Origin of the sequence: Mammaliicoccus sciuri, assembly GCF_025561425.1 — a bacterium.
GTDB classification, from domain to species: Bacteria; Bacillota; Bacilli; order Staphylococcales; family Staphylococcaceae; genus Mammaliicoccus; species Mammaliicoccus sciuri_A.
Window position 1 is genome coordinate 346028 of record NZ_CP094824.1, and the last position, 230686, is coordinate 576713.

Sequence of the window (230686 nt, forward strand, 5' to 3'; positions counted from 1 at the left end):
AAGATGGTAAATTTGGATTTCATTTACCTTATCATGGTAGTGCTATTACATTCGAAAATGGTTGGAAAGATACATGGATTAATATTTTTGTCGAGCAACGTTTAGATCAATTGAGAGACGAAATTGTAAGACGAGGACTTTGGTCAAAGGACGAACTTCAACAATTTGAACAAGTACGTACAGTTATTATAGAAGCTTTAACAGAACATAAAAGTAAACCGTCCTTACTACATGGAGACTTGTGGGCAGGTAATTATATGTTCTTATCAAACGGGGAACCAGCATTATTCGACCCCTCTCCATTATATGGAGATCGTGAATTTGATTTAGGAGCAACAAGAGTCTTTGGTGGTTTCACGGAAGACTTTTATAAAGCTTATGATGAAGCATTACCATTAAGTAAAGGTGCAAATGAAAGAATTAAATTTTATGAATTATACTTATTGATGGTTCACTTAGTGAAGTTTGGGTCAATGTATGCAGGTAGTGTTCAGAGAACAATGGATGACATATTAAATGATAGGTAAAAAGGATTGGGATAAAAATTTATCCCAATCCTTTATTTATTGTGTTGATATTGTATAGTTGCTGTTAAATGAACATCATCTTCACCTATATTACGATAAGTATGTGTGACGTCAGATTCGAAACGTATAGCATCATCTTGACGTACTGTGTGTTTAATGCCATTGATATCGACTTCAAGTGTGCCTCTATGAACGATAATGTATTCCTCAGATCCATTGTGATGTCCTTCTGATTTCATTTCAGCTCCACTTTGTAAAATCATATTAAACATCTCAAAATTTTTATCAATATTAAATGGAAAATATGGGTATATTGTGACGGATTGATTATCATTATATATAGGTGTAATGTCTGATTTAGACACGCAATTAATGTTATCTTCTTTATTAGAAATTAAGTCAGATATAGGTAAATGTAAGCCATTTGCTATTTTCCATAAAGTTGTAATGGTAGGATTAGATTGTCCATTCTCAATTTGATTGAGCATTGTTTTGCTTACGCCTGTCAATTTAGATACTGTGCTTAGGCTTAATTGTTGCGATGTTCGGTACTGTGACAAATTATGCGCAACAATTGTATGGATATCTTTCATAAATATAAACACTCCTATTTACTTTATAACGAACGCATTGTACAATATAATGTGTTCTTTATAACGAACGTTAAGAACAGTATAACAGAAATTCACTTTAGGGAGATAATAAAAAGATGGATCATATAAATAGAAGTAAAAAACAAACTTTAATATTATTTATTGGTATCTTACTAATTGGAGCCAGTTTAAGAGCACCTATTACTTCAGTAGGGATTGCATTACCTTCAATTAAAGAAACTTTAAATTTATCCAATACATCTGTCAGTTTAATCACAATTATTCCATTGCTTTCATTTGCAGTGATTTCACTATTCGCTGCTAAAATTAGTCATAAATTTGGATTAGAACGTACAGTTTTTGGTGCACTCATATTAATTTGTATAGGTATTGCTTTAAGAGCGATTACGGGAGTCTCTTGGTTATATGTCGGTACGATATTAATAGGTGTAGGGATTGCATTTGGAAATGTGTTAACACCAGGCATTATTAAAATGAACTTTCCTCTACGTATAGGTATCATGACAGGTTATTACACAGTCGTGATGAATATATTTGGAAGTGCTTCATCATATGTTACAGCACCACTTGTTAAACATTTTAACTACAACATTGCAATCAGTTTAATAGGTATTGTAACGTTTATAGGTATTATTATATGGTCATTCCAGTTAAACAAACATGAAACGGTTAATAGTTCTCAAACTACGACAAATATAAATGTTTGGAAATCACCATTGTCATGGCAAATTACGCTATTAATGGGCGGTCAGTCAATGATATTTTATTCATTGATAAATTGGTTACCTGAATTTTTATTAAGTCATGGTACACCAATTAATGAAGCGGGGATTTATTTATCGATTCTTCAATTAGCCATTATTCCACTAACTTTTGTCACACCTATATTTGCTGAAAAAATGAAGAACCAAGTTCTGATTACTTTTGTGACAGGATTACTTTTCGTATTAGGTATACTAACGTTAATGTCACAACCTAACTGGGCATTTTTAGGTATTATATTGATTGGTATTGCCAGTGGTTTAGCATTTGGACTTGTTAATACATTCTTTGGATTAAGAACAGAAAATGGTTTAACGGCAGCTAAATTATCAGGTATGTCACAGTCAGTAGGGTATTTATTTACTGCGATTGGTCCACTACTATTCGGTATACTGCACGATGCTACAAATAGTTGGAATACGTCATTTGGCATACTATTTGTTACGTCAATTATCATTATGATTATAGGATCACGTGCGGGTAGAAACATTACAATAGAACAAACTTTAGGAGCGAGACATTAATTTAATGTCTCGTTTTCTTTATTTCTATTTTTTAATTATAAATAAATTACGAGGATTTCAAGTTTAAGTTAGCCACCTATAATGACTGAGGTGTACACAAGGGTTAACCGTATTCGAACCTGTTGAGGATTGATTGGTTTTAATCAATTAATACTCAACAGGTAACCAAAGCTAAGACTTTAGCTTTGGAAAGATTCATACAGATTGAGGTGCTTTAAACTTTCTGCCATATTATGATGAGCTGTGTTGTAATTTAAAGTCTTTCTAGGATAGTCATTCATATATTGTTGTATGGCTTTTATGAAGCGTTTTTGAACATTGGATAAATCATGTGCTTTTGGAATAAAACGACGAATCATTTTATGTTGGTTTTCACTTGTCCCACGTTCATATGATGAGAATGGATGTGTGAAGTATATTTCTATCATATGGCCAAATTCTTCATACAGCGATGCAAATTCTGAACCATTGTCAGATGTGATAGATTTGAAGATTTTTGGTGCTTTTTCGCCTAAGGAGTCAAATAAGTTTTTCAATGCGTGAGACACCGCATCAGCACTTTTACTCTCTATTATTTCTAGTATTTCAAAACGCGTTTGTCTCTCAACAAGTGTTAAGATAACTGGCTTTGACTTGTCTTTAGTTCCTATTACGGTATCTATTTCCCAGTGACCAAAAGACTGACGTGATTCAATTTCACTAGGACGTGTCTCAATACTTGGACCGAGCACTCGACTGTGTGGATGATTATGGTAGCTATTCTGAGTAGAGTGACGTCTTTTTAATTTTTCTAGTAGATCAATATTCTTAGTTTCCATGATTTGTTGATCTATCCAAGCATATACTGTCGTTGTTGAAGGGATTTTTTCTCTTTCAAAACATTGTTCCTTGTGAGCATATGCCACGACTGCTTCAGGTGACCAGCGTTTCTTTTTCATGAGGTGATCTGCCCATGGAATAAATAATGGGTTCTTCTTCCATAAGGGCTGAGCACCACATTGTTGTCTGTTTTGTCGATAACGTTGTTGACCTAGTGAAGAAAAATAAATTTGCGTCTCATATTCATAGACTTTATGTTGTTGTTTTTGTCGTTTAATTTGACGTGTTGTTCCTCGATGAATTTCGTTATTGATTGTTTGAGGTGCACGTCCTAATTCACGCGCGATTGCACGATTTGAAAAACCTAAATTTTTAAGTGTTTCTATTTGAACACGTTCTTCATAACTTAAGTGTGTTCCTTTATGGTTTGTCATGTTAGAATAAGTATGCGTCATGTGAATTCATTCCTTTATTGATTTGGTCTGGTAGCCTCAATAATAACATGAAATTCACGTGGCGTTTTTTTGTCTAAAGGTGGCTAAGTTGATTATAAAATCCACCTTATAAATAAATTACAATATTATGAACAAAATACATATAATTTTATAAAAAAAGGAAAACGCTTTCTAGTAGTGCTTTATTTTCTGATTATTTATAGTATAATTGTCCCATGAAGTTTGAATAAAATTAAATAGATAAATCTTAGCTGAAAAGTTTGTAATGAGGAGTGACACGAAAGAATGGAAGACAATCATTTAAAAAGGGGTCTGAGTTCACGTCAAGTACAGATGATTGCACTTGGTGGAACAATAGGTGTCGGTTTGTTTATGGGTGCTTCAAGCACTATCAAATGGTCGGGACCATCTGCAATATTCGCTTATTTAGTAGCAGGCCTTTTCTTGTATTTAGTAATGAGAGCAATGGGAGAATTAGTTTATTTGTATCCAACTACAGGATCATTCGCCAACTATGCGAGTGATTATTTACATCCAGTAGCTGGTTATGTAACAGCATGGAGTAACATATTCCAATGGATAGTAGTAGGTATGAGTGAAGTAATCGCTGTTGGTCAATATATGCAATACTGGTGGCCAGATTTACCAACGTGGATACCAGGGGTAATAGTCGTTGTAACTTTAGCTGCAGCAAATTTAACGTCAGTTAAAGCTTTCGGTGAATTTGAATTCTGGTTTGCAATGATTAAAGTAGTAACAATTATTTTAATGATTATAGCTGGTTTTGGTCTAATCTTCTTTGGACTTGGAAATGGCGGGAATGCTATAGGATTAGGAAACTTAACAGAACATGGTGGATTCTTCCCTAATGGTATCGTAGGTTTCTTCTTTGCATTATCAATGGTTGTAGGTTCTTATCAAGGGGTAGAATTAATAGGGATTACAGCTGGTGAAACGAAAGATCCACAGAAAAATATTAAAAAAGCCGTTAATGGTGTAATTTGGCGTATTTTAATCTTTTACATAGGTGCAATATTCGTTATTGTAACAGTTTATCCATGGGATCAATTAGGTAACGTAGGTAGTCCATTTGTTGCAACATTCGCAAAAGTAGGTATCACAATTGCGGCAGGATTAATTAACTTTGTTGTTATTACAGCAGCAATGTCAGGTTGTAACTCAGGTATATTCAGTTCAAGCCGTATGGTTTATACATTAGCTCAAAAAGGACAAATGCCTCGTATTTTCACAAAAGTTATGAAAACAGGGGTACCATTCTTTGCAGTATTAGCAATTTCAATTGGTATTTTTGTAGGTGTTATTTTAAATATCGTATTACCATTAGTGATTGATGGTTCTGAAAATATCTTTGTGTATGTATACAGTGCATCAATTCTACCAGGTATGGTTCCTTGGTTTATGATTTTATTTAGTCATATTCAATTTAGAAGACATCATTCAGATGAAATTAAAGATCATCCATTCAAGATGCCGTTCGCACCATACTCTAACTATTTAACATTAGGATTCTTTATCCTAGTATTAATCGGTATGTTGTTCAATTCAGAAACACGCGTTTCTGTTATTATCGGTATTGTATTCTTATCCGTAATGGCAATCGTATACTTCTTAAGAGGTTATCATAAAGAAGATAAAGGTGAATATTAAGCCTTTAATATAAAGCGTCTAGAACAGAAAAGTTCTAGACGCTTTTTCGTATTTTTAGAAATATGGGGGAGGGGTGAATATTTTAGATGAGGGGAATATTGCAAGTGGGGCGTGACAAGCAATGTTCAGGGCATTATTTATCAAGACTGCCCAAAGAAGATAAAAAGGCGCCTCGTATTTATCAAGACTGCCTAAACAAGATAAATAGGAGCCCCGTATTTATCAAGACTGCCTAAACAAGATAAATAGGAGCCCCGTATTTATCAAGACTGCCTAAACAAGATAAATAGGAGCCCCGTATTTATCAAGACTGCCCAAACAAGATAAATAGGAGCCCCGTATTTATCAAGACTGCCCAAACAAGATAAATAGGAGCTCTGTATTTATCAAGACTGACCAAACAAGATAAATAGGAGCCTTATATTTATCAAGACAGGCGAAACAAGATAAATAGAAGCATTGTATTTATCAAGACTGACCAAACAAGCAACATAGAGCTCATCTCCCTCACATTTTCCATATGAAAGAGACTGGAATGCAACATTCCAGTCTCATTATTTTATATGAACAAAGTATGGTTATTGATTTTGATGTATTTCTTTAATAAAGTCTACAAATTTTTCTCGGAATTGTTCGTTTTGTGCATGCATACATACTTCTACTTTACCTTCATCGCTAAATTCAGTGTATGTACATCCTGCTGCTTGTCCTTCTGTTATGACAGATACATCGGCACGCTCTGTTGTAAACATTTCTGGATATAATAAGTAGAAAATTGTACATAAGTCATGGATGATATGTTCATGTTCATCGCCGGCATTTACATCGTTGTATGAAGATAACATATCTATAATGATGTTTCCAAAGTCTCCTTGTGTTTGAATGATATTTAAATCATCTTTATTGATCATAGTTTCTCTTGTTACATCAAGTCCACACATTACAATTGGAACATCTTGATCGAAGACAATTTTTGCTGCATGTGGGTCTACAAAAATATTAAATTCTGCAACGGGTGTAGCATTTCCACCAACTGCTGCGCCGCCCATTAACACGATTTGTTTAATATTCTTTTTAGTTTCAGGAAATAGTGAGAATAACAGCCCTATATTTGTTAGTGGTCCAATTGGGGCGAGCGTAATAGGTTCTTCAGAATTCAAGATAGTATCTCTCATTGCGATAACAGCATGTTCTTCTAGTATATCATTTTGTAAAGTGGTCTTAATTTGAGCATTTCCTATACCATTTTGACCATGTACATGTTCTGCTGTTTCAAGTGTATTAATCAGTGGTTTATCTACACCTTTAGCAACTGGCGTATTTGTATGAAAGTAACTTACAATATCTAATGCATTTTGTGTTGTTCGTTCAATGCCTACATTACCACCAATAGTTGTAATTAATTTTACATCTAATTCTTTACTATGTAGTGCTGCAGAAATCGCTATAATATCATCAATTCCAGGGTCCGTGTCAATAATAATCGGGATTGTCATGTTGTTCGCTCCTTTATCGATATGATATATATAGTATAACAAAGTACAATTATAATTACGGAATGTACGATTAATAGCACTTTTTGAAAATAATACAGAAGGCAGAGTAACCTCTTAAAATAAATGACGTATTGTTAAAAAAGTATATAATGGTGTTAAAGGTTATGATCATGCGTTTGCAACTTCAAGTTGCTCGGGGTGCAAAGTATAGTATCGGGATATTTTAAAGTAGTCGTTATATAGTAAACATAAGGAGTTGGTTGATATGAATATTGGAGCTAGAATTAAAGAAGAGAAAGAAATTAATGGATGGTCTCAAGAACAACTTGCTAACAAATTACATGTCAAAAGACAAAGTGTTTCTAAATGGGAACTCGGTAAAGTATATCCAGGTATAGATATACTCGTGCAAATGAGCGATATCTTTGATGTATCTTTAGATGAGCTAATCAAAGGGGATAAAAATTTAAAAAACACGATTATTGAGACTTATCGAAATGACCCTAACCATAATCAAAATAATTATAATCGCCCGATGAATGGTTGGGAGTTCTTATCAAGATATTGGTGGGTCGTAATTCCGTTCGGAGGTATTATCATAGGTATCATTAATGCGCTCTTACAATAAATAGAAGAGGTGATGAATATGGATAAACATTTATATATAGCACATGGCTATACTGCAAACAGTAAAAAACATTGGTTTAAATGGTTAACAGAACAATTTGACGATATAGATAGTAAAATATTGGACTTTCCTAATTCATCAAATCCTGTGTTAGAAGATTGGAATAAGACTTTATTAGATGAAGTAGATATAACGAGTGGTAATAATGTAATCGTTGCACATAGTTTAGGTGTTGTGACGGTATTAGATTATCTATCTAGATATGAAGGAGAATGGAATGTTAAAGGACTTGTGCTTCTGGCAGGCTTTTATGAAAAGATTCCTAACTTGAATAAAATTGATACTTACATGGATCAAACACATGTAGATTTTGAGAAGATTATTAAACAAGTACCAAACATTGTCAGTGTCATAGCATCTAATGACCGTTTAGTCCCACGAAATTTAAGTGAACGATTAGCAGAAAAGCTTCAATCTGAAGAGGTTATTGTTGAACATGAAGGGCATTTCTGTGATTCAGACGGTTATACTGAGTTTCCAGAAGTTGCAGAAATCGTAAATGATATGTTTAATAAATAAAGTATATATAAAAAAACGCCCCTGGCTATTGCCGGGGGCGTTGGATTAATGTGTTGAATAAAATTTTAATACTGCTTATATATTATGCAGTTACCCATTGTGAAGGGCCTGCAGTGTTGTATAATTTAACAGCTGCTGCATCTTGTACTGATTCTGGAGCTTCTGTTGGTGATTTACCTACCCATTCAGATGGTGCTACTGAATCCCAAGTGCTTTGTAAGAATTGGTATTTACCTGCTGCACCTGAAATTGGGTTAACAGCTTTTAAGTCTCCGCCAGATTCACGTTGAGCAATAAGTTTTAAGTGATCATTAACATATACACTTGAACCTTCAGAAGCTGAAGCTGAAGCTGAAGATGTAGATGTTTGAGTTGTTTGTGTAGTAGTTTGTTGTGTTTGTTGTTTTGGTGCTTCTACTTGTTGAGGTGCTTCTTGAGTTGCTTGTTCATTAGCTGTGTTATTTGCTGCTGGAGCTGGAGCTTGAGTGCTTTCAGAGTCAGCTGCATTAGTTGCATGGTATTCCCAAGTAAAGTTATAACCATCTGATTGGAAGTTATACTCGAAACCATCTAATGTGAAGTTAATGTTATATGCGCCTTCTTGAATCGCATGTTCATTAAGTTCTGGTGAATTAGATTGAGCTAATTGAGCTAATTGCTCTTTATTTATGTCCTGTTCAGCTGCGTCTGCAACTTGTGTAGATGCAACACCTGTTGCTCCGATTGCTACTGCTAATGATGAAGTTAAAAATGCTTTTTTCATAATTTTAAAACCCTCCGAATATTTTTTTATTTATAGTATCTTTATTAAGATGATAATTTCTTTGTTAGTTAAAAATTCTTCCCTTAAATTTGGGACAAGACAACAATAACATATATAGAGGCTTTGTAAATTACAGTCAAATAACAAAAGATTACAATGTAGAAGAAATAATGTAATAATGAATTACGCTTGTTATATTTTGTAATATTACACCTTAGTTTACCGATTGTATACAATTGGATGATAAAATAGTCGGATTTTATATAATGAAATAGAATACTTTCATGACGGTTTTGAAAGTAGATATATAAATTTTAAAATTCGATTTCATTACTAAGAAATAAGATCATAGAATAAAAATGTAAAATTTTAGATGTGTAAAATGAATCAATTATATTTTGTTTATGAAAAGTTCATTGCAAGAATTTAATGTTTCAGATAATGCTTCTATAGTTAGTGCGCGTAAGTTTCAGCGTAATTATGACGACAATAGACTGAATTATCAGTAATATTACTAGTAGCGTACTAACAATTCCTTTGTGTAATATTTTTGATATCATTGTAATGTTATCGTAACATTAAGGTGTACAATTATACTAAAAGGGAGTGATGATAATGAATAAAATAACTAAATTAACAATTGCAACAGGAATTTCTTTTGGAACAATTTTTGGCATTATAGATTTTCCTGGTCAAGACAGTCATGAAGTTGAAGCAGCCACAACACCTTACTACACTTATAAAGGTTACACCGGTCATGACGGTAGTTTTATTTTAGATTCAGCTTTCATCAATGCTTTAGTGTATAAGAACGTTACAATGAATAATTATAGAATTGTTCAACCACAATCTTATGAAGGAAATATTTATACGCATAGAACTTCATACGATCAAACATTCTGTCTTGGTGGAAAATATGAAGAAGAATATGCTGCAAGTGTTAAATTCCCGGTGAAAAAGCATCACATTTCAAAAGCACAAATTCTCAAAGCTTACGGAAATGAATATACTATAGAAGAAACTAGTAACGGAGATGAACATAGATTCCTAGTAGGTGGCAATCTTATCATATTTACAATAGATGATAATTACGTCACAACAGTTAATATTGGAGAGAATTTAAAATAGCATAAAGGCATTGAATTATTATTTTTACAACTATATAATGAAACTAACTTAAATGAACGGAGGTGTTTTAGATGTTTCTTTTAGCTCATAGTTGCAGATTTTTCGTAATCGTACGCAACAAATTTGCGGATGTTCTTCCAAAATTGGCGGAGTATGTCTTTTTTGAAGAAAAATATAGCTATAAGGAATGTCTAACACCAGCTTCCTTATAGACCGATTTTGGAGGAAGCAGAATGAATATTATTAATATGTCTAAACTATCAAAGTCTTACACAGGTGATCTCATCTTTGAGGATATTAAATATGACTTGAATGAAGGAGATTGCGTAGGACTAGTTGGAAGAAATGGTGAAGGTAAGAGTACATTATTGAAATTGATGGCTGGTATCGAAGTGCCGACAGAGGGGCAAATAAGCTGGCAAAAGAACATTTCAATTGGCTATTTAAACCAGTTACCACAGTACGAAGCAGATAAAGAAATTTATGAATGTTTATCAGAAATATTTAAAGAAATCAATCACGTCTCTCAAAAAATGAAATTTTTAGAAGATGAAATGGCAAATAATGTAGATGATTTAGAACGTTTATTAAAACAATATGGTGCATTACAAGAAACATTTGAAGAAATAGGTGGATATGAAAGAGACGCACTTATTAGAAGAGTCAGTCATGGTTTGAAAATTGATCAATTATTAAATCAAACATGGGGGAAACTCTCTGGAGGAGAACGTACTAAAGTAGGACTCGCTCAAATATTATTGCAACAGCCTAAACTACTATTATTAGATGAACCAACCAATCATTTAGATATTTCATCCATTGATTGGCTAGCAGATTTTATTAAACAATATAATGGTGCAGTTATGATCGTATCGCATGATCGATACTTTTTAGATGAAACAGTCAATCAAATATTAGAAATCGATCAAGGACATTTGCATATTTATCACGGTAATTATAGTTATTTTGTTAAAGAAAAAGAAGCACGCATTATACGTGAATTTGAAGCCTATCAGACACAACAGAAGAAAATTAAAAAAATGGAAGACTCCATTAAACAATTAAGATTGTGGGCGAGTCAAGCAAAGCCACCAAATGCTGCAATGTATAAACGTGCGAAAAGTATGGAAAAAGCATTAAATAGAATAAAAAGATTAGATAAACCAGTACTAGAAAATAAAAAAATGAATGTAAACTTAACAGAAGGACAGCGTGTCTCAAATGATGTAATTGAATTCAACAAAGTTTCTAAAATGTATGAAGATATACTATTCGAAGATATCGATTTACTTATTAGAAGAAAAGAACACGTATCCATTATCGGTAATAACGGTACAGGGAAAAGTACACTATTAAAAATGATGATGCATCAAGTAGAACCAGACGATGGAGAAGTCCATTGCGCTTCAAACTTAAGAACAGGTTACTTATCTCAACATACGTTTGAAAATATAGAAAATCAAACAGTCATAGAAACATTTAGAGATGTCGTGCATGTAACAGAAGGACAAGCAAGACACATACTTGCACAATTTATGTTCTATGGAGAAGATGTATTTAACAAAGTGGAAAGTTTAAGTGGTGGAGAAAAAATGAGATTAAGATGGGCACAAATCGTTAACCAAGACTTTAACGTGCTCATACTTGATGAACCAACAAACCATTTAGATATAGATTCAAAAGAAACAATAGAAGAAGCACTGTTAGAATACGAAGGTACCGTAATAGCCGTATCACATGATAGATATTTCTTAAATAAACTATTTGATATAACGTATTTACTACAAGATAAACAACTCACAAAATATGAAGGAAATTATGATTACGTAAAAGAGAAGTTATCATGATAAAAATAAAGCGACGCCCGGAAATGGCGTCGCTTTTCATATTATATATAGGTTTTGTATCGGTTTTGTATAGGATTTTGGAGTCAAGTCCATATGTTTGTGTAATATCTTTAGAATGTAATCAACCTTTGGTTTTTTAATGAATCGAACAACTATATATGTTTTGAAGTTTAAACAGATATAGTTGTTTGATCACTACTTATTTTTTAAAAAATAAGTAGCTTAATTAAGCGATAAATGGTCTGTTAGACTTATCAAATCTTTCTTGAATATCCATAAGTACTGCGCCAATTAATCTAAAAGCTGAATCTAGATTAGGGAATGTTTTAACTATTTTTTCTCGTTTTCTGAGTTGCATATTAATATTTTCAACTGAATTAGTAGTTCTTAGATTTTTATGATGTTGAGCAGGAAATCTATAGAATTGTGAGGCATCTTCGAAGCCTTCATCCAATATTTTAATAGCTTCCACATACTTAGGATTACTTTCATATTGTGCAATGAATTCATCTTTGAGCTGAACAGCGTGACGATATGTTGGTGCTTGGAATATTGATTTAAGTAACATTCTAGCTTCTTTAGAGTTCTTTTTAGGAAATCTCTCTACAATATTTTTAAGAAAATGGAATGTACAACGTTGCCAAGATGAATCAATAAACTGTGACTTAATAGATTTAATAAGTCCAGAATGCGCATCAGAGATAATAAGTTCAGGTGTTGTTAAACCACGCATTCTTAAGTCTTCAAAAAACTCTGACCAAGCTAATTCTGACTCTTGATTAGAAATTTTAAAGCCAATAATGTCGCGTTTTCTATTTTCGTTGATACCCATAGCGATATAAACACCTTTAGAAACAATTTTATTATTCTCTCTTACCTTAATGTGCATAGCATCAACAAATACATACTTATACTGATGACTAACAATAGGTCTACCAGCCCATTCTTTAATTTCAGGATCTAGGTTTTTTATTACGCCTGAAACAGTTGATTTAGACACAGATTTTCCCGTTAGGGATTCCACAATTTTATTAACATTTCTAGTTGAAACACCATTAATGTATGCTTCTGTCATCGCTAAAATAAGCGATTGGTCAGAACGCGAATATTGATTAAATACTTCAGTTGTAAATTCACCGTCACGTGTTCTTGGAACTTTTAATGTCAGATTGCCAATAGGCATCAGGAAATCACGCTCATAATAGCCATTACGTTGTGCGTTTCTTCCTGAATTCTTTTGTTTATATCCAGCATTAACATACTTGTCTCTTTCCATTTCCATGTATGCATTTATGACAGTCATAGCTATTGTTTTCATAGACGCATTCATATCACTTCCAAAAATAGCACTTGCCAATTCTTCATAATCTAAGTTAACATTTAATTGAGTCATATATAGTCACCTCTACAATTTTTTCTTAGTCGATTACATTGTACCAAAGTGAGCTATATGTGGCTCTTTTTTTATTACACAATTATATGGACATATTCGATTTTGGACCGAATTTGCACCCGCTAACGCTCAAGAGTGGAAAACGAGATCGTTAGAAATTCTAACGATCAAGAAACCGAAACAAGATCGTTAGCGCAAGTGAACTAGCACAAAAATAGAAAAAATGTCGTTCTAACGTCCAAGAGTGGCAAACAAGATCGTTAGCGCATGAGAACCAGTACAAAAAACGAAAAAAAGTCGCTCTAACGTCCAAGAGTGGCAAACAAGATCGTTAGAAATTCTAACGTTCAAGAAACCAAAACAAGATCGTTAGCGCATGAGAATCAGCACAAAAATAGAAAAAATGTCGTTCTAACGTCCAAGAGTGGTAAACAAGATCGTTAGAAATTCTAACGTTCAAGAAACCGAAACAAGATCGTTAGTGCAACATTTTTCATTTAACTTTAATGCGAAGTAAATCTATTTATAGCTGTTTCTAAGATGATATCTTTTTCTAGCTCTTCTGGTGTCCATGGAATATAGTGGTCTACTGGTATACCTGTTTTTCCCATACTTTTACCTAAATCTACATTTCCATCTTTAGAGTGTGGGACGCTTAATTTGTATTTACCGTTAATATCGATAAACATGACATTACTATAATCGTTCATACCTTTAGTAGGTCTACCTATAATTTCGATATTTTTAAATTCATGTGCATATTTTACAAAGTTATCTCCTGAACTTCCGCATTCAAAGTCCGCTAGTACCTTTACATCTGGACATTTTTCTTGAATGCCTTTAATCGTATCAGGTTCTGGATTGTTATTAATTCCTTTAGTGTTTACGTTGGCTAAAAGAATGAAAATATCTAATTTACAAGTTGGTATTCCAATGGCGACTTCAATTGCCGTTACGCACGGATTCCTACCACCTCATCCAGGTCCAGTAGCGATATCAGAAGCGGTTAATGCCAATATTGGAGAAGTATTGATGTATGGTCTAATCATTGGTGTACCTTTAGCAATCGTAGTCGGTGGTATCTTCCCTAAATTTGCTTATGCCATTGCACCTGTAGCATTTGAAAAGAAAGGGAACACAGCAAGTATAGGTAAAATTAATGATTTTAGTAATGAAAAATTACCGAACTTCGGTATCAGTTTATTAACAGCATTATTCCCAGTTATTTTAATGTTATTTGCTACGGTAGTTCAACTTATAACTGGGCATGATCAAGAACCAACAAACTGGTTTGAATCTATCGTGTACTTACTAGGTTCATCTGTTACAGCAATGTTATTAGCTGTATTGTTTGCGATATATTCAATGGGTATTAAACAATCTAAGAATATGACAACGATTATGAAATCATTTGAAGAAGCTATTGGACCAATAGCCATGTTACTTTTAATTATCGGTGGGGCGGTACATTTAAACAAATCCTCATTGATGGGTACTGCACCCCTAAAGTTAGAGTAAAAAAACTAACTTTAGGGGGTGTTTTAATATGACAAAATATAGTGATGAATTTAAGTTGAAAGTTGTAAGAGATTATCTAGATGGCCATTATGGTTATCGAAAATTAGCTAAAAAATATAATATACCTGATAAAATTATTATACGAACATGGGTAAAAGCCTTTCAATCATTCGGTGTAGATGGCATTAAAAAGAAACAGAAAAAGACAGTTTATTCTGTTACATTCAAAATAAATGTATTAAACTATATGAAAAGAACAGGCGATTCCTTCCAAGATACAGCGATTAAATTTGGCCTAAATACCCCATCTATTATTGTGCGATGGAAAAAGATATATGACAAAGAAGGTGTGGAAGGACTCGAAAAGCCGAAAGGACGACCTCCCATGAAAAAGAAGAAACAGAAGAAATCTAATCAAAACCTATCACGAGAAAAAGAGTTAGAGCTAGAAAATGAAAATCTTCGATTAGAGAATGCTTATTTAAAAAAGTTGAACGCTTTTCGAGAGAATCCGAGTGCCTTTCTAGAAAAGCACAAGCAGCAGTGGCATTCGAACTCAAAGAAGAAGGATTCAAATTAAAAGATATCTTAGTAAAGGTTGGTATACCAGAAGCAACCTATCATTACCATGCCAAACAATTACAAAAGGAAGATTTAGATAAAGGTTGGAAGAAAAAGATCATTGAACTTTTTCAAAAACACAACGGTAAATACGGCTATCGTCGTATATATTTAGCTTTGAGAAATCAAGGTTATCTCATTAACCATAAGAAAGTACAACGAATTATGCGAGAACTAGGATTAAAATGTCAAAAATTCACACGTAAATCACGCTATCAATCATACAAAGGTACAGTTGGTAAAGTGGCTGAAAATCGCTTGAATCGTAGATTCCATACATCTATTCGACTTCAAAAATTAGTGACAGATATCACTGAATTTAAATGTGCTGAAGAACAAAAATTATATCTCAGCCCTATTATGGATTTATACAATGGGGAAATCATTTCTTATGGTATATCCAGAAGACCAACATTAGACTTAGTACTTCAATCATTGGATAAAGCAGTTACAATCATTAAGCATGAAGCACCATATCGTACGACGATACATTCTGATCAAGGTTGGCATTATCAGCATAATGCATGGATTAGAAGATTATCGGAACAAAGGATTTATCAAAGTATGTCACGTAAAGCGACGTGTGCGGATAATGCTTCTATGGAGAATTTCTTTGGCATCATGAAGCAGGAAATGTATCATGGAGAAGAACTTGTTAACTATGAAACATTAAAAAGAAGAATTGAGGATTACATCTATTGGTATAACAATGAACGTTTGAAATTAAAATTGGCTGGACGAAGTCCAGTACAATACCGAACTCAATCCAGCCAATTAATAGCATAATGGAAACTCTAACTTTGGGGGGTCACTACCATGGTGGTGTTGGTGACACAATTTCAGAAATATTCCACGGTACAGAAATGTCACCAATTTTTCTAGCATGGTTAGCTGCTGCTTTATTAAGAGTAGCACTTGGTTCAACGACAGTAGCAGCAATATCTTCAGTAGGTATTGTATTACCATTATTACAAGCTTCAGATGTTAATATTTCACTGGTCGTACTTGCGATTGGTGCAGGTAGTATATTCTGCTCACATGTGAACGATGCAGGATTCTGGATGTTCAAAGAATACTTTGGTTTAACAATTAAAGAAACGTTCTTAACATGGACACTTCTAGAATCTGTACTTTCTGTATTAGGATTGATATTAATATTAATCGTCAATTTAATCGTATAATTTTGAAAAAGGCTGAGATATGTATATGTCTCGGCTTTTACTTTTTTTCATTATTACAAATTAATGTACAAAAGTTGTATTAAAAGGTAATATGGTAGCGATTACATTAATAAAGGAGCATGATTATGTGGATTGATATTACACAACAATTGACGAACAATATTGCACACTGGCCAGGTGATGAGCCATTTCATTTTAAACTTTCAGCGACTAAAGAAGAAACGGATTCTGTAAATATTGGTAGTATTTCAACAAGCACACATATAGGTACACATATGGATGCGCCATATCACTTTGATGATGAAGGTATCAAGATTCATGAAATTGACGTCAATCGTTTAATTGGCGATGCAACATTAATTGAAATTATGGATGAAACTTTAATAACCCAGGAAATACTCAAGAAATATGACATTAAAGGGACTATTATAATGATTAAGACTAAAACAGAAGCACATTCTGAAGTGTTTCCAGAGTCAGTACCTGTCTTAACAGAAGATGCCATTCAATATTTATCTTCAATTGGGATTAAAGTATTTGGAATTGATGTGCCATCAGTAGATGATATTGACTCTAAAACGTTAGACAATCATCATGCATTTAATCAATACGACATTATTAATATTGAAAATCTACTATTAGAAAATGTTTCAGAAGGTTATTATAACTTCATTGGATTACCTTTAAATATAGTAGGTGCAGATGGTTCGCCAATAAGAGCGGTCATTTCTAAAAAGGGGGAGTAGTTGTGAGCGAATTTCAAGATGAATCACTTAAAGGGGAAAGTGTGAAGACAGATTTTTCGAAAGACATGACGTATAGTGAATATTTAGGTTTAGATAAAGTATTATCAGCACAACATACATTAACAGATGCGCACGATGAGAAATTATTCATCATTGTCCATCAAGTATCAGAACTGTGGATGAACTTAATTATTCATGAATTAAATTCTGCAAGTGATGATATTAAATCTGATCAATATAAACAAGCATTTAAAAAATTAGCTCGAGTAGGTAATATACAAAAACAACTCATTCAAGTGTGGGAAGTATTATCAACCATGACACCAAGTGATTACTTGAAATTTAGAGATGACTTAGGGAATTCTTCAGGATTTCAATCTTTTCAAAATAGAATGATTGAATATAGCTTAGGATATAAAACAACACACGCTTTAAAAATCTATGAAAAAGACCCAAATATATATCAGCAGTTGAAAACACAACTAGAACGACCAAGTATTTATGATGAAACAATTAAAGCAGTACATAGAGCAGGATTTAACATAGATTCCGAAGTGTTAAATAGGGAAGTTACACAGAATTATATGCGGAATGATTCAGTGAAAGAAGCTTTTAAAGCAATATATTTACAATCAGACGCATACTTTGAATTGTATGAACTACTAGAGAAATTAACAGATGTAGAAGATAGATACAGTCAGTGGCGATTTAGACATATGAAGACCGTACAAAGAATAATAGGATTCAAGACAGGAACAGGTGGAAGTTCAGGTGTCAACTATTTAAAACGGATTATTGACCAAAACTACTTCCCAGAATTGTGGGAATTGCGTACAGAATTATAATTTGAGAATAAGAGAATAGGTATTTTCAGGCCGATAAATAAAAATAGCGACCCGAAAATGAGGTTTCTGGACCGATAAAAATAAATACCGGTCCAGAAACAAAAAATATGGACCGATAAAATAAATTACCGGTCCAGAAATAGAAAATATAGACCGATAAAAAAATTTACCGGTCCAGAAACAAAAATGAAGCGACGTTGTAAATTTCGTTAGGCACTTCCATCGGTTTGACACGGATATCTGAGTTTTTAATGTTGTGATATAAAACTTTAGCATGTGTTTTATTTAAACGTTTCCTGTTACTTAAAAAGATATTTAATAGATTTAAAAAGAATAATAGTTTCCTTTTTTGCATGAACATGTTGTAACGCTTGTTGTGACAGCTCTTTTCCGGTCTTAATGACCTGATTAAGCGTGGACATTTTTTTCTCGGATGACTTCATATTGTGTATATGTATTGATTCTAAAGACTAATGCGCCGTTATTTTTACGTTTGCCACTGACCGTATGAATCTTCGTGATATAACCTTTTTCATCAAGGTTTTTAAAAGTACGATAGACTGTTTTCTTGCTGATATGTAGAAGGTCTGCGATAGTCTGAAGTTTTAAGTGAGAAAAACCAATCACTTTTAAGCTGTGTTGTTTCAATACGTTTAAAACACGGTATTCAGTTTCTTTAAGGTGACGGTTGTATCGTTCAACCGTGCGATCCATTGCGATGATTGTTTCAAAGTTGTTGTCAAAATCGTTCATGATGTAAGTCATTTGTATCATTCCTTTTTTAGATTTTAGGAACGAAAAAAGAGTACACGCCGGTCTTTTCCATGGCATGCACTCTTATGACTTATGTCAGTTTTAATATGCTCTTAACTTACTCTTTCGATTTGTTTTATTGAAAACCACTGAAAAATCGGGTATGATTAAAACATAATCTTAATAAGAGAAGTTAAAAGAACATTCTAAAGTGTTTGCCGATGATGAGGATCGGTAAGCGATTAATAACTGTTACCAGCAGTTATTAATGCTGAATGTTCTTTTTACGTTCAATTAAGTTAATTAAATTGTATAACTATTCCAAAAAATAGCAAACAAAAATGGGATACACATGGTTAGTCTTAATACATGTGTATCCCATTTTTTGTTGTGACATAAATCACATATTTTCCGATGAGAATTGTATAAAATAAAACTGATACTAGCAGTAATTGGTGGTGGAGTAAATTTTGAAAATATTTATAAATTATATAAAGAATACCAAAAGTTTTTCAAAAATCATCTGTCTATTTTTATTATCAACAATATCAGTTTTATTATCTTTACCAATCCCTTATTTTTTAAAATATTTAGGTGGATTTTATAATCAACTTAGCCACCTTTAGACAAAAAAACGCCACGTGAATTTCATGTTATTATTGAGGCTACCAGACCAAATCAATAAAGGAATGAATTCACATGACGCATACTTATTCTAACATGACAAACCATAAAGGAACACACTTAAGTTATGAAGAACGTGTTCAAATAGAAACACTTAAAAATTTAGGTTTTTCAAATCGTGCAATCGCGCGTGAATTAGGACGTGCACCTCAAACAATCAATAACGAAATTCATCGAGGAACAACACGTCAAATTAAACGACAAAAACAACAACATAAAGTCTATGAATATGAGACGCAAATTTATTTTTCTTCACTAGGTCAACAACGTTATCGACAAAACAGACAACAATGTGGTGCTCAGCCCTTATGGAAGAAGAACCCATTATTTATTCCATGGGCAGATCACCTCATGAAAAAGAAACGCTGGTCACCTGAAGCAGTCGTGGCATATGCTCACAAGGAACAATGTTTTGAAAGAGAAAAAATCCCTTCAACAACGACAGTATATGCTTGGATAGATCAACAAATCATGGAAACTAAGAATATTGATCTACTAGAAAAATTAAAAAGACGTCACTCTACTCAGAATAGCTACCATAATCATCCACACAGTCGAGTGCTCGGTCCAAGTATTGAGACACGTCCTAGTGAAATTGAATCACGTCAGTCTTTTGGTCACTGGGAAATAGATACCGTAATAGGAACTAAAAACAAGTCAAAGCCAGTTATCTTAACACTTGTTGAGAGACAAACGCGTTTTGAAATACTAGAAATAATAGAGAGTAAAAGTGCTGATGCGGTGTCTCACGCATTGAAAAACTTATTTGACTCCTTAGGCGAAAAAGCACCAAAAATCTTCAAATCTATCACATCTGACAATGGTTCAGAATTTGCATCGCTGTATGAAGAATTTGGCCATATGATAGAAATATACTTCACACATCCATTCTCATCATATGAACGTGGGACAAGTGAAAACCAACATAAAATGATTCGTCGTTTTATTCCAAAAGCACATGATTTATCCAATGTTCAAAAACGCTTCATAAAAGCCATACAACAATATATGAATGACTATCCTAGAAAGACTTTAAATTACAACACAGCTCATCATAATATGGCAGAAAGTTTAAAGCACCTCAATCTGTATGAATCTTTCCAAAGCTAAAGTCTTAGCTTTGGTTACCTGTTGAGTATTAATTGATTAAAACCAATCAATCCTCAACAGGTTCGAATACGGTTAACCCTTGTGTACACCTCAGTCATTATAGGTGGCTAACTTAAACTTGAAATCCTTGTTTAAAATATTTATTAGATGATGTAATAAAAGGAAAAAATTATGATACTTATATTGGAGTAAAGACAGGTGGACCTAAGTTTCAATTGAGTGAATGGAAATCTACTATGATAAATGAATCTGTTGCATCTGCACTTAGTATTGCGTACATGTTAGGTGGTAATGAGTTTGCTCAGGAAGTAGATAATGAAATTATAAATCTTGTTGAAGATGAAGCGAGAGAATATTTAAATCAGTTAAAAATATCTAATCCGATTTTATTTAACAAACTATGTCAAGTTAGCTAAGAGAGGAGAATAATTATGAAAGATATTATTATTTTAATTGTAGGGATTATATTTTTAATATTAGGAGTGAGTCTATCAAAAAACAAATTGCTGTTTTTAATTGCAGGTTATGATAGTGAAAAAATGAATCAAAATCAATCTAGGATTCTTGGAAAAATTGTTGGTCAATTTATAATATTATGTTCAATATTAATGATAAGTGATTTTATTAGAAAAAATTTTTGGAATAATGCAGATTCTTCTTATTTCTATATAGTCATGATTATTTCTTTTATAATTGGCTTAGCTATAATGACATACAGTGTATACCAATTATTGTACAAGAAGGGATGATGGAATGAGAAAAAATTTTACCGGTCCAGAAACGAGAAATATGGACCGATAAAAAAATTACCGGTCCAAAAACAATAATGAAGCTGAGGCAATGACCGTTGACTCAGCTTTCTACTTTCAAAGTTCTTCTAATTCTAGCTCATTTCACTATCTTTAACATCTGTTATAAACATATGTCCGGGTGCGTGTGTAATCATAATATCTGGTTTGGCATCTAATGCTACGGATTGTGGTGTTACACCGCATCCCCAGAATACTGGAACTTCTCCGTCTTTAATTGTTACAGCTTCACCGAAATCAGGTTGGTCAATGTTTCCGATACCGATTTCACTTGGATTTCCAATATGTATTGGTGTACCGTGTACTTCTTTGAAATGTGTTGTGATTTCAGTAGCTTTAATTGCTTCTGACATCGTCATAGGTCGCATGCTCACTGTAATATTTCCTTTAAAAGTACCACTTGGTTCAGCAGGTATATTTGTGATGTACATCGGCACGTTATGATTTTCTTCTATATGACGTACTGGAATGCCCGCTTCAAGCAAAGCATGTTCAAATGTAAAGCTACATCCAATCAAGAAGCTGACCATATCCTCTGTATACAACGCTTTAATATCCTCGTATTCTTGTACGAATTTGCCATCTTTATAAAGTCTGTACAATCCAACATCTGTTCTAATATCCGCTTCTTTTCCATATTTACTAAAAGACGGTGATCCTATTTCGGATACATCAAGTAATGGACATGTCTTCGGATTTTTAAAGCAAAATTTCAAAAAATCATAGGCATATTTAGAAGGCAAGATGACGACATTTGCTTGGACATACCCTTTAGCCATCCCACTAGTTGGTCGTGTTAATGCGCCTTGTCTAATACTTGCTCTAATTTCCTCTGGTGATGCAGTTTGTAAATTCATGATATTATCCCCTTTCTGCATGGTTCTCCTTATTATATCACTTAAACATTATTCCGAGATTTCTAACAATCATATGGTAAAATATTTGTTGGTATGAACGTATAGAAAAGTAAAGAAACGATAGGTGTTTATATGTTAAATTTATTTGTCTTATTATTAGAACGTGTTGGTTTAATTATACTCGTTGCATACATATTGATGAATACCACGTATTTTAAAAATATGATGGGAGAACGTGAAAAATGGTATGTGAAATGGCGATTGATCATTGTATTTTCATCATTCGCATTGCTATCTAATTTTACAGGTGTTGCGATACATAATGGTGAAATTGTATCGAGTATGATTTATTTACATCTCGGACCAGAAGTGTCACTTGCGAATACACGTGTGTTAACAATAGGCGTTTCAGGGTTAATAGGTGGACCATTTGTAGGTCTATTCGTAGGTGTGCTATCAGGTATATTTAGAGTTTATATTGGTGGTGCAGATGCATATACATATTTAATATCATCTATCGTCATTGGACTTGTCGCTGGTTACTTTGGTGCACAGGCAATGAAGTCAAAAAGCTATTTATCCGTGAAACAAAGTGCATTAGTAGGTGCATCTACGGAAGTTATTCAAATGATTTGTATATTGATATTCTCATCGCAAAAAGCAGATGCATGGGAACTTGTTCAACTTATTGCATTGCCAATGATTATCATTAATGGATTAGGTACCGCGATATTTATGTCTATTATTATTTCGACAGTTAAACAAGAAGAACAAATGAGAGCGATTCAAACGCATGATGTATTAAAGCTCGTCAATCAGACATTGCCTTATTTTAAAGAAGGATTAACAGAGTCATCTGCACATCAATCAGCAAAAGTTATCAAAGATCTCATGAAAGTTTCTGCTGTTGCTATTACAAATAAGACGCATATATTGGCGCATGTTGGTGTAGCTAGTGATCATCACACACCTGATAAGACCATTATTACTGATCTATCTAAAGCGGTTATTGAAACGGGTCAACAAAAAGAAGTCTATTCTAGTAAAGATATAGGGTGTCAACATCCGAACTGTCCACTTGAAGCGGCGATTGTTATTCCGTTATATGTACATGATGATATTGTAGGGACATTGAAGTTATATTTTACAGATCATCATGATTTAACATTTGTAGAGAAACAACTAGCAGAAGGTTTAGCTAAAATATTCTCTAGTCAGTTAGAACTTGGTGCTGTTGAAACACAACGAAAATTATTACAAGATGCTGAAATTAAGTCGTTACAAGCTCAAGTTAATCCGCATTTCTTCTTTAATGCGATTAATACAATTTCAGCATTAGTTCGGATTGATCATGAGAAAGCACGTCAATTATTATTACAATTGAGTCATTTCTTCCGTTCGAATTTACAAGGTGCGAGAAACAATACGATTACAATTGAAAAAGAATTAGAACAAGTACGCGCTTATATTGCTTTGGAACAAGCAAGATATCCCGATCACTTTAAAATTGAATTTGATATACCTGAAGAACAATATTCTGCACTTGTCCCACCTTTTGTTATACAAATATTAGTGGAGAATGCGATTAAACATGCTTTTACAAGTAGAAAAGATGACAATCGTATTTGGGTCAAAGTGAGTCGTAATCATCAATCGATTCAATTATGTGTAAGAGATAACGGACAAGGTATACATGAAGATAAAATTGCTGTTTTAGGTAAGACAACGGTTGCCTCTCAGTCTGGAACTGGAAGTGCGTTAGAGAATTTAAATAGAAGATTAACAGGATTATTTGGAAATCATGCAGAATTACAATTCGATTCAAGTGATAAAGGAACGAAAGTATGTACGATTATTCCACACAAATATCGAGAGGAGGAAATGTAATGCATGCGTTAATTGTTGATGATGAACCGTTAGCACGTAATGAACTGAAATATTTATTGAATCAAATAGGTTCATTTAGTCAAATTGAAGAAGCAGAAAATGTTGAAGAAACTTTGGAACAACTACTGTCACACGAATTTGATGTTATATTTTTAGATATTAATTTGATGGAAGAAAGTGGATTAGATTTAGCGAAGAAAATCAATAAAATGAAACATGTTCCGCATATTATCTTTGCGACTGCTCATGACACATATGCTGTACAAGCATTTGAATTAGAAGCAACAGACTATATCTTGAAACCTTTTGAGAAAGCAAGAATTGAACAAGCGATTAATAAAATTACGAATATCGAGACACAACAATCAGTGGAGCCGAAACCGGTCAAACACGATGAAGTCTTGCCTATTGAAATTGAAGATCGTATTTATGTATTGAATGTAGATGATATTATTGCGATATCTGTCAATCAAGGTATTACGACGATTAATACGACTGACAATGAATATACGACAAACGAGCCACTTAGTTTCTATGAGAAAAAGCTCAGTCACGCTAAATTTATTCGTATTCATCGCGCAAGTATTATCAATAAATGGCATATACAATCGGTTGAACATTGGTTTAATTCGATGTATCAAGTGACGTTGACGGGTAATATCAAATTACAAGTCAGTCGTTCATATATGAAGTCATTTAAATTAGAAATAGGGTTAGTATAATTTTCAGAGCATAGATTTCGTAACTTAGAGGTCAATTATTGCATTTCGCATTAAAAACGCTTTAAAAATTGATTTTCATATTAAGATAACCTTAAGAGATTACTTCGGGAGGTTGTCAAAATGAAAAAAAGTCAATAACTTCTTTCATCAAGTATTAACAATATCAATTGTATTATTAATTTCACATGTCATGGAAAGCTTTATGCCTATACCGATGCCGGCATCTGTTATCGGATTAGTGCTAATGTTTATCGCATTGACGGCAGGTATTATCAAGTTAGAACAAGTAGAAGCGGTTGGTACTGCACTAACGAATAATATCGGATTCTTATTCGTTCCAGCGGGTATATCAGTGATCAACTCATTAGGCATTTTAAGTACGAGTCCAATACTTATCATATTACTGATTATTATTTCTACAATTTTATTACTTGTTTGTACGGGTATCTTTTCACAAATGATCATTAAACCAAGTGAAAAATCAGCTAAACGTACGAAAGAAATTAACAATAAACGGGTGGCAGGTGATTATGCATGATGGAACATTTAGGCCTTAATACACCATATTTCGGTATCGAATTATCTGTAATATTATTCTTAGTCGGTACATATTTATTTAAAAAAACAAATGGATTCTTCTTGTTTGCGCCATTATTTTTCAGTATGGTTGGTGGTATTGTATTTTTAAAAGCGACAGGGATACCATATGAAAATTACAAAATAGGTGGAGATATTATTAATTTCTTCCTAGAACCAGCAACAATTTGTTTCGCAATTCCTTTATACAAAAAACGTGAAGTGCTTAAAAAACATTGGCATCATATCATGGGTGGTATTGCGATTGGAACAGTAGCAGCACTTGTTATTATTTATATTGTAGCGAAAGCATTCCAATTTGGTGATGATATTATCGCATCAATGTTACCACAAGCAGCAACAACTGCAATTGCATTGCCAGTTTCAGAAGGTATTTCAGGTATTAAAGAACTCACATCATTAGCCGTAATTTTAAACGCCGTTATTATTATGGCATTAGGTAATAAATTATTGAAACTCTTTAATATTACAAATCCGATTGCAAGAGGATTAGCTTTAGGTACAAGTGGACACACACTCGGTGTCGCAGCAGCAAAAGAATTAGGTGAAGTAGAAGAATCAATGGCCAGTATTTCACTCGTTCTTGTTGGTATCGTAGTCGTAGCAGTCGTTCCATTCTTTGTTATGTTCTTATTATAGAAAAAATGAAAAGATAATGTGCAATATCATTTTCTGGAATTAATACTTCAATATTTAATGGTAGAGTTATTTGAGACATGTTATAATCTTTATACATAAGGCACCTCGTTAATTTAGTTTTTGTTGTGATTAATTAAATTATACGAGAGTGCTTTATTTTTTTTGTATAAAATTGGAAATTTGTAACGATTTTGTAAAGTGCTGACGCCTGAGGGAAAAGTATGCGTGAGAGACTACAGGCTCGAACCATACCATAGGCAAGCATGCACGAACAAAATCGTAGATTATAAAAAATAACACCTCATCTCTACTGAATAAATCAGTAGAATGAGGTGTTATTTAATTTGAGTTAGGAATTATGTCCCAGACTCTTGTCGTTTTATTTATCTACTAATATCCATCTAGATAATATAAACGTTATTGGAATTGTAAAAATTAATCCGATAAATGGTGCAAAAGTTTCGTTTACATGAAATAACTGTACAAACACAAATAATAGCAATGTTTGTAATCCCATATTTACAACTTGAGTAATAGGGAATTGAATGAATTTTTTGATGGTAGGTTGAACTCGATAAACAAAACAACAATTCAAATAAAATGAAATGATAAAGCTTATTATGAAACTCAATATATGACTCACTAAATATTGAATGTCGAACACTTTTAATAATAATAAATATATCCAGTAATAATTAACTGTATTGATGTCACCTACAAGTATAAATCGAATAATTTCTCCGTGTTTCTTGAACATATAGCTACTCCTTAAGTACGCAATTTATTATACGACCAGGCCACGTTTCGTACTATATTGTTCGTATAAATGATCTTGTGCAATTTCTTCTAAAATCTCAACGACTTTATAGACTTCTTCATATGATGTATATAAAGCAATAGGTGCTAATCGAATTACATTCGGCTCTCTAAAATCAGGAATGACGCCTTTATCTTTCAACGCTAAACTGATTCTATATGCTTCATCATGCACTAAACATACATGTCCACCTCGTTTAAAATCATCACGTAAGTTCCCAACTGAATAACCATAGTCAGTTAACTTTTCATCAATTAAATACATTAAGTATGACGTAATATGAAGTGATTTCGTTCTAATAGCATGTATGCCAACTTCGTTAAAAATGTTAAGCACACCTTCTAATGGTGCCATAGATAGAATATTTGGCGTTCCAACTTGCCAACCTGAAGCATCTCGTTGATGTTCAAATGTATGATTAAGTTGGAATTGTGTTTCGTCTTTATTCCCAAACCATCCGGCCGTACCAGGACTGCGATTAAAGTGTTTCTTATTGATATATAAGCCAGCCGTTGAACCAGGACCACCTGATAAATATTTATATGTACACCATACAGCAAAGTCTGCATCAATTTGGGTTAAGTCCATTTCAATCGCACCGATTGCATGACATAAATCCCATCCAATGATGATTTGACGTTCCTTCGCAGCCATTGTTATTTTTGCCATGTCTAATACTTGGGCACTTCGGTAGAGTACGGTAGGCAATAGAATAAGTGCAACATCATCCGTCATTGCTTCAATAATGGCATCTTCATCAATAAATACACCATCTGAACTTTTAACAACTTTAACTGCATCGTTTGGATCTAATCCTTTTAGACGCACTTGACTATCTACAGCATAACGATCAGTAGGGAAGTTTAAGTCATCAACTAATATTTTGTATTTATCTTTAGTCGGTTCGTAAAAAGTACTGATAGCTTGATGTATATTGGATGTCGTGCTACCAACTACAACAACTTCTTCAGGACTCGCACCAAGTAACGGCGCCATGTTTGAAGCAATGTGCTTAGAATAATGATAGTATTTGCTGTCTTCAATATTCCAAATTTTAATGCCTTCTTTTTTCCAATCTTCTAACGCATTGAGCAATGAGGCCTCAGCATCTTTAGAAGCAAGACCTAAAGAATTCCCATCCATGTAAATTTCGTTAGGTTGTATATAAAATCGATCACGAACATGATGTAACACATCCGCTTTATCCAAAGCTTCGGCAAATTCTTTTGTTGTATTAAATGAAGTATCCATTTGTTCATCCCCTTATAAATAATGAATCATTCTTTAAATATAATTGTATACTTTCCATGTAAAAGTCACAAAGATAATGATATTTGGGATCGGTGGATGTAGGAGTGTGGGTGTGGGCAGGAAGTGAGAAGGTAGAATTGGGATTTCCAGGCCGATAAATGTAAACCTGAGTCATCACAAGATGACTCAGGTTCAGTATTACAATATTAAATTAGAATGTTTGTCCTAATGATTTTGCACGCTCGATTGCGTCTGCTTTGATTTCTTCTGCTTTTTCTGGGTTAGCATTGTGGCCTTCAACAATTAAACCGTCAAAGTCAGTAATTCCGTAGAAGTTCATCATTTGTCCGATGTAACGGTGACCCATTTCTAAGTCAGCTGCTGGACCTTCACTATAGTATCCACCACGTGCTTGAATGTGTAATGCTTTTTTATCTGGTAATAAACCAACTGGACCTTCAGCTGTGTATTTGAATGTTTTGCCAGCTACTGATACTGAATCTAAGTATGCTTTCATAACTGGTGGGAATGAGAAATTCCAGAATGGTGTAACGAATACATATTTGTCTGCATTAACAAATTGATCACTTAATTCGTTTAAGCGACGTACTTTGCCTTGTTCGCCTTCTGAAAGTTCTTCAAATCCTTGCCCTGATTGTAATTTACCCCAACCAGCGAATACATCTGCATCAATTTGTGGAATGTATGAATTGTATAAGTCGATATGAACGACTTCATCATTTGGGTTTGAAGCTTTATAACTTTCGATAAATGATTTAGCTGTTGCCATTGAAAAAGAAACAGTTTCATCATGTGGATGAGCTGTAATAAATAATACTTGTGACATAATAATATTTCGCCTCTGTGATAAAAATTAAACTAACTATAAATATTATGCTTAAAATTTTTACTAAAGCAATAGGAATGCTCACGAAAATAAATGTCATTTTACACTTAAGTTTTAATAATGGTAGGATAAATGTAATGAATGATAATTTGATAATAGGGATGATGGGTTTTGAGTAAGAAATTATACTTAATGAGACACGGACAAACATTATTTAATGAGAAGAAAAAAATTCAAGGTGCATCTGATTCACCATTAACACAATTAGGTATTGAACAAGCGCGTATGGCAAAAAAGTATTTCGATGAATCGAATATAACATTTGAGTCGTTATACGCATCTGCACAAGAACGCGCAAGTGATACGCTTGAAATTATATGTCCAGAAAGGCCATATGTAAGATTAAAAGGATTGAAAGAATGGAACTTTGGACTTTATGAAGCTGAAAGTGAAACTTTAAATCCGCCACATAAGCCAGGTGAAACTTCTTATGGAGACTTCTTTATTGATTATGGCGGTGAGTCTAGTGAGGAACTACAAAATAGAATGAATGAAACATTAACAGATATCATGAATACAGACGAAGCGGATACAATATTAGCAGTAAGCCATGGTGGAGCATTATATATGTTTTTACAACTATGGTTACCATTTGAAAAAGTTAAAGAAGTGAAATTCTCCAATTGTTGCATACTCGAATTTGAAAACAATACATTTAAATTTATACAAGCCATTAATCCAACAGAAATAGCATAAAAAGACGGGACAGCCATCGTACATGATGACTGTCCCGTTCTATTATTTAATTGAAGGTATATAGAATCTAGAATTTTCATAATGGAATATGATTTTAGAGTAGTCGAAAGGAATACCTGTACTTGTGTAGAATATTTGTTCATATTCTAATGATGGATCACCTTCATTTAATTCTAAGTGTGTCGCATCTTCTTTATTTAATTTACCAATATTGAAATATATATCAGTGAATCCTACTTTGACTTTTAAGTTATTTTCAATGTAATGAAAAATTGAACCATTGGCAATTTCTTCATTCATGTATAAGACAACATTCTTACTAAAATAAGAAGTTTCAATACAGAATACTTCTCCATCAAGATATCTAACGCGATCAACAAGATATACAGTATCGTTATCTTTTAACTTTAATTGTTGTTTTACTTCATCTTCAGGTTGAATCTCTGCGACTTTTAAGATTTTGCTCGTTACATCGTGTCCTTTAAATTCATCTGAAAATCCATCGGCTGTAAATAAGTTAACAAATCCATCTCTTTTCGGATTTCTAACATAGATGCCACTGCCTCTAGCTTGATAGATTAAACCTGTTTTTTCTAGATTTTTAAGAGCATTGATAATTGTACTCTTGCTCACGTTAAATTCACTTCTTAAAACTTCAACACTCGGTAATTTATCTCCAGCTTCATAATGCCCATTATTGATAAGTGACTCAATACGTTCAGCAATAAGCTCGTACTTAAGCATATTAATCCCCACTTTATGATAGATATTACTCATATTATAGCACTTGTTAAATTAATAACACCAACTAAATGTACATCCATCTTTACAAATTGTATCGGTATAATTATAATGTAAGTGTGTACAAAATATCCGGAGGTAATCGTATGGCTAAATTAAACAAAGACTTTTTATGGGGGGCGCTTTAGCTGCTAATCAATTCGAAGGTGGATATGATCAAGGTGGTAAAGGGTTAAGTGTTCACGATGTGATGACTGCTGGTGAGCATGGTAAAGCACGTGAAATTACTGAAAAGATTGAAGCGGACAAATATTATACTAACCATGAAGGTATTGATTTTTATAATAGATATAAAGAGGATATTGGTTTGTTCAATGAAATGGGATTAAAGTGTTTAAGAACATCTATCGCATGGACGCGTATTTTTCCAAATGGTGATGAAACTGAGACTAATGAAGAAGCTCTAAAGTTCTATGATAATGTTATTGATGAGCTTTTAAAATATAACATTGAACCAGTATTAACGTTATCTCATTTTGAAATGTCGTTACATTTAGCACGAGAATATGGTGGTTTTAGAAATCGTAAAGTTGTAGACTTTTTCGTTCGTTTTGCTGAAACTATATTCAATCGTTATAAAGACAAAGTGAAATATTGGATGACATTAATAACCAAATGGATACGAGTAATCCTATTTTCTTATGGACGAATTCTGGTGTCACTTTAACAGAAGAAGATGATGCTGAAGAAGTGCTATATCAAGTTGCGCATAACGAATTAATCGCAAGTGCACTTGCTGTATCAAAAGGTAAAGAAATTAATCCAAACTTTGTAATTGGGAATATGATTTCTCACGTACCTATTTATCCATATTCATGTAATCCTAAAGATATTTTAGAAGCGGAAATTGCCAGTCGTTTGAGATATTTCTTCCCAGATGTTCAAGTAAGAGGATATTACCCAGGTTATGCATTAAAAATGTTCGAGAAAAAAGGTTACGATATTAAGTGGCAAGAAGGCGACGATGAAATCTTGAAAAATGGTACGGTAGATTATATCGGATTCAGTTATTATATGTCTACAGTCGTTAAACATGATGCAGAACAAAGTGTTGATGGTAATGTTGTGAATGGTGGATTACCAAATTCAGTAGAGAATCCATACATTAAAGTCAGCCAATGGGGTTGGGCGATAGATCCAATTGGTTTACGATATACTTTAAATGCGCTGTACAATCGCTATCAGTTACCATTATTTATCGTTGAAAATGGCTTCGGTACAACTGATGAATTTAAAGAAGACGGTACGATAGATGACCAAGAAAGAATCGATTACTTGAGAGAACATATTCAAGCCTCTATAGAAGCGGTTGATGAAGACGGTGTTGAACTAATGAGTTACACACCGTGGGGCATAATTGATATCGTATCATTTACAACAGGTGAAATGAAAAAACGATATGGTTTAATTCACGTAGATCGTGATAATGCAGGAAAAGGAACATTAAAACGTACTAAAAAGAACTCATTCTATTGGTATAAAAATGTTATCTATACAAATGGTGAAGAACTTAAATAATACAATGCTTTAACGAATTAATCTCTTGTCATATTAAATGACAAGAGATTTTTTTATGTTGTAATCAGGAATTTTTGTAAATATGTTCTTTCTTAAATTTATAAGAAAAATATATGTTGTATTAAACAACGTTATACAACGCAAAATATATTTATTGATATTTTCTTTTAAATTTAAATATTGTTTTATTTAAATTCAAAAAGTATAATTACACTTGATAAGTGCTCTATAAATTAAAAAACTTATCAATAGAAAATGATAAAGCATAGGAGGAATGTAGAATGAAGAAAAAGCCGAGATCAAGTAAGGGAAAATTAGACTTTATCCCTAATAGACTTAATAAGTATTCTATTAGAAAATTTACAGTAGGAACTGCTTCTATTTTAGTCGGAGCTACTTTACTTTTCGGGATAGGTGAAGAAGCAAAAGCGGATGAACAACAAAATAATTCTGTACAATCACAGCCAAATAATTTAAATGATGATGGTCAATCTGAATAGGCTATAGAAAAACAAATTGTAGATCAAGAGAGCACAGAAGAAATTGCAACTAATGAACAAGATGTCGCTAAAGAAGAACAAACAGAAGAAGCGCCAACAGCTGAAGAAACAGAAAAAGTGGAAACAGAAGAAGCGCCAACAGCTGAAGAAACAGAAAAAGTGGAAACAGAAGAAGCGCCAACAGCTGAAGAAACAGAAAAAGTGGAAACAGAAGAAGCACCAACAGCTGAAGAAACAAACAAAGTAGAAACAGAAGAAGCGCCAAAAGCTGAAGAAACAAACAAAGTAGAAACAGAAGAAGCGCCAACAGTTGAAGAAACAAACAAAGTAGAAACAGAAGAAGCGCCAAAAGCTGAAGAAACAAAGTAGAAACAAAAGAAGCGCCAAAAGCTGAAGAAACAGAAAAAACAGTAACAGAAGAAGCGCCAAAAGCTGAAGAAACAAACAAAGTAGAAACAGAAGAAGCGCCAGCAGCTGAAGAAACAAACAAAGCAGCAATAGAAGAAGCATCAACAGTTGAAGACACAAATAAAGTAGAAATAAAAGAAACTAACAATGATAATTTTAAAAAATTAACATCAGTTTCTGATGAAGACGTTAATGATCAAATTAAGGTTGAAGAATTTAGATTTGATAATAACACTTTACATCCTAACAATTCTGGATATTCAAAAATGAGTAGCAAATTCAGGGTTGATGGTACAGTTAAAGAAGGTGATTATTTTACATTTGTTATTCCTGAAAATTTAACAGTTGACGGAGATATTGACTATTCAAAAACTGATAATTCTATGAAATTAGTTGATATTAAAAATGCAAATGGAGATATTGTTGCAAAAGGCGAATATAATGTACTTTCTAAAAATGGTAGGTATATTTTCACTAATTATGTAAATGATAAAGAAAATATTAACGGATTTTTTGAGTTACCACTATGGACTGATAGAAAAATCACTCCTTATTCAGGGAACTATGATGTTCAATTTGATATAGCTAATCAAAAATTTAATTCTAATATAGATATTGATTATGGTAATCCGTCGATGGGACTTCCAGGTAAAGATGGAGCAAATGTTTCGTCGTTTATTACAAAAATAGATAATGCTTCAGGAGAACGAACATATAAACAAACTATATATGTGAATTCAAAAAATAACAATTTAAGAGACACAATTGTGACTTTGCAGGGTTATCATAATGATCCTAATACAAGTAGTACAGTTCTAAATAAAGATGTTACTAAATTTAAAGTGTATAAATTAGCTGATGGTGCAAAAGTAACTGACAGTTATTATATTGATCCTAATAGCTCTAATTATATTGATGTTACTAATGGTGTTTTACCATATATCTATGATAATGGTGATAACACTATCACATTTAATTTTGGTGATATCAATGAAACTTACATTATAACTGTAGATGGTCAGTATGATGATAGCGGAGAAAACGTGAAGACAAGAGTAACTGAAACAAATAGTGACATTTATGGTGTAAAAAGGAAATCTTACTATTGGGATAATGAGAACATAATTCGCACTGGTGATGGTGGAGCAGATGGAGATAATAGACAGAAATATAAATTAGGTAATTATGTATGGCATGATATTGACTGAGATGGTGTACAAGGAACAGATGAAAATGAGAAACCAATTTCAAATGTAGAAGTAATTTTACGAGACGAAAATGGTAAAGAAATAGGTAGAACAAAAACAGATGAAACAGGTTATTACGAATTTGATGGATTAGAGAATGGGAACTATGAAGTTGAATTTATAACACCAGAAGGTTTCGAAGAAACGCCAACAGAACAAGGTGAAAATGAAGAAACAGATTCAAATACAAGAATCACAAAAGCAACAATTGATGGCGCAGATAACATGAGTGTTGATAAAGGTTATTATAAGCCGACATATAAATTAGGTAATTATGTATGGCATGATATTGACCGAGATGGTGTACAAGGAACAGATGAAAATGAGAAACCAATTTCAAATGTAGAAGTAATTTTACGAGATGAAAATGGTAAAGAAATAGGTAGAACAAAAACAGATGAAACAGGTTATTACGAATTTGATGGATTAGAGAATGGGAACTATGAAGTTGAATTTATAACACCAGAAGGTTTCGAAGAAACACCAACAGAACAAGGTGAAAATGAAGAAACAGATTCAAATACAAGAATCACAAAAACAACAATTGATGGCGCAGATAACATGAGTGTTGATAAAGGTTATTATAAGCCGACATATAAATTAGGTAATTATGTATGGCATGATATTGACCGAGATGGTGTACAAGGAACAGATGAAAATGAGAAACCAATTTCAAATGTAGAAGTAATTTTACGAGATGAAAATGGTAAAGAAATAGGTAGAACAAAAACAGATGAAACAGGTTATTACGAATTTGATGGATTAGAGAATGGGAACTATGAAGTTGAATTTATAACACCAGAAGGTTTCGAAGAAACGCCAACAGAACAAGGTGAAAATGAAGAAACAGATTCGAATACAAGAATCACAAAAGCAACAATTGATGACGCAGATAACATGAGTGTCGATAAAGGTTATTATGAATTAGATGACTCTGACTCAGATGCGGACAGCGATTCAGACGCAGACAGTGGTTCAGACGCAGATAGCGACTCAGATGCGGATTCTGATTCAGATGCGGATTCTGATTCAGATGCGGACTCTGACTCAGACGCGGACAGTGACTCAGATGCAGATAGCGATTCAGACTCTGACTCAGATATGGGAATGGGTTCAACTGATTCAAACAACAATGATGGAAACGGCATTGCAAAAGCTGCAACTACAGATGATCATGATAAATCAAATAATGATAAGAAATTACCAGACACTGGTGAACAACCAATAAATAACGCTGCTTTATTCGGCGGTTTATTTGCTGGAATTGGATCATTATTCTTACTTGGTCGTCGCAAAAAAGACAACAAAGAAAATAACTAGAATTATATAAATGTAATTTTATGGCTGGGGCAAATTTTTTGTCCCGGCCTCTATGATTTTTAGGGTAGTGTCATAATTTTCATTAATAAAACAGATTTAGGCTTATTTTTATAAAAGTTAATACAGAAAGGTATGTAATGTATGGAGATATCTAATCAACTAAAGAATTTATTCAATAGTAATTCTGATGTAGAAAAAATATTTGTTAGTGTTGGTCATCCTTCCCAAAAGGCTATAGTAAAAATGTTTAAAGCTCATAATGCTGAACGAAATATTAAAAAATATATCGAATCATTTCGAAAAAATACTGGTAAAAATGCTGAATGGGTTAAAATAGATTTCGTTACATCAATTGAAAAAATTAAATATGAACAATTAAAGCATGATTTAACTCATACACGTAGAAATTATGTAGAATATGGCTTTTCATTAGATAATAATTGGGAGTTAGCATTCTTACCTGAAGAAATTAATACCAATGCATTTATAAGACCAGAACCTAATAGTAAAGAGCTTTTCATGTCTGAGAAGAACATTAACAACTATATTAAAAAATACAAAAGAATAAGAAAATATTTCACACATCGTAACTATGAAAACGAATCTGTTTATAAGTTCTACACGAAAAGTTATTTCTTTGAAGAAAATCAACTTATTGAATTAGAAGAAAAAGGATATCGTAAAGGTCTAAGAAAAATAGATAATCTTAATGAAGAAATTGATCGATTAATTAAAACAAGTACACACTTTTTGAAAGATCAAATTCAAGATAACGGAAAGTATATTTACGGTTATTTTCCACATTTTGATAATGAAATAGGCTTCTATAACAACTTACGTCATTCATCTTCGACATATGCATTAATAGAAGGTCTGAGTTATTTAAATGAAGATGTCACAATTGTAGAAAAGGCGATTGATTATTTAATAAAACATTATTTATATGAAGTTGATGCCGCGGGATATATATTTGATGATACAGAAGGTATGAATGAAATAAAATTAGGTCAAAACGCTGCATTTATCTTCGCGATTTGTGAATATTTAAAACATGTACCTGATAATGCTCGATATTTAGAAGCTGCACAGAAAGTTGCTAAAGGGATATTGTCGATGATTGATGATCAACAACAAACGATTCACGTATTAAATTATCCTGATTTAACGATAAAAGAACAATTCAGAATTGTATATTATGATGGTGAAGCTGCTTTAGCGTTATTAAGACTTTACCAAATTGATCATAATGAAGAATGGTTGAATACAGTCAAAATGTTATTTGAAATGTTTATAGAGAAAAAATATTGGAAGTATCATGATCACTGGTTAGGATATTGTATAAATGAATTAGTACAAATTGATCCACAAGAGAAATATTATAAATTTGGCATTCAGAACGTATCGAGTTATTTAGATTATATGCAACAAAGGGAAACGACATTCCCAACATTTTTAGAAATGTTAATGGCGACTTATCACTTAGTTGAAAAAGCTAAGAGTACTGGCTATGCTGATCTTGTTGAAACTTATTTAGATGAAGAAAAATTCATTAAGACAATACATATAAGAGCTGATTATGAAAGAACAGGCTACTTTTATCCTGAAATTGCAATGTACTTTAAAAATCCAGCACGCATTGTGAATTCATTCTTCATTAAACATCATGGCTATAGAGTAAGAATAGATGATATTGAACACTATTTATCAGGGTATGTTCAATACCAAAAAGTATTTAAAGATTCCTAGTATTGCTAAAGGTTGATTTAATGAATGACTTTAAGTGATAATATGTATAAAGTTATCTTGAAATAATAAAAAATGATGTACGAAGGAGTCTTTTTAATGCAAGAGAGAAAATTAGTCGCTGAAAAAGAAATCGAAGTTAATGTTTATGATATTGATGCTATGGGCATTGTGAGTAATATTGTGTATGTAAGATGGTTTGAAGATTTAAGAACTGCTTTTATCAACCAATATATGACTTACTCAGAAATGATGAAATTTAACATATCACCAATATTGATGAGAACTGAGGCAGACTATAAAGTACCATTGACGATTCATGATAAACCAGTCGGTAGATGTTGGTTAGTTAAAGCGAGTAGAATGAAGTGGGAACTTGAATTCGAAATTGCTACAGAAGATAAAGTGCATTGTACGGGATATCAAAAAGGTGGATTTTATAACGTGGTAGATGAGAAAATAGCACAAACACCGAAAGTATTTTTAGAAATTTAAGTTAGGATGGCATATATGACAAATAATCAAGACACGTTATTGCAACCTATTGCTGTTTTTGATGCGGGAATTGGCAGTTATTCAATTGTAGAATTGTTAAAAAAGACATACCCAAATCTAGACATCATATATCTGGCAGATCGCAATCAGTTTCCTTATGGTCAAAAATCTATCCATGAATTAGAAACTGTAATTAAGGAAACCATTCATTATTTAGAAAAGTGGAATCCACGTTTAATTATCGTCGCATCTAATGTACCAACGATTACTATTTTAAATGACATGAAAGATAACTTTGATACTGAAATCATAGGTGTAGTTCCACCGGTGAAAGAAGCGTTAGAGAAATCTTCTAGTAAACAAATAGGTATTTTAGGTGTTCAATCTTTAATTGAAAGTGATGCATTAAATGAATTTATAAAAAATGAAGTTTCTTCAAGAAATGTATATCAATTTAATGCTTCTTCATTAGTTGAATTAGTTGAAGACGGATCATTTATATCCGATAAATATCGTACTTTAATGACTGTGAAGAATTTTATGGATGATATTTTAGATCAACATGAAGAAATCGATATATTTACATTATCATCTACACATTTACCGTGGTTGTATAGTTATTTTAAAGAGTTATATCCACATATCATGTTTATTGACCCTGCTCAAACTATTATTGAACAAGCAGAATCACATACTTCCAACGGTCATGGAACGATTAAGACATTAGTAACTGAAAATGATGACTATACTATAGAAGGTTTTGAATCAATACTTGAAAAGTTAAATATAAGCTTAGACATTGAAAAAGTCGAGATAAACTAAAATTTTCATTTTACAACTTTAGATTATATGTTAGTATATCTTAACGATTAATTTAAAGGGGGTAAATGATGTTTGATATCGTATCTTTTCAACTGTTTTTAATCACAGTGCTTATCATCTGTATCACACCTGGTATTGATATGATGTTTATACTAAATAGAAGTATTTCACAAGGTAGAGATGCAGGTATATATTCAGCATTAGGTGTTTCGGTTGGTGCAGTTGTTCATACTGTACTGTCAGGAATAGGGTTGTCTGTTATTTTACAAACTTCCGTTGTCTTGTTCACAATTATTAAAATTATCGGAGCAGTATATTTAATTTATTTAGGTATACAAATGTTTATAAGTAAACAATCTTCAATCTCAATAAAGAAGACTGTGTATCAATCTCGTAGAAAATTATTATTACAAGGCGTGATCACGAACGTTACGAATCCTAAGGTAGCACTATTCTTTATTTCCTTTATTCCACAGTTTATTTCAGTGGATAATCAGTACGGTCCAATACCATTTTTAATATTGGGCAGTATTTTCGCAGTAATGGGTGCGATAACATCATTTATCATTGTGATCTTTTCAAGTAGTTTAACAACAAAATTAAGAGATAATATCGTAGCAGAAAAAATTATCAATAAAATAAGTGGAGCAGTATTTGTCATATTAGGAATAAGTCTATTTGGTACAAAATCATAAAGAAGTGAAAATGGCGCGGGACATTGAATGATGTCCCGGCCATTTTTTTATTGGGGAATAGTGGGATGAATGAAGTGACGCTGAATTTATCAAGACTGGCTAAACAAGATAAATAGAGGCGCTGTATTTATCAAGACTGAGCAAACAAGATAAATAGGAGGTCTGAATTTATCAAGACTGGCTAAACAAGATAAATAGAGGCGTTGTATTTATCAAGATTGACCAAACAAGATAAATAGAGGTGTCGAATATTGCAAGTGGAGCGTGACTAGCAACATTGGAGGTCTGAATATTGCAAGTGGGACGTGACTAGAAATGTTGGAGTTCTGAATATTGCAAGACTGCCCAAACAAGCAACATACATCCGCCGAACCCTAAAACTCCAGTACCCCACACCTCCCAATCTCCCTCATCTACAAAATTCCCGTATACGCCATTCGGATGATTTTCATATAAATGTATGAAAATTATGAACTTTCAATTTTCAGATGATTGTTTTGTGCTAAAATTTTAAATGTGTAGATATAAGGGGAGTGTGGACGATTATGAAGGTATTTGCAAAATTGGGCTGGTTTATTAAACAAGAAAGGAAAAATTATATTTTTGGCATTCTCATATTATTACTTGTAGCACTAATTGATTTGTTGCCTCCACAAATTATCGGTCGAGTGATTGATGGTATTAGCTTTAATACTTTAACGGGAAAGACGCTTCTTATTTATCTCATCATTTTATTTCTTGCTGCTGTATTAACATATGTATTTCGTTACTACTGGCGTATTATGATATTCGGGGCGAGTATGAGGTTAGGAAAGATATTAAGAGAGCGACTGTATCATAAATATACGTCGATGAGTCCTTCTTTTTTCCAAGAAAGACGTACTGGCGATTTAATGGCACATGCTACCAATGATATTAGAGCTGTTCAGAACACTGCAGGTGGCGGCGTTCTGACAATTGCGGATTCACTGATGTCAGGTGGAGCTGTTCTGATTACTATGGCGATTACTGTTGATTGGCGTTTAACTTTAATTGTGATGATTCCACTTCCTATTATGATTATATTAACGAGTTATTATGGTAAATTGCTTAACCGCGGTTTCAAAAAGGCACAAGCTGCGTTTAGTCAGTTGAATGATAAGACTCAAGAGAGTATTGCTGGGATAAAAGTTACAAAGACATTTGGTTATGAAAAAGACGATCAAGCAGATTTTAAGCAACTAAGTGATGATGTGGTGTACAAAAATTTAAAAGTTTCTAAAATTGATGCGTTGTTTGATCCAACCATTATGTCAGTAATTGGTGTGAGTTATTTTTTAGCGATATTCTTTGGCGCAAGAATGGTGATTCAAGATGATATTACAATTGGACAACTTGTTACATTTACAACTTATTTAGGGATGATGGTTTGGCCACTACTCGCACTTGGATTATTCTTTAACATTGTTCAAAGAGGTCATGCTTCATATGAAAGAATTAATGAAATTACCAATGTTCCAAACGATGTCGATACAGAAGTTAAGACGGATATGATTCCTGAAGGGGATATTCATGTTGACATTAAATCCTTTAAATTTCCAAACGATGATAAAGTGGCATTACATGACATTCATTTCACGATTGAAAAAGGTACAACATTAGGTATTGTTGGTCGAACAGGGTCAGGTAAAAGTGCAATCATTCGTCTATTATTACGCGAATTTGATACGAAAGAAGCGGATGAAATGATATATGGTCATCATCCATTAAGTTATTTTAATATTCGCCATTTAAGAGCGCAATTTGGTTATGTCCCTCAAGACCATTTTTTATTCTCGACTTCAATAAGAAATAACATTGCCTTTAGCGATCCGACTATCGATGATGACATCATTCATAACGCGAGTAATATTAGTTATATTCACCAAGATATATTAAGCTTTCCTGAAGGCTACAATACAGTTGTCGGTGAGAGAGGTGTTTCATTATCAGGCGGTCAGAAGCAAAGGATTTCTATCGCAAGAGCATTAATTATGAATCCCCCTGTACTGATATTAGATGATTCATTATCAGCAGTAGATGCAGAAACTGAAGAACATATACTTGAAAATATGCAGAATGTCAGACAAGGTAAGACGAATATTATAACAGCTCATAGAATGAGTGCTGTCAGTCATGCCGATATGATTATCGTGATGGATGAAGGCACAATCATTGAACGCGGTACACATCAAGAGTTGATGAATCTTAAGGGTTGGTATTATGACACGTATCAATCACAAGCGTTGCATGAAAAGCTTGCGAGTAGTCTAGATGAATTGGCAAAGGGGGGCTACAACGATGGCACAAAATCATAATTTAACTGCCAAAGATCAGTTTGATGTACTCAAAAGATTAATTAAATATACGTTCCCCTTTAAAGGTATCATTGCACTTGCTTTCTTGATGCTGACGATTTCGACAGTTGCAAGTGTCGCAACACCTTATTTGGTAAAAGTATTTATCGATGATTATTTAACGCCACGTGTATTTCCAGAATCTGATATGACATTATTGATTGTCATATTCTTTGTCGTTCAAATCATTGGTGCTGTAACAACCTATTGGAATGTATACTTATTTCAATATTTAGCTTTTAAAGTGATTCAACAATTAAGAATTGATGCTTTTGATAAAATTGGCCAATTAGGCATGCGCTATTTTGATAAAGAGCCAGGTGGCAGTATAGTATCAAGGTTAACGAATGATACTGAGGCTATTGTAGAAATGTTTATCGGTGTATTTTCTTCATTTTTAATGGCATTATTTATGGTTATTTCAAGTTATGTCATGATGTTTATTTTAGATTTTAAATTAGCTTTAATGGCACTTGTATTTGTACCTATTATAGTTGTCATATTAGCACTTTATAGAAAATATTCTGCGATATACTTTTCCCAAGCGAGACAGCTTTTATCAGATTTAAATGCGAAGTTAGCTGAATCTATCGAAGGTATGAGAATTATTCAAGTATTTAATCAAGAAAAGAGACTGCAAAAAGAATTTAATGACATTAACGATGAGCACTATGAGTTTAATATGAAGACAGTCAAAATCGATGGTTTACTACTCAGACCGGCAATCAGTATGATTTCAGTATTTGCTGTTATTATGATATTAAGCTACTTCGGTATATTGAGCTTTTCAGGTGGCATTACAGCAGGTGTTGTATTTGCATTTGTACAATATATGGAACGTTTCTTTGAACCGATTAACCAAGTCAGTCAAAATTTAAACGTACTTCAACAAGCACTCGTATCAGCGAGTCGTGTATTTAAACTGATCGATAATGATATGCTTGAGCCCGCGCAACAAGAGCGTCAAGATTTTCATATTACTGACGGCAAAATTGAATTTAAAGATGGAACGTTTAGTTATGATGGCAAAACAGATGTATTAAAAAATATATCATTCACCGCAAATCCAGGTGAAACAGTTGCACTTGTTGGGCATACAGGTTCTGGGAAAAGTTCAATCATTAACTTGTTTATGAGATTTTATGAATTTGAACAAGGTGAAATACTAATCGATCAACAATCGATTAAGCAAATACCGAAAAAAGAACTGAAATCTAATATTGGACTTGTGCTTCAAGATGCATTTATTTTCTACGGAACGATTACATCGAATATAAAATTGTATCATCCGACGATGACTTTTGAAAAAGTGAAAGAAGCGGCTGAATTTGTAAATGCAGATCAATTTATCAATAAATTACCTGGGAAATATGAACATAAAGTAATCGAAAAAGGTAGTGCATTTTCAAGTGGAGAAAGACAATTGTTAGCATTTGCAAGAACGATCGCAAGTGATCCAAAAATATTAATACTGGATGAAGCGACTGCTAATATCGATTCAGAAACAGAAGCGCAAATTCAAGCATCTTTAGAAAAAATGAGAAAAGGCAGAACAACTTTAGCGATTGCGCATAGACTATCAACTATTCAAGATGCTGATCAAATCGTCGTATTGAATAAAGGTGAAATCGTTGAAAGAGGTACACATGACGAGTTGATTAAACAAGACGGTATTTATCACAAAATGTATTTACTTCAAAATGGATAATAGTATGAACTGATCAGACGAAAGTGTCTGGTCAGTTTTTGTATATGTAATTATGTATAATAAGCAGTAATAGATAACTAGAGGAGGATTTTACATGGGTGTTTTTGATGTAGACTATAATAAAATAACTGAGCGAACACAATTTCCATATGAAATCGAAGTGATTCATCATACTTGGATAACGATGCAAGATGGTACGAAATTATCAGCTAAAATCTGGCAACCTAAGACCGACTCAAAGACTAAAGGTGCGGTATTAGAATATTTACCATATAGAAAAGATGAATTTACAGCTTTACGGGATGAAATTAGACATAAGTATTTTGCAGGGTTTGGGTATACTGCTATTCGAGTTGATATAAGGGGAACTGGGGATTCTGAAGGTATTATCGAAGACGAATATCCATTACAAGAACAAGACGATGCATTGGACATTATAGAATGGATAACAAACCAAGAGTGGTCAAATGGTTCAGTAGCAATAATCGGTAAATCGTGGGGAGGATTTAACGGATTACAAGTTGCTGCGAGACAACCAGAAGCATTGAAGACCATTATCTCATTATGTTCAACGGATGATCGATACGCGGATGACGTTCATTATAAAGGCGGAACGCTTATGGCTTCTGATATGCTTTGGTGGGCTTCTACGATGTTTGCATATAATGCACGACCAGCTTTTCCGAAATATTTCGGTGATAAATGGTATGAAAACTGGCTTGAACGTTTAGAACATACACCACCATTTTTGGAAGAATGGGTTAGTCATCAAAGAAGAGATGATTATTGGAAGCATGGTTCTATCAATGAAGACTATTCAAACATTACCATACCAGTATTAACGATGAGTGGTTGGGCAGACGGCTATACAAATGCTGTGTTTCGTTTAATGCGTCATTTGAATGTTCCAAAGAAGGGTATTATAGGACCTTGGGCACATGAATTTCCAGATGTCGCAATTCCTGGACCTCAATTTGGATATTTACAAGAAGTTGTTGCATGGTTAGATAAATGGATGGAACCGAATGAACATTTTAACCATAAAGATGAATTTCTTGTTTATGTTCAAGATAGTGTAGAACCACAAACTTCATACGACTATCGAGAAGGTAAATGGTTAGATTTATTAAAAGAAGACATTAAGTCGAAAGATATTTTTAGTAGTATGACGCAAGAAATCACGTTGAAAAATAATCAACAACATGGTCTTTATTCAGGCGTGTTCTGTCCTTTTGGCCAAGAAGGGGACTTATCAGATGACCAAACAATCGATAATGCTTTAGCATGTTCATTTATGCTTGAGACGTATGGTGAAACTATGAATATCATTGGACAACCTGTCGCAAAGCTCCATGTTAAATCTGATCGTGAATATGGCAATATCCATGTGCGTATTTCTGACGTGCATCCTAACGGCAAGAAGACATTGATTACGAAAGGTCAGCTGAATCTAAATCACTATAAGAGTCATGAAACGCCAGAGACACTTCCAATGAACGAATATATCAATGCAGAAGTACCTTTAGATGTTATAGGCTATCAAATACCAGTAGGACATAAAATAGAAGTGTCTATCTCACCTACATATTGGCCACAAATTTGGCCGAGCAAAGAGATAGCAAATATAAAAGTGGATTTAGAGTATTCGCAATTGATATTACCTTTAGTTGATCATTTTGAAGAAATTCAATTAGACTATCCTTTATCAGAAACTGCACAGCCTCTAGAAAAAATCATTCATAGAGAAGGGTCTCGAACGAGGGATATCACGAAGCGGTTAACGACAAATAAATGGGAATTAAGAGATTATTCAGATGAAGGGTTGAGAACGTTAAAAGACAGCCATATTACATATGGAACAGAGAATTTAAATGTCTACACAATTAAAGAAGACGATCCATTATCAGCCAAAGTTCAATGTGATTGGAAAGTAATTGTTAAAGATGATGATATAGATACGGAAGTAGAGACATTTAGTACGATGACATGTGATGAAGACTATTATTACTTATATAATAAAGTCATAGCTTATAACGAAGGCGAACAATGCTTCTCAAAAACATGGAAAAAGAAAATAGAACGAGATTTTACTTGAAGATGAAATTTGAATTGGAGAATCGCGCACGAAGACTTTGAACATAACCCTGTCAAGTAGACACTAAAAAAAGTAATCAATATGTTGGCTGTGCTTTTATAAGCGCAGCCATTTTTAATGAAATTCTTTTAGAATTATAAAATTTTATATATTCATTTATTTGCTTTGTGGCGTGTTTTATATCATTGAATGTTTGAGATTTGTCTTTGAATACCTCTGATTTGAGTAACCCCCAAAAGCCTTCCATAGGACCATTATCAATACATCTACCTACACGAGACATGCTTTGCTTCATAGAAGCATTTTTAATCATCTCTCTAAATAGAACACTCGTATATTGGAATCCTCTGTCGCTATGAAATATAATGCCTTCGGTATTTCTTTTAATTATGGCTTTGTTAAAGGTATCGTATACAAGCTTATTATTGTTTTGAGATGAGACTACATGGCTGATGACTTTCTTAGCACCTAAATCATAAATAGCGCTTAAATACACTTTAGATCCATTTTTCAATTTAAATTCTGTCACATCTGTTAACCAGACCTTATTAACTTTACTTGTTGTAAATTTTCTGTTTAGGATATTTTGAGAAGTGATTTCTGGCTTACTAAGTTTATATTGCCTTCTCTTTTTTCTAATGACAGCTTTTAATCCATACTTCTTCATAATTCTATATACGCGTTTATGATTAACCTGGAATTTAGTATATAATCTCAGATAAATATAAATTCTTCGATATCCATATATGCCATCATGTTCATGATAAATCCTGAAAATCTCATCTTTTAATTCGTTATTGAATCTTTCAGATTCTGAAACCTCTCTGTTTTTCCATTTATAATAACTTGCTCTCGATATTTCAAGTGCGGCGCATATCCATTTGATTGGATACTTATCTTTTAATGCTTCGATTGTCTTGTATGCTGCTATTTGCTTGATTTTCGATTCATCAACTGCCTCTCTATTTCTTCCTGCTTTTTTAATACCTCATTCTCCATTTGGAGAAATTTATTTCTTTGTTCAAGTGCTTTTATTTTTAATTCAAGTTCTTCTTCTCTAGTTAAAGCTTCAACTGGTTTTCCTTTACCTCTACCATCTACTAAACCAATATCACCATGTTTTTCATACTTTTTTACCCAATTATAGACTTGTGAATAGTTAACTTGGTACTTTTCAGCTGTCTTATTAAAGTCTCTATTATTTTCAATACAATATTTAGCTATTTCAATTCTCTCTTCAAATGTTGTTTTTCTAGTATTCATAGTGTCTACCTCCAGATATGGAAAATAAGATTTATTTTCCTTTCCTTCAGTATACTTTTCCACCCAATTTTTTAAAGTAGCATGATGTGAAATATTGTAATAGGCTGCTAGATCTGAATACGTCTTATTAGTCTCTAGATATTCTTTAACAACTTTTTCTTTAAATTCGCGTGTATAGATTTTATTTCGATTCTTATTTATAAGTGCTGTTATACCATGTTGCTTATACACTTTATATTTAAATCGAATCACACTATCACTAATATCTAAATTTAACTTATCAATTATATTTTGAAAGGAATAACCCTTTTCATGCAAATCGAAGATTTCCTGATACAGTTTAACAGGTAGTCTAGTTTTATACATAAAAATACCCCCTATAGAGTTTTAGTTTTTTTAATGTCTACTCTATAGGGAATAATACACTGCGAGATATCGTGCGCTAATATTTGAAAAGTCATATGTTCTTTTTCAAATAACATATAATAAAAACCGCGAAAACTAACGTGAACTGTTAGTTTTCGCGGTTATTTTAATCTATATAACGATATGACATTAATTCTTGTAACATTTGAATTTCTTCTTGCAGTTTGGCACCGATATTTGTATCTCGAACTTTCTTTCTTTCGAGTTCTTCATCTACAACACGTCTAACGGATAGTTCATCAGCCCCGTTGAGTAGTACATTTTCTTTTGTACCGAAGTGTTTGTGGGCAACGAGCTGCATACCAAATGAGTTATACAGTAATGTATAGCCGGCGATTCCTGTTGTAGATTGATAAGCTTTTGAAAATCCACCATCTATAACGATCATCTTACCATTTGCTTTAATTGGATTTTCACCATCAATTTCTTTAACAGGTGTGTGACCGTTGATAATACGACCTTGTTCAGGATCTAAATCAAACTCTTCTAACATTTTGCGACACATATCGCTATCTTCTCTTAAGTAATAATAAGGATTTTTTTCTTCTTTATGTGATGCTTTATCTTTTATAAAATATCTTTCGAATGTTGTCATGGCACGTTTACCGAATAATGAAGAATATTTACCTGTCCATAAATACCAAATTAAATCTGTAGATAAGTCATCTGTTTCATGTTTATGACTAAATGAATTTCTAATATGATATTCGAATTGGTCTAATAACTCTCGTCCATTATAGACTTTACCGTCAATTTCCATTTCTTCCATATGACCTTGTTCATCTACAGGAATACATCCATGGATAAGTAAATTACCATTATATTTTAAATATAAGTTACCTTTTTTCATTAAAAAGTTCATATGACGTTTCAGTTTTTCGGATTCTTGTACAGAAAGTAGAAGTTTATTAATGACTTCCTCTTCTTCTTCATTTAATTGTGCTGGATTTGCTGGATCAACGGTTTCAAAGCACGTATTTTCTAACTGATACGTTTGACCATAAATGGTAATTTCGTTGTTATCGTAATTTACTTTTTCGAGTACGAGTCTTTCTTCCATATCAAATGAAGGACGACGTTTAATAATTGGACTTTCTAGTTTAAATTGAATGATGGCGATTGCTTGATGAATCTTAGTGATTTGAAGTTTTTCTTCTTCTGATAGTTCTTTGTCGGCATGTTTTTTTGGATGAAATGCAGTATTATCGCCGTAATATTTTTCAGCTAAATTAACTAAAGGTCGCAAATTAATGCCATATGCATCTTCAATAATATCTAAATTATCATAACGTGCGCATATTCTTAAAATATTTGCTAAACATACTTTTGAACCAGCATAAGCGCCAATCCACAATACGTCATGGTTACCCCATTGGATATCAACAGAATGATAATTGATTAACGTTTCCATAATTTTATCGGGTTCAGGACCACGGTCATAAATATCTCCTACAACATGTAAATGGTCAACGACTAATCTTTGAATTGTGTATGCTAAACCAATAATCAGTTTATCTGATTGACCTAGTGAAATGATTTTTTGAACAATTGTTTCGTAGTAAGTCGTTTTATTATTATAGACATTGCTTTTATATAATAACTCTTCGATTATGTATACGAATTGTTTTGGTAAAGCTTTACGTAATTTAGAACGTGTATACTTACTTGAAGCGTATGATATAAGATGTATCATCTGTTGAATTGTTTCAATATACCATTCATTTAATTCTGATTTCGAAGCAAATTGATTTTTAACAAGTTTCAATTTTTCTTCCGGATAATAAACGAGTGCAGCAAGGTCGCTAATATGTTCTTCAGAATGTGTATCTTTAAAAATATCATTAATTTTAGCTCTCACATTACCAGAACCATTTCTTAAAACATGTTGGAATGCATGATATTCACCATGTAAGTCACTTACGAAATGTTCTGTTCCTTTAGGTAAGTCTAAAATAGATTGTAAATTAATAATTTCAGTTGCTACTTTTTCTTCTTCATCAAACTTTTCTGCTAATAAATTTAAGTATTTTTCTTTTAAATTCTGGCTGTCGTATTGAGTCATAAAAAAATTCACTCCGTTCATCATTTCGAGATTTTTTATTTATAAATTAAACCTACCATTTGAGATATAGTATAACACATTAAGCGTTTTCTTTTATGGTTTAAGATTCACTTCTATAGGCTAAATATATATAAAGGAGTCGATCATTCATGGCATGTAAAATAGATAGGATTTATAATAATCTTGATGAAAAAGGTGTAAGAGTATTAGTGGACCGAGTATGGCCGAGAGGGATATCTAAAGACAAAGCAAATTTAGATCATTGGTTAAAAGACATCGCGCCCTCTAGTGAATTAAGAAAATGGTTCAATCACGAACCAAGCAAATTTGAAACATTCAAAGAAAAATATAAACAAGAACTCGAATCCGGAGATCAACAAGAAGCTTTAAATAAGCTAAAAGAAATATATAAAGACAATAAACAAACACTCATCATTCTGTATGGCGCTAAAGACGAAAAACACAATCAAGCAATCGTGTTGAAAGAAATATTGGATGGGTGAGTCATGGCTTAAGTGCTGAATAAAGCCAAGAGATAGCGAAAGTCATGGCTTAACGCCTGAATAAAGCCAAGAGATAGCCCAATTCTGATGTGAACCCAAATATTTGAACTAAACAAATCAAAATATTGGGGTGCATTCTAATGAGGAAAAAATATGAATTTAAATTCAAACTAAAACTTGTAAAAGAATATTTAGAAAGACATCAAAGTTATAGAACAATTGCTTTAAAATATGGTATTTCAAGTTGGTCTGTCCTTCGGATTTGGGTCAATCAATATAAAGAGTTTGGAGAAGAAGGTTTAGAAATAAAAAGTAGAAATACTGTTTATACTAGCGAATTTAAATTATCTGTTTTAAAATTTAGACAAGAAAATATGTTGTCTTATCAAGATACTGCGAATCACTTTAGAATTATTAATCCTATTATCATTGCCAATTGGCAACATCAATTTGATGAAAAGTGTCGTCTTGATATAGATAATAAACAAAAGGGACGATCTCACACTATGACTAAAAAACGATCTAAATCAGATAATAAAAATTTACCTTTAAATGAAAATGAACGTGAAGAACTTGAAAGACTTAGAAATGAAAATGAGACGTTAAAGGCAGGTATAGCTTATCAAAAAAAGTTACAAGCCTTGACCGACATTTACGGAAGCAAAAATCAGAAATAGTAAAGGTCATTAAGGAACTAAATGAAACATATAATATACGATTAAGTATCTTATTTAAAGTCGCTCAAATAGCTAAATCTGTATACTATTATTGGATAAATAAATTTAGTAAAGCTGATAAAGATGAAACATTGATTCAAGTAATAAAAGAAATATGTGAAGAATCGAACCATACCTATGGTTATCGTCGTGTTACACAAGCACTAAGAAATAGAGGTCTTATCGTAAATCATAAAAAAGTACTAAGAATTATGAAAGAACATAATCTAACTTGTACAAAGTTCACACATAGAGGTCGTAAGTATCGTTCCTTTAAAGGTAAAGTTGGTAAAGTAGCTCAAAATATATTAAATCGTAGATTTAAAACAAGTCTCCCATTTCAAAAAGTCGTAACAGATATTACAGAGTTCAAATTAATGAATGGTCAGAAATTATATTTATCACCTTTTATGGACTTATATAGTTCAGAGATTATCAGCTTTAAAATCTCAAGTCGTCCTACATTAGATATAGTCATCAATCCATTAAAAGAAATGATAAAGCGTCGTCCAAACCTAGATCATCGTTTAACGATTCATTCAGATCAAGGCTGGCATTATCAACATTCACAATACACTAGATTATTAAAAGACCATAAAATATTTCAGAGTATGTCTAGAAAAGGTAATTGTCTAGATAATTCAGTTATGGAAAACTTTTTTTGGTTACTTAAACAAGAAATGTATTATGGCCAAGAATTTAAAGATTTTCAGGACCTTGAACAAGCTATTCATCGATATATCGATTTTTATAATAACGAAAGAATCAAATCAAAATTAAAAGGCTTATCTCCCAAAAATTACAGGAGACAAACCTTTGAAATAATATACTAATTAAGGTTTAGATTTTTGGGTTCAGTACACTACTTGATAATAATGGAATGTATTTACATGCTTGACGCATTAACCAATTTTCTCCTTCAACTGATGTGCCGACAGTATAGTCATCTAAATAACTCGTCGCACCCACTAAAAATCGATTGCCACGTTTCGGCACAATGTAACAGCCATTCGTCATAAAAAGTGTTTGTTCTAATTTTAAGTCTGGATGTTCTAACATTAGAACTTCGCCTTTAACACCTGTTACTTTTGGCTCAATTTCATAGTCGGTTAATAACTGATGACTCCATGCACCACCAGCAACAATGACTTTTTTGGAAAGTAAAATTTGGTTTGCAGTGAGCACTTTAAACGCATCATTTAAGCGATGTATAGATTTAACTTCAGTATGATAAATGCGTTCAATTCCTTTGAACTCAATAGATTTCAACAATGCTTTAGCATATTGATTGGCATTAATTTGTCCATCATATGGAATATAAATCGCTTTATGATTATAAGAAATCGTATGATTTGAAAGATGACGAAGTGATTGACTATCTAACGTCGTAACTGAACGATCGCGTTTATTCAAAAAACGATATTGCGCTTTTAAACTGTCGATATCATCTCGTGAAGCGGCCATTTTAATTAAACCGTGCGCTTGATAATCAATATTGATATTCGTTTCTTTATATAACGTGTGACTGAGTGATTCGAAATAATCTCTCGAACGTAATGCAAGTTGATAAAGAGGTGTATCTTCAATAAATTCATTTTGTACACCTAACATGCCACCTGCTTTATAAGATGCGTGTAATCCAGGCACATCCCGATTTATCACAGCGATAGACAACGAATCATTCTTAAGTGCTAATTCACGTGCAATAGACATGCCCATGACGCCAGAGCCAACAATTAACACGTCATACATATGTATGCCACTCCTCTCTTAATAACTGAGTTTCACGCAAACTTCGATCTCTGAAAAATGAAATTGCGCAAACACCTTTAAAGCCATGAGGTAACGACTTAATAGAATGCGTATCTATGCCACCAATTGCATATACAGGAATATCTATAGATACTGCATCTGTTATTTCTTTAGAAGACCTTGGTTTAAGACCATGTTTAGAACGCGTTTCAAACACGTGACCAAAGAACACGAAATCTAAAGACCACTCACGTGCGCGTTTCACACTTTCTGCTGAATGTGTAGACATACTAACGGATATATGAGGGTGAAGCTTTTTATATTCAAATGCATGCACGTCATCTTCACGAAAATGAATAAAATTTAAATCATATTTTTCAAGTATGGCTATATCAGAATGAATCATTAATTTCATTTTTGGAAAGCCATGTGCTAATAAATAATCAAGCACCCAGCATAGATCATCACGTGTCATAGGCACTCTCAGTAACAACAAATCAATCTCTTCAGCAATCTCTATATAATGTTCTAAATCATCAACATCTAAGTCTTTATACGGTGTAACAGCAATAAACAATGAAATCACTCCAAATAAAAAAAACGCTATTTTTCTGTATAGAAAAATAGCGTAAAAATTTAATTATAAGTATAAGTAAGCTTATATACGCCACTTTCCTACGCCAGTATGAACTGGATCAGGTTCAAGGAATCCCGAAGTCACTACTTCAGTCTCAGCCTATAATAAGGCACTTCCAGTGGACATTTATTCAATTATTACATCCATTGTACATATAAAAGTAAGAATGTTCAAATTTATATTTTTAGTCTGGTAAATACCACAATAATCTTAATCTATAAATTGTTATTATTTTAATATTTGGAATAAATTGTACAAATTTAATAGTAAATTTGATAATATATAAGAAAAGGTCAAAGGAGTACTATATGTTTGAATTCCATAATATTTCTACAAAAAATAAAGAATATGTAGATACTAAAGAGAAATATGCTCATGAATTAAAGAATTTTGAAAAATATGCAGAAGACTTAACAAATAAAGCGGGTAAAGCAATTAAAGGTAGTCAGAAAGCAAGTTCATATAAGAGAAGTTTAGTAAGATTAATCATAGGCTATAATTTAATTTTTAACGAAACAATAGAATCCATTGAAGATTTTGAAACATATAAAAAGTTATTGAAGATAACTGAATTAAAAGGTTTTAAAGAATTCAATAAAAATACTAATCATTTTTATAGTGCAACTATAGGGTGTTTATTATCTTATTTAACAAGTTTAAATTCTATAAATGAAGATGAAGTTGATTTATTATTAAATAATCCAAATCCAAATCAAGAAACAAATAACTTAATAAATTTTGGTGAGAGTGAAGTTAAGAAGGTAAAACGAAAGAATAAAAAATTAGTGCATGATAAATTATATTATCCAAGAAATTACAATGAAAGTTTAAGAGCCAAAATAAATAGTAATTATCAATGTGAATATGATGAAAATCATAAAACTTTTATTAATGAATGGGACAGAAATCCACACGTTGAAGCACATCACCTAATACCCATGGCTGCACAAAGTCTATATGATCTCTCAATAGATTTTTCTGAAAACATAGTAAGCTTATGTCCGAATTGCCATAGAAGAATTCATCATGCAGTTAATAAAGATAAGAAGGAAATGTTGGAATATTTCTTTAACAATAGAAAAGATATATATAGTGAAAGAGGTATTGATATAACATTGAAAGAATTATATAGAATGTATGGTATTTTAAGATGATTCAATATGAATATAAGAATAATTTAAATATCAAATGAAGTTTCTAAAAATTCACATTCAAAATTAAATATATTTTAATTTCTAGACACAACATAAAAATGTTGTGTCTTATTTTGTTTTAATAAGTATCTCTCACTAAATTCAAGTATAGATTAAGATGTGTTATGACTTTTTTAAAAACTATTTCTCCATCTTTTTTAGTTTAGCAGCAATAAATATAAGTGCGCGTTCCATGGGAAATTTTTAAATTCCTATGAATAAAATCACGCTCATTATATTCTGTTTATTGGCACGACCAATTCGTATATCTACCTCGTAACTACTATCTGTTAATAATCAATAATATTATTTACCCGATTATTGATTATTAACACATCCTAAATTATTCCATTCTAACAATTTTTAAATTTCGTGAAATAAAATTCGCATAATCAATTATTTATTAAAATAGAAAATAACATTGACATTGATAACCATTATCAATTAAATTATAAGGTGGAAGGAGAATTTCAATAAATTTACAAAGGAGGTATATTATGCAAAGGTTAAAACAGTTTTTAAATATTGGGTTATTAGTACTTATTTTATTATCAGTAGGTGTGGGTAAAGTGGCTTCTGCTGATGTGAAAGATGGTACTTATGACGTTAATTACACAGTATTGAAACATGGTACTTCAGATGTTTCGATTGCAAATGATTATTTTAATAAACCAGGTAAGTTAGTTGTTAAGAATGGTGAAAAGCAACTTCAATTAACGATGAATCATAGCCATTGGATTAAAGGTATTACAGTTGATGGTTCTGCTGAGAGTATCGTAAGTGAAGACAAAGGTTCAGACGTTAGAACGTCTAGCTTCAAAGTGAATTCGACATCTGGACAACTTGCTGGAACAATTGATGTTTATATCAATGAAAAAGTCGATGGTAAACCGTTCTTATACGATAACAAATACAAAATCACATTTGACGTGAAAGAACCTTCTGGCCAAGCTGCAGCAGTTTCATCTAGTGATGCTTCTAAGAATTCAACAGCAGCTGCATCTTCTAGTTCAAATAGTAGTACACCATCTAATGGTTCTACTACAACTTCACAAGATGTGAAAAATCCTCAAACGAGCGCAGGCACACCGGTAATGATCACAGTCCTTCCAATTGTTGCAGGTATGTTATTAATCGTTACGTTTATGTTCAATAAAAAATTGAAAAGAGGTCATAATTAATGAAGAAAAGTGTTAAGTCACTATTAGCGTTTTCTTTATTATTCTCAACTCTTGCATTCAATACTTATGAACCGCTTAGTCATACAACAATGAAAAAAGTTGAAGCAGCAGAAGAACAAGCATCAGCAGTGGAAAGTAAGGCAATTGATTTTGTAGTTAATAAAGATAAATCAAATGAAGTCTCTTATATGGATCAATATATGGTAAAACCAGCAAAGGTATATTTTGAAAATGGGGAAACGTATGTTGAGATGACTTTGAAAAGTGCTTCTTATTGGAAGTCATTTGAACTGTATGATGAATCAGGCGCGATTGCCATTCAAACATTTAAAGAAGACCATCAAGCTGATACTAAAGTCATTAAGTTTAAAGTTAAACCAGGTAGCCAATCGCTTACTTCAAAAGTTCACATTGTTGTACCGGCAATCAATTATGACAACAAATATACAACTCATGTAAATTTTAAAGAAGTTATTCCTAGTGCACCGACAACTCAGAATTCAAATCAACAAGATACAGGAAAAGTAGATAAAAACGATAAAGCGAAAGATGATTCAAACCAATCAATGACTGACCAAAAGCAGGATAATACGAATCAGAATGTAGAAGATACACAACAAGCACCTTCAAAGGATTCAAATCATGAGAAACGACAAACAGAACTTCCAAAGCAAGATACACTTAAGAACACAACACCAAAGAACGATGAAAAGCCGATAACAAAAAAAGAAGTGCCAATTCCTGATAAAGTTAAAAATCCGTCTGGCTCCAACCAAGGATCAACTCAACAAGAAAAAGCAACTTCAACATTAGGTTACATGGTCTATAAAAATGGTTCAAGTGAAATCTCTTATATGGACCAATATATGGTGAAACCTGCACGTATTGTTGAAGAAAATGGTAAACAATATGTAGAAATCACATTGAAATCAGCTTCATATTGGAAGTCGTTTGAATTATTCGATCATGATAAGAAATTAAATGTCACAACTGTGTCAGAAGATCAATCTGCAGATACAAAAATCATTCGATTTGAAATGCCGAAAGATTTAAAAGTACTGACATCTAAAGTTCACATTTTTGTACCAGCAATTAATTACGACAATCATTACACAACACGAATTGAATTTGATAAAGAAGCGGCATCTAGCAATGTAAATACAAGCACAAGTGATGAACAACAACAACCTGTTAGCACATCAAGTAAAGATGATGACACTAAAGGTCATGATTCTACAAATGTTCAACACAATCAGACAACACAAACAGATGACCAAAAATCCGAATCTTCGAATGTTTCATCTGGAGTAAATAGTTTAACAAATCATAGTTCATCAACTGCCACACCTACAAATCAAGCTGTGACAAGTGATAACAATGCAACAAGTTCTACAACTGCAGATAAAGCTAATCCAAGTTTCGATCGTAACGCAGATGGTTCAACTAACATGAAACTCGTTAATCCTTCAACAAGTAGCAGTGGAGATGCGATGACATATGCACTTATCTTCAGTGGTGCAGTATTGTTATTAGCTGGTTCATTCTTCTTAGGTAAGAAGCGAGCATCTAAATGAAGATCAAATCGCTATTAAGTTTAATCCTTATATGTAGCTGTCTACTTGCGGCATGTAATATCAACTTTAGTAAATCATCAGAACCTGCAAGTAAACAGAAAAAAGAAGAATTCAGAATCGTACCAACTACTGTAGCTTTAACGGAAACTTTAGATGCATTAGATTTAGATATCGTAGGTAAACCGACAACTTATAAAGATTTACCGAAGCGATACAAAGATGTACCTGAAATTGGTCAGCCTAAGAAACCGAATGTTGAAGTTGTGAAATCACTTAATCCAACACATGTATTAACGGTTACAACAATTAAATCTGAGATGGATCCTGTGTTTGAACAACTTAAAATGAAAGGTACTTATTATGATTACGACAGTTTAAATGGTTTGAAGAAATCTATCACCGAAATGGGTAATACGTTCAATCGTAAAGAACAGGCTAAAAAGCTTAATAAAAAGTTTGATAATGCCGAAGCAGAAATTAAAGCTAAGATTCAAGGTAAAAAACGCCCTAAAGTACTAATTCTTATGGGTGTGCCTGGTAGTTATCTTGTAGCAACAGAACACTCTTATATAGGTGATTTAGTGAAAATTGCCGGAGGAGAGAATGTTATACAAAATGAATCAAGAGCTTATTTAGCTTCTAATACGGAAGAGCTTTATAAAGTTAATCCGGATATTATTTTAAGATTGCAACATGGTTTTCCAGACCAAGTTAGAGAAATGTTTAAGAAAGAGTTTAGTACAAATGATATATGGAAACACTTTGACGCAGTTAAAAATAATAGAGTTTATGATTTAGAAGAAATTCCATTTGGCATAACAGCAAGTATTAAAGCTGACGATGCGTTAGTACAGCTTTATGACATTTTATATAATAAGTAAAGAGGTTAAAACATGAAAAAATATTCGCGACTCACGTTCTGGATCATGTTATGTATGCTTGTCATAACAATTTATATATCGCTTGTAAGTGGGAAGTTACCTTTAAGTATAGAACAAATCATCACGAAACTTACAACAGGTACTGAACCTCAAGTAGATGCAGTTATTGATTTACGCATGCCAAGAATATTCATCGCGTTATTTGTTGGAGCTGCTCTGAGTGTATCAGGAGCTTTGCTACAAGCGGTATTACAAAATCCTCTAGCTGAAGCGAATATTATTGGTGTGACATCTGGTGCACTTGTTGCACGAGGTGTCATACTTATATTTTTACCTACCTTGTATTTTTATTTACCGATATTCGTCTTTATTGGTGGGGTTATACCGTTTCTTATATTATTCCTATTAGTATCTCGTTATCACATAACACCGATTAGACTCATATTAGTAGGTGTTGCGATATACGCCATGTTAAATGGTGTAATAGAGGTTTTATCTATGAGTCCTGTTATGCAGTTACCAACAGGTTTAACGATGAAAGTATGGCAAGATGTCTATATAATCGCCGTCATGTCAACAATAGGGATTATATTCGCACTCGTGTTAGTAAACAAAGTGAACTTGTTATCATTTGAAGATAAACAAGCGCATAATATTGGTTTTAATATTACGAAATACCGCCTCATCGTCGGTTTAGTTGCTGTATTTTTAGCAAGTAGCGCAACAGCTATCGTAGGTCAATTAGCTTTTGTAGGCTTAATCGTGCCACATATTATAAGACGTATCGTTGGAACGAATTATAAAAAGGTCATACCATATTCCATTATATTTGGTGCCTGGCTTGTATTATTAGCAGACACGGTAGGTCGAACAATAGCGCCACCTTTAGAAATACCAGCGAGTACGATTACAACTGTAGTAGGTGGGCCATTCTTGATTTACCTTATTTGTAAAGGAGCGTATGTCCATGCGAACAGAGAACGTTAGTTTCAAATACCAGCGAAATCATATTTTTAAATCGTTAAACATACAACTCAAAAAGCACGCCATTACAACTATCATCGGACCTAATGGATCAGGTAAATCAACATTGTTACAAATATTATCACGTAATTTAGAGCCGAGTGAAGGTATTGTTTATATAGATAATCATGCTATTTCATCATTAAATATAAAGACGTTAGCAAGGCAGTTAGCAACCGTACATCAAAATAACCGTGCGCCAGAAGATTTTACAGTAAAAGAAGTTGTACAGTGTGGCAGATATAGTTACCAATCCATATTGAAGAAAGATATCAAACAAGAAGAAGTCATTCAGCATGTGTTACATCAACTAGAACTAGAAGACTATCAAGATAAACCCATTAGTGAATTGTCAGGCGGAGAATTACAACGTGTGTATATCGCAATGTCACTTGCGCAAGAACCACAATATATGTTGCTAGATGAACCAACGACATACTTAGATTTTAACTATCAATATCAAGTGTTGGACATTATACGATCACTGAAAGAGAACTTTAATATCACCATTATTATGGTGTTACATGACATTAACCAAGCGATAGAATATAGCGATGAAATCGTATGTATACATAACAATCAAGTCATCCAAGGACCTCCAGAAGAAGTCGTAACAGAATCCTTTATTTCACGCGTATATAATATCGATGCGAAAATCATCCATGACCCAGAATGTGGCATGCTGATTTGTAAGAGAAAGGGCAGAGCGCCGCATGAAAATCATCATGAAAATCATCATGAAAATCATTCAAATAGCATTAGTCGCTGTCATTATATGGTCTGGATATGTCATGTTTCACAATAAACAAGAAGATAAAGAAGCGGAAGAACGCTACATTCATTTACAACAAAATTATACACAAATGACAAACACCAATACCGTGCGACCACAATTCAAACAACTCAGCAACATCAACAAAGATATCATAGGGTGGATACATCTAGAAGGCACATCATTGAACTATCCAATACTACAATCGAAAGACAACAAAGACTACTTAAAGAAAGACTTTGAACTACAAGAAAGCAGAAAAGGTAGTATCTTTATGGATTATCGTAATACACCAAAGCACGATAAAATGAATACCGTCATATATGGACATCACGTAGGAGATAACACCATGTTTGACGTCGTAGAAAAATATTTAGATCAATCATTTTATAATCAACATAAAACAATCCAGTACGACACACAATACGGTAAATATCAATTAGAAGTCATTAGCGCCTATGAAACAACAACAAAAGATAATTACATACAAACAGACTTTAAAGACAAAGCAACATATGAACAATTTCTAGAACAAACATTAAAAAAATCACAAATCTCAACAACAACAGAAGTTAATAAAGACGACAAGATCGTCACCCTCTCAACATGTGAAGACCCATATTCACTCACATCAGGACGAATCGTCGTCGTAGCCAAACTCGTAAAAGTATAAAATAGAAAAGAGGAAATAAATAGCATGTTTATGGCAGAAAATAAATTACAACTCTATAAAGGAACAGCAGACGAAACAATAGAAAGATTCTATATGAGACAAGGAATTGAAACAATCGAAGGATTCAAGAAAATGTATGTAACAAAAACAAATGACCTCGAAGAATACGACGAAGTAAAAATACTTACAATCTGGGAATCAGAACAAAGCTTCAAAAACTGGTTAAAATCAGACGTATTCAAAGAAGCACACAAAAACGTACGACATAACAGAGAAGATAGCGAAAGCCCAATATTAAAAAACACAGTCACAACATATACAATCGGTTATCACTTTGATAATGAGGTAGAAGCTAAGGCAAAAAATCCAGCATGACATTAAAGTCATGTTGGGTTTTTTTGTGGGGTAAGATATAAAATAATAAACAATATACATAAAAAGTTTGTTTGATTTAAACTTCTAGCATTCATTAAAACATTTATACAATGAAAGTAATTTAGATTTTCAATATTCATAATCTTTAATATTGAATAGTTAAAAATGTAATTTGTTTCTTTTGGAAAAAATTAAAGTATCTTTTTTATTTTTTATTGTGCATAATCTTAATAAGTGTTGTAAAATATTACTAATAGTAAAAAATAAACGGCTTTCATTAGCTATTAATATGTAGCTTATAAAGGGGTGTAAGCTTTTTGAGTAATATTGAAAATAGTAGTTATAAATACAGGTTAGAAGATGAAAGAAAGTATATTAATAACTGGCAAATTCAAACACAATGGATGAAATTTTTTGAGTGTATAGGTAAATTTGTCCAAACTAAAAATAACATAAATTTATATATATCTTACATAGATGAAATATTGCCAGCATTGTTTATTTCAAAAGGGATTATAGAAAGTCAATTAGAGTATTATAAGCACTATGATGATATTCCAAAATTAGTAGTAGGAGATGAAATAGCCTTACTAACTGATTCGAAGAATGAAATATGGAGAAAAGCAAAAGTTTTGGAAGTATATTACGACTCGTCGAAGATAGCGCTTAATCCATTTGCAAAACTAAAGATAATTCTAGGGAAAAACAATACATATGATAATCATATACCATTTAGAGATTGGAATACTAAAATAAGATTGAATCCAAACTTTAAAAGTACAGCTGGATCAAAAGTTAAATTAGATGACAGTATAAGTGATTTTTTACGTAGAAAATATAGTGTTAATTATTTAAAAAACCTCAAAATGAAAAATCAGAATATTGTGAATCTAATAGGGAATAATATCGAGCAAACGATTTATGATTATATGAAGATATTTAATTTTAATAATGAAAAGCATCATTATAAATTAGATGATATTATTCAGCACAGTGGAAATGCAAAAAATTATTCTAATACACAGATTATTAAATCTAGAAATTATACAAATGATATTAACAATAATGAAGTGTCAATTTTTTTAGGTGATAATTCTAGCCTTATCTTTTCTGAATATAGGACTGAGAGAAATATATTTATTTCAAATAGAAAAAAATAACTTACAGCATCAGGAAATTTTCTTAGAAAGTTTCTTAAACGATAGCTATAGCAACAATTGTTTAGAGGTTAATAAAGAAATTAAAGAGTTTTTAAAGAAATATAAAATTGAGATTCCGAAAGGGGTTGAAATTTATGGGTATTAATAAAATTAATCTATTGAATGATTATAGTAACCAAACTAATTCAATATATAATATACAAGTTCAATCAAAAGAAATTGAGGAATTACATGATTTATTTAATAAAATTAAGAAAGAAATATATAGTGAAGGATTAAATGAACTTAATGAAGAATTTAGGAATTTGAAATATATATATTATAGGTTAATTAATACTTTAAAACCATATAATGATGAACTACGAGATAGGTTTGATCAAGATGATTGGGAAAAATTTACATCTATATTACGAAAATTTAATTCAATTAATGAAAACATGGAAGTATACTTAAAAAAATTTGTATATTTAATAAAGTTATTTCAAAAGGGAAAAGTTATTAATGAATTAAAATTAGAAGTGGAGTCACTATATACCTAATATTTCAGTTAAATTTTTAACATATCTTCTTGAAATGGTTACTTTTTTATTATTGGATAAAGTTGCATATAAATTCCCTGAGAATGACGGTGATACTTTGTTGATATGTTCTATGTTGACGATAGATGATTTACTAATTTGTATGAACTTCTGCTAAGGCAAAGTTTGCTGTAAGGCAGTGAGTGACATTCGAGTTGTGAGTGTTTCACTGATTGTGATGATGTTCAGTTGTTTATCAAAAACTTCTGCAAAAATGATATCTTCTTTTAAAATAAGTGACGTTTCTTGTGATGTCTTAATACCTATTTTATGATTGGATGTTTCAAATTGTTGAATATACGTTAATAGGTTATGACCAAGTTCCTGTTCAAAGGTTCTGATTGAAATATCCGTCGTCGTTTGTGAAGTGTCGATGTTTAGTTGAACGTTGAATGGCTCTGTCATAGCATAACCTCCTTTGGTTATATAGTATGTTGTATCACATTATTTGTCAGTAGTTATGTCACAACCGGTTTAATATACGGTGTAAGTGGTTATGTATTGATTGTATAGAAAAAGCTTCCTGAACTTGTCTTCTTGAGACAAATTGAGGAAGCTTAATTTTATATTTTTAACATGCTTCGGAAACCTCTTGCGCCATAATAAGAATCAGCGCCATTATGGTACGTGAATACTGTGTCATAACGTAAATCACAGAATAATGCACCACCAAGGTCTCTAATTTTTGCAGGTGTTTCAATCCAACTAGATGTTTTCTTATCAAATTCACCGAGTGTTTGAAAATGTCTATATTGTTCTTCATTAAGTAATGTAACCTTCATTTCATGAACCATGTCCATTACGCTTGTTTCTGGTTTATGTTTCTTTCTAGATTCTAATGCTGCTCTATCGTAGCAAACACTTCTACGACCTTTAGGACTTTCTTTCGAACAGTCTACGAATATATAAGTATCGTCTTCTAATCCTATTACATCAGGCTCTCCTTCAGTTTGTTCCATTTGATTAAGCGACCATAATTTTTCTGGATGTTCATTTAATCGCTTTTCTACATCTGACCATTCTATATTTTTATGACGTTCTGGAAATTTTTCGAAACGCTTTTGTAAAGTTGTAAGTAGTTCAGCTTGTTCTTCTTGTGAAAGTTTTTGAGTTGTCATAAAATCCCCCTTTTTTATTTTATTGTAGCAAACTATGAAGCGATTAAAAGCAATATGTGATTAGGCTTTATCTTTAGTATTTAAAAAGTCTAAAAATTCGTCTCCCCAGTCACAAATGCCATTAACAACAGGTTCTAAATCTTTACCTATTTGTGTCAAACTATATTCAACTTTAGGCGGTACGACCGGATATACAGTACGGTTTACGATATGATCGTCTTCAAGTTCTCTCAACTGTCTAATAAGCATACGCTGATTAATATCTGGTAGTTTCTTTTCTAATTCGTTGAGTCTAAGAGGTGACGCTTGTAATAAATGCCAGATAATTGGTATTTTCCAACGACCGCCAATAACAGATAATGCTAAGTCTTTAGAATTATAATATTCCGTTTCTTTATAGTTAATTAATACCATGATACGACCCCATTTCTTCACTAAGTGACATATTTGTCAGTATTGCATAATTTTATACATTGTATCACAATTATTAGTGTAAAATAATATAGATAAAGGAGATATGATTAATATGAAATTACAATTAGCAATTGATTTATTAAATAAAGAAGAAGCAGCTCAATTAGCGCAACAAGTTGAGGAATATGTAGATATAGTAGAAATCGGTACACCTATCGTTATTAATGAAGGATTAGGTGCAGTAGAAAAATTAAGTCAATCTGTTAAAGATGTTCAAGTATTAGCTGACTTAAAAATTATGGATGCTGCTAGTTATGAAGTAAGCCAAGCTGTTAAATTTGGGGCGGATATCGTAACAATTTTAGGTGTAGCAGAAGATGCTTCTATTAAAGGTGCAGTTGAAGAAGCACATAAACATGGTAAAGAATTATTAGTGGATATGATCGCAGTTCAAGATTTAGAAAAACGTGCGAAAGAATTAGACGCATTAAGTGCAGATTATATCGCTGTGCATACTGGTTATGATTTACAAGCTGAAGGTGTATCACCATTAGAAAGCTTACGTACAGTTAAATCAGTTATCAAAAATTCAAAAGTAGCAGTAGCAGGTGGTATTACACCAGAAACAATTCAATCTGTTGCTGATGAAAATCCAGATTTAATTATTGTCGGTGGAGGAATTGCTAACGCAGACGATCCAAAAGCAGCTGCAAAATTATGTAGAGAAATTATTGAAGGTAAATAATATGAGCCCTTATCAATTAATATTGGATGAAATTAAGCAAACATTAAATCAAGTAGACTTGATGGATACTGAGCAATTCGTAAATAGCTTGTTGTCAGAAGATCCAGTGTTTGTAGCAGCTAAAGGACGCTCTGCATTTGTCGCGAACGGTTTTGCTATGAGATTGAACCAATTAGGTAAGAAAAGCTATGTAGTAGGTGAGACGAGTACACCTTCTATTCAAGAAGGAGATAAATTATTGATTGTCTCCGGATCAGGCTCAACAGCTCACTTGAAATTACTCGCACAAACAGCAAAAGATATCGGAGCGAATGTCATATTAATTTCTACAAAAGAACAATCACCAATCGCTGAAATAGCAGATGACGTGATCGTTTTACCAGCAGGTACTAAATATGATGAAAAAGGATCAGAACAACCACTAGGAAGTCTGTTCGAACAAAGCACTCAATTATATTTAGATAGTATCGTAATGGATTTAATGGAACAATTAAACGTAAGTGAAACATATATGCAAAATAAACACGCGAATTTAGAATAATAGAGGAAACCGTCTGAAACATTCAGACGGTTTCTTACTTTTTAGATAGAGATGCGTGTTGTTGGAGGTGTGAATATTGCAAGTGAGGTGTGACTAGCAATGTTGGGGGTCTGAATATTGCAAGTGAGGTGCGACTAGCAATATTCAGGACCTTGTATTTATCAAGACTGGTGAAACAAGATAAATAGGCGCGTTGTATTTATCAAGACAAGCGAAACAAGATAAATAGGAGCTCTGTATATTGCAAGACTCCCCAAACAAGCAACATAGCTCGCCCGTATATTGCAAGACTCCCAAAACAAGCAATATAGAACCTCGTACAGCCCTAAATACAGACCTACAAACTCATTCCAATCTCAAACTCTTTATAATTCTCCTCTAAATTCTCAATATATTAATATAACAAACAATGGTATCACGACTGAGCTGATTAAGGCTGTTAGAATCATGCCGATTGAACTGAAGGCTGCTGATTCGATATCAGTTTCTAATATTTTGGCTGTCCCAATAGCATGTGAGGCATTGCCATAAGTGAGTCCTTTGGCAATGGATGTTTGGAATTTGGCTATTTTGATAAGATATGATCCCAACATACTTCCAATTAATCCTGTACCTATAATAAACAACACGGCCAAGCTATCTATTCCGCCTATTTGTTGTGATACTTGTACACCGACTGCTGCTGTTATAGATCTAGGCAACAGCGATGCGATCATTTCTTTTGAATAACCGAATATATTTAAAATCGTAAACATTAAAATAATATTAATCGTTATCCCAACTAATACACTCGTGATAATGACTTTGAAATGTTGAACAATCATTTTTCTATATAAATATAGTGGATATGCTAAACATACAACTGTGCAATTTAAAAAGTCATAAATCCATTGTCCACCTACCATATAGTCGTTGTAATTATATCCAAATAACACAAGTACACAGATAATCGCAACGGATGAAACGAGTGCAGGGTGTAAGATGGCGATCTTGAATTTTTTCTGTATAAATAATGCGAATATGTACATGATAACTGTTAAAAGAATCATTAAAAGTGCTTTAATCATCATGATTGATCACCACTTTCTTCTATATGATTCCTTTTTAACATTTTCTCAGCTATGTATCCTGACGAGAGTGCAACGATGCATGTGCTTGCGATGACTAATACAATTAAAAAGATAAACTGTGCGTTTATTTGATCAACTAAATTCATAGCACCGACGATTGATGGGATGAAGAAGAAAATCATCGTACTTAATAATAAATTTGCACCATCTTTAATCCATTCTTCTTTTATAATTTTGAATTGTAATAATAAGAAAAGTATCACAAGTCCGATAATACTACCTGCAATAGGTATGTTTAATGTGTCTTGAATCCAACTACCTAGAACGGTAATAAAATAGATCATACATATTTGGAGTATGATTTTTATGAATTTATAAATCATGACAACTCAATCCTTTGAACATTTTATAATGATATTCATTTATTATAGAACTGATTGGTATATTTTGAAATGCTATCGGACGGTCTTTTTATTTTTAAAAGTTTGCAATTAGTGGTTCAATAGACGTAACAATTAAAAGATTGGAGCGAATCATATGCCAAAATTAATTTTATGTCGGCATGGGCAAAGTGAATGGAATGCGAAAAATTTATTTACAGGTTGGGCAGATGTAGAGTTATCAGAGCAAGGGTATAATGAAGCGAGAATCTCAGGGGAAAAATTATTAAAACAAAATATCGAAATAGATGTTGTGTATACATCACTTTTAACAAGAGCAATTGAAACCACATATTTATTATTGAAATATTCGCATCAACTTTGGATACCAGTATACAAAACGTGGCGTTTAAATGAACGTCACTATGGTGGTATTCAAGGTGAAAACAAAGATCAAGCACGAGAAGAATATGGTGAAGAACAAGTGCATATTTGGAGACGTTCTTATGATACAAGACCGCCAGAAGCGGGTGAAAAGTTACGAGAAGAATACTTGAGTGATAGAAGATATGAAATGTTAGATAGAAGAATCATGCCTGTTTCAGAAAGTCTTAAAGATACATTGGATAGAGTTATTCCATATTGGATCGATCATATTTCAACAAGTTTATTAAACCATCAAACGACTTTAGTTTCTGCACACGGTAATTCTTTAAGAGCACTGATTAAGTATTTAGAAGATATTCCAGATGATGAAATTTCAAACTTAGAAATCAAAACAGGTGCACCATTGATATATGAATTAGATGATTCTTTAAAAGTGATAGACAAGTATTATTTATAGGTTATAGCGCATGATAAAAGTAAAATAAAAGTTTAATTTAACCTAAAGCTTTACATTCAATCATTTATAGCGTATAGTGGGTAGCAAGTGATATTTCGAGATTAAATTAATTGGTAGTTTTATTCATAGTTAATAAAGTCCATTTAAGTTTGAAGATTGATTATTGCAAATATACGTGCAAAAGCACAATAGGAGGACTTTTATTATGAATAAAGGTACAGTAAAATGGTTTAACGCAGAAAAAGGTTACGGATTTATCGAAGGAGAAAATGGTAACGACGTATTCGTACATTTCTCATCTATCCAAGCTGAAGGTTACAAATCATTAGACGAAGGTGCTTCAGTTACTTTCGATATCGAAGAAGGACAACGTGGACCTCAAGCAGTCAACGTTATCAAAAACTAATATTTAACCAATTAGTTAAACACTTCATAACTTTGTTATGGAGTGTTTTTTTGTATATTAAAATAGAAATTGGTGAACAATTCTGAATATAATCATTCGCTTTATCGGCTGTGAAATGGTTAAATAAGTATAACAACATATAGGAGGTAAACGTTATGACAGAAATCCAACATTTAACAGTAGGAAGCAATGACGCAAACATAACAATTGAGGCATTTATTAATTTTGCATGCCCATATTGTTTAAATTATTTTGCAGCAGCTGACGAAGTTTTAGAACCTTATATTAATGAGAATAAAGTACAATATATCGTTAAGCATTTTGATAAGACGAAACAAAGGTTGCTTAAAGGAACTGTTGCGAATATTTATCTGGATTACGATGACCCCGAAGAAACTTTTAAAATAATACGATACCTATATGAAACACAAGACGAATGGACATTGAATTTTGAAACAATAGAAAGAAAAATGGAACATGAATTAGGCTTATCACCACAAAAAAATGCAGACGACCGATCCTTAGCCATTATGCAAGAAACATTTGAAAGAGGGATTAAAGGCGTGCCAACCGTTTTTATAAATGATAAAAAATTTGAATTTAATCCTGAAGAAGATGATAAAGAGAGAATACAAGAAAAATTAAAAAGCGCATTAGAAAGTATATGATGAAGCGGTGAGAACGCACGAAGACTCTGTATTATTCCCTATAGAGTAGACATTAAAAAAACTAAAACTCTATAGGGGGTATTTTTATGTATAAAACTAGACTACCTGTTAAACTGTATCAGGAAATCTTCGATTTGCATGAAAAGGGTTATTCCTTTCAAAATATAATTGATAAGTTAAATTTAGATATTAGTGATAGTGTGATTCGATTTAAATATAAAGTGTATAAGCAACATGGTATAACAGCACTTATAAATAAGAATCGAAATAAAATCTATACACGCGAATTTAAAGAAAAAGTTGTTAAAGAATATCTAGAGACTAATAAGACGTATTCAGATCTAGCAGCCTATTACAATATTTCACATCATGCTACTTTAAAAAATTGGGTGGAAAAGTATACTGAAGGAAAGGAAAATAAATCTTATTTTCCATATCTGGAGGTAGACACTATGAATACTAGAAAAACAACATTTGAAGAGAGAATTGAAATAGCTAAATATTGTATTGAAAATAATAGAGACTTTAATAAGACAGCTGAAAAGTACCAAGTTAACTATTCACAAGTCTATAATTGGGTAAAAAAGTATGAAAAACATGGTGATATTGGTTTAGTAGATGGTAGAGGTAAAGGAAAACCAGTTGAAGCTTTAACTAGAGAAGAAGAACTTGAATTAAAAATAAAAGCACTTGAACAAAGAAATAAATTTCTCCAAATGGAGAATGAGGTATTAAAAAAGCAGGAAGAAATAGAGAGGCAGTTGATGAATCGAAAATCAAGCAAATAGCAGCATACAAGACAATCGAAGCATTAAAAGATAAGTATCCAATCAAATGGATATGCGCCGCACTTGAAATATCGAGAGCAAGTTATTATAAATGGAAAAACAGAGAGGTTTCAGAATCTGAAAGATTCAATAACGAATTAAAAGATGAGATTTTCAGGATTTATCATGAACATGATGGCATATATGGATATCGAAGAATTTATATTTATCTGAGATTATATACTAAATTCCAGGTTAATCATAAACGCGTATATAGAATTATGAAGAAGTATGGATTAAAAGCTGTCATTAGAAAAAAGAGAAGGCAATATAAACTTAGTAAGCCAGAAATCACTTCTCAAAATATCCTAAACAGAAAATTTACAACAAGTAAAGTTAATAAGGTCTGGTTAACAGATGTGACAGAATTTAAATTGAAAAATGGATCTAAAGTGTATTTAAGCGCTATTTATGATTTAGGTGCTAAGAAATTCATCAGCCATGTAGTCTCATCTCAAAACAATAATAAGCTTGTATACGATACCTTTAACAAAGCCATAATTAAAAGAAATACCGAAGGCATTATATTTCATAGCGACAGAGGATTCCAATATACGAGTGTTCTATTTAGAGAGATGATTAAAAATGCTTCTATGAAGCAAAGCATGTCTCGTGTAGGTAGATGTATTGATAATGGTCCTATGGAAGGCTTTTGGGGGTTACTCAAATCAGAGGTATTCAAAGACAAATCTCAAACATTCAATGATATAAAACACGCCACAAAGCAAATAAATGAATATATAAAATTTTATAATTCTAAAAGAATTTCATTAAAAATGGCTGCGCTTATAAAAGCACAGCCAACATATTGATTACTTTTTTAGTGTCTACTTGACAGGGTTATGTTCACTCCGAGATATAGTGCGCAAAGGTGCGAAATCAAGGTGTAACGCACGAAGACTCCTAACCTAACGCCTCTGTATAACAAGGTATAAAAACCATGCTATACAGAGGTTTTTTTATATTTACAGAAAATTATGAGTTGACTGAATTATTCGAAAGATATAAAATTGAAGATATTTTTAATTTTAGAGAGAAGGTATATCGTGTCAAATCAGTCATATAAACGTGATATGAAACAACGTCATATTATGTTATTAAGTTTTGGTGGTGTAATTGGGACTGGGTTATTTTTAAGTTCTGGTTATACATTGCAACAAGCGGGTCCGTTAGGTACAATGTTATCTTATGTTGTTGGTGCTATTCTCGTGTATCTCGTTATGTTATGTCTCGGACAATTAGCGATTGAACATCCGGTGACAGGCGGATTTCATGTTTATGCTTCAAAATATATACATCCTTCAATAGGGTTTATAGTTGCTTGGTTTTATTGGTTAACATGGATTGTAGCACTTGGTTCAGAATTTACGGCAGTTGGTATTTTAATGCAGAAGTGGCTACCCGATGTACCTGTATACATATTTTCAAGTATTGCGATTATACTTGTCTTAGCCTTTAATATTGTATCTACGAAATTCTATGCTGAAGTTGAATTTTACTTTTCTTTAGTGAAAGTGTTAGCGATTATACTGTTTATTTGTTTAGGCGCCCTCACTTTATTCGGGCTTATTCACTACAATGGTTATAGCGGTCTAGATACAATTAAATCACGATATACGAATCCAACATTCCCAAATGGTTTAGGTGCTGTATTCTTAACGATGTTAGCTGTTAACTATGCGTTTAGTGGTACTGAACTGATTGGTATTGCAGCAGGTGAAACGAAAAATCCTAAAAAAGTCATTCCGAAAGCAATTAATGCAACGTTATGGCGATTGATCATTTTCTTTATTGGAACAATGGTTATTATTTCTATTCTCATTCCGAGTTATCAAGGGAAATCTTTAGAAAGTCCATTTGTTGTCATCTTTCAAAATATGGGGATCCCATATGCTGGAGATATTATGAATTTAGTCATTATAACTGCATTATTATCAGCAGCCAATTCAGGGTTATATGCAGCTAGTCGAATGGTTTGGAGTCTTTCAAATGAAGGCATGTTCCCTAAATATTTTAAGAAATTAAATAAACATCAAATGCCGATCCGCGCGACTATTTTTAGTATGTGTGGAGGTTTACTGGCATTATTCTCAAGTATTTATACTGCAGATACATTATATATCGTACTTGTTTCTATAGCTGGTTTAGCTGTCGTTATCGTATGGATGAGCATTTGTTTATCTTATTTCAATGCGAAACGTGCGAATAAACATTTGAAAATTCATCAAAGTGTACCAATCATTGGCTTTATCCTTTGTTTAGTGTCATGTGTTGGTATGATCTTTGATCCAAACCAATCACCAGCATTATATTTCGGTATTCCGTTTGCGATTATTGCGATTGTATTTTATTTTGTAAAATATCATAAAAAGGACGGTCAGATCATTGAGACTTCTGAATAAAAATAAACAAGAACGTACTTTAGTATTAGATGGCGGATTAGCCACAACATTAGAAGGTTATGGCTGTGATTTGAATTCGTCATTATGGTCTAGTGAGGTTATCATTCATGAACCTCATAAAGTGAAGCAAGCGCATCAAGCATTTACAGATGCAGGTGCTGATATTGTATTAACAAGTACTTATCAAGCAAGCTTTGCTACATTTGAATCTATTGGCATGCAAACATCTGAAATAGAACATTTATTTGATGTTGCTGTCGAACAAATAAAATCATCAGTAACGGATGAACAAGTTATAGTAGGAAGTTTAGGTCCATACGGTGCTTATTTAAGTGATGGTTCAGAATATACTGGAGCATATGAAATATCTATAGAAGATTATATCGACTTTCATCAAGCACGTATCCAAGCACTCATTGATAGAGGTATATATGATTTTGTATTTGAAACGGTGCCTAACTTTAATGAAATAAAAGCAATCGTTGAACATATCATTCCTCAATATTCAGATGACATGACATTCTGGATATCATGTACCGTTAATGATGAAGGTAATTTATCTGATGGTACTGACTTTGAGACGGTATGCCAATATATTAAAGAGCATGAAGCGCGTCTGCCTGTATTTGGCGTGAATTGTTCAAAGATTGAAAGTGTTGATAAAGCAATTGATAAAGGATTGACGGCATTACCACAAGTCATTGCTGTTTATCCGAATGGTGGTAAGACATTTGATCCAGTAGAGAAAGTTTGGGTAGGTCAAGGAGATCATGCATTGCTTGCTCAAAAGTCTAAAGAGTGGATATCGCAAGGTATTCAAATTGTAGGTGGATGTTGTGAAACAACGCCACAAGATATTCAACACATTCATCAAGCGATTAAATAAAGTATATAATTTCTTTATTCGAGTAATGATGAGACATCTTGTGATGTCTCATCATTTTTTTGTGTGTGATACTCTGAAGTACTGTTGTTACAAGGATTATAAGCTTTTTGAATAATAATCATTTCTTTATGAAAGCCCTTTACTTGATAATTTTTAAAATACAATAGTAAAATGTTTTATAAGAGGTATTTATCTCTTATTAGGTTTATATTTTTAGGAGGTATGAAGGATGGTAGTAGAATTTCACAATGAACCAGCAACAGATTTTACAAATCAAGAGAATCAACAAGCGTTTAAAGATGCATTAATAAAAGTTAAATCTGAATTTGGGAAAGAAATTCCTCTAGTAATTAATGGGGAGAAGATTTATACAGATGATAAGTTTGAATCTGTAGATCCAGCAAACCACCAACAAGTACTAGGTACAATTTCAAAAGCTTCTAAAGAACAAGTTGACCAAGCGATGGAAGCGGCTAAAGAAGCCTATAAGACTTGGAGAAAATGGTCTCATAAAGAAAGAGCCGAATTATTAATTAGAGTTTCTGCAATCATTCGCAGAAGAAAACATGAACTTTCTGCATTAATGGTCTATGAAGCGGGGAAACCATGGAATGAAGCAGATGGAGATACAAATGAAGGTATTGATTTTATTGAATATTATGCGCGTTCTATGATGGAGTTGGTTAATGGTAAGCCAGTCTTTGATAGAGAAGGGGAGCATAACCAATATATTTATAAACCAATGGGTCCTGGTGTTACAATTCCACCTTGGAACTTCCCATTTGCAATTATGACAGGTACAACAGTTGCACCTATTATTGCAGGTAATACTGTATTGCTTAAACCAGCAGAAGATACGCCATTAATTGCTTATAAATTAATGGAAATTTTAGAAGAAGCAGGTCTTCCAAAAGGTGTTGTAAACTTTGTACCAGGTGATCCGAAAGAAATCGGTGATTACTTAGTCGATCATAAAGATACGCACTTTGTAACATTTACTGGTTCAAGAGCAACAGGTACACGTATTTTTGAAAGAGCAGCTAAAGTTCAAGAAGGCCAAAACTTCTTAAAACGTGTCATCGCTGAAATGGGCGGTAAAGATGCAATTATTGTAGATGAAAATACAGATACTGATTTAGCAGCAAAAGCAATTGTGGATTCTGCATTTGGCTTTTCTGGTCAAAAATGTTCTGCATGTTCTAGAGCAATCGTGCATAAAGATGTTTATGATGAAGTTCTAGAAAAATCAATCGCATTAACAAAAGAACTTTCAATTAATCATACAGAAGGCGGTTCTGATGTATACATGGGACCTGTCATTAATAAAAAACAATTCGATAAAATTAAAAATTATATCGAAATTGGTAGTAAAGAAGGTAAGCTAGAAGTTGGCGGTAAGACTGACGACAGTAAAGGTTATTTCGTACATCCAACAATCATTTCTGGACTTAAATCAAGTGATCAAATTATGCAAGAAGAAATCTTCGGACCAGTTGTTGGCTTCACTAAAGGCGATAACTTTGAAGAATTATTAGAAATTGCTAATGACACAGATTACGGATTAACAGGAGCAGTCATTACAAATAATCGTGAACATTGGAGACAAGCATGTGAAGATTATGACGTAGGTAACTTATACTTGAACAGAGGTTGTACATCAGCAGTAGTAGGTTATCATCCATTCGGAGGCTTCAAAATGTCAGGAACAGATGCTAAGACAGGTAGCCCAGACTATATGCTAAACTTCTTAGAACAAAAAATCTTATCAGAACAATTCTAGTATAGATAAAGAGAACCTGAGGCACATCGTGCGCCTCAGGTTCTTCTTTTTTGATGAGTATTTTAGGTTGTTAGGGACAGAATTCTGAGAAATGTCCGTAAGAGATGCTGTTAGGGACAGAATTCAGAATAATGTCTCTAATCGAGCGCCCGTCTAATTACCAGAATTCGAAATAAAGGTAGTTAAATCCCCGCGTACATCCCAACACACCTCAATCCATCCCAACATATCTCCATCAATTCTCATTTTAAGTTAAGATTTCTTCTGCTAGTAATTGATATGATTTTTTCTTGGCTTCGAAATCATAAATATTTGTAATAATCATAAATTCGTCTGTTTGATATTCTTCTGTTAGTTGATTAAGTTGTTTTTTTACTGTTTGTGGTGAACCTATAATGCTTCTTTTTCGGTTCTTCTTAATGAGTTCTAATTCTTCTTCTGTATAATCGTCTATATTGATTTCTTCTGGTGGTTGAACTTTTGTTCCTAATCCTTTACCTACGTTTAATAACCATTTGTCTTGTGTTATGGCTAATTGTTCTGCTGCTTCGTCTGTTTCTGCACATACTACAAAAATACAAACAATGGTTGATGGTTCTTTCATATTAACGGATGGTTTAAAGTCTTCGTAATAGCGTTTCATTGCAACTTCTTTATATTTAGGATTTATAAAGTGACCGAATACAAATCCAATACCGAGTTGAGCTGCGTTTCTAGCACCGTTCTCAGTTAAACCTAATAACCACATTGTTGGTGGATTGTCTATGCGTGGTCCTGCTTTAACGAGTCTAAATTGATGATCTCTAGGTAATGAATTATGCAAGAATCCTTGTAAGTCAGATGCTTGTCTGTAAAAGTCTTCTATTGGTTTAATATGATCATCAGTTAAAGCTTTTTGTGTAATTGGAGAACCACCTGGTGAATTACCAAATCCTAAGTCGATACGGTTAGGAAATAATGCAGATAAAGTCTTACCATTCTCTGCAATTTTATAAGGATTATATTGTGGTAATAATATGCCACCAGAGCCAACTCTAATATGTTCAGTTGAAGCTGCAATTTGAGTCATCAAGATTTCTGGGGAAGAACTTGCGAGACCACTCGTATTGTGATGTTCAGCAACCCAATATCTGTGATAACCTAACGACTCAGTCCATTGTGCTAATGCGATAGTATTTTGTAATGTTTCTTCAGGCGTACTTCCTTTAGAAATGGGTGCTTGATCTAATACACTTAATTTCACTTTATAACGCTCCTTATAATTGACGTTTGTATTTTAATGAAATGTAGTTTTCATTTTCTGGCAAAGTATACATTGGTTTTTCGTATTGGTATTTAAATCCTTTAGCTTCATAAAAAGGAATTCCCATATGGTTTCCTTTACTTACTGAAACCCACTGTTCTCTAGCACCTCTTCTTATTTGATTTTCTGTAATAATATTTAATAAACCTGAACCGATGCCTTCTCGTTTACGCGTTGGATCCAAGTATAGGACATATAATTCAGAGATATGTGGTTCTCTAAAACTGCCGCCACCAGCTCCAACAATTTGTCCATTATCTTCAGCAACAAACCAACCATTCCAATATTGATCAATATTCGTGATTTCATTTGAAACGCGTTGTTCATTATAAAATTCATTAATAATTTGTGTGATGTATTTTTCAGGTAGTATATCTTTATATGTCACACGATATCCATCAGAACAAACTTTTATAATACCTTGTACATCATTAATTGTGGCCATTCTATACTCCATATGTATCACCTTCATAATTTACTTAATTCTAGTATATCTTATCTTTAAAATTTTTAACTATTTTTGCTTATGTGTATGGTTATTTTCTATATCCAACCTCAAATATTTAATACTAAACACGAAAATGATTTATACGTTAAAATAACAATAGGATAGTTAGGGTAGTGCCCCCCCAAAGTTAGAGTTTCCATTATGCTATTAATTGGCTGGATTGAGTTCGGTATTGTACTGGACTTCGTCCAGCCAATTTTAATTTCAAACGTTCATTGTTATACCAATAGATGTAATCCTCAATTCTTCTTTTTAATGTTTCATAGTTAACAAGTTCTTCTCCATGATACATTTCCTGCTTCATGATGCCAAAGAAATTCTCCATAGAAGCATTATCCGCACACGTCGCTTTACGTGACATACTTTGATAAATCCTTTGTTCCGATAATCTTCTAATCCATGCATTATGCTGATAATGCCAACCTTGATCAGAATGTATCGTCGTACGATATGGTGCTTCATGCTTAATGATTGTAACTGCTTTATCCAATGATTGAAGTACTAAGTCTAATGTTGGTCTTCTGGATATACCATAAGAAATGATTTCCCCATTGTATAAATCCATAATAGGGCTGAGATATAATTTTTGTTCTTCAGCACATTTAAATTCAGTGATATCTGTCACTAATTTTTGAAGTCGAATAGATGTATGGAATCTACGATTCAAGCGATTTTCAGCCACTTTACCAACTGTACCTTTGTATGATTGATAGCGTGATTTACGTGTGAATTTTTGACATTTTAATCCTAGTTCTCGCATAATTCGTTGTACTTTCTTATGGTTAATGAGATAACCTTGATTTCTCAAAGCTAAATATATACGACGATAGCCGTATTTACCGTTGTGTTTTTGAAAAAGTTCAATGATCTTTTTCTTCCAACCTTTATCTAAATCTTCCTTTTGTAATTGTTTGGCATGGTAATGATAGGTTGCTTCTGGTATACCAACCTTTACTAAGATATCTTTTAATTTGAATCCTTCTTCTTTGAGTTCGAATGCCACTGCTGCTTGTGCTTTTCTAGAAAGGCACTCGGATTCTCTCGAAAAGCGTTCAACTTTTTTAAATAAGCATTCTCTAATCGAAGATTTTCATTTTCTAGCTCTAACTCTTTTTCTCGTGATAGGTTTTGATTAGATTTCTTCTGTTTCTTCTTTTTCATGGGAGGTCGTCCTTTCGGCTTTTCGAGTCCTTCCACACCTTCTTTGTCATATATCTTTTTCCATCGCACAATAATAGATGGGGTATTTAGGCCAAATTTAATCGCTGTATCTTGGAAGGAATCGCCTGTTCTTTTCATATAGTTTAATACATTTATTTTGAATGTAACAGAATAAACTGTCTTTTTCTGTTTCTTTTTAATGAACATAACCCTGTCAAGTAGACACTAAAAAAAGTAATCAATATGTTGGCTGTGCTTTTATAAGCGCAGCCATTTTTAATGAAATTCTTTTAGAATTATAAAATTTTATATATTCATTTATTTGCTTTGTGGCGTGTTTTATATCATTGAATGTTTGAGATTTGTCTTTGAATACCTCTGATTTGAGTAACCCCCAAAAGCCTTCCATAGGACCATTATCAATACATCTACCTACACGAGACATGCTTTGCTTCATAGAAGCATTTTTAATCATCTCTCTAAATAGAACACTCGTATATTGGAATCCTCTGTCGCTATGAAATATAATGCCTTCGGTATTTCTTTTAATTATGGCTTTGTTAAAGGTATCGTATACAAGCTTATTATTGTTTTGAGATGAGACTACATGGCTGATGACTTTCTTAGCACCTAAATCATAAATAGCGCTTAAATACACTTTAAATCCATTTTTCAATTTAAATTCTGTCACATCTGTTAACCAGACCTTATTAACTTTACTTGTTGTAAATTTTCTGTTTAGGATATTTTGAGAAGTGATTTCTGGCTTACTAAGTTTATATTGCCTTCTCTTTTTTCTAATGACAGCTTTTAATCCATACTTCTTCATAATTCTATATACGCGTTTATGATTAACCTGGAATTTAGTATATAATCTCAGATAAATATAAATTCTTCGATATCCATATATGCCATCATGTTCATGATAAATCCTGAAAATCTCATCTTTTAATTCGTTATTGAATCTTTCAGATTCTGAAACCTCTCTGTTTTTCCATTTATAATAACTTGCTCTCGATATTTCAAGTGCGGCGCATATCCATTTGATTGGATACTTATCTTTTAATGCTTCGATTGTCTTGTATGCTGCTATTTGCTTGATTTTCGATTCATCAACTGCCTCTCTATTTCTTCCTGCTTTTTTAATACCTCATTCTCCATTTGGAGAAATTTATTTCTTTGTTCAAGTGCTTTTATTTTTAATTCAAGTTCTTCTTCTCTAGTTAAAGCTTCAACTGGTTTTCCTTTACCTCTACCATCTACTAAACCAATATCACCATGTTTTTCATACTTTTTTACCCAATTATAGACTTGTGAATAGTTAACTTGGTACTTTTCAGCTGTCTTATTAAAGTCTCTATTATTTTCAATACAATATTTAGCTATTTCAATTCTCTCTTCAAATGTTGTTTTTCTAGTATTCATAGTGTCTACCTCCAGATATGGAAAATAAGATTTATTTTCCTTTCCTTCAGTATACTTTACCACCCAATTTTTTAAAGTAGCATGATGTGAAATATTGTAATAGGATGCTAGATCTGAATACGTCTTATTAGTCTCTAGATATTCTTTAACAACTTTTTCTTTAAATTCGCGTGTATAGATTTTATTTCGTTTCTTATTTATAAGTGCTGTTATACCATGTTGCTTATACACTTTATATTTAAATCGAATCACACTATCACTAATATCTAAATTTAACTTATCAATTACATTTTGAAAGGAATAACCCTTTTCATGCAAATCGAAGATTTCCTGATACAGTTTAACAGGTAGTCTAGTTTTATACATAAAAATACCCCCTATAGAGTTTTAGTTTTTTTAATGTCTACTCTATAGGGAATAATACAAAGTCTTCGTGCGCTATGGCCCTGCCTACACAGCCTTCAAACATCAACTCACTCAAAATATTCCATTTAGATTTAAGTTCATAACTTTATTCCAATCTTCAAATGTGAGTTCTTCTTCTGTTACGTTGTATGTCATCCCAACTTTATTGACTAACATATCAATTTTGCCAAATTGTTCTATGACGTTATTGAGCATTTGATTTACCGATGTTGGATCGGTTATGTCTACTTTTAATGCTATTGTTTCAATGTCTTCGCTCTGTTTAATTCCTGAGAGTGTTTTGTTTGTTGATGAGATGTTATGATCAGCAATGATAATCTGAACGCCTGCTTGTGCTAATGCCATTGATTGACCTATTCCTATTGTGCCACCGCTAATGATTGCAACTTTGCCTTGTAATTTGAAGTTCTCTAATATATTTGTCATAGCATATCACCTTTTTATTCATGATTGGACTGCATTATTGCTATCGTTGAGCTTATAAATTGTTTGAACATAGCTAAATTATGATGAGATATTAAAGATAAATGAGTTTAAATCGCCTCTGTATTTAGAGACAGAATATTCTATTGGTACCCGATTCTCAATATAACCCACACTATGGAAGTAGAAGAGTGGGGCATCTATCTCTACAGATAATAAATCACTTACGGTTTCATCTGCTGTGATTAATTCAAGCTTTCTCGTTATTTCTTTAATAGGTGTTTGGTTTTTTTCTAACACTTCGTAAAATCTTGTCGTTGTAAAATCAATTTCTTTTAAATTAGGTACTAATGATAATGGAATATAAGTTGTTACAAGAACGATTGGATCTTCTTCTGCATATCTTAAACGGACTAATTTATATACAGATTCTCCAGGTTTTAGTTCTAATTGTTGCATGACTTCTTCATTGGCAACTTCTGATTTCAATGATAGAACTGTTGTCTTTGGGATTAATCCTTTTCTTGTCATTTCATCATTATAGCTTTCGATGACGTGTGTAAATTCTTGATTGATTTTACGTTGTCGAACGATTGTACCTCGCTTTTTTCGACGTTCTAAAAAACCATCAATAACAAGTGCATTAATTGCTTGTCTAACTGTAGGTCTACTTACTTTATAATTTGTGTTAACATACTTAACAAATATTACATTTCTGTAGGGTTTTCGGGTATAATTAAGTATTCTGAATATTATAGTTTTTAATATATAAATGATATAATTATTTATAACGTGAGATATATAGTTATTTGAAATGTGTACATTAGAACATTATTAAACGGGGATTTACAAACTTAGATTAATAGACATCATGAATTGACGATTGATGTGTAAGGTAGATAGAGGAGAGATATTTATGGCAAATGTAAGAAAAGCAACAATTGAAGATTATTCAGGTATTAAAAATGTAGCGTCTAAGGCTTGGTATGACACGTATACCAATATTTACACTGCGAGCACTGTGACGGCATTTTTAAATGCGTCTTATTCTAAAGAGATGCTTCAAAAGCGCATTAATGATTCTGATTTCTTTGTTGCAGAAGATGAAGATAAGATTGTTGGTTTTGCTAATTTTATCAAAGGTACTGAATTGTATTTATCTTCTCATTATGTTCTACCTGAAGCGCAACGTGAAGGGTATGGTAAAGCTTTATTACAAGCAGGTTTAGATCAATACAAAGATTCATATCATGAAGTTTATTTAGAAGTGGATGGCAAGAATGATATCGGTATAGCCTTTTATAAAAAGGAAGGTTTTGAAGTGATACGTGAATATGAAGAATTACTTTTTGGAGACACAATGCGCACGACGTTAATGAAAAAAACTTTTTAGGAGGTTGATTGTAATGGAACAATCACTAAATAAATGGATTTCACAATTTTATGAAGCTTATGAGAATCAATCAATTATTCCAAATGGTGTTTTACCATCGAATATAACTGAACATGTTGCATATGATATTCAAGAAGGTGTGTTGCAGCGTAAGGAAGAAACTGAAATTCATAAAGGTTATAAAATTAGTTTAACGAGTCAAGAAACGAGAGATATCTTTTCTTCAACAACGCCATTATATGGTGCAATGGGAGAAACAACTATTCTGGACAAACATATTTATTTGAATGATTTAAATGAACCTTTAGCAGAGTTAGAATTAGTCTTTATTGTTCAAGAAGAATTAACAGAAGAAGATAGCCTTGAAGATATTATGAATAAATGCTTGATAGCACCAGGGATAGAGATTCCGGATTCACGTTTTAGTAACTGGTTTCCTAATTTATCTGTAACAGAAATTATTGCCGATAGCGCAGTAAGTGGTGGCGTTGTATACGGTGAACCTAAGAAATTAAGTTATGAAGATATTGATAACATTAAAGGGACATTATATTTAGACGGTAAAGAATTAGCTTCTGGATATAGTACAGAAGTTGAGGGACATCCTGCTAAAGCCGTTAAGTGGTTGATTAATGAAATTAAAGAATATAATCGTTCATTAACACCTGGCATGTTTATTTCAAGCGGAACATTTATTTTACCTAAACCTTTAACACAAGGAGAGTATAAAGCCGTATATGAAAATGTCGGCGAAATAGAGTTTATTGTAGAATAATTGGATGAAATGGAGGGAACAAAGTGACACAGGAAGCTTATGGAACAAAAAAATTACCTGAAGAGAAAGTTTTTAAAGACCCTGTTCATCGTTATATACACGTAAGAGACCAATTAATTTGGGATCTTATCAAAACGAAAGAATTTCAACGCTTAAGAAGAATTAAACAACTTGGAACACTCTATTTATCTTTCCATACAGCTGAGCATAGTCGCTTTGGACATTCTCTAGGTGTATATGAAATTGTACGACGTATGATAGACGAAGTATTTGAAGGACGTGCACATTGGGATAATAAGGATAGACCACTCGCATTATGTGCAGCACTTCTACATGATTTAGGGCACGGTCCATTTTCACATTGTTTTGAAAAAATCTTTCTAACGGATCATGAAAAATTCACACAGCTGATCATTAAAGGTGATACAGAAGTTAATGAAGTGTTGAGTAGAGTTTCGCCTGACTTTCCAGCTGAAGTAGCAGACGTGATTAATAAGACACATGAAAATAAATTAGTCATATCGATGATTTCATCTCAAATAGATGCAGATCGCATGGATTATTTACAGCGAGATGCTTATTTTACAGGTGTGAGTTACGGTCAATTTGATATGGAACGTGTACTGAGATTGATGCGTCCTTCTAAAGATGAAGTGTTGATTAAAGAAAGTGGCATGCATGCAGTTGAAAACTTCTTAATGAGTCGTTATCAAATGTATTGGCAAATTTATTTTCACCCGGTGAGTCGAGGTGGAGAAGTGTTGCTAAATCGCTGCTTTAAGCGTGCGAAAGTACTTTATGATCAAGGGTATTCATTTAAAGAGCAACCTAAATATTTAATTCCATTTTTTGAAGAAGACGTTTCAATCGCTGATTATATTCGTCTTGATGAAGCGGTCGTAATGTATTATTTAGAAGAGTGGACTGAAGAAGATGATCCAATCTTAAGTGATTTAAGTAAAAGATTTGTTAATCGTGATTTGTTTAAATACTTACCATTTGATGGATCTATTATTATGATTGGTGAACTGACAGATCTATTTGAAAAAGGTGGTATTGATCCAGAATATTATTTCGTTTGTGACTCGTTCTCAGACTTACCATATGATTATGACCGACCAGGATCAAATAGACAACCGATACATCTATTACAGAAGACAGGTCGTATTAAAGAAATTAGTAGCCAATCAGTTATCATCCATAGTATTACAGGGATTAAACGTTTAGACTATAAACTGTATTATCCTAAAGAATTAATTATAGAAATGGAAGATGAAACGATTAAAGGCGATATTATCAATATATTAAATGAACTCGTATAGATTACAAACTTGAATGTCAGTCTGATACTCTAGTATGATGTAATCATGAATTAAATGAGGTGAAACAAGTGGCTGAAAAGAAAGGATTTCAATTTAATATCATTAAAAATGATCCATTAGATGGGCATAAAGGTACAAATATAGGCTCTATAAGTTTAGACAACGTTGCGCCTGTATTTGTCGATGTATCAGAACAAACTGCATTTATCGATATTGGAGCCATGCATGCTAGAGCTGAAGTAGAAAAGCGTGTGAAATGGGTTAATGATATAGAAGAAGTCAAAGGTGAAGAAACAAAAGAATATTGGCTTTGCTGGGTTACAACTGAACGTGGCGAACAAGGTCCATATTATGCAGGGCTAACAGGTTGCTATTTAATGGTTAATAAACCTAAGAAGCGTGGATATAAAAGTATGCCAGAACATGTGAATATGATGGATAAATCTATGAAACATCAAGTGAAAATTGACCAAATTGGTGACGAAAATAGAGCAGTTCTTAAAAAATTCCTTCAAGAACATAATTCTGAAATGTGGCATAACAGCAGTGATGAACTAAAATCATCTTTAGAGATAAATTAAATATGTCTATTTTGTGACTTAATTGTGAATTATCACAATTCAATTAAATAGCTATTGTCTTTTCACAATATCATAAGTAAAATAGTTGATAGCTACTATGGCTAGGACACTAAAAAAAGCAGGCGCTTTTAGCCCTGCTTTTTTTAATTTTAATAGTCAAATATGCTATAATGATATACGTTCTTAAACGGTGAGGTGGCCAATTATGAAAGAAAATATTAATATAAATATTAAACAAGTCGTGAAACAAAATGGCGAGAAAGAAACATTTCAAACAAAAACATCAGGTACATTTCATAGAAGAAATAGCGATATAATTAGATATGAAGAAACGATTGATGAACAAATCGTAAAAAATATGCTTAAAATAGAAGATGATGGCGTGAAAATCCACCGTACTGGCGCGGTCAAAACAGTCTTTCACTTTGTAGAAGGACAAGAAACGATTAGTTATTATGATACTGATGCAGGACGCATGACAATGCACGTTAATACATTATCAATCAAACACTTTATAGACGATCAACAAGGTAAACTCAGGATACATTATCAGCTAAGTGATCAAACTGGGTTACTTGGAACATACCAATTTCAAATTAATTATAAGGAGATAAATGAATGAACATTATTAACCAAGTTAAAGAAACGTTAATTGAAGAAATTAAAGCAAGTATCATTAAATCTGAACTTGTAGAAACAGTTCCAGAAATTAAAATCGAAACACCTAAAGACCCTGCAAATGGAGATTATTCTTCAAATATTGCGATGGTATTAACAAAATTAGCGCGCAAAAATCCACGCGAAATAGCGAATCAAATCGTTGAAAATTTAGATACAAATAAAGCGAATGTTAAAAAAGTAGATATTGCAGGTCCTGGGTTTATTAACTTTTACTTAGATCAACAATATTTAACTGAAATTATTAAGACAGCTTTAACAAAAGGCGAAACATTTGGTCAAACAGAAGAACGTAAAAACGAAAGTATCATCGTCGAGTACGTATCTGCAAACCCAACAGGAGATTTGCATATTGGACATGCACGTAATGCAGCAGTAGGTGATACGTTATCAAACGTGTTAAGTGCTGCTGGTTATGATGTAACACGTGAATATTATATTAACGATGCAGGTAAACAAATTGAAAATTTAGCACATTCTATTGAAGCACGTTATAACCAAGCGTTAGGTTTAGATGCTGAATTACCTGAAGATGGTTATTACGGTAAAGATATTATCGCAATCGGTAAAGACTTAGCTGAAAAACATCCTGAAATTAAAGATGAAGCTGAAGAAGAACGTATTAAGACATTCCGTAAGCTTGGTTTAGATTATGAAATGAAAAAATTAAAACAAGACTTAGCAGATCTTAATATTCATTTTGATAATTGGTTCAGTGAAACATCATTATATGAAACAAACAAAATTTCAGCTGTCTTAGATAAAATGACAGAATTAGGCTATACTTATGAACAAGATGGCGCAACATGGTTAAAAACAACAGAATTTGGTGACGATAAAGACCGTGTGTTAATTAAACAAGACGGTACGTATACGTATTTTTTACCAGATATCGCTTATCATTATGATAAAGTAGACCGTGGTTTTGACAAATTAATTAATTTATTTGGTGCTGATCACCATGGTTATATTAATCGTTTAAAAGCATCTCTTGAAACATTTGGCGTAGATTCAAAACGTCTTGAAATACAAATTATGCAAATGGTACGATTATTACAAGACGGCGTTGAAGTGAAAATGAGTAAACGTACAGGTAATGCTATTACATTACGTGACATTATGGATGAAGTGGGCATTGATGCTGCTCGTTACTTCTTAACGATGCGTAGTCCTGATACACACTTTGACTTTGATATGGAATTAGCTAAGAAAGAATCACAAGATAACCCAGTGTATTATGCACAATATGCACATGCGCGTATATCATCTATTATTCGCCAAGCAGAAGAAAAAGGTATCACGATTGATCAAAACGTCGATTTATCTTTAATTACTCATGAAAAAGCATTTGATTTATTGAAGAAAATTGCTGAATTTGAACCAACAATTGTTTCTGCTGCAGAATCACGCAGTCCGCATCGTATTACGAATTATATTCAAGATTTGGCTGCACAGTTCCATAAGTTCTATAATGCAGAGAAAGTATTAACAGATGATGCAGAGAAGACAAAAGCGCATTTAGCTTTAATTGAAGCGGCGCGTATTACACTTCGCAATGCGTTAGCATTAGTAGGTGTGTCAGCTCGAGAATCTATGTAATTTAATCATTATTTTAATTGAGGTGCAGCTCAATCTTATTTGAGTTGCGCCTTTTTGTGTACCATTTTTTAATTAAATATATGGAGGGATTAAGTATGAAAATAAACAAAATATTTTATTTAATTTTTGCTGCTATGATCATCGTGACAGGTTGCCAAAGCGGAGATAATACGGATAACAAGAAAGAAACGAAACAAGAAACAACTGATAAGAAAGAATATAAGCGTATTGTGTCGCTTATTCCAAGTAATACAGAAATATTATACGCGTTAGGACTTGGAGATAAAGTCGTTGGGGTATCAACTGTTGATGATTATCCTAAAGATGTGAAAGATAAAAAACAATTCGATGCCTTTAAACTTGATACAGAAGCATTATTAAAAGCAAAACCTGATTTAATTTTGGCGCATGAGTCGAACAAATCTACACAAGAAAAAGATTTAAAAAAATTAAGTGATGCAGGTGTGAAAGTCGTCTACATAGATGATGCAAATTCAATTAATGAAATGTATGATACATTCAAGCAAGTTGGAAAAGTAACAGGTAAAGAAAAAGAAGCAGATAAATTAGTAAGTAAAGTGAAGAAAGAAATAGAAGATGTTGTAAAAGATGTCCCTAAAGACCAACATGGTAAAAAAGTATTTATGGAAATTTCTTCTCAACCTGACATTTACACTTCAGGGTCAAATACGTTTTATGATGATATGTTAACTTCTATCAAAGCTAAGAACCTTTATCATGATCAAGAAGGATGGATTAAAACGGATAAAGAAAGTATTCTTAAAAGAAATCCTGATGTTATGATTACAACAAGTGGACAGTCTGAAGCGGAATATCAAAAATTAAATAACAATAGAGACGGCTTTGACCAAGTTAATGCTGTTAAAGAGAAACACGTTCATGCACTCAATGCAGATATGATTTCTAGACCAGGACCAAGATTAGCGAAAGGTCTAAAAGAACTTTCTGAAAAAGTTTATGACTAATAATCATAAAATTTATCGCCATGTTGTGATATGGTTTCTCGTTCTATTGTTTGCAATTGGCATTTCTTTATTCGTAGGATCTACGGGTATAACATGGAAATTTGATAATCAACTAGAATGGACGATTTTTTACAAGTTAAGAGTACCGCGGACACTGTTAGCATTAATTGCTGGTATGGGGCTAGTCATGAGTGGTCAAATCTATCAAACGATATTGAATAATCCACTCGCGGATAGTTTTACGTTAGGATTAGCAAGCGGGGCAACATTCGGAAGTGCGCTCGCCGTATTTATTGGCGTATCCATTTGGTTTGTGCCACTATTTTCTATATTCTTCAGCTTGTTAACGCTTATCGTTGTTGTACTGATTACAGAAACAATGGTCAAAACATTTCATGTAGCAACAATGATACTTTCAGGTATTTTTATTGGTGCGTTCTTCAGTTCTGCACTCTATATACTTTTATTGCTTAAGCCGGATAAAGTTAATAGCATGGTGTCATATATGTTTGGTAGTGTCTCGTCTGCCGAAAAAATAACTGTAGAAATCACTGGGATTGTTACTTTAATCTGTATCTTAATCTTGTTTATGATGAGTCAGTATATTAAAATGATTCAATTAGGTGAAGATAAAGCAACAACACTTGGTGTGAATGTTCGATTGATATCTTGGACATGTTTGCTATTAGCTGCTATAATGACAGCCGTTATTATAAGTTTTACGGGTATTATAGGATTTATTGGTATGATTGTACCTCAAGTTGTTAGAAGGGTGTACAAAGTACCTATTAACGTTCAAATGATATTGAATTTATTAATCGGCGGTGCACTTTTATTAATTGCAGATACTATTGGCAGAATTATCATGAGTCCGATACAAATTCCGGTTGGTATCATACTCTCTATTATTGCCATACCGATTATGATGTATTTAATGATTACAGAACAACGAAAAAAAGAAAGAACTTACTGAATATTTAAGGTATCAAACAGTATTAAATCACAATCAATAGCATACGGACACCAATCCTTTAAACATTATGATAGAGGGTTGGTGTTTTGTATGTAAAAATTGTATTGCTTTCTTTATGGAATAGTTTAAAATGTTTCTATGAAAGGGATGATGACATGTGTTCGTGTGATATTCAAGCGATTATTTTTGACTTAGAAGATACGCTTGTAGATCGGGAGAAATCGCGAATGAAGTTTTTGGAAGAACAGTTTGAGAGATTTCATGAGTTAATGGTAACAGTCCAAAGACGTGATTTTGAAAAGGTATATTTAACGTTAAATCCCTATGGTATAGAAGATGTTGAATGGGTATATCAAGAACTTGTTAAGAGATTAAATATAGAAAGGATATCATGGAAGACATTTTATAACGACTATAAAATGCACCACTACAGATACCATTTTCCTTTCTATGATACATTGGTAGCATTGGATAAATTACGCAGTATGGGTTATAAATTAGGTGTTGTAGCGAATGGTAAGAGTGAAGAGATTACACACGTTATGAATGCAATCGGTATTTATCCATACATTCATTATGTTTCAACTTCTGATGAGGTGGGGGCTATAAAGCCAGACCCAATTATATTTGAAGATATATTGAAACGTCTTGGCATAACGGCACATCATGCATTATATGTTGGAGATTGTCCTTTAAATGACATCGCAGCAGCACATGCTATGGGCATGAAGACTGCATGGATGGCTAATTCAGTCATTGGTACACCAGAGGAGCACGAATTAGATTATACAATCGAAAGTTTAAGTGATCTCATAGATGTTTGTAAACAAATCGAAAGAGGTGAAGCATGATGAACTTATTTTTAACGAAAGAAAATGTTGCCATACACTATAATACAAAAGGAAGCGGCTATCCAATTATTTTGTTACATGGTGTTTTTCAAGACATGGATGTCTTTGAACCACTTATCAAAAAATTAAGTAAAAATTATCAAGTTATATCTATTGATTTAAGAGGTCATGGATTAAGTGATACACCAAATGATAGTAGAGTAGATGACTATATTTCAGATATTCAACAACTATTAAATGGATTATTCATTAACTCAGCATATGTGATTGGTCTAGAACTTGGCGCAACAATTGCAACAGGTCTCACATATAAGAATCCTGATTTAATCAATGGTATGGTGTTAATTAATCCTACAGACGATCATTCAACGTTTCCAGATAACCGTATTTATGATAGACATGCTGATGAAATTAGAACGATGTCTGATGAGGACAAAGAAAAATATTTATTAAGATTCAGATATAAAAATATTAAACAAGCTAAAAAGTTTGTAAAGTCACATATTCCGTCGAATGACCTTCAAACGATGGAAGAAGAAATTGCTGTTAAGCGTTCTTTTAAAGACTTTGATATTATATCGTTACTTCCAGATATTGAAACACGTACGCTCGTCATTTCTGGACAATACGATGGCAAAATATTATATAGCGAAGGTAAAAGAATAAGTGAATTGTTACCGAATGCTGAATTTAAACTGTTTGAAGGTTCAGGAGAATTACCTTTTATTGAGGAAAAAGAGAAATTCATTAAAGTATTGGGAGAATTTTTAAGTTAATCAAGCGATATTTCACAGTTTTGTTACATGATTGTAATAAAAGTGGTCAATTTGTAATCTGTATGTTATAATTAACGCAGTTCAATGCATAACATATAAGACACAAACTGAAGGAGAACCTCATATGAAAAAATGTCTCTTAATAATTGCAATGGTACTTATGGTTCTGCCATTTTCAACTTTTGCTGAGGCAAATGCTGCAACTAAAAATCAATTAAATATTAACGAAAATAATGTGCAGACCTATAAAGACGGTACAGTAACAATCAAAGGTATTAAAATTGGTGATAAGATTTCTAAAATTAAATCAAAGTATCCTAATTTAATGTTCTCATATTCTGACGATAGTAATGATAGAGAAAATTATTACGAATTTGATACTAAAAATGGACATATGATTATTACTGCCAAAGTTAAAGGTAATAAAGAAACAGTTAAACGCGTTACAATGATTTATGACAAATTAACAAATGTGAAATTAGATTCGCTTGTCTCAATTCTTGGTGACAATACAACTAAACGTGTGCAAAATAATAAGTATACGGGCGGTTATGCTTACGTGAATAATGGACAAGCACACTTCCAGCTTTCAAAAGCAACACCTGATAGTAAACAATTTAAAGTATATCGTGTTGATATAGGTAAATACTAAATCAATAACGCATTTAATCCCCTGTTATGTTATATACATATTGCATAATAGGGGATTAATTTATACAATATTATAATGAAGGTGGTGTATTTATTTGCGTCCGAACAATAATGTATTGCTGGAAAATGTAAATGACTATTTACAGCATGTTGGTGTATTACCTAAACAAATTGATAAAGTGCAACATTCATTAAAGAAGGATATGAAAAAGTCAGATGAGAAAGATATAGACTATGCAGAATATCGACACAAATCTCACGCTGAAATACTTCAAATCATAGAGAGAAATATTGTGGTTGTAAATTATAATCCAATCATTTTTTATACACTACACTTCTTATTATTAGCATACTTATTTGATAAAAAGCTCATTCCGTTTAATGCCGTAACGGGATTGTATATATTTTATTTTGTAATTATATTGTCTATTTCACTCGTTATATATTTAATTATAAAAAAACATAGTTATCTCTATCCTAATCAGAAATTGATGATGACCAATATTTTCTTATTTAGTATAGGCATTTTTCTATGTATGCTTAAAATATTTAATGTTACGTTAGGAATGTATGTATTACCTTTACAAATATTTCAAGCCACATTTGGCATCGGGATTCTTCTCGTCATACTCGCAATATTCTTGAAAAAGCTCGAAGTCGCTGCAATGGGATTAGCAGTTATTCAAAAAACAATTGCATCTGTAACAATGGACGAAACAGTGATTATGGTTGTTACATTTGCGAGTTGGTCTATTATCTTCGTGATTATCCTTTATTTTGTAATGATGTATTCAACAAGAAAATATGTATAACATAAATGCAGAAGATGATGTATTGACTACAATCATTTTTTGCATTTATTTTTATGGCATTAACTTAATATTATAAGTGTGAAAAATTGTTAAATGGGTATATTATTACTGTAAAGTAGGGAGGTACTCATTATGGGAGAATTATTAACAAGGGATGGGACTCATATAGTGTATGAAAAACACGGTAAAGGGAAACCATTAATTATGTTACATGCATTAAATATGAATTTAGCGACATTTAATTCAACAGTACAGCTTCTGAAAGATCAATTTACAATATATACAATGGATTCTAGGGGACATGGTAAATCAGATAAACAACAAGAAATTTCCATCCAAAATCATATAGATGACATTGTAGATTTAATGGATGCTGAAGACATAGAATCAGCTTATATATTAGGACATGATATGGGTGGCGTCATTGCACAAGAATTTACAAACCAACATCAAGATAAAGTAGAAAAGTTAGTACTCGTATCTTCAATTTCCAATCAAGGTAAACAACCACTTATTAAATTAATAGCCAAACATAGAGATAAAGTCGCAGGATTTAGTAAAGAAGAAGCAATGTTAATATTGTTCAATGAAATATTTCATGATGTTAAATCGACTTTTAAATGGTATCAAGAAGTGAAAAAATATTATCGAATGACACCAGAAGAAGATGCAATTTCTGTTAGATCTATAAATGGTATAAATATCAAAATAGATCATATAGACATACCAACACTTATCGTGAAAGGTAAACATGATCCTTTTGATATTGATAATGATTCGGAAAATATAAAGAACGCCCAAACAGAAATATTTGAACATTCAGGGCACGCACCATTTATTGAAGAAAGTGAAAAATTCAAACAAGTCGTATCATCTTTTTTAAACCAACCAGTAAGAGATAAACAAGTCATATAATAAAGTGAGCTAGGGCACTTGATGATGTCTTAGCTCACTTTATTGGTAGAGTGAGGAAGGTGTGGGGGGGTAGAAGTAGTTTTGGGGAGGATGAGTGATTGAGAAGTCGTGGCTTAAGTAGTGAGTAAAGCCAAGAGATAGCTGAAGTCTGGCTTAAGTGGTGAGTAAAGCCAAGAGATCGACCAAATCTGTACTGAACCCAAAAATCTAAACCTTAATTAGTATATTATTTCAAAGGTTTGTCTCCTGTAATTTTTGGGAGATAAGCCTTTTAATTTTGATTTGATTCTTTCGTTATTATAAAAATCGATATATCGATGAATAGCTTGTTCAAGGTCCTGAAAATCTTTAAATTCTTGGCCATAATACATTTCTTGTTTAAGTAACCCAAAAAAGTTTTCCATAACTGAATTATCTAGACAATAACCTTTTCTAGACATACTCTGAAATATTTTATGGTCTTTTAATAATCTAGTGTATTGTGAATGTTGATAATGCCAGCCTTGATCTGAATGAATCGTTAAACGATGATCTAGGTTTGGACGACGCTTTATCATTTCTTTTAATGGATTGATGACTATATCTAATGTAGGACGACTTGAGATTTTAAAGCTGATAATCTCTGAACTATATAAGTCCATAAAAGGTGATAAATATAATTTCTGACCATTCATTAATTTGAACTCTGTAATATCTGTTACGACTTTTTGAAATGGGAGACTTGTTTTAAATCTACGATTTAATATATTTTGAGCTACTTTACCAACTTTACCTTTAAAGGAACGATACTTACGACCTCTATGTGTGAACTTTGTACAAGTTAGATTATGTTCTTTCATAATTCTTAGTACTTTTTTATGATTTACGATAAGACCTCTATTTCTTAGTGCTTGTGTAACACGACGATAACCATAGGTATGGTTTGATTCTTCACATATTTCTTTTATTACTTGAATCAATGTTTCATCTTTATCAGCTTTACTAAATTTATTTATCCAATAATAGTATACAGATTTAGCTATTTGAGCGACTTTAAATAAGATACTTAATCGTATATTATATGTTTCATTTAGTTCCTTAATGACCTTTACTATTTCTGATTTTTGCTTCCGTAAATGTCGGTCAAGGCTTGTAACTTTTTTTGATAAGCTATACCTGCCTTTAACGTCTCATTTTCATTTCTAAGTCTTTCAAGTTCTTCACGTTCATTTTCATTTAAAGGTAAATTTTTATTATCTGATTTAGATCGTTTTTTAGTCATAGTGTGAGATCGTCCCTTTTGTTTATTATCTATATCAAGACGACACTTTTCATCAAATTGATGTTGCCAATTGGCAATGATAATAGGATTAATAATTCTAAAGTGATTCGCAGTATCTTGATAAGACAACATATTTTCTTGTCTAAATTTTAAAACAGATAATTTAAATTCGCTAGTATAAACAGTATTTCTACTTTTTATTTCTAAACCTTCTTCTCCAAACTCTTTATATTGATTGACCCAAATCCGAAGGACAGACCAACTTGAAATACCATATTTTAAAGCAATTGTTCTATAACTTTGATGTCCTTCTAAATATTTTTTTACAAGTTTTAGTTTGAATTTAAATTCATATTTTTTCCTCATTAGAATGCACCCCTATATTTTGATTTGTTTAGTTAAAATATTTGGGTTCACATCAGTCATGGCTTAAGTAGTGAGTAAAGCCCAGATCACACCCGCCACATCCCACAAAAAAGCGGAGACATCATAGAATGTCTCCGCTTCGTTCATATTAATCGTTAATTTCAGTCTTAGCGATTTCGTTATCGATTTTTTCAAGCACTTCTGAAATTGATTTACGTTGTTTTTTATTAACTAGAATTAAAACTGTACGCTCGTCATATTCATTTCTTCTTTTTGTAAAGTAGTCTTGTTGTGATAAGTTTTTAACTGCTTTTACAATTTGTGGTTGTTTGTAGTTTAACTTGCTAATGATTTTTTTAAGATGATATTCTTCATCGTCTGTTTCATTAATGTAAGTTAATACTGCGAATTCTTCAAAACTAAGTGAAAAATCCTTTTTAATGATTGATTTTAATTTGTCCACGTATGTTACAAGTGCTAATAAATCGGAACAATTTTCTATTTTAGAAATTGCCATTTTGAATCCCCCTAGAAGTGAGTATTTTGCTTCTGTAATTGAAATAATACAGTTTGGTGGTAAGGCCTCGCATTATCAACATGGAAGCGTTTTAAATTTTTAATTCATAAAGAAAGTTTATCAATTATTTACTTATTTTAGCCTAAAAATAACTGTATGTAAACTAATAAGAGTAGGATTTAATTAAATAATAATATAAATAATATAACTGTCACAAACGAAAGGTAGGTATAATATAATCTCAAAAAATTAAAGTGCAAGGTTATTATTAATTCTATCAATAAAATAAATTGAAAATTACGAAATATGCCTATATTAAATGAGAATATTATAAAATTAACCATATAAAGAAGTCGTATTTAACATACGACTTCTTAAAAATTATTTATTGATTGAAGTATATTGAATGATTACTTCTTCGATAATATCTGATTCTAATTCTGCATATTTACTTAAGAATTCAGCAACGCTATGTTCCTTGATATAGTCGTTTTTCTCAACTGTTTCTTTATCGTTTTCATCTTGATATTCTAATAAATAGCAAAGTGCTTTAACGAGTTCAGAATGTTTTTTATTTGTTTTAGATAATGCTACTAGCGGTTTAACGATACGATCGTTTGGTCCAACTTTACGTAATACGCCACGACCAACTCTTGTTACATCATCAGATAAATATGGGTTTTGGAAACGACCAATTATTTTTTCAACATAGTAAGATTGGTCTTCTTTCGTAAATTCATCGAAGTTAGAAACAAGATATTCACTTGTTTCTTTTAATACTTCACGTAAACCTGCATTAATTTCTTCATCTTGAATCGCTTCAAGAATTGTATTGTAACCTTTGTATTGACCAAAGTATGCTAAATAAGCATGGCCTGTATTAACTGTTAATAATTTTCTTTCGATATAAGGTGTTAAATCATCAACATAGTGTACATCTTGTAATTGTGTACCTTGCCATTTTGAAGCTTCTACAACCCATTCAAAGAAAGGTTCAACTAATACGTCTAATGATCCTTCTTTTTGACCTTGAGGTACGATACGGTCAACTGCTGAGTTAGGGAAGCTAATGTCATCAGATAAAGGACCCGTAATATCTAAAATGGCTTTTTTCAGTTGATCTGTTGCCATAATAGCATTTTCACAAGCAACGATATTTAATGGTTTACCAGCTTCTCGTTCTTTTAAGAATGATGCAAATGATTTAGCGATAATAGGTAAGATATTTACACCAACAGCTGTCGTAATGACATCTGCTTCTAAAATCGCTTCTTTTAATTTGTCTGTTTCAGTAATGCTATTGATACCTTTAACACCAGAAACAGGTTCTTTAGTATTTTCTTCATTTGCGATAACAACTTGATAGGCTTTTTCTGCATTAATTTGATTAATAATTGTTTCGTTAACATCGACGAATGTTACTTCATAGCCATTGTCATTTAATACTTTACCTATGAAGCCACGTCCGATGTTACCAGCACCAAAGTGAATGGCTTTCATTAAAGTTCAACCTCCTCAAAGATTGCAAGAATTTCATCTTTAGATTGTGCATTGATAACACGTTCAACATTTTCTTCTTCACTAAATACAATAGCGATTTGAGAAAGAATATCTAAATGCTCGCCATCTTTACCAGCGATACCAACGACTACTTTAGCTTCATTGCCATCCCAATCTACGCCATCTGGAATATGAAGTAATACAAGACCTGATTTTAATACTTCAGTTTTAGCTTCATCTGTACCATGTGGAATAGCTAAGAAATTACCCATATATGTTGTAACGATTTGTTCACGTTCTTTCATTGCAGTAATATATTTGTCAGTTACAGCACCTTCTTCAACTAATGCTTGGCCAGCTTTTTCGATAGCTTCCTCTTGAGAATTTACTGAAAGATTCATAAAAATGTTTTCTGGATTAAATAATTTTGTCATGTTAATTCACTCCGTTTTCGTTAGTTTTTGTTTTAATTTATTTAAGAAAAATGATTTGAGTGTGTTCTCTATCTTTACTCTATCATTTAACAACTGATCAATATCATCCAAATGTTCTGTAATTAAGGATGACACTTCGCTCATAAGTTGACCTTGTTCCGAATTTCTCGGAATAAACATACATACAAGCCAATTTACTTCTTGTTCTTCATTTTCAATCGTTTTTAGCATTAATGGTTTTGTTAATTCCGTAATAATCAATTGTGGCTTTTTGATTGATTCATCAGAAAGATGAGGAATAGCAACTGGATAACCAGTTAATGCAAAGCCTTGTAAATTCATTCGGCTATTAAGCTTTTCACTGAACGCATGTGTATTGTCAATCACACGATGCTTCGATAGTGTTTGAATGAGATATCGTTCTAACTGTGTTACTTTTTTCTTTTCAACGATCATATTTTGAATCAGTGCCAAACTTTCTTCTATAAAAGTTACAGTGCGATCATAATCTTCATATGATAGTGGTTGTTCTTGATTCTGCGTATTTTGAGGATCATGGACAACAGATTGCTGTAATTTCAAAAAGTATTTCACATTTTCAGCGTCTTGCTTTGGTAATAAAGGATTCACTGTAATATGTGGGTACTTTGTGTCTACAGCTACAGTTGAAATCATGCCATCATACTTTGAAAAATCAATCGACTTCAAACTACTGACAGAAACTTCGGTAGTTTGCGTGATTTCAGAGAAATGTTGTTTCAAACGATTGGATAGAATACGGCTTGTACCAATTCCACTGCTACATACAACGAGTACATGTAATGAACGTCTTTGTTTTGCTTGTAACATGCCACCAAAGTGAAGTGCGATATAAGCAACTTCGCTTTTTGGAAAATGATAATTTATGAATACAATCTTTAAACCTGATGAAACAGCTTCAAATAACTCTTGATCATAGGTTTCTATCATTTCGGTAAGCGGATTGTAGGTTTCAATGTTTGCCTCAAGTCTATTAATCGCAGGTTCTAAATGTAAATTTAATCCTTTGAATAGGGCTTCTTCATCTTTAAATGAAAATCCTTGATCTTTTACAAATTCTATAAGTTCGGTAACGCGCTGCTTATGAATATCATTGTTTTCATAAGTTGTTTCATGGCGACGTCTTGCGCCTCTTAAATGCATTGTAATAAAAGCAATTTCAGAATGATTAAATGTCACATCATATATATCGCTTAATACATTGGTAAGTCTCTCTGATACTTTAAATTCATCCGTCGAAATCAATTCATTTAAAATATCATCCTCAATTTCTACATGTCCATCTTGCTTAATACGTTCAATTGCTAAAACGATATGAATCGTTAATGTGAGGTAACTTGCTTCAGTTAATGTATAAGGTAATGTACCAAGTTCATCCATTAACAAGCGTTCAACATTAAACAATCTATCTATATCAACAATACCTCGAAGATGTGTTTCGTTTAACGTATGATATACGAAATGATCTTCAACTACAGAGTACACGCTGTCACCATCTAATTTTTCTAACATGATTCTAGCAAGTAACTGCCTTTTGTTGACTTCTTCACCATTCAGAATCAAACCTTCGCCACGTCTTCGTTCTAATGAAAGTTCAAATGTGTGTAATTCAGGTTCCAATTGCTCGATGATTTTGTTCAGTGTATGCGTAGATGAACCAATTTCATTCGCAAGACTATATAATTTCACTGGATCTTTAGATTGAATAAGGTTGTATAGAATAATAACTTTTCTTTCTTCATCAGATAAATCAATTGTATTTTGTTCAGTCAATGATTGTACAAAATTATCAACGTCTTCTGGTTCTCCTTCAATTCGTAATCCTAATTTAGGAACTCTTGTCAGAGATAAGTGATATTTATTCAGTGTATCTTCAACACTTTTCATCTCTCTATGAACAGTTCGAGAGGAAATACCAAGTGCTTGTGCAATATCATGAATTGTTAAAAAAGAGTGAAGACGCTCAGATAGTAATTTGAGAATACTCTTTTCCCGGTTACTGATCATCATCATTCTTCACTCCTTTGTTTAAAATTATTTTTTGAGTTCGTTAATTAATTCTTCATATCTTGGTGAATTTAAGAAATTATCTACTGAAATATGAATAGCTTTAGGATTTTTCTTAATTGCTCTATCTGTTAATGTTTTTTGCGTAATGACAACATCAGCATCATCTGGTAATTGGTTAATAGCTGTATTTGTAACTTCAATATCAGTTAATTCAGCTTTTTTGAATTTATTTCTTAACATACCAGCACCCATAGCACTTGAGCCCATACCAGCGTCACAAGCAAAGATAACTTTTTTAACATTAGAGAAATCATGTGCATCAATATTTTCCGTGTCATATTGATCTAATAGTTCTTCAGATTCATCTTTTTCTTCTGTATCTTCAGAAGTTTCACCTTTTTCTTGTTCTTTAGAACCAGTTAAAGCACCGCTAACAGAAGATTTTTTACCTTTGCGAGCTTCCATATCAGCAGTAGCTGATTCAATGTCGCCTTCAGGGTCTTTAGTGAATTTTAAGATGATAGATGCAACTACAAATGAAACTAATGTTGCTAGGAAGATACCAAGTAACATAATTAAGTAACTACCTTTAGGTGTAATAGCGATATAAGCTAAGATTGAACCTGGAGATGCTGGTCCAGTAGTACCGAAGTCGAACATACTAAATGTTGCAACACCAGTCATACCACCTAAAATAACGGCAACTAATAATAAAGGACGCATTAAAACATATGGGAAGTAAATTTCATGAATACCACCTAAGAAGTGGATGATACCAGCACCATATGAAGTTGCTTTTGCAGTACCTTTACCAAATACCATATAAGCTAATAGAATACCAAAACCTGGTCCAGGATTTGATTCTAAAGTATAAAGAATAGATTTACCAGCGTGAGCTACTTGTTCAGATGCAAGAGGTGTTAAGACACCGTGGTTAATTGCATTGTTCAAGAATATTGTTTTAGCTGGTTCAATAATAATACTTACTAATGGTAATAAGTGATGAGAAACTAAGAAGTCAACACCCATACCTAAGACTTTCATAAGTCCTTCAACTAATGGCGCTAATCCTTTGAAACCAACAATCGCCATGATGAAAGCTAGAATACCAGCTGAGAAGTTATTGAATAACATTTCAAAGCCTTGTGGTGTTCTAGGAACTAAGAATTGGTCAACTTTTTTCATTAACCAACCAAGTAATGGACCCATAATCATTGCACCGATTAACATCGGCGTATCTGGGAATGCCGCGATAACACCCATAGTAGCTGTCGCACCAACGACACCACCACGTAAACCGTGAACTAAACGACCACCACTAAATGCAATAAGTGATGGAATTAAATATTTAATCATTGGATCAACCATTGAAGAAAGTTCTTCGTTAGGTAGCCAACCATCTTTAATAAACAGTGCTGTAATTAGCCCCCAAGCAATAAAAGCACCAATGTTTGGCATAATCATACTACTTAAAAATGAACCAAAAGCTTGAACCTTAGGACCAATGCCTTTTTTGTTTTCAGATTGTTCTGCCATATTGAACACACCTTCCCTTATATAAAAAGTATTTTGTAACTTAATCATACGAAGATGTATGTACATATACAATGATTAGTAAATGCAACTTTGTCACATCCATTTTGACATGCGTGTCATAAATATTTATTTGGGGGATTAAAATAGCCTATATACACTTGTGATGTAATTATACACTTTTGAAGAGACGCTTCATACTGTTATGGAATATAAAATTAGGAAATAAAAATGAAATAGAAGAAGAGGGAGGAGAAGAGGAGGTTTCTGGACCGATGCGTGGGAATTATCGGTCCAGAAACGAGAAATATGGACCGATAAAAATAATTACCGACCCGAAAATGAGATTTGCAGGCCGATAAAAAAATTTAGCGACCCGCAAAAAGGCTGGGACGATAAAATTCGTCTCAGCCTCACCTATATTCTTTATTTTTCTTTCGTTGTATCTGTACCGAAGTATTTATCTGATAGGTCAGATAGTGTGCCGTCTTTTTTAAGTTTTTTAACGCCTTTATCGATGTCTTCTTTTAGATCTTTATTTTCTTTTGTGAATGGGAAACTTGTTCCGACTACATTAAATGGTTTACCTACAAATTTAATTTCTTTTCCGCGTTTGTTTTTATCTGCAGCTGATACTGAGTCTGAATTGACATAGCCGTCTAATCTTTGGTTTTCTAAATCAAGTAGGGCGCCTTCACGGTTTTCGTAAGTTTTAGTTTTAAATCCGTAATTATTTTCTTTATTAAAGTTCTCTAATGCTTCTGTGTGATTTGAACCTAACACGCCTGCAACTTTTTTACCTTTTAAATCTTTATAGTTATTAATATCTTTATTTTTAGATGATGTAATGATTTGGCTACCGATATATGAGTATGCATCTGTGAAGAGATATTTCTCTTTACGCTCATCTGTTGTTGCCACAGCATTTGCTATTGTATCAATTCTTCCTGATTCTAATTGTCCCATAAGTCCTGAGAAGTCAGCTTTTACCCATTTAACTTTATAACCAGCTTCGTGAGCGATTTTTTCAAATGCTTCGATGTCGTAACCAACTAATTTACCATCTTTTTCATATGAATTTGGATAGCTTTGTCCTGTAGTACCAGCGACAATTGTACCTTTATCTTTTTTGCCTGAATCGTTTGAACAGCCTGCCAACACGATGAGGCCAATTAGTAAAAATGTTAATATTTTTTTCATATTTTATATTTCTCCTTTAAATATATAGTTTTGTAACATTTTAGTATCTTTAATTTCATAGAAATCATGAATATTTTCCCAATGTTTATAAGATGCATGTTTGAGTTTAGTAAGATGTTCGTCTTTCGTTAATGGTTTATATGGACTACCTTTAGGTGCATCCACTCTTTGTTTAAACTGTTCACCCGTCACTAAAGTTATTTCAACGATTGTAAATCGATTTTTCGGTAGGGCATGTGGACTTGGTTGAATGTCATCATCATAGTGTCTAACGATTTTCTCCATAAGTTGATTAACGTCATAACTAATAGGTTTATTCAAAAATTGATCCACCGTTAATTCTTGATTCAGTAATAAAAGTGCTGATACATATTCAGCACTAAAAGCACCTTCTAAGCCAGTTTCTGGTGATTTAAACTTTAATGCTGCATCACCGTTCGTAGGAAAAGTAATTTTGACAGATTCTACTTTTTCCGGGGAAATATGATGTGTTTGTTTAATAGTATTAATAGCATCGATTAAATGGTAATTTGCTGAGCAACATGGATAAAGTTTGTACCACATTCCTGGATGTGTAATTGACCATTGATCGCCAAAATTTTCAATGATTTGCGTAAATGAACAATCTGATGTACCAAACAATTCATAAAAAGCAGGCATCATATTTTTATTACCTTCAAGTACACGTTTCTGTGAAATACGCGCTGCTAAATAGGCTTTTTGAGATGCAAGTCCAACATGAAATGGTTTAACGTCAGAACCGAATTGGTTACGTAAACCACTTGCTTGTGTAACAGCTATTCCAATAGCATTCGCAAATGAAGGAGCATCTAAATTTAAATAGTAACAACACGCAGCAGTTGCACTTAATAAACCGATTGTTGACGTTGAGTGCCAACCTTGTTCGTAGTGACAAGCACCAATTGTTTCGCCAATTTGAGTAGCCATTTCGACACCGATAATATAACTATCAATAAAGTGTTTGAAAGTTTGCGTATCGTTTTCTGCAACTGCTAATAAACTCGGTAGTATAACAGCTGTAGGATGACCTCTCATACTTGAGTGAACATCATCAAAGTCTAATATATGTGCAATAAAACCGTTCACTAAAGCCGCATTTGAAGGTGACAATTGAGCTTCATATCCTATGATAGATGCATTGCCTGATTCTTCTTCTTGAATGAAACTTATTAAATCATTGACTTTATGATGATTGTTAGCACTGTAAGTTGTTGCTATAAAGTCAAGTATGCCAGTGATGGCGTTATCTCTTTCAATAGTAGAAATATGTTTCGACTGACGATAAATCCTTTCAACTAATGCTTCTGTATCTGTCATTGTAGAACCTCTTCATCTTGTTCAGTTTCAATTTTATTGATGAATGATTGTGTTCTAGAATTGTGAGACTGAATAAACACTTCGTCAGTTGTTCCACTTTCAATAATGTTTCCATCTTCCATAAAAATGATTTTATCTGCAACATCTTTTGCAAATGACATTTCATGCGTTACGAGAATCATTGTTTTCTGCATTGAAGCAATGTCTTTAATGATTTTTAGAACACCTGAAACAAGTTCAGGGTCAAGCGCAGATATTGGCTCATCAAAAAGTAATAATTCTGGGTCCATAGCTAATGCTCTAGCTATACCAACACGTTGTTGTTGACCTCCAGATAAAGTTGCAGGATATTTATCTTTGAATTTTAGTAAACCGACTTGATCTAAATATTTTTCGCCAATTGAATATGCCTCATCTTTAGGTAACTTTTTAGTCGTAATAAGTCCTTGTGTTACATTTTCTATAACGGATTTATTTTTGAAAAGATTATAATGCTGAAATACCATTGTTGATTTTTGAATAAGTTGTTGAACTTGTCTCTTTTTATAGTTTTCGGCATCTACTGTTACATCATCTATTGAAATAATGCCTTCATCTGGTACTTCTAACCAGTTCAAGCATCTTAACAAAGTGGACTTTCCTGATCCAGACGGTCCAATAATTGCAAGGACTTCACCTTTATTAAGTTCTATATCTATACCTTTTAATACAGGTGTTTTGTGGAAAGATTTTTTAATACCTCGTATTGAAATCATGAATGTCACCTAACTTTCATAAGGTTTGTTGAGTTTTTTCTCTAATAAACTTTGCAAGTATGTATATATAATCGTAATTAACCAATATACAATTGCGACAGCTAAGAATGTTTCTAAATATTTATATGAAGCGGCAGATAATAATTTACTTTTAGCGAATATTTCAGTAACACCTAATGTAAATACAAGTGATGTTTCTTTAATTAACCCGATAAAAATATTACCTGATGCTGGTATGGCATTACGTGTTGCTTGTGGCAGTATGATTTTAAGATAAGTTTGGAATTTGTTGAGTCCGATAGAATGGGCTGCTTCAAATTGACCTTTATCTACTGATGTAATAGCAGCTCTGAAAATTTCTGCTAAGTAAGCTGCATTTTTAATACTTAAACCTATAACAGCTGCTGTTAAAGCATCAACAACTCTCATACCTGGAATAAGTTGTGGTAGTCCGTAATAAATTAAGAACAGTTGTACTAAACTCGGAATGGCTCTAAAGAACGAAATATATAGTAGGGCGAGTTCTTTAAGTACGGGTAATTTAGTACGTAAAATCAATGCAATAACTAATCCACCTAATATTGAAATGACTAGTGAAATTACAGCTAGTGACAATGTAATAGGTAAATAGGGCATTAATTTTGGAAATGTTTGTAGAAAATATATTGGATCAAATTTCAATTGTTTCACCTTCTTCGAATATGACTTGATTAAATTTTTCTTTAAGTTCTTCAGTGCCTTTAAATTTGTCTTGGTTAAGGACTTTCACTAAATATTGCGTGATATGTCCTTTTTTTAAGTCTTGCTTACCAAATTTTTGGTAGCCTTTTTTGACGTACATATCTATTAACCATGGATGATGATCAGCAGTTCCGAGTGAAACGGCTGGAACGTTTAAATGATTCAGTAAGTAATCATTTTCTACATAATTTAAAAGTTTTGACCCGAATTTTTTATTTTTATATTTAGGTGATGTTGCGAACCACCATATATGAGGGAAATAGTATGGTCCAGGATTGTCACTCCATGGCATCCTTAATGAAAGTGTACTGACAATTTCATCACCAGATTCAAGTACGAAACAAATATTTTCTTCTAAATTTTTACGTATTGAAGCTTCGGTTGGGTTAGCAGACTGAAAGTTAATACCTAGTGCTCGAATGGGCTCGTAGGCTTCGTACATCAAATTGATTAAGTTATAAATATCATCTTCAGTTGCACGTCTAACGATTGTTTCCATTGCGCACCTCTATTCATTTTCTAAGCCTAATTTTTGTCGTAATGTGCCTTCTGAATATGTTTCTTTATATAAATTTCTTTCTTGTAAAATTGGTATAACGTTATTGATAAATAATTCAAATTGTGAAGGTAGAATAGGTGGCATAATGTTGAAACCATCTGCAGCAGAAGATTTAAACCATTCTTCCATCTTATCTGCTAATTGTTCTGGTGTACCGACAAAGATATGGTGACCTCTAGAACCAGCAACTTTTTTATAAACTTCTTCTAAAGTTAAATCGTTTTTAATCGCTTCTTTAAGAATAATTTCAAATCGACTTTGAACACCGTTACCTGTTGATAGATCTAAATCAGCAAACTTAGTATCTAAGTCATACTGTGATAAATCGATATTTCCAACATAAGGTGCCAATATACTTAATCCAACTTCAGGTAAGATTAAGTCTTGAATTTCTTGATAATTTTGATGCGCTTCTTCTTCAGTGTCACCTAAAATAGGGAATAAACCTGGCATGATATATACTTCTTCAGGATTACGATTTTGTTTAGATACTTTCTCTTTTAACTGTTTATAAAAGTTCTGAGCATCTTCAATTTGAGTTTGTGCTGTAAAAATAACATCAGCTACTTTTGAAGCTAAATCTGTTCCTGTAGGAGAAGAACCAGCTTGTATTAATAATGGTCTTCCTTGTGGAGAACGTTCAATATTTAAAGGACCTCTAACTTTGAAATGTTTCCCTTCATGATCAATCGTATGTAATTTTGAAGCATCAATAAAAGCCCCAGTTTCTTTGTCGCGAACTAAAGCACCTTTATCCCATGAGCGCCATAACTTATTCGTTACTTCAACAAATTCATTTGCGCGTTCATAACGTAATTCATGTTCCATTAACTTAGTACCATTAAAATTTTCAGCAGTAGAAGTTATTGAAGAAGTTACAATATTCCAAGCAGCTCTTCCATGACTTAAGTGGTCTAAAGAACTAAATTGACGTGCAATATGGAAAGGTTCACTGTATGTAGTAGAGGCAGTAGCAGCTAATCCGATATTAGTCGTTGCTGTAGAAAGAACAGATAAAAGCGTAAACGGCTCAAATCTACTTAATATATTTGGGTGTGAACTTTCAGATACGAATAAGCTATCAGCAAGAAAGACTAAATCGAATAAACCTTTCTCAGCTAATTGCGCAGTATTTATTAAATGAGTTAAATCCATAGGACCCTTTTCAATAGCATTTTCATGGCGCCAACTCGCCACATGATGACCATATCCCGCTAAAAAGAGACCCAGTTTTATATGTTTATGTGTTGTCATAATATCCTCCTAAACATTTTAATCCGATAGTTTTAATAAGATATAAAGAATGCCACTTAATTTTAACAATTGTCAATAAAATCTGACTATTTTATTAGGGATTAATATTAAAATAATGTACTATTTGTGAACATTTGTAAGATGATATAAAAAATTGAATGTCATGCTTGTTAAATCGGATTTATGTAAGTGTGATTTGATTAATAATATTATTGAAATATATTAAAATAAGGTGGATGGATTGAGGTATTATGTTGGCGGAGATTTCTAGACCGTTACGTGGGAATTGTCAGTCCAGAAACGGGAAATATGTACCGATAAAATAAATTACCGGTCCAGAAATGAGGATTACCAGACCGATAAATAAAATTATCGACCCGAAAACGAGATTATCAGGCCGATAAATAAAAATAGCGACCCGAAAACGGGATTTGCAGGCCGATAAAAATAATTAGCGACCCGAAAACATTGTTTTCGGGTCGCTCAATCTTTAAGATTCAATCAATTTTTCGTTATGTAAATTAATATAATATACTTCGTTATCTGTCCATTCATCAAATTCATATATAAAGTTCTTTCTCAATACTTCAAATTCAAATCCTAATTTTTTAATGAGCTTTTTAGAAGGTTCGTTATCTACATTAATATGTGTTTCTATGCGATGAAGTTTTAATGTTTTATAACATTGATTAATGATTTCTTTCATAGCTTCATATGCATAACCTTGATTCCAAAATTGATTGTGCAAGAAATAGCCACATTCTCCCCATTGGAAGTCTGATCTGCTTAATACTTTAATATCCAGCATGCCTACATGTTTGCCATTTTCTAAAAATATACCAAATATAAACGTATCATCTTGTTTAATGAGTTCTTGTTGTTTATCAACGAGTTCTTTAAACCAAGTTTCGTCACATTCCTCCATGTTGATTTTTCCATTGTCATGTTTATATTGTGAAGGGTAGCGATTTTCAAAGCCTTCAATCCAACCTTTGTGGTCATCATAGTTTAAAGGTCGAATCGTCAACCTATTCGTACGGAATGTTAATTCTTTATCTGTATACATTAAAAATCCCCTTTGTAAAAATATGTATAATTAATCATATTATATACTTTAATTTCCTAGGTTTATAGAGGAAACTTACAATAACGATGCATGCTATTCATGGATTATTAGAGGTAATGAATACTATCCGATATAATTTGGTTATATAACGTCGAGTAAATATTATAGTAATAAATTATGATTAACCATGTAAGGAGGGAATGGAATGATAGATGATTTAAATAAAGCATTAGATTATATTGAAGATAATTTAACAAATGACTTATCTATTGAAAATATTGCTAAATATGTATGTATATCGGATTATCACTTTCGGAAAATATTTCAGGCAATATCTGGTATGCCCTTGAGTGAATATATTAAAAAGCGTAAATTGTCATCAGCTAATGTTGATTTAAAAAATGGTGAATCTGTTACAGAAGTAGCCTTTAAATATGGTTATCATTCAGTAGATGGATTTAGTCGCGCATTTAAAAATTGGACAGGTTCTTTGCCATCAAATGCGATTCATCTTGCAAGTATAAAATCATTCCCTAAACTTACTTTTACGCTAAGTATAAGAGGAGGTATAGATATGGAATACAGAATTGAAAATAAACCTGCTATTAAATTTGGCGGTGTTTCAACAAAGATACCTATGCAATTTGAAGGTGTAAATCAAAGTATTGTAGAGCTTGCAAATAGTATTTCAAACGAACAAAAATCATATATGCATACACTTAATAATATTGAACCAAAAGAAGTATTAAATATTTCTTATGATGCTGATGCATATTTTGAAAAAGAAGAAGGATACTTAACTCATATGATTGGTGTAATTACTGATAAAGTAGAAATAAATCGTGAGTTATTAGATGTTTTTGAAGTTGAAGCACATACTTGGGCTGTATTTCCTAATGAAGGACATTTCCCATCTACAATGCAAAATACTATGGCAAGCATTTATGCAGAATGGCTACCATCTTCTGGGTATGAATTAGAAGATGTACCAAATTTCTCATTTACAAAAATGAATAGCCAGGAAGAAACAGCTTACAGTGAAATTTGGATAGCAGTTAGAAGTATAGAAAAAGTCTAGGGTGCCATACCCTAGACTTTTTCTCATCAATAAGCTTTTTCTATATTATCTAATTGTTTAATTGTTGAACTAATACCACCAGAACCGAAGAACCATGTATTGGAATCAAATTTCAGTATATTTTTATTTTTGATTGCACTGACGTTTTTTATGACTGGATTTTTAAGTTCTTGTGGTAACCCTTTAGAATCATCATCTGTTCTATTTATATAGAAGATTTTGTCTGGATTCTTTTCAGCAATATATTCATATGACACTAACTATCCGCTTGAGTTCGCTGGCATGTCAGGGTCAATATGCTTGATACCTAAATCACCACTTAAGAAGCCACCATATCTACCAGTTTTACCGTATGTCTTAATGCCTTTTTGATCAACATTGGCAAACATAACGGTATCATCATTCACTTTACTTTTTACAGATTTAACTTTTTGGTCGAGTTTCTTTATGAGTGATTGAGTTTCATTTTCTTTATCGAATATTTTTCCAATATTTTGTGCGTTTTCCTTAATAGATTCTATGTAACGATCATCATCTGGGCTCACGTAAAGTACTTTTGCATTTGGCGCAGCTTTTTTAAATTCTTTTAAGTTTTTAGTATAAGCTTGCCTAAATGATATTAAAATTAAATCCGGATTTTCTTCAGCAATTTTTCAAAATTAGGTCTACCAGGATTTCCTAAATTGGTATATTTATCATTTTTAAACTCTGATAAATAACTTGGTAAGAAATCACCATTTGGACCTTTAGGAATAGCTGTTATATGTTTTTGTAATTTCAAATCTTTCATAATATCTAAAGCCCCATAATCCATGACAATAACTTTTTTAGGATTCTTAGGTATTGTTACAGTTTCCGTTTTTTTCTTGCCTCTATTATGATCTTTATTCTTTTCTTTATATTCAAAAGTCTTCTTAATTGTTACAGTATCTTTATGACTGACTTCATCTTTACTATTACTACACGCAGATAATAATAAAAGTACACAAACGATGATGGTAATATACTTTTTCATGATTGCCTCCCATTTTATAATTGATAAAATTTCTCAATTATACAAAATAATTTAAGAATAACAAGTGCTATTTTTAAAATCTAGTGATGTTTTAATAAACATAAGACGGGAACATTAATAATATAAAATAGAAATGGGGGATTTATTCATGACAGTCGTAAAAAGTTATATCAATGATGAAACATTGGAAAATGACATTAACAAGCTGAAAGAACTAAATATTAACCCACCAGATATTTTTGTACTATCACATGACGATGACAGAACAGCACGAATCGTTGAGCATACAGACTATGATAATATAGATTACAACAACAAAGACTTAGGTCGAACATTTGATAAACAAGGTGACGAACTAAGAGCTAAATTAATAGAAATAGGTTTGTCCAAAGAACAAGCAGAAGATTATGAAGAAAAAATGGACGAAGGAAAAGTATTCCTAATTTCCAAAGACGACAAAGCAAAAGAAGTATTAGAATAAAGTATATATTAAACCCCAACTCGAAAATATCGGGTTGGGGTTTTTAATACCTATATAATTACTTATTCCACATATAGAATAATTTGTATATAATTAAAGTAAGTCATTATACGGTGGTATGCACTATGAAGAAAAACTATATATTTATTATTTTATTTACCTTTTTTAGCATTATTGGCAGTAAATTATTTACATTTGCGCTTTCATTTCATGTTTTAAAGATAACAGGAAGTGTACAAGCATTTTCTAATATTATGATTATATATTCGCTCATATTTATTTTGGGTAGCACTACTATCGGATATTATATAGATAAGATTAATAAAAAAGCATTTATAATATCTATGCAGTGCATTTCGATTTTCTCAATTATAAGTATTTACTTAATACCAAATAGTTTAAACCAACTTCTATACATATACATAATTGTAATCATTTTAACAGTCACAGATATGGCTGTATCACTCACTTTTAACAGTGGTTTGTTAAGTTTAGTAAGTGAACGTTTTATAGATCAAACAGTTTCATATAGAAACGTCATTCAGAATGTATTACAAATAGGTGCTCCAATTTTAGGTGGAATAGTATACGCTTATTTCGATATTAAGACTTTTATGATTATTATGTTTGTAACTGAGCTCATTTCATTAATAATAGTGCTTAATATTGCGTTTAATAAAGGTCCGGCAAATAAAGTCTATGAAGAAGCTAAGGATACATTCTTTAACAGCTATAAAGTCGTATTTAAATTTTTGAAATCAAATAAAGATATATTTTTAATTCTATTATCAGGTTCTATCATTAACTTTATGTTTGGTTTCGTTACGATAGGCATTCCAGGAAGTTTTGTCACTATATTTAATATGAATTCTAAACAATTAGGAATCATTGAAACAGGATTTCCTCTAGCAGGTATATTGTTTGGTTTGATTTATCCTAAGTTAAAGAATAAAGGAACACTTGTAGCAAATATGCAAGTTGCCATGATTACTTTAGCTGTGGGAATACTCATATTATGTATTCCGTTTATAACAGATTTATATAATTTATCGATACTTGTAATATATTTTATAAGTATATTTATTATCGGAAGCGGCGTTGTACTGAGTAATGTACCGATAAACATTTATGTACAAAAAAATGTACCAGAGCAAATAAAAGGTAAATATTTAGCATTGTCACAAACAATGTCACAAGTAATGATGCCTTTTGGAATTTTAGTTGCAGGTATACTCTTTGACTTTAATTCAGTATTCTATATTATTTCGTTCAGTATTACAGCAATATTATGCTTTATCTTGGCATATCTTTACACATTTATCAAAAAACATGACGGTGTAATTTGATACATTATTGACAAAGCAAAAGAAGTTTTAGAATAAAGTATGTATTAAACCCCAACTCGAAAATATCGGGTTGGGGTTTTTGAATTCATTGGAATGATTACTATTAAACAAAAGTAATAAAAACAAATAAATGTTTTATTTAATATTCCTTGTAATTGAAATTTAAAAGTGTAGGATGAAGGTGTATCATCTTATGATACATAATCTATATAAAGGGAGAGTAATCGAATGAACAAATTTTCAAAAGTTTTTGTTTCAACCGGTTTAGCAGTAGCGACAGTATTTACGGTAGGCGCAGCGGGTAACGGTCATTCCGTTGATGCGGCGAGCAACAGTAATATGGATAGCCAAGCTTCTCAACCTTATACTTCTTATTACAATGGATATGTGAGTTATGATCCTGGATTTTTCATAACGGATACATTCAAAAAAGGATTTGAATCAGGTAATTTCACGTTAAATGGATATGAAACACCTGCACATGAAGATTATGCTAAAGAACATCAAGATGAGGCTAAAAATATAAATTTATATGATCAAAATTTAAATGTATATAGTAACTATGGTTTAGATGTTAATGCACAACCGACAAATGCAAATCAATTTAATTTATCGATAGATGATGTTGTTGATTCTTACGGTACAGATTTCAGTAAATCAGGCAGTCCACGAAGTGTTGAAGGTCAATATTCTTGGAGTTTAAATGGTTATAAAATTGCCTTCACTTCTGACGAAACAGGTACTGTAACGAGAATTGATTTCTATACGATTGTTGAATAGTGTTATAGATTGTTAAATTGTTCTATACGATATTGAAGTTCATCAAAGTCTATTATACGGGCTTGTCGGTGAACTTCTTTTTGGTTGTAATAAAGTAATACGACAGGTGAAGTGAATAAATTTAATTGTCCGACTGCTTCTGGCATTTGGTTAGCAACAATTTCGTATGCTGGAATGTCATAGTCTTCCGCCATTTTTTGTACGATTGGATGATCCACTTTACATACCGAACAATTCTGGCTAGATACGTAGATTAGTGTGAATGTATGTGCATCAATCTGTTTATTTAATTCATCAAAAGTTGTGATGATTTTCATGAAATTTAGCTCCTATCATTTAATTATAATGGCAAATATTATACCATTATATGAGAAAAGGAGGAAAAAATATGTTTGGTAACAAAGATAATGATTCAAAAGATAATATTCGATTTTTTGTTAAATCGGTAGATAATGTTAAAGGATTAGGTCGCATTTCGATTCTTGTTGATCGTGAAACAGGTGTTAATTATATCAATGCTTGGGTGGGTACAGGCAGTGGTTTAACGCCATTGTTAGATGAAAATGGAAAACCTGTAATAGATAAAGTTTAATAAAATATGCATCAAAGACAAAGGAGTATAGAAATGTCTAGAAGATTTCTAAAAATGATGATAACAGTTGTGACGATGATGCTTATCATTAATGTATCATCTGAAAAAGTAGAAGCGGCCCAAGAAGAGGGGACGATGGGTCATGGTTATAAGAAATACATAGAAAATGAAAATCAAAATACTTTTAGAAACAAACAAGAAATAGAGGAATCTTCGACAGTAGCTAAAGATGATTCAATACTTGATTTATCAGAATGGCAAGGAGAATTAACATCAGCACAAGTTAAAAAGCTTAAAGCCAATTATGATTTTATTATTTTAAGAGCACAATATGGTTCAGACTATAAAGATGCAGCATTTGATACAAATTCAAAATTACTTTCTGCCAATAATATGAAGTATGGTGTTTATACATATAGTATGTATGAAAATGCAAGTGAAGCAAGAACAGAAGCGAAATCGCTATATAATAGAGCGCCTAATGCAAGTTTTTATATCAATGATTATGAGGAAGAATCAGTTGCTTCAGGAGATACAAATGCAAGTACACTCGCTTGGTTGAATGAAATGAGGAAGTATTCAGGCGATAAGAAAGTATTACTATACTCTTATGAAGACTTTATGGTTAATCATACAGCGAATGCTGTTGGTTCTTATGATGGTTACTGGTTAGCCTCATATCAAGAGACACAACCTGAAAGAGAGCATGTATTATGGCAATACACAGATAGTTACTATTCATCGGAACTTGATCAAAATGTCGATGCAAATGTACTAGGACCAAATGTGCAAACAAGCTGGTTTATAAATTAATGAGCATAAAAAATTAGAACAGTTCCTAAGATTATTTTGGGAACTGTTCTTTTTCCATTATGGGACAGGGCCATAATGGACGATTGTTGTGAAATGGGTTTTAATTTGCGATTTTGTTCGTGCATGCTTGCCTAGGGTATGGTTCGAGCCAGTAGTCTCTCACGCATACTATCCCCACAGGCGTCAGCACTTACAAAATCGTTAAAAACTAACGCTTTATACAATAATAGAGTATTTTCGCATCATTTAATTAATCATCTTCAAAATAACTCTACGACTGAATATTAAAGTATAAATTCCTTTAAGCTATATTGTTCATTCTATTTTCTATTATGGTTGTAACTGCATAATAGCTCCAAAACTCTGTTGGCATGTAGTAAATGTTATAAATGAAATTAACTCACTTATTTCCGCATCTGATAATTCTTCTTTTAGTATTTTTATAGTATAGTTTGGAATATTTGTTCCTAATTTCATATAAACTTCAGTAAAACCAATACAGACTACTGATTTACTATCGGTCAAATTGTTACTTGGTTTGCCCTTTGCTTTGCAATATAAACAACCATTTTTTTGTGCTAACATTCTACGTATTTCTTCTTTCAATTCTCGATTTAAAAAATGTGTTTCTTCTAGCGATTCACCTAGTTTACTCCAATTAGTCATTACTCTATTATTGTAACCAAGTAATTTTTGAAATGGAGTTTTTCCATATGCTGAGCCTTGAATTATAGTCATATAACTTCTCCTTTCCATGTAATGAATTTTAATATAATAAAGCGATAAAATACATATGGAATTTAAGGTATAATATGTATATATCAATAATTTTTAAAGGGATAGTGAGAATGGACCTAACAGATAGAAAAATATTAAACATACTTGAAGAAAATAGCAAAACTTCTTTAAGTGACATAAGTAGAATGGTTAATTTATCTATACCATCTGTACGAGAGAGAATTAATAAAATGAAAGATTTGAATATAATAGAAAAATATACAATAGATATTAATTATAACTCGCTTGGCTTTGGAATAGACGTAATTATTAATATTACTATAAAGAATAATCTTTACGCAGATTTTAAAACTTTCATAAAAAATCTGGATAATGTTGAATTCTGCTATAGGATTTCAGGAGACAGTTGCTTTGTTTTTAAAATGCATTTTGAAACCATGGAAGCAGTTGAAGAATTTATTGATAAATCACAATACTATGGGCATACTAAGACACAATTTATATTTTCAAGAACAATATAAAAAGAGAGGGTTACAGAAATCATAATAAATATAACTCACTTTACGATTATTAATTAATAGTTATTTAGTATTATTTATCGAAAAAATTAGAACAATTCCTAAGATTATTTTGGGAACTGTTCTTTTTCCATTATGGATACATTTCTGATTATGTCTTCTGTCATTAGGATTCATTTTTCTTATGTTCAATAATCTCTGTGTCACGATTGCTAGCGATGTTTCGAGCGCGCTTCATAGCATCTTCTTTCTTATCAAAGGTTTCGCTAGCTTGTTTAGCACCATCAGTTTTTATCTTCCATTGATCGTCTTCATAATAGACATGTATATCTTTATCGTTTAACTGAGGATTGGCAGATTTATCTTGTTTATGTTGTGTAATTTTCTTATCTTTCAATTCATTTAAATCTTCTTTAGATGCGTTTTTGTACCAATCTTCTGCTTGTTTCGTTGCAATTGGAATGGCATCTTCTTCTTTGTACCCGTTGGATAACATTGCGTTGCCAATATCAATAGCTTTCTTTCCTTCAAGTTGATCAAAGTTTTTCCAAGTTTGGGGATAGTCGTCCATAGTCCATGGCATGTTTCATCATCCTTTCATAATAGACACACACTTATTGAATACCACTATTTTAATTTATTAAACGGATACAATGGTGCAGTGTATAAATTATTTACGGTATTTATTTACAAAGTTTCGTGTTTCACCGGTAATGAGTGGTCCACCTGTGTAAACATCTCTAGTTGATGGGTTTTTAACTTTTTCTGTTGGACGAATGCTATGTGCATGTATACCGATGACATGATTATCATGATTAAATACTGGAGATCCTGAAAATCCTATTGTTCGATGCATGTGTCCGATATATTCGATATAGTCTTGAGTTGGTTTAAGATAGAATCCTTTTGATTGATACATATTTTGTCCGTCATATGGTTCTTCGTTTGGATAACCTGCCATAAATAGTGTTGATTTAGGTTTCAATTTTTGAATTTCACGTTCAGCTGCTATAGTTAAAGGTTTTATTTTAGGTGTTAATGATTTTTCAGTAATGAGTACTGCGACATCTCTTTCGTTTGATTTATAAAATTGCTTAATCTTGAATTTCATCGGTGTATATTGATTAGATTTAGCTGGAAAGAAATAAAATTGTTTCTTTTCCTTATTTCCGTCATCATCACTTACAACATGTGAAGCTGTGATAACTGTATGATCATCGACGACAAACCCTGTTGCGCCATTTCCTGACTTACCTGTTTCATCAGATGTGACTTTACCAACAGCTTGATTGATAGTTTTGTCGCTTGAATGAAATGGTTTGATTTTAAGTTGCTCATTTGGAATTTGTGAACCTAATTTAAAAGCTTCTTGATAATCATGATGTGTTGCTTTAGTAAATGTATCTTTATAGGTTGCAGGGACATCAGGCTGTATCAATAAATAATTGAACATGGAAATTATGAGTATTAAATATAATTTAAGGTATAACAGCATTTAATCACAATCTTTCTCAAAATTGAATCATCACTATGTTATACCCTTATATTTCTATTATAAAAATCCAACGACAATAAACGTGATTACTGACAACACGACTGACGTTATAAGCATTGCAATCATTGGTTTGAATGCTTTTGTTTTTAAGTCACTGAAAGATACATTTAAACCGATACCGACCATTGCCATAATTAAGATGAGTGTTGTAAATGTACTGATTACATTTAATATTGCTTCAGGAATAGGAATGAACGTATTCACAGCGCTCATAATTAAAAATCCAATTAAAAAGTATGGAAAGTCTATTTTTTGTGAAACTTTATGTGATCTCTTTCTATTAACGATTATTAAGAAAATAATACTTAATGGTATTAATAGAAATACTCTACCCAATTTTGTTAATAAGCCAATGCCTAATGATGACTGTCCACCGGCATCTGCTGCTAAAATAACGTGTGCAATTTCATGTAAGCTTGAACCTGACCAAATACCATAAAATTCAGCATTCATTGGAAAAATAGCGAATAATAACGTGTAAGTTAAAGAGAATATTGTACCCATTATGGCCACTAAACCTACACTAATCCCAACATCACTGTCTTTAGATTTAAGGATAGGTGATATTGCGGCAATTGCAGCTGCACCACAAACACCAGTTCCAACACCCAATAACAAGACTAAATTGTTATCTCCTTTAATAATTTTATTTAAAAACAAAATAAACAATATCGCAAAAGCGACGACACCAACATCTAGTAATAATAATGTGCTACCTTGGTGAATAATCGTCCATAAATTTAACTTAAGCCCGTATAAAATAATCGCAAATCTTAATAATTTTTTTGATGAAAATGCAATCCCCGATTCGATTTGCGTTGGGTATCCCCTGAAATGTCTATATAAAATAGCTGTAATAATCGCGATTGCGAGTGCCCCGACTTTGTTAAATACCGGTAAATACGATAAAAGTATACTGACAATAGCAACTAAAAAAGTAAATCCAATACCGAGTAAAAAACGTTTATTAAATTTTTCCCACATAATGCTCACCTCAACGTAAGTTTAATCGCAAGATGAATATTTGTGAAATGCTATTTTTAAATATATAATATAACATAAATGATATGAGGTGGTTGCAGTGGAAGATAAATTACAAATCTTAAAAGTTATTGTAGAAGAAGAAGGCTTTACGAATGCTGCTGAAAAGTTATATAAATCACAGCCATCGATAAGTAGAGATATCAAAACACTTGAAGAGAAATATCAAATTAAGATTTTTGAAAATACAAGAAAGCATATTATTTTGACAGAAGAGGGAAGAGAGTTATATAACTATGCATGCCAACTAGCAATATTAGATGAGCAATTGCAAACGAAAATTAATCAGCATAAAGAAGATGTGAAAGGGAAATTTGTCATTGGAACGAGTCACACATTTGGTCAATCGATGTTATTAGACTTAACAATCTATCTACAAACAAAATATCCGAAACTGAATATTCATATATATATCTATAACTCAGCTGATATATTAAGTAAGTTGAAAGATTACTCACTAGACCTAGGCATTATCGAAAAGCCAGTACTGGACGACAAAATCAATAGTGAAGTCCTAACAAGAGATAAACTATTACTCGTGAAAAATAAACAAACAAACCAAAATTTAAATCAATTAAGATGTTACGTTAGAGAAACAGGATCGGGAATAAGATATTATCAAGATATGTTATTACAGCAATTGAATTTAACATCTCGTAAAGTAGTCATTAATGATAACCAATTAATTTTAGAACTCGTTAAACAAAATATGGGCTATACGATATTATCCAATTTCTCTATAAAATCATTTGATGAAGATTATATCGTCACAAACGACCTAGATTTAAATCGGAATTTCTTTGTAGTGTCTAACAAATCAAGATACAAGACAAATAAATATAATACGATTGTAAATGAAATTAAGAACTATGAATTTAGATAAATAAGCCTATCACTTAACTGATTAAGTCAGTTTTAAAGTGATAGGCTTGTTTTTTTATCATCCCTTATTCTCTTAATGAAATCCAAGTAATCTAGAAATTTTGTTAGCACATGTTTTTAATTCTTCTACAAAGAACTCTTTCTTATCTAATTCTGTTGTAGGGAATGATAGGCTGATAGCACCTTGGACTTCGTTTCGATAGTTGACGAAGTATGTACTTACGCAATATATACCTTTTTCGTTTTCTTCGTTATCTACTGAATAACCTTGTTCTCGGATGACTGCTATTTCATCGATGAATTGATCATAGTCTGTGATTGTATTTTCGGTTAGTTTAACAATATTCGATTGATTCCATATTTCTTGGATTCTTTCATTCTCATACGTCGAAAGTATAGATTTACCTACTGCTGTGCAATACATAGGTGCTCGTTTCCCGATTTTAGATGCCATCGATCGATTGTTATTGCTTGGTATAAATTTATCTATATATACCACTTCGTTATTGTCTTCCACTACTAAATGACATGTTTCCCCAACTGTTGTCATCAGCTGACTAATCATACTTTTAGCTACATTTAAAAAATCAATATTTTGTACACGTTTATTCCCAAGTTGGAACATTTTAAAAGTTATTTCATATTGATTGGTCAATGCGTTTTGTTGTACATAGCCGTTGCTAATCAATGAATTAACAAGTCTATGTACAGTTGCTTTAGATAATTGAATTTCATCTACTAAGTCTTTTAATGATATTTGTTCTTTTTCAGATATGATTTCTAAAATGCTTAATGCTCGGTCAATGGATTGAACGTTAGAAGCCATAATCATCACCTCTTTGATAAAAATATAGCATAAATTATTCTATGAATTAAGTAACATAGATGAAAATAAATAATTGACAACGTTTTCACAAACGTTATAATAATACTAAATATTACTATACAATACATTGTATCACAATGTGGAACGGAGGGCTATTTTGAAAAAGTATAAAATTTTAAACCAGTTACATGAAAATTACCTCGTTGCAGTTGTTAGAGGGAATGACGAGGATGAAACAAAGAAAATTGTTGATGAAATCATTAAAGGTGGATTTAAAAATATAGAAATTACGTTTACTGTACCGAATGCTGAAGAAGTGATTAATCAAGTACATAAACAATATGGTGATGATATCGTTCTTGGTGCAGGTACAGTGTTAGATGCTGCTACTGCACAAATTGCGATTAATAAAGGGGCGCAATATATTGTAAGTCCACATTTAGACACCAATATATCTAAATTATGTAATGTATATTCTATTCCATACTTACCAGGTTGTAGTAGTGCAACAGAAATTATAGTAGCGTTACGCTATGGCTCTGATTTAATTAAACTGTTCCCAGGAGGACAATTAGGTGCCGGATTTATTAAAGATATAAAAGGTCCGGTACCCAATGTTGAACTCATGCCTTCTGGAGGCGTGAATTTAGATAACGTATCAGATTGGATTGAAAAAGGTTCATTCGCTGTAGGTATTGGTGGCGACTTAACGAAAGAATTTACAGGAAATAATTTTGAAGTTATTTCAGAAAAAGCTCAAAAGTATGTAGAAGCTGTTAGAAATCGATGAAAGTGAGTGGTAGAAATGAGGCTTTTCACAATTGGTGATTCCATGATAGCCATGAATCCTAGTAATAAAGGACCTTTGAAATTTAATCATACATTCCAAAGAACAATTGGAGGCGCGGAATTAAATGTAGCAATTGGTGCGAGTAGGTTAGGGTTAGAAACAACTTTTTATTCAAAAGTTGGTAAAGATGAATTTGGTCAACATATTATCAATAATTTACGTGGAGAAGGTATTGATACAGATCATATCGAACAAGTATCAGGAAAAAACACGTCCGTTTATTTTAAACAAATAAATGCAGATGGAAGCGGTGCTTCATTTTATTATCGAGACAATGCACCCATTAAAGACTTAACAGAAGATGATGTCGCACATATTAACTTTGATGATATTGATTATTTCCACGTCAGTGGTGTGTTTGTCGCATTATTGCACCATAAAATTGAACTGATTCAAAAAATGATGAAAAAAGCGCAAAAAGCAAATACAACTGTAACTTTAGATCCTAATATTAGACTAAAAACTTGGACTAAAGAGACAGCAAGTGAAAGTCTAGGCGCATTATTACCTTATACAGATATTCTGTTAACAAGCGATGAAGAACTAGAAATCCTTAAAATAGCGACACCATTTGAAAATATTGAAGATTTATTAAAAGAACAAGACTTACAAGAAATTATTATCAAACGTGGACATTTACCGACACAATATGTAAGCAATGAAGAACATTTTGAAACAGAAGTCTTTCCAGTTAGTCCAATCGATACAGTAGGCGCTGGAGATGGCTTTTCAAGTGGATACTTGTTCGCTTTAAGTAAAGGATATAAAGCAAAAGAACGCGTAAGATTCGCAAATGCAGTTGGTGGAATGGTTACAGAAGTAATAGGCGATAACGAAGGATTGCCATATTTAGAACAAGTAGAAAGTTTCTTGAGTGGTAAAGAACTTATAAATAGATAGAAAAGAGTGTGTATACATGAAAGCAGCTAGAGTAATCGGAAAAAATGAACTTGTTGTAGAAACGTTAGATAAACCTAAGATAAACGAAGAACAAAATATTTTAGTAAAAACTAAAAAGGTTGGCATATGCGGTTCAGATAGACATATTTTACATGGAACTAACCCATTAGCAACTATTCCTAGAGTGGTTGGACATGAAGTAGTAGGCGTTGTAGACGAGGTTTATGGAGAGTCTGAATTACAAGTAGGCGATCACGTTGTCGTTGAACCTATTAGACCTTGTGGAGAATGTTATGCATGTAAGCAAGACAGACCAAATGTATGTGAGAATTTAGTCGTCTTTGGTGTTCATGAAGATGGTGGTATGAGAGAGTACTTCGCAATTAATGAGAAGCAACTTCATAAAGTCAATAAAGATATTCCTTTTGAAATGAGTGTTCTGATTGAACCACTTACAATTGGTGCTCAAGCAACTAGTAGAGGGAATCTTCAAGATGGAGATACTCTACTTATACAGGGTGCAGGTCCTATTGGATTATGCATATTACGATACGCTAAGTTGAAAGATGTGAAAGTAATCATTTCAGATCTAGATCAATCAAGATTGGATTATGCAAAACAACAAGGTGCAGATATTACTATTAATGTGGCTCAGAAAGATTTACTTGAAGAAGTTAGATCCATCACGAATGGAGAAGGCGTCAATGTGTCGATAGATGCAGTTTGTATGCCTCAAACATTTGAAACAAGTGTTCAAGTAACATCTGCAGCAGGAAGAGTGGTCGTATTAGGATTTGATGAAAGACCAGCTAACATTTCACAAATGCCTATACAAAAAATGAACTGACAATCGTTGGTTCAAGATTACAAACTTATAAATTTGCAGAGGTAATAGAGAATATTGAAAAAGGTAAGTTTGATGATTTTGATTTAGTCACACATCAATTTGAATTAAATGAAGCAAAAGAAGCATTTCAATATATAGATGAACATCCAGAACAAGTTAAGAAGGCTATTATTAATTTCAATTAGGAGATGGATAAAATGGAAATGACATTTCGTTGGTACGGAAGAAACAATGACACAATTACATTAGAAGATATTAAACAAATACCTAATACAACTGGGATTGTATGGGCACTTCATGAAAAGCCAGTTGGTGCTGTTTGGGAAAAAGAAGAGATTAAAGATGAAGTTGAATATATTGAATCACATGGATTTAATGCAAAAGTTGTTGAAAGTGTAAATGTTCATGAATCAATTAAATTAGGTAACAGTGAACGCGATGAATTAATTGAAAACTATAAACAGACAATTGAGAATTTAGCTGAATATGGTGTGGAAGTTATTTGTTATAACTTCATGCCAATATTTGATTGGACTAGAACAGATATGTTCCATCCATTAGAAGATGGTTCTACAGCACTATACTTTGATTATGAAAAAGTTAAAAATCTAGATCCGAAAGAATTAATAGAAACTGTTTCAAGTGCGAGTAAAAATTTAACAATGCCAGGTTGGGAACCAGAAAAATTAGATCAAATTTCAGAACTATTTGAAGCATATAAAGATATAGATGAAGAAAAATTATGGGAAAACTTTGCATACTTTATAAACGCAATCATTCCAACTGCAGAACGTTGCGGTATTAAAATGGCAATTCACCCAGATGATCCACCATATTCTATTTTCAACTTACCAAGAATTATAACTGGCGCAGATAGCTACGAAAGAATGTTTGAAATCAATAATAGTCCAAATAATGCGATTACGTTATGTACGGGCTCTATGGGTGCTTCTAAAGATAATGATATGGCAGAAATTGCTTTGAAATACCATGAGCACGCACCATTTATGCATATTAGAAATGTTCATATCTATGAAAATGGCAGTTTTGTTGAAACTTCTCATTTTACAGAAGACGGTAATATTGATATTGCACAAATTATGAAACATTTATCAGATGCAGATTATAAAGGGTATATTCGACCAGATCATGGCAGACATTTATGGAATGAAGAATGTCGTCCAGGATACGGATTATATGATAGAGCATTAGGTATTATGTACTTAAATGGATTGTGGGATGCATATCAACTTGAAAAGGAGTCTGGTAAAAATGTTTAGTAAACATGAAAGTTTAAAAGATAAAGTTGTTGTAATTACAGGTGGAAGCGGTGTGCTTTGTAGAACAATTGCGAAAGAATTAGGCAAACAAGGCATGCAAATCGCCATTTTAAATCGTACTTATGATAAAGGTGCAGAAGTTGTTAAAGAAATAGAAGCTGAAGGTGGTATTGCTCGTAACTATTCAGTTGATGTGACAAATGAAGAATCGCTTACAAAAGCTAAAGATGAAATTTTAGAAGCATTTGGAAAAATTGACTATTTAATTAATGGTGCAGGTGGTAATAACCCTGACGCTATTACAGATTCAGAATCATATAATGCTGAAGATAAAAAGAACTTTTTCGATTTAGAACAAAGTGGATTTGAACATGTATTTAATAATAATTTTATTGGTTCATTTGTTGCTGCTAAAGTATTCGGTAAAGAATTACTGAAGTCAGAGCATGCCAGTATTATTAATTTTTCTTCTATGAGCAGTTATGCACCAATGACTAAAGTCCCAGCATATAGTGCAGCAAAAGCTGCCATTAATAATTTTACTCAGTGGTTGGCAGTTTATTTTGCAGAGGAAGATATTAGAGTCAATGCGATAGCACCAGGATTTTTCTTAACAGAACAAAATAGAGACTTATTATTAAATGAAGACGGAAGTCTGACGGCACGTTCAGAAAAAATATTAAGCCAAACCCCACTTGGAGAATTTGGAAAACCAGAAGCACTTATCGGTACGATTTTATGGTTATTAGATAAAGAATATTCATCATTTGTAAATGGCATTACTGTACCAGTTGATGGCGGTTTTATGGCATACTCAGGCGTTTAATAAAAATATAAAGGGGATTGAAGCATGGGGAAAATAGGTAGAAATGGCAAGATTATTTTAATATTTCTATTTTTAGCGGGTGTTATCAATTATTTAGATCGTTCTGCACTTTCAGTAGCAGCACCATTTATACAAGAGGATTTAAAATTAACACCAGGTCAAATGGGTATTATTTTTAGTAGTTTTTCAATTGGTTATGCAATTTTCAACTTTGTCGGTGGTGTAGCTTCTGATAAATTTGGTGCAAAAATCACATTGTTTGTTGCAATGATTGTTTGGTCACTATTTAGTGGTGCGATCGTTTTAGTAGTCGGATTTGTAAGTTTATTTATTGTTCGAATATTGTTTGGAATGGGTGAAGGTCCATTAAGTGCAACGATTAATAAGATGGTCAATAACTGGTATCCGCCTTCAAAACGTGCAACAGCTGTAGGACTAGCAAACAGTGGTACACCTCTTGGTGGTGCTATTTCAGGTCCGATAGTTGGATATATCGCTTTACATTTAGGTTGGAGAGTATCTTTCGTAGCTATTATGGTCATTGGTTTAATTTGGGCTATATCTTGGTGGTTCTTTGCGAAAGAAAAACCAGATTATATTGAAGAAACTAAAATTGATGAAAAAGCAGATATAGCACCAGTTACTACATTTAAATTAGGATACTACTTAAAGAATCCAACTGTGCTCTTTACAGCATTTGCTTTCTTTGCTTATAACTATATTTTATTCTTCTTCTTAACATGGTTCCCAAGTTATTTAGTTGATGCTCGAAACTTAAGTATAGAAAACATGAGTTTAATTACTGTCATACCGTGGGTTTTAGGATTTTTAGGGTTAGCAATGAGTGGTATAGTATCAGACTTTGTTTATAAACATACTGTTCAAAAAGGTGTGCTTTTCTCTAGAAAAGTTGTTCTAGTTGTTTGTTTATTCCTTTCAGCTGTGTGTATCGGTATTTCGGGAATAGTCACAACAACTGCGGGTGCTGTAACGTTAGTTGTCTTATCTGTTTTATTCTTATATTTGACAGGCGCAATTTATTGGGCGATTGTACAAGACGTTGTAGATAGTAATAATGTTGGATCTGTTGGTGGTTTTATGCATTTATTAGCCAATACAGCGGGTATAATTGGTCCAACTATTACAGGTTATATTATTCAAACAACAGGAACATACACAGCTGCCTTTCTACTTGCAGGTGGATTAGCAGTGATAGCTTCTATCGCCGTTATATTCTTTGTTAAACCAATTGTAAAACCTGAAAGCGTATAAAATCGAGTAAAGGATGGGTGAAATAATGGAAGGATTACATCAAATTATTTCTTCTGTGAAAAAAGATGAATTACCTGAATCAGAAATCATAAAAGTATATGAAAAATCTCTATTCAAAGAAAAAAATACAAGTATTATCATGATTAAAGCTGAAAACGAAAAGTATTTATTAGCAGTTGGTAATGATCATTTATTTCAAGATCTTAATGGTGAAGAATATGGTAATGATGCAAAATTGTGCTCATTAACTCATGAAAATAGATTAGCGTTAAATCAATATTTTGAATTTACAAAACCGCGAGCATTTGGTCAGAATGAAACAACGATAGGTTTAGGTGATAGATTAGGTCTTGCGACACCTGGCCATGTTGAAGCAGTACGAACTTCTAAAATGAGACCTGTTTTTGCACAACAAAGTATTCGAGAATTAGATTTAACAAATCGAAAAATGGAAGATGTTATCGACTCAGCAGCTTACAGTGTTATACAAGCAGGTTATACAGATGGTTACGGTGCAGATGGTGATCATCTTAAAGAAGAAAGCGATATTAAACATGAATTAGAGCTCGGTATTTCGATGTTAACTTTAGATTGTTCTGATTACATTAGAAATGATGTTGATTTAGACAATCATGATGAAGTAGAAGCTGCCTATCAACCGTTTAATCAAGAGATAAAGCAATACTATGAAGATAAGTACTTAGGTAAGTCTTATCAAATCGAACATAATGATTTGGTGTTTGATAAACATGAACTTATGAAAGTTGTTGTCGTTTATCATAAAGCAATCGAATACATGGTTTATATATACAAAACTTACATCGAGCCTTTAGATAGAGATATTGATTTTGAAATTTCTATTGATGAAACAATGACTATTACAACACCTTTTGATCACTTTTTCGTATCAAAGGAATTATATGATCAAGACGTGCAAGTGACGAGTTTAGCACCAAGGTTTTGTGGAGAATTTCAAAAAGGTATAGATTATATTGGTGATATTGCTCAGTTTGAACAAGAACTTGAAGTACATGCTAATATTGCAGATTATTTTAAATATAAATTAAGCATTCACTCAGGTAGTGATAAATTCTCAGTATTTCCTTTAATAAGTGAAAAGACGCATAAACGTTTCCATCTAAAAACAGCAGGTACAAACTGGTTAGAAGCTGTGCGCTTAATAGCCATACATGAACCAAAACTATATCGAAATATACATCAATATGCTTTGGATCATTTTGCAGAAACGCAAAAATATTATCACATCACGCCTAATATTGAAGATATAAAGCCAATTGAGCAATTAACTGAATCACAATATAAATCTTATTTAGAAGATGATAATGCAAGACAACTTCTACATGTCTCATATGGATTATTGCTGACAGTTAAAAATGATAATGGTCACTATATTTTTAAAGATGATATATATGCCATTTTAGAAAAATATGAAGATGAATATGCTGAATTACTTAAAAATCATATTGGTAAACATTTGGAACTATTGAACTTTAATTCAAAATAAAAATGAAAGAAAGTGTATAATATGAAATCAATTGTTTGTGAAGAACCTGGGAAAATGAGTATTCAAGAAACTAAAGAACAAAGCTTCATAGAAGATGACCATATATTAATTAATGTAAAACATATTGGAATATGTGGAACAGATATTCATGCCTATGGTGGCAATCAGCCATTTTTTGAATATCCTAGAATATTAGGACATGAATTGTCAGGGATCGTTAAAGAGATTGGAAAAAATGTTGAAGATATTTCGATAGACGATAAAGTTACGATCATACCTTATGTCCATTGTGGAAAATGTTTAGCTTGTCGTAATAATAAGACGAATTGTTGCCAGAACATAGAAGTAATCGGTGTACATAGAGATGGGGGGTATGACAGAATATTTATCAGTTCCAGCTCAAAATTTGATTAAAGTTAACGATTTACCGATTCATATGTCTGCTATGATTGAACCTTTAAGCATTGGTGCACATGGTGTTAATAGAGCAGATGTTCAATCAGGTGAAACAGTATTGGTTGTTGGAGCTGGTCCAATCGGTTTAGGCGTTGCTCGTTTCTCTAAATTAAAAGGTGCAAAGGTTATTGTAGTTGATCTTAGTGCTGAAAGATTAGAATTTTGTAAAGAATGGTCTGAGTGTGATGAAACGATAGTAGTTAGTCCTTCCATTATTGACGACATACTTTCAGTAAATGATAATGAATATCCAACAATTGTGTTTGATGCAACTGGGAATAAGAAGTCTATGGAACAAGCATTTAATTACGTTAATCATGGCGGTAAAATAGTCTACGTCGGTTTAGTTAAAGACACTATTGAATTTGTAGACCCAGAATTTCATGCTAAAGAAATAACACTTATGGGAAGTAGAAATGCGACATTAGATGATTTCGAATTTGTAATTGAGCAAATTCGACAAGGTAAAATACAAGAAAGCTATTTTTCTAAGCATATTAAATTCGAAGATGTCCCAGAATTTTTTAAGCAAGGGAAGTTTCAAACGAATAAAACACTTATAGAACTTTAATTTCAAACTCATTTTAGCAATTTTGCTAAAGTGAGTTTTTTTTGTGCGCAATTTTAATTGGTATGCAGACTTTTTACAAATGTAGAAGTGTAAAAGAGGTTAATTCATTACTTTAGTAACGCGATAGTTTATAATGAATGATATTTTAATGTCTATTGTAATGGACAAACAAAAGTAAAACGCTTACATATATTTGTTTTATGATAAAGCTACAGGGAGGTTGTAAAAGTCATGGAAGGTGATAATCAAGAGAAGTTAATTCATTACTTATTAAATGCGCATTCGTTTGTCGATTCGAATCGATTGGCTAAACATCTAGATGTTTCTACTAAAACGATTTATCGACTTGTTAAACGTATAAATGATTATTATAAAGAGCCTCTTATTATATCTCAAAAAGGTAAGGGCTATCGTATTGATGATAAAGAATATATTGAACAGCATGAAACGGGGCAACTTCATCAAAATGATTTGTTTTCTCCTATTGAAAGACGAAATATGATGACTAAAGATTTATTGTTAATCTCCCCTAAGTCGATATCTATCTTTAATATTATCGAACGTTATTATATTTCTGAAAGTGTACTAAATACAGATGAGAGAAAAATAGAAGAGATGTTAAAACGTTTTAATTTAAATTTAGAAAGAAAGAATCGTCATTTATCTATAAATGGTGATGAGAGTGATATTCGAAATGCATTGTTAGAACTCATTGGAGATGGGCAACTGTCTAATTTCTCTGCATATAATGTTATTGATCAAACTGAAGATAAAGATGCACATTTTGTCCAAGAACAAATAAATAAGATTGAGAGTTATAAAGATATGATTATTCCTTATCCTTATAATGTAAACATTTTCTCTCATTTATATATCTTAATCATGCGCTTTAGAAAAAGAGGTGTAATCAAACAAGACAAAGATAGAAAGACACCAGAATTGATAAAGTTAAAAAATGAGTATCAATCATTTTATAGAATGAGTGACATGGTAATTGGAAATGTTGAACAATATCTTCATACTCAATTACCTGAAAATGAACGAATTTATTTGTTTGAATATCTTATTTCTTCAAGATTTGAAACGCAAAATGTTCAGCATAATCAAGAAGACATGCAATATTCACAAGAAGTCATCGACATAACAAATGCATTGATAGACGGTGCGAGTCAGGAATTAAATCATTCATTTAAAAATATTGATTTAGAGCAGCAACTTCTTAAACATATTAAACCGATGCTTAAACGAATTGAACATGGGTTAAATGTCAGAAATGCTTTAATAGAACAAATTAAAATTGAATATCCACATGTATTTACAGTTATTCGACAAATTTCAGATCAAATTTCTGAAACATATCATATTAAAAAAATGAATGACGATGAAATAGGCTTTTTAACATTGTATTTTGCGAAAGAACTTGAAAGAAACCCGAAGAAAATTCAAACATTGATTACTTGTACAACAGGCATAGGTACTTCTGAATTATTGAAAACAAAAATAGACAGAAATGTACCTGAAATTGAGATTGTAGATGTTAAATCTTCTTTTGATTTACAAGAAGATGACTTGCATAAAATAGATTTGATTATTTCAACTGTTCATATACCTGAAGTAAAGCAAATTCCAATCGTAGTCATCAGCGCAATGTTTAATAAGAATGATCAAATTAAATTGCGAAAAATGATAGAAATGTTAGGTGATAACAATGAATAAATCGCTATTTTATGAAATTAAAACAACTAACGCAATATATCAAGATGTCATAGAAGAAGTAGGTAGTCAGTTAAAGAAAAATCAATACATTCAGTCTGAAAGTATTTTTATTGAAGAAGTACATGAGAGAGAACAACATGGGAATATTGAAATTTTTCCAGAAGTGATTTTACCGCACATTCAAAGTGAGCACATTTTAAAGACTAAAATATTTTTAATAAAAAATGAGACAGATTGTATCCACTGGCATGACCAGTCATTGAAATTGATTATTTTGCTAAATCTTAAACCACAAGAAGATCAAGCAGTATTGCAAGACATTCAAGCATTTATGAGAAATTTAGCAGACGAAGACTTTGTAGAATCATTAATATAATTGGAGGAATGAAAGATGAATATCGTGAGTATTTGTGCTTGTACAGTAGGTATTGCACACACATATATCGCAGCTGAAAAGTTAGAAAAGGCAGCTGAAAAGAAAGGTCATAGTATCAAAATTGAAACGCAAGGGACAATTGGTGTAGAAAATGAATTGTCACCTGAAGATATTAAACAAGCTGATATCGTGTTGCTTGCTGTAGATGTAAAGGTGAGTAATAAAGAAAGATTTGAAGGTAAAAAAGTTATCGAAATACCGACAGATGTTGCAATAAAATCTCCAAATAAATTAATAGAAAAAATCGAACAAATTTCACAACAATAAAGGAGATGCCATATGAATTTAATAGATGTATTAGATGAGAACACAATCTTAACAGAACTTGAGACAAATAATAGAGAAGAAACTTTAGAAACACTCGTTCATTTATTTGATAGAGAACAATATATAGACAATTCAGAAGCGTTTTTAGAAGCGGTTTATAAAAGAGAGTCAGAAGGCGTAACAGGTATAGGTAACTTTGTGGCGATTCCACACGGGAAAAGTAGTAGCGTTAACAAAGTGGGTATTGCAATTGGCGTCTTAAAAGATGAAGTAGAGTGGCCATCTTTAGATGATAAAGGTGCGAAAGTCGTTATATTACTTGCAGTTGGTGAAGATAGCGACAATTCTAAAGAACATTTGAAACTCTTATCATTAATCGCAAGAAAGTTGAGTAATGATGAAGTGATTGAGCAATTACTAAATTCTAAAAATAAAACAGAAGTTGTAGCAATTTTATCTAACTAACAAAGGGGGAGATAACGTGAAAACATTTTTTAATCAGTTGAATTTAAAAGGTCATTTACTTACGGCAATATCTTATTTAATTCCAGTTGTATGTGGAGCGGGATTCATGATCGCAATTGGGATGGCGTTAGGTGGAGATTCATCAACAGATTTGACGAAGACTGGCTATTCATTCTGGGATGTACTCGCAACACTTGGTGGTGCTGGACTGGGTATGTTACCAGTCGTTATTGCAACAGGTATAGCTTATTCAATTGCTGATAAACCGGGTATAGCACCTGGCCTCGTTATTGGTTTAACAGCTAATGCAGTTGGATCAGGTTTTATCGGAGGATTAATAGGTGGCTTCTTGGCAGGTTATCTTGTTGTATTAATTATTAAATATATCAAAATGCCAAATTGAGCAAAAGGGTTAATGCCGATGCTTGTGATTCCGTTTATAGCTTCACTTGTAGGTGGGCTCATTATGGTATATGTAATCGGAGCGCCAATTACACAATTCACGCATATTTTAACTGAGTATTTACAATCTCTAAGTGGTACTTCTAAATTAATTTACGGCATTATCATCGGTGTATTAGCAAGTGTCGATTATGGTGGTCCAATTAAGAAGACAGTATTTGCATTTGTATTAACTTTACAAGCACAAGGTATTCATGAACCTATAACAGCATTGATTGTCGTTAACACAGCTACGCCAATTGGATTCGCATTTGCATATTGGATTGGAAGATTAATGCGTAAAAATATTTATAAAAAAGTAGAAGTAGAAACATTAAAAACAGCATTTCCAATGGGGATTATTGAAATAGTAGAAGGCGTCTTACCGATTGTTTTAAATGACATTATTAGATGTGTTATTGCAACAGGAATCGGTGGTGCAGTAGGTGGCGCGATTTCAATGGTGATGAACGCTGACTCGAAAGTACCGTTTGGTGGCATGTTAGCAATTCCAACAATGTCTCAACCATTAGGTTTCGTCATCGCTATCGTAGCAAATGTTATTGTTACAGCTCTAGTACTTGTACTACTTAAGAAACCTGTAAATGAATCAGAAGAAATGGTCGATGAAATTGAAGAAGATGACATAGAATTAGGAGATATTAAAGTATACTAATGGAGGTTTAACACATGGAGAATGTAAAGTTTTCACCATCATTAATGACGATGGACTTAGATAAATTTAGCGAGCAGATTACATTTTTGAATCAGCACGTAGAATCTTATCATATAGATATTATGGACGGTCATTATGTCCCGAATATTACACTTTCACCTTGGTTTATTGAACAAGTTAAGAAAATTTCTGACGTACCAATTTCTGCGCATTTAATGGTCACGGAGCCTTCATTTTGGGTGGATGAATTATTAAAAGTAGATACAGATTATATATGTATACATGCAGAAGTCGTCAATGGTGTCGCTTACCGATTGATTCATAAGATTCATGATCAAGGTAAAAAAGTAGGGATCGTATTAAATCCAGAAACACCCATTGAAGTGATTAAACCATATATTCAATATTTAGATAAGATCACAATTATGACCGTTGACCCAGGGTTTGCTGGAGAAAAATTTATCGATGAAACATTAGATAAAATAGTAGAATTAAGAAAGTTAAGAGATGAACATCAATACAAATATTTAATTGAAATGGATGGTTCTTCAAATAAGAAGACATTTAGTAAAATTCAAAAAGCCAATCCAGATATTTATATATTGGGAAGAAGCGGGCTATTCGGTTTAGATGAACGTATTGACGAAGCATGGCACAAAATGATAGCAGACTTTAATAATGCATTAACTGAAGTATAACTAATAATACCGCCACCTGAGTTGGACGACAACTCAGGTGGCGGTTAAATTATATTTAAACTATTTAATTATATCTATTAGTTCTTTCTTAGATGCTGACCTTGCTGGTATCCAACCAAATACAATACCAATTAACGTTGAAACGCCGACAGCAAGTAAAATAGATCCTAGACTCACAACACTTTGAACCATATCAGGTGTAACGGCTTCTACAAGTTTAGAAATCAAGATACCTATGATTAAACCTATAATGCCACCGATTAGACATAGCACGATACTTTCTATTAAGAATTGTATTTCAATGTCTCGACCTTTAGCCCCAAATGCACGTCTTATCGCAATTTCTTCTGTACGTTCAGCGACTGAAATATACATAACATTCATCACACCTATACCAGCAATGAATAATGAAATTCCTGCTACTGCTGCAACAAAGTACGTAATGGCATCGAATACTTGTGTAATACTTTTCATGACTTCTTCCATATCTGAATACTGATAACTACCTTCGCTCATGCCCGAACCTCTTTTATTTAAGAGCTTAGCTGCCTTATTAGCGATTTCTTTTTTGTTATCATCGTTATCTACTTTTAATTCAAGTTGTGGAAGTTCCTGACTTAAGTCTCCCATATATCGATTGAATGTTTCGCTAGGCATATTGACTGTATTTTCATACATAGGATTATTGACAATACCTATAATTTTAAATCCTTGGTCATCTATAAATAACGTCTTGCCAATCGCGTCACCTTTGAACGCTTTTTTAGCGATTGTTTGATCGATTGTGACGACTTTTTCTTTCAATTCATTATCTGATTGTGTGAATCCTTTACCTTCAGATGCATTATCGACAAGGTCTTTTTTAAAGATATTGATGTCAGATTGCTTTTGTGAATTGGTCATTTTTGCTCCATAACTTTGACTGTCATCTTCTTTAATTTTAGCATCTGTGACACCGTCTATTTGTTTGACGAGCTCAATATCTTGTTTGTCGAATGGATTTTCTTTAGAGCCTTCCATATTTTCAGGCATGAAGCTAATCATAGCTTGTCCTTTACTCGCACCCGTATCTGCAAATTCATCAGATGCCGTCTTTTTAAAACCATTACCTAAAGACATAATGGTAATGACTGCAGCTATACCGATAATAATACCAATCATCGTAAAGATGTTACGGCGTTTATTCTTCATGATAGATTTGAGAGAGACTGATATGATATTCGGTAAGTTCTTCATTCTATCACCTCTTCTCGCTGAACACGGCCATCTAATATGTGTATCACGCGATCAGTTTGTTCAGCTACTTTACGATCATGCGTAACAATAATCATGGTTGTATTTTGTTCACGATTAAGTCGCACAAATAAATCCATAATATCTTTAGAAGTTTGAGAATCAAGCGCACCTGTTGGTTCATCAGCAATAATGAATTTAGGTTTATTGACAATCGAGCGCGCGATGGCGACACGTTGTTGTTGACCACCCGATAACTTATTCGGTACAAGATGTTTTTTATCTGCTATTCCAACGTCTTTTAAGACAGATTCAACACGTTGTTTACGTTCTTTTGAAGACATACCTGAATATAATAGGGGGATACTAACATTCTCCATAATCGTATTATTTTGTATCAATTTAAAATTTTGAAAGACAAAACCGACTGTTTTATTTCTAATAAAGGCAAGCTTATTATCTGAAACTTGTTGATAATTCTCATCATCAAACAGATATTCACCTGTGTACCCTCTATCTATAAACCCTAAAATATTAATTAGTGTACTTTTCCCAGAACCTGAAGGGCCCATAATCGCGATAAATTCACCTGTATCAATAGATATATTAATATCTTTCAATATATGATTTGTTTCTTCTCCGTTTTTAAAGTGTCGATTAACATTTACTAAATTAATCATGATGCTATATCAACCTTTTCACCATTATTTAATGTTTTCTTAGGTGAGATGATCAGTTTATCGCCAGATTTAAGTCCTTTCTCAACATAGATTTCACCGTTTTGTCGTTTAATATTAATATGTCGTTTATGAACTTTATGATTTTTATCGATAACAAATACATGATTGCCTTTTGTTAATACAGACTTAGGTAATTTAATCGTATCTAAAGGAATTTCTCCTTCAGTTGAGAAACCACTACGAACAGAAATGTCTAATTTACCAATCGTTACTTGATATTTAGAGTTGCCTTTACCAACACTTGGATTATTAGAAACAGGATTAGATGTCTGCGTTGTCTCACTTTCTGGATCTGCAGTATTCATCGATTCACTTTGGTTACTATCATCGTAACTTGTAGGTAATTCAGAAATCTTTGTCACTTTCCCTTTACCTTGTTCGCCAGTACTGTTCACCGTTACATTAACTGCATCGCCAACCTTAATTTTAGTAATATCAAATTCAGATACAGAAGTTTTGATTTGAGGTTCACTTGCGACTAATTTTAAAATCGCTTCACCACTGTTAGCGTCATTATCATTTTCCATTTCGACTTTACCATCAAATGAAGCATACATACTTTCGTTTACTTGACGATCGTACTGCGATAATTGCTTGTTAGATTCACTTAATGTATTTAAATCCTTAGATAAAGTGTTTTGTAAATCATTATTGTTCGGTTGCTGATTAATATTTTGGTAGTCTTGATCCACTTTGTTTTGTGCAGCATTTACTTTATCTTGTAAATCTTGGCGCTTTTGATCATTTACATTATAGTTAATCAATTGATCACCTTGTTTAACAGATTGACCATCTTCAACAACTGTACTCACAAATTCTCCTAGCTGATCATTATTGTTATAAGTTTTAATTTTAGTAGGTGCAGCCTTACCAGAAATACTTAAAGGAGATTCCTTTTTAACTTTATATGTATCATAACCATCTTTTTTATCGTCTGTGTCATTTGTCGTTTGTTTTACAATAAGCGCAACAACAACTAACAAAATGATAACGATAATCCCGATTATCCAAAATAATTTACGCTTCAACTTATTCCACTCCTATATATTTTTATTCTCACATGGGAAATGTTACCACAGTTAGGAACAATAAAAAATAATACTTATGAGATTTAAGAATATTAAATTTGTAATTAATTATTCATGGTTTTTTATGTAATTCACAAACAATAGTGGAATTATACATGAGTGATAGAGCGTAAAATTAAAAATATCCATAAAAAAGCACAAAAAAATAACCATCGCTAACTTTGGAAAAATCGATGGTTAAATGGTGAATCCCCCTTTTAAAGAAGGTGGGTAACACCTGTGAAATTGGTTTAGTACTAATTAGTAATAATCGCCATAAAAAATAATTGTTTTTAACTTTGGAGGTTTAAATGGTTATTTTTAACCTAATCAAAAATCCACCGTCTTTTTGACGGGCCACAGGCAACGTGTGACAGCACGTTACCTTTTTATGCATATATTATACAATAAATATAGACATTTTGTCTATAACAACCTAAAAATAATGTTACAAATAATGGGAAATTGGTATAATATAACAGAGCAAGTTAGATAGATGGTGGCTAATCTCTTAAATGAAGGGGTGATGCCTATGATAATGGTTTCAACTCCTAGAAAGGAGTAATATGACTGATTATGAAATACTAATGATTGTTATTTCGATCATTAGTTTAGTACTAATTAGTAACAATAACCATAAAAAATAACCATCGCTAACTTTGATCGGTTCGATGGTTAAATTTATTAAACTTTAACTTTTGAAACAGTCACCGTCTTTTTAACGGGCTCACAAGCAACGTGTTACAGCACGTTGTCTTTTTCATTTACATAATAGCATAATTTGGTATATTTTGTCTATTTCTGTTGAGTGATCATATGAATATTTAATTTGAGTAGTTCTTTAAGAAGTACATGAATATCATATTCTATGCAAAAATTAAATAACGATTATAAAATTTAAGAATATTAATTATATAATTAACTATTTTATTAATGCTTTATGAATGTTAACCTTAAATTATACAAAAAGCAAAGGAGTATAGTGATGAAACATTCAAATTTATTATTTGCACCAACTTTAAACAACTATAGAGAACGACCTAAGTGGTTGTTAAATATGATTTTGGTCATTATTTTATCAGTTGCTTCAATATGGATTACATCAATAACAACTGATCTTACTGCTGATTTAAAAGAAGCTGGATTAAGTGAAACTGAAATTGATCAAATGTCTACATTTACTACAGTATTTGCATACATAGGTGGTATTTTAGCACCAATTATAGGCATTGCTTTTTCATTTCTAATTTTTCTTATTATCTCAAAAATTATGAAATCTGATGTAAAAGCTTCAAGTTTATTTGCAGCTACAACATTTGTAAAATTAATTACAACAATCTTTAATCTCATCGTTATAGCTATTATAGCAATTGTAGGTTTAGATCCAGTTAAACACTCTATTACAAGTTTGGCAGTATTTAGCCAAAGTAATGATTATCTCGGTGTATTTGATTTATCAATATTATTAGCAGCATATTTATTTGGAGTTGTATTATATGCAACAAGTAGATTTAAAGGAAAGACAGCAGTAATATGGACTGTGATTTATCTTGTTGTCGTAATTGGAATAGGTTTAATTCAAGCAAGTATATAATGAATTGATCAATAAAGCCCGTTTTCAAGGAAACGGGCTTTAAATATTATTTATAATTTTTTAAGTAATACGCGCCACCTAAAAGGCCAACAGGAATTCCAAATAAAGGTGTGATTAAGACGCTTAAGACAAGAACTGCAACTAGTACAACTGCTATATTATAACCCGTTAATTCTAATTCAAGTAAATCGTTGAAACTTTTCTGAAGTAATTCTTTTACTTTCATGATTAACCCTCCATAGATAATTTATGTGAAATTATTCATTTTATATTATACCATCTCATATAATTACTGGTAAAATAGATGTCATTTTTATCTCTTTAATATATATGATTACCATAATTATATATAAAATGTTACATTTATATTATAAATAAATATATTATGAATATCATAAGTTTTTGAGAATTTAAAATAATATTAACAACGAAAGAGGTGTGTCACATGGGTTTTTATATAATGTTACTTTCATTTATATTAGGTTTAGTTATTGTAGTAGTTGGTATAAAACGTAGAAAAGAACATAATATTTATAAAGGATCTATAGTTGTTGGTGCGATTTTTATTATCTTTGCTATTTATTTAGGATGGCCAAAACAAAGAATAAAGTACTAAAGGGTGAATCTTTATGAAACAAATTATTTTATTAATATTAATAGCAGGTATACTTCCAGTTATCGCAACTAATTTAGAAGGAAGTTTAACCAATTTATCTCCAGTATTATGGGGAGTTTCAATATTTCTCTTTATAATAGCTGCATATAAAGTAGTAAAAAAGGTCATAAATTGAGGTGGCTCTTTTAAAAAACAAACGATACACTCTATAACTTTATCTCTTATTTAAGTGAAAAGTGTCAGAGTGTATCGTTAATTTATATTTACATATTTTGATTTTGAGCTTTTAACTTTTTAGAAGTGATGAGATTGACGATTAACCATACGAGTTGTGTTAAGAATGGAATGATAAAAAGTGTTGCCATGATACCGATAGAGAACCATTTTAATTCTGTTGTTTGCACAGCTCCAGTGGCATCGACTTCTCTAAACCATAAAAAGATTGAGAACATTAAAAATGCACCAACTTCAATGATTGTTAAAATCCACCACAATATCCATGATACTTTCATGAGAATGCCTCTTTTCAGTATATAATATATTAATTTAATATTATCATTTAAATATTAAATGGGCAATAAAGGGAAGAATGCTTGAATATATGATATGGTTTGAATAACATGTAGATAATAATATGAGTTTGAGGAGGGATATAGTGGTTAAGAATTTAATGGAATGGGTTGCGTCTATCGTTGTCGCTATTGTTGTGGCGTGGCTTATTACGACTTTTTTATTTAGTAGATATGAGGTGCATGGACAGTCTATGTATCCTACGTTTAATGATAAAGACAATTTGATTGTTAGTAAAATTTCGAAAACGCTTGGTACGATTGATAGAGGTGAGGTGATTATTTTTCATGCGAATGAAGAAAAGGATTATATTAAGAGATTAATTGGTGTACCTGGAGATACTGTCAGTTATAAGAACGATCAATTATATATCAATCATGAAAAAGTTGCAGAACCTTATTTAGATTTTAATAAGAAGCATAAGTTCACGGAATATTTAACGGAAAACTTTGATGTATCAGAAACAAAAAATTCTGAAGGTGAAAAAGTAATTCCAGAAGGTAAATATTTAGTCCTCGGTGATAATCGTTTGAATAGTAACGATAGTCGTCAAGATGTTGGGCTCATTACCGACGAACAAATTGTAGGAAAAGCTAAAATAAGAATTTTACCAACGAATAATATGAAATATGACTTTTACGCTGATTCGTTTGATCATGTAAATGAGAATTGATTGGAACAATATGCTAAACTTTAATTAACTGCATGTAGACTTTATAGAATAGGATGAGGCTAATGTCATTTGAGATTGAGACTTTAGATAAAGAGAAGAATATAGATTTGATTACAATCTATGATGAGCGTTCAAAGGTTCAATTCACGAATTTTGGTATGCGGATTGTCGATTGGAAAATTGATGGTAGATCCGTTATCCTTGGTCCGACTGAAAGCGATGATTTAATAGAATATTATGAGCAAAATCCTTATTTCTTTGGTGCGACTGTTGCAAGATATGGTGGCAGAATTGAAAATGGTCAGTTTGTATTAAATGGTGAATCCTATCAGCTTGAACAAAATGATGGTGTGCATAATTTACATGGTGGCTCTAACGGTTTATATACTCAAGTATGTGATTATGACATTGTTAATGAAGATGATGTTGTCCGTATTGTATATCATGTAGAATTGAAACATTCAATTGATCATTTCCCAGGTGATATTGATATGACCGTAACACATCAATATGATTTAACGAATTTGAAGTGGTCGATTATATATGAAGCAACGAGTACTGAAGATACTTTATTAAATCCGATGAATCATGTGTATTTTAATTTGAATGAAACAAATGCATCTATTGAAAACCATCAACTTCATCATAACGTTCAATTATATCCGCTTAAAGATAATCAAATTGTAGAATCTCTCGATACAGAGAATATTAATGTAGAAATTGGTAAAGAAAGTATAACTTTTAAAGAATTATTTGAAAGTGGATTACAACAAATCAATCAATTTAATGGTATCGATCATCCAGTGACATTAGAAGATGGCACTTTCAAAGTGTCGAATGATGAATTGGAACTTGAAATGACGACTGATCAGAATGACGTTGTCATATTTACATTGAACGATGTAGATTGGAATGATCTCAAAGACTCTATTAATGTACATGGTGGCTTCACATTAGAAACGCAATCACTACCTAATGATATTAATTTATTAAATGAAGCAGCACCATCAATTTTAAGAAAAAGCGACACATTTAATAGTGTCACAAGTTATCAAATCAATTATAAGAAATAGTTTATATAATAGAAGACAATCATACTTTCATGACCAATCTTGTTTAGAAGCGTTGGTTATGAAAGTATTTTTTATGTCTTATTTATCAATGACTTTCATAAATAATGTCTTTTAATTTTAAAATAGCAGGTTCGATATCTTCTCGATTTATTTTCGCAAATCCAATAATAAGTGTCTTAAATGGTGTGTTTTCAGGTTCATCAGCCATGAAACGTCTAATCGTATATAATTCTATATCGTGGTCATGCGCCTTTTGTTCAATCTCTTGGTAACTTAAGTCTGTCTTAATATTAATTAGAAAATGCAGTCCTGCCTCCATGTCGTAAATCGAGACGTCTTCTTTAAATGCCCTTTTTAATACTTTTAGAAAAAGCTCTCTCTTTTCAGTATAAGTATGATGCATTTTACGAATATATTTCTCATAGTTTCCGGATTTAATAAATAAATGTAGGGCGTAGGCATTTATTAAGCTTAAATCTGTAATGGATGTATCTGTTATCGCATCGAATTTATATAAGAGTGAATAGGGTAAGACCATATAACTTATTCTCAAACTTGGCATTAATGTCTTCGCGAATGTACCTAAATATATGACACGTTCATTCTTATCTAAACTATACAATGAAGGAATATTGTCTGTTCCATATTTATATTCACTATCATAATCGTCTTCTATAATATATTTATTATGTTCCGTTACCCAGTTGAGTAATTCAATTCTTCTTGAAATCGGCATTATGGTACCTGTTGGAAATGGATGAGAAGGTGTTGTCACGACAAAATCAGGCTTTGCCTCTTTAACATGTTCAACAGATAACCCTTTGTTGTCTAGCGGAATATTAACGACATCCTGTCCCATGCCGATCAATAGCTTTCTCATTCGTGAATACCCAGGATTTTCGATAGCAATTTTTTGATTGTTTGAAAATGCTTTGAATAAACTGCTCAATAAGTTCGCTGTCCCTGATCCGACAATGATTTGTTCAGGGTAACAGACGACACCTCTTTTTGTATGAAATCAATTGAGCGATTGATTTTCTTAGCTCAAGCGGTCCTTTATATACAGGGATTTCTGACATTTCATGCTTGAAAAGGTGAAAAGCTTCTTTCACATATTTTGACCATAAGTCTATTGGAAATTGTGAGATGTCTGTTGTCATATGCGATAAAGAATAACGATATGAAGATTTAATTTGAGTTGGGTTATTGTTTAAAGGTTGCGTAATATGTTGATCTTGAATGATTAACTTATTTAATGCTTCAACAAAGTATCCTTGTCTTTCCTTTGTATAAATATAGCCCTCAGCGAAAAGTTGTTCATAAGCATTCTTAACAGTGTTAATACTGACATTTAAATCAATTGAAAGTTGTCTTTTAGATGGTAATTTTTCATGACTGTTATATTTCTGAGAGAGTATATCTTGTTTTAATTTGAGATAAATTTCTCTATATTTGTAAGTTTGAGTCATATCGTTCGCCCCTCTGGTACTATTAAAAATTAAAAACTGGTACTTTTCATTATACCAATCTTTTTTTAATATGTACTAAATAAACAATAGGAGGGATTTTGATGGGTAAGACTCAAGAACAATTAGAATCTTTACGTAACGAATATGTAGCAAGAGGTGTCAGTAATGGTAATACACATATTGCTGATTTTGCAAAAGGGGCAACAGTTACAGATAAAGACGGTAAAGAGTGGATTGACTTTGCAGGAGCAATTGGTACGTTAAACGTTGGTCATTCACATCCTAAAATAACTGAACATTTAAAAAACGAGCTTGAAAGATTTATTTTACCTGGTTTCAATGTCATTATGTATGAAAGTTATATTAAATTAGCAGAGAAATTAGCAGAAATTACACCAGGTGACCATAAAAAGAAAACAGTATTACTAAATTCTGGTGCAGAAGCAGTAGAAAACGCTGTGAAAATCGCTAGAAAATATACAGGTAGACAGCAAGTTGTATCATTTATTAGAGGCTTCCACGGAAGAACAAATTTAACAATGTCTATGACAAGTAAGGTAAGACCATACAAATTTGGATTTGGCCCATTTGCACCAGAAGTATATCAAGCACCATATCCTTATTTAGCAGATAAACCTGAAGGATTAAGTGATGAGGCATACATAGATTCAGTCATTAAAGATTTGAAGAATTTCTTTATCGCAACAGTGGACCCTTCAGAAGTGGCATGTGTAGTTATTGAGCCAGTACAAGGTGAAGGTGGATTTATCATTCCAGATAAGAAATTTATTCATGCATTAAAAGACATTTGTGAAGAACATGGTATCGTATTTATTGCAGATGAAATTCAAACCGGCTTTGCACGTACTGGTAAGACATTTGCAATTGAGCATTTTGATGTTATTCCAGATTTAATGACTGTATCAAAATCTCTAGCAGCAGGATTCCCATTAAGTGGCGTTGTAGGACGTAGTGAAATTATCGACAGCCCAAATCCAGGTGAAATTGGTGGTACATATGCAGGAAATCCACTTGCATGTGAAGCGGCATTAAAAGTAATTGAAATTATTGAAGAAGAAAACTTAAATGCTAAAGCTGAACAACTTGGTACAACAATTCAATCAAGATTAGAAGCATTTAAATTAGAACATTCATTTATAGGAGATATTCGTAGATTAGGCGCAATGGTCGCAATGGAAATTGTCGATCCAGAAACGCAATCACCTGATAAAGTTAAAGCGTCACAAATCGTTAAAGCAGCAAATGAAAATGGTTTATTATTATTATCAGCTGGTATTAACGGAAATGTGATTCGATTTTTAGCACCGTTAGTCATTACAGATCAAGAATTAAACAAAGGATTATCAATCTTAGAATCTAGTCTTTAAGAAATTTGACCAATAAAAATGGGGTATAATTATGAATTCTCAATTTAATAAATCAATGAACATAGCAGACGTACTATTTCTCGCGATTGGCGCCATGCTTGGATGGGGCTGGGTTGTTCTTTCGGGAGAATGGATTTCACAAGCAGGATTTCTAGGTAGTATTATCGCATTTGTAATTGGTGGATTATTAGTAATTTTTATTGGATTAACATACGCAGAGATTGCCTCTGCAATTCCTGAAACAGGTGGCGGATTTGTCTTCGTTAAGAAAGCATTTAGTCCTGGCGTAGCATTTATATCTGGTTGGTCAGTGCTATTTGGCTATGTATCTGTTATTACTTTTGAAGCAGTCGCATTGCCAACTGTTATAGACTATGTCATACCATTTGAACATTCTGGTTTATTATGGAATTTAGCTGGCTGGGATGTTTACTTAACTTGGGTACTCATCGGTTGGTAGTGACCCCCAAAGTTAGAGTTTCCATTATGCTATTAATTGGCTGGATTGAGTTCGGTATTGTACTGGACTTCGTCCAGCCAATTTTAATTTCAAACGTTCATTGTTATACCAATAGATGTAATCCTCAATTCTTCTTTTTAATGTTTCATAGTTAACAAGTTCTTCTCCATGATACATTTCCTGCTTCATGATGCCAAAGAAATTCTCCATAGAAGCATTATCCGCACACGTCGCTTTACGTGACATACTTTGATAAATCCTTTGTTCCGATAATCTTCTAATCCATGCATTATGCTGATAATGCCAACCTTGATCAGAATGTATCGTCGTACGATATGGTGCTTCATGCTTAATGATTGTAACTGCTTTATCCAATGATTGAAGTACTAAGTCTAATGTTGGTCTTCTGGATATACCATAAGAAATGATTTCCCCATTGTATAAATCCATAATAGGGATGAGATATAATTTTTGTTCTTCAGCACATTTAAATTCAGTGATATCTGTCACTAATTTTTGAAGTCGAATAGATGTATGGAATCTACGATTCAAGCGATTTTCAGCCACTTTACCAACTGTACCTTTGTATGATTGATAGCGTGATTTACGTGTGAATTTTTGACATTTTAATCCTAGTTCTCGCATAATTCGTTGTACTTTCTTATGGTTAATGAGATAACCTTGATTTCTCAAAGCTAAATATATACGACGATAGCCGTATTTACCGTTGTGTTTTTGAAAAAGTTCAATGATCTTTTTCTTCCAACCTTTATCTAAATCTTCCTTTTGTAATTGTTTGGCATGGTAATGATAGGTTGCTTCTGGTATACCAACCTTTACTAAGATATCTTTTAATTTGAATCCTTCTTCTTTGAGTTCGAATGCCACTGCTGCTTGTGCTTTTCTAGAAAGGCACTCGGATTCTCTCGAAAAGCGTTCAACTTTTTTAAATAAGCATTCTCTAATCGAAGATTTTCATTTTCTAGCTCTAACTCTTTTTCTCGTGATAGGTTTTGATTAGATTTCTTCTGTTTCTTCTTTTTCATGGGAGGTCGTCCTTTCGGCTTTTCGAGTCCTTCCACACCTTCTTTGTCATATATCTTTTTCCAGCGCACAATAATAGATGGGGTATTTAGGCCAAATTTAATCGCTGTATCTTGGAAGGAATCGCCTGTTCTTTTCATATAGTTTAATACATTTATTTTGAATGTAACAGAATAAACTGTCTTTTTCTGTTTCTTTTTAATGCCATCTACACCGAATGATTGAAAGGCTTTTACCCATGTTCGTATAATAATTTTATCAGGTATATTATATTTTTTAGCTAATTTTCGATAACCATAATGGCCATCTAGATAATCTCTTACAACTTTCAACTTAAATTCATCACTATATTTTGTCATATTAAAACACCCCCTAAAGTTAGTTTTTTTACTCTAACTTTAGGGGTGCAGTACCGTTCTATAGGTAGTGTTATATTAACATCATTAAACTACTTTGGCGTTAAACCAGCTGCAGTTATGCAGACTGTTTTTACAATATTTATTGTAGGCGTAGGTTTATTATTATTCTTTGGTGCAGGTTTCAATGGTGACTTTACACATCTTAAACCATTATTTAATGGTGGTGTAGGTGGGACAATGTCTGTTCTGATCATGATTCCATTCTTATTTGTAGGGTTCGATGTTATTCCACAAATAGCTGAAAAAGTAAAAGCACCTTCTAAAAAAATAGGTGGTATTTTAGTTATCTCTATTATAGCATCGGTTATCTTCTATTTATTAATTGTGTTTGGTGTTGCGACTGGTTTAACACCAAGTCAATTAAGTACAAGTGAATTAGCTACGGCAGATGCAATGGTGAATTTATTTGGATCAAGTGGATTTGGTATATTACTCGTATTAGGTGGAATTGCTGGTATTATCACAAGTTGGAATGCATTTATTATCGGTGGTAGTCGTATTTTATATGCGATGGCGAAAAATAATATGATTCCTAAGTGGTTTGCATACATTCACCCTAAATACAAAACACCAACACACGGTATTATATTCCTTGGTGTATTAGCATTTGTTGCACCATTATTAGGTCGTCCTGCATTAGTATGGATTGTTGATGCTGGTGGAATCGGTGTTTTATTAGGTTATTTCTTAGTTGCTTGTGCATTTTTGAAATTAAGAAAAAGTGAACCTAATTTAGAAAGACCATATCGTATTAAAAGTGGTAAAGTAGTCGGTTGGATTGCTGTTATTTTAAGTATTGCATTTATCGCAATTTATTTACCAGGAATGCCTTCATCACTTATTTGGCCACATGAATGGATTATCGTATTCGTATGGTATGGCATAGCAGCAGTATTATATTTAACTAAATCAAAAGGGGATGAAGTATTTGAAACAGCTAAAAGTATACAATCCAGCAACGAATGAAGTCGTTAAGTCGATTCCTTATACTTCTGAAGAAGAAGCCATTCAACAAATTGATAAAGCGCAAGTTGCATATGAATCATGGCGTGAAAAAGACGCACATGAACGTTCATCTCTTTTATTAAAATGGTATCAATTAATTGATGAACATAAAGAAGAATTAGCGGAATTAATTACATTAGAGAATGGTAAACCTTATAAAGAAGCATTAGGCGAAGTTGCCTATGCGAATAGTTACATTCAATGGTATCAAGAAGAAGCAAAACGTATTTATGGTAAGACAATACCTGCTAATCAAAAAGGTAAAAAGATTATCACTGATCCGTTCCCTGTAGGTGTTGTTGGTGCAATCACACCTTGGAATTTCCCAGCAGCAATGATTGCGAGAAAAATGGCGCCAGCATTAGCAGCAGGTTGTACAATTGTTTGTAAACCAGCTTTAGAAACACCATTAACGACGATAAGAATGGTTGAATTGGCACATGAAGCAGGTATTCCTGAAGAAGCCATTCAATATGTTGTATTAAGCGGTAAAGACGCAGGTAGAATATTTACTGAAAGTCCAATTATACAGAAGATAACATTCACAGGATCTACACCAGTCGGTAAACATTTAATAAAAGATTCTGCAAATACAGTTAAAAATGTCACGATGGAATTAGGTGGATTAGCACCAGTTATTGTTCATAAAGATGCAGATATTGAATTAGCAGTTGATCAAACAATAGCGACTAAATTTAGAAATTCAGGTCAAACTTGTATAAGCGCAAATAGAATTTATGTACACCAAGATATAGAAGAAGCTTATACAGAACGTTTAACTGAAAAAGTAAATGCATTAAATGTAGGAAATGGCTTAGAAGAAGGCGTTGAAATGGGTCCACTCATTAATCAACAAGCTGTAGATAAAGTTATTGACCAAATTGAAGATGCTGTTCAAAATGGTGGAGAATTGTCATTACCATTAGAACAATTAAAATTAGGTGGAAATTTCTTAAAGCCAGTCGTTATTAGACAAGCAAATCTTGAAATGAAAGTGATGCACGAAGAAACATTCGGACCAATCGCAGCAGTCATGGCATACGAAGACTTAGATGAAGTTATTAAAGTTGCCAATGATACAGAATATGGTTTAGCGGCTTATTTCTTCACGAATGACTATCGTACAGGCTTTGACATTTATAAGAAGCTTGATTTCGGTGTGATAGGTTGGAATGATGGTGCGCCATCAGCAGCGCATGCGCCATTTGGAGGATTTAAAGAAAGTGGATATGGTCGTGAAGGCGGTATCGAAGGTATCGAGCCTTATTTAGAAACTAAATATTTATCAATCGGTAATATGTAATAAATGAACCCCCTAAAAGTGACCACTTTTAGGGGGTTCTCATATGTATCTATTTCTAGAATACATTTTTAAATACTATGATATTATCTAATGTCTTTGACAATTTGACCGTCTATGGAAACGACTTTAATGTTATTTGGATCTCTTAATACTTTGATGTCTTCTAAAGGATTTTGATCTAGTATAATGAAGTCTGCTTTCTTGCCTACTTCAATTGTACCTAAGTCTTCGTCATAACCTAAACATTCAGCAGCTGTCTTAGTAGACGAAACAATGGCTTCCATTTCTGTCATGCCGTGTTCAACCATAAGTTCTAATTCTCTTAAATTAGTTCCATGTTTGAATACACCTGCATCTGTACCCATTGCTATTTTCACACCAGCATGATGTGCTTTCTTAAAGCTATCAATATGGTCTTGCATAACTTGTTTAGATTTCTTAATAGAATTTTCACTCATACCTAATTCTTCAGCGAATTCTATAACAGAAAGAGGTGCGAGTAATGTAGGTACGAGATACATTTCTTTTTCTTTCATTAATTGAACTGCTTCATCATCTAAATATATACCATGCTCAATTGAGTGAATGCCTGCTTCTATACATTGTTTAACACCTTGCAACCCTTGAGCATGCGCCATAACTTTTCGATTATTTCTAAATTGCGCTTCTTCTACAATGACTTTTAATTCTTCTAATGAGAATTGCGTATAATCTGGATGGTCAGTTGCACTTGTTACACCACCCGTTGCATGTACTTTTAATACATCAGCACCAGCTCTTAACATTTCGCGTGCTTTTTTACGAACTTCATTCACACCATCACATATGCCACTCGGTAAACCAGGATAGCCATCTTGCAAAATAGGTAGTTGTATACCGGATTTAGTATAACTGTCCCCATGACCACCTGTAATGGTTAATGCGTTGACACTTATCTGTAAACGCGGTCCGAGTATTAAACCATCATTCACAGCTTCTTTTAAACCTAAATCTGCTCCTAAAGCATCTCGAACGGTTGTAACACCTGCATCAACTGTTCGTTTTAAATGATCAATTGCTTTGTAGAAGTTATATGAAAAAGGTGTCGCTAATCTTCTCTCTAAAGGTTCCATTTCCAACATAACATGAACATGACTATCAATCATGCCTGGTAATAGATATTGACCATTTCCTTCTATTATATTATCTCCATTTAAATGAGTACCAATTTCAGAAATGACATTATTTTCAACTTTTATATCAACACCTCGTTGAATGTCTTTTCCAGTACCGTCTATTAAATTGATGTTTTTTATAATCATATCTATGTCCTCCTCAATTACTTAATAAAGTTCATTAATATAGATGTTAAAATAACGGATGCAACTGTAACTGTTGTAAACCCACCAATAATCATTGGGCTCAATAACTCATTAAATACATCTTCTCTGTCTTCCTCATTATCAGTAACAGATCGACTGACTTCTTCACATAAAATAAAATCACCTGGGAAACCATACAATGCGGTTAAAGCAACTGGCAATGCTTTAGTTGGTTTCCAACCAATTAATTTAGCACCGATAAATCCACCAATTAAAATACCAATTGTACCTATAACAAGAATGGATAAAATAGCAGGTAGGTATTCCCATAAATCATGTGGTTTAATGCCGCCCATAGAACCGATAACGATTAAAATGATAATAACCATCATAATTGTGAATGATTGATTACGTTCCAGTTCTTTTTGTTCAAACAAGCTAATTTTCAAACCGATAACACCAAATAATAAACTGATGAGTGTGAAGTGAATGCCTGTTACTTCACCAATCATGAAAGCAATACTTGCTAAGAAGAACATAATAAAGAGTCTGATAACATTGTTTTGAAGTAACGGATTCTTATTAAATATCGTTTCTTTCTTAGGTTCATTTTTGTTAGAAATATTAGCGACATTTTTGTCTGAATGTCTATTTGCTAAGTAATATTTTGAATAGCGTTTCATAAGAATAGAACTTAATGGCATACCGATAACACCTTGAAGTGCTTGCACGATAGCTGGTAAAACAATGAGATTGGCCAATCCTAAATCTTGAAGTTTTTCGACTGTGATGAGCAGCGCGACGATACCTCCAGCAATAGGTCCAACTCCTGAAGCGGCAGTACGGAAATCAAATAGGAGTGTAACGAAGACTAATATTAAGGTTGTAGAACCCAAAATACCTAATATTGATATAACAACTGCTTTCCATTGTGATTTAAGTATATGAAGCGGCATCATTGTACCCATATGCATGATAACTGGTGCAATAATAAGCGCGCCTAGCGAAGGTAAAATGGCATTATCTAATATCTTTTCAGGTAAGACGCCTGCCCATGATAAAAGCAAATAACTGACCATTGCCGTTAATAACATTGGTACACGAGCCTTTGTAAGATAAGATATAATTTCCCCGAGAACGATTAATGCGAATAGTATTGTTGCTGAAATAAGCGGTTCACTAACCATTAGCATTCCCTCCTTTTTAAAGTTAATAGTCAAACTTTAGCATATCTAAATCAAGAAGTTAATAGTATTTTCTAAAAATTTAGAATATATAGATAAATATTACACTATTAATTGCATTCAATATATAACAAGAATTTAAATATTATTCGATGGTATATAACATTTGTTCAATAAAAAAACAGTAAACATGTCATATGACGATGTTTACTGTTTATAAGATTTATTCATTTGAAGTAGATTGCTTGCGTTGATTCAAATAATAAACTACAAGCAATAGTATAATCCATAAAGGTGAGTACATTAGTGCTGTACGTGTATCATTTGCAAAGAACAAAATAACTAATACAAATACAAAGAATATTAATGCAAGATATGATCCAATCACACCGAATGGATTTTTGAATTTAGATTTTTCGTGTAAAGATTTGTCTTCTCTTCTAAATTTGATATAACAAATTAAAATGATAGACCAAATAAAAATAAAGAATATCGTAGCTAATGTCGTAACGAGTGTAAATACGTCATCTGGTATAAAATAATTTAATATCGCAGCGAAGAATAATACAACACCTGAGAATATCAATGCCGGATAAGGGACACCACGTTTATTTGTCTTGCTTAACCCTTCAGGCGCATGACCCGTTTGACCTAAACCATAAACCATACGACTATTACTGAATAATCCACTGTTTGCAGCACTTGCAGCTGAAGTTAACACAACAAAGTTAACAATACCTGCAGCAGCTGGAATACCAGCTAATACAAATAAATTAACAAAAGGACTTTCAGCAGGATCAATTTTATTCCATGGTGTAATACTCATAATGATTAATAAACTTAATACATAGAAAATTAAAATACGAATACCGATAGAATTAACCGCTTTAGGTAAATTCTTTTCAGGATCTTTCGTTTCACGAGCTGTAACACCTACAAGTTCAATTCCTACAAAGCTAAATACCGCCATTTGAAATGCCAGTAAGAAGCCCATAGTACCATTTGGGAAGAAACCATTATGGCTATATAAATTATGAAATCCAGATTGAATACCAGTGCTAGATTTAAAGCCATTAAATATCATCCATAAACCAATGACAATTAATAATATAATGGCGATAATTTTAATAAGTGCGAACCAAAATTCGACCTCACCAAATAATTTTACAGTCATAAGATTTAAACCTAAGAGTATAACAACAGTCGCAATTGCAGAAACATATGCAGGAACATCAGGATACCAAAACTGAATATACTTAGCCACAGCCGTAATATCCGCTATTCCCGTTGCAACCCAACAAAACCAATACGTCCATCCAGTTAAAAACCCGAATAAAGGACCTAAGTAATGTTCAGCAATATCAATGAAAGAATTGTAGTTACTATTTGAAAGTAATAATTCCCCTAAAGCTCTCATCATAATAAATAAGAAAAAACCAATAATAATATAAACTAATAAAATAGATGGACCCGCTAGTGAAATACTCTTACCAGCCCCAAGAAAAAGACCGGTACCAATCGCGCCACCAATAGCAATTAACTGAATATGCCGGTTAGACATACTTCTTTGTAACTCATGATTTTCCATTTTTAATTCGCTCTCCTTAAACACAATAAAACGTATGTAAACAATAAGATTTATAAAACAATATAAAAAGCATTATACTACGATTATTTGTATTTTGCATATTAATATAAATAAATGTTTTTAAATGTAAGACAAAGGTGAGGATACATAACATGATGAGTAATGTAAGTTTACTCATTTTTTGTACTTATAATTATTTGATATAGAATAAGAATAACTTAAACAAAGGAGGAGATTTCTTATGTTAACAAGTATCTTACAACCAATCGTAGATTTGATTACAGCTTTAGGTCTTTAATTTAAATTAGATTTATTTTTTAAACTTTATATGCAAACAAAGGGGTCAGTACATAGTGCTGTAAGTACTAAATTAAACACCAATTCGTATGTTACGAATTGGTGTTTTTCTTTTTAGCAACAATAGTTGACCTATCTGGTCGATAGCGTTATGATGTAGTCGACCGAACTGGTCTAATATGTTTTGGAAGGTGTATATGATGAATGATGCATTCTATAAATTAGATGAAGAAAAGCGTCAAAAAATAATCAATTCAGGGCTGATGGAGTTCTCTAATTATGGCTATCAACAAAGTTCTACGAATCGTATTGTTGAAAATGCTGGTATTGGTAAAGGGATGCTTTTTTATTACTTTAAAAATAAAAAAGGATTATTTAAATTTCTTGTGGATTATTCCTTAGATTTCATTGAGGAATATTATTTTAAACAAATTGATACTTCTGAGAAAGATATTTTTAATAGGTTAGTTAAACAAGCGAAGATTAAATCTAATTTAATGACTATTCATCCTCATATGTCAAAGTTTTTAACGAAAATTGTTCTGGAGGAATCTGAACATCATTATATATCTGAAGAACAAGATCAACATATTAAACAATTACAAAGTAAAGTTCAAAATGCACTATTTGAAGATTTAGATAAGGATTTTTTTAAAGATAATTTAAATGTTGAAATGTCTATCAATATTATAAAGTATTCGATTGACGGTTTAGCAGAATCTATGAAGACACGAATAACGCATCAAATGATTGAGCAGAATGATTATCAAAGCTTTTATGATGAATTCGATTTGTATATAAAGGAAATGCGTAAAATCTTCTATAAGGATCGTGATTAATATGACATTGTTAAAAGTAAATAATGTTACGAAGACGTTTGGTAAATTTAAAGCTTTAAACGATGTGAATTTCACTGTTGAAGAAGGAGAAATATTTGGGTTTATCGGTCCAAATGGTTCTGGGAAATCTACGACCATTAAAGCAATTTTAGGCATGCTTAAACCAGATTCCGGTACTATAGAGGCATTTGATAAAGATGCTTGGAAAGATGCGGTTCAAATTCATAAACAAGTTGCCTATGTTCCAGGTGATGTTAATTTGTGGCCAAACTTAACAGGTGGAGAAGTGATAGATTTATTCTTGAAATTAAGTGGGACTCGAAATGATGAAAAAAGAGATGAACTAATTAAAAAATTTGATTTAGATCCTACTAAAAAGTGTGGTTCATATTCTAAAGGTAATAGACAGAAGGTTGCACTTATCGCTGCATTTACAACAGATGCACAACTTCTTATATTAGATGAACCGACATCTGGATTGGATCCTTTAATGGAACAAGTATTCCAAGCATGTGTATTAGAAAAGAAAAAAGAGGGAAAAAGTGTTCTATTATCGAGTCATATATTAAGTGAAGTAGAAAAATTATGTGACAGAGTCGGCATTATTAGAAAAGGTGAAATCGTAGAAATGGGAACGTTGGATGATTTGAGACATCTTACGAGAATGCATTTCGTCGTTCAGTCTAAAGAAGTTCTAACAGATTTAGAGGAGCAAGATGGTGTACACGATATTTCTAAAGAAGGAGAGACATATCATTTTCAAGTGGATTCAGAGAAAGTTTCTAATATTATTAAATATTTAAGTCGGTTTGAGTTGTTGAAATTAGAAAGTATGCCACCTACATTAGAAGATTTATTTATGAGACATTATGGTGTGAATATTGAAAGAGGTGAATAATATGAATAATCTCTTTAACGGTGTTGGACAATTAACGTTATTTTACCTGAAGACACATAAATGGAAAATGCTGTTTTGGATATTAGGTATTGTCGTTTTAACAGTTATCATACCACCAACATTTAAAAGTATGTATCCACACCAATCAGATATGCAACCAATTGTTGAAACTTCTAAAAATCCTGCAATGGAAGCAATGTTAGGACCAGGACAATTTGAACATGTAACAGTTGGCGTGTTATTTACGCACGAGATGTTGCTATTTACAAGTATTCTCGTTGCAATAATGAGTATTTTACTTGTTTCAAAGAGTACTAGAGGAGATGAATCAGCAGGTCGTATTGAAATGTTTCGAGCATTGCCAGTTGGAAAAGTATCGCCACTCATAAGTGCACTTATTGAGATGATAATTGTGAATGTCATGATAACCATTTTGATTATGATTATATTACCTTTAATGAATATTAATAGTGTGGATTGGCAAGGTTCAATTGTTTATGCAGTTTCATTAGGATCAATTGGTATTCTATTTGGTATGATGACAGCTATATTTTCACAGTTAACTGAAACAAGTAGTAGTGTTACTGGCTATAGCATTACAGTATTGCTCTTAAGCTATTTAGTGAGAGCTGTTGGTGACGTCATAAATGAAGATATTTCTATGGTTTCACCTCTAGGATGGATTACAAGAACGTTTGCTTATTCTGAAAATAATTGGTGGCCAATCGTCATAACTTTAGTAACGGCTATTATTTTATTGATGATAGCGATGATACTTTATTTTAGAAGGGATATAGAGTCTGGCATACTGCCTTCTAAACCAGGTAAAAGAACAGCACATAAAATATGGTTATCTCCACTAGGTTTACAACTTAAATTGTATAAAGTAGGTCTTATTTCCTGGGCAATAGGGATGTTTGTATTTGGCGCTTCATATGGATCAATATTTGGTGAGTTAGATGATTTTATTAAAGATAACGAAATGTTGCAGCAAATGGTAGCTGGGACAGGTGATCATTATATAGAAGCATTCTTACCGACTTTAATGATTATAATGGCTATCGTATCAACAATACCTGCACTATTAAGTTTATACAAAATAAAAAACGAATTAGATACTCATCGAATAGAACTTATAATGTCTCGACCTATTTCAAGAATTAAATTGTTGAGTAGTTATTTAGTTGTTTCATTATTTAATGCTATCTTTATGATTTTTATAGCTGCATTCGGTTTGTATGTTGCCCAAGCATCTGTGTTAAATGATCCATTTAGTTTTTGGACAATTATAAAGTCTGGAATTGTGCATATACCTGCCATTATATCTTTCGTAGCACTTGGCGTTGTACTTTTAGGATGGTTTAATAAAGGGCATTTTATCGTTTATCTGTATTTAACTTATACGTTTTTCGTCGTTTATTTAGGACAATTGTTAAATATTAAAGACTGGTTAAAAGATATAACGCCATTTCATCATATTCCTGAAATACCTGTTGAAGATATGAATTATTCGGGTATAAGTATATTAATCATAGTATCTGTCGTGCTTATCATAATTGGATTTATAGGATTTAAACGAAAAGACATTTCATAAAGGGAGCTGTGTTCGGATGACAAATTTACCGAAAATAGGGAAACCAGCAACAAATGCTTTGAACAAGATCAATGTTACGACGTTAGAACAGGTTGCTCAATTAGATGAACATAATTTGGCGAAACTTCATGGTATGGGACCAAAAGCAATAGGCATTTTGAAAGAAGCATTATTAGAACAAGGGTTATCATTTAGTCAATTAGATGAGGATTTAAAAAATGTGAAATTCACTGTACTGGGAGATTTAAAATGTGATAACGCACCAAAAAGAAGAATTATCAGAGATATTGTGAGTGCTTCACTAGTTGGTGACGAAAAGTATCTTAATGAATGGCTAACAGATGATTTAGTATGGAAAGTACCAGGTTCTTTTGAATTAAAGGGTAGAAAAGCATTTTTAGAAGAAATAAATGAACACTTGCAAAAGTATCCAGCCTTGAAATTAAATCAATGCTTACGCACGGTAAAGAAGCTTCTACGCACGGCACAATCATATTGAATTCTGGTGAAGAAATTTATTTTGCTGAAATGTATAAATTTGAAAATCATAAAAAAGACGCTAAAGTGAAAGAGATTACGTCATATATTATCATGAAACCTTAATTTTATGAAAATCCAATACCAGTATTTATGAAAATGTGATAAATTATAGAGGTTATTATAAACTTTCGGAGGTTGAAAGATGGAAGCAACATTACCAAATTGCCCTAAATGTGATTCAGAATATACTTACGAGGATGGACAATTTTATATTTGTCCAATGTGTAATCATGAATGGTCTATAAACGACGAAGATGCATCAAAGGAAGAAAACACAGTTATTAAAGATGTAAATGGTGTTGAATTAAATGATGGAGATACTGTAACGGTCATTAAAGATTTAAAAGTAAAAGGATCATCTAATTCTATTAAACAAGGCACTAAAGTTAAAGGTATCAAATTAGTGGACCCAGAAGACGGACATGACATTGATTGTAAAATACCTGGCTTTGGACAAATCGGATTGAAGTCATCAGTTGTAAAAAAAGTGAATAAGTAAGAAAGAAAGAGTCTGAAACATTGGAATTGTTGCAGGCTCTTAATTTTTTAGAAAGTATGTTGATATAAATATTAGCTAAGTACTTATTATTTTTTGTTAAAAATAACGAATTAATATTTTAAGTTTTTAAAATATTAATTCGTTATATACATCAAATGTTTTTTATGGTAAATATGTAATAGAGATTACGTTTCCAACAAATATATAAGGGGAGAAAAATATGAAGGCTTATATGCAAAAATTTGCACAGTCTCTAATGCTACCTATTTCGATTTTACCGGTAGCTGGGTTACTTTTAGGTATCGCATCTTTTATTGATTCAGGTGCAATTAACGGGGAAGGAAATAGCGTTGCAAACTTTTTAGCAAATGGTGGTTTAGCAGTTATTAATAATTTACCAATACTATTTGCAGTAGGTTTAGCATTCGGTATGTCTAAAGATAAAAATGGTGCAGCAGCACTTAGTGGACTTGTATCATTTTTAGTGGTTACACAAGTACTAAAGCCAGAAGCAATGGCGAAAGTATTGCATATTGCTGAGGATAAAGTTGATATCGCATTTACGGGTATTAGTAATGTATTTATTGGGATTATTTGTGGTTTAGTTACAGCAGCAATTTACAATAGATTTAAAGATACGAAATTACCAACAGCGTTTGCTTTCTTTAGTGGTAAACGTCTTGTGCCGATATTATCAGCAGCGGCAATGTTAGTTATTTCTATTGCACTAATGTTTATTTGGCCGCCAGTATATAACGGCTTAGTGTCATTTGGTGAAATGATTTCTAAACTTGGTCCTCTTGGGGCAGGACTATACGGATTCTTTAACCGTTTATTATTACCATTTGGATTGCACCACGCATTAAACCAAGTATTCTGGTTTGATATTGCGGGTATTAATGATATTGCAAACTTCTGGTCTAGTAAAGGTGAAGCGGGTATAACAGGTCGTTACCAAGCAGGATTATTCCCAATTATGATGTTTGGTTTACCAGCTGCAGCATTAGCGATTTGGAAAAATGCTGAGAAGCGTAATAGAAAAGTAGTAGGTTCTTTAATGGTTACAGCAGCGATTGCTTCCTTTGTAACAGGGATCACAGAACCATTAGAATTCTCATTCTTAGTAGCAGCACCGATGTTATTTGGTATTCACGCGTTATTAACAGGTATTTCATTATTTATAGCAGCAACATTCCATTGGACTGCAGGATTTACATTTAGTGCAGGATTAATAGATTATTTATTAAGTTTAAGTATTCCAATTGCTAATAAACCATTAATGTTACTCGTACTAGGTATGATTATGGGTGTCGTATACTTTGTTGTATTTGATTTTGCGATTCGTACATTTAATCTTAAGACACCAGGTAGAGATGGCTTAATGGAAGAAGCGGCAAAGCAAGATCCTAGTCTTGAAGAAGATGTAGCAGGTACTTCAACAAACAATAGTGGTGTAAAAGTATCTAATAAGACAAAGCTTATATATGAAGCAATTGGTGGTAATGATAATATCGAAGTTATCGATCACTGTGCAACAAGACTACGTCTAACATTAAAAGATACAAGTGTTGTTGATCAAGATAAAATCAAACAATCTGGCGCATTAGGAAACAAAGTGATTAGTGATAAAAATATCCAAATTATTATTGGAACTGATGTACAATTTACAGCAGATGAACTCATGCAAATGCAACAAAATCAAGGTCATTAATTCAATATATTACTACTCAAACAGTAGACATTCATTTTATAATTTGAATGCCTACTGTTTTTTTATCTTTAATTTTATTAATAATAACAATTTTGAACAAATATGAACAAAAAATAATGTTAAATGTGTGATTTTTTACTTTTATAGTAGTAATATGAAACTATTGAATGATAAAGGGGGGACGATTCAATGGGTATAAAAAGAGCGATTTTGTTAGGTGCAGGTGACCGTGGGGGAAGAGTTTACGCGAATTTGATAAAATCTTTACCCCATAAAATTAAATTAATTGGGGTAGCGGAACCTGTTAAAGAAAGAAGAGAACGTGTAAGTAGTCACCATAGTCTTGATGAACGATACGTACAAGCGTCTTGGAAAGCATTATTGGACTTAAAGCTAGAAGCTGATATAGCAATCATATGTACACAAGATAAAGCGCATTTTGAACCAACAATGAAAGCATTAGATTTAGGATATCACGTATTACTTGAAAAACCGATGTCTCCTAATCCTGAAGAGTGTATTAAAATGGTAGAAAAAGCGAAAGAAATGGATAGAACATTAACGATTTGTCACGTATTAAGATATACACCATTCTGGAGTAGGATCAAATCTATCGTTCAAAGCGGAGATATTGGTCAGATTGCATCTATTCAACTTAATGAAAATGTAGAATATATGCATATGTCACATAGTTTTGTAAGAGGTAATTGGAAAAGTAAAGAACAATCAAGTCCAATGATATTAGCTAAATCTTGCCATGACATGGATATTATCAGTTATATCATGGATCAAGATTGTAAAAGAATCAATTCCTTTGGTTCATTAATGTACTTTAACGAAGCAAACAAACCAGAAGGCGCACCATTAAGATGTCTAGACGGATGCCCAGTAGAAAATGAATGTCCATTTCATGCTGGAAGGTATTATTTAGGTATCGGTAGAGGATGGGCGATGAAATTTACAGAAGAAAATTCTAACGAAGCGATTATAGAAAGATTAAATCATACGGATTATGGGAAATGCGTCTTCCAATCAGATAATGACGTTGTAGATCACCAAGTTGTGAATATGGAATTTGAAAATGGCGCAACAGCAACATTTAGTATGAGCGCATTTACAAGAGAACAAACAAGAATTGTTCAAATAATGGGAACAAAAGGTGAAATAAGAGGAAATATGGAAACAAATGAAATAAGCATATTTGACTTTTTAACAAGAGAAGAAAAAATCGTTAAGTTCCCAGAAGTGAGCAGTGGACATGGTGGAGGAGACGAAGGTATTATAAATGACTTTATAGATGCAATTAATAGCTCAGATCAAAATGTATCTAAATCCATAGCAAGTAAATCCTTAATCAGCCACTTAATGGCATTCGCAGCAGAAGAATCAAGACTGAATCACGGGCAATCGATAAATATAGACGAATTCTATAATGAAATAGCCTTAACATCATAATATAAGATAAATAAAGACGTGATACCGCTAGAAAATAGCAGTATCACGTCTTTTTTGTGCGTGAAAATAGCGCTAACGCTCAAGAGTCGCAAACAAGATCGTTAGCGCATCAAAAATCCACGTGTGTTAAATTTATTAACTAATATAGTACCTTAATATCATTTTCATCGCAGAATTGTTGTATTTCTTGTGGGAGTATTTTATTAGTAATTATTTTGTCTACGTCACTTAGATTGCAGTATGTTAGTAATGTTGAATGTCCTATCTTACTATTATCAGCTAACACATATGTTTGCCGTGCTTTTTTTGTTATAAGTTGTTTGATTAAGTTTTCTTCCATCTCTGAGTTAGTTAGACCATTTGGAATATTGACACCAGTAGCTGCCATAAAGCATTTATTGATATTAAATTTATTCAATAAAATATTAGAATCTATACCTATAAATGATCGAGTACGTGGTTTGTATTTTTCACCAATGATAAATAAAGTTACATTTTCAAATTGTGAAGCTTTATTCATGATATCAAGACTGTTAGTAATAATAGTAAATGATAATTTTTTGTCGACATAGTCTAATACATGTATTGTTGTTGTTCCTGTATCTATATAAATAATGTCGTTAGTTTCGATATGTGCAGCAGCTAATTTTCCAATATGTTTTTTTGATTGATAATTCTCAACATTTCTTTCTTGGTAATCAACCGCTTTATGTTCATCTTCAATAACTTCAATACCACCATAAACTTTTTTAACTACATTCATATCTACTAATAGGTTGATGTCACGCCTTATTGTATTAACAGATACATTAAATGTGTCCTTCAATTCATCAATTGAAGCTGTTTTGTTTTTTTTTATGAAAGATTCTATTTCATAAATTCGTTTAGATTTCATATACGATTCCCCCATTTCTTACAATATACCCAAAATTTGCTTATATAACAACTATAAAAAATATAAGTTACTCAAAAGTTGACATATTCTACTCGTTATTATAATATTATCTCAACAAGTAACCAATAGTTAATTAATATGTACTCATTTTTTTAAAAGATTATGAAAGCGGTTACTTTAATATTTATAACTGGAGGATATGTAAATGGTAGAAATCTTAAAGAATTACGTTAATGGACAATGGCAAGCGTCGAAAAGTAAGGAAACAATAGATGTATACAATCCAGCTACTAAAGAAGTGATTGCTAAAGTACCTGTTTCAACTAGAGAAGAATTAGATGAAGCGGCAAAAATTGCACATGAAGCGTTTCAAGAATGGAAAAAAGTTGCTGTACCTAAACGTGCTCGACTTTTATTCAAACTTCAACAATTATTAACAGACAATAGAGAAGTATTAGCTGAAATTATTACAAAAGAAAATGGTAAGAATACGACAGAAGCTTTAGGTGAAGTACAAAGAGGTATTGAGAATGTCGAATTCGCTGCAGGTGCCCCTTCTTTAATGATGGGTGACTCACTTTCAAGTATCGCTACAAATATAGAAGGAACAAGTTACAGATATCCAGTAGGTGTTGTAGGTGGTATAACACCATTCAACTTCCCAATGATGGTGCCATGTTGGATGTTCCCGATGGCTATTTCATTAGGTAATACGTTTGTGATTAAACCTTCTGAAAAGACACCATTACTTGTTAATAAACTCGCAGAGTTAATTGAAGAAGCAGGATTCCCTAAAGGTGTATTCAATGTTGTACATGGTGCACATGATGTTGTGAATGGCATTTGTGAAAATGAACATATTAAAGCTGTATCATTCGTTGGTTCTAAACCAGTAGGTGAATATGTTTATAAAAAAGCAACAGAAAACTTAAAACGTGCGCAATGTTTAACAGGTGCTAAAAACCATACAATCATTTTAAATGATGCAAATATTGATGGCGCCGTTAAAGATGTAATTGGTGCAGCATTTGGATCAGCAGGTGAACGTTGTATGGCTGCAGCAGTAGTTGCTGTTCAAGAAGGTGTTTATGACGAATTTAAAGAAAAGCTTGTACAAGCTTCTAAAGATATCGTTATCGGAAATGGCTTAGAAGATAATGTTTTCTTAGGTCCAGTTATTAGAGAAGAAAATGTTGAACGTACATTAAATTACGTTGATCAAGGTGTCGAAGAAGGTGCCAAACTTGTATTAGATGGTAGAGAAGACAACAACAAAGATGGTTTCTTCGTAAAACCGACTATTTTTGAAGATGTTACAACTGATATGAAATTATGGCAAGAAGAAATATTCGCACCGGTGTTATCAATTGTTAAAGTAAAAGATTTAAAAGAAGGCATTCAATTAGCGAATCAATCTGAATTTGCGAACGGTGCATGTTTATTTACAGACAGTGCATCATCCATTAGATACTTCAGAGAGTATATTGATGCAGGTATGTTAGGTATTAATTTAGGTGTACCGGCACCAATGGCAATCTTCCCATTCTCTGGATGGAAATCATCATTCTTTGGTTCATTACATGCGAATGGTAAAGATAGTATTGATTTCTATACACATCGTAAGGTTGTAACTGCTAGACATGGTAATCCACAATTTTAAGGAGTGAAAAATAGAGATGGCTCGATTATTAAATAAACCTGTACATCATCCATTAAGTGATGATGTACAAGTGATACATGATTTGAAACCTGAAGATATTGATTTAGCTTATATCGGATTTAAAGTGTTAGACATAAAATCACAAGGTACTTACACAGAATCAACAGGTGATTTTGAACTATGTATTGTCGCTTTAACTGGCAACATCGATGTGTCAGATGGAGAAAGTTCTTATGAAGATTTAGGAACAAGAGATTCAGTATTTGAAAAAATACCAACAGACAGTATCTATATTTCTAAAAATCATGAAGTGACGATTAAAGCGAATAAAGATTCAAGAGTTGTACTTTGTTATTCACCAGCGGATGAAGAAAGAGCAACACAATTAATCCCAGCATCTGAGAACTCAGTAGAAGATAGAGGTAAATATTCAAATAAACGACATGTCCATAATATTTTACCTGATACACATACGGCGAGCGAAAAATTACTTGTCGTTGAAGTGTATACAGATCAAGGTAATTGGTCGAGCTATCCACCACATAAACATGACGTTGATAACTTACCAAATGAATCATTACTTGAAGAAACTTACTATCATGAGATGAATCCAAGTAAAGGTTTCGTCTTTCAACGTGTGTTTACAGACGATCTTTCATTAGATGAAACGATGACAGTAGAGAATAGTGATGTTGTTGTAGTGCCTAAAGGTTATCATCCAGTAGCTGTACCTGATGGTTACGATGGTTATTACTTAAATGTTATGGCAGGACCTAAAAAAGTTTGGAAATTTTATAATCAACCAGATCATGAATGGATTATTGATAGAGAATAAGGGGTGTACGTGAATGTCTAATAAAAAACAAATTATAGCAATAGGTCGTGCAGCAATAGATTTAAACTCAATAGAAATTAATAGACCAATGGAAGAAACAGAATCATTTCGCAAATATGTTGGTGGCTCACCAGCTAATATCATGATTGGTACGGCTAAGTTAGGTTTAGATGTAGGTATGATTGCCAATGTATCAGATGATCAACATGGTAGATTCATTACGAATTACTTTGAAGAAGTAGGCGTTGATACTTCTCAAATACATGTAGATGAAGATGGACATAAAATTGGCTTAACGTTTACAGAAATTAAAAGTCCGAGTGAGTCTAGCATATTAATGTATAGAGAAGAAGTAGCAGATCTATATTTAGCACCTGAACATGTAGATGAATCATACGTCGAAAATTCAGAATATTTGCTTATTTCAGGAACTGCGTTAGCTAAATCTCCATCAAGAGAGGCGGTACTAAAAGCACTGTTACTAGCGAAAAAACATAATGTACAAGTAATCTTTGAGTTGGATTATAGACCTTATAGTTGGAAAGACGAAGAAGAAACTTCTATTTATTATGAGTTAGTCGCTGAACAAGCTGATGTCGTAATTGGTACACGTGATGAATTTGATATGGTCGAAAGATATAAAGCATTATCAGACAAAGAAATTAGTGAACTATTATTTAAAGCTAATCCACTTTTAGTTGTCATTAAACACGGTGTGCAAGGTTCAAATGCATTTGATAAAGAAGGCAATACTTATGAAGGTAAAGCATTTAAAGCCAATGTCGTTAAAACATTTGGTGCTGGTGATTCATATGCAGCCGCATTTATTTATGCATTGGTTAAAGGTAAGTCAGTTGAAGAAGCATTGAAATATGGTGCAGCCTCAGCAGCAATTGTTGTAAGTAGTCATAGTTCATCTGAAGCGATGCCTACAGTTGATAAAATAGAAAATTTAATTAAAGAACAATCTTAAGGTGGTATTAGACATGGTTAATACAGTGAAGTTAACAACTGGAGAAGCAATTGTTAGATTTTTGACGAAACAATACATTTCTATTGATGGACAAGAAACAAGATTTGTTGAAGGTGTCATGAATATTTTTGGTCATGGTAATGTCCTCGGTATAGGAGAAGGTCTATCAAATTATCAAAAAGAATTAAAAATAATCCAAGGCAAAAATGAACAAGGTATGGCGCATACAGCAATTGGTTTTAGTAAACAAAGTTTACGAAAAAAAGTATTTGCAGTGACAACATCTGTCGGTCCAGGTGCTGCTAACCTTGTAACGGCAGCAGGTACAGCGGCAGCAAATCATATACCAGTATTATTTTTACCAGGAGATACATTTGCGACTCGTCAACCAGATCCAGTATTACAACAGATTGAAAACCCTCAAAGTATTGGTATTACTACAAATGATGCGTTAAAACCAATTTCAAGATATTTTGATCGCATAACAAGACCTGAGCAAATCATGTCTGCATTAATACGTGCATTTGAGGTCATGACAAACCCTCAAACAGCGGGTCCTGTGACATTAGCATTGAGCCAAGATGTTCAAGGAGAGTCATACGATTTCCCAGAAACATTTTTTGAAAAGCGTGTACATTATGTTGATAGACTTCAACCGTCGAATAGATCAATAGATGTAGCAGTTGAACTATTGAAGACAGCTAAAAAACCACTATTAATTGTTGGTGGTGGTGCTAAGTATTCGGAAGCTCAAGATGCTATAAAAGCATTTATAGAAAAAACGAATATTCCTATTGCAGAAACTCAAGCAGGTAAATCTACAATAGAAGCCTCTCACCCACTAAATCTTGGTGGTCTAGGCGTTACTGGAAATTTAGCAGCTAATTTATATGCAAAAGAAGCTGATGTCATTATTGGTATTGGTACAAGGTATTCAGACTTTACAACTAGCTCAAAGACAGTAGCTAACTTTGAAAATGCGAAATTTATAAACATTAATGTTAATAGAGTCGATGCTTATAAATTAGATGCGATACAAGTAGTTGGAGACGCAAAAATATCAATTAGTTTATTGGATAAAGCATTAAGTGAATGTCAATTTAATACATTAGATGAAGTAAAGGATTTAAAAAATAAATGGTCAGAAGAAAGAGAAAGTTTATCTCATGTAGATATTAATAAAAATGATTTTGAAGCTGAAATATCAGGTCATTTTAGTAAAGAAAAACTTAATCAATACGTCGAAGCATTAGAAACGGAATTACCACAAACAAATGCGGTTATTAAAGTTAATGAAACAATTGATAATGATGCAATAATCGTTGCCGCTGCTGGATCTTTACCAGGAGACTTAGAAAGATTGTGGGAGACCGATATATTTAATACTTACAATATGGAATATGGTTATTCTACGATGGGGTACGAAATTGCAGCTGCACTTGGTGCAAAAATAGCAAATCCCCAAAAAGAAGTATATGCATTAGTTGGTGATGGAAGTTTCTTAATGTTACACACTGAATTAGTAACAGCATTGCAATATAACTATAAAATCAACATTGTATTATTTGATAACAGTGGATTTGGTTGTATCAACAATTTACAGATGGGTAATGGTAGTGAAAGTTTCTGTACTGAATTTAATGATTATAACGGTGAAGTCATGAATGTAGATTATAAGAAAATTGCAGAAGGATATGGTGCAGTTTCTTACAAAGTTAATAGTCTTCAAGCGTTAGAAGTTGCAATTAAAGATGCTAAAAAAGAAACAAAATCAACATTAATAGAAATAAAGACTTTACCTAAAACGATGACTGACGGATATGAATCATTCTGGAATGTTGGTGTATCCGAACATAGTGAAAAACCAGATATTAAAACATCATATCAAGAAAAGGTTCAAGCTATGAAAAAAGCAAAACAATATTAAAAAGGAGATTCATAACATGACAAAAATAAAAATTGGTCAAGTTGGTTTAAGTAGATTAGGAAAAGTGCATGCAGAAAACATTGTTAACCATGTGAAAGGTGCAGAGTTATTCGCTGTGGCAAGTGTTGTAGAGCAAGAATTAACATATGCCAAAGAAGAATTAGGTGTGAAAAATTGCTATACATCCTATTCAGAAATGATAGAAAACGATGAGCTAGATGCAGTTGTAATTGTTTCACCAAGTGGATTTCATGCAGTTCAAATTTCACAAGCATTAGATAAAGGTTTGCATGTCTTTTCAGAAAAACCTATTGGACTTGAGTTAGATAATATCAAACAAGTTGTTGAAAAAATAAATAGTCACTCAGACAAAGTGTTTCAGTTAGGTTTTATGCGTAGATTTGATGATTCTTATCAATTTGCTAAAGACGTTGTTCAAAATGGTGAATTAGGCAAAATTACAGCAATGAGATGTTATGGAATTGATCCTAGTGCAGGGTTAGATAGCTTTATCCAATTTGCGAAGAACAGTGCAAGTGGTGGCATATTTTTAGATATGTCGATTCATGATATTGATCTTGTACGTTGGTTTACAGGTTCAGAATTTAAAACTGTATATTCACTAGGTAATAACATAGCAGCACCTGAATTAACAGAATGTGAAGAATTGGAAACAGGTGCATGTCTGGCAGAATTAGAAGACGGTACAATCGCATACTTATTAGCCGGAAGAAATGCTCAACATGGATACCATGTTGAAACAGAAATTATAGGAACTGAAGGCATGATAAGAATCGGTAATGCACCAGAGAAAAACTTAGTTACAGTTTATGACAAAAACGGTGTCGTTAGACCGACTTCAGGTCATTTTCCTGAGCGATTTAAACTAGCATTTATTAATGAAATTAATGCATTTATAGAATCTATCAATAATAATGTTCCTTCATCAATAACAGGTATTGATGGATTGAAAAGTACAGAGGTTGCAATTGCAATGCAAGAATCTTATGAGAAGAAAACAATCATTACGTTATGAGGTGAAGTAAATGACTAAAAATATTCGATATGCATGTGCACCGATAGCTTGGACAAATGATGATATGCCAGAACTAGGGAGTGAGAATTCATTTGAACAATGTATAAGTGAAATGGCACTCACTGGGTATGAAGGTACAGAAATAGGTAACAAGTACCCGAAAGATCCTGAAGTTTTGAAATCATATTTGGAACCAAGAGGACTATCTGTCGCAAGTGCATGGTTAAGTTTATATTTAACTTCGGAACCATATGAAGTAACAGAAGAAGCGTTTATAAAACATAGAGATTTTCTACATGCATTAGGCGCAAAAGTTATTGTTGTTTCAGAACAAGGAAATAGTATTCAAGGGGATTTAACTAAAGCATTATTTAAAGAAAAACCTATATTTACAGAACAAGAATGGCAATTATTAGTTGATGGTTTAGAGAAGTTAGGTCAATTAGCACACGAAAAAGATATGGAAATCGTATACCACCATCATATGGGTACAGGTGTACAAACGACAAAAGAAATAGATGAATTAATGGAAAGAACAAACAAAGATAATGTTTCTCTCTTATTTGATACAGGACACCTTGTCCTTTCTGGTGAAGACCCGATAGACATATTTGAAAGACATGAAGTTAGGATAAAACATATTCACTTTAAAGATGTTAGACAAGATGTTAAAGAAGCTGTAGATAAAGAATGTAGTTGCTTCTTGGATGGTGTGAAAAAAGGTATGTTCACAGTACCTGGAGACGGTGTAATAGATTTTAAACCTATCTTAGATCTAATTTATAAATCTGATTACAGCGGATGGATTGTGGTTGAAGCTGAACAAGATCCAGCGATTGCAAATCCATTTATATATGCTAAAAAAGCAAAAGAATATATAGCACAATATCAATAAAATTTTAAACAAAATGGTATAGGAGTTAAGGGCTCCTAAAGGGAGAGAATTATCATGAGTATGTTTGCAGCAATTTCGTTTATTTTAGTTGTTATATGTGTAGGTGTATATGCTTACTTACGGAGTAGAAAGATTGATACTCAAAATTCTGACGGTTTCTTTATGGGTGGTAGAAGTTTAACAGGTTTTACAATTGCTTCTACAATTATCATGACCAATTTATCTACAGAACAAATAGTTGGTCAAAATGGTCAAAGTTTCGTTGCGGGTATGGAAGTTATGGCATGGGAAGTAACATCATCAGTAGCCATTGTTATACTAGCACTTGTCTTTTTACCTAGATATTTTAGGTATGGTGTTGATACAATATCAGATTTTATTGAAATGAGATTTGATACATTCACGAAACGACTCGTATCTTTATTATTCATATTTACTTATGTAGTTTCATTCTTACCAGTTGTATTATATTCTGGTGCACTTGTATTTAATAAAATTTTCAACGTAAGTGAAATGTTAAATATAAGTGATATGACTGCAGTTATTTTAATATCAACAGTCATAGGTCTTGTAGGAATTATATATTTGTTCATAGGCGGGTTATCTTTAAGTGCACATAGTGATTCTATCTATGGTGTCGGTTTAATTGTAGGTGGACTTGCTATACCAACATTAGGTCTCATTATTTTCGGAGATGGAAGCTTCTTACATGGATTTGATAAAGTCGTTCAGAACACGCCAGAAAAGCTTAATTCACTAGGTGCAATTGATTCTAAAATAGTACCATGGCCAACGTTATTCTTTGGTATGTTCTTCAATAATTTATTCTTCTGGTGTACTAACCAAATGATTGTTCAAAAAGCACTTGCTGGTAAAAATTTAAAAGAAGCACAAAAAGGTGCTATGTATGTTGGTACATTTAAAATTTTTGGTGCTTTATTCCTAGTATTTCCAGGTGTGTTGGCATTCAATATGTTAGGAGATAAAGTTACAAATCCTGATAATGCTTATCCAATGCTTGTTAATGAAGTATTACCAGAATGGGCATATGGTTTATTTGGAGCAGTTATTTTTGGTGCTATTCTAAGTTCATTTGTTGGATCTTTAAATAGTACAGCAACATTGTTCTCACTGGACTTTTATAAATCAATTATCAATAAAGAAGCAAGCAATAAACAAGTATCAAGAATTGGAAGATTGGTTACAGTACTAGTAGGTGTAATTGTTGTAATAATTGCACCAATGATTTCATTGTTCCCACAAGGTTTATATGCAGTTGTACAAGAGTTTAATGGTATTTATAATATGCCACTTTTAGTACTTGTACTTGTAGGATTTTTTGTTAAACGTACATCACAGCTTGGTGCTAAAGTGATGTTTATTTTACACATTGTTTTGTATGCGCTTTCAAAAGTTTTGATTACAGAAATACATTTCTTATATGTATTAAGTGTACTTTTCTTTGTAGATTTACTTATAGTGATGTTATTCAATAAATGGAAACCATCTGATGAGTTTGATTTCAGTGTAAATTACGCAAAAGTAGATATCACACCATGGAAACATAGATATTTAGTGGGTGGTATTATCGTACTTGTAGTTATAGGCACTTACGTATTATTCTCACCACTTGGATTAGCATAGGAGGAAGAAAAATATGACACTAACATTCGGGGTAATTGGAGCAGGTAGAATTGGCCAATTACATATAAACTATTTAAGAACACATAAAGATGTAAAGATTAAGTGGATTTCAGACTTATATTGCGACAAGATGGAAGATTGGATCAAAAAAGCAGGAATAGAAAATAAAACTAAGGACCATATGGATATTATTAATGATCCTGAGGTAGATGTAGTAGTAATATGTTCGCCTACAGATACGCATGTAGATATCATTAAAGAAGCTTGTGCAAAAGGAAAGCATATCTTCTGCGAGAAACCGATTAGTTTATCTATTGATGAAGCGAAAATTGCATTAGAAGCGGTAAAAGAAGCAAATGTGAAACTGCAAATGGGCTTTAATAGACGTTTTGATAAAAACTTCAAAGAGTTGAGAGATATTTTAAATAAAGGTGAACTTGGTAATATTCAAACATTAAGGATTACTTCAAGAGATCCAGAGCCACCACCAGTAGAATATATTAAACGCTCAGGTGGACTTTTCATGGATATGATGATTCATGACTTTGATATGGCAAGATATTTAATGCAATCTGAAATAACAGAAGTGTATGCAACTGGTGGAGCGCTGGTAAATCCAGACATTGCTCAATATGATGATATCGATACAGCACTTGTAACCCTTAAATTCGAAAATGGCTCAATGGCCATGATTGAAAACTGTAGAAGAAGTGTATATGGATATGATCAACGAGTTGAAGTATTGGGTGATAAAGGTGCAATTGATGTAGGTAATGAACAAACGACAACATTAAATTATCATCGAGCTGAAGGAATATCTAAAGACAATCCGCCATATTTCTTCTTAGAACGTTATAGTGACGCTTATAAAGTAGAAATGGATGGATTTATTGAAGCTATCTTAAATGACACTGATGTAATTTGCTCAATAGAAGACGGCTATAAAGCTCAAGAAATTGCTGTGAAATGTAAAGAGTCGGTACTATCAAATGAACCTAAGTCGCTATTAAATAAACAATCAAAGACACTTTAAAAAAGGAAGGTGGAACGTTATAGAATGAATACATTTATACACAAAGCAAAGACAGAACATTATGCTATTCCACAAATTAATGTTAACGGATTAATATGGATTGAATGTATTTTAAAAGTTGCTGAGAAAACACGTTCCCCCATTATTTTAGGAACGACAGATAAAATTATAGATTTTTTAGGTGGGTATGATTTTATCTGTAAAACAATCAGAAATAAAATAAAGTCAATGAATATAACAGTACCAGTGATTATACATCTAGATCACGGTTTAACTGTTGAAGGATGTAAGAAAGCAGTAGATGCTGGTTATGATTCAGTTATGTTTGATGGGTCTAAATTACCAATTGAAGAAAATATAGAACTTACCAAACAAGTAGTAGATTATGCACATAAAAATAATGTGATTGTAGAAGGTGAAGTTGGAGCAATTGGTGGTAACGAAGACGGTGTCATAGGAAATGTACAATATGCGAAGTTAGATGATTGTATAAACTTAGCACAAAAAGCACATATAGACACATTGGCACCAGCACTCGGATCAGTACACGGTAAATATAAAGGTGAACCTAATTTAGGATTTGAAGAAATGAAAGAAATTCAAGAAACGATTGATATACCTTTAGTATTACATGGTGCATCAGGTATATCAGACGAAGATTTAGTAAAAGCCATAAAATTAGGTCACGCAAAAATTAATTTTAATACCGAAATTAATATTGCGTGGAGTAATGAACTTAGAGAAGTATTAACTAATGATACGAGTTTATTTAATCCACAGCAAATCTTGAACCCAAGTAAAAAAGCAATCGAACAAACTGTCGAATCAATTATTTATAAATGCCAATCCAACGGCAAAGCATAGTTAATAAAATACAATATAAGTAAGAAGCTAGGACGTGAATAATCAATCGTCCTAGCTTTTTGTAATTTAAAATATTGAGATGAGAGATGTGCACTTGCTTTTAACGCTCAAGAGTCGAAGACAAGATCGTTAGCGCCCCAAAATCCAACTTAAATCCCAACCAAAACATTTTTACCTCATTCTACATATTGATTATATTTTTAATAATGAGTGCTGCGACGAATAAGATGATGATACTTGATACTCTATTCAATATGATGATAAATTTACCTGATTTATCGAACATGCCGACTTGTTTACCGGCTATAGCGAGTCCGAAGAACCAGAACCAAGAGATAAAGATTGTTGCAACTGTAAATCCGACTTTTTCATACCCTGAATATAGTGATGCACTTGTACCGATAACACCGATTGTATCCATAATGGCGTGTGGATTCAGTAATGATACAGATAGTGCAAAGCTGATTTGTTTTTTAGCTGATATTGCTAAGTCTGAACCATTGCTTGATGATTTCTCGTTCCATAACGTCCAAGCCATATACAATAGAAAAATTAATCCGACGATATATATGATTAATTGCAATGATGGATAGTGATTTAAGATGAGTGATACGCCAAACACTGCAAGTAATATGAGTAATGTGTCACATAGACCAGCTGTAAAAACAACGGGTAAAGCTTTATTTAAGCTTTTATGATTTGCGCCTTGATTAAAAACAAATATATTTTGAGCACCTAATGGTAAAATTAAACCGAGTGCTAATAAAAGACCGTGGATGACTGCTTGAAACATTTGATTGAACCTCCTTTTTGTATAGTATAAAAGAAATAAGCTACAATGAAATCATCCAGAATTAAATTTATGCCCAACCAGATTGGAGTTACATTTATGGAAAAACCTATCTACCAAATAATTATAGATGATATGTTAAGAGATATTAATAATGGTCAATTAGAAGTTGGTATGAAAATACCTTCGCAAAGAGCCTTAACACAAAAGTATGGTGTAAATAGATCAACAATTGTACATGTTATTGATATTTTGAAAAGTTACGGTGTGCTTGAAAGTAAAGAAAGAAAAGGGATATATGTTTCGAAAAATAAATGGAATGAGTATGTGAGTAATAATTTAAATTGGCAAGATTATATAGGAAATAGTATTAACCAGAACAATCAATATTATATTAGAGAAATTAATAGATGCGAATTTATACCTGACATGGTGAGATTAGGGACGGGTGAACTTTCGCCAGAATTAATACCTAACGATGCATTTCATGAAATCATTTCTAAAGATTTAAGTCGTCAATTGACTTCAAATTATGAAGCACCTAAAGGGAATATTCAGTTGAGACAACAAGTTAAAGAACTTGTTAAAAAAGAGGTATTGAGTGTAGTGTAGAAGAAATTTGTATCACTTCTGGTGCATTACAAGGTTTGAAGTTGATAGCTGATGGATTATTAATCCCCAAATCCAAAATTATCGTTGAAACACCTTCTTATATTAATTCAATTAGAACTTGGCACAAAATCCATTCCAAAATGATACCTTTATCAATTGATTATATAAGGAATAATATTCATGCGATTTTTAAAGAAGATGAAGATTACAGTAATAGCATATTTTATTGTAATCCTACTTTGCATAATCCTACATCACACACATATACATTGAAAGAAAAGGAACAAATTCTTGAACAGTGTAAAGCAAAGGGTATTCCTGTTGTGGAAGATGATATTTATAGTGAGCTGTGGTTTGAAGGTCCGATTCCTAAATCGATGAAAGAGCTTGATACAAGTCATAATGTGCTGTATATAGGGAGTCTATCTAAAACAGTTAGTCCCGGTCTCAGAATAGGCTGGTTAATTGGTAACGAACGGGTTATTAACCATTTAGCAGATTTAAAAATGCAAAATGATTATGGCGCAAGTTCGATTTCTCAATTTATTGCTATTAAATGGTTGGAGCATTACCATGAAATGCATATTGAAGACATTAAACGCAATTTAAAAAGGCGCAAAGATATGATGGAAGATGCTTTAACAGAATCTTTCTCAGATATTGGTAGATGGTCTAAAGTAGAAGGGTCTTTCTATATATGGTTCAAATTTAATGAAAGTATTGATTTAAAAAGGTTATTCCAACTTGCCTTAGAAGAAGGATTACTGATTCATCCAGGAGAGATTTATTCAGAAAGAGAAAAGCATAGTTTAAGATTTTCTTATTCATATATTGATGAACATGATATAAAAGAAAGTATTTATAAATTAAGAACAATCATCGATAAAGAAAACTTGTTAAATAAAAGAAGATCCTCGAACTCTTAATATGAGGCCGAGGATCTATTTATATTATTTATTCACTATATAGTCTGGTGTATCACCTTGTAGCTTCTTAATCGTATTATTTGCGACAATTCTTGCCATTTCATCACGTGCTTCAAATGTAGCATTTCCGATGTGCGGTGTTATTACGACATTGTCCATTGTTTTAAGTGCCTCGGTAATTTCTGGTTCAAATTCAAATACATCTAATGCAGCACCTTCGATTGTTTTAGCTTGTAAAGCTTCAACTAAAGCTTGTTCATCTACAATAGGTCCACGAGATGCATTAATAACATATGCTGTATCTTTCATTTTTTCAAAAGTATCTTTATTGAATAAATGATGTAAATCATCAGAATAGGCAGCATTAATTGTAATGAAATCTGCTTGTTCTAACATGTCGTCAAGACTGACGTAAGTAGCCCCTAATGAAGCTTCTTGTTCTGGCTTTCTATGTGGTCCAGTATAAAGGATGTTCATGTCGAAACCTTTGGCACGTCTAGCAACAGCAGAACCTATTTCACCAAGGCCAACTATGCCGATAGTCTTACCGGAGACTTCCCTACCTCTAAAGAATAATGGTGCCCAACCGTTGAATCCAGTTGTTCTACAAAGTTGATCGCCTTCTGCAATTCTTCTAGATACGGCAAGTAATATACCAATCGTTAAATCTGCTGTAGCATTTGTTGAAGCTTTAGGTGTATTTGTAACATCAATCCCTTTTTCTCTAGCATATTTAACGTCAATGTTATTGAAACCAGCACCATAATTTGCAATGATTTTTAAGTTTGGTGCTTGATCAATAATTTCTTTATCGATATTTGTAGATAGTGGACTTATAATCGCATCTACGTCTGTTACTTTTTGAAGTAAAGTATCTTTCATAATTAATTGATCCCCTTCAAAGACTTCTACTTCAAAATGATCTTGTAACATATCTAATCCTTCTGTTGGAATTTCTCCAGTTATGAATACTTTATTCATGATGTAACCTCCTATAGAACTTTTCATACGTTTATATGATGACTATACCCTAATGAGCAAGTTTCCATTCACTGAATTTACGTACGATGACTTCAAAAGCAATGTGATATGGTAAGAAACTGGAATAAGATGTTTGGTTAAATAGTTCTATCGGAGAACTATTAACGTATATATTGTAGATCGCATTCTGAGCTAAATAGTTATCCTTTAATGTTGTAATAGAAATATAACTAATATTTCGTGTGTGCATAATCTCGACGTTCTCTCTTAAATGTGATGTTTCACCTGATAATGAAATGATAAAAATTAAATCATCTTTATTCATTTGATTCATAGCGATTTTAAGTTCATTCTCGTCGTTAATAACCATTACTCTTTTATTGATAGAAAGAAAGTGTCGTTGAGCATCACGTGCGACGTTTAGTTGTGCGACACCTGTACCATATATGTAGATGTAAGGCGCTTGATTGATTTGTTCGCTTATATAATCATAGTCGATCATTTTTAAATGTTTCATAGTTTGTTGTAAATCTTGCTCTAAACTTTCAATGATATCTGTCGATGGTTTAGATGTTTGTCTATTTAATTTAATATATGCTTTAAAATCACTATAACCATCAAAGCCAAGTTTACGAGCGAGTCGGTGAATAGAAGAAATTGAAGTGTGTGATATATCGGCGATTTCTTGTATTTTTAATCGATGAATCAAGTGAATATTTTGATTAATCATTTGTATGATATGTATATCATTGTCATTAAGTTGCTGATAATGTTCATTAATCAGTTTATCCAAAATCATTATAATCCTCCATTCTAAGTGAAAAAATTTTCGTGTTATGAAAATATAATCTAAGTTTACTATGTGATTTCTATTTACGTCAAACCTATTGGCAAATGTAAGCGCTTCCTATATTGTGGAGATAAATTGATGAGGAAAAGGGGTTAAAATATGAATGCAATTAAACGATTTGGAAGTGCTATGATTGTTCCGGTATTACTATTTGCATTTTTTGGTATTGTTGTAGGGTTTGCAAAATTATTTAAAAATCCAAATATTATGGGTTCAATAGCTGAAGATGGCACAATGTGGTTTAAAATTTGGAGTTTAATTGAAGCGGGTGGTTGGACAATATTCAACCATATGGAGCTAGCGTTTGTGATTGGACTTCCAATCTCACTTGCTAAAAAAGCTCAAGGTAGAGCAACACTAGCAGCTTTAATGATTTATTTAGTATTTAACAATTTTATTAATGCGATTTTAACCCTTTGGCCAAAGACATTCGGTGTAGATTTATCAAAGGGTGTTGAAAATTTAACGGGCGTAAAAGAAATAGCTGGTATTCCAACATTAGACACAAGTATTATTGGTGCAATTTTTATATCAGCAATCGTCATTTGGATACATAATCGTTTCTATGATAAGAAATTACCTGAAATGGTTGGTATTTTCCAAGGTCTACCATACGTTGTTATCATAGGATTCTTTGTTATGATCCCAATCGCTTTTATCGTATGTGCGATTTGGCCAACAGTACAAGCAGGTATCGGTTCATTACAAGGTGTCATGTTGAAATCAGGATTTGTAGGAGTTTGGCTATTCAACTTCTTAGAAAGAATATTGATTCCTACAGGATTACATCATTTCATATACACACCATTTGAATATGGACCTGCAGCGGTCAATGGTGGATTGAAACCTTATTGGATTCAACACTTAACAGAATTCTCAAATTCTGCTAAATCTCTTAAAGAACTTTATCCATATGGATTCTTGTTACAAGGTAACATTAAAATATTTGGTTGTTTAGGTATTGCGTTAGCAATGTACGCTTCAACACCGAAAGAGAACAAGAAAAAAGTATTAGCATTAGTATTACCAGCTGGATTAACAGCAATTTTCGCAGGAATTACAGAACCTTTAGAGTTTACGTTCTTATTTATAGCACCATACTTATTCTTAATTCATGCATTATTAGGTGCGACAATGGTTACAATTATGTACCTATTTGGTGTAGTCGGTATTCAAGGTGGTGGCGCGATAGAAATCGCGGCTATAAACTGGATTCCATTATTCTCTAATCACGGTATGACTTACGTTACACAATTTATCATTGGTATCATCTTTGTTGTGATTTACTTCTTCGTATTTAAGTTTATTATCGAGAAGTTTAATGTACCATTACCTGGACGTGTGCCTGATGATGGCGATGCTAAGCTTTATACGAAAGAAGATTATAAGTCTAAGAAAGCAAGTGCTGATACACAAATGGATGACAATGCATCAGAATACGATACGAAAGCTATTTATTTCTTAGAAGGATTAGGTGGCAAAGACAATATTAAAGACGTTACAAATTGTGCGACACGATTAAGAGTAACGGTTAAAGATCCAAGTTTAGTAAAAGATAATGACTATTTCACACATAATCAGATGGCACATGGTGTAGCGAAAAGTGGTACAAATGTTCAAGTAATTGTGGGACTTAGTGTACCTCAAGTAAGAGATTCATTTGAAACGATGATATAAATATATGGAGGTCATAAATAATGAAGAAATTTAACATAACAATAGCAGGTGGCGGAAGTACATTTACGCCAGGTATTATATTAATGTTACTGGACCATTTAGAAGATTTTCCGATTGATACGATTAAACTATACGACAATGATGGTGATAGACAACAAACCATTGCAGATGCTTGTGAAATACTTCTTCATGAAAGAGCGCCTGGTGTTAAGTTACAGGCGAGTACAGATCCTAAAACAGCTTTTGAAAATGTAGATTTCGTTATGGCGCATATACGTGTTGGTAAATATGCGATGAGAGAACAAGATGAGAAGATTCCATTGAAACACGGTGTAGTTGGACAAGAAACGTGCGGACCTGGTGGGATATCTTATGGTATGCGTTCGATTACAGGCGTACTAGAAATTGTAGATTACATGGAACAATATTCACCAGATGCTTGGATGTTAAATTATTCAAATCCAGCAGCAATTGTAGCTGAAGCAACTCGGAAACTAAGACCTCATTCTAAAATTTTAAATATTTGTGATATGCCAATTGGTATTGAAGAACTAATGGCAACAAATATTGGGCTGAAATCTAGAAAAGAAATGGTCGTTAAATATTATGGTTTAAATCACTTCGGTTGGTGGACAGATATAAGAGATAAGTCTGGTAATGATTTAATGCCTAGTATCATTAAACACGTTGAACAATTTGGGTATTCGACTGATACGGGCAGTGATATTGAACAAGAAGCAAGTTGGAATGACACGTTCAAGAAAGCGCGTGATGTACAAGCGCTTGATAAAGATACGTTACCTAACACATATTTAAAATATTATTTCTTCCCTGATTACGTTGTGGAACATTCAAATAAAGACTATACAAGAGCAAATGAAGTAATGGCAGGACGAGAAAAATTTGTATTCGGTGAATGTCAAAAAATCATTGATCAAGGTACAGCTGAAGGAACAGAATTAACAATAGATGAACATGCGTCATATATCGTAGACTTAGCAAGAGCCATTGCGTTTAATACGAAAGAAAGAATGTTAATGATTGTTGAGAATAAAGGTGCCATTTCAAACTTTGAACCAACAGCGATGGTTGAAATTCCATGTTTAGTTGGTAGCGAAGGTCCAGAACCTTTATCAGTTGGTGAAATCCCAAGATTCCAAAAAAGTTTAATGGAACAACAAGTAGGTGTTGAGAAATTAACAGTTGAAGCTTATGAAGAACAATCTTATCAAAAATTATGGCAAGCACTAACGTTATCTCGCACAGTTCCGAGTGCATCAGTAGCTAAAGATATACTAGATGACCTTATTGAAGCAAATAAAGAATACTGGCCAGAATTGAAGTAATATTGAGAAATATATTTGTATTTATAACGTGCAAGGCTTACGAGTCTTGCACGTTTTTCTTTGTCTTACAAACGTTTAAGAACACTATATCGTATATCGACTTTCTTTAATCGCAAACTTTTAAATGATATAATTAGATGAAGTTATATATTTTTTTATTTAAAAATATAAGGGAGATATCTATGTATATAGAAAGAAAACCAACGATCAATTTAGCAGAATTAAAGAAGGAATTTACGAATAATTTAGGTGAAATTGAATATGCGCAGTCTTCAGAACAAGCGCTAGAAGAGTTGTTTAATTTTGTAGAACTACAACATCAATATGCAGCAGCTTTAGAAGAAATCGGGACAAAGTTGAAAATATTGGACGATGAATTCCAAGTTGCTTATAAACATAATCCAATTCACCATATGGAAAAGCGTGTTAAAGAATTTCCAAGTCTCATTAAGAAATTAAGACGCAAAGGATTTCCATTAAATGCGAATTCAGCAAAAGAGAATATTCAAGATATCGCGGGGATAAGAGTTATTTGTAATTATCTAGAAGATGTCTATACAATTGAAAAATTATTACTTAGACAAACTGACGTAAAATTATTAAAAAGAAAAGACTATATAGAAAATCCTAAAATGAATGGATATAAAAGTTTACATTTAGTTGTATCTATTCCTGTATTTTTAGCGGAAAGTGTTCAAATGATACCTGTTGAAATTCAAATTCGAACAATTGGAATGGATATGTGGGCGAGTTTGGAACATAAATTAAGATATAAGAATTCTCATGTATCTACTGAACAATATGAAGAAAAGTTAAAAGAATGTTCAATAGAAATAACAAATGTAGAACGCAAAATGCAAGAAATGAATGATGAAATCTATCATGATACGAATAAAAGTATGATAAAAATAGACAAAAATTAATACATTAGGCACAAAGAAGAGCAGGGATTTCTTATATTTAAGGATATCTGCTCTTTTTTAATCATTTAGTATATAATAAATTAAAATCATTCAGGAAATAACATTGAGGAGTGAAAAAATGGAGAAAAATCCTAAAGTCGAAGCTTTTATGGAACGTGAAAAAAAGTGGAAAGATGAATTTGAACGATTAAGAGAAATTATACGTGAATGTGATTTAGAAGAAGATTATAAATGGATGCATCCATGTTATACATTAAAAGGTAAGAATGTTGTATTGATACATGGGTTTAAAGAATATTGTGTACTTTTATTTCATAAAGGTTCATTACTTAAAGATCCTGAAAAAATACTGATTCAACAAACAAAAAATGTTCAAGCAGCAAGACAATTGAGATTCACCAATGTAGATCAAATTAAAGAACAACGAGATATTATTAAAGCATATGTTGAAGAAGCAATCGAGCTTGAAAAGTTAGGTGCTAAAGTAGAATTAAAGAAAACAGAAGAATATGAAATGCCAGTTGAACTACAAGAACAACTTGATCAAAATAGTAACTTAAAAGAAGCTTTCTATAATTTGACACCAGGAAGACAGCGACAATATATTTACTATATTAGCCAAGCAAAGCGTCCAGCAACACGCGTTAGTCGAGTAGAAAAATATATCGATCATATATTAGATGGGAAAGGGCTAAATGATGAGTGAAGGTAATAATTTGTTTAAAATACTGAAAAATCAATTAAAATAAACCTTTGTTTGATACATTTTTTAAATAGAATGATATAGTAAAAGTGTTAATTAATTATAAGGGGGATTTTTTTGTGGCAGATTCAGTAAAATTATTAAAAATACTTACAGATATTAATGGTATTTCAGGATTTGAGTATAATGTTAAAGCTAAAATGAAAGAATACTTAGAACCTGTAAGTGATGAAATTATTGAAGATAACCTAGGTGGTATTTTCGGGAAAAAGAACGCTAAAAATGGTTCTAAAACAATTTTAATAGCGGGTCACTTAGATGAAATCGGATTTATGGTTACACGTATCGATGAAGATGGTTACATTAAATTCACAACAATCGGTGGATGGTGGAACCAAGTGATGCTTTCACAAAAAGTAACGATTACAACAGATGAAGGCAAAGAAATTAGAGGTATTATTGGTTCTAAACCTCCACACGTTTTAAGTCCAGAAGAACGTAAAAAACCTGTTGACGTTAAAGAGATGTTTATTGATATAGGTGTTGATAATAAAGAAGCGGTTGAAGGGCTAGGCATTGAAATCGGCAATATGGTGACTCCTTATTCTGAGTTTGAAACTTTAGGTGATGGTAACTACTTAACAGCAAAAGCATTCGACAACAGATTCGGTTGTGCGTTAAGTGTTGATGTATTAAACGAACTTAAAGATGATGAGCTTGGTATAAATCTAGTTTCAGGTGCAACTGTACAAGAAGAAGTTGGTTTGCGTGGTGCGAAGGTTGCTGCAAACAAAATTAAGCCAGATTTATCTATCGCAGTGGACGTAGGTATTGCTTATGATACACCAGGTATGAAAGGGCAAGATCACGAAACGAAATTAGGTAACGGACCACTTGTATTGTTAATGGATGGTACGAATATCGGTCACGTTGGATTTAGAAAATTCATCAAAAACGTAGCAAAAGAAAAAGGCATTGATGTGCAATGGGATAATATAACAGGTGGCGGAACAGATGCAGGTAGTATTCACGTAGCAAACGAAGGTACACCAACAATCTCAATCGGCGTTCCATTACGTTATATGCACTCAAACGTATCAATCCTTCATAAAGAAGACTACTTAAACGCAGTAAAATTAGTAGCTGAAATCGTAAAAGCATTAAACGATGAAACAGTTAAAAATATTATGTGGTAAGAAATCGTAAAGAATGATTTAAAAAAAAGTACCAAGAAACGCATAATCGCTTTCTTGGTACTTTTTAATATTTAGATTGATTATTATTTTACCATCGACTGGTATAAAGAGGTTATCTCAACAAATGGCGCGCAATTATAAAATTGTATGAACAACTAAATAGCTGATTTAATGAATATCCACATAATCTGACCACAATCAGATTATGTGGTTTTTTTAAAATTAAGTTCAGTTTTTTTGTGTGTTGGGAGTTAATAGTTATATGAAGTTGTTGAAGATGTGAGTTAAAGTCGAACTAAACTCACGAGTTGACCAAAAAAATCTATTTCATACTATTTTTATAAGCATTAAATTGGCATGTTATTTTCTGATGGTGGTATAGTGTTATTTCATAAGGAGGAGTTATTGAAAATGAACAAAAAATATGAACCTTTATTTAAATCTTTAAAATTACCGAATGGTGGGGAAGTAAAGAATAGATTTGTGCTTGCGCCATTAACACATATTTCATCAAATGAAGATGGTACGATTTCTGATATTGAAATTCCATATATAGAAAAACGTTCTCAAGATGTAGGTATTTCTATTACTGCTGCGAGTTATGTTGAACCGCTTGGCCAAGCTTTTCCTGGACAGCCTTCTGTATCTAAAGAAGCGGATCTTGCTGGGCTTAAGAAACAAGCTGAAGTTATGAAGAAAAATGGTGCGAAAGCTTTAATTCAAATTCATCATGGTGGTGCGATGGCATTACCTGGATTAACGCCAACTGGTGAAGCGGCTGCTCCTAGTGAAGTTGAAGTGAAAGGCTTCGGACAACAAGAAACACATGTTGCGAGAGCATTAACTGTAGAAGAAATTGAACATACTATTGAAGCTTTCGCTAACGCTACTAAAATAGCGATCGATGCTGGCTTTGACGGAGTTGAAATTCATGGTGCAAACCATTATTTAATTCATCAATTCTTCTCACCTTATTACAACAGAAGAGATGATGAGTGGGGCGAACATATTAAATATCCTTTAGCAGTTGTAGATGCTGTACTTAAAGTTGTACGTGAACATGCAACACCTGACTTTATTGTAGGCTATCGCTTCTCTCCTGAAGAAGTAGAATCTCCAGGTATTTCTATGGAATTAACAGAACAACTTGTTAAGACTTTATCTGAAAAACCACTTGATTACTTACATGTGTCATTAATGGATATTCATTCAACAACAAGAGAAGGTCAATATAAAGGTGAAGAACGTATTAAATTATTATTAGAATGGATTAATGGTCGCGTGCCATTAATAGGAATTGGTTCAATCTTTACTGCTGACGATGCATTATCAGCAATTGAAACAGGTGCACCACTTATTGCACTTGGTAGAGAATTGTTACTTGATTACCAATTCGTTTCAAAAATCGAACAAGGAAAAGAAGACGAAATCGTTTCTGTGTTCGATCCTGAAAGAGCAGACAAACATGATTTACCAGACCCATTATGGAAACAGTTTGTAGCAGGTTTCTACCCATTACCAAGAACTGATCAAGAAACTTCTCAAACTAAATAATCCATAATTTTATATATATAGTTTTGATTAGCTGAGACATTTGGTTGTCTCAGCTTTTTTGTACTCTGAACATATATTTTGGGTGTGTTAAACTTGAAACAATAATTGAAAAAATCGAATGAGGTGTACAACGTGAATCAAGATGAGCTAAAGAGAGAAGTTGCTTATGAAGCGGTTAATGATATACAAGATGGTATGACGATAGGAATTGGTACTGGTTCAACTATGCGTTATGCAATTGAAAAGTTAGGTGAGCGTGTTAAAAATGGCCTTCAAATTAAAGGTGTACCAACATCTGAAGATACTGCTGAATTAGCGCGTATTCATCAAATTCCACTTACTGATTTTTCAGAAGTGAGCCATTTAGATTTAGTTATAGATGGTGCTGATGAAGTGGACGAAAATCTTCAATTGATTAAAGGTGGCGGTGGTGCGCTACTACGTGAAAAAATTGTTGCGAATGCCACGGATAATTTTATTGTGATTATAGATGAAACGAAATACGTTAAGACGTTAGGTAAGTTTAAGCTACCAGTAGAAGTTGTGCCTTTTGGATGGGAAATCACAGCACGTGCAATAGAAAGTTTAGGTTGCCAAGCGACATTGCGAATGAAAGATTCAAATGTATATGTGACAGACAACGATCATTACATATTAGATTGTGAGTTTGGAGAGATTCATCATCCAGAACAATTAAATCACGATTTAATATCTATCGAAGGCGTTGTAGAGACCGGATTATTTATCAATATGACGAAAAAAGTATTCATGAGTCGTTCTGAAACACAAAGTGTGGTTATAATCGAGAATTAATAATGAGTTCATAGTAGTTAATAAACAGTTAATGGTTTATTGATGATATAGGGCATAAACTTAACATATCAACTAAAGAGGAGATGTGTTAAATGAACTTAACTAAAACAACATTTGGAGCATTTGCATTAACAACAACTATATTATTAGGTGCATGTGGTAATAATGATATGCATAAAGACGATAAGATGGATACGAAAACTGAAATGAAAGATAAAGACATGAGTAAAGAAAACATGAAAGACAGTGATATGAAAGACATGATGATGTCTGGTATGTTTGAATCTATGAATGGTGAAAAAGTAGAAGGAAAAGCAACGATTAAAGACGGTAAATTAATGTTAACAGATTTCAAATCATCAAAAGGACCTGACTTACATGTTTATTTAACTAAAGATGGCGATGTTAAAAAAGGAATGAAAATTGATAAAGTAGATTACGATAAGATGGAACAAACATTTGATTTAAAAGACATGGATACATCTAAATATAATGAAGTGACAATTTATTGTGATAAAGCACATGTTGTATTCGGTAGTGCTAAATTAAAATAAATATGTTTCACTAAGGGGAATTCAGTCATTCTGAGTTTCCCTTAAACTTTATCAAAGGAGAAAACATGTCATGACAAAGATATATACATTCATATGTTTAATCATACGCGTTTATAGTGGTTATTTAATCTATATGCAAGGTTATGAAAAATTAACAGGAGGTTTCAGTTTACAAGGATTAACGCAAGTAATCGCTCAGAATCAAGATTCTCCAATGTGGTATAAGTGGTTCTTTGAGCATATTATTGCACCGTATACGACTTTATGGGAATGGGTCATTCCTTTAGGTGAAATATTTTTAGGATTAGCTTTAATTCTTGGATTTCTGGAGTATTACGCAGCACTTTTTGGTATATTTATAATGGTAAATTACATTTTAGCAGATATGATTTTTACGTATCCACTTCAGCTTGTTGGCTTTATATTGATTGCATTAAATATCAGAAGCTTACGTAAATTATCAGCAACTGCTATCGTTAAGAAGTTTATGAAGAAGGAAGCGGGATAGAGATTATGGCGCATATATTAATTGTAGATGACGAACAAGATATTCTAGATATTTGTAAGACTTACTTTGAATATGAAGGGCATCAAGTTGTAACAGCTTCTGATGGACAACAAGCCATTCATCAGTTGAATGACGCAATTGATTTAATGATTTTAGATATTATGATGCCTGAAAAAAACGGTTATGATGTCGTTAAAGAAATGAAAGCACAGGAACTAGACATTCCGTTTATTTATTTAACAGCTAAGACGCAAGAACACGATACGATTTATGCATTGACGTTAGGTGCAGACGATTATATAAAAAAACATTCAGCCCTCGTGAACTCGTGTTAAGAGCGCATAACTTATTAAATCGTACTCAAAAGTATCATAAACAAGATTACTTAACATTCGGCTCATTACAATTATGTAAACAGGAAAAAATCATTAAAGTAAATGATCAAGAAGTATCATTGAGAGTAAAAGAATTTGATTTACTTTGGTATTTAGCAGATCACGAGAAAATGGTCATTTCTAAATCAGAACTGCTCGAAAAAGTATGGGGATACGACTATTACGAAGATGCCAACACTGTGAATGTACATATACGTCGTATAAGAGAAAAGTTAGAACAACATCAATATGATGAATATGTAATTAAAACCGTTTGGGGATTAGGTTATAAATTTGAAAGGGCGAAATAAATGCTAACAATTCGAACACAAATTATCACTGCATTTATCAGTAGCATTGTATTAACGACAATTATTCTAGCAATTGCATATAAATGGATGTGGTTTGATGCACATACAACATTACTTTTGACGGTTAGTGCAATCATATCAAGTTGTTTAACGACAATCATTTGTATGTTGTTTATTAATCCATTAGTTAAACGTATTAGATTGTTGAATAAACAAACAAAATTAATAGCAAATGGACAATATAGTGAAACGGCTATAAAAATAGATAGTCCGAAAGAAATGAAAGAATTAAGTGAAGCCTTTAATACTATGGCTCGAAATATTGAAGCGCAAATACAACAAGTTCAATATGAACAACAAGAAAAAAGTGAAATGGTACAAAACTTAACACATGACTTAAAGACAGCGTTATCAAGTATTACGTCCTATGCAGAAGGTTTAAAAGAAGGCATTATCAGTCAATCAGATGAACAACAGAAAGCTTATAGTGTCTTAATTAAACAATCTCAAAGAATTTCAATGATGTTTGATGAGCTGACTAGTGTGATGGAAATTAGTCATAATCACAAACATAATTATCCATTAGAAACGATTTATTTAGATAAACTCTTTGTGACACTTTTACAATCTTATGAACAACAAATCACAAGTGAAAATCGTACGATAGACGTTAATTTATGTGAAGATATCACTTACTTCAAACAATATAAAGTACCATTAGAACGTATACTCATGAATATTTTAGATAATGCATTTAAATATACACAACTTGGCTCGAGAGTTGAAATTAAAGTTACGAAAGAAAATAGCAATATATGCATTGCCGTTTCCGATGATGGTCCAGGTATCGCTGAGCAACATTTACACCGTATATTTGACCGAACTTATCGCGTTGAAGCGTCTAGAAACAAAGATACGGGTGGATCAGGTTTAGGTTTATATATTGCGAAGAATTTGGCTGAACAAATGGACGGGCAGTTAAAGGTAGAAAGTAAAGAGGACGTCGGTACAACATTTTATTTAACGGTACCAATGAAGTAATACAAACAAGAACCCCCAATCCAGAATCATGAATTGGAGGTTCTTATTTGTATTTATGATGTCACTTCACCTAATAATTGAAGCCATTTCTTAATAATTTCACTTTGTGCATATTTTTGTGATTCCGTCATACAGTTATCTCGGAATGTTTTTTGTAGATCAGGATTACTTAAATAAGACTTAACAGTTTCATAAAGTTTGTCTTCATCATTTCTAGGAACAAGGTAACCATTTTTACCGTTAACAATCAGTTCACTTGGTCCATAAGGGATGTCATAACTTATTGCAGGTAGCCCATTTGATAGTGATTCCAGTAATGCCAACGAAAATCCTTCCATATTACTTGTAATCATGCTCGCATGAAAATGATGCATTTCATTTGTAATGTTAGGTATAAATCCACGGAATTTAATATGCTTTTCTAAATTTAATGAAGCAGTTAATTCTTTTAGTTTATTCAATTCGCCTCCAAATCCAAATAAATGAAGTTCGATTTGGTCGAAATCGTCTTTCAGTTTATTGATGAGTCGAATTTGGTGATCAAGTTGCTTCTCAGGTGCATATCGTGCTATAGACATTAATTTCAGAGGACCTTCAGGCACAACTGGTGTAAAATTCGGTTCTTTTTGTTGAGCATATCCAACTGGAATATTAAAGACAGGTATTTTTGATTGAATACGTTTCTCTACATCTTTCCTTTGTTGAACAGTAGATACTAAAATACCAGAAAAACGGTCTAAATTATTAAAGACAGAGTTATAAATATTTTTAATATCTGAACCTTCAATATCATTGTTGTTTTTCACATGTGTACTGTGTAATACAGAAATAACCGGTACTTTTTTGTTTGTGATTAAAAATGGTGGAGAAGTGATGGCTGTCTTATCACTAAAGAACAAGTCACCGTCTTTGTATAACTGTTCATAGAAGAATGCGATTAATTCATTTGTATTATTAAATGTATAATCTTTAGCGTTATAATCAAAGAGCATTATTCGAGTGACAACTTCTTTTTCTTGATAAGGATCGAAATAAACTTCAAGCTTTATTTTCCCACTTGGGGTTAAATACGTATCACATACAGGCATTTCCTTCGTACGCATATATCTAACACGACTTAAGAAACCTCTAGAATCGTAATATTCTCGTTTCATTTTGACATTTCTCGTATCAAAATAGTTCACATAGTCTAATAATTTATAGTTTGAATCACGAAAACTCGCATATATAATTCTTGTACCATTTTGATATACCCTTAAATCATTTGAATTAGGAACATATTTAATCTCAAAATTAAGGTCATCTTCCCAAAATGCTATCCAGTCTCTAACCGTATTCATTTGAACGTTGATGGATTCTTGGAAGAAATCATACATAGAAAAGACTTGTTTACTTACGCCGAATGTATGGGCATTTTATGTAAACTTGAATTCCAAGCTAACGTGATAATTTTAGCTTCCAAGTTGAAATCGTTAAATAGTTTTAGTCTATTCATGACAGACTTTTCTATACCTGTTATTTTATGATTGATATTATTTACTATAAAATAGTTCACTTTGAAATCACCTACAAAATAAAATTTTATATACATATAATATACGCCATTTTTTGTGGTAATGTTAGTGTAGTTTGTTAAAAATTTACAAACAGTTCGATTTTAAAGAAAGTATAAATCGCTATTAGTTCGAAATGTTTGTTATAATAAATGAAATACATTTATTTATATAAAGAATTTGTTAATTTATTGAAATGAGGATAAATAAATGAGTGTTAAACAAATATTCAAAGATAATGAGCCAATTTTTCAAGATCAGACGAAGTATGTGTTCTTGAAGTCGTGTTTGCTCATTATAATATGTATGGGTGCTTATACATCGATTGCGTTAGCTAGCAATTGGTTCATAGTATTAATAGGGTGTGTATTCTTTATGTTGTTACTTTATTTAATACATAGATTCCAATTACAGCTTATTAAATTTGAAGCTTTAAAGAAAGAAGATATCATTTATACCTTTAGTACATTAGGTATAGCACTTATTATGTATTGGACTATAGCGTCAATTATAGGACAACCACAAAATCAAATGGAAGTATATAAAGATTTAAATACTTTACCTCTATACATATCTATTATTATATTTGTAATACTAGGACCAATATTTGAAGAGCTTATATTTAGAGGTTTCATGCTAAAAGGGATATTTAAAGGACATCTATTAATAGGATATATCGTATCTAGCGTACTATTTGGATTGTCACATGGACCATCAAGTATAGGTGAGTTTATCATTTACTTTGGAATAGGATTATTATTTGGCGCACTTTATTTAAAGACTAACCGATTAGAAGTAGCCATAGTAGCGCATGGATTAAATAATCTAGTACATATTCTTATATATTTAGTGTTTTTTAATTAGATATCGTGCGCTCATCATTTAAAAAATAAAGCTGGAGACATCTGTTGTTAAAGATGTTTCCAGCTTTTTCAATATAATTAAATTTACTGTATGGTTTCGGTCATTTTAGATGTTAAATCTAATATGGATGTTTGATTGAGTGTATCAATAATTTGTTGATCTACTTGTGTGTAAACATCATCTAATGCAGACTGTATATTTTGTCCGACGATACAATCTGGATTTGTGTCTTGATGAATTTTAGCGAAATGTTCTTCATCTTGAATAAGTTTATAAACGTCGCCTAATAAGATTTGATCTGCTGATTGAGCAAGTCGATAGCCTGATTTACCTTGTTGGCTTTCGATTAAGTTACCATTTCTTAAATATTTACATATTTTTCTTACAAGTGTAGGGTTACTATTAATGCTACCTGCTATAAATTTACTAGATGTAGGTTCTTTGTTCACAGATATTAATGATAATATATGAATTGCAACTGATATTTGTGTATTCACGCTTTTCACCTCTTAGATTCCTTATTTATTATAACTTTGAGAGATGAGAATTGCGATAGTAAATGCGTATTATTTTGATAATACTGAAATTCTTTCTTGGATATGGTTACCTTCAGTTGCTTCATCTACTAATGCAATGGCGTAATCAGCATAGCTTATTTTACTTTCACCTTTATCGTTTAGTGTGAAGACTTCCCCAGCTAAAATATATTCTCCAGTTCTTTCTCCATCAGCTATAAATTCTGCTGCAGGACTTATAAATGTCCAACGTACGTCATCTCTTTTACGAAGGTCTACAAGTGCTTTACCTTGAGCTATTGCAAGTGGTTTATATACTTCTGGAAAATCAGGTGTATCGAATAGTTGGTTTTCTAATTGATCATCAACGAATAAACTACCAGCGCCTCCGATTATAATTAATCGTGTGTTTGTGTTTGATAAAATATCACTTAAATGTTGAATAGAGTCTTGGTGTAAATGAAGTTTGTCTTCTCTAATTTCACCGAAAGCATCTACAACAACATCGAATTGTGTTAAGTCTTCAGTTGTTAAATCAAATATATCTTTAATAATAGATTGTGTTGCCACTGTTTTATTTTCGTTACGAACGATGGCTGTTACATCTAATCCTCTGTTAATTGCTTCTTCTGTAATTAATTTACCTGCTTTACCGTTTGCTGCTATAACACCTATTTTCATTTTACACAACCTCTTTCTTGTATTTAATATAGATACAAGTTGAGTATAATATGTATATCTGGTTTTGTCAAAAGTTTTGTGTATAAAAAAACTGCTATGTGGAAATCCACATAGCAGATGTTTGTTTATTTATTCTTACCACCAGTTGTTAGCTTGACGGAAAGCAATTGCAGCTTCGATTGAACCGTAACGTTCTTTAGCATAGTTGATCATGCCTTTAGTTTGTTCAGTAACACTACCTGTACCCCAAGATTCTTTAGTTTGACCAAGACCTCTGTAGCCAAGTTCATTTACGGCATTTGGGTTGCCGCTAGATTCAGGCATTACGATGTTATCCCATAATGCTTTTGTACCGCCAGCAGCGATAAACTCTTTATATACTTCACTTGTATTAGATGAATCAGTTGATTCTGTAGTTTGAGTTGCTTGAGTCGGTTGAGAGACTTGTGTAGTTGTATAGTTATAGTTTGTATTTTGATTAGAGTAGTTTGTATATTCACTTGCATCTGCTTGAGCGCCAAATCCAGAAGCAATAATTCCTGCTGCAGCTGTTGTTGCAAATAATAATTTCTTCATAAATAAATTTCCTCCATGTGCTATTTAAAGCATTTATAAATTTTGTATATTTATTACTTCATACACTCTAACATCATTTTTGATATCATAGGTTACAGGAGAATAAAAATAAAATTTCTTTTATGACAGTCAGATTAAAAAGATAATAGGCATATGACAAGTTGTAATTTGAAACGTTTACAGTAACTTTATAGAAATAGAGGTGTAAGATTATGGAAAGAATTAAGCTTAAGATGATTAGAAATCATTTAGACAACATACCTGAATATGAATTACCAGAGGGCTACTCAATTAGAATGTTTGAAGAAGGGGACGAACGTCTTTGGGCAGAAGTTGAAACTGCTGCAGGAGAATTTTCAAATATTGATGAAGCATTGCAAAGGTTTCATAAAGAATTTGGCACTCATATAGAAGAAATGAAATATAGATGTTTATTTATTGAAAATGCATCAGGTGACGTAATAGGGACGACGACAGCATGGTTCGGTCAATTACCTTTAACAGACTCACATTTAGGTAGAATACATTTTGTAGCCATTAAGCCGGAATATCAAGGTAAGAAATTATCAAAGCCATTATTAAGTGCTGCGCTTAACAAAATAATTGAGCTTGGTCACAAAGAAGTGTATTTAACGACACAAACAACCAGTTATCCAGCAATTAATATGTATTTAAATTATGGTTTTGAACCATATGATCCAGACAACTCGGATCAAAAAGGTTGGTTGATGATGGAAGATATATTAAATAGGAAGTTAAATGTATAAAAAATGCCCCTATACCATAATTCCCGTGGTATAGGGGCTATTAATATGGATGCATTAATAAGTACTTAAAATTGCATAAGTACTATCTATATAAGGTGTTGTTAAATTGTTTTTTTGGCTAATTTTGTAGATATAACCTTGTATAAATGCTGTTTCTAAAGGTCTTTCACTTATCATGTCGTAATACATACTTGTACCCATATCATCAGGGTATCCTTCATAAATTTTCATTATGCTCTCTTCAAAATCATCATCAAAATAAATACCTTCAGCTTTAGCGACACGGTTACCTTCAACTAATAAGTTGTAACAAAGTGAATGTATTTGATTGTGTTTAAGTACACGAGCTGGTTGTCTCGTAAGAGCAGTTACCGTGTTAATACCTAAATTGACGATTAATTTATACCAAACGTGTTGATCATAATCTTCGAGACATTCAATATTAAGTAAACTATCTTCGGTTAAACTTTTAATATCTAATGTGTGCGCATGAATAGGTAATCTTAAAGTCCAATCTCTAAAATGCGTGACGACGTTATTTTCTTTTTGTCCACTTATATATACGACAGCATGAAATTTGTGCGGGTGATCAATTTTTTCTAACTGTCCATATCCATTTTGAGTTAAAATAATAACGCTATTAGCATGTAGGATATGATGAAGATACGGGATGATTGCGTCGAGTTGCGTTGCTTTAACAGCAATAAATAAAATATCTACTTTTTCATGTGCATCTTCTAAAGATTGAACGGGAAATGAATGTTGCACATCGTGATTGTATTCTTGGAAATAGACAGTTGAATTTGATCTTCCAAACAGCGTAACATCAAGGTTTGATTGCGTTAAAGCAAATGTAATGGCTGTACCCACAGCGCCAGGACCGATTATTCCAAACTTTTTCATTTATTATTTTCCTTTCAATGTTAATATATACATAATAACAAATAAAAGAAGGTGGTACGGGATGAAAACCATTAAACAATTGTTGTCCATGAAAGAACAAAAAGAAAAAATATCCATGATTACAGCATACGATTATCCAAGTGCTAAACAAGCAGAAGCAGCAGGTATAGACACTATTTTAGTAGGCGATTCTTTAGGAATGGTTGTGTTGGGCTACGATAGTACAGTCGAAGTGACAATGGAAGATATGATACATCATGCGAAAGCTGTTAGAAGAGGTGCACCAGAAAGTTACGTAATCGTTGACGTACCTTTTGGAGCAGTCGGTATTGATCATACAACGGATATGAAAAATGCGATTCAATTGTATAAAGATACTAAAGCGAACGCTGTGAAAATCGAAGGTGTGCATACGACATTGATCCAAGGCTGTACTCAAATTGGTGTGCCAGTCGTATCTCATTTAGGCTTAACACCTCAAAGTGTCGGCATTACAGGTTATAAATTACAAGCAAGTTCAAAAAGAGAAGCCGAACAATTGATAGAAGATGCGAAAGCAGTTGAACAGGCAGGGGCAGTGATGCTCGTATTAGAAGCGATACCAAGTGATTTAGCAGAAGTGATTACGGAACAACTGACAATTCCAGTTATCGGTATAGGCGCAGGAAAAGGTACAGATGGTCAAGTACTTGTATATCATGATTTATTAAATTACGGTTCAGAACATATTGCTAAGTTTGTGAAACAATATGGTGATTTTTCAAATGGTGTAGACGCACTAAAAGCATATCATGAAGAAGTTAAAAGTGGTGCATTCCCTTCAGAAGCACACACATATAAGAAGAAAGTGATGGGGGAGACAGAGTAGTGACGCAAGTAGTAGAACGTATTAAAGAGATGAATTCAATCGTATCTCAATTTAAATCTCAAGGTAAAACAATAGGACTCGTACCAACGATGGGTGCATTACATGATGGTCATTTAAAAATGATGAAACAATCAATAGAAGAAAATGACATTACGGCAGTGAGTATTTTTGTAAATCCATTACAATTCGGACCTAATGAAGATTTTGATGATTATCCGAGACCATTTGAATCTGATTTAGAGAAGCTTAAACAAATTGGTGTAGATTATGTATTTCATCCAACAGTTGAAGAAATGTATCCAGGAGAACTAGAGATGACGATTACTGTAGGTCGTTTAGCACAAGTGCTAGAAGGTAAGAAAAGACCAGGTCACTTTGATGGTGTTGTCACAGTTGTTAATAAGTTGTTTAATATTATTCAACCAACACGTGCTTACTTTGGTAGAAAAGATGCACAACAACTCGCTATAATAGAAAAAATGGTAGAAGACTTTAACCACTCAGTTCAAATCGTACCAATAGATATCGTGCGAGAAGCAGACGGACTAGCAAAAAGTTCAAGAAATATCTATTTAACAGAGGAAGAAAGAAAAGAAGCCATACATTTATCTAAAAGTTTAGCATTAGCTAAGCAGAAATATGACGAAGGTGAGAGAAATAGTGACGTCTTAATACAAGCCATCACGCAATATTTAGAAAGTAACGTGAGCGGAGATATAGTAGAAGTCGCTATTTACAGTTATCCAGAATTAGAAGAACAACATACAATAGAAGGACAAATCTTTATTTCACTAGCCGTTAAATTTAGCCAAGCAAGATTAATAGATAATATTATTATATAGGAAAGTATAGAAGCCGATTGTGCAGGGGCACAATCGGTTTTTTCGTTTACACGTTAAGTATAAAATAGAATTAATCATTAAAAAGGCAAATCGGGCATTATCAAATGGCATTTACAAATTTCTTAAAAATAAACGGGATTTTTGTAATGACTTTTTACAAAAGGAGATATCAATATGCTTTTAACAGAGAGAATGAAAGAAGATATATTTTCACAAGCAGAACAAAGCATTATTCAATATTTGTTTGAAGAAAACGAGAAGATTAAGTCTAAGACGTTAAAACAAATTTCTAAAGAAACATATACACATCCTTCTACTGGTATTCGCATAGCTAAAAAGTTAGGATACGACGGTTGGTTAGAGTTGAATGATCATTATTTAGAAGAAGTAGAATATTTCAACCGACATTATGAATCAAATTGGCAAGACCGTTAAACTCTGTGCACTCGAACCCCATTTTGAAATAGAGAAGTCATCGAAACATACATGTGCCATCTTCATTTCATATAGTGGTGAAAATCAAAGCATCTTGAAATTATTACCGATGTTAAAGAAAAAGCACATTCCAATTATCGGACTCACAAGCATTGGCGAAAAAACAGTAACCAAATACGCAGACAGCACATTACGCATTTCAACAAGAGAAAAGTTATATTCCAAAATTAGCAACTTCACAACTCGAGATTCAATCAGTTTCTTAATGGATATTATGTATGCTTGCGTATATGGAACAGATTATGACAAACATACTGATTATAAAATCAATATCGTTAAGAATTTCGATAACCGCGTGACTCATAATAAGATGATACAGGGAACAAATCATCATAAAAAAACCTTAAAAATCGTGAAATTTACGATTTTTAGAGGTTTTTTAACACTATTTATAATTTTTGACAATTAATTGAAATTTATGTAAAAATATAGGATAATATAACTAGTTTAATCAATAAATTATATGAAATTAAGACAACCTAGAGAATGAATAAGATTAAAAATATAAAGCATTCTTTCCTTTTCTGTAGGGAGAGTAGAGTATGCTTTTTTACGTTTAAATAACTTTTGTGAAATTCAATTAATAAAATATATGTTTGAAAGTTTAATAATATAAACAGTTATAAAGAGAAAATAACAACTCGTTTGAATATTAAATACATTAAAACTTCGACAAGAACTATATTGATGTAGGACGTGAAAAGATGTTTTCGATAATAATAACTGTATACAATGCTGAAAATACAATAAAGCATACGTTAAACGGCATTATTCATAATTGTCGCAATGCGTTGTATGAAATTATTGTAGTGAATGACGGGAGTCAGGATGGAACACTTAATATATTAAATACATATAAGAATGTTAAGTATGTAACGATTATCAATCAAGAAAATCATGGTGTGAGTAAAGCAAGAAATGTAGGTATAAAGCATGTCAGTAAACACTCTGAATATATCACATTTGTTGATGATTCTGACATGATAAGTGAGAACTTTATATCGGAAGCAAAGAACTTCTTTGGAGCGCACCCAAAAATCAATATTGCTATGGCACCTATTACGATATGCAAAGATGGTAAGGAATATAGCCAAACATTGAACTATAGATTTAACACAAATGAGTCATATATTGATATATTTAAAAATTATCGTGATATTCATTTTCATATCGGAGGGGTAGTATTCAGAAGATCATTATTTAACAATCCTGAATATAAGTTCAATGAAGCCATATCATATTGGGAAGACGCTACTTTAATTAATACGATTATTTTAGATCAAAGATATTACGGATTACTCAAGGCTAGTAAGTATTTTTATAATAGAAATAATACCAATTCTTTAAGCCAAAAATGTTGGTATTCTGATGCGAGATATACGAGCCATATCAATACAAATTATTTGCCGTTAGTCAAAAAATCTCTATCTCAATATGGAAAAGTTATAAACTACATACAATATTTAGTAGCTTTGCACTATTTGCAATACATATTAGAACATAATCAGAAATTCATTAATAACATGAAAGAAAACTTAACAGAAGAATTTATCACAAGTTCTAAAAATTTGTTTACATACATCGATACTGAAATTATTGATCAATTAAAGTGCCCAACACGAAATAAGGCATTCTTATACCAATTGAAAGATGAAAAATATCCTTATTATTTAAAGAACAATCATATAAGAATACTCATCCATCATTATAAAAATAAAAAAATATTATTCTCCTTATCAGATGATATAGGTGTTTCAGATGAAAGTGCAGAAATCTCTATCTACTTTAGAAATAAGTATCAAACAAATGCGATTGCTAAAGAGAGAAGAGAAGTAACAATATTAGGAAATAAAGTGAATGATCTCTCATTAATTCATTTTGAAGCCCGTATACCGAGGAGTTTGATTTTCTTTGGATTTAAAGTGAAGATTAAAGATTTAAAAACTAACAACGAAATGGTACTGCACCCCTAAAGTTAGAGTAAAAAAACTAACTTTAGGGGGTGTTTTAATATGACAAAATATAGTGATGAATTTAAGTTGAAAGTTGTAAGAGATTATCTAGATGGCCATTATGGTTATCGAAAATTAGCTAAAAAATATAATATACCTGATAAAATTATTATACGAACATGGGTAAAAGCCTTTCAATCATTCGGTGTAGATGGCATTAAAAAGAAACAGAAAAAGACAGTTTATTCTGTTACATTCAAAATAAATGTATTAAACTATATGAAAAGAACAGGCGATTCCTTCCAAGATACAGCGATTAAATTTGGCCTAAATACCCCATCTATTATTGTGCGATGGAAAAAGATATATGACAAAGAAGGTGTGGAAGGACTCGAAAAGCCGAAAGGACGACCTCCCATGAAAAAGAAGAAACAGAAGAAATCTAATCAAAACCTATCACGAGAAAAAGAGTTAGAGCTAGAAAATGAAAATCTTCGATTAGAGAATGCTTATTTAAAAAAGTTGAACGCTTTTCGAGAGAATCCGAGTGCCTTTCTAGAAAAGCACAAGCAGCAGTGGCATTCGAACTCAAAGAAGAAGGATTCAAATTAAAAGATATCTTAGTAAAGGTTGGTATACCAGAAGCAACCTATCATTACCATGCCAAACAATTACAAAAGGAAGATTTAGATAAAGGTTGGAAGAAAAAGATCATTGAACTTTTTCAAAAACACAACGGTAAATACGGCTATCGTCGTATATATTTAGCTTTGAGAAATCAAGGTTATCTCATTAACCATAAGAAAGTACAACGAATTATGCGAGAACTAGGATTAAAATGTCAAAAATTCACACGTAAATCACGCTATCAATCATACAAAGGTACAGTTGGTAAAGTGGCTGAAAATCGCTTGAATCGTAGATTCCATACATCTATTCGACTTCAAAAATTAGTGACAGATATCACTGAATTTAAATGTGCTGAAGAACAAAAATTATATCTCAGCCCTATTATGGATTTATACAATGGGGAAATCATTTCTTATGGTATATCCAGAAGACCAACATTAGACTTAGTACTTCAATCATTGGATAAAGCAGTTACAATCATTAAGCATGAAGCACCATATCGTACGACGATACATTCTGATCAAGGTTGGCATTATCAGCATAATGCATGGATTAGAAGATTATCGGAACAAAGGATTTATCAAAGTATGTCACGTAAAGCGACGTGTGCGGATAATGCTTCTATGGAGAATTTCTTTGGCATCATGAAGCAGGAAATGTATCATGGAGAAGAACTTGTTAACTATGAAACATTAAAAAGAAGAATTGAGGATTACATCTATTGGTATAACAATGAACGTTTGAAATTAAAATTGGCTGGACGAAGTCCAGTACAATACCGAACTCAATCCAGCCAATTAATAGCATAATGGAAACTCTAACTTTGGGGGGTCACTACCAATATGGATTAAAAGCGAACCTTTATATAAGAGGTTAAAACGTAAATTTATTTAAAAGGAGATAAGTAATGAAAATTTCAGTGATATTACCTGTATATAACGTAGAGGAATATATTCATGATTGTTTAAATTCATTATTAGCACAAAGTATAGGTGAAGAAAATTTAGAAGTTATTTTAGTAGACGATTGTTCTACTGATAACACGCCAGAAAAAATCAATGAATTTAAAAATAAATTCACAAATTTCGTTTATTATCGATTACCTGAAAATGAAGGGTCGCCAGGTAAACCAAGAAATATAGGTGTGGAATTATCTAATGGAGAGTTTATCCATTTTATGGACCCTGATGACATATTAGATGAGTTTGCCTATGAAACACTATTGGAATTGATGGACGAAAAAGATGACTTTTCGATGGGTAAAATGATTACCTTTAACGAAGATGGAAGCCAGTTTGAGCATACTACTTTCAGAGAATATAAGCTCAATAAAACGTATAAATCAACAAACTTAAAAGAAACACCATTTTTTGCACAAGTTAAAGTAGGTGTTGTATTAAAGCTGATTCGTAAATCATTCTATATCAATCATGAAATTTCTTTTATTGAAGGAATGAGAAACGGTGAAGATAAAATTGTAGATACAATGTTATACACGTCTGCTTCTTCTTTCTCATATGTTCCGTATGTGATTTATAAATATAGGAATAGAAACATTGGAGATAATAAATCATTAACTCATCAAGAAGCTGAAGGCGCAATTTATAACGATATTAAAGCTTATTATGATTGTGAGAAATACTATGATAGTGAAACGTTGGAATTCTTTAAGATTAATGTACTCAGATCTATATTCTGGAAAGTGATAGATGACGAATTTGATGCATTAAATGATGAAAGTAAATTAAATATTATGAGCTCGATATATGACATTGTTAAAAGTTACGATGAAAAAATTATAAAAATGTACTTAAACAATGAAGAGCCGATTATAAAATTAATCAGAAATCAAGCTTTTGACTTAGCGATCTCATATGCAATGTTATTGAAAGACCGCAGAAAGTATTTTTATCAAGGAAGAGATATTGAAAAAAGGTTTAGAGAGCAAAAGCAATTTAATAAAAGTAAAAGTTATTTAGTGTATAAAGCACTGAATAAATTAAAAATCATGAAATAGGAGTATGAATTATGAAGGTATTACAAGTTTTATTTGATTTAAAGAATAAAAATATTGATTCATTTAATGAAAGACTTAATGATCAAACTTTTTATCAAACAATCGTACTGGATGTTAGTACTGATCAAGACATTAACATCGATACAAATGAATTTGATTATATTCTATTCAATAACCCTAATTTCACATGTGATGGAAATAATTTCATCAATACACTAAAGAAAATGGAAGTTGAACAAAAACAAATTGCGCAATTTACGCTGATGAATAAGGAAAATACCGTAGATTACCAATATAATTCGGGTAATTATAGAGATTTATTTTCAAGTTGTATTGTAGATACACGTTTATTTAACACGCATGATTTATTAGAAATATTCTTTGCTGCTAAGAAAAGCACTTCAAATCAAAATATGTTAATTGTTGAATCTAACTATATTGGAAGAAATACAAAAAATATTGAGTATAGAGAAGATTTAATTAATCTAATGATCAAGTTATTAGATTATACAACTTATGAAGAGCTTCAAAAAATATTTGAAAGTGAGTCAGAGTTGATCAATTTCCTAGATTTGATGATTGATAACAAAATATTTGAGAAAGCTTTAGCTAAAAAAATAAAGTTAGCCTTATTACAAAGAATAAGAACTCGATTTAGTGAATTTGATTTATTAACATCTAAAGAACATACACCATTATATTTAATTTATTCACTAACAATGAAATCATATTACGAAGAAGCGATACAAGCGTTAACGCTATATCGAAGCGAAAAATATTGGCGTGAAACTTATGAAAAATATGCATATGAATTAGGATTTGATGATGATAATGTCAGAGAAACAGATGCCTGGAAAAAGACACAAAGATTACGTGATGTCAGAATCAATTTGAAATCTAGATATTATAAAGTTGAGAAGACTGTCCTTAAAAATATATCAAATGTATTAAAACTATTTAATAAACAACAAATTTGGTTGTTAAGTGAAAGAAGAAATAGTGGATCAGATAATACATTTTATTTATTTAAATATTTAATGGAGAATGATTGAAAGGTTAGACCATACTATTTAATCGAAAAAAATGCTGGTGATCCTATAAAGAAATTAAAGAAATACGGGAATATAGTTTATTTTGGTTCATTGAAACATAAATTATACATGCTACTTGCAGATAAATTTGTGACATCATTTACATTTGAAGAAACGATGACACCATTTAATGCAGAACAATATAAAGAAATATATGAAAGTGAGTTGAATAAGAAAAAAATTATATCCATTCAGCACGGTATGATCATTCATAATATTTCACCATATTTAAGTAAACATCAATATAGAACAGACTATATTACAGCCAATAGTGTTTACGAAAAAGCCATTATTAAAGACACACTCGGGTTCAAAGATGACGAAATATTAATAACAGGAATGGCTCGTCATGATAATTTACTTATCAATTCTAAAAGGACGAATCAAATACTATTTATGCCGACTTGGCAAAGAGGATTGCAGAATTTAAGCGAGTCACAGTTTTTAGAAACAGAATATTTCAAGAAAATTCATGAACTTGTGAACGATACGCGCATTATAAACTATTTAAAGGAAAATCGTTTAAAAATATGTGTATTAATGCATCCACAGTTCGAAAAATTTTCAAAGCATTTTAAAAATAACAATGAACTGATTAAATATGTGAGTACAACAGAAGTTGAAATACCTGATTTAATCGCAAATAGTGTCTTCCTTATAACAGATTTCTCATCTGTTGCGGTAGACTTCTTGTTCCAAAAGAAGAATGTTATCTTCTATCAATACAACAAGTATGCATCTCACCATGTACCGTCTAAACAAATTGAATACTCAGATATAGGTACAATCGTTGTAAACCTGGAAGAAATGTTAGATTCATTACAAGAAATAGAAAAGCATAATTATGATCTACTACCTAACTTCATAGACTCATATGAAAAGTTATTTGAAGTTAAAACAAATATAAGGGAAACAATTGTTGAAAATATTAAAAACCTTTAGAGGTGGTAAAAGTGAATAATAAAATTAAGATTTCTCAAAATAATTTATTGATATCGAATAATTTATTGATATCGAATAATTTATTGGAGTCTAACTTTAATTATACATATAAAGATCAAATTGGTGTTTTCTCCAAAAAATATCCTCTAACGATTACACGTAAATTTAGATCTATAAAAATAGATTTAAAAGAGCATTTTTCTTCAAATATTACTGAAGATAGAAGTATCGAAATTCCTATAAAGGAAAATGTTCAATTTAATGAAACAGTTGAGCATATTAATGAGTTATATAATATATCGATTCAAGTTATTGAACATAAACTTATTATTGATATTACACAAAAACAAAAAGACATTTTAAAGCTAGATGATATAACAAAGCAGGACAATATTAAGAAGCGTTTTCTACTTAGAAAAATGATCAATAATAATCCGTTGTATTTTACAGATCAAATATATTTAAATAACGGTATAGATATAAATGAAATAGTTGAGTTAATTTCAAAGAACAGTATTAAAACGCAAGATTGGAAATTATTGATTGAATATAAAGATGACAAACATAACACTGTAATAAACGAACTGAGTGCGTCAGAAATTTATCATAAATATCAAGATGATTTCAAAAAATCGAATGTACTTATAAATGATTCAAAAAACATACTGAAGTTTGATATGATAACTAATGTACGCGTTAATCAATTGAACTTTACTGAAGAATATTTTGAATTGAAATTAGAACAATATGATGCAAATCATAAGTTATATATCGTTAAAAGAGAAAGAGAAGCTAATCCCTTTAATTATAAATCGTACGTAATGAAAGAAGTTGATGACGCAACGCAGTCAATTAAAGTTCCGTATAATGAATTAGTATTTGATTGGCTTAAAGAAGGCGACAATTTAGATGTCTTAGTAGGAAATAGCTTAAATACTGCGCATTTTGTAGAAATAAATGATAACTGTAATATACATAGCAAATACATGTCATTATCTAATAAATTTGACGGTAAGTTCTATATAAATGGACGCAAAGCTTTATCCATATATGTAAAGAAAAAGACTAAAAAAGTTAGTGAGCATGCAACTAAAGTTGCGGTATTAGGAACATGTTTTTCACGAAATGCATTTAACACATCTGACTACTTTAATCCTGAGTATAAAGCACTAACAGAATGTGTTTATACACAATTTCATAGTACGATTGAGTCGCTTGTATGTGATATTAAAGCACCTAAACCATTAGTGGACGTATATAGAAATCATAATGAATTTAAACATATTAACACTGATTTAACGAAATCGTTCTTTGAAGAATTAAAAGAAAGTGGCGCTGAATATATCATTATTGATTTATATCCAGATGCGACATTAAATCAGTTAACATTAGAAAATAACGCCATCATTACGTATAATTATTTAATAAAAGAGAATGTTAATCTAGGAAGTTTTGTTAATAGCTGGGGCGATGAAAAATTCAGTAATGAGGAAGCATTTATTTCTAGATGGTTGAACAATTTAAACATATTTATGGATAAGCTCACTCAAATCATTCCTGAACATAAGATTATTCTGAATAGAGGTAGGTTATCAAAATATTACTATGAAGATAACGCCGTTAAACAATTTGGAACCATTCATTTAATTAATAGAAATAATTATTATTGGGAGTTACTGGATAATTTATTCAACATTATCCTAATATTAATGTAGTTGATATAACAGATAAACCATATAAATCAGATAAAAATTATCCATTTGGATTTTCATATTCACATTATGAAAGCGACTATTACAAAACTTTTTATAACGAAATTATAAAAATATTGTATAAAAATAAATTAGATATAGGATGAACATTATGACTAAAATAAAAAAAGCAATTATACCTGCAGCAGGATTAGGAACAAGATTCTTACCTGCTACTAAAGCAATGCCTAAAGAAATGTTACCGATATTAGATAAACCAACGATTCAATATATTGTGGAAGAAGCAGCACGTGCTGGAATTGAAGATATTATTATTGTGACGGGTAAACATAAACGTGCGATAGAAGATCATTTCGATATTCAAAAAGAACTAGAAACAACATTATATGAAAAAGGTAAACTTGAACTACTCGATAGAGTTCAATATTCAACAGAATTAGCGAATATCTTCTATGTTAGACAGAAAGAACAAAAGGGATTAGGACATGCGATTTACACAGCGAAACAATTCATCGGAAATGAACCATTTGCCGTACTGTTAGGTGATGATATTGTAGAATCGGATAATCCGGCCATTAAACAATTAATGGAACAATATGAATCAACAGGCAAATCAGTTATTGGAGTACAAACAGTGCCTGAATCAGAAACACATCGTTACGGTATTATCGAACCGAAATCACAAGACGAACGCTTATACGAAGTGAATCGTTTTGTGGAGAAACCAGAACAAGGTACGGCACCATCAAACCTAGCAATTATGGGTAGATATGTATTATCTCCAAAAATCTTTGATTATTTAGAAACACAAACAGAAGGAAGCGGCGGAGAGATTCAATTAACCGATGCCATCGAACGTTTAAATAAAGATGATAAAGTTTATGCATATGACTTTGAAGGTCAACGTTATGACGTCGGAGAGAAAATTGGATTTGTGAAGACGACGATAGAATATGCATTGAAAGATGAAGAAATGCGTGAAGAAATTAAACGTTATATACAATCATTAGATATTTAGTAAAGGAGCTAGAACTTTGAGAGCACAATGGGAACAAAGAATATCTGAAAGCTTAGTTGAACAGTTTCATAACGTTCAAACAGAAGAAGAGATTGAAGCGGGATTTACGGATGTATTATCATTTGGAACAGCAGGTATAAGAAGTACATTCGGAATCGGTCCAGGTCGATTAAATAAATTCACGATTCAAAAGTTTGCGCTAGGTTTAGCTAAATATTTAAGAAACATAACGAATGACCCTAAAGTGGTGATTCATTTTGATACAAGACACTTATCTCAAGAATTTGCGAATGAAATCGCAAAAGTACTTGGTACAAATGGTATCGAAGTAATCTTGCCTGAAACATTTAAATCGACACCAGAACTGTCATTTGCAGTAAGACACTTAACAACAACAGCAGGGATTATGATTACAGCTAGTCATAATCCAAAGAACTATAATGGCATTAAAGTATACGGTCCCGACGGTGGACAGTTATTAACAGAGCCTTCATTAGAATTAAGCCGTTATATAGATACAGTAGAAGACCCATTAAATATACAAACAGATGACTTGGAAACATTGCAGGAACGTGGACTGATTCTGCCATTTAAAGAAGAAACGACTAAAGCATATAAAGATGCGGTTAAAGAACTCGTCGGTTCATTTGAAACATCGCAAACAAAAACAGTGTTAACAAGTTTACATGGCACAAGTTTGCCTCTATTGTCAGATGTGCTTGAAGATCTGTCGTATAAAAACTATGTAGTTGAAGAAGCACAATCTAAGCCGAATGGAGACTTTCCAACTGTTAATATTGCGAATCCAGAAGCGGAAGATACATTTGACTTTGGCAAACAACTCGCAGCAACAGAAGATGCACAACTTGTACTAGCGACAGATCCAGATGCAGATAGATTAGGCGTCGTTGAAAGATATCAAGACGGATCAACAAGGTATTTCAATGGTAATGAAATAGGATTATTGTTGATGAAACTGAGATATCAGCAATTATCAGATGACCAACATAAATACATCATTAAATCTGTTGTGACAAGTGCATTAAGTGAGAAGCTAGCTCAGTCATTAAATATTGACGTCATTAATGTGTTAACAGGTTTCAAATATATATCAGAGCAATTAAAGAATTTAGAAGATAACGCATCGCAACTAGTCTTAGCTTTTGAAGAAAGCCACGGCTATTTAGTAGACGACTTCTCAAGAGATAAAGATGCCATACAAACAGCAGCATTATTGATTAAATATAAAGAACAACTGGCACAAGAAAACAAGACATTCAAAGACGTATTAGATAATATTTATCAAGAACACGGTTATTACAAAGATAAGACCCTCTCACCAACATTTGAAGGTGCAGAAGGACGAGAGAAAATAAAACAAATTATGAATGACTTTAAACAGTTAGAAACAATCGATATAGAGAACTTAACACCATTGATTATAGAAAACTATATTACGAAAGAATCACTTAATGTTAAAACAGGTAAGACACAAAACATTCACTTACCACAAACAGATCTCATTAAGTTCATATTTGAAGAAGGATTTATAGCAGTCCGACCTTCAGGCACAGAACCAAAAATGAAACTGTACTTCTCATTAGACGTTGAGGAATTGGATGATGTAATTGAGGAGTTTGTGAAAAAGTATAGAATTGAATAATCTAACCAAAAGCCTTATTGAGCTAAATAACTCAATAAGGCTTTTAATTTGGAAATTATACCAAAAAATGGGATATAGGTAATTAGATGTAAAACTATACTATACGATTAAAATGAAAATCCTTATAATAAATGAAAATTAATAATTTAAGTAATAATTAGTTGTTAATTAATGACATATAAGTATAAAAAAATTGTAAAAATGTATAAAACACAATTGTAAAATTCAATTACTCTCTGTATAATTGAATTGCATTAAATAGAAAAATGGAGGATTATATGGAAGAAGCAATTGATTTAAGTAAACTATTTACAATTTTAAAGAAAAACATGAAGTATTTAATTATCCTACCAATTGTTTTTCTAGTATTAAGTATGGTGGTCACATTTGTATTTATGACACCGAAATATTCAACTTCTACTCAAGTGCTTGTTAACCAAAAAGAAACAGACAATCAAATCATGGCACAACAAGTACAATCTAATTTACAACTAGTTAATACATACTCAGAAATTATCAAGAGTCCCAGAATACTAGATAAAGTATCTAAAAATTTAAAAGGTAAATACTCTAGTAAAGAAATTTCGGGGATGCTTACTGTTAGTAACCAAGCAGAATCACAAATATTAAATATTTCAGTTGAAAATGAAAGTAGGGAAACTGCAAGTAAAGTTGCTAATGAAATTGCAAATGTCTTTAGTAAAGATGTAAGTAAAATTATGAATGTAGATAATGTTTCAATACTATCCAAAGCAGACACAAAAGGAAACCAAATCTCACCTAAACCGCTTATTAATTCAGTAGTCGGTATTTTTTTAGGATTAATTGTCGCACTAATCATAATATTCTTGAAAGAAATATTGGATAAGAGAATTAAAACTGAAGAAGATGTTGAAGAGATTTTAGGTTTACCAGTATTAGGAGTTATACAAAAATTTGATCAATAGAGGAGGGGTAACTAAATGGCAAAAGAAGTAAATAGGGAAATTACAACCTTAATAACACATATAAAACCTAAAGCGGTAGTGAGTGAAAAATTTAGAGGTATTAGATCGAATATATTATTTTCAACTGCAGATAATGATGTTCAAACATTATTAATTACTTCAGATAAACCAGAATCAGGTAAATCAACTATGTCAGCAAATATTGCAATTACATATGCTCAGGCAGGGTTTAAAACATTAATAATTGATGGTGATATGAGAAAACCAACTCAACATTATATATTTAATAAATCTAATATTAAAGGTTTATCTAATGTAATTATAAATAACAATAGCTTTGATGAAGCAGTACATGATACTGATATAGAGAATTTAGATGTATTAATGTCTGGTCCAATACCACCTAATCCATCTGAATTGATAGGTTCATCAAACATGAAGGACTTATTTGACGAATTAAAAACAAAATATGATTTTATTCTTATTGATACACCTCCAGTAAATACTGTTACAGATGCTCAATTGTTTGGTGAATTGACGAAAAATGCAGTTTATGTAGTAGATGTGGAAAGTAACAATAGAGAGTCTGTTAAAAAAGGAAAAGATTTATTAGAAAAATCTGGGACAAAGATATTAGGTGTTGTTTTAAATAAAGCACCTTTAGATAAATCATCGAGTACATATTATTACTATGGAGAAGAATCGTAATGATAGACATTCATAATCATTTATTGATGGGTTTAGATGACGGTGCTCAAACATTTGAAGATACAATTCGTTTATTGCAACAAGCTAAAGAACAGGGAATTACAGGTGTTGTAGTGACACCACATCATTTACATCCTAAATATAATAATAAGTTTTCGGATGTGAAGAGTAAATTAAATCAACTAAAGCAACACCAACAAATAATAGACTTCGGTATAGATTTGTATGTTGGTCAAGAAATTAGAATCAAAAATGAAGTACTAGATGATATAGAACAACAATTTATTCAAGGTATAAATCATTCACGATATATATTAATTGAATTTCCCTCAAATTCAATTCCAAATTATACAAAGAATTTGTTGTATGAAATACAAAATAAAGGCTTTATACCAATTATTGCTCATCCTGAAAGAAATAAAGCTATAGTTAGTAATCCTAATTTACTTTATGAGTTAGTTATTAATGGAGCATTAAGTCAGGTAACTTCGTCATCTTTAACAGGGGAATTAGGGAAAAATATACAAAATATTTCTCTTAAATTGATTGATCATAATTTAATTCATTTTATCGCTTCGGATGCACATCATCCAATTAGTAGACCATTCATAATGAGTGATTTATTGAGTATATCAAAATTAAAAAAAGTTGAAGATAAATTGCATGAGTTGATACGTAATAATGAGTTTATAATCCGAGATGAAGAAATAGTAAGAACAAGACCAAAAGAAATTAAGAAAAATAAATTTTTCGGTCTATTTTAAACAAGAAATCGGGGAATGAAAATTGAAAGTAATATTAGCTAAGCAGAGACTAATACTGTTGTTAATCATAGATTCACTTATAGTGACATTTTCAGTGTTTTTAGGTTATTACATTTTAGAACCATTTTTTGAAGGTTATTCAACTAAATTATTAATTTTATCGTCAATTATATTGTTGATTTCTCACCATGTTTTTGCACAAATATTCGATTTGTATCATAGAGCCTGGGAGTATGCGAGTATAAGTGAATTAATTTTAATTGTTAAAGCCATTACAGGATCCATTGTTACTACAGCTATTATTGTTCCACTTGTAACATTCCAACCACCATTTTTACGGTTGTATTTTATTACATGGATGATGCATTTATTGTTAATAGGTGGTTCAAGATTATCATGGCGTATATATAGAAAATCTTTTATCAATAAAGATATTAAGAAAAAACCAACACTAATTGTAGGTGGTGGAAGAGGCGGTTCACTTTTGATTCGTCAAATGAGAAGCACACCATATATGGGTATGGAACCTGTATTAGTAGTGGATGATGATCCAAATAAACAGAAAATGTCTATTGCAACGGGAGTTAAAGTACAAGGTTATACAAGAGATATACCAGATTTAGTAAAAAAATTTAATATTAAAAAAATAATTATTGCTATACCAACACTTTCTCAAAAAAAATTAAGAGAAATTAGCAATCTTTGTGAAGGTACAAATGCAGAAGTATTTAAAATGCCTAATATTGAAGAAGTAATGTCAGGTGAATTAGAAGTTAATCAATTGAAAAAGGTAGAAGTAGAAGACTTATTAGGAAGAGATCCAGTAGAGTTAGATATGGCATCCATTTCAAAAGAATTAACACATAAGACAATACTTGTTACAGGAGCTGGTGGTTCTATAGGTTCTGAAATATGTAGACAAGTTTGTAAATTTAAACCTGAAAGAATTGTATTACTAGGACATGGTGAAAACAGTATATATCATATTCATCAAGAACTAATAGGTTTATATAAAGATGAAATAGAAATCATACCGATTATTGCAGATGTACAAGATAAAGATCGCATGAAAGAAGTTATGCAAACATATAAACCATATGTTGTTTACCATGCAGCTGCTCATAAACATGTACCTTTAATGGAATACAACCCACAAGAAGCAATTAAAAATAATGTTCTCGGAACTAGGAATACGGCAGAAGCAGCTAAACTTGCTGAAGTAAGTAAATTTGTGATGGTATCAACTGATAAAGCAGTTAATCCACCGAATGTGATGGGTGCAACTAAAAGAGTTGCAGAAATGATTATTCAAAGTATGAACAATGAAACAAGTAACACTGATTTCGTGGCAGTACGATTTGGAAATGTACTCGGTTCAAGAGGATCTGTTATTCCACTATTCAAGAAGCAAATCGAAGCAGGCGGACCAGTAACTGTGACACATCCAGAAATGACAAGATACTTTATGACTATACCAGAAGCTTCAAGACTTGTACTACAAGCAGGTGCATTAGCAACAGGTGGAGAAGTATTTGTATTAGATATGGGTAAACCTGTCAAAATCGTTGATTTAGCTAAGAATTTAATAAGATTAAGCGGTTACAAAGTAGAAGACATTGGTATTGAATTCAGTGGGATTAGACCAGGAGAAAAATTATTTGAAGAATTATTGAATAAAGATGAGATACATCCAGAACAAGTTTATGAGAAAATTTATCGCGGGAAAGTAAGAGACATAAATATAGAAAAGGTTAATGAATTTATTACGGACATCATTGATAACTTTACTAAAGAAAAAATAATACATTTTACAAATGATTATGTAGATAGTAAGGCTTATAGAAAAATAAAAGAGTAATGGGTGAGGAAATGTTCAAAGGGAAAACAATTTTAATTACTGGTGGTACAGGATCATTTGGTAATGCTGTAATGAAAAGGTTCTTACATACGGATATAAAAGAAATTAGAGTATTTTCTAGAGATGAAAAAAAACAAGATGATTTAAGAAAGAAATACAACAATGATAAATTAAAATTTTATATAGGTGACGTAAGGGACGTTGTAAGTGTAGAGAGTGCTATGAGAGGTGTGGACTTTGTATTTCATGCAGCAGCTTTAAAACAAGTTCCTTCATGTGAGTTCTTTCCAATTGAAGCTGTAAAGACAAATATATTAGGTACTGAAAATGTAGTGCAGGCCGCGATAAGAGCGAATGTAAAAAAAGTTATCTGTCTTTCAACTGATAAGGCTGCTTATCCAATTAATGCTATGGGTATTTCTAAAGCTATGATGGAAAAAGTTTTTGTTGCTAAATCAAGAAATGTTGATAAGAATCAAACATTAATTTGTGGAACAAGATATGGAAATGTAATGGCATCAAGAGGTTCTGTAATACCTTTATTTATAGAAAAAATAAAAAATAATGAACCTTTAACAGTTACTGATCCTAATATGACAAGATATTTAATGAGTTTAGAAGAAGCAGTTGAATTAGTTATACATGCATTTAAACATGCTGAAACAGGAGATATTATGGTACAAAAAGCACCAGCTTCTACTGTTGGAGATTTAGCACAAGCATTATTAGAGCTCTTTGAAGCGAAAAATGAAATCAAAATTATAGGTACAAGACACGGTGAAAAACAGGCGGAAACGTTACTAACTAGAGAAGAATATGCTCAAGCAGAAGATATGGGTAATTATTATAGAATTCCAGCGGATTCAAGAGATTTAAATTATAGTAATTATTTTGAAGATGGTAGCAAAGAAATTACTGAAGCGTTTGAATATAATTCTGATAATACTTATAGACTTTCCGTTGAAGAAATTAAAGAAAAACTACTTGCATTAGATTATGTACAAAAAGAACTAACTCTATACAAAGATAATGTCATATAGGAGGTTTATATGAAAAGTATCGTTATAACAGGAGCGAATGGTTTTGTAGGTAAAAATTTAAAGCATGATTTATATCAAACAACTGATTATGAAATATTGGAGATATCAAGAGATACTTTTATCGAAGAAAGAAATGTTTATCTACTTAAAGCAGACTGTATAGTTCACTTAGCAGGTGTTAATAGACCTAAAAATGAAGATGAATTTTATGAAGGTAACGTATCATTGTTACAAGAAATGCTTGAAATTATTAAAGATAACCCTAATAAACCATCAATAATACTATCATCTTCTACTCAAGCAAATATGGATAATTTATATGGAAGAAGTAAAAATGAGGCAGAAAATTTACTAAAAGATTTTTCTGGAAAATATGGAAATAGAGTTTATGTTTATCAATTCCTGAATTTATTTGGAAAGTGGTGTAAACCAAATTACAATTCCGTAATTGCAACATTTTGTCATAATATTGCTCATGATAAAGATATTCACATTAATGACAGAAAAATTGAATTGAACTTAAATTACATTGATGATGTAATTGCAGAAATTAAAAGAGCTATAGAAGGAAAACCAACCATTAATAATAATAAAGTTGAAGTGCCAAATATCTATAAAGTAAGTCTTGGTAAGATAAGTGATTTGATTTATTCATTTAAAGATATGAGAGCTAATAAAACTTTACCAAATTTAAATAATGATTTTGAAAAAGCATTATATAGCACTTATTTGAGTTATTTACCAAAGAATGAATTTAGCTATCCGCTTAAAATGAATATTGATGAAAGAGGTTCATTTACTGAGTTTTTAAAAACACCGGATCGAGGGCAAGTATCTGTCAATATATCAAAGCCAGGAATAGTTAAAGGTAATCATTGGCATCATACAAAGAATGAAAAGTTTTTAGTTGTGTCTGGTAAGGGTGTAATTAGATTTAGATTACCTGAATCAGATGAAATTCTAGAATATTATGTGTCAGGTGAAGAATTAGAAGTAGTGGATATTCCAGTAGGTTATACCCACAATATTGAAAATTTAGGTGACGAAAATATGGTAACTATTATGTGGGTTAATGAAATGTTTGACCCAGAAAATCCAGACACATATTACTTGGAGGTTTAAGATGAGTAAATTGAAGTTAATGACTATCGTTGGAACTAGACCAGAAATAATTAGATTATCAGCAACAATAAAAGCGTGTGATAAATATTTTAATCAGATTCTTGTACACACAGGTCAAAATTATGACTATACATTGAATCAAGTTTTCTTTGAAGAATTAGAATTAAGAGAACCAGATCATTATCTAGAAGCGGTTGGTAAAGATTTAGGTGAGACAATGGGTAATATCATTGCTAAGTCTTATGAAGTGTTAGCACAAGAACAACCAGACGCATTATTAATACTTGGAGATACAAATAGTTGTTTAGCTGCAGTATCAGCTAAAAGATTAAAGATACCTGTATTTCATATGGAAGCAGGGAATCGTTGCTTTGATCAAAATGTACCTGAAGAAATAAATAGAAAAATAGTGGATCATGTTAGTGATGTGAATCTGCCATATACAGAACACAGTAGAAGATATTTATTAGATGAAGGATTCAAAAAAGAAAACATTTTTGTTACTGGTTCGCCAATGCGTGAAGTATTAGAGCAATATGAAGAGAAAATTAATACAAGTGATGCGTTAAAAACATTGAATCTTGAGCCGAACAAATACATCTTAGTTTCTGCACATCGAGAAGAAAATATTGATATAGAGGATAATTTCAATTCTTTAATGAATGCTATAAATGAGATAGCAGAGAAATATCAATTACCTGTAATATATTCTACTCATCCAAGAAGTTGGAAGAAAATCGAAGAAAGATCATTTGAGTTTCATCCATTAGTAAAACAACTTAAACCATTCGGTTTCTTTGATTACAATGCATTACAAAAAAATGCATTTGTTGTGCTTTCAGATAGCGGAACTTTATCAGAAGAGTCATCAATATTAAAATTCCCAGGCATACTTATCAGAACATCTACCGAACGACCGGAAGTTTTGGATAAAGGTACAGTTATAATTGGTGGAATCAAATATGACAATTTAGTCCAATCAGTAGAACTTGCCAGAGACATGCAAAATAATAATGAGCCAATGATAGATACAATTGACTATAAAGATGTTAATGTTTCTCAAAAAGTAGTGAAAATAATTCAAAGTTATACAGAGATTATTAATAGAAATACTTGGAGGAAGTAGTGGTTTATAAGTGTTAATTTCTAAAAAACTATTATTATCTATTTGCGACTATATAATGTTAATTTTAATTTTTATAATAAGTTTGGTAAATATTGTTGGTCTAATTGCATTTATTATTTTTTCTTTCTATTTATTTATTCAGAAAGAAAAAGGAATTTTAAAATTGGTTTTATTACTAACTTTAAGGTTTATTATAAATGAGTCAATAGATTATAACCATGGTTACCTATATTTAATCAGTTTATATAAATATGCACTTCTTTTTATAGTAATACCCATAATACTTATCTTTAAGGCAAAATTAATACTAGCTGATGCGATATTAAAAAAATTCCTATTTTATTCGATAGGCTGTTTTCTAGTATTTTTTATTACAAGTTTAATAGTTTCAAAATATCCATTAGTTTCTTTAATGAAGCTAATGAATTACTTCATACCACTAATTGAGATAGTAATTTTAACGTATTTAGTTAGAAAAAATTTCGATTTCTTAAAATGGTTGTCAAATTATTTTATAATAATATTTTTATTCTCTTTATCATTAATTATGGATTATAAAGGATATCTACTAAATGGATTTTCTTTTCAGGGTATATTAAATCATCCAAATATATTTGGAGTATTAAGCGTATTAGGAATAGTTATAATTTTAACATACTGTTTAACTTCAAATTTAAATTTATTTAATAATATCTTCTTGTTTTGTATTATAGCAATCGCAATTTTAGAACTGATTTTAACCAATTCAAGATCATCATTTTTAGCATTGCTATTATCATTAATAATTATATTGATTTTTTCAAGAATTTCTATAATTTTAAAATTTTTCATTTCATCTATATTTATAATTGCAAGTATTCTATTAATCTCTATTCCAACTGTATTTCATTTTTTAATGGATTTTATAAGAAAAGGTCAATCTTCAGAACACATATTATTATCTAGATATGGTCAAATTAATAATTTAGAATTTGTACTCAATAATAGCCCAATATTCGGTATAGGATTCGGAATCCCTGTGAATATGTCAAGTATAGAACTTAATGATTTTGTTTTTGAAGCAGGAAATTTATTTGTGGGATTAATTATATTTACTGGGGTTTTTGGGTTGTTAATGTATGCTTTATATGTTATTGGCATAATATTTATTAGAAATAAAATTAATAGAGAATTTTTAATAATTATTTTATCAACAATATTAGTGAATACTGGTGAAATGATTATGTTTAGTAGTAATAATGTTGGTATTTATTGTTATGTTTTATGGGCAATTTATATTGCAACTGAACAAAAGTATAAAAAATCAGATGTTAGGATAGGTGAAGTTTAGTGAAAAAACTACTCATTGTTGCAGAATATTTTAGACCTGGGTATAAAGCAGGTGGGCCTATAAAATCTATTGAAAATTTAGCTAATGTATTAAATGAGGATATAAATATATATATTTTGACAAGAAATCATGATTTACATGAAATAACTCCATATAATATACAAAAAGATAAATGGATAAAGCAAAGTGAAAATTCTCTTTTTTATGATAATGATAATTTAGGTTTTAAAACTTTTAAAAAAATTAATATTGATGAATTTGATTATATATATTTAAATAGCTTATTTTCTAGTACTACTATAAAGTTTTTGATTAAGAATAAGACATTACAAAATATTTTTTTATCTCCTAGAGGTGAATTGGGTGAAGGGGCATTAAAATTAAAAAGGGCAAAAAAACTTTTATTCTTAAAAATTGTAAAATGGTTTAGGTTATATAAAAATGTGACTTTTATAGGAAGTTCAAAATTAGAAATAAACGAAATTATTAAATTTTTCCCAAAAAATAGAATGTATGAAGTCTCAAACTTATCTGCACCATCAAAGTACAAATTTATAAATAATAAAGTATCAGGTAAAGTGAATATATTTTTTGTTTCTAGAATCACACATAAGAAGAATTTATCGTTTTTACTAGATTTATTGGAAAAAATAGAAGAAGAAGTGAATCTTAAAGTAATAGGACCAGCAGAAGATGAAAAGTACTATCAGAAATGCCAAGAATTAATAGAGAAACTACCATCGAATATTAATATAAATTTTGTGGGGAGTAAAGATCCAAATGAAATATATGCTCTAGTAAAAGATGAGGATTATTTTATACTCCCTACTTTAAATGAAAATTATGGTCATGTTATTGCTGAGGCTTTATCTTTCAAAAAACCAGTTATTTTAAGTGATGAAACTCCATGGAATGAATATATTATTAAAAATAAACTAGGATATATATTAAATTTGAATGATGTATTATGGATAAATTCATTGAAGGAAGTTATTAAACAAGATAGTAATGATTATGAGAAATATGCTAATAATTTTCGAACTATTGAAGAGGATTTTGAAAAAAAGAATGATGAAATTAAGAATAAATATTTAAGGATCTTTAAATGATTAAAAAAATTGGTGGTTTAATGATTTCCAACATATTGTTTGGATTTAGCCAAATGATTATTATAGTATTTTTAAATAAATATGGTGGTATTTCTGCCGCAGGACAGTATACCCTCGCCTTAGCAATAGTAGCACCAATAACAGTGCTTTTTAATATGGGATTAAATTTACATTATAATACTAGTAAAAAAGACGTAAATATTAATGATTATCTATATATAAGGTACATTACTGGGATTTTAGTGATTATAATATCTGTTATTATTGGAATGATATTAAATCATGAAAAATCAATAATTATAATAATACTTTTAGTATCCATATTAAAATTTATAGAGTCATTATTTGAAATTAATTATGCTTTCTTACAAAAAAAAGAAATGCACAATTCAATTGCATATTCAAAGATAATAAGGTCAATGATTATTATTGTATGGATTTTGATAGTTTCATTTTTATTAGAATTCAATTTAATAATAATGTTATTTGGTTTTATACTATTGAACTTTATATATCTATATATATATGATGTCAAAAATATAAATAAATTAAAAGAAAAAAAAGCAGTAAGATTACATGAAGTTAAATATATAGTAATAAGCTCAATTCCGTTAGCAATTTCTATATTTATTGATTCATTAAATGTTAATTTCCAAAGATTGATAATAGAAAAATATATTTCGATTGAAGAAGTAGGTATCTATGCCTCTTTAACGACTGTTATGATTTCAGGTCAATTATTAATAAGTGCATTTCTTACGTATTTTTTACCAAAATTAAATAAAGCAGTTAAGTTAAATGATATAAATAAATATATTAATGTACTAGTAGTTATGATTATGACATCAATGATTTTGGGTGTTTTTTCACTGCTAAGTGTAATTTTATTAGGTGACTATATTGTCTTGATTTTATTTACTGAAGAATATATTAAATATAAATCTCTTCTAATATTTATCATGGTTACTGGTTTATTTTGGTACATCTCAGGAACTTTATACTATGGAGTAATAGCACTGAATCTATATAAAGCTCAAATGATTAGTTTAATTATTTCTTTTATTATTAATTTTATTTTCACTTGGATTTTAGTTCAAAGCATTGGAATTAGAGGAGCTGCAATTGGTCTAATGCTAAGTATGATATCAAGGTGTATATGTTTGTCTTTAGTTATAATTATTGAAATTAAAAAATTGAAAAGGATTAGATAAAAATGAATATTTCTATAATTGGTGTGGGATATGTAGGTTTAGTAACTGGTGTGAGTTTAGCAGAAATAGGTAATAAGGTTACCTGTATAGATATTGATAAAGAGAAAATTGAACAATTGAATAAGGGTATACCAACTATCTATGAAGAAAACCTAGAGGAACTATTAAAAAAGAATATAGATAATAAAAACATAGCATTTTCAACAGATTTTAATGATATCAATGAATCAGAAATAATATTTATAACAGTTGGTACGCCTGAAAATGAAAATGGTGAAGCGAATCTATCTTATGTAAATAGTGCTATAGAAAAAGTTATGGAGTATATTAAAAAAGATATTATTATTATTATGAAAAGTACTGTACCAATAGGAACAAATGATTTATTAGAAAGAAGATTTAGAAGTATGAATAATGAATATAAAGTTGATTTTGTTTCTAATCCAGAGTTTTTGGCACAAGGAACTGCTATTCATGATACTTTTAACGCTTCTAGAATTGTAATTGGCCTAAATAATGAAAATATCAAAAGTAAAATTAACGATTTATATGCACCTTTCAATCAACCAGTTTTATTTATGAATAGAACAAGTGCTGAATTAGTAAAATACGCTTCTAATACTTTTTTAGCATTAAAAATTTCATTTATAAATGAAATTGCAAATCTTAGTGATGAAATTGGGGCAGATATTAAAGATGTAACAAAAGGGATGTCTTACGATGATAGAATAGGTAAAAAATTCTTGAATGCTGGTCTTGGATATGGTGGATCTTGCTTCCCTAAAGATACTAAAGCACTACTAAAAATCGCAGAAAAAAATAATACGGAACTATTAACTATCAAATCAACGGTTGATATTAATGAAAAACAAAAGTATCGATTAATTAAAAAATTAACTGATAATGGATATAAAGTAAAAGGGAAAAAAATTGCTATATTAGGATTATCGTTCAAACCAAATACAGATGATATAAGAGAAGCACCTTCATTAAAAAATATTGAAAAATTATTAGAATTAGGTGCTGAAATATCTGTTTTTGATCCTTTAGTAAATGGAAAAGTTAAAACAATATTTGGTGATAAGATTGAATACTTTAATACACCCGAAGAAGCACTTGATGCAGCGGATTATTCATTAATATTTACTGAATGGGAAGAAATTAAAAAGCTATCTCCTGTAACATTTACTAAGAATATGAAAACTCCAATTATTTTTGATGGAAGAAATTGCTTAGATATAAAAGAGAACACAGATATTAAATATTATGGAATAGGAAGATAGATGCGTATAGAAAGGAGAATACAATGAATATTATCTTTCTAACATTAATAGACTTTAAAACTACAAAAGACCAAGGAATCTACCATGATTTTATTAATGAATTAAAGAAATATAGTAACAAGATAGTAGTCGTGTCGCCTAACGAAAGACGTAAAAAGAATATAACAGAGATAATCAACGAAGGTAAAGTTGATATTTTAAAAGTAAAAACTGGGAATATCACCAAAACTAATAAAATTGAAAAAGGGATTAGGACTTTATTTATAGAGAAAAATTTTCAAAAAGCCATTAATCAATATTATAAACATACTAAATTTGATCTTATAGTATATTCGACTCCTCCAATGACATTTTCAAAACTAATTACGAAACTCAAGTACAAAAATAATGCTAAAACTTATTTATTATTAAAAGATATATTTCCTCAAAATGCTGTAGATTTAAAAATGTTTAGGTCTACAGGTATTATATATAGATATTTTCGAAAAAAGGAAACTGAAACTTATAATGTGTCTGACTTAATTGGTTGTATGTCTCCAGGAAACAAAAAATATTTGTTACAAGAAAATAAAGATATTGATAAAAGTAAAGTTCATATTTTTAGGAATGCCACATATAGTAAAGACATACAGCTTGAGCAAAGTCATGAAATTTTTAGGGATTTAAATATTGATAGTAAAAGAATCTCATTTATATATGGTGGCAATATTGGTTTACCTCAGGGAATTCATAATATAAAAAAAGTAATGGCTAGGTTCCATGAAATACCAAATAGTAATTTAATAATTTTAGGAAATGGTACAAAATTTGAGGAATTAAAACAATATGCATTATCTTTAAATAATAAAAATATACATGTTTTTGATAGGTTACCAAAAGAGCAATATGACCAATTATTAAAAATGTGCGATATTGGACTTATATTTTTAGATGAAAGGTTTACTATACCTAATTACCCCTCAAGACTCACTAGTTATTTACAATTGTCTAAGCCTATTTTAGTGAGCACGGATATTAATACTGATATTGGTACAGAAGTAGTTGAAAAAGAAGCTGGATTATGGAATTTGAGTACAAATATAGATCAATTCATTAAAAATGCTAAAACGATGGTTCTTGATGAAAATTTAAGAGAGAATATGTCAAGAAATGCAAGGAAATTTTATGATGAAGAATTTATAATAGAAGATAATGTAGAGAAAATGTTAACTCAAATAAAGGAGTACTGATAAAATATGAAACGAATTTTTGATATTACTTTTAGCTGTTTAATACTTTTATTTACATCACCAATAATTGCTTTAACTTATATATTAGTTGTTATGACTATGGGAAAGCCTGCAATATTTAAACAGTTAAGACCAGGTTACCTAGGAAAGGCATTTAATATTTATAAATTTAGAACAATGTTAAATACTACTGATGTAAATGGCAATCTACTTCCAAACGAAGAACGAAGACACCCGGTTGGGAATTTTATAAGAAAAACTAGTTTAGACGAACTTCCACAATTGATTAATGTTGTAAAAGGAGATATAAGTTTAGTTGGTCCAAGACCACTTTTAATGGATTACTTGCCTTTATATAATGAATATCAAAGAAAAAGAATGAATGTAAAGCCTGGTATAACTGGTTGGGCACAGATTAACGGTAGAAACGCAATTTCATGGGAGAAAAAATTTGAATTAGATGTATGGTATGTAGAAAATCAATCGTTCAAATTAGACATGTTTATATTATTTAAAACAATACAAAATGTAGTGAAAAGAAAAGATATTAATGCTAGTGAAAATATATCAATGACAAAATTTAAAGGTACAAAATTATGAAAGAAATTATATTAATAGGTATGGGCGGACATTCAAAAGTAGTCAAAGATATCATTGAATTAAATGGTGAATTTAAGGTTGTTGGATATTTGGATGATAAATTTCACGAAAAATCAGTCAGTGATGGTATTATTTATGACAATTTAAACTCATATAGAAACTATAAGGAGAAATATTTTATTATTACAATTGGCAATAATAAAATAAGAAAACAAATTTTTGAAAAGTTAGAACTTCCACTCAGTAAATACCCTAAGTTTATACATCCTTCAGCAGTTATTGGATCGAATGTTAAAATAGGATATGGAACAGTAGTTATGGCAAATGTAGTAGTAAATGCAAATACTAATGTAGGTAATTTCTGCATTTTAAATACAATGGCAAGTATTGGGCATGATGTATTAATTAAAGACTTTGCTCATATATCGCCTAATTCTACGTTAACAGGTGGTGTGCAAGTAGGGATGGCCACTCAAATAGGTGCAGGATCTACGGTAACGCCAAAAGTAATAATTGGAGATTCAACATTAGTAGGTGCAGGGTCAACCGTAATTAGTAATATATCAAATAATATGACAGTATTTGGTACACCAGCCAAACCCAAGGAGTGAGAGTAATTGACAAATGAACGAGTATATTTATCTAGACCACATATGAGTGGGAATGAACAATCTTATATCGAAAGCATTCGAACAAAACTGGATAGCACCACTAGGTGATAATGTTACAGACTTTGAAAATAGTATAAAATCTTATATTAATATAGATGAAGCATTAGCTGTTAGCAGTGGTACTGCAGCAATACACTTAGCACTTAAAGAAAGTGGTGTAACAAAAAATGATTATGTATTTTGTACATCTTTAACTTTCTGTGCGACTTCTAATCCGATTTTATATCAAAATGCTATCCCTGTATTCATTGATTCTGAATTAGATTCTTGGAATATGTCACCAGTCGCCTTGGAAAAAGCGTTCAAAGAATTTTAAAAAAATCAATCAAACCTAAAGCTGTTATAGCAGTTAATTTGTATGGACAATCTGCAAAATTAGATGAAATTAAATCAATTTGTGATACATATAATGTAACTTTAATAGAAGATGCTGCTGAATCATTGGGCGCTGAATTCCAAGGTAAAATGAGCGGTAGTTTTGGTGATTTTGGTATCTTTTCATTCAATGGTAATAAAATCATTACAACAAGTGGCGGCGGTATGCTAGTAACAAATAACAAAGAAGCCAAAGAACATGCATATTTTTTAGCAACACAAGCAAGAGATAAAGCAATACATTATCAACATAGTGAATTAGGTTATAATTATAGATTAAGTAATATCTCAGCTGGTATTGGGTGAGGACAAATAGAAGTAATAGAGCAACGTGTTCAGCAAAGAAGAGCAATATTTGATAAGTATTATCTAGAGTTGTCAGATATTGAAGGCATTGAGTTTCAACCAGAACTGCCTAACTCCAAATCAAACAGATGGCTAACAGCATTAACAATTGATGAGAAAAAGGCTGGGTTTTCAGCAAATGATGTAATTGGTGCACTTAGTAAAAAAATATAGAAGCACGCCCTGTTTGGAAACCTATGCATTTACAACCATTATATGAACAATATGAATTTATTTATGTTGTTGTAGATAATGTTAAATACCTGTTTGAACATGGGATTTGTTTACCTTCAGGTTCAGATATGGAAATAAAGGTTCAAGAAGAAATTATTCAAATAATAAAAGAATTATAAATTAAGTAAAAAGAAAGTGTATACATGGAAAGCAGAAAAAGAAAAAAATCTATGGTAAAAAAGGCTTTTTTCACTGTATTAATCATTTTAGAACTGTTAATTTTTATATCTGTAACATTTATATTTTATAAACTTACGTAATTAAATAGTTCAATTAATGATCCACTTGATAGAAACCGTTCTGAACTTAGAGATTGTCCAATAAAAAGGAGAACCAATTTCAACAGTGCTTTTTGGTATAGACTCTAATGAAGTCAGGTATTCAGAATATGGTGGATAAAGATCTGATTTGATTGTACTTCTGTCAATTAGTCCAAACGATAAAAAACAGAAATGATTAGTGGACCTCGTGATACACATGCTGAAATTGTTGGTAAAGATACAGAAGAAAAAATCAATCACACATACGCTTATGGGTGGTTTGGGTATAGCAGCGAAATCTGTAGAAAAGAATATGGATGTCCCAATTGATCAATATGTGGCCATAAACATAAATAGTGTTTCTACACTAATAGATAAAGTCAATGGTGTTTATATTGTTAGTAATGCAACTTTCAATATTAGAGACTATACATTTGAAAAAGTTAAGAAATATCACATGGATGGCAAAGAAGTATTGGCGTATATGCGGAGTAAGAAAGAAGCAGGTGCTGGTGGCGATGAAAGAAGGCAAGCGCGACAACAACTCGTGACCGAAGTTGTAGCTAAAAAATTAATCCAAGTTCAATACCGAAAATCAATTCAATATTTAACGTAATAGAGGATAACGTCAAAACTGATTTGAGTTTAACTGATTTAATGCTATTAGATCTGATAATAATAGTGCACAAAAAAATGTGACTCGTCATACTTTAAATACTGAAAATGCGTTAGGTGATGTTGGATTATAATATTTTTACCCAAGTAATCATGACCAAATAGGTAAAGATTATAAAGATAATTTGAATTCAAAATGATTTTTTAGAAACTATTTATTTTGAATAAATATAATACGAATTGAGGATTAAAATGAATCTGAGAAAAACAATTTTTAATATAATAAAGTTTAGAGACTATAAATATATAAATTCAGTTAAGAAAAATTTGAGAAACAATATTGAGAAACCTATACAAATTAATGAATTAAATAAAGAAAAATTTTTAGAATTTATCACTAATAATTCAGTATATTATAAACAGTATAAGGATAAGAAGATTCATGATTTTCCCATTATAACTAAGCGAGATATTGTAGATAATTATAATGAAATTGCAACAATTAAACCTGAAAAACGAAAAAAATTAATTAAAGTGTCAACTAGTGGCTCATATGGGACGCCATTATCATTTTATGTCACTAAAGAAAAAAGATTAACTCAACAAGGTGAAGTATTATTTTTTGGTAGCTACTCTAATTTTGATTTAGGGGTTAAACATCTATATATACGAGTTATTAAACCAAGTTTTAAGAATATGATTATCAAAAATCAATATATATTAAAACCTGGTAATATAGACCAAAATTGGATGAGAAAAGCACTGAAAAAAATATCAAATGAAAAGCACAAGGTTATCATTACTTATCCAAGTATTATGAATAATTTAGCTACTTATGCTTGTGAGCACCAATATGAAATAAAACATATTAAAGGCATCATTACTTATGGAGAGAAATTAGATGAGAAATCTAGTCAAAATATTTATAAAACTTTTAATTGTAAGCCGTTATCAAGGTATTCTACAGAAGAATTAGGGGTTTTAGCTAATACTAAGATAGATAGTAATGAAATGATTTTGAATCAAGTAAATTACTATATAGAAATTTTAGATGAAAATAATGAACCTGTTGCTGAAGGAAATACAGGTAAAGTGGTAGTGACAGACTTTAATTCTCATATTATCCCATTGGTACGTTATGATACTGGAGACTTAGCTACATTAACTAGATATAAAGATGGTCTTGCCCATACTATTAGTAATATAGAGGGCAGGAAAATAGAAACGGTGTATACTACTAGGGGTGATGCATTAATGCCCTTTAATATTAATATAATGATGAGTAAAATTGAAAATATTTATCAATTTCAATTTATACAAAAAGGCAGAAAAGAATATGATCTTAAAATTTTACCAAAGAAAAGTTTTGATGAATCAAAATTAAATGAATTAAAAAATCAATATAAAAATCTTCTGGGTGAAGATGCGTCAATTAATATTATTTTAGTAGATAAAATAGAAACGCTTAAATCTGGGAAAAGACCCTATATCATTAATCAATATGCTCAAAAATAATCAAAAATGATTCGAATCGAACTATTATACTTCAGTTCGATTTTTGTATAGTTATTAGTGAAAGCGGAAATATAAAATAAAGAATTCTAAAAAATTCGAGTAAAATTGTTTTAATATTAGATATTAATCTTAAAAAAGAAGTGAGGTTATAACATGTCTAAAGTATTTCAAGACATATATACAGCATTTGAGCATGGCATGACGGTGCTCGCCGGTGGTTTTGGGATTTGCGAAATAGTATGAACGCCAATAGATGAACTATTTATAATCTGTCCATATTCTTGTATATGTATGATAGGCAAAACTGCGCAAATACTATTCAAGACACCATTAATTTTTACGTTGATACCTTGCTCCCATTCATCATAGTTATTATTGTATAAATAAGATTAATGAAATAAAATATTTAGAAAAGAAGTGAAAAGTATGAATAAAATACTACTTTCTTCACCTCATATGGGTGGGAATGAACAGAAATATATTAATAATGCATTTGAACAAAATTGGATAGCTCCTTTAGGTGAAAATGTAACTAAGTTTGAAAAAGCAGTTCGTGATTACGTAAATATAGATCACAGCTTAGCTCTTGGTAGTGGAACATTTGCTATTCATCTAGCTCTAATTGAATGTGGTGTTAGTGAAGGGGATATTGTATTTTGCTCATCTTTAACATTCTGTGCTACATCTAATCCAATTCTATATTTAAATGCAACACCTGTATTTATTGATTCAGATAATGATACATGGAATATGTCACCTTATGCGTTAAGAAAAGCATTTGAAAAATATGATGAGATTGGGAAACTTCCTAAAGCTGTAATAGTGGTAAACTTATATGGTCAATCTGCTAAAATGGATGAAATAATAGCACTTTGTGAAAAGTTTAATGTTAAGTTAATTGAAGATGCTGCTGAATCATTGGGATCTGAATATAAAGGAAGAAAAAGTGGTAGTTTTGGCGATTACGGAATATTCTCTTTTAATGGTAATAAAATTATCACTACTAGTGGTGGCGGAATGCTTGTTTCAAATAAGAAAGAAAATATTGAACATGCTTTATTTTTATCTACTCAAGCACGTGATCAAGCTCTCCATTATCAACACAGTGAGTTAGGCTATAACTATAGATTAAGTAATATCTCAGCAGGTATTGGTAGAGGCCAAATGGAAGTATTGGAAGATAGAGTAAATAGAAGAAGAGAAATTTTCGATATATATCATGAAGAATTAGGTGGAATCGAAGGATTTGATTTCCAACCTAATTTAGAAGGATTTAAATCAAATAGATGGTTAACAGCACTAACTATTAATGAAGAAAAAGTAGGATTTAGTGCGACGGATTTAATTAACCACTTGCAGGAAAATAATATTGAAGCTAGACCAGTATGGAAACCAATGCATCTTCAACCATTATATGAGAAATATGACTATTTACCTGAAAATAATGATAATGCTAAATCATTATTTGAAAATGGATTGTGTCTACCTTCTGGATCAAATATGACAAATGAAGAGTTGAAGAAAGTTATAGACGTTATAAAGAATTTTTAAAGTAATAAATAAATTAGCGTTACTGATGAAACAGAATCAATATTAGAAATGTAGAACGATTAAGATTAGTTTTTTAGTGTGAAGTTTAGTTTCAAGGACCCCCTCCAGTAACTATATTATGTTTATAATATAGTTACCAAACTAACATTAAAAACAAAATAAAATAATACCTTTTCTTATCAAGTTAATAAGAAGGGGTATTATTTTTGTTTTCCTTTATTTTACATTGAGTGAAATTATTTTGTTAATAAAATTTATTGAGAAATATTGGATAAATGAAATGCGATTCTTTACATTTTTCAGTAATCTTAATTTTTAATTAAAATTGTAAAAATCAATTTTACAAAAGTAAAGAATTGTAGTTTAATAAGAACATTGATTCACTAGAAGTGGGGAGGGTACTTCATTGAAAAATATTATTCTTGTAGCTTTTATCTTTTGTTTAACAGTGTTTTCGGCTTATTTCATGATGACAACAGATAATAACTCAAATGGTCAAAAAGATTCTAAGAAAAATAAGACTGAGCAAACTAGTAAAAAGAAAGATAAAGCGTTAAATATTAAAACTCAAAAAGATGTATCTAAGGTTATATATAGTAACAAAGATGAACAAACTAAGATGAATGCATACAATGAAGCTGTTAAAAAAGAAATAATCCCAAGAAGCATTAATTATCAAAAAGCAGAATTGGCTTTTGAGGAGTCATTAAAAATTAAGAATGAAAAGTAGTTATAAGTGTGGTTTGCATATAACTTTTTTGTTTTAAAATAGGAATTTTTAGAGTATATAAACCATATTGAAATGGTAGGAATTTTAAAAAATATATAGACATTTGTAAAGTTTTTGTTAGTATTATTAATGTCACTGTAAAAATTTAATTTTTAATGTCTATTAATAAATTTTATATACATTATGTTTGTTGATTGTATTTAAAATTTAATTGTAGAAGAAGCGGGTTTAAAGATTAATTTTGGACATATAAAGGGTAAATTAAAGGTAAACGAGGTAAATATATGAGTGCTTTATATAAATTGAAAAATATGCTTGTTAGGAGATTTGACTGTGTATCTATTAAAGATAAGACAGATAAGGTTGTTGTTGAATTTAAATACAAGAACTATTTAGTGTTTAATATTGACCTCTTTGCATTGCGTATTCAAAATAAAACTGTTCCAACTATGGTAAAAAAATTGGTACTAATCGTGTTAGAGTTGAAATAGACAAAGAGTTGTTGAATTTTGAATCTAATGGAACATTTATTAAAATCAATTGTTTTTATAATGGTAAAAAATTATGGGTTAGAAATAAAACTAAAGGAACAACGTATTTAACATTAAATAATCACCTATGCGAATTTGAATGTGTAAAAAATATGTACATCAAAAGCTTAAATGATGAATATTCATTTGTGAATGAAAAAGTTTCATTAAAGCCTTATCTTAACGAATCTAACTTTAACTTTCAAACTGATAGTAAATATAATTTCACTAAAATTCTATTAATAAATGGATCTAATAAAACAGAGATTCCTCTTCAAGCTGCTGGTAAATCAAACTACACAATTCCAATAAATGAAATAGAATCATTAGCTATGGAAAAATATAAGGCTATGTATTTAGTGAGTGATAATTTTGCTTATAGAGCAAAATTTGATAATAAGTATAGCTTTAATTTATATCATTACTATATAGAAATTAATAAAAATAGCTTCTTTGTATTTCATAAAGTTTTTAAAGCAAAAGATATAATTATTAATGAATCCCCAGATAAATATGGTTTTATAATTAACTTGAAGAATATAGGTAATGATCAAATTAAGGAATACCATAATTTTGTTTTACTAGGTAATGATAATGAAATTATCGGTAAATATTCTATTAAAACATATGGTGATAAACTTGTATCTAAGATACCTTATAGTATTTTTACAGAAACAAGAGCTAATAAAAATCTATATATTGAAGCTATAGAAAAAGATACTGATCGTAAAGTTATATATAGTATTAAAGAAGAAGAAAAAGAGCGATTAATTCATGAAGTTCCTGTAAGCATTAATAATCAATATTATTATATAAGATTTACATCAGATAACGGTATTTTCATTAAATATAGAAAACCATTTTTTAAGAATGGTGTTAATTATATAAATGATAATAAAATCAATTTCTTTGTTAAAGCAGATGAAATTTATAATCATTGTACATTTACTTTAGCTTTTGAGGAACGTTATAGTAAGGAAACGTTAGAATATTACATTAATCCTGGTGAAACTGTATTAGATATAAATTATGATGAAATTGAAAAAATTATTTCTAAGCCAAAAACTGTAGTAGACTTATTTATAACGATAAGAGAACAAAATGATATTGTAAGAAGAGAAAAAATTAGATATAGAACTGCTAAGTATAAAAAGGATACGTATTTTTCTAGTAAAATTATTGAAGAAAGTAACCAAAAAGTATACTACCTTAGCACAATTACACCATTTAAAAATATTAAACTCGAGAGATTTTCTATAACTGGTAATCAATTGAAAGTTATGAGTAATAATGAAAAAAATCCTAATATCTGGTTAATCGGTGAAAGATTCGATACAGCTCAAGATAATGGAATTGTCTTCTTTAATTGGTTGAGAGAAAATACTTCAATCGATGCTTATTATGTTATAGATGAAAATGCTTTAGATTATCAAAATATCAAACATAATAAAAAAGTATTGAAATTTGGATCTTTAGAGCATTTTAAAATCGCTAGTAAAGCAAAGGTACTTGCAAGTACACATGATTTTGAAAATATACTTCCATATAAGCCAGCAAAAGGATTCTTTGGATATGAAGACACATTAAAAGTCTTCTTGCAGCATGGAGTTCTTGGGAGAAAGAGTGTAGAATATCATAAAAACTACTATGATTTACCATTTGATATCTTTAATGTAAGTAGTATGAGTGAAAAATATGATGTCGTAGTTAATGAAATGGGATATGACAAAGAAAATGTCTATATTTCTGGTTTATCACGCTTTGATAACTTACCAATAGCTAATGATAACAAAAAAATTAAAAAAATATTGATAATGCCTACTTGGCGTGATTGGTTGAATAGTGATTTTGCATTTGAAAATAGTGAGTATTTAGAACGATATTTAAGTTTGATTAAGAACAAAAAACTTAATCAGTTAATTGAAAATAATGATGTTGAAATTAATTTCTATCCTCACTATAGAGCGCAAAGTTACTTTAAGTTATTCTTAATGAATAATGAAATAAAAGTTCAATATATAGAACTTGGTGAAAAAACGGTTCAATCTTTACTTATAGAACATGATTTATTAATAACTGATTATAGTAGTGTAAGTTTTGATTTTACTTATATGAATAAACCGGTTATATTCTATCATTTTGATGTTGAAAGATTCTTTAGAAAAGGTATTTTAAGACCGATTCATGAGACTTTCTTAGGAGACATCTTCTATGATGAAAAGAAACTAGTTAATCAAATATATGATTATGTTATTAATGATACCTTTAAAAAGGTAGAGTTAGAAAAAGACAGTATCTTTAAACATATTGATCAAGCCAATAATGAAAGAATTTATAATAGCATAGTAAAAAATTTGAAATAAAATTATTCAAAGGTTAGGACATTATTTTTGTCCTAACCTTTTTGATGCTATCTTACCCCTCAACGCCTAATTCTTTCTTTGCCATCTTCTCATATGCCGCTTCTCCTGAAGCAAGCGCAAATTCAGCGATAAACATTGGAAACACTGCATTCAATTCAATAATATGTTCTTTCATATATGGCCATGTCGTGCCTCCTGCTTTATCATAAGCTTCTATTAGCTCATCTAGCCCTTCATCGCCAAATACACGGTGATGTCCCATAAAATCATTGGACGGGTCTGCATGACTGGCTTCTGTCCAATCTATAAGATCTGTTACATTTGCTTCTTTATCCACCATAATATGTCCTGGGTGCAAGTCTCCGTGTATCATCGTGACATGATTTGGCCAGAGCTTATCATTCTCTAACCATGTTTGCCATCTATTCCATAGGTCGGGGGAGACACCATACGTTTCTTTCACTTTATACATGCGTTCTTGATAATCTTGTTTAATTTGTTGAATCGTTGTCGTCTTGATATCACTTGAAGCGAGTTCTTCTTCTGTTATACGATGCAAATCAACAAGTACTTCTGCCAATGTATCAATAAAATTCTGAGGTACGGGTTTATGTTCAATTTCCCATACGTATTGTTGTAATTCAGGATCAATTGTAGCTGCAGGTACGCCTGTTAGTTTAGGATATGCAATTAATGTTTCTTTATGAATTTGCCAGTTAGGTACTTCAAATGATACATGTTGTTGTACGAAGTCTACGGTTTCTTTTTCTGAGTCTGTTCGTTCATACACTTCTGGTCTTCTCGGTATACGTAATACCCATTCAACACCATGTCTATCTTCAGCAAATGCTACTTGAAAATCAAGCCCTGATTCATTTATCGAAATTGATTCAGGTTGAATATCTAAACCACATTGTGAGGCAATCGTGACAATGTTTTCATGTTGTGTCATATTGAGAGCTCCTTAAAGGTTATTTTTATATTTCTCGCTTCTTATCCAATTTCTCCGTATTTCATTTTATAAGATACATAACCTGATTTATAAAAGTATTTTTGTTTTTCCGCTTCTTTGTAATCTAGAAGTCCTAATGCACGAATTATATTAAAAGCAAAGTCTACTGCACTAGATCCGTTTGCTGTGACGAGGTTCTTATCAACAACACTATCTTCATTCATAAAGTCTAATGCGTTTGTATAGGCTTTGTAGTGCTCTTCTGTCGTCCATTGGTTTAAATCATTTCCTGTATGTTTATATCCCGTAAGTAATCCATTTCGTGCAAAGAAGTCAACAGCTGCACATATTGCACCTACAACGATATTGTTGTCTAATGATGTCTTAATGAGTTGTGCGAGTTGTTCATTTTCAATTTGTGACCAATTGTTACCGCCAATGATAATTAAAGCATCATAAGGGTCTTTAATGTCATCTATTGTATAGTCAACGATTGTCTTCAACTGCCCGATAGATGTAACAGTTGATTCACCTAATGATACTGTATCGATTTCAAACCCGTGTGACATAGCGAGTTCTGCAGCAACGTAACTGACTTCCCAATCTGCATATGCTTCTGTAAGAACGATTAACGCTTTTTTTATAAAAATAACACCTCTTGTTAAATTTATTTAAAGATTATTTTTATCATGATACAAAGGCATCTCATATGCAAATGATAACTAACGGTATTTGTGGTATGATGTAATAAATGATAACGTTTCTCAATTATAGAAGGGAATATAACGGGAGTGAAAAGTTATGCAAGTTGTACAAAAATTTTTATGGAATGATCGATTTGTAACGGTTGCTATGCCAGTTGGTTATGATGAACAAAATCCTAAACCATTCAAGACAGTAATCGTTCAAGACGGGGATTATATATTTAATAAACTGATTGAAGATAAGCCACGAGATATTATGTATGTCGGTATTGAACCGGTTGATAGAAATAGGGAATATACACCATGGGAAGAGCAAGTTGATCAAGCACATTATGCGGGAGATGCTGATCAATATTTAGATATGTTGGAATTTGAATTAATACCATTTCTTAAAGAACATTATCATATCTTTGATGAAGCGGAATATTTAGCAATCGGTGGTGGATCATTCGGCGCGTTAGTCTCATTATATGCTTTATTAACACGTCCACACTTATTTGGTAGCTATATTTTAATGTCTGCTTCTATGTGGTATCCGAACTTTTTAGACTTCATTAAAAATAGTAAACCAATAGCGTATCCACGTCATATTTATTGGTATGTAGGAGAGCAAGAAGGAGTAGAATATCCTAATATTTTAAAATGGATGGTACCGAATACATATGAAGCCGTTGAATTGGTGAAAGAGAAACTGGTTCATGATGATTCGACTTTAACGTTTATAACAGATAAAGAAGGCATTCATAGACATGAATACTTTGAAAAATATTTCGACAAAGCAATTCATACGTTGTTTTAGATGTGATTATTATAAGAGACTTAGACATGATGAGGTGTCTAAGTCTTTTTTAATGCGATGTGACAGGGCATGTGACAATATTGTTCGTTGTATTTCTTTGTATAAATGATAAATTATAACAAGGAATTAAAGGAGGCATATGTCATGAATCCGACTGCATCGAATCATCGTATTTATCAATTAGATTATATTAGAGGATTTGCTTTATTAGGTATTATTTTTCTTAATGTTTCAAGCGTTATACAAGTACCATTTGATTTTTCAATAGTAGAAGTTCGTTATCAAAAGTTTTTAGATATATTTATTGAATCAAAGTTTATGTCGATTTTTTCATTTTTGTTTGGTGTTGGTTTTTATATTTTTATTAATCGTGCAAAAGCGAAAAGTAAACATCCATATGTAATTTACTTGAGAAGAATTGTGATATTGGCGCTGTCAGGATTAGGGCATATGCAACTCCAACCGGGAGAGGTATTGCTCGTATACGCCATATTTGGTTTAGTGCTACTACCACTGTTTAAAGTGAATAAGTGGGTGAATTTCGCAATCGGTATCGTGCTCTTATGCGTAGCGATTGGCTTAGGTGGAAAAATATTAATGCCGCTTCCACTGTTCACTTTAGGTTTAACATTTGCTCAATTTGGTCTACATCAAAAAATGTTCCAGTATAGAAAGTATTATGCCATTATTGCGGTAATTTCGA

At 31.9% G+C, this 230686-nt stretch carries 229 protein-coding genes, 12 pseudogenes and 1 riboswitch (2 of these 242 cut by a window edge); of the genes and pseudogenes, 167 read left to right on the top strand and 74 right to left on the bottom strand.

All coding sequences use genetic code 11. The features are described from left to right. Positions 1-527: the 3' portion of a fructosamine kinase family protein gene (locus MUA60_RS01580; protein WP_262649313.1), read on the top strand. Its footprint begins 334 nt before the window's first position; only the last 527 of its 861 coding nucleotides appear in the window; the start codon falls outside the window, past its left edge; it ends in the stop codon at positions 525-527. Between the two features lie 32 nt (positions 528-559). On the opposite strand, the gene MUA60_RS01585 is transcribed toward MUA60_RS01580, so the two are convergent. Next, the gene (locus tag MUA60_RS01585; protein WP_262649315.1) at positions 560-1120 is read right to left on the bottom strand and encodes a helix-turn-helix domain-containing protein; all 561 of its coding nucleotides are present in this window, start codon (positions 1118-1120) and stop codon (positions 560-562) included. Between the two features lie 116 nt (positions 1121-1236). Between MUA60_RS01585 and MUA60_RS01590 the strand changes: the two genes are divergently transcribed. After that, positions 1237-2427 carry a CynX/NimT family MFS transporter gene (locus MUA60_RS01590; RefSeq protein ID WP_262649317.1) on the top strand — a complete coding sequence of 397 codons (1191 nt, stop codon included), beginning with the start codon at positions 1237-1239 and terminating at the stop codon, positions 2425-2427. Positions 2428-2606: 179 nt separating this feature from the next. Here the strand turns inward: MUA60_RS01590 and MUA60_RS01595 are convergent, their stop codons facing one another. Further along, complete coding sequence (locus MUA60_RS01595) at positions 2607-3701, bottom strand: IS30 family transposase (RefSeq protein WP_262649318.1); 1095 nt, start codon at positions 3699-3701, stop codon at positions 2607-2609. Between the two features lie 285 nt (positions 3702-3986). On the opposite strand from MUA60_RS01595, the gene MUA60_RS01600 reads away from it, so the two are divergent. After that, entirely contained in the window at positions 3987-5369 is a 1383-nt protein-coding gene (locus tag MUA60_RS01600; RefSeq protein WP_262649320.1) for an amino acid permease, read from the top strand. Positions 5370-5947: 578 nt separating this feature from the next. On the opposite strand, the gene MUA60_RS01605 is transcribed toward MUA60_RS01600, so the two are convergent. After that, a complete protein-coding gene (locus MUA60_RS01605; RefSeq protein WP_262649321.1) occupies positions 5948-6865 on the bottom strand; it encodes a nucleoside hydrolase in 918 nt (305 codons plus the stop codon). Positions 6866-7130: 265 nt separating this feature from the next. On the opposite strand from MUA60_RS01605, the gene MUA60_RS01610 reads away from it, so the two are divergent. Both MUA60_RS01610 and MUA60_RS01615 read left to right on the top strand, forming a co-directional pair. Further along, positions 7131-7493 (top strand): helix-turn-helix domain-containing protein, encoded by a 363-nt coding sequence (locus MUA60_RS01610; RefSeq protein ID WP_262649323.1) that lies wholly within the window; start codon positions 7131-7133, stop codon positions 7491-7493. 18 nt (positions 7494-7511) lie between these two features. Continuing rightward, the gene (locus MUA60_RS01615; protein WP_262649325.1) at positions 7512-8072 is read left to right on the top strand and encodes an RBBP9/YdeN family alpha/beta hydrolase; all 561 of its coding nucleotides are present in this window, start codon (positions 7512-7514) and stop codon (positions 8070-8072) included. Positions 8073-8154: 82 nt separating this feature from the next. Here the strand turns inward: MUA60_RS01615 and MUA60_RS01620 are convergent, their stop codons facing one another. Next, positions 8155-8835 carry a transglycosylase family protein gene (locus MUA60_RS01620; RefSeq protein ID WP_262649327.1) on the bottom strand — a complete coding sequence of 227 codons (681 nt, stop codon included), beginning with the start codon at positions 8833-8835 and terminating at the stop codon, positions 8155-8157. A 615-nt stretch (positions 8836-9450) separates the two neighbouring features. On the opposite strand from MUA60_RS01620, the gene isaB (MUA60_RS01625) reads away from it, so the two are divergent. Together isaB (MUA60_RS01625) and abc-f are read left to right on the top strand one after the other, a co-directional pair. After that, entirely contained in the window at positions 9451-9963 is a 513-nt protein-coding gene (isaB, locus tag MUA60_RS01625) for an immunodominant staphylococcal antigen IsaB family protein (protein ID WP_262649329.1), read from the top strand. Between the two features lie 233 nt (positions 9964-10196). Continuing rightward, the gene (gene abc-f / locus MUA60_RS01630) at positions 10197-11810 is read left to right on the top strand and encodes a ribosomal protection-like ABC-F family protein (protein WP_262649331.1); all 1614 of its coding nucleotides are present in this window, start codon (positions 10197-10199) and stop codon (positions 11808-11810) included. Positions 11811-12036: 226 nt separating this feature from the next. Here abc-f and MUA60_RS01635 read toward each other — a convergent pair whose 3' ends face one another. Both MUA60_RS01635 and MUA60_RS01640 read right to left on the bottom strand, forming a co-directional pair. Beyond that, positions 12037-13203: an IS256 family transposase gene (locus MUA60_RS01635; RefSeq protein ID WP_107611145.1), complete on the bottom strand. Its 1167-nt coding sequence runs from the start codon at positions 13201-13203 to the stop codon at positions 12037-12039. Positions 13204-13706: 503 nt separating this feature from the next. Further along, positions 13707-13913, bottom strand: a complete 207-nt coding sequence (locus MUA60_RS01640; protein ID WP_262649332.1) for a hypothetical protein — start codon at positions 13911-13913, stop codon at positions 13707-13709. A 124-nt stretch (positions 13914-14037) separates the two neighbouring features. Between MUA60_RS01640 and MUA60_RS01645 the strand changes: the two genes are divergently transcribed. From MUA60_RS01645 to MUA60_RS01670, 6 genes and pseudogenes are all read left to right on the top strand, one after another. Continuing rightward, positions 14038-14721: a GntT/GntP/DsdX family permease gene (locus tag MUA60_RS01645; protein ID WP_262649333.1), complete on the top strand. Its 684-nt coding sequence runs from the start codon at positions 14038-14040 to the stop codon at positions 14719-14721. Between the two features lie 28 nt (positions 14722-14749). Next, entirely contained in the window at positions 14750-15301 is a 552-nt protein-coding gene (locus MUA60_RS01650; protein ID WP_025907016.1) for a helix-turn-helix domain-containing protein, read from the top strand. Further along, positions 15265-16128 carry an IS3 family transposase gene (locus MUA60_RS01655; protein WP_103361549.1) on the top strand — a complete coding sequence of 288 codons (864 nt, stop codon included), beginning with the start codon at positions 15265-15267 and terminating at the stop codon, positions 16126-16128. Before MUA60_RS01650 ends, MUA60_RS01655 begins: the two co-directional genes overlap by 37 nt. Next, positions 16092-16523, top strand: a pseudogene (locus MUA60_RS01660) (GntT/GntP/DsdX family permease); the annotation flags it as partial. The gene MUA60_RS01655 and the pseudogene MUA60_RS01660, both read left to right, overlap by 37 nt. A gap of 125 nt (positions 16524-16648) precedes the next feature. Further along, positions 16649-17269: a cyclase family protein gene (locus MUA60_RS01665; RefSeq protein ID WP_262649334.1), complete on the top strand. Its 621-nt coding sequence runs from the start codon at positions 16649-16651 to the stop codon at positions 17267-17269. A 2-nt stretch (positions 17270-17271) separates the two neighbouring features. Continuing rightward, positions 17272-18114: a tryptophan 2,3-dioxygenase gene (locus MUA60_RS01670; RefSeq protein ID WP_262649335.1), complete on the top strand. Its 843-nt coding sequence runs from the start codon at positions 17272-17274 to the stop codon at positions 18112-18114. Between the two features lie 408 nt (positions 18115-18522). On the opposite strand, the gene MUA60_RS01675 is transcribed toward MUA60_RS01670, so the two are convergent. Beyond that, complete coding sequence (locus MUA60_RS01675) at positions 18523-18879, bottom strand: helix-turn-helix domain-containing protein (protein WP_262649336.1); 357 nt, start codon at positions 18877-18879, stop codon at positions 18523-18525. A gap of 687 nt (positions 18880-19566) precedes the next feature. Between MUA60_RS01675 and MUA60_RS01680 the strand changes: the two genes are divergently transcribed. From MUA60_RS01680 to MUA60_RS01690, 3 genes are all read left to right on the top strand, one after another. Continuing rightward, a complete protein-coding gene (locus tag MUA60_RS01680; RefSeq protein ID WP_262649338.1) occupies positions 19567-20661 on the top strand; it encodes an IS30 family transposase in 1095 nt (364 codons plus the stop codon). A gap of 215 nt (positions 20662-20876) precedes the next feature. Beyond that, positions 20877-21077: a hypothetical protein gene (locus MUA60_RS01685; RefSeq protein WP_262649339.1), complete on the top strand. Its 201-nt coding sequence runs from the start codon at positions 20877-20879 to the stop codon at positions 21075-21077. A gap of 15 nt (positions 21078-21092) precedes the next feature. Then, entirely contained in the window at positions 21093-21410 is a 318-nt protein-coding gene (locus tag MUA60_RS01690; RefSeq protein WP_204187423.1) for a DUF3784 domain-containing protein, read from the top strand. A gap of 134 nt (positions 21411-21544) precedes the next feature. On the opposite strand, the gene MUA60_RS01695 is transcribed toward MUA60_RS01690, so the two are convergent. Then, positions 21545-22327 (bottom strand): putative hydro-lyase, encoded by a 783-nt coding sequence (locus MUA60_RS01695; RefSeq protein WP_262649341.1) that lies wholly within the window; start codon positions 22325-22327, stop codon positions 21545-21547. A 132-nt stretch (positions 22328-22459) separates the two neighbouring features. On the opposite strand from MUA60_RS01695, the gene MUA60_RS01700 reads away from it, so the two are divergent. From MUA60_RS01700 to lrgB, 4 genes are all read left to right on the top strand, one after another. Then, positions 22460-24214 carry a sensor histidine kinase gene (locus MUA60_RS01700; protein ID WP_262649342.1) on the top strand — a complete coding sequence of 585 codons (1755 nt, stop codon included), beginning with the start codon at positions 22460-22462 and terminating at the stop codon, positions 24212-24214. Beyond that, positions 24214-24936 carry a response regulator transcription factor LytR gene (locus tag MUA60_RS01705; RefSeq protein WP_262649343.1) on the top strand — a complete coding sequence of 241 codons (723 nt, stop codon included), beginning with the start codon at positions 24214-24216 and terminating at the stop codon, positions 24934-24936. The genes MUA60_RS01700 and MUA60_RS01705 overlap by 1 nt, the downstream gene beginning before the upstream one ends. 160 nt (positions 24937-25096) lie before the next feature. Further along, complete coding sequence (lrgA, locus tag MUA60_RS01710) at positions 25097-25474, top strand: antiholin-like murein hydrolase modulator LrgA (RefSeq protein WP_262650561.1); 378 nt, start codon at positions 25097-25099, stop codon at positions 25472-25474. Continuing rightward, positions 25471-26172: an antiholin-like protein LrgB gene (gene lrgB / locus MUA60_RS01715; protein ID WP_262649344.1), complete on the top strand. Its 702-nt coding sequence runs from the start codon at positions 25471-25473 to the stop codon at positions 26170-26172. Before lrgA ends, lrgB begins: the two co-directional genes overlap by 4 nt. A gap of 379 nt (positions 26173-26551) precedes the next feature. On the opposite strand, the gene MUA60_RS01720 is transcribed toward lrgB, so the two are convergent. The 3 genes from MUA60_RS01720 to MUA60_RS01730 all read right to left on the bottom strand — a co-directional run bounded on the left by MUA60_RS01720 (position 26552) and on the right by MUA60_RS01730 (position 29087). Further along, on the bottom strand, positions 26552-26929 hold the full coding sequence (locus MUA60_RS01720; protein ID WP_262649345.1) for a GtrA family protein: 378 nt from the start codon (positions 26927-26929) through the stop codon (positions 26552-26554). A gap of 27 nt (positions 26930-26956) precedes the next feature. Further along, positions 26957-28240: a kynureninase gene (kynU, locus tag MUA60_RS01725; RefSeq protein ID WP_262649346.1), complete on the bottom strand. Its 1284-nt coding sequence runs from the start codon at positions 28238-28240 to the stop codon at positions 26957-26959. Positions 28241-28451: 211 nt separating this feature from the next. Next, positions 28452-29087, bottom strand: a complete 636-nt coding sequence (locus MUA60_RS01730; RefSeq protein WP_262649347.1) for an FMN-dependent NADH-azoreductase — start codon at positions 29085-29087, stop codon at positions 28452-28454. Positions 29088-29258: 171 nt separating this feature from the next. Here MUA60_RS01730 and MUA60_RS01735 point away from each other — a divergent pair, with 171 nt between their 5' ends. Continuing rightward, positions 29259-29843, top strand: a complete 585-nt coding sequence (locus MUA60_RS01735) for a histidine phosphatase family protein (protein WP_262649348.1) — start codon at positions 29259-29261, stop codon at positions 29841-29843. Positions 29844-29885: 42 nt separating this feature from the next. On the opposite strand, the gene MUA60_RS01740 is transcribed toward MUA60_RS01735, so the two are convergent. Next, positions 29886-30587: a GntR family transcriptional regulator gene (locus MUA60_RS01740; protein ID WP_025906902.1), complete on the bottom strand. Its 702-nt coding sequence runs from the start codon at positions 30585-30587 to the stop codon at positions 29886-29888. Between the two features lie 143 nt (positions 30588-30730). On the opposite strand from MUA60_RS01740, the pseudogene MUA60_RS01745 reads away from it, so the two are divergent. From MUA60_RS01745 to MUA60_RS01795, 12 genes and pseudogenes are all read left to right on the top strand, one after another. Continuing rightward, a pseudogene (locus MUA60_RS01745) lies at positions 30731-32162 on the top strand (6-phospho-beta-glucosidase). Between the two features lie 281 nt (positions 32163-32443). After that, positions 32444-33020: pseudogene (locus MUA60_RS15590) on the top strand (YSIRK-type signal peptide-containing protein); the annotation flags it as partial. A gap of 316 nt (positions 33021-33336) precedes the next feature. Continuing rightward, positions 33337-34278: a fibrinogen-binding adhesin SdrG C-terminal domain-containing protein gene (locus MUA60_RS01755; protein ID WP_262649350.1), complete on the top strand. Its 942-nt coding sequence runs from the start codon at positions 33337-33339 to the stop codon at positions 34276-34278. 54 nt (positions 34279-34332) lie between these two features. Then, a pseudogene (locus MUA60_RS15510) lies at positions 34333-34500 on the top strand (SdrD B-like domain-containing protein); the annotation flags it as partial. Between the two features lie 42 nt (positions 34501-34542). Continuing rightward, positions 34543-35637 carry an LPXTG cell wall anchor domain-containing protein gene (locus MUA60_RS01760; protein WP_262649352.1) on the top strand — a complete coding sequence of 365 codons (1095 nt, stop codon included), beginning with the start codon at positions 34543-34545 and terminating at the stop codon, positions 35635-35637. Between the two features lie 141 nt (positions 35638-35778). Then, positions 35779-37383, top strand: coding sequence for a poly(glycerol-phosphate) alpha-glucosyltransferase (locus tag MUA60_RS01765; protein WP_262649353.1), 1605 nt, complete (start codon positions 35779-35781; stop codon positions 37381-37383). A gap of 96 nt (positions 37384-37479) precedes the next feature. Further along, positions 37480-37875 (top strand): acyl-CoA thioesterase, encoded by a 396-nt coding sequence (locus MUA60_RS01770; RefSeq protein ID WP_262649354.1) that lies wholly within the window; start codon positions 37480-37482, stop codon positions 37873-37875. Between the two features lie 15 nt (positions 37876-37890). Further along, the gene (locus MUA60_RS01775) at positions 37891-38697 is read left to right on the top strand and encodes a glutamate racemase (RefSeq protein WP_262649356.1); all 807 of its coding nucleotides are present in this window, start codon (positions 37891-37893) and stop codon (positions 38695-38697) included. A 68-nt stretch (positions 38698-38765) separates the two neighbouring features. Next, complete coding sequence (locus MUA60_RS01780; RefSeq protein ID WP_262649358.1) at positions 38766-39392, top strand: LysE family translocator; 627 nt, start codon at positions 38766-38768, stop codon at positions 39390-39392. Between the two features lie 545 nt (positions 39393-39937). Continuing rightward, positions 39938-41728 (top strand): ABC transporter transmembrane domain-containing protein, encoded by a 1791-nt coding sequence (locus MUA60_RS01785; RefSeq protein ID WP_262649359.1) that lies wholly within the window; start codon positions 39938-39940, stop codon positions 41726-41728. Then, a complete protein-coding gene (locus tag MUA60_RS01790) occupies positions 41712-43475 on the top strand; it encodes an ABC transporter ATP-binding protein (RefSeq protein WP_262649361.1) in 1764 nt (587 codons plus the stop codon). Before MUA60_RS01785 ends, MUA60_RS01790 begins: the two co-directional genes overlap by 17 nt. A gap of 94 nt (positions 43476-43569) precedes the next feature. Further along, positions 43570-45570, top strand: coding sequence for a CocE/NonD family hydrolase (locus tag MUA60_RS01795; RefSeq protein WP_262649363.1), 2001 nt, complete (start codon positions 43570-43572; stop codon positions 45568-45570). Between the two features lie 76 nt (positions 45571-45646). Here the strand turns inward: MUA60_RS01795 and MUA60_RS01800 are convergent. Both MUA60_RS01800 and MUA60_RS01805 read right to left on the bottom strand, forming a co-directional pair. Continuing rightward, positions 45647-47199 (bottom strand): IS3 family transposase gene (locus tag MUA60_RS01800; RefSeq protein ID WP_262649365.1). Its coding sequence is split into 2 segments (ribosomal slippage): positions 45647-46522 and positions 46525-47199, totalling 1551 coding nucleotides; the frame shifts between segments, so codons are not numbered across the junction. 166 nt (positions 47200-47365) lie between these two features. Beyond that, positions 47366-49321, bottom strand: a complete 1956-nt coding sequence (locus MUA60_RS01805) for a fructose-1,6-bisphosphatase (protein WP_262649367.1) — start codon at positions 49319-49321, stop codon at positions 47366-47368. Positions 49322-49470: 149 nt separating this feature from the next. Between MUA60_RS01805 and MUA60_RS01810 the strand changes: the two genes are divergently transcribed. The 3 genes from MUA60_RS01810 to MUA60_RS01820 all read left to right on the top strand — a co-directional run bounded on the left by MUA60_RS01810 (position 49471) and on the right by MUA60_RS01820 (position 51373). Further along, positions 49471-49824, top strand: coding sequence for a DUF488 domain-containing protein (locus MUA60_RS01810; protein ID WP_126477294.1), 354 nt, complete (start codon positions 49471-49473; stop codon positions 49822-49824). Between the two features lie 140 nt (positions 49825-49964). Continuing rightward, the gene (locus MUA60_RS01815) at positions 49965-50501 is read left to right on the top strand and encodes a transposase (RefSeq protein WP_262648714.1); all 537 of its coding nucleotides are present in this window, start codon (positions 49965-49967) and stop codon (positions 50499-50501) included. 8 nt (positions 50502-50509) lie between these two features. Further along, positions 50510-51373: an IS3 family transposase gene (locus MUA60_RS01820; RefSeq protein ID WP_262650546.1), complete on the top strand. Its 864-nt coding sequence runs from the start codon at positions 50510-50512 to the stop codon at positions 51371-51373. Between the two features lie 7 nt (positions 51374-51380). Here MUA60_RS01820 and MUA60_RS01825 read toward each other — a convergent pair whose 3' ends face one another. Then, positions 51381-52292, bottom strand: coding sequence for an NAD(P)/FAD-dependent oxidoreductase (locus MUA60_RS01825; RefSeq protein WP_262649368.1), 912 nt, complete (start codon positions 52290-52292; stop codon positions 51381-51383). Then, positions 52285-52875 (bottom strand): thiamine phosphate synthase, encoded by a 591-nt coding sequence (locus MUA60_RS01830; protein WP_262650562.1) that lies wholly within the window; start codon positions 52873-52875, stop codon positions 52285-52287. The genes MUA60_RS01825 and MUA60_RS01830 overlap by 8 nt, the downstream gene beginning before the upstream one ends. Positions 52876-52947: 72 nt before the next feature. Next, a riboswitch (TPP riboswitch) is annotated at positions 52948-53056 on the bottom strand. A gap of 181 nt (positions 53057-53237) precedes the next feature. Here MUA60_RS01830 and MUA60_RS01835 point away from each other — a divergent pair. From MUA60_RS01835 to MUA60_RS01880, 10 genes are all read left to right on the top strand, one after another. Beyond that, entirely contained in the window at positions 53238-54083 is an 846-nt protein-coding gene (locus tag MUA60_RS01835; RefSeq protein WP_262649369.1) for an HNH endonuclease, read from the top strand. 536 nt (positions 54084-54619) lie between these two features. Next, on the top strand, positions 54620-55303 hold the full coding sequence (isdC, locus tag MUA60_RS01840; RefSeq protein ID WP_262649371.1) for a heme uptake protein IsdC: 684 nt from the start codon (positions 54620-54622) through the stop codon (positions 55301-55303). After that, complete coding sequence (locus tag MUA60_RS01845) at positions 55303-56877, top strand: NEAT domain-containing protein (protein ID WP_262649373.1); 1575 nt, start codon at positions 55303-55305, stop codon at positions 56875-56877. Before isdC ends, MUA60_RS01845 begins: the two co-directional genes overlap by 1 nt. Next, entirely contained in the window at positions 56874-57758 is an 885-nt protein-coding gene (gene isdE / locus MUA60_RS01850; RefSeq protein ID WP_262649374.1) for a heme ABC transporter substrate-binding protein IsdE, read from the top strand. Before MUA60_RS01845 ends, isdE begins: the two co-directional genes overlap by 4 nt. A gap of 12 nt (positions 57759-57770) precedes the next feature. Continuing rightward, complete coding sequence (locus MUA60_RS01855) at positions 57771-58745, top strand: FecCD family ABC transporter permease (RefSeq protein ID WP_262649376.1); 975 nt, start codon at positions 57771-57773, stop codon at positions 58743-58745. Then, on the top strand, positions 58726-59586 hold the full coding sequence (locus MUA60_RS01860) for an ABC transporter ATP-binding protein (protein ID WP_262649378.1): 861 nt from the start codon (positions 58726-58728) through the stop codon (positions 59584-59586). The genes MUA60_RS01855 and MUA60_RS01860 overlap by 20 nt, the downstream gene beginning before the upstream one ends. Then, positions 59501-60226, top strand: a complete 726-nt coding sequence (gene srtB / locus MUA60_RS01865; RefSeq protein WP_262650563.1) for a class B sortase — start codon at positions 59501-59503, stop codon at positions 60224-60226. Before MUA60_RS01860 ends, srtB begins: the two co-directional genes overlap by 86 nt. A gap of 24 nt (positions 60227-60250) precedes the next feature. After that, entirely contained in the window at positions 60251-60601 is a 351-nt protein-coding gene (locus MUA60_RS01870; RefSeq protein WP_262649379.1) for an antibiotic biosynthesis monooxygenase, read from the top strand. A gap of 317 nt (positions 60602-60918) precedes the next feature. Next, the gene (locus MUA60_RS01875) at positions 60919-61761 is read left to right on the top strand and encodes a hypothetical protein (RefSeq protein ID WP_262649381.1); all 843 of its coding nucleotides are present in this window, start codon (positions 60919-60921) and stop codon (positions 61759-61761) included. Positions 61762-61895: 134 nt separating this feature from the next. Then, positions 61896-62300, top strand: a complete 405-nt coding sequence (locus MUA60_RS01880) for a hypothetical protein (protein ID WP_262649382.1) — start codon at positions 61896-61898, stop codon at positions 62298-62300. Here the strand turns inward: MUA60_RS01880 and MUA60_RS15515 are convergent. The 4 genes from MUA60_RS15515 to MUA60_RS01895 form a co-directional block, all read right to left on the bottom strand. Beyond that, positions 62289-62444 carry a LytTR family DNA-binding domain-containing protein gene (locus MUA60_RS15515; protein ID WP_394812737.1) on the bottom strand — a complete coding sequence of 52 codons (156 nt, stop codon included), beginning with the start codon at positions 62442-62444 and terminating at the stop codon, positions 62289-62291. The two genes, MUA60_RS01880 and MUA60_RS15515, sit on opposite strands and share 12 nt — an antisense overlap. 9 nt (positions 62445-62453) lie before the next feature. Next, complete coding sequence (locus MUA60_RS01885; RefSeq protein ID WP_262649385.1) at positions 62454-62744, bottom strand: LytTR family transcriptional regulator DNA-binding domain-containing protein; 291 nt, start codon at positions 62742-62744, stop codon at positions 62454-62456. Between the two features lie 158 nt (positions 62745-62902). Further along, the gene (locus MUA60_RS01890) at positions 62903-63457 is read right to left on the bottom strand and encodes a DUF4256 domain-containing protein (RefSeq protein ID WP_262649386.1); all 555 of its coding nucleotides are present in this window, start codon (positions 63455-63457) and stop codon (positions 62903-62905) included. A gap of 60 nt (positions 63458-63517) precedes the next feature. Further along, positions 63518-63871 carry a winged helix-turn-helix transcriptional regulator gene (locus tag MUA60_RS01895; protein WP_037589866.1) on the bottom strand — a complete coding sequence of 118 codons (354 nt, stop codon included), beginning with the start codon at positions 63869-63871 and terminating at the stop codon, positions 63518-63520. 112 nt (positions 63872-63983) lie between these two features. Between MUA60_RS01895 and hxlA the strand changes: the two genes are divergently transcribed. Both hxlA and hxlB read left to right on the top strand, forming a co-directional pair. Then, positions 63984-64616, top strand: a complete 633-nt coding sequence (gene hxlA / locus MUA60_RS01900; protein ID WP_262649388.1) for a 3-hexulose-6-phosphate synthase — start codon at positions 63984-63986, stop codon at positions 64614-64616. A gap of 1 nt (position 64617) precedes the next feature. Further along, complete coding sequence (gene hxlB, locus MUA60_RS01905; RefSeq protein WP_262649389.1) at positions 64618-65157, top strand: 6-phospho-3-hexuloisomerase; 540 nt, start codon at positions 64618-64620, stop codon at positions 65155-65157. Between the two features lie 386 nt (positions 65158-65543). Here the strand turns inward: hxlB and MUA60_RS01910 are convergent, their stop codons facing one another. Then, positions 65544-66227, bottom strand: coding sequence for an LrgB family protein (locus MUA60_RS01910; RefSeq protein WP_262649391.1), 684 nt, complete (start codon positions 66225-66227; stop codon positions 65544-65546). Continuing rightward, positions 66224-66610: a CidA/LrgA family protein gene (locus tag MUA60_RS01915; protein WP_126476389.1), complete on the bottom strand. Its 387-nt coding sequence runs from the start codon at positions 66608-66610 to the stop codon at positions 66224-66226. The genes MUA60_RS01910 and MUA60_RS01915 overlap by 4 nt, the downstream gene beginning before the upstream one ends. A 154-nt stretch (positions 66611-66764) precedes the next feature. Here MUA60_RS01915 and MUA60_RS01920 point away from each other — a divergent pair, with 154 nt between their 5' ends. The 7 genes from MUA60_RS01920 to pruA all read left to right on the top strand — a co-directional run bounded on the left by MUA60_RS01920 (position 66765) and on the right by pruA (position 74420). Then, a complete protein-coding gene (locus MUA60_RS01920) occupies positions 66765-67451 on the top strand; it encodes a 2,3-diphosphoglycerate-dependent phosphoglycerate mutase (protein ID WP_262649393.1) in 687 nt (228 codons plus the stop codon). Positions 67452-67656: 205 nt separating this feature from the next. After that, on the top strand, positions 67657-67857 hold the full coding sequence (locus MUA60_RS01925) for a cold-shock protein (protein ID WP_262649394.1): 201 nt from the start codon (positions 67657-67659) through the stop codon (positions 67855-67857). 155 nt (positions 67858-68012) lie between these two features. Beyond that, complete coding sequence (locus tag MUA60_RS01930) at positions 68013-68525, top strand: DsbA family protein (protein WP_262649396.1); 513 nt, start codon at positions 68013-68015, stop codon at positions 68523-68525. An 86-nt stretch (positions 68526-68611) separates the two neighbouring features. After that, positions 68612-70164, top strand: a protein-coding gene (locus MUA60_RS01935) for an IS3 family transposase (protein ID WP_262649398.1) whose coding sequence is annotated in 2 segments (ribosomal slippage) — positions 68612-69286 and positions 69289-70164 — 1551 coding nt in all. Because the reading frame shifts where the segments join, the coding sequence is not laid out codon by codon here. 261 nt (positions 70165-70425) lie between these two features. Beyond that, a complete protein-coding gene (locus MUA60_RS01940) occupies positions 70426-71754 on the top strand; it encodes an amino acid permease (protein WP_394812738.1) in 1329 nt (442 codons plus the stop codon). Continuing rightward, positions 71738-72640, top strand: a complete 903-nt coding sequence (mmuM, locus tag MUA60_RS01945; protein WP_262649402.1) for a homocysteine S-methyltransferase — start codon at positions 71738-71740, stop codon at positions 72638-72640. The genes MUA60_RS01940 and mmuM overlap by 17 nt, the downstream gene beginning before the upstream one ends. 229 nt (positions 72641-72869) lie before the next feature. Then, complete coding sequence (gene pruA, locus MUA60_RS01950) at positions 72870-74420, top strand: L-glutamate gamma-semialdehyde dehydrogenase (protein WP_262649404.1); 1551 nt, start codon at positions 72870-72872, stop codon at positions 74418-74420. 247 nt (positions 74421-74667) lie between these two features. On the opposite strand, the gene MUA60_RS01955 is transcribed toward pruA, so the two are convergent. From MUA60_RS01955 to MUA60_RS15520, 8 genes and pseudogenes are all read right to left on the bottom strand, one after another. Beyond that, positions 74668-75663, bottom strand: coding sequence for an LLM class flavin-dependent oxidoreductase (locus tag MUA60_RS01955; RefSeq protein ID WP_262649405.1), 996 nt, complete (start codon positions 75661-75663; stop codon positions 74668-74670). A gap of 13 nt (positions 75664-75676) precedes the next feature. After that, on the bottom strand, positions 75677-76168 hold the full coding sequence (locus MUA60_RS01960; RefSeq protein WP_262649406.1) for a GNAT family N-acetyltransferase: 492 nt from the start codon (positions 76166-76168) through the stop codon (positions 75677-75679). Between the two features lie 202 nt (positions 76169-76370). Further along, positions 76371-77234, bottom strand: coding sequence for an IS3 family transposase (locus MUA60_RS01965; protein WP_103361549.1), 864 nt, complete (start codon positions 77232-77234; stop codon positions 76371-76373). Beyond that, positions 77198-77599, bottom strand: coding sequence for a helix-turn-helix domain-containing protein (locus tag MUA60_RS01970; protein ID WP_262649407.1), 402 nt, complete (start codon positions 77597-77599; stop codon positions 77198-77200). The genes MUA60_RS01965 and MUA60_RS01970 overlap by 37 nt, the downstream gene beginning before the upstream one ends. A gap of 31 nt (positions 77600-77630) precedes the next feature. Further along, positions 77631-79183 (bottom strand): IS3 family transposase gene (locus MUA60_RS01975; RefSeq protein WP_262649409.1). Its coding sequence is split into 2 segments (ribosomal slippage): positions 77631-78506 and positions 78509-79183, totalling 1551 coding nucleotides; the frame shifts between segments, so codons are not numbered across the junction. Between the two features lie 111 nt (positions 79184-79294). Next, entirely contained in the window at positions 79295-79669 is a 375-nt protein-coding gene (locus MUA60_RS01980) for an SDR family NAD(P)-dependent oxidoreductase (protein WP_262649411.1), read from the bottom strand. A gap of 78 nt (positions 79670-79747) precedes the next feature. Next, positions 79748-80197 carry a GntR family transcriptional regulator gene (locus MUA60_RS01985; RefSeq protein ID WP_262649413.1) on the bottom strand — a complete coding sequence of 150 codons (450 nt, stop codon included), beginning with the start codon at positions 80195-80197 and terminating at the stop codon, positions 79748-79750. Between the two features lie 102 nt (positions 80198-80299). After that, positions 80300-80482, bottom strand: a pseudogene (locus MUA60_RS15520) (hypothetical protein); the annotation flags it as partial. A 100-nt stretch (positions 80483-80582) separates the two neighbouring features. Here MUA60_RS15520 and MUA60_RS01990 point away from each other — a divergent pair. The 13 genes from MUA60_RS01990 (at position 80583) to MUA60_RS02050 (ending at position 91978) form a co-directional block, all read left to right on the top strand. Next, positions 80583-81059 carry a GNAT family N-acetyltransferase gene (locus tag MUA60_RS01990; RefSeq protein ID WP_048541439.1) on the top strand — a complete coding sequence of 159 codons (477 nt, stop codon included), beginning with the start codon at positions 80583-80585 and terminating at the stop codon, positions 81057-81059. A 13-nt stretch (positions 81060-81072) separates the two neighbouring features. Beyond that, positions 81073-81834 (top strand): 2-keto-4-pentenoate hydratase, encoded by a 762-nt coding sequence (locus tag MUA60_RS01995; RefSeq protein ID WP_262649415.1) that lies wholly within the window; start codon positions 81073-81075, stop codon positions 81832-81834. A 23-nt stretch (positions 81835-81857) separates the two neighbouring features. Beyond that, a complete protein-coding gene (locus MUA60_RS02000; RefSeq protein WP_262649417.1) occupies positions 81858-83156 on the top strand; it encodes an HD domain-containing protein in 1299 nt (432 codons plus the stop codon). 68 nt (positions 83157-83224) lie between these two features. Then, on the top strand, positions 83225-83737 hold the full coding sequence (locus MUA60_RS02005; RefSeq protein WP_262649419.1) for a YwhD family protein: 513 nt from the start codon (positions 83225-83227) through the stop codon (positions 83735-83737). 205 nt (positions 83738-83942) lie between these two features. After that, positions 83943-84359, top strand: coding sequence for a YwiB family protein (locus MUA60_RS02010; RefSeq protein WP_025904915.1), 417 nt, complete (start codon positions 83943-83945; stop codon positions 84357-84359). Further along, positions 84356-86014 (top strand): arginine--tRNA ligase, encoded by a 1659-nt coding sequence (gene argS, locus MUA60_RS02015; protein ID WP_262649421.1) that lies wholly within the window; start codon positions 84356-84358, stop codon positions 86012-86014. Before MUA60_RS02010 ends, argS begins: the two co-directional genes overlap by 4 nt. A 95-nt stretch (positions 86015-86109) precedes the next feature. After that, positions 86110-87000, top strand: coding sequence for an ABC transporter substrate-binding protein (locus MUA60_RS02020; RefSeq protein WP_262649422.1), 891 nt, complete (start codon positions 86110-86112; stop codon positions 86998-87000). After that, positions 86993-87973, top strand: a complete 981-nt coding sequence (locus tag MUA60_RS02025; protein WP_262649423.1) for a FecCD family ABC transporter permease — start codon at positions 86993-86995, stop codon at positions 87971-87973. Before MUA60_RS02020 ends, MUA60_RS02025 begins: the two co-directional genes overlap by 8 nt. A 227-nt stretch (positions 87974-88200) precedes the next feature. After that, complete coding sequence (locus MUA60_RS02030; protein ID WP_262649425.1) at positions 88201-88824, top strand: HAD family hydrolase; 624 nt, start codon at positions 88201-88203, stop codon at positions 88822-88824. Next, positions 88821-89600, top strand: coding sequence for an alpha/beta fold hydrolase (locus MUA60_RS02035; RefSeq protein ID WP_262649427.1), 780 nt, complete (start codon positions 88821-88823; stop codon positions 89598-89600). Before MUA60_RS02030 ends, MUA60_RS02035 begins: the two co-directional genes overlap by 4 nt. Before the next feature lie 124 nt (positions 89601-89724). Beyond that, positions 89725-90252, top strand: a complete 528-nt coding sequence (locus tag MUA60_RS02040) for an SA0570 family protein (protein WP_262649429.1) — start codon at positions 89725-89727, stop codon at positions 90250-90252. Positions 90253-90346: 94 nt separating this feature from the next. Beyond that, positions 90347-91063 carry a hypothetical protein gene (locus MUA60_RS02045; RefSeq protein ID WP_262649430.1) on the top strand — a complete coding sequence of 239 codons (717 nt, stop codon included), beginning with the start codon at positions 90347-90349 and terminating at the stop codon, positions 91061-91063. A 132-nt stretch (positions 91064-91195) separates the two neighbouring features. Continuing rightward, on the top strand, positions 91196-91978 hold the full coding sequence (locus MUA60_RS02050; RefSeq protein WP_262649432.1) for an alpha/beta fold hydrolase: 783 nt from the start codon (positions 91196-91198) through the stop codon (positions 91976-91978). 218 nt (positions 91979-92196) lie between these two features. On the opposite strand, the gene MUA60_RS02055 is transcribed toward MUA60_RS02050, so the two are convergent. From MUA60_RS02055 to MUA60_RS02120, 14 genes are all read right to left on the bottom strand, one after another. Continuing rightward, on the bottom strand, positions 92197-93072 hold the full coding sequence (locus MUA60_RS02055) for an IS3 family transposase (RefSeq protein ID WP_316964798.1): 876 nt from the start codon (positions 93070-93072) through the stop codon (positions 92197-92199). Beyond that, complete coding sequence (locus MUA60_RS02060) at positions 93069-93605, bottom strand: helix-turn-helix domain-containing protein (protein ID WP_262649433.1); 537 nt, start codon at positions 93603-93605, stop codon at positions 93069-93071. The genes MUA60_RS02055 and MUA60_RS02060 overlap by 4 nt, the downstream gene beginning before the upstream one ends. A gap of 148 nt (positions 93606-93753) precedes the next feature. Next, a complete protein-coding gene (sarA, locus tag MUA60_RS02065; protein WP_048541463.1) occupies positions 93754-94122 on the bottom strand; it encodes a global transcriptional regulator SarA in 369 nt (122 codons plus the stop codon). Between the two features lie 381 nt (positions 94123-94503). After that, on the bottom strand, positions 94504-95622 hold the full coding sequence (locus MUA60_RS02070) for a mannitol-1-phosphate 5-dehydrogenase (RefSeq protein WP_262649434.1): 1119 nt from the start codon (positions 95620-95622) through the stop codon (positions 94504-94506). After that, entirely contained in the window at positions 95622-96056 is a 435-nt protein-coding gene (locus MUA60_RS02075; RefSeq protein WP_025905499.1) for a PTS mannitol transporter subunit IIA, read from the bottom strand. The genes MUA60_RS02070 and MUA60_RS02075 overlap by 1 nt, the downstream gene beginning before the upstream one ends. Positions 96057-96062: 6 nt before the next feature. Beyond that, positions 96063-98108, bottom strand: coding sequence for a BglG family transcription antiterminator (locus MUA60_RS02080; RefSeq protein WP_262649436.1), 2046 nt, complete (start codon positions 98106-98108; stop codon positions 96063-96065). A 21-nt stretch (positions 98109-98129) separates the two neighbouring features. After that, complete coding sequence (locus MUA60_RS02085; RefSeq protein ID WP_262649437.1) at positions 98130-99641, bottom strand: PTS mannitol transporter subunit IIBC; 1512 nt, start codon at positions 99639-99641, stop codon at positions 98130-98132. A gap of 423 nt (positions 99642-100064) precedes the next feature. Then, positions 100065-100838, bottom strand: coding sequence for a transporter substrate-binding domain-containing protein (locus tag MUA60_RS02090; RefSeq protein ID WP_262649439.1), 774 nt, complete (start codon positions 100836-100838; stop codon positions 100065-100067). A 3-nt stretch (positions 100839-100841) separates the two neighbouring features. Continuing rightward, entirely contained in the window at positions 100842-102176 is a 1335-nt protein-coding gene (locus tag MUA60_RS02095; protein WP_262649440.1) for an MmgE/PrpD family protein, read from the bottom strand. Continuing rightward, positions 102173-102931: an amino acid ABC transporter ATP-binding protein gene (locus MUA60_RS02100; protein WP_262649441.1), complete on the bottom strand. Its 759-nt coding sequence runs from the start codon at positions 102929-102931 to the stop codon at positions 102173-102175. The genes MUA60_RS02095 and MUA60_RS02100 overlap by 4 nt, the downstream gene beginning before the upstream one ends. Before the next feature lie 9 nt (positions 102932-102940). Then, positions 102941-103567, bottom strand: coding sequence for an amino acid ABC transporter permease (locus MUA60_RS02105; RefSeq protein WP_048541896.1), 627 nt, complete (start codon positions 103565-103567; stop codon positions 102941-102943). Between the two features lie 34 nt (positions 103568-103601). Continuing rightward, positions 103602-104171: a GNAT family N-acetyltransferase gene (locus tag MUA60_RS02110; RefSeq protein WP_049319489.1), complete on the bottom strand. Its 570-nt coding sequence runs from the start codon at positions 104169-104171 to the stop codon at positions 103602-103604. Positions 104172-104180: 9 nt separating this feature from the next. Beyond that, positions 104181-105488, bottom strand: coding sequence for an LLM class flavin-dependent oxidoreductase (locus tag MUA60_RS02115; protein WP_232157369.1), 1308 nt, complete (start codon positions 105486-105488; stop codon positions 104181-104183). A 487-nt stretch (positions 105489-105975) separates the two neighbouring features. Further along, positions 105976-106551: a GNAT family N-acetyltransferase gene (locus MUA60_RS02120; protein ID WP_262649443.1), complete on the bottom strand. Its 576-nt coding sequence runs from the start codon at positions 106549-106551 to the stop codon at positions 105976-105978. Positions 106552-106756: 205 nt separating this feature from the next. Here MUA60_RS02120 and MUA60_RS02125 point away from each other — a divergent pair, with 205 nt between their 5' ends. Further along, positions 106757-107629 carry an AraC family transcriptional regulator gene (locus MUA60_RS02125; RefSeq protein WP_262649444.1) on the top strand — a complete coding sequence of 291 codons (873 nt, stop codon included), beginning with the start codon at positions 106757-106759 and terminating at the stop codon, positions 107627-107629. 26 nt (positions 107630-107655) lie between these two features. Here the strand turns inward: MUA60_RS02125 and MUA60_RS02130 are convergent. Next, positions 107656-108644, bottom strand: a pseudogene (locus MUA60_RS02130) (siderophore ABC transporter substrate-binding protein). Positions 108645-108792: 148 nt separating this feature from the next. On the opposite strand from MUA60_RS02130, the gene MUA60_RS02135 reads away from it, so the two are divergent. The 3 genes from MUA60_RS02135 to isaB (MUA60_RS02145) all read left to right on the top strand — a co-directional run bounded on the left by MUA60_RS02135 (position 108793) and on the right by isaB (MUA60_RS02145) (position 111251). Next, positions 108793-109125: a YflT domain-containing protein gene (locus tag MUA60_RS02135; RefSeq protein WP_049319494.1), complete on the top strand. Its 333-nt coding sequence runs from the start codon at positions 108793-108795 to the stop codon at positions 109123-109125. 125 nt (positions 109126-109250) lie between these two features. Continuing rightward, positions 109251-110471, top strand: coding sequence for an MFS transporter (locus tag MUA60_RS02140; RefSeq protein ID WP_262649445.1), 1221 nt, complete (start codon positions 109251-109253; stop codon positions 110469-110471). A gap of 228 nt (positions 110472-110699) precedes the next feature. Next, positions 110700-111251, top strand: a complete 552-nt coding sequence (gene isaB / locus MUA60_RS02145) for an immunodominant staphylococcal antigen IsaB family protein (RefSeq protein WP_262649446.1) — start codon at positions 110700-110702, stop codon at positions 111249-111251. Positions 111252-111253: 2 nt separating this feature from the next. On the opposite strand, the gene MUA60_RS02150 is transcribed toward isaB (MUA60_RS02145), so the two are convergent. Then, positions 111254-111568, bottom strand: coding sequence for a thioredoxin family protein (locus MUA60_RS02150; RefSeq protein ID WP_049319497.1), 315 nt, complete (start codon positions 111566-111568; stop codon positions 111254-111256). Between the two features lie 71 nt (positions 111569-111639). Here MUA60_RS02150 and MUA60_RS02155 point away from each other — a divergent pair, with 71 nt between their 5' ends. Together MUA60_RS02155 and MUA60_RS02160 are read left to right on the top strand one after the other, a co-directional pair. Further along, entirely contained in the window at positions 111640-111843 is a 204-nt protein-coding gene (locus tag MUA60_RS02155) for a DUF6440 family protein (RefSeq protein ID WP_049319498.1), read from the top strand. Positions 111844-111876: 33 nt separating this feature from the next. Further along, positions 111877-112656 carry a GH25 family lysozyme gene (locus MUA60_RS02160; RefSeq protein WP_049319499.1) on the top strand — a complete coding sequence of 260 codons (780 nt, stop codon included), beginning with the start codon at positions 111877-111879 and terminating at the stop codon, positions 112654-112656. Positions 112657-112986: 330 nt separating this feature from the next. On the opposite strand, the gene MUA60_RS02165 is transcribed toward MUA60_RS02160, so the two are convergent. Continuing rightward, the gene (locus MUA60_RS02165; protein WP_262649447.1) at positions 112987-113394 is read right to left on the bottom strand and encodes a carboxymuconolactone decarboxylase family protein; all 408 of its coding nucleotides are present in this window, start codon (positions 113392-113394) and stop codon (positions 112987-112989) included. A gap of 110 nt (positions 113395-113504) precedes the next feature. Between MUA60_RS02165 and MUA60_RS02170 the strand changes: the two genes are divergently transcribed. Further along, entirely contained in the window at positions 113505-113915 is a 411-nt protein-coding gene (locus MUA60_RS02170) for an Lrp/AsnC family transcriptional regulator (RefSeq protein ID WP_049319501.1), read from the top strand. 163 nt (positions 113916-114078) lie between these two features. Here the strand turns inward: MUA60_RS02170 and MUA60_RS02175 are convergent, their stop codons facing one another. From MUA60_RS02175 to MUA60_RS02185, 3 genes are all read right to left on the bottom strand, one after another. Then, complete coding sequence (locus MUA60_RS02175; RefSeq protein ID WP_262649449.1) at positions 114079-114495, bottom strand: DUF2188 domain-containing protein; 417 nt, start codon at positions 114493-114495, stop codon at positions 114079-114081. Positions 114496-114582: 87 nt separating this feature from the next. Beyond that, the gene (locus MUA60_RS02180) at positions 114583-115407 is read right to left on the bottom strand and encodes a trypsin-like serine peptidase (RefSeq protein WP_262649451.1); all 825 of its coding nucleotides are present in this window, start codon (positions 115405-115407) and stop codon (positions 114583-114585) included. Positions 115408-115464: 57 nt separating this feature from the next. Continuing rightward, positions 115465-116451 carry a YeiH family protein gene (locus tag MUA60_RS02185; RefSeq protein WP_049319503.1) on the bottom strand — a complete coding sequence of 329 codons (987 nt, stop codon included), beginning with the start codon at positions 116449-116451 and terminating at the stop codon, positions 115465-115467. 97 nt (positions 116452-116548) lie between these two features. Here MUA60_RS02185 and MUA60_RS02190 point away from each other — a divergent pair, with 97 nt between their 5' ends. Further along, the gene (locus MUA60_RS02190; protein WP_262649452.1) at positions 116549-117391 is read left to right on the top strand and encodes a LysR family transcriptional regulator; all 843 of its coding nucleotides are present in this window, start codon (positions 116549-116551) and stop codon (positions 117389-117391) included. Between the two features lie 72 nt (positions 117392-117463). On the opposite strand, the gene MUA60_RS02195 is transcribed toward MUA60_RS02190, so the two are convergent. Beyond that, the gene (locus MUA60_RS02195; protein WP_262649453.1) at positions 117464-118216 is read right to left on the bottom strand and encodes an IclR family transcriptional regulator; all 753 of its coding nucleotides are present in this window, start codon (positions 118214-118216) and stop codon (positions 117464-117466) included. Positions 118217-118373: 157 nt separating this feature from the next. On the opposite strand from MUA60_RS02195, the gene MUA60_RS02200 reads away from it, so the two are divergent. The 16 genes and pseudogenes from MUA60_RS02200 (at position 118374) to alsE (ending at position 131442) form a co-directional block, all read left to right on the top strand. Further along, positions 118374-119006 carry a bifunctional 2-keto-4-hydroxyglutarate aldolase/2-keto-3-deoxy-6-phosphogluconate aldolase gene (locus MUA60_RS02200; RefSeq protein WP_049319505.1) on the top strand — a complete coding sequence of 211 codons (633 nt, stop codon included), beginning with the start codon at positions 118374-118376 and terminating at the stop codon, positions 119004-119006. 15 nt (positions 119007-119021) lie between these two features. Further along, a complete protein-coding gene (locus MUA60_RS02205; RefSeq protein WP_262649454.1) occupies positions 119022-119966 on the top strand; it encodes a sugar kinase in 945 nt (314 codons plus the stop codon). 16 nt (positions 119967-119982) lie between these two features. Then, a pseudogene (locus tag MUA60_RS02210) lies at positions 119983-120998 on the top strand (zinc-binding alcohol dehydrogenase family protein). 12 nt (positions 120999-121010) lie between these two features. After that, positions 121011-122093 carry a mannonate dehydratase gene (uxuA, locus tag MUA60_RS02215; RefSeq protein ID WP_049319508.1) on the top strand — a complete coding sequence of 361 codons (1083 nt, stop codon included), beginning with the start codon at positions 121011-121013 and terminating at the stop codon, positions 122091-122093. After that, positions 122086-122919, top strand: coding sequence for an SDR family oxidoreductase (locus MUA60_RS02220; protein WP_049319509.1), 834 nt, complete (start codon positions 122086-122088; stop codon positions 122917-122919). Before uxuA ends, MUA60_RS02220 begins: the two co-directional genes overlap by 8 nt. A 24-nt stretch (positions 122920-122943) precedes the next feature. Beyond that, on the top strand, positions 122944-124191 hold the full coding sequence (locus MUA60_RS02225; protein ID WP_262649457.1) for an MFS transporter: 1248 nt from the start codon (positions 122944-122946) through the stop codon (positions 124189-124191). Positions 124192-124216: 25 nt separating this feature from the next. Next, a complete protein-coding gene (locus MUA60_RS02230) occupies positions 124217-125716 on the top strand; it encodes a tagaturonate epimerase family protein (RefSeq protein ID WP_262649458.1) in 1500 nt (499 codons plus the stop codon). Between the two features lie 21 nt (positions 125717-125737). Next, a complete protein-coding gene (locus MUA60_RS02235; protein WP_262649459.1) occupies positions 125738-126130 on the top strand; it encodes an alcohol dehydrogenase catalytic domain-containing protein in 393 nt (130 codons plus the stop codon). Then, entirely contained in the window at positions 126090-126743 is a 654-nt protein-coding gene (locus MUA60_RS02240; RefSeq protein ID WP_262649460.1) for a zinc-binding dehydrogenase, read from the top strand. Before MUA60_RS02235 ends, MUA60_RS02240 begins: the two co-directional genes overlap by 41 nt. 231 nt (positions 126744-126974) lie before the next feature. Then, on the top strand, positions 126975-128459 hold the full coding sequence (locus MUA60_RS02245) for a BglG family transcription antiterminator (RefSeq protein WP_164961123.1): 1485 nt from the start codon (positions 126975-126977) through the stop codon (positions 128457-128459). After that, entirely contained in the window at positions 128452-128835 is a 384-nt protein-coding gene (locus MUA60_RS02250) for a PTS sugar transporter subunit IIA (RefSeq protein ID WP_262649461.1), read from the top strand. The genes MUA60_RS02245 and MUA60_RS02250 overlap by 8 nt, the downstream gene beginning before the upstream one ends. A gap of 15 nt (positions 128836-128850) precedes the next feature. Continuing rightward, entirely contained in the window at positions 128851-129162 is a 312-nt protein-coding gene (locus tag MUA60_RS02255; RefSeq protein ID WP_164961121.1) for a PTS fructose transporter subunit IIB, read from the top strand. Positions 129163-129174: 12 nt separating this feature from the next. Next, positions 129175-129627, top strand: a complete 453-nt coding sequence (locus MUA60_RS02260) for a PTS sugar transporter subunit IIA (RefSeq protein ID WP_164961120.1) — start codon at positions 129175-129177, stop codon at positions 129625-129627. A gap of 16 nt (positions 129628-129643) precedes the next feature. After that, positions 129644-130030: a PTS transporter subunit EIIC gene (locus MUA60_RS02265; protein ID WP_234513704.1), complete on the top strand. Its 387-nt coding sequence runs from the start codon at positions 129644-129646 to the stop codon at positions 130028-130030. Between the two features lie 63 nt (positions 130031-130093). Further along, complete coding sequence (locus MUA60_RS02270) at positions 130094-130744, top strand: hypothetical protein (protein WP_262649462.1); 651 nt, start codon at positions 130094-130096, stop codon at positions 130742-130744. 14 nt (positions 130745-130758) lie between these two features. Continuing rightward, entirely contained in the window at positions 130759-131442 is a 684-nt protein-coding gene (gene alsE / locus MUA60_RS02275) for a D-allulose 6-phosphate 3-epimerase (RefSeq protein ID WP_049319517.1), read from the top strand. 60 nt (positions 131443-131502) lie between these two features. Here the strand turns inward: alsE and MUA60_RS02280 are convergent, their stop codons facing one another. From MUA60_RS02280 to MUA60_RS02290, 3 genes are read right to left on the bottom strand one after another with little or no spacing between them, the layout of a single operon-like run. Then, positions 131503-132678 carry an ABC transporter permease gene (locus MUA60_RS02280; protein WP_262649463.1) on the bottom strand — a complete coding sequence of 392 codons (1176 nt, stop codon included), beginning with the start codon at positions 132676-132678 and terminating at the stop codon, positions 131503-131505. After that, positions 132675-133355, bottom strand: a complete 681-nt coding sequence (locus MUA60_RS02285) for an ABC transporter ATP-binding protein (RefSeq protein ID WP_262649465.1) — start codon at positions 133353-133355, stop codon at positions 132675-132677. The genes MUA60_RS02280 and MUA60_RS02285 overlap by 4 nt, the downstream gene beginning before the upstream one ends. After that, on the bottom strand, positions 133352-134443 hold the full coding sequence (locus tag MUA60_RS02290; RefSeq protein WP_262649466.1) for an efflux RND transporter periplasmic adaptor subunit: 1092 nt from the start codon (positions 134441-134443) through the stop codon (positions 133352-133354). Before MUA60_RS02290 ends, MUA60_RS02285 begins: the two co-directional genes overlap by 4 nt. 1024 nt (positions 134444-135467) lie before the next feature. On the opposite strand from MUA60_RS02290, the gene MUA60_RS02295 reads away from it, so the two are divergent. Further along, positions 135468-136076: a YIP1 family protein gene (locus MUA60_RS02295; RefSeq protein ID WP_262649468.1), complete on the top strand. Its 609-nt coding sequence runs from the start codon at positions 135468-135470 to the stop codon at positions 136074-136076. Between the two features lie 46 nt (positions 136077-136122). On the opposite strand, the gene MUA60_RS02300 is transcribed toward MUA60_RS02295, so the two are convergent. Further along, the gene (locus MUA60_RS02300) at positions 136123-136302 is read right to left on the bottom strand and encodes a VraH family peptide resistance protein (RefSeq protein WP_262649469.1); all 180 of its coding nucleotides are present in this window, start codon (positions 136300-136302) and stop codon (positions 136123-136125) included. 219 nt (positions 136303-136521) lie between these two features. On the opposite strand from MUA60_RS02300, the gene MUA60_RS02305 reads away from it, so the two are divergent. Together MUA60_RS02305 and MUA60_RS02310 are read left to right on the top strand one after the other, a co-directional pair. Then, positions 136522-136692 carry a hypothetical protein gene (locus MUA60_RS02305; RefSeq protein ID WP_262649471.1) on the top strand — a complete coding sequence of 57 codons (171 nt, stop codon included), beginning with the start codon at positions 136522-136524 and terminating at the stop codon, positions 136690-136692. A 13-nt stretch (positions 136693-136705) separates the two neighbouring features. After that, a complete protein-coding gene (locus MUA60_RS02310) occupies positions 136706-136867 on the top strand; it encodes a hypothetical protein (RefSeq protein ID WP_262649473.1) in 162 nt (53 codons plus the stop codon). An 88-nt stretch (positions 136868-136955) separates the two neighbouring features. Here MUA60_RS02310 and MUA60_RS02315 read toward each other — a convergent pair whose 3' ends face one another. Next, positions 136956-137204 carry a DUF3923 family protein gene (locus MUA60_RS02315; RefSeq protein WP_049319524.1) on the bottom strand — a complete coding sequence of 83 codons (249 nt, stop codon included), beginning with the start codon at positions 137202-137204 and terminating at the stop codon, positions 136956-136958. Between the two features lie 143 nt (positions 137205-137347). On the opposite strand from MUA60_RS02315, the gene lepB reads away from it, so the two are divergent. After that, the gene (lepB, locus tag MUA60_RS02320) at positions 137348-137935 is read left to right on the top strand and encodes a signal peptidase I (protein WP_262649474.1); all 588 of its coding nucleotides are present in this window, start codon (positions 137348-137350) and stop codon (positions 137933-137935) included. Positions 137936-137997: 62 nt separating this feature from the next. Then, positions 137998-139008, top strand: coding sequence for an aldose epimerase family protein (locus tag MUA60_RS02325; RefSeq protein WP_049319526.1), 1011 nt, complete (start codon positions 137998-138000; stop codon positions 139006-139008). Positions 139009-139093: 85 nt separating this feature from the next. Here the strand turns inward: MUA60_RS02325 and MUA60_RS02330 are convergent, their stop codons facing one another. Together MUA60_RS02330 and MUA60_RS02335 are read right to left on the bottom strand one after the other, a co-directional pair. Beyond that, positions 139094-139987 (bottom strand): aminotransferase-like domain-containing protein, encoded by an 894-nt coding sequence (locus MUA60_RS02330; RefSeq protein WP_458256609.1) that lies wholly within the window; start codon positions 139985-139987, stop codon positions 139094-139096. 4 nt (positions 139988-139991) lie between these two features. Next, positions 139992-140477, bottom strand: a complete 486-nt coding sequence (locus MUA60_RS02335) for a GntR family transcriptional regulator (RefSeq protein ID WP_262649484.1) — start codon at positions 140475-140477, stop codon at positions 139992-139994. Between the two features lie 101 nt (positions 140478-140578). On the opposite strand from MUA60_RS02335, the gene gabT reads away from it, so the two are divergent. Both gabT and MUA60_RS02345 read left to right on the top strand, forming a co-directional pair. Continuing rightward, the gene (gene gabT / locus MUA60_RS02340) at positions 140579-141865 is read left to right on the top strand and encodes a 4-aminobutyrate--2-oxoglutarate transaminase (protein ID WP_262649485.1); all 1287 of its coding nucleotides are present in this window, start codon (positions 140579-140581) and stop codon (positions 141863-141865) included. A gap of 31 nt (positions 141866-141896) precedes the next feature. Next, positions 141897-142319 (top strand): annotated as a pseudogene (locus MUA60_RS02345) (amino acid permease); the annotation flags it as partial. A gap of 30 nt (positions 142320-142349) precedes the next feature. Here the strand turns inward: MUA60_RS02345 and MUA60_RS02350 are convergent. Further along, positions 142350-143213, bottom strand: coding sequence for an IS3 family transposase (locus MUA60_RS02350; protein ID WP_262649487.1), 864 nt, complete (start codon positions 143211-143213; stop codon positions 142350-142352). Next, positions 143177-143728 carry a helix-turn-helix domain-containing protein gene (locus tag MUA60_RS02355; RefSeq protein ID WP_025907016.1) on the bottom strand — a complete coding sequence of 184 codons (552 nt, stop codon included), beginning with the start codon at positions 143726-143728 and terminating at the stop codon, positions 143177-143179. The genes MUA60_RS02350 and MUA60_RS02355 overlap by 37 nt, the downstream gene beginning before the upstream one ends. A 57-nt stretch (positions 143729-143785) precedes the next feature. On the opposite strand from MUA60_RS02355, the pseudogene MUA60_RS02360 reads away from it, so the two are divergent. Both MUA60_RS02360 and MUA60_RS02365 read left to right on the top strand, forming a co-directional pair. Further along, positions 143786-144754 (top strand): annotated as a pseudogene (locus tag MUA60_RS02360) (APC family permease); the annotation flags it as partial. Then, positions 144717-146096, top strand: a complete 1380-nt coding sequence (locus MUA60_RS02365) for an NAD-dependent succinate-semialdehyde dehydrogenase (RefSeq protein WP_049319530.1) — start codon at positions 144717-144719, stop codon at positions 146094-146096. The pseudogene MUA60_RS02360 and the gene MUA60_RS02365, both read left to right, overlap by 38 nt. Before the next feature lie 83 nt (positions 146097-146179). Here the strand turns inward: MUA60_RS02365 and MUA60_RS02370 are convergent, their stop codons facing one another. The 3 genes from MUA60_RS02370 to MUA60_RS02380 form a co-directional block, all read right to left on the bottom strand. Beyond that, positions 146180-147397 (bottom strand): metal-dependent hydrolase family protein, encoded by a 1218-nt coding sequence (locus MUA60_RS02370; protein WP_262649490.1) that lies wholly within the window; start codon positions 147395-147397, stop codon positions 146180-146182. A 17-nt stretch (positions 147398-147414) separates the two neighbouring features. Beyond that, a complete protein-coding gene (locus MUA60_RS02375) occupies positions 147415-148584 on the bottom strand; it encodes a hypothetical protein (RefSeq protein WP_262649492.1) in 1170 nt (389 codons plus the stop codon). Between the two features lie 220 nt (positions 148585-148804). Continuing rightward, entirely contained in the window at positions 148805-150169 is a 1365-nt protein-coding gene (locus MUA60_RS02380; protein ID WP_070372930.1) for an amino acid permease, read from the bottom strand. Between the two features lie 494 nt (positions 150170-150663). On the opposite strand from MUA60_RS02380, the gene MUA60_RS02385 reads away from it, so the two are divergent. The 7 genes from MUA60_RS02385 (at position 150664) to MUA60_RS02415 (ending at position 158002) form a co-directional block, all read left to right on the top strand. Then, entirely contained in the window at positions 150664-151305 is a 642-nt protein-coding gene (locus MUA60_RS02385; RefSeq protein ID WP_262649494.1) for a TetR/AcrR family transcriptional regulator, read from the top strand. 1 nt (position 151306) lies between these two features. Next, complete coding sequence (locus tag MUA60_RS02390; protein WP_262649495.1) at positions 151307-152203, top strand: ABC transporter ATP-binding protein; 897 nt, start codon at positions 151307-151309, stop codon at positions 152201-152203. Position 152204: 1 nt separating this feature from the next. Next, positions 152205-153797, top strand: a complete 1593-nt coding sequence (locus tag MUA60_RS02395; protein WP_262649496.1) for an ABC transporter permease — start codon at positions 152205-152207, stop codon at positions 153795-153797. Between the two features lie 16 nt (positions 153798-153813). Continuing rightward, complete coding sequence (locus tag MUA60_RS02400) at positions 153814-154296, top strand: helix-hairpin-helix domain-containing protein (RefSeq protein ID WP_262649497.1); 483 nt, start codon at positions 153814-153816, stop codon at positions 154294-154296. Positions 154297-154479: 183 nt separating this feature from the next. After that, positions 154480-154836 (top strand): zinc ribbon domain-containing protein YjdM, encoded by a 357-nt coding sequence (locus MUA60_RS02405; protein WP_048541593.1) that lies wholly within the window; start codon positions 154480-154482, stop codon positions 154834-154836. A gap of 220 nt (positions 154837-155056) precedes the next feature. Then, complete coding sequence (gene nagE / locus MUA60_RS02410) at positions 155057-156547, top strand: N-acetylglucosamine-specific PTS transporter subunit IIBC (protein WP_262649499.1); 1491 nt, start codon at positions 155057-155059, stop codon at positions 156545-156547. A gap of 189 nt (positions 156548-156736) precedes the next feature. Beyond that, positions 156737-158002 (top strand): Gfo/Idh/MocA family protein, encoded by a 1266-nt coding sequence (locus tag MUA60_RS02415; protein WP_262649500.1) that lies wholly within the window; start codon positions 156737-156739, stop codon positions 158000-158002. A gap of 139 nt (positions 158003-158141) precedes the next feature. On the opposite strand, the gene MUA60_RS02420 is transcribed toward MUA60_RS02415, so the two are convergent. Next, complete coding sequence (locus tag MUA60_RS02420) at positions 158142-158897, bottom strand: DeoR/GlpR family DNA-binding transcription regulator (protein WP_262649501.1); 756 nt, start codon at positions 158895-158897, stop codon at positions 158142-158144. Positions 158898-159102: 205 nt separating this feature from the next. Between MUA60_RS02420 and MUA60_RS02425 the strand changes: the two genes are divergently transcribed. The 9 genes from MUA60_RS02425 to fba are packed head-to-tail and all read left to right on the top strand — an operon-like array spanning position 159103 to position 169764. Further along, complete coding sequence (locus MUA60_RS02425; protein WP_262649502.1) at positions 159103-160557, top strand: CoA-acylating methylmalonate-semialdehyde dehydrogenase; 1455 nt, start codon at positions 159103-159105, stop codon at positions 160555-160557. A gap of 16 nt (positions 160558-160573) precedes the next feature. Next, complete coding sequence (iolB, locus tag MUA60_RS02430; protein ID WP_037590347.1) at positions 160574-161392, top strand: 5-deoxy-glucuronate isomerase; 819 nt, start codon at positions 160574-160576, stop codon at positions 161390-161392. Positions 161393-161405: 13 nt separating this feature from the next. After that, on the top strand, positions 161406-162365 hold the full coding sequence (iolC, locus tag MUA60_RS02435) for a 5-dehydro-2-deoxygluconokinase (RefSeq protein ID WP_049319544.1): 960 nt from the start codon (positions 161406-161408) through the stop codon (positions 162363-162365). Between the two features lie 13 nt (positions 162366-162378). Further along, positions 162379-164292, top strand: coding sequence for a 3D-(3,5/4)-trihydroxycyclohexane-1,2-dione acylhydrolase (decyclizing) (gene iolD, locus MUA60_RS02440; protein WP_262637123.1), 1914 nt, complete (start codon positions 162379-162381; stop codon positions 164290-164292). Positions 164293-164308: 16 nt separating this feature from the next. Then, positions 164309-165328 (top strand): Gfo/Idh/MocA family oxidoreductase, encoded by a 1020-nt coding sequence (locus tag MUA60_RS02445; protein ID WP_262649504.1) that lies wholly within the window; start codon positions 164309-164311, stop codon positions 165326-165328. 10 nt (positions 165329-165338) lie between these two features. Continuing rightward, positions 165339-166223, top strand: coding sequence for a myo-inosose-2 dehydratase (iolE, locus tag MUA60_RS02450; protein ID WP_049319547.1), 885 nt, complete (start codon positions 165339-165341; stop codon positions 166221-166223). A 54-nt stretch (positions 166224-166277) separates the two neighbouring features. After that, the gene (locus MUA60_RS02455) at positions 166278-167867 is read left to right on the top strand and encodes a solute:sodium symporter family transporter (RefSeq protein ID WP_049319548.1); all 1590 of its coding nucleotides are present in this window, start codon (positions 166278-166280) and stop codon (positions 167865-167867) included. Positions 167868-167880: 13 nt separating this feature from the next. Continuing rightward, positions 167881-168900 carry an inositol 2-dehydrogenase gene (gene iolG / locus MUA60_RS02460; protein WP_049319549.1) on the top strand — a complete coding sequence of 340 codons (1020 nt, stop codon included), beginning with the start codon at positions 167881-167883 and terminating at the stop codon, positions 168898-168900. Positions 168901-168924: 24 nt separating this feature from the next. Next, positions 168925-169764, top strand: coding sequence for a class II fructose-1,6-bisphosphate aldolase (gene fba / locus MUA60_RS02465; RefSeq protein WP_262637121.1), 840 nt, complete (start codon positions 168925-168927; stop codon positions 169762-169764). Between the two features lie 181 nt (positions 169765-169945). Here fba and MUA60_RS02470 read toward each other — a convergent pair whose 3' ends face one another. After that, a complete protein-coding gene (locus tag MUA60_RS02470; protein WP_262649505.1) occupies positions 169946-170557 on the bottom strand; it encodes a LysE/ArgO family amino acid transporter in 612 nt (203 codons plus the stop codon). Between the two features lie 96 nt (positions 170558-170653). Between MUA60_RS02470 and MUA60_RS02475 the strand changes: the two are divergent. Beyond that, positions 170654-172092 (top strand): annotated as a pseudogene (locus tag MUA60_RS02475) (aminotransferase-like domain-containing protein). A gap of 24 nt (positions 172093-172116) precedes the next feature. On the opposite strand, the gene MUA60_RS02480 reads toward MUA60_RS02475, so the two are convergent. Beyond that, positions 172117-173073, bottom strand: coding sequence for a 2-hydroxyacid dehydrogenase family protein (locus MUA60_RS02480; protein WP_262649507.1), 957 nt, complete (start codon positions 173071-173073; stop codon positions 172117-172119). 49 nt (positions 173074-173122) lie between these two features. Further along, positions 173123-173872: a MurR/RpiR family transcriptional regulator gene (locus tag MUA60_RS02485; RefSeq protein ID WP_262649509.1), complete on the bottom strand. Its 750-nt coding sequence runs from the start codon at positions 173870-173872 to the stop codon at positions 173123-173125. 150 nt (positions 173873-174022) lie between these two features. Here MUA60_RS02485 and MUA60_RS02490 point away from each other — a divergent pair, with 150 nt between their 5' ends. The 11 genes and pseudogenes from MUA60_RS02490 (at position 174023) to MUA60_RS02540 (ending at position 184923) form a co-directional block, all read left to right on the top strand. Further along, complete coding sequence (locus MUA60_RS02490) at positions 174023-175600, top strand: alpha-glucoside-specific PTS transporter subunit IIBC (protein ID WP_262649510.1); 1578 nt, start codon at positions 174023-174025, stop codon at positions 175598-175600. A 20-nt stretch (positions 175601-175620) separates the two neighbouring features. After that, a complete protein-coding gene (locus tag MUA60_RS02495) occupies positions 175621-176946 on the top strand; it encodes a 6-phospho-alpha-glucosidase (protein ID WP_107576711.1) in 1326 nt (441 codons plus the stop codon). Positions 176947-177128: 182 nt separating this feature from the next. Beyond that, on the top strand, positions 177129-177869 hold the full coding sequence (locus MUA60_RS02500; RefSeq protein ID WP_037590362.1) for a GTP pyrophosphokinase: 741 nt from the start codon (positions 177129-177131) through the stop codon (positions 177867-177869). A 118-nt stretch (positions 177870-177987) separates the two neighbouring features. Then, complete coding sequence (locus tag MUA60_RS02505; RefSeq protein ID WP_262649512.1) at positions 177988-178575, top strand: YdeI/OmpD-associated family protein; 588 nt, start codon at positions 177988-177990, stop codon at positions 178573-178575. Between the two features lie 116 nt (positions 178576-178691). Then, a complete protein-coding gene (locus MUA60_RS02510; protein WP_262649514.1) occupies positions 178692-179768 on the top strand; it encodes a M42 family metallopeptidase in 1077 nt (358 codons plus the stop codon). Between the two features lie 411 nt (positions 179769-180179). Further along, positions 180180-181322 carry an NADH-dependent flavin oxidoreductase gene (locus MUA60_RS02515; protein WP_262649516.1) on the top strand — a complete coding sequence of 381 codons (1143 nt, stop codon included), beginning with the start codon at positions 180180-180182 and terminating at the stop codon, positions 181320-181322. A gap of 132 nt (positions 181323-181454) precedes the next feature. After that, the gene (gene rpiA, locus MUA60_RS02520) at positions 181455-182135 is read left to right on the top strand and encodes a ribose-5-phosphate isomerase RpiA (RefSeq protein WP_316964766.1); all 681 of its coding nucleotides are present in this window, start codon (positions 181455-181457) and stop codon (positions 182133-182135) included. 92 nt (positions 182136-182227) lie between these two features. Further along, a complete protein-coding gene (locus tag MUA60_RS02525; protein WP_262649518.1) occupies positions 182228-182689 on the top strand; it encodes a DM13 domain-containing protein in 462 nt (153 codons plus the stop codon). A gap of 70 nt (positions 182690-182759) precedes the next feature. Continuing rightward, positions 182760-183197: a DoxX family protein gene (locus MUA60_RS02530; RefSeq protein WP_262649520.1), complete on the top strand. Its 438-nt coding sequence runs from the start codon at positions 182760-182762 to the stop codon at positions 183195-183197. Positions 183198-183202: 5 nt separating this feature from the next. Continuing rightward, positions 183203-183882, top strand: a pseudogene (locus tag MUA60_RS02535) (response regulator transcription factor). Continuing rightward, complete coding sequence (locus MUA60_RS02540; RefSeq protein WP_262649522.1) at positions 183883-184923, top strand: sensor histidine kinase; 1041 nt, start codon at positions 183883-183885, stop codon at positions 184921-184923. Positions 184924-184976: 53 nt separating this feature from the next. Here MUA60_RS02540 and MUA60_RS02545 read toward each other — a convergent pair whose 3' ends face one another. Beyond that, the gene (locus tag MUA60_RS02545; RefSeq protein WP_262649524.1) at positions 184977-186299 is read right to left on the bottom strand and encodes a glycosyltransferase family 4 protein; all 1323 of its coding nucleotides are present in this window, start codon (positions 186297-186299) and stop codon (positions 184977-184979) included. 387 nt (positions 186300-186686) lie between these two features. On the opposite strand from MUA60_RS02545, the gene MUA60_RS02550 reads away from it, so the two are divergent. Further along, positions 186687-187340 (top strand): CPBP family intramembrane glutamic endopeptidase, encoded by a 654-nt coding sequence (locus MUA60_RS02550; protein WP_262649525.1) that lies wholly within the window; start codon positions 186687-186689, stop codon positions 187338-187340. An 83-nt stretch (positions 187341-187423) separates the two neighbouring features. Here MUA60_RS02550 and MUA60_RS02555 read toward each other — a convergent pair whose 3' ends face one another. From MUA60_RS02555 to MUA60_RS02565, 3 genes are all read right to left on the bottom strand, one after another. Further along, complete coding sequence (locus tag MUA60_RS02555) at positions 187424-187837, bottom strand: Rrf2 family transcriptional regulator (RefSeq protein ID WP_262649527.1); 414 nt, start codon at positions 187835-187837, stop codon at positions 187424-187426. Positions 187838-187906: 69 nt separating this feature from the next. Then, on the bottom strand, positions 187907-188536 hold the full coding sequence (locus MUA60_RS02560) for an NAD(P)-dependent oxidoreductase (protein WP_262649528.1): 630 nt from the start codon (positions 188534-188536) through the stop codon (positions 187907-187909). A 135-nt stretch (positions 188537-188671) separates the two neighbouring features. Continuing rightward, positions 188672-189112, bottom strand: a complete 441-nt coding sequence (locus MUA60_RS02565; protein ID WP_262649530.1) for an aggregation-promoting factor C-terminal-like domain-containing protein — start codon at positions 189110-189112, stop codon at positions 188672-188674. A gap of 212 nt (positions 189113-189324) precedes the next feature. Between MUA60_RS02565 and MUA60_RS02570 the strand changes: the two genes are divergently transcribed. Next, positions 189325-189879 carry a GNAT family N-acetyltransferase gene (locus MUA60_RS02570; protein ID WP_262649532.1) on the top strand — a complete coding sequence of 185 codons (555 nt, stop codon included), beginning with the start codon at positions 189325-189327 and terminating at the stop codon, positions 189877-189879. A gap of 54 nt (positions 189880-189933) precedes the next feature. On the opposite strand, the gene MUA60_RS02575 is transcribed toward MUA60_RS02570, so the two are convergent. Beyond that, complete coding sequence (locus tag MUA60_RS02575) at positions 189934-190782, bottom strand: oxidoreductase (protein ID WP_262649533.1); 849 nt, start codon at positions 190780-190782, stop codon at positions 189934-189936. A gap of 61 nt (positions 190783-190843) precedes the next feature. Here MUA60_RS02575 and panB point away from each other — a divergent pair, with 61 nt between their 5' ends. The 34 genes and pseudogenes from panB to MUA60_RS02745 all read left to right on the top strand — a co-directional run bounded on the left by panB (position 190844) and on the right by MUA60_RS02745 (position 227528). After that, positions 190844-191650 (top strand): 3-methyl-2-oxobutanoate hydroxymethyltransferase, encoded by an 807-nt coding sequence (gene panB / locus MUA60_RS02580; RefSeq protein WP_065380910.1) that lies wholly within the window; start codon positions 190844-190846, stop codon positions 191648-191650. Next, the gene (panC, locus tag MUA60_RS02585; protein ID WP_262649534.1) at positions 191650-192492 is read left to right on the top strand and encodes a pantoate--beta-alanine ligase; all 843 of its coding nucleotides are present in this window, start codon (positions 191650-191652) and stop codon (positions 192490-192492) included. The genes panB and panC overlap by 1 nt, the downstream gene beginning before the upstream one ends. A 174-nt stretch (positions 192493-192666) precedes the next feature. Continuing rightward, positions 192667-192927, top strand: a complete 261-nt coding sequence (locus MUA60_RS02590; protein ID WP_262649536.1) for a MurR/RpiR family transcriptional regulator — start codon at positions 192667-192669, stop codon at positions 192925-192927. Beyond that, entirely contained in the window at positions 192902-193396 is a 495-nt protein-coding gene (locus MUA60_RS02595; RefSeq protein WP_262649537.1) for an SIS domain-containing protein, read from the top strand. The genes MUA60_RS02590 and MUA60_RS02595 overlap by 26 nt, the downstream gene beginning before the upstream one ends. 295 nt (positions 193397-193691) lie before the next feature. After that, entirely contained in the window at positions 193692-194960 is a 1269-nt protein-coding gene (locus MUA60_RS02600) for a glycosyltransferase family 2 protein (RefSeq protein WP_262649538.1), read from the top strand. Positions 194961-194999: 39 nt separating this feature from the next. Further along, positions 195000-195551, top strand: a complete 552-nt coding sequence (locus MUA60_RS02605) for a helix-turn-helix domain-containing protein (RefSeq protein ID WP_025907016.1) — start codon at positions 195000-195002, stop codon at positions 195549-195551. Beyond that, a complete protein-coding gene (locus MUA60_RS02610) occupies positions 195515-196378 on the top strand; it encodes an IS3 family transposase (RefSeq protein ID WP_103361549.1) in 864 nt (287 codons plus the stop codon). Before MUA60_RS02605 ends, MUA60_RS02610 begins: the two co-directional genes overlap by 37 nt. 98 nt (positions 196379-196476) lie before the next feature. Beyond that, complete coding sequence (locus tag MUA60_RS02615) at positions 196477-197586, top strand: glycosyltransferase family 2 protein (RefSeq protein WP_262649539.1); 1110 nt, start codon at positions 196477-196479, stop codon at positions 197584-197586. Between the two features lie 11 nt (positions 197587-197597). Beyond that, the gene (locus MUA60_RS02620; protein ID WP_262649541.1) at positions 197598-198638 is read left to right on the top strand and encodes a hypothetical protein; all 1041 of its coding nucleotides are present in this window, start codon (positions 197598-197600) and stop codon (positions 198636-198638) included. A 45-nt stretch (positions 198639-198683) separates the two neighbouring features. Then, positions 198684-199619, top strand: a complete 936-nt coding sequence (locus MUA60_RS02625) for a CDP-glycerol glycerophosphotransferase family protein (RefSeq protein ID WP_262650567.1) — start codon at positions 198684-198686, stop codon at positions 199617-199619. An 11-nt stretch (positions 199620-199630) separates the two neighbouring features. Next, positions 199631-201334: a DUF6270 domain-containing protein gene (locus tag MUA60_RS02630; protein ID WP_262649542.1), complete on the top strand. Its 1704-nt coding sequence runs from the start codon at positions 199631-199633 to the stop codon at positions 201332-201334. A gap of 148 nt (positions 201335-201482) precedes the next feature. Beyond that, positions 201483-202349, top strand: a complete 867-nt coding sequence (gene galU, locus MUA60_RS02635) for a UTP--glucose-1-phosphate uridylyltransferase GalU (RefSeq protein WP_262649544.1) — start codon at positions 201483-201485, stop codon at positions 202347-202349. A 16-nt stretch (positions 202350-202365) separates the two neighbouring features. Further along, entirely contained in the window at positions 202366-204012 is a 1647-nt protein-coding gene (locus MUA60_RS02640) for a phospho-sugar mutase (RefSeq protein ID WP_262649545.1), read from the top strand. A 278-nt stretch (positions 204013-204290) separates the two neighbouring features. Beyond that, the gene (locus MUA60_RS02645) at positions 204291-204959 is read left to right on the top strand and encodes a Wzz/FepE/Etk N-terminal domain-containing protein (protein WP_262649547.1); all 669 of its coding nucleotides are present in this window, start codon (positions 204291-204293) and stop codon (positions 204957-204959) included. A 15-nt stretch (positions 204960-204974) separates the two neighbouring features. Further along, positions 204975-205667, top strand: a complete 693-nt coding sequence (locus tag MUA60_RS02650; RefSeq protein ID WP_262649548.1) for a polysaccharide biosynthesis tyrosine autokinase — start codon at positions 204975-204977, stop codon at positions 205665-205667. Next, entirely contained in the window at positions 205667-206431 is a 765-nt protein-coding gene (locus MUA60_RS02655) for a tyrosine-protein phosphatase (protein ID WP_262649550.1), read from the top strand. Before MUA60_RS02650 ends, MUA60_RS02655 begins: the two co-directional genes overlap by 1 nt. A gap of 22 nt (positions 206432-206453) precedes the next feature. Beyond that, the gene (locus MUA60_RS02660) at positions 206454-208289 is read left to right on the top strand and encodes a polysaccharide biosynthesis protein (protein WP_262649551.1); all 1836 of its coding nucleotides are present in this window, start codon (positions 206454-206456) and stop codon (positions 208287-208289) included. An 11-nt stretch (positions 208290-208300) separates the two neighbouring features. Continuing rightward, the gene (locus MUA60_RS02665) at positions 208301-209329 is read left to right on the top strand and encodes a nucleoside-diphosphate sugar epimerase/dehydratase (protein WP_107596585.1); all 1029 of its coding nucleotides are present in this window, start codon (positions 208301-208303) and stop codon (positions 209327-209329) included. Positions 209330-209338: 9 nt separating this feature from the next. After that, positions 209339-210451: a polysaccharide biosynthesis C-terminal domain-containing protein gene (locus MUA60_RS02670; protein ID WP_262649554.1), complete on the top strand. Its 1113-nt coding sequence runs from the start codon at positions 209339-209341 to the stop codon at positions 210449-210451. A 1-nt stretch (position 210452) separates the two neighbouring features. Next, a complete protein-coding gene (gene wecB, locus MUA60_RS02675; RefSeq protein WP_262649555.1) occupies positions 210453-211577 on the top strand; it encodes a non-hydrolyzing UDP-N-acetylglucosamine 2-epimerase in 1125 nt (374 codons plus the stop codon). 10 nt (positions 211578-211587) lie between these two features. Continuing rightward, entirely contained in the window at positions 211588-212907 is a 1320-nt protein-coding gene (locus tag MUA60_RS02680; protein WP_262649556.1) for an O-antigen ligase family protein, read from the top strand. Further along, on the top strand, positions 212907-214016 hold the full coding sequence (locus MUA60_RS02685; protein ID WP_262649558.1) for a glycosyltransferase: 1110 nt from the start codon (positions 212907-212909) through the stop codon (positions 214014-214016). The genes MUA60_RS02680 and MUA60_RS02685 overlap by 1 nt, the downstream gene beginning before the upstream one ends. Then, positions 214013-215227 (top strand): lipopolysaccharide biosynthesis protein, encoded by a 1215-nt coding sequence (locus tag MUA60_RS02690; RefSeq protein ID WP_262649560.1) that lies wholly within the window; start codon positions 214013-214015, stop codon positions 215225-215227. Before MUA60_RS02685 ends, MUA60_RS02690 begins: the two co-directional genes overlap by 4 nt. A gap of 2 nt (positions 215228-215229) precedes the next feature. Further along, positions 215230-216510, top strand: a complete 1281-nt coding sequence (locus tag MUA60_RS02695; RefSeq protein ID WP_262649561.1) for a UDP-glucose dehydrogenase family protein — start codon at positions 215230-215232, stop codon at positions 216508-216510. A gap of 23 nt (positions 216511-216533) precedes the next feature. After that, positions 216534-217739 (top strand): glycosyltransferase family 4 protein, encoded by a 1206-nt coding sequence (locus MUA60_RS02700; RefSeq protein ID WP_262649563.1) that lies wholly within the window; start codon positions 216534-216536, stop codon positions 217737-217739. Between the two features lie 6 nt (positions 217740-217745). Beyond that, positions 217746-218339, top strand: coding sequence for a sugar transferase (locus tag MUA60_RS02705; protein ID WP_262649564.1), 594 nt, complete (start codon positions 217746-217748; stop codon positions 218337-218339). Then, entirely contained in the window at positions 218336-218950 is a 615-nt protein-coding gene (locus MUA60_RS02710; protein ID WP_262649566.1) for an acetyltransferase, read from the top strand. Before MUA60_RS02705 ends, MUA60_RS02710 begins: the two co-directional genes overlap by 4 nt. Before the next feature lie 42 nt (positions 218951-218992). Beyond that, positions 218993-220083 (top strand): annotated as a pseudogene (locus MUA60_RS02715) (aminotransferase class I/II-fold pyridoxal phosphate-dependent enzyme). A 358-nt stretch (positions 220084-220441) separates the two neighbouring features. Continuing rightward, positions 220442-220840 (top strand): LCP family protein, encoded by a 399-nt coding sequence (locus tag MUA60_RS02720; RefSeq protein ID WP_262649567.1) that lies wholly within the window; start codon positions 220442-220444, stop codon positions 220838-220840. Between the two features lie 251 nt (positions 220841-221091). Then, positions 221092-222354 (top strand): phenylacetate--CoA ligase family protein, encoded by a 1263-nt coding sequence (locus MUA60_RS02725; protein WP_262649569.1) that lies wholly within the window; start codon positions 221092-221094, stop codon positions 222352-222354. 426 nt (positions 222355-222780) lie between these two features. Next, on the top strand, positions 222781-223905 hold the full coding sequence (locus tag MUA60_RS02730; protein WP_262649571.1) for a DegT/DnrJ/EryC1/StrS family aminotransferase: 1125 nt from the start codon (positions 222781-222783) through the stop codon (positions 223903-223905). Between the two features lie 406 nt (positions 223906-224311). Then, positions 224312-224635, top strand: a complete 324-nt coding sequence (locus MUA60_RS02735) for a hypothetical protein (RefSeq protein ID WP_262649573.1) — start codon at positions 224312-224314, stop codon at positions 224633-224635. A gap of 284 nt (positions 224636-224919) precedes the next feature. Then, entirely contained in the window at positions 224920-225126 is a 207-nt protein-coding gene (locus tag MUA60_RS02740; RefSeq protein ID WP_262649574.1) for a hypothetical protein, read from the top strand. A gap of 11 nt (positions 225127-225137) precedes the next feature. After that, a complete protein-coding gene (locus MUA60_RS02745) occupies positions 225138-227528 on the top strand; it encodes a CDP-glycerol glycerophosphotransferase family protein (protein WP_262649575.1) in 2391 nt (796 codons plus the stop codon). Between the two features lie 52 nt (positions 227529-227580). On the opposite strand, the gene MUA60_RS02750 is transcribed toward MUA60_RS02745, so the two are convergent. After that, positions 227581-228480: a macrolide 2'-phosphotransferase gene (locus tag MUA60_RS02750; protein WP_262649576.1), complete on the bottom strand. Its 900-nt coding sequence runs from the start codon at positions 228478-228480 to the stop codon at positions 227581-227583. Between the two features lie 41 nt (positions 228481-228521). Next, positions 228522-229151, bottom strand: coding sequence for a DJ-1/PfpI family protein (locus tag MUA60_RS02755; protein WP_316964800.1), 630 nt, complete (start codon positions 229149-229151; stop codon positions 228522-228524). 130 nt (positions 229152-229281) lie between these two features. Between MUA60_RS02755 and MUA60_RS02760 the strand changes: the two genes are divergently transcribed. Together MUA60_RS02760 and MUA60_RS02765 are read left to right on the top strand one after the other, a co-directional pair. Then, positions 229282-229983: an alpha/beta hydrolase gene (locus tag MUA60_RS02760; protein WP_262649577.1), complete on the top strand. Its 702-nt coding sequence runs from the start codon at positions 229282-229284 to the stop codon at positions 229981-229983. A 144-nt stretch (positions 229984-230127) separates the two neighbouring features. Then, positions 230128-230686, top strand: partial view of a DUF418 domain-containing protein gene (locus MUA60_RS02765; RefSeq protein ID WP_262649578.1) — the 5' portion only. 461 nt of this gene lie beyond the right edge of the window; the window shows 559 of its 1020 coding nt (coding positions 1-559); the start codon lies at positions 230128-230130; the stop codon falls past the right edge of the window.

Coding starts and splice junctions, on each gene's coding strand:
- MUA60_RS02035 (WP_262649427.1), top strand. CDS start 88,821: ATGATGAACTTATTTTTAACGAAAGAAAATGTTGCCATACACTATAAT.
- MUA60_RS02690 (WP_262649560.1), top strand. CDS start 214,013: ATGATTAAAAAAATTGGTGGTTTAATGATTTCCAACATATTGTTTGGA.
- MUA60_RS02195 (WP_262649453.1), bottom strand. CDS start 118,216: ATGGCTTCTAACGTTCAATCCATTGACCGAGCATTAAGCATTTTAGAA.
- MUA60_RS02250 (WP_262649461.1), top strand. CDS start 128,452: ATGAATAAATCGCTATTTTATGAAATTAAAACAACTAACGCAATATAT.
- MUA60_RS02260 (WP_164961120.1), top strand. CDS start 129,175: ATGAATTTAATAGATGTATTAGATGAGAACACAATCTTAACAGAACTT.
- MUA60_RS02165 (WP_262649447.1), bottom strand. CDS start 113,394: ATGACTATAATTCAAGGCTCAGCATATGGAAAAACTCCATTTCAAAAA.
- MUA60_RS01815 (WP_262648714.1), top strand. CDS start 49,965: ATGAGGAAAAAATATGAATTTAAATTCAAACTAAAACTTGTAAAAGAA.
- nagE (WP_262649499.1), top strand. CDS start 155,057: ATGAAGGCTTATATGCAAAAATTTGCACAGTCTCTAATGCTACCTATT.
- MUA60_RS02325 (WP_049319526.1), top strand. CDS start 137,998: ATGTCATTTGAGATTGAGACTTTAGATAAAGAGAAGAATATAGATTTG.
- MUA60_RS02230 (WP_262649458.1), top strand. CDS start 124,217: ATGGAAGGATTACATCAAATTATTTCTTCTGTGAAAAAAGATGAATTA.
- MUA60_RS02760 (WP_262649577.1), top strand. CDS start 229,282: ATGCAAGTTGTACAAAAATTTTTATGGAATGATCGATTTGTAACGGTT.
- MUA60_RS02075 (WP_025905499.1), bottom strand. CDS start 96,056: ATGACAAAATTATTTAATCCAGAAAACATTTTTATGAATCTTTCAGTA.
- MUA60_RS02605 (WP_025907016.1), top strand. CDS start 195,000: ATGACAAAATATAGTGATGAATTTAAGTTGAAAGTTGTAAGAGATTAT.
- MUA60_RS02175 (WP_262649449.1), bottom strand. CDS start 114,495: ATGCCATGGACTATGGACGACTATCCCCAAACTTGGAAAAACTTTGAT.
- MUA60_RS02485 (WP_262649509.1), bottom strand. CDS start 173,872: ATGATTTTGGATAAACTGATTAATGAACATTATCAGCAACTTAATGAC.
- fba (WP_262637121.1), top strand. CDS start 168,925: ATGAATACATTTATACACAAAGCAAAGACAGAACATTATGCTATTCCA.
- isaB (WP_262649446.1), top strand. CDS start 110,700: ATGAACAAATTTTCAAAAGTTTTTGTTTCAACCGGTTTAGCAGTAGCG.
- MUA60_RS02750 (WP_262649576.1), bottom strand. CDS start 228,480: ATGACACAACATGAAAACATTGTCACGATTGCCTCACAATGTGGTTTA.
- MUA60_RS02665 (WP_107596585.1), top strand. CDS start 208,301: ATGTTCAAAGGGAAAACAATTTTAATTACTGGTGGTACAGGATCATTT.
- MUA60_RS02160 (WP_049319499.1), top strand. CDS start 111,877: ATGTCTAGAAGATTTCTAAAAATGATGATAACAGTTGTGACGATGATG.
- MUA60_RS01645 (WP_262649333.1), top strand. CDS start 14,038: ATGCCTTTAATCGTATCAGGTTCTGGATTGTTATTAATTCCTTTAGTG.
- MUA60_RS02600 (WP_262649538.1), top strand. CDS start 193,692: ATGTTTTCGATAATAATAACTGTATACAATGCTGAAAATACAATAAAG.
- hxlB (WP_262649389.1), top strand. CDS start 64,618: ATGAGCCCTTATCAATTAATATTGGATGAAATTAAGCAAACATTAAAT.
- galU (WP_262649544.1), top strand. CDS start 201,483: ATGACTAAAATAAAAAAAGCAATTATACCTGCAGCAGGATTAGGAACA.
- MUA60_RS01870 (WP_262649379.1), top strand. CDS start 60,251: ATGTTTATGGCAGAAAATAAATTACAACTCTATAAAGGAACAGCAGAC.
- MUA60_RS02010 (WP_025904915.1), top strand. CDS start 83,943: ATGAAAGAAAATATTAATATAAATATTAAACAAGTCGTGAAACAAAAT.
- pruA (WP_262649404.1), top strand. CDS start 72,870: ATGGTAGTAGAATTTCACAATGAACCAGCAACAGATTTTACAAATCAA.
- MUA60_RS02645 (WP_262649547.1), top strand. CDS start 204,291: ATGGAAGAAGCAATTGATTTAAGTAAACTATTTACAATTTTAAAGAAA.
- kynU (WP_262649346.1), bottom strand. CDS start 28,240: ATGGATACTTCATTTAATACAACAAAAGAATTTGCCGAAGCTTTGGAT.
- MUA60_RS02525 (WP_262649518.1), top strand. CDS start 182,228: ATGAACTTAACTAAAACAACATTTGGAGCATTTGCATTAACAACAACT.
- iolC (WP_049319544.1), top strand. CDS start 161,406: ATGTCTAATAAAAAACAAATTATAGCAATAGGTCGTGCAGCAATAGAT.
- MUA60_RS01860 (WP_262649378.1), top strand. CDS start 58,726: ATGCGAACAGAGAACGTTAGTTTCAAATACCAGCGAAATCATATTTTT.
- MUA60_RS02120 (WP_262649443.1), bottom strand. CDS start 106,551: ATGTATACAGATAAAGAATTAACATTCCGTACGAATAGGTTGACGATT.
- MUA60_RS01985 (WP_262649413.1), bottom strand. CDS start 80,197: ATGACAAGAAAAGGATTAATCCCAAAGACAACAGTTCTATCATTGAAA.
- gabT (WP_262649485.1), top strand. CDS start 140,579: ATGGGTAAGACTCAAGAACAATTAGAATCTTTACGTAACGAATATGTA.
- MUA60_RS02285 (WP_262649465.1), bottom strand. CDS start 133,355: ATGATTAATTTAGTAAATGTTAATCGACACTTTAAAAACGGAGAAGAA.
- MUA60_RS01810 (WP_126477294.1), top strand. CDS start 49,471: ATGGCATGTAAAATAGATAGGATTTATAATAATCTTGATGAAAAAGGT.
- MUA60_RS02530 (WP_262649520.1), top strand. CDS start 182,760: ATGACAAAGATATATACATTCATATGTTTAATCATACGCGTTTATAGT.
- MUA60_RS02030 (WP_262649425.1), top strand. CDS start 88,201: ATGAAGTTTTTGGAAGAACAGTTTGAGAGATTTCATGAGTTAATGGTA.
- MUA60_RS02205 (WP_262649454.1), top strand. CDS start 119,022: ATGAGGCTTTTCACAATTGGTGATTCCATGATAGCCATGAATCCTAGT.
- MUA60_RS01695 (WP_262649341.1), bottom strand. CDS start 22,327: ATGAATTTACAAACTGCATCACCAGAGGAAATTAGAGCAAGTATTAGA.
- MUA60_RS02655 (WP_262649550.1), top strand. CDS start 205,667: ATGATAGACATTCATAATCATTTATTGATGGGTTTAGATGACGGTGCT.
- MUA60_RS02050 (WP_262649432.1), top strand. CDS start 91,196: ATGGGAGAATTATTAACAAGGGATGGGACTCATATAGTGTATGAAAAA.
- isdC (WP_262649371.1), top strand. CDS start 54,620: ATGCAAAGGTTAAAACAGTTTTTAAATATTGGGTTATTAGTACTTATT.
- MUA60_RS02570 (WP_262649532.1), top strand. CDS start 189,325: ATGGAAAGAATTAAGCTTAAGATGATTAGAAATCATTTAGACAACATA.
- MUA60_RS02575 (WP_262649533.1), bottom strand. CDS start 190,782: ATGAAAAAGTTTGGAATAATCGGTCCTGGCGCTGTGGGTACAGCCATT.
- MUA60_RS02235 (WP_262649459.1), top strand. CDS start 125,738: ATGAAATCAATTGTTTGTGAAGAACCTGGGAAAATGAGTATTCAAGAA.
- alsE (WP_049319517.1), top strand. CDS start 130,759: ATGGAGAATGTAAAGTTTTCACCATCATTAATGACGATGGACTTAGAT.
- MUA60_RS02565 (WP_262649530.1), bottom strand. CDS start 189,112: ATGAAGAAATTATTATTTGCAACAACAGCTGCAGCAGGAATTATTGCT.
- MUA60_RS02540 (WP_262649522.1), top strand. CDS start 183,883: ATGCTAACAATTCGAACACAAATTATCACTGCATTTATCAGTAGCATT.
- MUA60_RS02650 (WP_262649548.1), top strand. CDS start 204,975: ATGGCAAAAGAAGTAAATAGGGAAATTACAACCTTAATAACACATATA.
- MUA60_RS01755 (WP_262649350.1), top strand. CDS start 33,337: ATGAGTAGCAAATTCAGGGTTGATGGTACAGTTAAAGAAGGTGATTAT.
- lrgB (WP_262649344.1), top strand. CDS start 25,471: ATGATGGAACATTTAGGCCTTAATACACCATATTTCGGTATCGAATTA.
- MUA60_RS01910 (WP_262649391.1), bottom strand. CDS start 66,227: ATGATGATTAAAGCACTTTTAATGATTCTTTTAACAGTTATCATGTAC.
- MUA60_RS02085 (WP_262649437.1), bottom strand. CDS start 99,641: ATGGCAGAACAATCTGAAAACAAAAAAGGCATTGGTCCTAAGGTTCAA.
- MUA60_RS02185 (WP_049319503.1), bottom strand. CDS start 116,451: ATGTGGGAAAAATTTAATAAACGTTTTTTACTCGGTATTGGATTTACT.
- MUA60_RS02305 (WP_262649471.1), top strand. CDS start 136,522: ATGGGTTTTTATATAATGTTACTTTCATTTATATTAGGTTTAGTTATT.
- MUA60_RS01620 (WP_262649327.1), bottom strand. CDS start 8,835: ATGAAAAAAGCATTTTTAACTTCATCATTAGCAGTAGCAATCGGAGCA.
- MUA60_RS02080 (WP_262649436.1), bottom strand. CDS start 98,108: ATGATGATGATCAGTAACCGGGAAAAGAGTATTCTCAAATTACTATCT.
- MUA60_RS02560 (WP_262649528.1), bottom strand. CDS start 188,536: ATGAAAATAGGTGTTATAGCAGCAAACGGTAAAGCAGGTAAATTAATT.
- MUA60_RS02415 (WP_262649500.1), top strand. CDS start 156,737: ATGGGTATAAAAAGAGCGATTTTGTTAGGTGCAGGTGACCGTGGGGGA.
- MUA60_RS02125 (WP_262649444.1), top strand. CDS start 106,757: ATGATAGATGATTTAAATAAAGCATTAGATTATATTGAAGATAATTTA.
- MUA60_RS02490 (WP_262649510.1), top strand. CDS start 174,023: ATGAATGCAATTAAACGATTTGGAAGTGCTATGATTGTTCCGGTATTA.
- MUA60_RS02385 (WP_262649494.1), top strand. CDS start 150,664: ATGATGAATGATGCATTCTATAAATTAGATGAAGAAAAGCGTCAAAAA.
- MUA60_RS01705 (WP_262649343.1), top strand. CDS start 24,214: ATGCATGCGTTAATTGTTGATGATGAACCGTTAGCACGTAATGAACTG.
- MUA60_RS02375 (WP_262649492.1), bottom strand. CDS start 148,584: ATGGTTAGTGAACCGCTTATTTCAGCAACAATACTATTCGCATTAATC.
- MUA60_RS01780 (WP_262649358.1), top strand. CDS start 38,766: ATGTTTGATATCGTATCTTTTCAACTGTTTTTAATCACAGTGCTTATC.
- MUA60_RS02110 (WP_049319489.1), bottom strand. CDS start 104,171: ATGGAAACAATCGTTAGACGTGCAACTGAAGATGATATTTATAACTTA.
- MUA60_RS02180 (WP_262649451.1), bottom strand. CDS start 115,407: ATGCTGTTATACCTTAAATTATATTTAATACTCATAATTTCCATGTTC.
- MUA60_RS02105 (WP_048541896.1), bottom strand. CDS start 103,567: ATGCCCTATTTACCTATTACATTGTCACTAGCTGTAATTTCACTAGTC.
- MUA60_RS01680 (WP_262649338.1), top strand. CDS start 19,567: ATGACGCATACTTATTCTAACATGACAAACCATAAAGGAACACACTTA.
- abc-f (WP_262649331.1), top strand. CDS start 10,197: ATGAATATTATTAATATGTCTAAACTATCAAAGTCTTACACAGGTGAT.
- MUA60_RS02335 (WP_262649484.1), bottom strand. CDS start 140,477: ATGACTCAAACTTACAAATATAGAGAAATTTATCTCAAATTAAAACAA.
- MUA60_RS02705 (WP_262649564.1), top strand. CDS start 217,746: ATGAAACGAATTTTTGATATTACTTTTAGCTGTTTAATACTTTTATTT.
- MUA60_RS01960 (WP_262649406.1), bottom strand. CDS start 76,168: ATGGCCACAATTAATGATGTACAAGGTATTATAAAAGTTTGTTCTGAT.
- MUA60_RS01690 (WP_204187423.1), top strand. CDS start 21,093: ATGAAAGATATTATTATTTTAATTGTAGGGATTATATTTTTAATATTA.
- MUA60_RS02495 (WP_107576711.1), top strand. CDS start 175,621: ATGAAGAAATTTAACATAACAATAGCAGGTGGCGGAAGTACATTTACG.
- MUA60_RS02225 (WP_262649457.1), top strand. CDS start 122,944: ATGGGGAAAATAGGTAGAAATGGCAAGATTATTTTAATATTTCTATTT.
- MUA60_RS02220 (WP_049319509.1), top strand. CDS start 122,086: ATGTTTAGTAAACATGAAAGTTTAAAAGATAAAGTTGTTGTAATTACA.
- MUA60_RS01600 (WP_262649320.1), top strand. CDS start 3,987: ATGGAAGACAATCATTTAAAAAGGGGTCTGAGTTCACGTCAAGTACAG.
- MUA60_RS01785 (WP_262649359.1), top strand. CDS start 39,938: ATGAAGGTATTTGCAAAATTGGGCTGGTTTATTAAACAAGAAAGGAAA.
- MUA60_RS02370 (WP_262649490.1), bottom strand. CDS start 147,397: ATGATTATAAAAAACATCAATTTAATAGACGGTACTGGAAAAGACATT.
- MUA60_RS01770 (WP_262649354.1), top strand. CDS start 37,480: ATGCAAGAGAGAAAATTAGTCGCTGAAAAAGAAATCGAAGTTAATGTT.
- iolB (WP_037590347.1), top strand. CDS start 160,574: ATGGCTCGATTATTAAATAAACCTGTACATCATCCATTAAGTGATGAT.
- argS (WP_262649421.1), top strand. CDS start 84,356: ATGAACATTATTAACCAAGTTAAAGAAACGTTAATTGAAGAAATTAAA.
- MUA60_RS01970 (WP_262649407.1), bottom strand. CDS start 77,599: ATGTTCATTAAAAAGAAACAGAAAAAGACAGTTTATTCTGTTACATTC.
- MUA60_RS01885 (WP_262649385.1), bottom strand. CDS start 62,744: ATGACAGAGCCATTCAACGTTCAACTAAACATCGACACTTCACAAACG.
- MUA60_RS02280 (WP_262649463.1), bottom strand. CDS start 132,678: ATGAAGAACTTACCGAATATCATATCAGTCTCTCTCAAATCTATCATG.
- MUA60_RS01995 (WP_262649415.1), top strand. CDS start 81,073: ATGGAACAATCACTAAATAAATGGATTTCACAATTTTATGAAGCTTAT.
- MUA60_RS02135 (WP_049319494.1), top strand. CDS start 108,793: ATGACAGTCGTAAAAAGTTATATCAATGATGAAACATTGGAAAATGAC.
- MUA60_RS02515 (WP_262649516.1), top strand. CDS start 180,180: ATGAACAAAAAATATGAACCTTTATTTAAATCTTTAAAATTACCGAAT.
- MUA60_RS01925 (WP_262649394.1), top strand. CDS start 67,657: ATGAATAAAGGTACAGTAAAATGGTTTAACGCAGAAAAAGGTTACGGA.
- MUA60_RS01765 (WP_262649353.1), top strand. CDS start 35,779: ATGGAGATATCTAATCAACTAAAGAATTTATTCAATAGTAATTCTGAT.
- MUA60_RS02095 (WP_262649440.1), bottom strand. CDS start 102,176: ATGACAGATACAGAAGCATTAGTTGAAAGGATTTATCGTCAGTCGAAA.
- iolG (WP_049319549.1), top strand. CDS start 167,881: ATGACACTAACATTCGGGGTAATTGGAGCAGGTAGAATTGGCCAATTA.
- isdE (WP_262649374.1), top strand. CDS start 56,874: ATGAAGATCAAATCGCTATTAAGTTTAATCCTTATATGTAGCTGTCTA.
- MUA60_RS02455 (WP_049319548.1), top strand. CDS start 166,278: ATGAGTATGTTTGCAGCAATTTCGTTTATTTTAGTTGTTATATGTGTA.
- MUA60_RS01990 (WP_048541439.1), top strand. CDS start 80,583: ATGGCAAATGTAAGAAAAGCAACAATTGAAGATTATTCAGGTATTAAA.
- MUA60_RS01720 (WP_262649345.1), bottom strand. CDS start 26,929: ATGTTCAAGAAACACGGAGAAATTATTCGATTTATACTTGTAGGTGAC.
- MUA60_RS01890 (WP_262649386.1), bottom strand. CDS start 63,457: ATGACAACTCAAAAACTTTCACAAGAAGAACAAGCTGAACTACTTACA.
- MUA60_RS02255 (WP_164961121.1), top strand. CDS start 128,851: ATGAATATCGTGAGTATTTGTGCTTGTACAGTAGGTATTGCACACACA.
- MUA60_RS01855 (WP_262649376.1), top strand. CDS start 57,771: ATGAAAAAATATTCGCGACTCACGTTCTGGATCATGTTATGTATGCTT.
- MUA60_RS02020 (WP_262649422.1), top strand. CDS start 86,110: ATGAAAATAAACAAAATATTTTATTTAATTTTTGCTGCTATGATCATC.
- MUA60_RS01650 (WP_025907016.1), top strand. CDS start 14,750: ATGACAAAATATAGTGATGAATTTAAGTTGAAAGTTGTAAGAGATTAT.
- isaB (WP_262649329.1), top strand. CDS start 9,451: ATGAATAAAATAACTAAATTAACAATTGCAACAGGAATTTCTTTTGGA.
- MUA60_RS01585 (WP_262649315.1), bottom strand. CDS start 1,120: ATGAAAGATATCCATACAATTGTTGCGCATAATTTGTCACAGTACCGA.
- MUA60_RS01920 (WP_262649393.1), top strand. CDS start 66,765: ATGCCAAAATTAATTTTATGTCGGCATGGGCAAAGTGAATGGAATGCG.
- MUA60_RS02500 (WP_037590362.1), top strand. CDS start 177,129: ATGTATATAGAAAGAAAACCAACGATCAATTTAGCAGAATTAAAGAAG.
- MUA60_RS01590 (WP_262649317.1), top strand. CDS start 1,237: ATGGATCATATAAATAGAAGTAAAAAACAAACTTTAATATTATTTATT.
- MUA60_RS01915 (WP_126476389.1), bottom strand. CDS start 66,610: ATGATTTATAAATTCATAAAAATCATACTCCAAATATGTATGATCTAT.
- MUA60_RS02400 (WP_262649497.1), top strand. CDS start 153,814: ATGACAAATTTACCGAAAATAGGGAAACCAGCAACAAATGCTTTGAAC.
- MUA60_RS02240 (WP_262649460.1), top strand. CDS start 126,090: ATGACAGAATATTTATCAGTTCCAGCTCAAAATTTGATTAAAGTTAAC.
- MUA60_RS01595 (WP_262649318.1), bottom strand. CDS start 3,701: ATGACGCATACTTATTCTAACATGACAAACCATAAAGGAACACACTTA.
- MUA60_RS02590 (WP_262649536.1), top strand. CDS start 192,667: ATGCTTTTAACAGAGAGAATGAAAGAAGATATATTTTCACAAGCAGAA.
- MUA60_RS01880 (WP_262649382.1), top strand. CDS start 61,896: ATGGGTATTAATAAAATTAATCTATTGAATGATTATAGTAACCAAACT.
- MUA60_RS02395 (WP_262649496.1), top strand. CDS start 152,205: ATGAATAATCTCTTTAACGGTGTTGGACAATTAACGTTATTTTACCTG.
- MUA60_RS01790 (WP_262649361.1), top strand. CDS start 41,712: ATGGCACAAAATCATAATTTAACTGCCAAAGATCAGTTTGATGTACTC.
- MUA60_RS01760 (WP_262649352.1), top strand. CDS start 34,543: ATGAGTGTTGATAAAGGTTATTATAAGCCGACATATAAATTAGGTAAT.
- MUA60_RS02310 (WP_262649473.1), top strand. CDS start 136,706: ATGAAACAAATTATTTTATTAATATTAATAGCAGGTATACTTCCAGTT.
- MUA60_RS01740 (WP_025906902.1), bottom strand. CDS start 30,587: ATGCTTAAGTACGAGCTTATTGCTGAACGTATTGAGTCACTTATCAAT.
- MUA60_RS01640 (WP_262649332.1), bottom strand. CDS start 13,913: ATGAACGATTATAGTAATGTCATGTTTATCGATATTAACGGTAAATAC.
- MUA60_RS01610 (WP_262649323.1), top strand. CDS start 7,131: ATGAATATTGGAGCTAGAATTAAAGAAGAGAAAGAAATTAATGGATGG.
- MUA60_RS02615 (WP_262649539.1), top strand. CDS start 196,477: ATGAAAATTTCAGTGATATTACCTGTATATAACGTAGAGGAATATATT.
- MUA60_RS02380 (WP_070372930.1), bottom strand. CDS start 150,169: ATGGAAAATCATGAGTTACAAAGAAGTATGTCTAACCGGCATATTCAG.
- MUA60_RS01805 (WP_262649367.1), bottom strand. CDS start 49,321: ATGACTCAATACGACAGCCAGAATTTAAAAGAAAAATACTTAAATTTA.
- MUA60_RS02140 (WP_262649445.1), top strand. CDS start 109,251: ATGAAGAAAAACTATATATTTATTATTTTATTTACCTTTTTTAGCATT.
- MUA60_RS02550 (WP_262649525.1), top strand. CDS start 186,687: ATGAGTGTTAAACAAATATTCAAAGATAATGAGCCAATTTTTCAAGAT.
- iolD (WP_262637123.1), top strand. CDS start 162,379: ATGGTTAATACAGTGAAGTTAACAACTGGAGAAGCAATTGTTAGATTT.
- MUA60_RS02740 (WP_262649574.1), top strand. CDS start 224,920: ATGAGTGCTTTATATAAATTGAAAAATATGCTTGTTAGGAGATTTGAC.
- hxlA (WP_262649388.1), top strand. CDS start 63,984: ATGAAATTACAATTAGCAATTGATTTATTAAATAAAGAAGAAGCAGCT.
- MUA60_RS01700 (WP_262649342.1), top strand. CDS start 22,460: ATGTTAAATTTATTTGTCTTATTATTAGAACGTGTTGGTTTAATTATA.
- MUA60_RS02445 (WP_262649504.1), top strand. CDS start 164,309: ATGACAAAAATAAAAATTGGTCAAGTTGGTTTAAGTAGATTAGGAAAA.
- MUA60_RS02040 (WP_262649429.1), top strand. CDS start 89,725: ATGAAAAAATGTCTCTTAATAATTGCAATGGTACTTATGGTTCTGCCA.
- MUA60_RS02695 (WP_262649561.1), top strand. CDS start 215,230: ATGAATATTTCTATAATTGGTGTGGGATATGTAGGTTTAGTAACTGGT.
- MUA60_RS01940 (WP_394812738.1), top strand. CDS start 70,426: ATGAAACAACGTCATATTATGTTATTAAGTTTTGGTGGTGTAATTGGG.
- MUA60_RS02150 (WP_049319497.1), bottom strand. CDS start 111,568: ATGAAAATCATCACAACTTTTGATGAATTAAATAAACAGATTGATGCA.
- MUA60_RS02170 (WP_049319501.1), top strand. CDS start 113,505: ATGGACCTAACAGATAGAAAAATATTAAACATACTTGAAGAAAATAGC.
- MUA60_RS01980 (WP_262649411.1), bottom strand. CDS start 79,669: ATGACAAATATATTAGAGAACTTCAAATTACAAGGCAAAGTTGCAATC.
- MUA60_RS01730 (WP_262649347.1), bottom strand. CDS start 29,087: ATGTCACAAGTATTATTTATTACAGCTCATCCACATGATGAAACTGTT.
- MUA60_RS02270 (WP_262649462.1), top strand. CDS start 130,094: ATGGTATATGTAATCGGAGCGCCAATTACACAATTCACGCATATTTTA.
- MUA60_RS01895 (WP_037589866.1), bottom strand. CDS start 63,871: ATGGTATTAATTAACTATAAAGAAACGGAATATTATAATTCTAAAGAC.
- MUA60_RS02155 (WP_049319498.1), top strand. CDS start 111,640: ATGTTTGGTAACAAAGATAATGATTCAAAAGATAATATTCGATTTTTT.
- MUA60_RS02425 (WP_262649502.1), top strand. CDS start 159,103: ATGGTAGAAATCTTAAAGAATTACGTTAATGGACAATGGCAAGCGTCG.
- MUA60_RS02480 (WP_262649507.1), bottom strand. CDS start 173,073: ATGAATAAAGTATTCATAACTGGAGAAATTCCAACAGAAGGATTAGAT.
- MUA60_RS02420 (WP_262649501.1), bottom strand. CDS start 158,897: ATGAAATCTAAACGAATTTATGAAATAGAATCTTTCATAAAAAAAAAC.
- MUA60_RS01675 (WP_262649336.1), bottom strand. CDS start 18,879: ATGACTTACATCATGAACGATTTTGACAACAACTTTGAAACAATCATC.
- wecB (WP_262649555.1), top strand. CDS start 210,453: ATGAGTAAATTGAAGTTAATGACTATCGTTGGAACTAGACCAGAAATA.
- MUA60_RS02670 (WP_262649554.1), top strand. CDS start 209,339: ATGAAAAGTATCGTTATAACAGGAGCGAATGGTTTTGTAGGTAAAAAT.
- MUA60_RS02295 (WP_262649468.1), top strand. CDS start 135,468: ATGAAACATTCAAATTTATTATTTGCACCAACTTTAAACAACTATAGA.
- MUA60_RS02245 (WP_164961123.1), top strand. CDS start 126,975: ATGGAAGGTGATAATCAAGAGAAGTTAATTCATTACTTATTAAATGCG.
- sarA (WP_048541463.1), bottom strand. CDS start 94,122: ATGGCAATTTCTAAAATAGAAAATTGTTCCGATTTATTAGCACTTGTA.
- MUA60_RS02505 (WP_262649512.1), top strand. CDS start 177,988: ATGGAGAAAAATCCTAAAGTCGAAGCTTTTATGGAACGTGAAAAAAAG.
- MUA60_RS02595 (WP_262649537.1), top strand. CDS start 192,902: ATGAATCAAATTGGCAAGACCGTTAAACTCTGTGCACTCGAACCCCAT.
- MUA60_RS01665 (WP_262649334.1), top strand. CDS start 16,649: ATGTGGATTGATATTACACAACAATTGACGAACAATATTGCACACTGG.
- MUA60_RS01930 (WP_262649396.1), top strand. CDS start 68,013: ATGACAGAAATCCAACATTTAACAGTAGGAAGCAATGACGCAAACATA.
- MUA60_RS02545 (WP_262649524.1), bottom strand. CDS start 186,299: ATGTATGATTTCTTCCAAGAATCCATCAACGTTCAAATGAATACGGTT.
- MUA60_RS02700 (WP_262649563.1), top strand. CDS start 216,534: ATGAATATTATCTTTCTAACATTAATAGACTTTAAAACTACAAAAGAC.
- MUA60_RS02300 (WP_262649469.1), bottom strand. CDS start 136,302: ATGAAAGTAAAAGAATTACTTCAGAAAAGTTTCAACGATTTACTTGAA.
- MUA60_RS02725 (WP_262649569.1), top strand. CDS start 221,092: ATGAATCTGAGAAAAACAATTTTTAATATAATAAAGTTTAGAGACTAT.
- MUA60_RS01635 (WP_107611145.1), bottom strand. CDS start 13,203: ATGACTCAATTAAATGTTAACTTAGATTATGAAGAATTGGCAAGTGCT.
- MUA60_RS02710 (WP_262649566.1), top strand. CDS start 218,336: ATGAAAGAAATTATATTAATAGGTATGGGCGGACATTCAAAAGTAGTC.
- MUA60_RS02405 (WP_048541593.1), top strand. CDS start 154,480: ATGGAAGCAACATTACCAAATTGCCCTAAATGTGATTCAGAATATACT.
- MUA60_RS02355 (WP_025907016.1), bottom strand. CDS start 143,728: ATGACAAAATATAGTGATGAATTTAAGTTGAAAGTTGTAAGAGATTAT.
- MUA60_RS02390 (WP_262649495.1), top strand. CDS start 151,307: ATGACATTGTTAAAAGTAAATAATGTTACGAAGACGTTTGGTAAATTT.
- MUA60_RS02315 (WP_049319524.1), bottom strand. CDS start 137,204: ATGAAAGTATCATGGATATTGTGGTGGATTTTAACAATCATTGAAGTT.
- MUA60_RS02720 (WP_262649567.1), top strand. CDS start 220,442: ATGCTGAAATTGTTGGTAAAGATACAGAAGAAAAAATCAATCACACAT.
- MUA60_RS02730 (WP_262649571.1), top strand. CDS start 222,781: ATGAATAAAATACTACTTTCTTCACCTCATATGGGTGGGAATGAACAG.
- panB (WP_065380910.1), top strand. CDS start 190,844: ATGAAAACCATTAAACAATTGTTGTCCATGAAAGAACAAAAAGAAAAA.
- uxuA (WP_049319508.1), top strand. CDS start 121,011: ATGGAAATGACATTTCGTTGGTACGGAAGAAACAATGACACAATTACA.
- MUA60_RS02070 (WP_262649434.1), bottom strand. CDS start 95,622: ATGAAAGCCATTCACTTTGGTGCTGGTAACATCGGACGTGGCTTCATA.
- MUA60_RS01795 (WP_262649363.1), top strand. CDS start 43,570: ATGGGTGTTTTTGATGTAGACTATAATAAAATAACTGAGCGAACACAA.
- MUA60_RS02470 (WP_262649505.1), bottom strand. CDS start 170,557: ATGTTTCAAGCAGTCATCCACGGTCTTTTATTAGCACTCGGTTTAATT.
- MUA60_RS01775 (WP_262649356.1), top strand. CDS start 37,891: ATGACAAATAATCAAGACACGTTATTGCAACCTATTGCTGTTTTTGAT.
- MUA60_RS02090 (WP_262649439.1), bottom strand. CDS start 100,838: ATGAAAAAAATATTAACATTTTTACTAATTGGCCTCATCGTGTTGGCA.
- MUA60_RS01605 (WP_262649321.1), bottom strand. CDS start 6,865: ATGACAATCCCGATTATTATTGACACGGACCCTGGAATTGATGATATT.
- MUA60_RS02620 (WP_262649541.1), top strand. CDS start 197,598: ATGAAGGTATTACAAGTTTTATTTGATTTAAAGAATAAAAATATTGAT.
- iolE (WP_049319547.1), top strand. CDS start 165,339: ATGACTAAAAATATTCGATATGCATGTGCACCGATAGCTTGGACAAAT.
- MUA60_RS02060 (WP_262649433.1), bottom strand. CDS start 93,605: ATGAGGAAAAAATATGAATTTAAATTCAAACTAAAACTTGTAAAAAAA.
- MUA60_RS01845 (WP_262649373.1), top strand. CDS start 55,303: ATGAAGAAAAGTGTTAAGTCACTATTAGCGTTTTCTTTATTATTCTCA.
- MUA60_RS02100 (WP_262649441.1), bottom strand. CDS start 102,931: ATGATTTCAATACGAGGTATTAAAAAATCTTTCCACAAAACACCTGTA.
- MUA60_RS01825 (WP_262649368.1), bottom strand. CDS start 52,292: ATGTATGACGTGTTAATTGTTGGCTCTGGCGTCATGGGCATGTCTATT.
- MUA60_RS02025 (WP_262649423.1), top strand. CDS start 86,993: ATGACTAATAATCATAAAATTTATCGCCATGTTGTGATATGGTTTCTC.
- MUA60_RS01835 (WP_262649369.1), top strand. CDS start 53,238: ATGTTTGAATTCCATAATATTTCTACAAAAAATAAAGAATATGTAGAT.
- MUA60_RS01615 (WP_262649325.1), top strand. CDS start 7,512: ATGGATAAACATTTATATATAGCACATGGCTATACTGCAAACAGTAAA.